Source organism: Lacrimispora sphenoides JCM 1415, assembly GCF_900105615.1.
Classification (GTDB): domain Bacteria; phylum Bacillota; class Clostridia; order Lachnospirales; family Lachnospiraceae; genus Lacrimispora; species Lacrimispora sphenoides.
Window position 1 is genome coordinate 3,595,515 of the sequence record NZ_LT630003.1, and the last position, 230,686, is coordinate 3,826,200.

At 43.5% G+C, this 230,686-nt stretch carries 199 protein-coding genes, 12 tRNA genes, 3 rRNA genes and 1 pseudogene (2 of these 215 only partly in view); 46 read left to right on the forward strand and 169 right to left on the reverse strand.

The window, feature by feature from the left end; translation table 11 throughout:
- The 10 genes in view from BMX69_RS16280 to BMX69_RS16325 are tightly spaced (at most 36 nt apart) and all read left to right on the forward strand, a layout consistent with a single transcriptional unit that may run on beyond the window.
- Positions 1-594, forward strand: partial view of a BglG family transcription antiterminator gene (locus BMX69_RS16280; protein ID WP_160117922.1) — the 3' portion only. It extends 1,029 nt beyond the left edge of the window; the window shows 594 of its 1,623 coding nt (coding positions 1,030-1,623); its start codon lies beyond the left edge, outside the window; it ends in the stop codon at positions 592-594.
- Positions 591-1,700, forward strand: coding sequence for an amidohydrolase/deacetylase family metallohydrolase (locus tag BMX69_RS16285; protein WP_100042932.1), 1,110 nt, complete (start codon positions 591-593; stop codon positions 1,698-1,700). The genes BMX69_RS16280 and BMX69_RS16285 overlap by 4 nt, the downstream gene beginning before the upstream one ends.
- On the forward strand, positions 1,690-2,034 hold the full coding sequence (locus BMX69_RS16290; protein WP_100042933.1) for a hypothetical protein: 345 nt from the start codon (positions 1,690-1,692) through the stop codon (positions 2,032-2,034). The genes BMX69_RS16285 and BMX69_RS16290 overlap by 11 nt, the downstream gene beginning before the upstream one ends.
- A 22-nt stretch (positions 2,035-2,056) precedes the next feature.
- A complete protein-coding gene (locus BMX69_RS16295; protein ID WP_100042934.1) occupies positions 2,057-2,416 on the forward strand; it encodes a glycine-rich SFCGS family protein in 360 nt (119 codons plus the stop codon).
- Between the two features lie 6 nt (positions 2,417-2,422).
- Entirely contained in the window at positions 2,423-2,740 is a 318-nt protein-coding gene (locus tag BMX69_RS16300; protein WP_100042935.1) for a DUF4312 family protein, read from the forward strand.
- 24 nt (positions 2,741-2,764) lie between these two features.
- Positions 2,765-3,544 carry a DUF4311 domain-containing protein gene (locus tag BMX69_RS16305; RefSeq protein ID WP_054790046.1) on the forward strand — a complete coding sequence of 260 codons (780 nt, stop codon included), beginning with the start codon at positions 2,765-2,767 and terminating at the stop codon, positions 3,542-3,544.
- A gap of 15 nt (positions 3,545-3,559) precedes the next feature.
- Positions 3,560-4,246 carry a DUF4310 family protein gene (locus BMX69_RS16310; protein WP_100042936.1) on the forward strand — a complete coding sequence of 229 codons (687 nt, stop codon included), beginning with the start codon at positions 3,560-3,562 and terminating at the stop codon, positions 4,244-4,246.
- A 20-nt stretch (positions 4,247-4,266) separates the two neighbouring features.
- Positions 4,267-5,367 carry a DgaE family pyridoxal phosphate-dependent ammonia lyase gene (locus BMX69_RS16315; RefSeq protein WP_100042937.1) on the forward strand — a complete coding sequence of 367 codons (1,101 nt, stop codon included), beginning with the start codon at positions 4,267-4,269 and terminating at the stop codon, positions 5,365-5,367.
- A gap of 3 nt (positions 5,368-5,370) precedes the next feature.
- Complete coding sequence (locus BMX69_RS16320) at positions 5,371-6,084, forward strand: KDGP aldolase (RefSeq protein ID WP_100042938.1); 714 nt, start codon at positions 5,371-5,373, stop codon at positions 6,082-6,084.
- A 36-nt stretch (positions 6,085-6,120) separates the two neighbouring features.
- Positions 6,121-6,378: an HPr family phosphocarrier protein gene (locus tag BMX69_RS16325; RefSeq protein WP_100042939.1), complete on the forward strand. Its 258-nt coding sequence runs from the start codon at positions 6,121-6,123 to the stop codon at positions 6,376-6,378.
- Between the two features lie 151 nt (positions 6,379-6,529).
- Here the strand turns inward: BMX69_RS16325 and BMX69_RS16330 are convergent, their stop codons facing one another.
- Positions 6,530-7,381, reverse strand: a complete 852-nt coding sequence (locus tag BMX69_RS16330; protein WP_100042940.1) for a DUF6179 domain-containing protein — start codon at positions 7,379-7,381, stop codon at positions 6,530-6,532.
- A complete protein-coding gene (locus BMX69_RS16335; protein WP_054790041.1) occupies positions 7,371-7,829 on the reverse strand; it encodes a DUF6323 family protein in 459 nt (152 codons plus the stop codon). Before BMX69_RS16335 ends, BMX69_RS16330 begins: the two co-directional genes overlap by 11 nt.
- Before the next feature lie 350 nt (positions 7,830-8,179).
- On the opposite strand from BMX69_RS16335, the gene BMX69_RS16340 reads away from it, so the two are divergent.
- On the forward strand, positions 8,180-9,598 hold the full coding sequence (locus tag BMX69_RS16340) for an N-acetylmuramoyl-L-alanine amidase family protein (RefSeq protein WP_025229927.1): 1,419 nt from the start codon (positions 8,180-8,182) through the stop codon (positions 9,596-9,598).
- A 63-nt stretch (positions 9,599-9,661) separates the two neighbouring features.
- Here BMX69_RS16340 and BMX69_RS16345 read toward each other — a convergent pair whose 3' ends face one another.
- The 8 genes from BMX69_RS16345 to BMX69_RS16380 form a co-directional block, all read right to left on the reverse strand.
- Positions 9,662-10,993, reverse strand: a complete 1,332-nt coding sequence (locus BMX69_RS16345) for an efflux RND transporter periplasmic adaptor subunit (RefSeq protein ID WP_054790040.1) — start codon at positions 10,991-10,993, stop codon at positions 9,662-9,664.
- A 4-nt stretch (positions 10,994-10,997) separates the two neighbouring features.
- Positions 10,998-13,343: an ABC transporter permease gene (locus BMX69_RS16350; RefSeq protein WP_100042941.1), complete on the reverse strand. Its 2,346-nt coding sequence runs from the start codon at positions 13,341-13,343 to the stop codon at positions 10,998-11,000.
- On the reverse strand, positions 13,343-14,047 hold the full coding sequence (locus tag BMX69_RS16355; RefSeq protein WP_100042942.1) for an ABC transporter ATP-binding protein: 705 nt from the start codon (positions 14,045-14,047) through the stop codon (positions 13,343-13,345). The genes BMX69_RS16350 and BMX69_RS16355 overlap by 1 nt, the downstream gene beginning before the upstream one ends.
- 222 nt (positions 14,048-14,269) lie before the next feature.
- The gene (locus tag BMX69_RS16360) at positions 14,270-16,543 is read right to left on the reverse strand and encodes a xanthine dehydrogenase family protein molybdopterin-binding subunit (RefSeq protein ID WP_054790166.1); all 2,274 of its coding nucleotides are present in this window, start codon (positions 16,541-16,543) and stop codon (positions 14,270-14,272) included.
- A 1-nt stretch (position 16,544) separates the two neighbouring features.
- Positions 16,545-17,009: a (2Fe-2S)-binding protein gene (locus BMX69_RS16365; protein ID WP_025229932.1), complete on the reverse strand. Its 465-nt coding sequence runs from the start codon at positions 17,007-17,009 to the stop codon at positions 16,545-16,547.
- Positions 17,010-17,786: an FAD binding domain-containing protein gene (locus tag BMX69_RS16370; protein ID WP_100042943.1), complete on the reverse strand. Its 777-nt coding sequence runs from the start codon at positions 17,784-17,786 to the stop codon at positions 17,010-17,012.
- 192 nt (positions 17,787-17,978) lie between these two features.
- Complete coding sequence (locus BMX69_RS16375) at positions 17,979-18,881, reverse strand: SDR family oxidoreductase (protein WP_054790034.1); 903 nt, start codon at positions 18,879-18,881, stop codon at positions 17,979-17,981.
- Between the two features lie 143 nt (positions 18,882-19,024).
- Positions 19,025-20,404 carry a uracil-xanthine permease family protein gene (locus BMX69_RS16380; RefSeq protein ID WP_054790033.1) on the reverse strand — a complete coding sequence of 460 codons (1,380 nt, stop codon included), beginning with the start codon at positions 20,402-20,404 and terminating at the stop codon, positions 19,025-19,027.
- A gap of 205 nt (positions 20,405-20,609) precedes the next feature.
- Here BMX69_RS16380 and BMX69_RS16385 point away from each other — a divergent pair, with 205 nt between their 5' ends.
- Positions 20,610-20,780 (forward strand): DUF1540 domain-containing protein, encoded by a 171-nt coding sequence (locus tag BMX69_RS16385; protein ID WP_100042944.1) that lies wholly within the window; start codon positions 20,610-20,612, stop codon positions 20,778-20,780.
- A gap of 85 nt (positions 20,781-20,865) precedes the next feature.
- On the opposite strand, the gene BMX69_RS16390 is transcribed toward BMX69_RS16385, so the two are convergent.
- From BMX69_RS16390 to BMX69_RS16420, 7 genes are all read right to left on the reverse strand, one after another.
- On the reverse strand, positions 20,866-21,651 hold the full coding sequence (locus BMX69_RS16390; protein ID WP_092242988.1) for an OmpA/MotB family protein: 786 nt from the start codon (positions 21,649-21,651) through the stop codon (positions 20,866-20,868).
- An 11-nt stretch (positions 21,652-21,662) separates the two neighbouring features.
- Entirely contained in the window at positions 21,663-22,466 is an 804-nt protein-coding gene (gene motA / locus BMX69_RS16395; protein ID WP_100042945.1) for a flagellar motor stator protein MotA, read from the reverse strand.
- Positions 22,467-22,704: 238 nt separating this feature from the next.
- A complete protein-coding gene (glyA, locus tag BMX69_RS16400) occupies positions 22,705-23,952 on the reverse strand; it encodes a serine hydroxymethyltransferase (RefSeq protein WP_100043879.1) in 1,248 nt (415 codons plus the stop codon).
- A 141-nt stretch (positions 23,953-24,093) separates the two neighbouring features.
- A complete protein-coding gene (gene recJ / locus BMX69_RS16405; protein WP_100042946.1) occupies positions 24,094-25,812 on the reverse strand; it encodes a single-stranded-DNA-specific exonuclease RecJ in 1,719 nt (572 codons plus the stop codon).
- Positions 25,772-26,842, reverse strand: a complete 1,071-nt coding sequence (locus BMX69_RS16410; RefSeq protein ID WP_100042947.1) for an MCP four helix bundle domain-containing protein — start codon at positions 26,840-26,842, stop codon at positions 25,772-25,774. Before BMX69_RS16410 ends, recJ begins: the two co-directional genes overlap by 41 nt.
- Positions 26,814-27,599 (reverse strand): M48 family metallopeptidase, encoded by a 786-nt coding sequence (locus BMX69_RS16415; RefSeq protein ID WP_242941279.1) that lies wholly within the window; start codon positions 27,597-27,599, stop codon positions 26,814-26,816. Before BMX69_RS16415 ends, BMX69_RS16410 begins: the two co-directional genes overlap by 29 nt.
- A gap of 167 nt (positions 27,600-27,766) precedes the next feature.
- Positions 27,767-28,393: a cyclic nucleotide-binding domain-containing protein gene (locus BMX69_RS16420; RefSeq protein ID WP_100042948.1), complete on the reverse strand. Its 627-nt coding sequence runs from the start codon at positions 28,391-28,393 to the stop codon at positions 27,767-27,769.
- A gap of 87 nt (positions 28,394-28,480) precedes the next feature.
- Between BMX69_RS16420 and BMX69_RS16425 the strand changes: the two genes are divergently transcribed.
- Positions 28,481-29,146 carry a YczE/YyaS/YitT family protein gene (locus BMX69_RS16425; RefSeq protein WP_100042949.1) on the forward strand — a complete coding sequence of 222 codons (666 nt, stop codon included), beginning with the start codon at positions 28,481-28,483 and terminating at the stop codon, positions 29,144-29,146.
- Positions 29,124-29,795, forward strand: a complete 672-nt coding sequence (locus tag BMX69_RS16430) for a YjjG family noncanonical pyrimidine nucleotidase (RefSeq protein WP_100042950.1) — start codon at positions 29,124-29,126, stop codon at positions 29,793-29,795. The genes BMX69_RS16425 and BMX69_RS16430 overlap by 23 nt, the downstream gene beginning before the upstream one ends.
- Before the next feature lie 90 nt (positions 29,796-29,885).
- Here the strand turns inward: BMX69_RS16430 and BMX69_RS16435 are convergent, their stop codons facing one another.
- The 31 genes from BMX69_RS16435 to BMX69_RS16585 form a co-directional block, all read right to left on the reverse strand.
- Positions 29,886-30,662 carry a response regulator transcription factor gene (locus tag BMX69_RS16435; RefSeq protein ID WP_025229944.1) on the reverse strand — a complete coding sequence of 259 codons (777 nt, stop codon included), beginning with the start codon at positions 30,660-30,662 and terminating at the stop codon, positions 29,886-29,888.
- Positions 30,662-32,356, reverse strand: coding sequence for a sensor histidine kinase (locus BMX69_RS16440; protein WP_054790029.1), 1,695 nt, complete (start codon positions 32,354-32,356; stop codon positions 30,662-30,664). Before BMX69_RS16440 ends, BMX69_RS16435 begins: the two co-directional genes overlap by 1 nt.
- A 14-nt stretch (positions 32,357-32,370) precedes the next feature.
- Positions 32,371-33,399, reverse strand: a complete 1,029-nt coding sequence (locus BMX69_RS16445; RefSeq protein ID WP_054790028.1) for an ABC transporter substrate-binding protein — start codon at positions 33,397-33,399, stop codon at positions 32,371-32,373.
- Positions 33,400-33,449: 50 nt separating this feature from the next.
- Positions 33,450-34,526, reverse strand: a complete 1,077-nt coding sequence (locus tag BMX69_RS16450) for an ABC transporter ATP-binding protein (protein WP_100042951.1) — start codon at positions 34,524-34,526, stop codon at positions 33,450-33,452.
- Between the two features lie 72 nt (positions 34,527-34,598).
- Positions 34,599-36,311 (reverse strand): ABC transporter permease, encoded by a 1,713-nt coding sequence (locus BMX69_RS16455; RefSeq protein WP_100042952.1) that lies wholly within the window; start codon positions 36,309-36,311, stop codon positions 34,599-34,601.
- 132 nt (positions 36,312-36,443) lie between these two features.
- A complete protein-coding gene (locus BMX69_RS16460; protein ID WP_100042953.1) occupies positions 36,444-37,634 on the reverse strand; it encodes an ABC transporter substrate-binding protein in 1,191 nt (396 codons plus the stop codon).
- Between the two features lie 135 nt (positions 37,635-37,769).
- On the reverse strand, positions 37,770-38,615 hold the full coding sequence (locus BMX69_RS16465; protein WP_100042954.1) for a serine hydrolase: 846 nt from the start codon (positions 38,613-38,615) through the stop codon (positions 37,770-37,772).
- Positions 38,616-38,706: 91 nt separating this feature from the next.
- Positions 38,707-39,633 (reverse strand): C40 family peptidase, encoded by a 927-nt coding sequence (locus BMX69_RS16470; RefSeq protein ID WP_100042955.1) that lies wholly within the window; start codon positions 39,631-39,633, stop codon positions 38,707-38,709.
- A gap of 277 nt (positions 39,634-39,910) precedes the next feature.
- On the reverse strand, positions 39,911-40,843 hold the full coding sequence (locus BMX69_RS16475; RefSeq protein ID WP_174715226.1) for an ATP-binding cassette domain-containing protein: 933 nt from the start codon (positions 40,841-40,843) through the stop codon (positions 39,911-39,913).
- Positions 40,843-41,895: an ABC transporter ATP-binding protein gene (locus BMX69_RS16480; protein ID WP_100042956.1), complete on the reverse strand. Its 1,053-nt coding sequence runs from the start codon at positions 41,893-41,895 to the stop codon at positions 40,843-40,845. The genes BMX69_RS16475 and BMX69_RS16480 overlap by 1 nt, the downstream gene beginning before the upstream one ends.
- An 11-nt stretch (positions 41,896-41,906) precedes the next feature.
- Positions 41,907-42,893, reverse strand: a complete 987-nt coding sequence (locus tag BMX69_RS16485) for an ABC transporter permease (RefSeq protein ID WP_197678652.1) — start codon at positions 42,891-42,893, stop codon at positions 41,907-41,909.
- Positions 42,890-43,831: an ABC transporter permease gene (locus BMX69_RS16490; protein WP_100042957.1), complete on the reverse strand. Its 942-nt coding sequence runs from the start codon at positions 43,829-43,831 to the stop codon at positions 42,890-42,892. Before BMX69_RS16490 ends, BMX69_RS16485 begins: the two co-directional genes overlap by 4 nt.
- 139 nt (positions 43,832-43,970) lie before the next feature.
- Positions 43,971-45,905, reverse strand: coding sequence for a peptide ABC transporter substrate-binding protein (locus BMX69_RS16495; RefSeq protein ID WP_100042958.1), 1,935 nt, complete (start codon positions 45,903-45,905; stop codon positions 43,971-43,973).
- A gap of 61 nt (positions 45,906-45,966) precedes the next feature.
- On the reverse strand, positions 45,967-47,052 hold the full coding sequence (locus BMX69_RS16500) for a dipeptide epimerase (RefSeq protein WP_100042959.1): 1,086 nt from the start codon (positions 47,050-47,052) through the stop codon (positions 45,967-45,969).
- 17 nt (positions 47,053-47,069) lie between these two features.
- Complete coding sequence (locus tag BMX69_RS16505; protein ID WP_054790026.1) at positions 47,070-47,849, reverse strand: serine hydrolase; 780 nt, start codon at positions 47,847-47,849, stop codon at positions 47,070-47,072.
- A 245-nt stretch (positions 47,850-48,094) separates the two neighbouring features.
- A tRNA-Arg gene (locus BMX69_RS16510) sits at positions 48,095-48,168 on the reverse strand.
- Positions 48,169-48,299: 131 nt separating this feature from the next.
- Positions 48,300-48,373 (reverse strand) — tRNA-Arg (locus BMX69_RS16515).
- A 29-nt stretch (positions 48,374-48,402) separates the two neighbouring features.
- Positions 48,403-48,488 (reverse strand) — tRNA-Leu (locus BMX69_RS16520).
- A 116-nt stretch (positions 48,489-48,604) separates the two neighbouring features.
- Positions 48,605-48,677, reverse strand: a tRNA-Val gene (locus BMX69_RS16525).
- Positions 48,678-48,746: 69 nt separating this feature from the next.
- Positions 48,747-48,820 (reverse strand) — tRNA-Asp (locus tag BMX69_RS16530).
- 29 nt (positions 48,821-48,849) lie between these two features.
- Positions 48,850-48,923: transfer RNA gene (locus BMX69_RS16535), tRNA-Ile, on the reverse strand.
- A gap of 37 nt (positions 48,924-48,960) precedes the next feature.
- A tRNA-Thr gene (locus BMX69_RS16540) sits at positions 48,961-49,033 on the reverse strand.
- A 6-nt stretch (positions 49,034-49,039) separates the two neighbouring features.
- Positions 49,040-49,111: transfer RNA gene (locus BMX69_RS16545), tRNA-Glu, on the reverse strand.
- Positions 49,112-49,115: 4 nt separating this feature from the next.
- A tRNA-Asn gene (locus BMX69_RS16550) sits at positions 49,116-49,188 on the reverse strand.
- 79 nt (positions 49,189-49,267) lie between these two features.
- Positions 49,268-52,159: ribosomal RNA gene (locus tag BMX69_RS16555) — 23S ribosomal RNA — on the reverse strand.
- Between the two features lie 277 nt (positions 52,160-52,436).
- Positions 52,437-52,509, reverse strand: a tRNA-Ala gene (locus BMX69_RS16560).
- Positions 52,510-52,517: 8 nt separating this feature from the next.
- Positions 52,518-52,635, reverse strand: a 5S ribosomal RNA gene (rrf, locus tag BMX69_RS16565).
- 95 nt (positions 52,636-52,730) lie between these two features.
- Positions 52,731-54,262 (reverse strand): 16S ribosomal RNA (locus BMX69_RS16570).
- Together the 16S, 23S and 5S rRNA genes with 12 tRNA genes alongside form the textbook arrangement of a ribosomal RNA operon.
- Before the next feature lie 226 nt (positions 54,263-54,488).
- Positions 54,489-54,577, reverse strand: a tRNA-Ser gene (locus BMX69_RS16575).
- Positions 54,578-54,622: 45 nt separating this feature from the next.
- Positions 54,623-54,708, reverse strand: a tRNA-Ser gene (locus tag BMX69_RS16580).
- Positions 54,709-54,896: 188 nt separating this feature from the next.
- On the reverse strand, positions 54,897-55,163 hold the full coding sequence (locus BMX69_RS16585; protein WP_054790278.1) for a hypothetical protein: 267 nt from the start codon (positions 55,161-55,163) through the stop codon (positions 54,897-54,899).
- Between the two features lie 278 nt (positions 55,164-55,441).
- On the opposite strand from BMX69_RS16585, the gene BMX69_RS16590 reads away from it, so the two are divergent.
- Complete coding sequence (locus BMX69_RS16590; RefSeq protein ID WP_025229960.1) at positions 55,442-55,768, forward strand: helix-turn-helix domain-containing protein; 327 nt, start codon at positions 55,442-55,444, stop codon at positions 55,766-55,768.
- A gap of 27 nt (positions 55,769-55,795) precedes the next feature.
- Here the strand turns inward: BMX69_RS16590 and ispD are convergent, their stop codons facing one another.
- From ispD to BMX69_RS16635, 9 genes are all read right to left on the reverse strand, one after another.
- The gene (gene ispD / locus BMX69_RS16595; protein ID WP_054790277.1) at positions 55,796-56,512 is read right to left on the reverse strand and encodes a 2-C-methyl-D-erythritol 4-phosphate cytidylyltransferase; all 717 of its coding nucleotides are present in this window, start codon (positions 56,510-56,512) and stop codon (positions 55,796-55,798) included.
- Positions 56,513-56,519: 7 nt separating this feature from the next.
- Entirely contained in the window at positions 56,520-57,557 is a 1,038-nt protein-coding gene (gene tsaD, locus BMX69_RS16600) for a tRNA (adenosine(37)-N6)-threonylcarbamoyltransferase complex transferase subunit TsaD (protein ID WP_054790287.1), read from the reverse strand.
- 10 nt (positions 57,558-57,567) lie between these two features.
- Positions 57,568-58,479, reverse strand: coding sequence for a ribonuclease Z (locus tag BMX69_RS16605; protein ID WP_100042960.1), 912 nt, complete (start codon positions 58,477-58,479; stop codon positions 57,568-57,570).
- A gap of 87 nt (positions 58,480-58,566) precedes the next feature.
- On the reverse strand, positions 58,567-58,809 hold the full coding sequence (locus tag BMX69_RS16610; protein ID WP_025229964.1) for a hypothetical protein: 243 nt from the start codon (positions 58,807-58,809) through the stop codon (positions 58,567-58,569).
- 246 nt (positions 58,810-59,055) lie between these two features.
- Positions 59,056-59,490: a ribosomal protein S18-alanine N-acetyltransferase gene (gene rimI, locus BMX69_RS16615; RefSeq protein ID WP_054790276.1), complete on the reverse strand. Its 435-nt coding sequence runs from the start codon at positions 59,488-59,490 to the stop codon at positions 59,056-59,058.
- 91 nt (positions 59,491-59,581) lie between these two features.
- Positions 59,582-60,283, reverse strand: a complete 702-nt coding sequence (tsaB, locus tag BMX69_RS16620) for a tRNA (adenosine(37)-N6)-threonylcarbamoyltransferase complex dimerization subunit type 1 TsaB (protein ID WP_054790275.1) — start codon at positions 60,281-60,283, stop codon at positions 59,582-59,584.
- Positions 60,284-60,709, reverse strand: coding sequence for a tRNA (adenosine(37)-N6)-threonylcarbamoyltransferase complex ATPase subunit type 1 TsaE (tsaE, locus tag BMX69_RS16625; protein ID WP_054790274.1), 426 nt, complete (start codon positions 60,707-60,709; stop codon positions 60,284-60,286).
- Between the two features lie 3 nt (positions 60,710-60,712).
- A complete protein-coding gene (locus BMX69_RS16630) occupies positions 60,713-61,219 on the reverse strand; it encodes a YcxB family protein (protein WP_054790273.1) in 507 nt (168 codons plus the stop codon).
- Positions 61,220-61,245: 26 nt separating this feature from the next.
- Positions 61,246-63,387: a Tex family protein gene (locus BMX69_RS16635; RefSeq protein WP_100042961.1), complete on the reverse strand. Its 2,142-nt coding sequence runs from the start codon at positions 63,385-63,387 to the stop codon at positions 61,246-61,248.
- A gap of 199 nt (positions 63,388-63,586) precedes the next feature.
- Between BMX69_RS16635 and BMX69_RS16640 the strand changes: the two genes are divergently transcribed.
- On the forward strand, positions 63,587-63,979 hold the full coding sequence (locus tag BMX69_RS16640; protein ID WP_025229970.1) for a hypothetical protein: 393 nt from the start codon (positions 63,587-63,589) through the stop codon (positions 63,977-63,979).
- A 3-nt stretch (positions 63,980-63,982) separates the two neighbouring features.
- On the opposite strand, the gene BMX69_RS16645 is transcribed toward BMX69_RS16640, so the two are convergent.
- The 6 genes from BMX69_RS16645 to secA form a co-directional block, all read right to left on the reverse strand.
- Positions 63,983-64,327 (reverse strand): DUF2752 domain-containing protein, encoded by a 345-nt coding sequence (locus BMX69_RS16645; protein ID WP_054790285.1) that lies wholly within the window; start codon positions 64,325-64,327, stop codon positions 63,983-63,985.
- A 14-nt stretch (positions 64,328-64,341) separates the two neighbouring features.
- Positions 64,342-65,550: an aspartate kinase gene (locus BMX69_RS16650; protein WP_054790272.1), complete on the reverse strand. Its 1,209-nt coding sequence runs from the start codon at positions 65,548-65,550 to the stop codon at positions 64,342-64,344.
- Positions 65,551-65,614: 64 nt separating this feature from the next.
- Positions 65,615-66,838 (reverse strand): homoserine dehydrogenase, encoded by a 1,224-nt coding sequence (locus BMX69_RS16655; protein ID WP_100042962.1) that lies wholly within the window; start codon positions 66,836-66,838, stop codon positions 65,615-65,617.
- 78 nt (positions 66,839-66,916) lie between these two features.
- On the reverse strand, positions 66,917-67,360 hold the full coding sequence (locus BMX69_RS16660) for an ACT domain-containing protein (protein WP_025229974.1): 444 nt from the start codon (positions 67,358-67,360) through the stop codon (positions 66,917-66,919).
- A gap of 140 nt (positions 67,361-67,500) precedes the next feature.
- Positions 67,501-68,635 (reverse strand): peptide chain release factor 2 gene (gene prfB, locus BMX69_RS16665; RefSeq protein ID WP_115639904.1). Its coding sequence is split into 2 segments (ribosomal slippage): positions 67,501-68,559 and positions 68,561-68,635, totalling 1,134 coding nucleotides; the frame shifts between segments, so codons are not numbered across the junction.
- A gap of 92 nt (positions 68,636-68,727) precedes the next feature.
- Entirely contained in the window at positions 68,728-71,298 is a 2,571-nt protein-coding gene (gene secA, locus BMX69_RS16670) for a preprotein translocase subunit SecA (protein ID WP_100042964.1), read from the reverse strand.
- Between the two features lie 615 nt (positions 71,299-71,913).
- On the opposite strand from secA, the gene hpf reads away from it, so the two are divergent.
- On the forward strand, positions 71,914-72,441 hold the full coding sequence (hpf, locus tag BMX69_RS16675) for a ribosome hibernation-promoting factor, HPF/YfiA family (RefSeq protein WP_054790271.1): 528 nt from the start codon (positions 71,914-71,916) through the stop codon (positions 72,439-72,441).
- Between the two features lie 357 nt (positions 72,442-72,798).
- On the opposite strand, the gene BMX69_RS16680 is transcribed toward hpf, so the two are convergent.
- A complete protein-coding gene (locus BMX69_RS16680) occupies positions 72,799-73,002 on the reverse strand; it encodes a hypothetical protein (protein ID WP_100042965.1) in 204 nt (67 codons plus the stop codon).
- A 45-nt stretch (positions 73,003-73,047) separates the two neighbouring features.
- A complete protein-coding gene (locus BMX69_RS24180; RefSeq protein WP_147297069.1) occupies positions 73,048-73,230 on the reverse strand; it encodes a hypothetical protein in 183 nt (60 codons plus the stop codon).
- Between the two features lie 84 nt (positions 73,231-73,314).
- Between BMX69_RS24180 and BMX69_RS16685 the strand changes: the two genes are divergently transcribed.
- The gene (locus BMX69_RS16685) at positions 73,315-73,590 is read left to right on the forward strand and encodes a hypothetical protein (RefSeq protein WP_054790269.1); all 276 of its coding nucleotides are present in this window, start codon (positions 73,315-73,317) and stop codon (positions 73,588-73,590) included.
- 166 nt (positions 73,591-73,756) lie between these two features.
- On the opposite strand, the gene BMX69_RS16690 is transcribed toward BMX69_RS16685, so the two are convergent.
- The 3 genes from BMX69_RS16690 to trxB form a co-directional block, all read right to left on the reverse strand.
- The gene (locus tag BMX69_RS16690) at positions 73,757-74,506 is read right to left on the reverse strand and encodes an XAC2610-related protein (protein ID WP_100042966.1); all 750 of its coding nucleotides are present in this window, start codon (positions 74,504-74,506) and stop codon (positions 73,757-73,759) included.
- 179 nt (positions 74,507-74,685) lie between these two features.
- Positions 74,686-76,161 (reverse strand): PAAR-like protein, encoded by a 1,476-nt coding sequence (locus tag BMX69_RS16695; RefSeq protein WP_100042967.1) that lies wholly within the window; start codon positions 76,159-76,161, stop codon positions 74,686-74,688.
- A gap of 384 nt (positions 76,162-76,545) precedes the next feature.
- Entirely contained in the window at positions 76,546-77,463 is a 918-nt protein-coding gene (gene trxB, locus BMX69_RS16700; RefSeq protein ID WP_100042968.1) for a thioredoxin-disulfide reductase, read from the reverse strand.
- 190 nt (positions 77,464-77,653) lie between these two features.
- Between trxB and ymfI the strand changes: the two genes are divergently transcribed.
- The gene (ymfI, locus tag BMX69_RS16705) at positions 77,654-78,385 is read left to right on the forward strand and encodes an elongation factor P 5-aminopentanone reductase (protein ID WP_100042969.1); all 732 of its coding nucleotides are present in this window, start codon (positions 77,654-77,656) and stop codon (positions 78,383-78,385) included.
- Between the two features lie 210 nt (positions 78,386-78,595).
- Here ymfI and BMX69_RS16710 read toward each other — a convergent pair whose 3' ends face one another.
- The 10 genes from BMX69_RS16710 to scfA form a co-directional block, all read right to left on the reverse strand.
- Positions 78,596-79,435 (reverse strand): MurR/RpiR family transcriptional regulator, encoded by an 840-nt coding sequence (locus BMX69_RS16710; protein WP_330387456.1) that lies wholly within the window; start codon positions 79,433-79,435, stop codon positions 78,596-78,598.
- 55 nt (positions 79,436-79,490) lie between these two features.
- Complete coding sequence (locus BMX69_RS16715) at positions 79,491-80,807, reverse strand: ADP-dependent glucokinase/phosphofructokinase (protein WP_100042971.1); 1,317 nt, start codon at positions 80,805-80,807, stop codon at positions 79,491-79,493.
- 105 nt (positions 80,808-80,912) lie between these two features.
- Positions 80,913-81,770, reverse strand: coding sequence for a ketose-bisphosphate aldolase (locus tag BMX69_RS16720; protein WP_100042972.1), 858 nt, complete (start codon positions 81,768-81,770; stop codon positions 80,913-80,915).
- A 53-nt stretch (positions 81,771-81,823) separates the two neighbouring features.
- The gene (locus BMX69_RS16725) at positions 81,824-82,660 is read right to left on the reverse strand and encodes a carbohydrate ABC transporter permease (RefSeq protein WP_100042973.1); all 837 of its coding nucleotides are present in this window, start codon (positions 82,658-82,660) and stop codon (positions 81,824-81,826) included.
- Positions 82,661-82,662: 2 nt separating this feature from the next.
- Positions 82,663-83,589: a carbohydrate ABC transporter permease gene (locus tag BMX69_RS16730; RefSeq protein ID WP_330387457.1), complete on the reverse strand. Its 927-nt coding sequence runs from the start codon at positions 83,587-83,589 to the stop codon at positions 82,663-82,665.
- Positions 83,590-83,652: 63 nt separating this feature from the next.
- Complete coding sequence (locus BMX69_RS16735) at positions 83,653-84,999, reverse strand: ABC transporter substrate-binding protein (RefSeq protein ID WP_100042974.1); 1,347 nt, start codon at positions 84,997-84,999, stop codon at positions 83,653-83,655.
- 394 nt (positions 85,000-85,393) lie between these two features.
- On the reverse strand, positions 85,394-85,690 hold the full coding sequence (gene yajC, locus BMX69_RS16740) for a preprotein translocase subunit YajC (protein WP_085961456.1): 297 nt from the start codon (positions 85,688-85,690) through the stop codon (positions 85,394-85,396).
- Positions 85,691-85,738: 48 nt separating this feature from the next.
- Positions 85,739-86,878 (reverse strand): tRNA guanosine(34) transglycosylase Tgt, encoded by a 1,140-nt coding sequence (gene tgt, locus BMX69_RS16745; protein WP_100042975.1) that lies wholly within the window; start codon positions 86,876-86,878, stop codon positions 85,739-85,741.
- A gap of 51 nt (positions 86,879-86,929) precedes the next feature.
- The gene (scfB, locus tag BMX69_RS16750; protein ID WP_100042976.1) at positions 86,930-88,324 is read right to left on the reverse strand and encodes a thioether cross-link-forming SCIFF peptide maturase; all 1,395 of its coding nucleotides are present in this window, start codon (positions 88,322-88,324) and stop codon (positions 86,930-86,932) included.
- A gap of 134 nt (positions 88,325-88,458) precedes the next feature.
- Complete coding sequence (gene scfA / locus BMX69_RS16755; protein ID WP_002601553.1) at positions 88,459-88,605, reverse strand: six-cysteine ranthipeptide SCIFF; 147 nt, start codon at positions 88,603-88,605, stop codon at positions 88,459-88,461.
- 185 nt (positions 88,606-88,790) lie between these two features.
- Between scfA and BMX69_RS16760 the strand changes: the two genes are divergently transcribed.
- Positions 88,791-89,150 (forward strand): TIGR04086 family membrane protein, encoded by a 360-nt coding sequence (locus tag BMX69_RS16760; RefSeq protein ID WP_025229983.1) that lies wholly within the window; start codon positions 88,791-88,793, stop codon positions 89,148-89,150.
- A 109-nt stretch (positions 89,151-89,259) separates the two neighbouring features.
- Here BMX69_RS16760 and BMX69_RS16765 read toward each other — a convergent pair whose 3' ends face one another.
- From BMX69_RS16765 to BMX69_RS16840, 16 genes are all read right to left on the reverse strand, one after another.
- A complete protein-coding gene (locus BMX69_RS16765) occupies positions 89,260-90,510 on the reverse strand; it encodes an HlyC/CorC family transporter (protein WP_100042977.1) in 1,251 nt (416 codons plus the stop codon).
- A gap of 140 nt (positions 90,511-90,650) precedes the next feature.
- Entirely contained in the window at positions 90,651-91,118 is a 468-nt protein-coding gene (locus BMX69_RS16770; protein ID WP_100042978.1) for a signal peptidase II, read from the reverse strand.
- Between the two features lie 75 nt (positions 91,119-91,193).
- On the reverse strand, positions 91,194-92,627 hold the full coding sequence (gene clpX / locus BMX69_RS16775) for an ATP-dependent Clp protease ATP-binding subunit ClpX (RefSeq protein ID WP_100042979.1): 1,434 nt from the start codon (positions 92,625-92,627) through the stop codon (positions 91,194-91,196).
- Between the two features lie 228 nt (positions 92,628-92,855).
- A complete protein-coding gene (locus tag BMX69_RS16780; RefSeq protein ID WP_054790264.1) occupies positions 92,856-93,281 on the reverse strand; it encodes a flavodoxin in 426 nt (141 codons plus the stop codon).
- A gap of 37 nt (positions 93,282-93,318) precedes the next feature.
- Positions 93,319-93,870 (reverse strand): DUF3793 family protein, encoded by a 552-nt coding sequence (locus BMX69_RS16785; protein ID WP_100042980.1) that lies wholly within the window; start codon positions 93,868-93,870, stop codon positions 93,319-93,321.
- Positions 93,871-93,881: 11 nt separating this feature from the next.
- The gene (locus BMX69_RS16790; RefSeq protein ID WP_054790263.1) at positions 93,882-94,163 is read right to left on the reverse strand and encodes a DUF2325 domain-containing protein; all 282 of its coding nucleotides are present in this window, start codon (positions 94,161-94,163) and stop codon (positions 93,882-93,884) included.
- 353 nt (positions 94,164-94,516) lie between these two features.
- Complete coding sequence (locus BMX69_RS16795) at positions 94,517-95,998, reverse strand: S1C family serine protease (protein WP_100042981.1); 1,482 nt, start codon at positions 95,996-95,998, stop codon at positions 94,517-94,519.
- Between the two features lie 177 nt (positions 95,999-96,175).
- Positions 96,176-98,374 (reverse strand): LCP family glycopolymer transferase, encoded by a 2,199-nt coding sequence (locus tag BMX69_RS16800; RefSeq protein ID WP_100042982.1) that lies wholly within the window; start codon positions 98,372-98,374, stop codon positions 96,176-96,178.
- Between the two features lie 36 nt (positions 98,375-98,410).
- Positions 98,411-99,829 (reverse strand): undecaprenyl-phosphate glucose phosphotransferase, encoded by a 1,419-nt coding sequence (locus BMX69_RS16805; RefSeq protein WP_025229992.1) that lies wholly within the window; start codon positions 99,827-99,829, stop codon positions 98,411-98,413.
- A 98-nt stretch (positions 99,830-99,927) separates the two neighbouring features.
- Entirely contained in the window at positions 99,928-100,917 is a 990-nt protein-coding gene (locus BMX69_RS16810; RefSeq protein WP_100042983.1) for a glycosyltransferase family 2 protein, read from the reverse strand.
- Position 100,918: 1 nt separating this feature from the next.
- Positions 100,919-103,111: a glycosyltransferase family 2 protein gene (locus tag BMX69_RS16815; RefSeq protein ID WP_100042984.1), complete on the reverse strand. Its 2,193-nt coding sequence runs from the start codon at positions 103,109-103,111 to the stop codon at positions 100,919-100,921.
- Entirely contained in the window at positions 103,108-104,115 is a 1,008-nt protein-coding gene (locus BMX69_RS16820; RefSeq protein WP_054790257.1) for a glycosyltransferase family 2 protein, read from the reverse strand. Before BMX69_RS16820 ends, BMX69_RS16815 begins: the two co-directional genes overlap by 4 nt.
- Positions 104,116-104,119: 4 nt before the next feature.
- Entirely contained in the window at positions 104,120-105,187 is a 1,068-nt protein-coding gene (locus tag BMX69_RS16825) for a zinc-binding dehydrogenase (protein ID WP_100042985.1), read from the reverse strand.
- Between the two features lie 9 nt (positions 105,188-105,196).
- Positions 105,197-106,384 carry a class I SAM-dependent methyltransferase gene (locus BMX69_RS16830; protein ID WP_054790256.1) on the reverse strand — a complete coding sequence of 396 codons (1,188 nt, stop codon included), beginning with the start codon at positions 106,382-106,384 and terminating at the stop codon, positions 105,197-105,199.
- A 44-nt stretch (positions 106,385-106,428) separates the two neighbouring features.
- Positions 106,429-107,358 (reverse strand): NAD-dependent epimerase/dehydratase family protein, encoded by a 930-nt coding sequence (locus tag BMX69_RS16835; RefSeq protein WP_054790283.1) that lies wholly within the window; start codon positions 107,356-107,358, stop codon positions 106,429-106,431.
- Positions 107,359-107,375: 17 nt separating this feature from the next.
- Entirely contained in the window at positions 107,376-109,310 is a 1,935-nt protein-coding gene (locus tag BMX69_RS16840) for a thiamine pyrophosphate-binding protein (protein ID WP_100042986.1), read from the reverse strand.
- A 457-nt stretch (positions 109,311-109,767) separates the two neighbouring features.
- On the opposite strand from BMX69_RS16840, the gene BMX69_RS16845 reads away from it, so the two are divergent.
- The gene (locus tag BMX69_RS16845) at positions 109,768-111,108 is read left to right on the forward strand and encodes an N-acetylmuramoyl-L-alanine amidase family protein (RefSeq protein ID WP_100042987.1); all 1,341 of its coding nucleotides are present in this window, start codon (positions 109,768-109,770) and stop codon (positions 111,106-111,108) included.
- 233 nt (positions 111,109-111,341) lie between these two features.
- Positions 111,342-111,749 (forward strand): hypothetical protein, encoded by a 408-nt coding sequence (locus tag BMX69_RS16850; protein ID WP_054790255.1) that lies wholly within the window; start codon positions 111,342-111,344, stop codon positions 111,747-111,749.
- Between the two features lie 46 nt (positions 111,750-111,795).
- Here the strand turns inward: BMX69_RS16850 and BMX69_RS24495 are convergent, their stop codons facing one another.
- The 9 genes from BMX69_RS24495 to BMX69_RS16890 all read right to left on the reverse strand — a co-directional run bounded on the left by BMX69_RS24495 (position 111,796) and on the right by BMX69_RS16890 (position 121,648).
- Positions 111,796-111,945, reverse strand: coding sequence for a hypothetical protein (locus BMX69_RS24495; protein WP_166433203.1), 150 nt, complete (start codon positions 111,943-111,945; stop codon positions 111,796-111,798).
- Between the two features lie 393 nt (positions 111,946-112,338).
- Entirely contained in the window at positions 112,339-113,349 is a 1,011-nt protein-coding gene (locus BMX69_RS16855; RefSeq protein WP_100042988.1) for a sugar ABC transporter substrate-binding protein, read from the reverse strand.
- Between the two features lie 27 nt (positions 113,350-113,376).
- Positions 113,377-114,342: an ABC transporter permease gene (locus BMX69_RS16860; RefSeq protein WP_054790254.1), complete on the reverse strand. Its 966-nt coding sequence runs from the start codon at positions 114,340-114,342 to the stop codon at positions 113,377-113,379.
- Between the two features lie 14 nt (positions 114,343-114,356).
- The gene (locus BMX69_RS16865) at positions 114,357-115,850 is read right to left on the reverse strand and encodes a sugar ABC transporter ATP-binding protein (protein ID WP_100042989.1); all 1,494 of its coding nucleotides are present in this window, start codon (positions 115,848-115,850) and stop codon (positions 114,357-114,359) included.
- Complete coding sequence (locus BMX69_RS16870; protein ID WP_100042990.1) at positions 115,851-117,956, reverse strand: N-acetylglucosamine kinase; 2,106 nt, start codon at positions 117,954-117,956, stop codon at positions 115,851-115,853.
- Positions 117,957-117,960: 4 nt separating this feature from the next.
- Positions 117,961-119,082, reverse strand: a complete 1,122-nt coding sequence (locus BMX69_RS16875; RefSeq protein WP_100042991.1) for an ROK family protein — start codon at positions 119,080-119,082, stop codon at positions 117,961-117,963.
- Positions 119,083-119,778: 696 nt separating this feature from the next.
- A complete protein-coding gene (locus tag BMX69_RS16880; protein ID WP_100042992.1) occupies positions 119,779-120,351 on the reverse strand; it encodes a nitroreductase family protein in 573 nt (190 codons plus the stop codon).
- A gap of 33 nt (positions 120,352-120,384) precedes the next feature.
- The gene (locus tag BMX69_RS16885; protein ID WP_054790248.1) at positions 120,385-121,230 is read right to left on the reverse strand and encodes a pirin family protein; all 846 of its coding nucleotides are present in this window, start codon (positions 121,228-121,230) and stop codon (positions 120,385-120,387) included.
- Positions 121,214-121,648 (reverse strand): MarR family winged helix-turn-helix transcriptional regulator, encoded by a 435-nt coding sequence (locus BMX69_RS16890; protein WP_025230009.1) that lies wholly within the window; start codon positions 121,646-121,648, stop codon positions 121,214-121,216. The genes BMX69_RS16885 and BMX69_RS16890 overlap by 17 nt, the downstream gene beginning before the upstream one ends.
- 249 nt (positions 121,649-121,897) lie before the next feature.
- Here BMX69_RS16890 and tnpA point away from each other — a divergent pair, with 249 nt between their 5' ends.
- The 5 genes and pseudogenes from tnpA (at position 121,898) to BMX69_RS25260 (ending at position 124,297) form a co-directional block, all read left to right on the forward strand.
- Positions 121,898-122,131: an IS66 family insertion sequence element accessory protein TnpA gene (tnpA, locus tag BMX69_RS25255; RefSeq protein WP_408610345.1), complete on the forward strand. Its 234-nt coding sequence runs from the start codon at positions 121,898-121,900 to the stop codon at positions 122,129-122,131.
- Positions 122,132-122,202: 71 nt separating this feature from the next.
- Positions 122,203-122,849 (forward strand): annotated as a pseudogene (gene tnpC, locus BMX69_RS24925) (IS66 family transposase); the annotation flags it as partial.
- Between the two features lie 431 nt (positions 122,850-123,280).
- Complete coding sequence (locus BMX69_RS24740) at positions 123,281-123,862, forward strand: IS3 family transposase (RefSeq protein WP_242941280.1); 582 nt, start codon at positions 123,281-123,283, stop codon at positions 123,860-123,862.
- On the forward strand, positions 123,825-124,172 hold the full coding sequence (locus BMX69_RS24745) for a DDE-type integrase/transposase/recombinase (protein ID WP_242941281.1): 348 nt from the start codon (positions 123,825-123,827) through the stop codon (positions 124,170-124,172). Before BMX69_RS24740 ends, BMX69_RS24745 begins: the two co-directional genes overlap by 38 nt.
- The gene (locus BMX69_RS25260; RefSeq protein WP_242941282.1) at positions 124,142-124,297 is read left to right on the forward strand and encodes an IS3 family transposase; all 156 of its coding nucleotides are present in this window, start codon (positions 124,142-124,144) and stop codon (positions 124,295-124,297) included. Before BMX69_RS24745 ends, BMX69_RS25260 begins: the two co-directional genes overlap by 31 nt.
- Positions 124,298-124,527: 230 nt before the next feature.
- Here the strand turns inward: BMX69_RS25260 and BMX69_RS16910 are convergent, their stop codons facing one another.
- The 13 genes from BMX69_RS16910 to BMX69_RS16970 form a co-directional block, all read right to left on the reverse strand.
- On the reverse strand, positions 124,528-125,694 hold the full coding sequence (locus BMX69_RS16910; protein ID WP_100042993.1) for a glycosyltransferase family 4 protein: 1,167 nt from the start codon (positions 125,692-125,694) through the stop codon (positions 124,528-124,530).
- A 449-nt stretch (positions 125,695-126,143) separates the two neighbouring features.
- Positions 126,144-126,872 carry an acylneuraminate cytidylyltransferase family protein gene (locus BMX69_RS16915; protein ID WP_054790244.1) on the reverse strand — a complete coding sequence of 243 codons (729 nt, stop codon included), beginning with the start codon at positions 126,870-126,872 and terminating at the stop codon, positions 126,144-126,146.
- Between the two features lie 421 nt (positions 126,873-127,293).
- Positions 127,294-128,970, reverse strand: coding sequence for a GT99 family glycosyltransferase N-terminal domain-containing protein (locus tag BMX69_RS16920; RefSeq protein ID WP_054790243.1), 1,677 nt, complete (start codon positions 128,968-128,970; stop codon positions 127,294-127,296).
- Between the two features lie 341 nt (positions 128,971-129,311).
- Positions 129,312-130,430, reverse strand: a complete 1,119-nt coding sequence (locus BMX69_RS16925) for a glycosyltransferase family protein (RefSeq protein ID WP_100042994.1) — start codon at positions 130,428-130,430, stop codon at positions 129,312-129,314.
- Positions 130,430-133,573, reverse strand: coding sequence for a glycosyltransferase (locus BMX69_RS16930; RefSeq protein ID WP_100042995.1), 3,144 nt, complete (start codon positions 133,571-133,573; stop codon positions 130,430-130,432). Before BMX69_RS16930 ends, BMX69_RS16925 begins: the two co-directional genes overlap by 1 nt.
- Positions 133,574-133,657: 84 nt before the next feature.
- Complete coding sequence (locus tag BMX69_RS16935) at positions 133,658-134,386, reverse strand: ABC transporter ATP-binding protein (RefSeq protein WP_100042996.1); 729 nt, start codon at positions 134,384-134,386, stop codon at positions 133,658-133,660.
- 24 nt (positions 134,387-134,410) lie between these two features.
- Positions 134,411-135,826, reverse strand: coding sequence for an ABC transporter permease (locus tag BMX69_RS24755; protein WP_242941283.1), 1,416 nt, complete (start codon positions 135,824-135,826; stop codon positions 134,411-134,413).
- Positions 135,827-135,847: 21 nt separating this feature from the next.
- Positions 135,848-138,040 carry a glycosyltransferase gene (locus BMX69_RS16945; protein ID WP_100042997.1) on the reverse strand — a complete coding sequence of 731 codons (2,193 nt, stop codon included), beginning with the start codon at positions 138,038-138,040 and terminating at the stop codon, positions 135,848-135,850.
- Between the two features lie 91 nt (positions 138,041-138,131).
- Positions 138,132-139,064, reverse strand: coding sequence for a glycosyltransferase family 8 protein (locus tag BMX69_RS16950; protein WP_157724430.1), 933 nt, complete (start codon positions 139,062-139,064; stop codon positions 138,132-138,134).
- Between the two features lies 1 nt (position 139,065).
- Entirely contained in the window at positions 139,066-140,121 is a 1,056-nt protein-coding gene (locus BMX69_RS16955) for a glycosyltransferase (protein WP_100042999.1), read from the reverse strand.
- An 83-nt stretch (positions 140,122-140,204) separates the two neighbouring features.
- Positions 140,205-141,551: an exopolysaccharide biosynthesis polyprenyl glycosylphosphotransferase gene (locus tag BMX69_RS16960; protein WP_100043000.1), complete on the reverse strand. Its 1,347-nt coding sequence runs from the start codon at positions 141,549-141,551 to the stop codon at positions 140,205-140,207.
- A 214-nt stretch (positions 141,552-141,765) separates the two neighbouring features.
- Positions 141,766-143,325: an O-antigen ligase family protein gene (locus BMX69_RS16965; RefSeq protein ID WP_242941284.1), complete on the reverse strand. Its 1,560-nt coding sequence runs from the start codon at positions 143,323-143,325 to the stop codon at positions 141,766-141,768.
- A gap of 665 nt (positions 143,326-143,990) precedes the next feature.
- Positions 143,991-145,673, reverse strand: coding sequence for a PspC-like choline-binding domain-containing protein (locus BMX69_RS16970; RefSeq protein WP_100043001.1), 1,683 nt, complete (start codon positions 145,671-145,673; stop codon positions 143,991-143,993).
- Positions 145,674-146,407: 734 nt separating this feature from the next.
- Here BMX69_RS16970 and BMX69_RS16975 point away from each other — a divergent pair.
- The 3 genes from BMX69_RS16975 to BMX69_RS25265 all read left to right on the forward strand — a co-directional run bounded on the left by BMX69_RS16975 (position 146,408) and on the right by BMX69_RS25265 (position 151,626).
- Positions 146,408-148,231, forward strand: a complete 1,824-nt coding sequence (locus tag BMX69_RS16975; RefSeq protein ID WP_100043002.1) for a phosphotransferase — start codon at positions 146,408-146,410, stop codon at positions 148,229-148,231.
- 261 nt (positions 148,232-148,492) lie between these two features.
- Complete coding sequence (locus tag BMX69_RS16980; RefSeq protein ID WP_054790230.1) at positions 148,493-149,596, forward strand: PspC-like choline-binding domain-containing protein; 1,104 nt, start codon at positions 148,493-148,495, stop codon at positions 149,594-149,596.
- Between the two features lie 281 nt (positions 149,597-149,877).
- Positions 149,878-151,626 carry a glycoside hydrolase family 25 protein gene (locus BMX69_RS25265; protein WP_465220360.1) on the forward strand — a complete coding sequence of 583 codons (1,749 nt, stop codon included), beginning with the start codon at positions 149,878-149,880 and terminating at the stop codon, positions 151,624-151,626.
- Positions 151,627-152,034: 408 nt separating this feature from the next.
- On the opposite strand, the gene BMX69_RS16990 is transcribed toward BMX69_RS25265, so the two are convergent.
- The 17 genes from BMX69_RS16990 to chvE all read right to left on the reverse strand — a co-directional run bounded on the left by BMX69_RS16990 (position 152,035) and on the right by chvE (position 174,156).
- The gene (locus BMX69_RS16990; RefSeq protein WP_054790228.1) at positions 152,035-152,970 is read right to left on the reverse strand and encodes a glycosyltransferase family 2 protein; all 936 of its coding nucleotides are present in this window, start codon (positions 152,968-152,970) and stop codon (positions 152,035-152,037) included.
- A 29-nt stretch (positions 152,971-152,999) separates the two neighbouring features.
- The gene (locus BMX69_RS16995; RefSeq protein ID WP_100043003.1) at positions 153,000-155,261 is read right to left on the reverse strand and encodes a glycosyltransferase family 39 protein; all 2,262 of its coding nucleotides are present in this window, start codon (positions 155,259-155,261) and stop codon (positions 153,000-153,002) included.
- 48 nt (positions 155,262-155,309) lie between these two features.
- On the reverse strand, positions 155,310-156,689 hold the full coding sequence (locus tag BMX69_RS17000; RefSeq protein WP_100043004.1) for a hypothetical protein: 1,380 nt from the start codon (positions 156,687-156,689) through the stop codon (positions 155,310-155,312).
- A 17-nt stretch (positions 156,690-156,706) separates the two neighbouring features.
- Positions 156,707-158,506 (reverse strand): hypothetical protein, encoded by a 1,800-nt coding sequence (locus tag BMX69_RS17005; RefSeq protein WP_100043005.1) that lies wholly within the window; start codon positions 158,504-158,506, stop codon positions 156,707-156,709.
- 30 nt (positions 158,507-158,536) lie between these two features.
- The gene (locus BMX69_RS17010) at positions 158,537-159,172 is read right to left on the reverse strand and encodes a D-sedoheptulose-7-phosphate isomerase (RefSeq protein WP_054790224.1); all 636 of its coding nucleotides are present in this window, start codon (positions 159,170-159,172) and stop codon (positions 158,537-158,539) included.
- 5 nt (positions 159,173-159,177) lie between these two features.
- Entirely contained in the window at positions 159,178-159,756 is a 579-nt protein-coding gene (locus tag BMX69_RS17015) for a D-glycero-alpha-D-manno-heptose-1,7-bisphosphate 7-phosphatase (protein WP_054790223.1), read from the reverse strand.
- Between the two features lie 133 nt (positions 159,757-159,889).
- Positions 159,890-160,960, reverse strand: coding sequence for a GHMP family kinase ATP-binding protein (locus BMX69_RS17020; protein WP_025230036.1), 1,071 nt, complete (start codon positions 160,958-160,960; stop codon positions 159,890-159,892).
- Positions 160,954-161,664: a nucleotidyltransferase family protein gene (locus tag BMX69_RS17025; protein WP_100043006.1), complete on the reverse strand. Its 711-nt coding sequence runs from the start codon at positions 161,662-161,664 to the stop codon at positions 160,954-160,956. The genes BMX69_RS17020 and BMX69_RS17025 overlap by 7 nt, the downstream gene beginning before the upstream one ends.
- Positions 161,665-161,833: 169 nt before the next feature.
- Entirely contained in the window at positions 161,834-162,958 is a 1,125-nt protein-coding gene (locus BMX69_RS17030) for an acyltransferase family protein (RefSeq protein WP_100043007.1), read from the reverse strand.
- Positions 162,959-163,073: 115 nt separating this feature from the next.
- Positions 163,074-166,178, reverse strand: coding sequence for a glycosyltransferase (locus BMX69_RS17035; RefSeq protein WP_100043008.1), 3,105 nt, complete (start codon positions 166,176-166,178; stop codon positions 163,074-163,076).
- A complete protein-coding gene (locus BMX69_RS17040; protein WP_100043009.1) occupies positions 166,165-166,944 on the reverse strand; it encodes a class I SAM-dependent methyltransferase in 780 nt (259 codons plus the stop codon). Before BMX69_RS17040 ends, BMX69_RS17035 begins: the two co-directional genes overlap by 14 nt.
- A 13-nt stretch (positions 166,945-166,957) precedes the next feature.
- Positions 166,958-168,304 carry an ABC transporter ATP-binding protein gene (locus BMX69_RS17045; RefSeq protein WP_100043010.1) on the reverse strand — a complete coding sequence of 449 codons (1,347 nt, stop codon included), beginning with the start codon at positions 168,302-168,304 and terminating at the stop codon, positions 166,958-166,960.
- A 182-nt stretch (positions 168,305-168,486) separates the two neighbouring features.
- Positions 168,487-169,299, reverse strand: coding sequence for an ABC transporter permease (locus tag BMX69_RS17050; protein WP_100043011.1), 813 nt, complete (start codon positions 169,297-169,299; stop codon positions 168,487-168,489).
- Between the two features lie 15 nt (positions 169,300-169,314).
- Positions 169,315-169,869 (reverse strand): dTDP-4-dehydrorhamnose 3,5-epimerase, encoded by a 555-nt coding sequence (gene rfbC, locus BMX69_RS17055; protein WP_054790220.1) that lies wholly within the window; start codon positions 169,867-169,869, stop codon positions 169,315-169,317.
- A gap of 327 nt (positions 169,870-170,196) precedes the next feature.
- Positions 170,197-171,372 carry a multiple monosaccharide ABC transporter permease gene (mmsB, locus tag BMX69_RS17060; RefSeq protein ID WP_100043012.1) on the reverse strand — a complete coding sequence of 392 codons (1,176 nt, stop codon included), beginning with the start codon at positions 171,370-171,372 and terminating at the stop codon, positions 170,197-170,199.
- A 3-nt stretch (positions 171,373-171,375) separates the two neighbouring features.
- Positions 171,376-172,914, reverse strand: a complete 1,539-nt coding sequence (mmsA, locus tag BMX69_RS17065) for a multiple monosaccharide ABC transporter ATP-binding protein (protein WP_054790219.1) — start codon at positions 172,912-172,914, stop codon at positions 171,376-171,378.
- Positions 172,915-172,995: 81 nt separating this feature from the next.
- Positions 172,996-174,156 (reverse strand): multiple monosaccharide ABC transporter substrate-binding protein, encoded by a 1,161-nt coding sequence (chvE, locus tag BMX69_RS17070; RefSeq protein ID WP_100043013.1) that lies wholly within the window; start codon positions 174,154-174,156, stop codon positions 172,996-172,998.
- A 283-nt stretch (positions 174,157-174,439) separates the two neighbouring features.
- Here chvE and BMX69_RS17075 point away from each other — a divergent pair, with 283 nt between their 5' ends.
- A complete protein-coding gene (locus tag BMX69_RS17075) occupies positions 174,440-175,327 on the forward strand; it encodes a LysR family transcriptional regulator (RefSeq protein WP_100043014.1) in 888 nt (295 codons plus the stop codon).
- A gap of 69 nt (positions 175,328-175,396) precedes the next feature.
- Here BMX69_RS17075 and BMX69_RS24185 read toward each other — a convergent pair whose 3' ends face one another.
- The 7 genes from BMX69_RS24185 to BMX69_RS17105 form a co-directional block, all read right to left on the reverse strand.
- The gene (locus BMX69_RS24185; protein WP_115639905.1) at positions 175,397-175,504 is read right to left on the reverse strand and encodes a methionine/alanine import family NSS transporter small subunit; all 108 of its coding nucleotides are present in this window, start codon (positions 175,502-175,504) and stop codon (positions 175,397-175,399) included.
- Positions 175,505-175,520: 16 nt separating this feature from the next.
- Entirely contained in the window at positions 175,521-177,023 is a 1,503-nt protein-coding gene (locus BMX69_RS17080; protein WP_054790216.1) for a sodium-dependent transporter, read from the reverse strand.
- Between the two features lie 29 nt (positions 177,024-177,052).
- Positions 177,053-178,444 (reverse strand): tryptophanase, encoded by a 1,392-nt coding sequence (locus BMX69_RS17085; protein ID WP_100043015.1) that lies wholly within the window; start codon positions 178,442-178,444, stop codon positions 177,053-177,055.
- 233 nt (positions 178,445-178,677) lie between these two features.
- The gene (locus BMX69_RS17090) at positions 178,678-179,730 is read right to left on the reverse strand and encodes a sugar ABC transporter substrate-binding protein (protein WP_100043016.1); all 1,053 of its coding nucleotides are present in this window, start codon (positions 179,728-179,730) and stop codon (positions 178,678-178,680) included.
- A 5-nt stretch (positions 179,731-179,735) separates the two neighbouring features.
- Positions 179,736-181,322, reverse strand: coding sequence for a response regulator transcription factor (locus tag BMX69_RS17095; protein ID WP_100043017.1), 1,587 nt, complete (start codon positions 181,320-181,322; stop codon positions 179,736-179,738).
- Positions 181,300-182,811, reverse strand: a complete 1,512-nt coding sequence (locus BMX69_RS17100; RefSeq protein WP_100043018.1) for a sensor histidine kinase — start codon at positions 182,809-182,811, stop codon at positions 181,300-181,302. Before BMX69_RS17100 ends, BMX69_RS17095 begins: the two co-directional genes overlap by 23 nt.
- A gap of 10 nt (positions 182,812-182,821) precedes the next feature.
- Positions 182,822-183,841 (reverse strand): substrate-binding domain-containing protein, encoded by a 1,020-nt coding sequence (locus BMX69_RS17105; RefSeq protein WP_054790215.1) that lies wholly within the window; start codon positions 183,839-183,841, stop codon positions 182,822-182,824.
- 212 nt (positions 183,842-184,053) lie between these two features.
- On the opposite strand from BMX69_RS17105, the gene BMX69_RS17110 reads away from it, so the two are divergent.
- Positions 184,054-185,028, forward strand: coding sequence for a serine hydrolase domain-containing protein (locus BMX69_RS17110; protein ID WP_100043019.1), 975 nt, complete (start codon positions 184,054-184,056; stop codon positions 185,026-185,028).
- Between the two features lie 162 nt (positions 185,029-185,190).
- Here BMX69_RS17110 and BMX69_RS17115 read toward each other — a convergent pair whose 3' ends face one another.
- From BMX69_RS17115 to BMX69_RS17140, 6 genes are all read right to left on the reverse strand, one after another.
- Positions 185,191-186,147: a glycosyltransferase family 2 protein gene (locus BMX69_RS17115; RefSeq protein WP_054790214.1), complete on the reverse strand. Its 957-nt coding sequence runs from the start codon at positions 186,145-186,147 to the stop codon at positions 185,191-185,193.
- 87 nt (positions 186,148-186,234) lie between these two features.
- Complete coding sequence (locus tag BMX69_RS17120; RefSeq protein WP_100043020.1) at positions 186,235-187,839, reverse strand: DUF2142 domain-containing protein; 1,605 nt, start codon at positions 187,837-187,839, stop codon at positions 186,235-186,237.
- The gene (locus BMX69_RS17125; protein WP_038277537.1) at positions 187,820-188,191 is read right to left on the reverse strand and encodes a DUF2304 domain-containing protein; all 372 of its coding nucleotides are present in this window, start codon (positions 188,189-188,191) and stop codon (positions 187,820-187,822) included. Before BMX69_RS17125 ends, BMX69_RS17120 begins: the two co-directional genes overlap by 20 nt.
- Positions 188,192-188,208: 17 nt before the next feature.
- Entirely contained in the window at positions 188,209-188,904 is a 696-nt protein-coding gene (locus BMX69_RS17130) for a glycosyltransferase family 2 protein (protein ID WP_054790281.1), read from the reverse strand.
- Positions 188,904-190,211 (reverse strand): lipopolysaccharide biosynthesis protein, encoded by a 1,308-nt coding sequence (locus BMX69_RS17135; RefSeq protein ID WP_242941285.1) that lies wholly within the window; start codon positions 190,209-190,211, stop codon positions 188,904-188,906. The genes BMX69_RS17130 and BMX69_RS17135 overlap by 1 nt, the downstream gene beginning before the upstream one ends.
- Before the next feature lie 120 nt (positions 190,212-190,331).
- Positions 190,332-191,774, reverse strand: coding sequence for a lipopolysaccharide biosynthesis protein (locus BMX69_RS17140; RefSeq protein ID WP_100043021.1), 1,443 nt, complete (start codon positions 191,772-191,774; stop codon positions 190,332-190,334).
- Between the two features lie 153 nt (positions 191,775-191,927).
- On the opposite strand from BMX69_RS17140, the gene BMX69_RS17145 reads away from it, so the two are divergent.
- Positions 191,928-193,379, forward strand: a complete 1,452-nt coding sequence (locus BMX69_RS17145) for a L,D-transpeptidase (RefSeq protein ID WP_054790213.1) — start codon at positions 191,928-191,930, stop codon at positions 193,377-193,379.
- An 80-nt stretch (positions 193,380-193,459) separates the two neighbouring features.
- On the opposite strand, the gene BMX69_RS17150 is transcribed toward BMX69_RS17145, so the two are convergent.
- From BMX69_RS17150 to glf, 7 genes are all read right to left on the reverse strand, one after another.
- The gene (locus tag BMX69_RS17150) at positions 193,460-194,446 is read right to left on the reverse strand and encodes a glycosyltransferase family 2 protein (protein WP_054790212.1); all 987 of its coding nucleotides are present in this window, start codon (positions 194,444-194,446) and stop codon (positions 193,460-193,462) included.
- Positions 194,447-194,654: 208 nt separating this feature from the next.
- A complete protein-coding gene (locus BMX69_RS17155; protein WP_100043022.1) occupies positions 194,655-195,620 on the reverse strand; it encodes an ATP-grasp domain-containing protein in 966 nt (321 codons plus the stop codon).
- 69 nt (positions 195,621-195,689) lie between these two features.
- Positions 195,690-196,796: a DegT/DnrJ/EryC1/StrS family aminotransferase gene (locus BMX69_RS17160; RefSeq protein WP_100043023.1), complete on the reverse strand. Its 1,107-nt coding sequence runs from the start codon at positions 196,794-196,796 to the stop codon at positions 195,690-195,692.
- 21 nt (positions 196,797-196,817) lie between these two features.
- A complete protein-coding gene (locus BMX69_RS17165) occupies positions 196,818-197,738 on the reverse strand; it encodes a glycosyltransferase family 2 protein (RefSeq protein WP_100043024.1) in 921 nt (306 codons plus the stop codon).
- A gap of 27 nt (positions 197,739-197,765) precedes the next feature.
- On the reverse strand, positions 197,766-198,647 hold the full coding sequence (locus tag BMX69_RS17170) for a glycosyltransferase family 2 protein (RefSeq protein ID WP_054790208.1): 882 nt from the start codon (positions 198,645-198,647) through the stop codon (positions 197,766-197,768).
- 12 nt (positions 198,648-198,659) lie between these two features.
- Entirely contained in the window at positions 198,660-199,637 is a 978-nt protein-coding gene (locus BMX69_RS17175) for a glycosyltransferase family 8 protein (RefSeq protein WP_100043025.1), read from the reverse strand.
- A gap of 109 nt (positions 199,638-199,746) precedes the next feature.
- Complete coding sequence (gene glf, locus BMX69_RS17180) at positions 199,747-200,847, reverse strand: UDP-galactopyranose mutase (RefSeq protein ID WP_025230065.1); 1,101 nt, start codon at positions 200,845-200,847, stop codon at positions 199,747-199,749.
- Positions 200,848-201,040: 193 nt separating this feature from the next.
- Here glf and BMX69_RS17185 point away from each other — a divergent pair, with 193 nt between their 5' ends.
- From BMX69_RS17185 to BMX69_RS17200, 4 genes are all read left to right on the forward strand, one after another.
- On the forward strand, positions 201,041-201,793 hold the full coding sequence (locus BMX69_RS17185) for a LytR/AlgR family response regulator transcription factor (RefSeq protein ID WP_100043026.1): 753 nt from the start codon (positions 201,041-201,043) through the stop codon (positions 201,791-201,793).
- Between the two features lie 2 nt (positions 201,794-201,795).
- Positions 201,796-203,106, forward strand: a complete 1,311-nt coding sequence (locus BMX69_RS17190; protein ID WP_054790205.1) for an ATP-binding protein — start codon at positions 201,796-201,798, stop codon at positions 203,104-203,106.
- Between the two features lie 141 nt (positions 203,107-203,247).
- On the forward strand, positions 203,248-203,397 hold the full coding sequence (locus BMX69_RS17195) for a cyclic lactone autoinducer peptide (RefSeq protein WP_054790204.1): 150 nt from the start codon (positions 203,248-203,250) through the stop codon (positions 203,395-203,397).
- Between the two features lie 32 nt (positions 203,398-203,429).
- Positions 203,430-204,017: an accessory gene regulator B family protein gene (locus BMX69_RS17200; protein ID WP_100043027.1), complete on the forward strand. Its 588-nt coding sequence runs from the start codon at positions 203,430-203,432 to the stop codon at positions 204,015-204,017.
- A gap of 279 nt (positions 204,018-204,296) precedes the next feature.
- On the opposite strand, the gene BMX69_RS17205 is transcribed toward BMX69_RS17200, so the two are convergent.
- The 5 genes from BMX69_RS17205 to BMX69_RS17225 form a co-directional block, all read right to left on the reverse strand.
- The gene (locus BMX69_RS17205; protein WP_100043028.1) at positions 204,297-205,343 is read right to left on the reverse strand and encodes an ABC transporter permease; all 1,047 of its coding nucleotides are present in this window, start codon (positions 205,341-205,343) and stop codon (positions 204,297-204,299) included.
- Between the two features lie 4 nt (positions 205,344-205,347).
- Positions 205,348-206,847: a sugar ABC transporter ATP-binding protein gene (locus BMX69_RS17210; RefSeq protein ID WP_100043029.1), complete on the reverse strand. Its 1,500-nt coding sequence runs from the start codon at positions 206,845-206,847 to the stop codon at positions 205,348-205,350.
- Between the two features lie 77 nt (positions 206,848-206,924).
- Positions 206,925-208,049 (reverse strand): substrate-binding domain-containing protein, encoded by a 1,125-nt coding sequence (locus tag BMX69_RS17215; protein ID WP_174715227.1) that lies wholly within the window; start codon positions 208,047-208,049, stop codon positions 206,925-206,927.
- A 58-nt stretch (positions 208,050-208,107) separates the two neighbouring features.
- Positions 208,108-209,022 carry a sugar phosphate isomerase/epimerase family protein gene (locus BMX69_RS17220; protein ID WP_100043030.1) on the reverse strand — a complete coding sequence of 305 codons (915 nt, stop codon included), beginning with the start codon at positions 209,020-209,022 and terminating at the stop codon, positions 208,108-208,110.
- Position 209,023: 1 nt separating this feature from the next.
- Positions 209,024-210,112 (reverse strand): Gfo/Idh/MocA family protein, encoded by a 1,089-nt coding sequence (locus BMX69_RS17225; RefSeq protein WP_416388656.1) that lies wholly within the window; start codon positions 210,110-210,112, stop codon positions 209,024-209,026.
- Between the two features lie 237 nt (positions 210,113-210,349).
- Between BMX69_RS17225 and BMX69_RS17230 the strand changes: the two genes are divergently transcribed.
- A complete protein-coding gene (locus BMX69_RS17230) occupies positions 210,350-211,357 on the forward strand; it encodes a LacI family DNA-binding transcriptional regulator (RefSeq protein ID WP_025230072.1) in 1,008 nt (335 codons plus the stop codon).
- Positions 211,358-211,419: 62 nt separating this feature from the next.
- Here BMX69_RS17230 and leuA read toward each other — a convergent pair whose 3' ends face one another.
- The 5 genes from leuA to srtB all read right to left on the reverse strand — a co-directional run bounded on the left by leuA (position 211,420) and on the right by srtB (position 218,172).
- Positions 211,420-213,087 carry a 2-isopropylmalate synthase gene (gene leuA, locus BMX69_RS17235; RefSeq protein ID WP_054790201.1) on the reverse strand — a complete coding sequence of 556 codons (1,668 nt, stop codon included), beginning with the start codon at positions 213,085-213,087 and terminating at the stop codon, positions 211,420-211,422.
- Between the two features lie 296 nt (positions 213,088-213,383).
- A complete protein-coding gene (locus BMX69_RS17240) occupies positions 213,384-214,541 on the reverse strand; it encodes a toxic anion resistance protein (RefSeq protein WP_100043032.1) in 1,158 nt (385 codons plus the stop codon).
- Positions 214,534-215,826 carry a 5-bromo-4-chloroindolyl phosphate hydrolysis family protein gene (locus BMX69_RS17245; RefSeq protein WP_100043033.1) on the reverse strand — a complete coding sequence of 431 codons (1,293 nt, stop codon included), beginning with the start codon at positions 215,824-215,826 and terminating at the stop codon, positions 214,534-214,536. Before BMX69_RS17245 ends, BMX69_RS17240 begins: the two co-directional genes overlap by 8 nt.
- Positions 215,827-215,984: 158 nt before the next feature.
- Complete coding sequence (gene glmM, locus BMX69_RS17250; protein WP_054790280.1) at positions 215,985-217,340, reverse strand: phosphoglucosamine mutase; 1,356 nt, start codon at positions 217,338-217,340, stop codon at positions 215,985-215,987.
- Between the two features lie 64 nt (positions 217,341-217,404).
- Entirely contained in the window at positions 217,405-218,172 is a 768-nt protein-coding gene (gene srtB, locus BMX69_RS17255; protein ID WP_100043034.1) for a class B sortase, read from the reverse strand.
- 146 nt (positions 218,173-218,318) lie between these two features.
- Between srtB and BMX69_RS17260 the strand changes: the two genes are divergently transcribed.
- Together BMX69_RS17260 and BMX69_RS17265 are read left to right on the forward strand one after the other, a co-directional pair.
- Complete coding sequence (locus tag BMX69_RS17260) at positions 218,319-219,518, forward strand: BTAD domain-containing putative transcriptional regulator (protein WP_025230078.1); 1,200 nt, start codon at positions 218,319-218,321, stop codon at positions 219,516-219,518.
- 52 nt (positions 219,519-219,570) lie between these two features.
- On the forward strand, positions 219,571-220,044 hold the full coding sequence (locus tag BMX69_RS17265) for a methylglyoxal synthase (protein ID WP_025230079.1): 474 nt from the start codon (positions 219,571-219,573) through the stop codon (positions 220,042-220,044).
- 78 nt (positions 220,045-220,122) lie between these two features.
- On the opposite strand, the gene BMX69_RS17270 is transcribed toward BMX69_RS17265, so the two are convergent.
- Complete coding sequence (locus BMX69_RS17270) at positions 220,123-220,653, reverse strand: HD domain-containing protein (protein WP_025230080.1); 531 nt, start codon at positions 220,651-220,653, stop codon at positions 220,123-220,125.
- 221 nt (positions 220,654-220,874) lie between these two features.
- Here BMX69_RS17270 and BMX69_RS17275 point away from each other — a divergent pair, with 221 nt between their 5' ends.
- Complete coding sequence (locus tag BMX69_RS17275) at positions 220,875-221,444, forward strand: DUF4489 domain-containing protein (RefSeq protein WP_054790200.1); 570 nt, start codon at positions 220,875-220,877, stop codon at positions 221,442-221,444.
- Positions 221,445-221,707: 263 nt separating this feature from the next.
- Here the strand turns inward: BMX69_RS17275 and BMX69_RS17280 are convergent, their stop codons facing one another.
- Together BMX69_RS17280 and BMX69_RS17285 are read right to left on the reverse strand one after the other, a co-directional pair.
- Positions 221,708-222,403 carry a class I SAM-dependent methyltransferase gene (locus BMX69_RS17280; protein ID WP_100043035.1) on the reverse strand — a complete coding sequence of 232 codons (696 nt, stop codon included), beginning with the start codon at positions 222,401-222,403 and terminating at the stop codon, positions 221,708-221,710.
- Between the two features lie 18 nt (positions 222,404-222,421).
- Positions 222,422-222,958, reverse strand: coding sequence for a hypothetical protein (locus BMX69_RS17285; RefSeq protein WP_100043036.1), 537 nt, complete (start codon positions 222,956-222,958; stop codon positions 222,422-222,424).
- Between the two features lie 311 nt (positions 222,959-223,269).
- On the opposite strand from BMX69_RS17285, the gene BMX69_RS17290 reads away from it, so the two are divergent.
- Together BMX69_RS17290 and BMX69_RS17295 are read left to right on the forward strand one after the other, a co-directional pair.
- Positions 223,270-223,731: a cupin domain-containing protein gene (locus tag BMX69_RS17290; protein ID WP_054790196.1), complete on the forward strand. Its 462-nt coding sequence runs from the start codon at positions 223,270-223,272 to the stop codon at positions 223,729-223,731.
- Positions 223,732-223,971: 240 nt separating this feature from the next.
- On the forward strand, positions 223,972-224,325 hold the full coding sequence (locus tag BMX69_RS17295; protein ID WP_054790195.1) for a hypothetical protein: 354 nt from the start codon (positions 223,972-223,974) through the stop codon (positions 224,323-224,325).
- A 340-nt stretch (positions 224,326-224,665) separates the two neighbouring features.
- Here the strand turns inward: BMX69_RS17295 and BMX69_RS17300 are convergent, their stop codons facing one another.
- Together BMX69_RS17300 and BMX69_RS24930 are read right to left on the reverse strand one after the other, a co-directional pair.
- Positions 224,666-225,706 carry a fibronectin type III domain-containing protein gene (locus BMX69_RS17300; protein WP_100043037.1) on the reverse strand — a complete coding sequence of 347 codons (1,041 nt, stop codon included), beginning with the start codon at positions 225,704-225,706 and terminating at the stop codon, positions 224,666-224,668.
- Between the two features lie 295 nt (positions 225,707-226,001).
- Positions 226,002-226,436, reverse strand: a complete 435-nt coding sequence (locus BMX69_RS24930) for a hypothetical protein (protein WP_100043038.1) — start codon at positions 226,434-226,436, stop codon at positions 226,002-226,004.
- A 465-nt stretch (positions 226,437-226,901) separates the two neighbouring features.
- Between BMX69_RS24930 and BMX69_RS17310 the strand changes: the two genes are divergently transcribed.
- The 3 genes from BMX69_RS17310 (at position 226,902) to BMX69_RS17320 (ending at position 229,309) form a co-directional block, all read left to right on the forward strand.
- The gene (locus BMX69_RS17310) at positions 226,902-227,393 is read left to right on the forward strand and encodes a zinc ribbon domain-containing protein (RefSeq protein ID WP_100043039.1); all 492 of its coding nucleotides are present in this window, start codon (positions 226,902-226,904) and stop codon (positions 227,391-227,393) included.
- Positions 227,394-227,405: 12 nt separating this feature from the next.
- A complete protein-coding gene (locus BMX69_RS17315; RefSeq protein WP_100043040.1) occupies positions 227,406-228,275 on the forward strand; it encodes a zinc ribbon domain-containing protein in 870 nt (289 codons plus the stop codon).
- 320 nt (positions 228,276-228,595) lie between these two features.
- Positions 228,596-229,309, forward strand: a complete 714-nt coding sequence (locus BMX69_RS17320; RefSeq protein WP_054790191.1) for a hypothetical protein — start codon at positions 228,596-228,598, stop codon at positions 229,307-229,309.
- A gap of 100 nt (positions 229,310-229,409) precedes the next feature.
- Here the strand turns inward: BMX69_RS17320 and BMX69_RS17325 are convergent, their stop codons facing one another.
- Positions 229,410-230,686: the 3' portion of a GH1 family beta-glucosidase gene (locus BMX69_RS17325; RefSeq protein WP_100043041.1), read on the reverse strand. It continues 73 nt past the right edge of the window; only the last 1,277 of its 1,350 coding nucleotides appear in the window; its start codon lies off the right edge, out of view; it ends in the stop codon at positions 229,410-229,412.

Consider the following 230,686-nt stretch of genomic DNA (forward strand, 5'->3'; position numbering starts at 1 on the left):
GTATGTGCTACAGGACGGGGAGCGGCAAAGCTTATAGAGAGAATGCTGGAAGCCGAGATCCGGCGCCTGGAAGTCGTAAAGCACTGCTCTCTTTCAGAGGTAACCGAAGTGGTGGAGCACTCGAAGCCTGACTTTATCATAAGCATATTTCCCATTGAAGCAACGGTGCCTGTGGTAGTTGTGGAACCCCTTCCCACAAAGGCGGATATTGAGTCCATCCGTAAGCTTATTGGCGACCGGACGGAAGATAACGAGATTCTCAACAGCAGCCAGCCCGTTACCCTGAGCATGGACAGCAACAAGCAGGAGGAGGTTTCCCAGGAAGTCATTCTGGCAGGCTTAAAAATATATGCTGTACTTCAGGAACATCCCGTTTACGCAGTAAAGCAAGGTCTGGAACTCGCTTTTCTTGCACATGTCATGCTGCTTGCCAACCGCTATGTATTCGACAAGCAGTTTACCGCCAAATCCAAAGAGGAACGGCCTTTGGACTGCCTCATAAAAAACAGGCTGTCTGAAGTTGGCATTTTCTTAACCCTTGATGAAATTCAGGCGCTTACTTATTACTTTAAGGAACAAGGAGAGATCATATGACAAACACCATGATTATCAAACATGCAGAGGTAATCGATCCTTCAGCTGGCAAAATCCAAAAGAGGGATTTATGCATCTTAGACGGACGCTTTGCCGGGATGCCGGACAGGATCGGGGATATTCCGGTATTTGATGCCACCGGCTGCTATGCTGCGCCAGGTTTTGTAGACAGCCACGTCCATGTTTTTGAAAACCATGCCCCTATTTCCATTCCAGCAGATCAAATCGGCATACGTCAAGGCGTGCACACGGTCGTTGACGCAGGAAGCACCGGCGTAAGGGATTTCGACTTTTTTGAAAAGGAAATCATAAACAGAAACAGCACTGATATCCGATTCTTTTTAAACATCGCCCGCAGCGGTCTTTGCGGCGGACTAAGCGAGCTTGCTGACATGGATGATTTAATGACACCGGAGGAGCTTTCGGGCTTTCAGAAACAGCATGGAAGTCACATTGTAGGGATTAAGGTCCGGATGAGCGGTTCCGTGGTAAAGGAAAATGGAATCCAGCCCCTCGTCTATGCCCGTGAGCTTTCCGACAAATCGGGACTTCCGCTTATGGTACATATAGGTAACCAGCCGCCAAAACTTCATGAAGTTCTTGATTTGCTCCGCCAGGGGGACATCGTAACCCACTGCTTCCATGGTAAGGCAGGCGGCATACCGGATTACCCCAGAGAATTTGTTTCAGCCGCAAGCAGGGGAGTAAGGTTTGACGTAGGACACGGCTCGGCAAGCTTCTCTTCCGATACGGTTCCACGGGCCATGGGCATCTACCCGGTTGATTTTTCAATATCAACAGATTTATACAGCAGAAATTTTAAAAGCCCGGTCGGCAGCCTTATGGACACAATGACAAAATTCCTGCCCTATGGCTTTACCGTAGAGGATCTGGTACGCCGGGTAACAGATTTGCCCCGCAAATTCTTAGGGCTCTCTCCCGCCGCCATCAAGTTGGGAGAACCTGCAGACCTGACAATTTTCAGAATAAATCAGGGGATTAAGGAACTCGTGGACTCCGAAGGCAAGGCAATAAGCGTAACCCGGTATTTTGAACCGGTTGCCGCAATTATGAAGGGAAAGAAGGTGTGGAGCAATGAGTTCTGAATTTAAAATGGGTGATGACATCCGTCAAATCATACAGGCTTGCAAAAAACCTGAAAAAGCTCAGGCGGTCATTGAATGGCTGACAGAAAGATGCCGGACAGACGGTATTCCATTTGAAGATTACAGGTGGAAGTCACTGGTAAACCATGTATGTGCAATGATTGACCGCAGCTTAACGGGCGAGATTCTCGACATCGACCCTGAGCTGTTTCGGGATGTATCTGCCGATTCCATCATGCTGTCTAAGAATATTGTGGATGTTGTCGGTGGAATTGCGGACGAGGAAAAATACCTGCTGTCCATCCATTTTGAAGGTATCAAAGAAAGCATATAGCATAAAAAGGAGGTAAAGGATTATGGAACAAATTGTAGTAGTTATCGGAGACCGCTTGGGCAAGGGACAGAACGTGGCAAAGGGTGTTGAATCGGCGGGTGGCCGCGCAGTGGTTATTCCCGGTGTGGGCGCTGACATGAGGCTTGGCGATGTAATGAAAAAGGAAAACGCGGATATCGGCATATCCTTCTGCGGAAGCGGAGGCGCCGGAGCGATCACAGCCCAATCCAAATACGGATATCCGGCGGAGCACGGAATGCGTTCGGTTGACGAGGGCATAACGGCCCTTCGGAACGGAAAACGTGTTTTAGGCTTTGGATTCATGGACATCGAGGAACTGGGACGCAGGCTGACAGAAGAAATGGCAAAAATAAAGGGGTAGATCATTGTGACAAAACCAATAACCGAAGAAATGGAAATGACTCTGCAGATCGAAGGCAGAGGCCAGACAAAGGAGCAAGCCTTAAACGCAGCGTTTTCTAATTTAAAAAATGAGGTTGGCGGCACTCCGCTGCGCATAGAACCGCTTGATGCAGAGGTTTTAGAGGCCGACGAAATACAGTATACAGAGCGTTTTCTGTTCCTGTTTTTTAGAAGAACCCGCTTTGAATACTTTCTGCGGCTGCGTGTACGGGTACGGGTGGTATGTATAAAAATGGAAAGCATACCCTTTAAGCGAAAAACAAACAAATCAATTTTCCGGTAAGATCTTTAAAGTAGGAGGAATGTTATGTTAATGATAATACTTTTCAAATCACTTATCATCGGTGGTTTGGCTGGAATCGGTATAGGTGCCGGTGCCGCGCGTATGTTCCATGCACCGTCCGTGCAGGGTATGGGAGCGTTCCGTACTCTGGGAGAACTAAATGCCTGCGAAGGCGACCCTATCTCCCACTTTTCGTTTGGTTTGGGATTTTTCTTCAATTCATGGGCATCCGTCGTGGGCGCAGGTGCTCTTACCCAGGACATTGATCACCGCATTATACCGAACTGGGCAGCTGCAGCCCTGATGATTAAAAACAAAAATGTGGAGGAAACCCTTCACGATCCTCGTAAGATGGCACTGGCAGGCGGAGTCATAGGCGCGGTGATCGTTGCATTTTTAAATACCACAGCCGTTGCAGTACCGGCCTCAGTTCAGACCATAGCGGTTGCGGTTTTAGTACCTGCTGCCAACCTGCTTATAAACCCTGTCATGCCGGTAATTTTCTGGCTGGCAGCTTTGGATGCGGGCAGGCGTTCTGGTATCTGGGGTACTGTCCTTGGCGGACTTGCACAGGTCATCATGGGCAACGCAGTTCCGGGTGTAGTACTAGGTATTCTTATAGGCAAGGGAGTGGATGACAGCGGATGGAACAAGGTGACAAAGGCTTTGCTTGCAGCAGTCTTTATTCTGTTTGCACTTAGCGCATTCTTCCGCGGCGTGGATTTGAAGCTCATTACGCAGATGAATCTTGAAGTCCCCGGCTGGCTGACAAACTTACACGGCGTATTTGGAATGACGAAATAGGGAGGGAGTATTTAAATGTCTGAAACAAACAAGAACGCAGATTGTAAAAAAGGACTTTTTGGCTTTGAAAACTTCTGGTATGCTGACTGGTCATTTCCGATCTTTGTAGGTCTTCTTGCAGCAGCTATCTTTGCCGGAACACATATGTACGTGACCTATGGCGTAGGCGCATTTAACGATGTATCAGTTGTTGCTATGCTGAAAGCAGGACTGGAGGACAGCACTGCCCTGGGCGCGGCTGCGGCTTTTGGAGCAAGCTTTTTATTCGCACGGGTGCTGGAAGGTTCGCTGGTTGGCATCCTTGATATCGGCGGAGCCTTACAGACCGGTATTGGTATCGGTGTTCCGGCCATTATGCTGGCATCGGGCATAACTGCTCCGTTAAACAGCTTCCCGCTCTCACTGATCATCGGCGGGATTTTGGGTGTTATTGTAGGCACAGTAGTCGTACTTATTAAAAAGCTTACGGTTGGCCGGGCGAATTCTACCTTTGGCGCAGATGTAATGATGGGCGCCGGTAATGCATCGGGACGTTTCCTTGGACCTTTGCTTGTTATCTCTGCATGCAGTGCATCAGTCCCCATCGGCATCGGTTCCATCATAGGCGCCGGAGTTCTTTACGCCCTTAAAAAACCTATCGCCGGCGGCGCGATTATCGGTGCCATGATTATGGGTATCTTCTTCCCGCTGCCACCGGCTTAAAGAAGAAAAGGAGCGATGATATGAACATATACGTAAAGTCCGGGCTTCGGGAGGTCATAAATGCCAACGGTAAGATGACCATACTCGGCGCCAGTGCAGTGAGCGAGTCCGTTGTAAAGAGCGTGGGGAGCGCGCTCCGTAATTTTGTTGTAATTGAAGAACTAATGGACCACGCCGGTAGAGTTATCGCTCAGAAAACCGGGGCTGAGGACGGCTGTCCCACCTGCGGGGCAGCCAGCGGCCTGGTAATTGCCACAGCAGCCTGCATTGCAGGCTGCAATCTGGGGCTTATCGGGCGTATTCCTGACACCGGGGGCCTTAAAAATGAGATTATACTCCAAAAGGGCCAGTCCATTAACTTTGGAGGCAGCATAACACAGATGCTGCGTCTGGGCGGTGGCATTCCGGTGGAAGCCGGCTGTTCAAATAAGGTGGAACGTGACAACATAGAATCAGCGATCAATGAAAAAACCGCAGCTTTACTCTATGTAAAAAGCCACCATGCGGTGCAAAAGGGCATGCAGAGCATCGAATCTATGCTGGAGCTTGCAAGAAAATATCACCTGCCGTTTATCATCGATGCTGCTGCGGAAGAAGATCTTTGCAAATATGTTTCCATGGGCGCAGATTTGGTATTATACAGCGGAGGAAAGGCTTTGTCCGGACCGACGTCCGGTCTGATTGCCGGCAAATCCTCTTATATTGCGGCATGTAAAATGCAGTACAAAGGTGTTGGCCGTGCAATGAAGGTTTCAAAAGAAGCCATGATGGGCCTCGTTACAGCACTTGAAATGTATGACCCTGCCCAGAGTAATCCGGAGGGCCAGAAAAAGCGCATGCAGCTTATGTGCGATGAGCTTGCACAGGTAAAAGGACTTAAGTGCCGGGTAGCGCAGGATGAAGCTGGACGGGAAATTTACCGCGCTGAAATCCATGTAGGTCCCGAAACAGGCATGAATGCCGCAAAGCTCAATGAACTGTTAAAACAAGGAGACCCTGCGATTTATGTGCGCGATTACTATGTAAATCAAGGCATTCTGTCCATTGATCCCCGTCCGCTGTTTGACGGACAGGAGGAAATTATTATTGACCGCATAAAGAGCTGTCTTTTGGAGGGGTAACGTATGTCAATAAATATTTATTTTAATGTTTTAGCTAAGGATTTGGAGAACGCCGTTGAAATCAGCCGTTTTGCTCCAGAACGCACGTTGGTTGGAGTGATGGTTAAAAACTTTGCCACTGACGACGAAGCCGTTGCCAGAGTAGAAGAATTTAAGGCAAACGGCGTGCGTGCTTCGGTTGGCCTAGGCGGGGGGGATCCCGCTATGTGGAAGCGTGTGGCAGATGTTTCGGTCCGCACATGTCCGTTCCATATCAATCAGGTCTACCCTGCCGCAGGCTACACAATGGGACGCCTGCAGGAGATTCATAAAAGTGAGTTCATTGTAAACTCATTGATTGAACCTGCCGGTGAGCCTGGAATCGTTTACATGGCTACCGGAGCTATAAGCTCCCGGAAAAAAGAGCCTGTAAGCGCTGAGCTTGCCGCTAAGCTTATGGCTGATATCGGCTTGCCATCGGTTAAATTCTATCCCATCGGCGGTTTAAAACGTCTTGATGAGCTGAAAGCCATGGTACGTGCCGCGGTAAACGAGGGCATAACCATATTCGAGCCAACGGGCGGAATCGATATGGAAAATGTGCACGAAATTGTACGTGCCTGCATCGATGGCGGCGCTACGACCATTATTCCCCACCTTTATACATCACTGGTTGATCCGGAAACCGGAAGAACAAATCCCGATTGTCTGGAACGGCTGGCGAAAATGAGCTGGTGAGCAGTACCGCGAAAAAAACGAGGAGGTCTAGTCAATATGAAAACCATCGCCTATACGATCAAGGATGAATTAGGCATACATGCCCGGCCGGCAGGGTTACTTACAAAGCTGGCTAAGAATTTTAAAAGCAAAGCCATGATAGGAAAACCCGAAAAAATGGTAGAAGCTTCAAACATTATCGGCATTATGAGCCTGGGTATCAGGCAGGGGGAAGAAATCACCGTCACATTTGAGGGGGAGGACGAGGCGGAAGCTGCAGCCACCATGGAAAAGTTTTTGTCGGATAATCTTTAAAATAGAGGTGTGAAGGATTACCTCCCATGAATCAATGATTAAAATGATAAGGACAGGCTGGTAAAAAAAATACAAGCCTGCCCTTTTGCCGATAAAATGCGTGAATGTACTTCTAAGGTATCCGGAAATTCAAAAGTCTTCCCCCTGCTTTTCAGTTTATGGCGAGAATGGAATCCACACACTGGTTCTTCACAGCATTTTTCAGTTCAAAGCAATAATCATGCAGATCGGCCTTTAGGTAATCACCCAATTCCTCCAGTCCATCATACCCGGACTGAACCAGTTCATCGACCAGTCCTTTCATCTCCTGCTCCAAAGAATCCGCATTGTTTTGATTTACATAATCTATCAACCGTTCCATTTCCCCTGGGATATATCCCTTTATATTGACCCTCTTACCAGCCATCCGGCAGCCCAGAATATTCCGTAGTACAATGGCTGCAAGGTTGATGATCAGATCCCCATGGTCCGGGGAATAGGCTCTCAGTACATGTAGAACGTATTCATCCGGTAATTTTCCAAGGAAAACCTGTTCCAGGCTGACACATTTCACAAAAGCGCTTATGGCATCAATTCCCTGCAAAGGATACACCGGATACAAAACCGGATAATCCAGCGTGAGAAGATGATTCTGAGGCTGGAAACGGGGATCATAATACAAAAAGAAAGAGGGGATTCCTTTGACAAACGTATCGTAATAACACCGGTTTTCATAATACTTAAAATCCGGTATTACTTTGTTATACAGAATCTGGGTTTCCTTCACGTTCCTTAGCACCGTCTCATATCCCAGGCTATAGACCCTTTTTGCCACCGGCTTCCCATCCATAGAAAGAAGCTCCTGCCCTTTTTTTGCATCTTCTTCGTACTCATGGATACAGTACAGAACCGCTTCCATGAGCTGCCTCGCTTTTTCATAGGTAATGGAGGTACTTTCCTTTCCCGTATACTTATCTGCCAATTCTGCTACGATTGGCATTAACTCTTCTGTCTCAAAACTCATCGTCTTCTTCCTCATACAGATCTGATCCAGAGCGGATGCGTCTGGCAAAAGCCTCCAATCCGGTATCCTCCAGATGATCAAGAGAACCCTGGCACGGTCCGTCAAATTGGTTCTTCATGAATTCAATCAGTTCATCATCATTAATTTCATCCAATGATTCATTTTTATAAAGGTAGAACATATCCTGAAGTCTTCCCAGGGAATCCACGTAATTATCCTGATAAATATACGGGGAATCACAAAATGCAAAAATCAGTTTCGGAAGGATACCCTCCCCGAACTCCACCCGTTCCTGTTCCTTTAATGCATCTTTCCTCTCCCCGATCAGCAGAAAAGCCTCCTCATCCGTTAAAACCAGGCCAAACTTTTTTGTATAATCATTGGCCGCTTTTACCCTGGCAATCTGAAAACCGTCGTTTGCAGTCTGTAGCCACTTCCCATCATCCATAATAAACCTCCAATCTTCTGATAAATACAAAGTCTACTCCAGACAGAACAGAATTACAAGACTTGAAAAAAAGTCAATTTTGTGGTATGATTATTGCATGAGAGATAGGAATTCCTGTCTCTCCTTTTTTTATTTTTCTACTCTTTTTGGCTCTCTATTTCCAGCCACAGGAATAGCTTCCAGAATATGGTGAGATTACGGTTTTCTTAAATTCTCCGGCTTTTCTTACGCATTCTTACGCCTTTTTTACATCACTTGACCTTAGACCTACTCCATGGTTTAAAGTCATTCCATCAGCAAGACCTGCTGACAAAGTTAACAAAAAGGGTTCTTATGAAAGGAGAACAAACATGAGAAAACAGAAACTTAGATGGCTTATTCCCTGCGCTGCAGCGATTTTTACCATAGGTGCATCCATGACCTCCTTCGCCGCACAGGGTTGGGCACAGGAAAATGACACCTGGGTATACTACGACTCCAACGGAGACTTATCTACCGAGTCCTGGCGCAAATCCGGAGACAACTGGTTCTATCTTAACGAAGACGGCGAGATGACAACCAGCAGCTTAATCGAATCCGATGACAATTACTATTATGTAAATTCATCAGGAGCAATGGTTACAAATGAATGGCGTGAAGTTACCGCCGACCAGGATGAAGAAGATGCTCCTGATACTTATTGGTACTACTTTGGAAGCAACGGAAAAGCTTTTAAAGCTCCTACTTCCGGCAAGACTTCCTTTAAATCCATAAAGGTTGCTAACGGAGAGTCCCATAACTATTCCTTTGATTCAGAAGGCAGAATGCTGTTTGGCTGGGTCAATGATGACTCCACACGCCAGACCGGAGACGATGCTTGGAAGGACGGAACCTATTACTTAGGCGATTCCTCTGACGGTGCTCAGGCAAATGGCTGGAAATCCATCGAAGTAGAAGATTCAGAGAATGAAAAAGACAACTTTGACGGAGCTTACTGGTTCTATTTCGGTACCAACGGCAAGAAGGTAAAAGATACCACCAAAACCATCAACGGCCAAAAATACCGCTTCAATGAAAACGGTGCTGCTGAATCCGAGTGGTATGAAATGGCATCCGCTTCAACAGCAAGCAATGCAAACCAATATTACAATCTTCCAGAACAGTGCTGGCTTGCAAAAGGCTGGTTCAAGACTGTTCCAGGACCAGAGCTTGATCAGGAAGCTTATGATGACGATACAGAATACTGGTTCTACGCTTCCACCAGCGGACAGCTGACAACAAGCCAGATCAAGTCCATTAACGGTTTAAGCTATGCATTCAACGAAAAGGGCGAAATGCTTCAGGGTCTTTATAAGCTGACCTTTGAATCAGGTAAGACCATTGCAACCTACGATGAGATCGAAACAGAAAGCGATTTCCCAGCAGCAGATGATGCCGCAGAGGTTTACTACTTCGGAACATCTCCTAAGGAAGGCGCTATGTCAACCGGCAAGACAACCATTGATATTGACGGCGAGAAATACACCTACAACTTCCGCAAGGCTGGAAGCAACAAGGGTGCCGGCTACAATTCCATCACTGATGACAGCATCTACGTACAGGGAAGACTGATCAAAGCTGACAAAGATGAAAAATATAAAGTAGTGGAATACAATGAGAAAGAGTACTTAGTCGGAACAAGCGGAAAGCTTGCAAAGAGCAAGACAAACATTCAGGATGGCGACGGTAAATACTACAAGACCAACAGCGACGGAACCATCAAAGAATCCAGCTACGATAAGATTAAATAATTCCATATAAAAAGGGCGGCAGCATTGGATACTCCATGCTGCCGCCCCTTTATTCTTTAGAATCTATGAACCGGCATATACCTTTGCCCCTTCATAGATTTCTTCTGAATCCACATGATCGATGACTTTCTGCCCCTCAGCCAGGCCTTCCTTTATAACCGCCTGGGATGAGGTTTTGTATTCGACTTCCACCGGAAGCTTTTCTGCTTTTCCGTTTTTGATTACAAACACATAATTTTGGTCATCAAGTTGGAAAACAGCGCTGGAGGGGATCACCAGCTTATGTTCTCCCTGATACAGGGTGAAACGAATGTTGGCCCCATACCCTTCCTTTCCTTCCAATTCTGTGTTCTCATCCATGTCGATCTTCACATGCACCCTGTATTCATCCATTCCCAGGGCAGAGGTCCCTTTGGCCGCATAGTCATAGACCTGGCTTATGGTTCCGCCATACATCTGATCCTGATTCCTAAGCTGAAGGATCACCGTCACCTTATCTCCTGGAGTAAGGTAGGGCGCAATGCTGGTAAGCACGTCAGACTCTGCCTGGATCTTTCCCCGCCCGCTGATGGTCACGGCAGTTTCCCCTGCCTGTATGTAGGACATATCCTTGACCGGAAGAGATGTGATGATTCCATCTCTGTCAGCAGCCACCACACATTTTTTTAACTTGTCATCCAATTGTTCCATCGTCGTTTCCTGGGATTTGATCTGAGCCCTTAGCTGTTCTTCCACGCTATCATAAAATCTTCCATTTATGGTTGTTTCATCAATGCCTCCCGCCTTTAAGCTCTCTAAAAACCGGCGGCTCTCCTCATACCGGCTCTTTGCCTGCTCCCATGCCAGAGAGGCATGTTCATAAGAAGCCCTGTCTTTCTCCCACTCGACTCTGGAGATACTGCCGGCCGAATACAGTGACTGGGAAGCATCAATTAGAGTTTTTGCAGCCTGGTAATCCGCCTCCTTTGCCGACACTTCCGCTCTTATGGAATCTAAATATTCCTGAGGCGATGACGTCATCACCTGACCGATCCGGCTCTGCTCCAGCTTGGCCTGATACCCTGCTAGAGCACTTTCACAAAGTGATTTTTCTTGCAATAAATCCCTGTCATCAACGGTAAACAGGATATCTCCTGCCTTCACACCATCATTTTCCCTGACCTTAACCTCTTTAACCGGTCCTGATGCCTCTGAAACCAGGCGGTACTCCCCTCCTGCCGTAATGGTCCCTTCCTCCGTATAACGGTCTTCTACCGCTTCATAAGAAGCCGCCGCAGTTTGCACCGGGGTCCCCCTAAAACTTTTCACTGCAGTATTCCCTATGATAAGAGCAAGGGCAATCCCTGCAGCCAGAAAGCATAATCTCTTTTTCCTGCCATCCATTCGGATCTTCATAAGCTTACTCCCTTTCCTTTAAAATATCCGTGAGTCTTATCCTTCTTACAAACCGCGTCTGGGCCAGCAAAGAAGCCCCTGCCATTGCAAGACAGGTAAGAAATGCAATCCCATAACAGGATGGCCGTATAGCCAGTTCAATGGTATAGGAATCCGATATGACCAGATGCTCCACAAGGTATTTCACCCCAAGACTCCCAAATACTCCTAAAGCAATTCCCAGAATGAAATAGACCACCTGTTCAAACATGAGAATCCTTCCGATCTCTTTATCCGTTCCTCCCATGATGATAAACGTACCAAGCTCTGCGATCCGTTCCCTGATATTGATCATGGAAATATTATAAATGAGAATTCCTCCTGCCGCCACAGCCATAAAAGAAAACATCTGGACCATTGCCATCATGCTGCCCATGATGTCCCGGTAGCTCTGGGTGATGCGTCCGGTATCCACCATCCAAGTCACACGGCTGGTTTTTAAAAGCTCTTCCCGGACGACCTTAAGCCTGCCCTTTTCCACCTTTAAAAGAACGGTTCCAGCCATTGGTACAGAATCAAAAAAACGGGAAAAACCCTTTGCCGATATGTAACAGCCGCCTCCCAGGCTCTCCTTTATGACAGCTTTAACCGGAACCTTTACCGCTTCCGCAGTCAGGCCGGGAACGGATACTTCCATAATATCCCCTTCCACCAGATGAAGCTTTTCTGCGATCCGGCTGTTTATGATAATCCCATCCTCCGGCGGATCATAAAACCGGCCGTAGAGATCCATGATCCTCCACATGCCGGATCCCCGGTTCAGTCCGTAAATCATGGCAAATTCCGACAAATTTTCGTGCTTTAATTCCACTGCCTTCTGGATGACCGCTTCGCTTTTCTCCACTCCCCTGATTCCTTCCCCTGCCGATTCCCCGCGGATGGGGGACACATAGCGGTCCAGGGATATTTGTATGTCATAGGTCTGCACCTTGCTGAACTGATCAAAATACATCTGATCCGCCACTCCTCGAAAGGAAAAAAGCACGGAAGACATGGAAAAAGGAAATGCAATGGCCAAAACGATCAAAAATCCGCGAAAAGGATTCCTCACCACGGAGCGCAGGCCCATTTTTTCCATTGCGCCAAGCCTGGAGGCCAAAAAACCGGGCAGCTTTAAATTCCCGGCGGAAGCAGGAGCCTTCGCCCTCATGGCCTGGGCCGGAGTGATCTTTAAGATTCCCCTGACCCCTAAGTAAACTGCAAGGAGCCCGGTTCCCACCGCGATTCCCATTCCGCTTATCCTTGTATTCATGTAGCTGTGATAAACCGTGTCCGGCAGATTAAAAAAGTCCACATACATCAAGAACATATACCGGCCAAAGGGAACCGCCAGAACACTTCCGGCCAGAGCGCCTAAAACCCCTACTTCAGCTCCCTGATAAAGGTATGCCAGTATCAGTTCCCCGTCTCTCATTCCAAAGGATTTCATAGTGCCTATAAGGCTTTGATCCTTGTCTATCATCTTTTTTAATACCACATAAAGCATGAACACTGAAATTGACATAAACAGGATGGGAAGCACCGTTCCCATGGAATACAGCTCATGGATCTCTCCCTGTACCATATTATAACTGGCCTGGTTTTCCTTAGAAGTGAGAGAAATCAGACCATACCCGGAAAGACGGTCCATTAGCTGATATCGCACGTCTTCATAGGTATAACCTTTCGCCAGCCGGAATCCCAGCTCATTCACGGAATCCTTTTTCCCCGTTAATTCTTCCATCCTGTTTTTTTCTATGCAGGCAATGTCGTAAATCTCTCCATCGGGAATCATGGCTCCTCCGGGAGGTATGGCATATATGTATTCCGGCCCATAACAGGTTCCGGCCAGTTCACATTTCACGCTTTTCCCATCAATCATCAGGGTGAGAGGTGTTCCGTTTCCGTATCCATATATTCCGGCCATCCGGTTTCCCAGATAAATGCTGTCTTTTCCCGTTACTGTCCCTTTTAACATCAGCCTGTTTAAAGAATCCGAGGGATCGTATGACAGCAGATGCACCGTTACGATTTCCGTCTGGGAAGGAGCAAACAGCCTTACATCAACGGCCATTTTCCCGGATACCTCTTCAATCCCTGGAATCTCCTTTAACCGTTCCAGATCCACCTCAGAGATTCCTGAAACCTGGGCAAATACATCAGCCATGGCGCTGCTGTCATAGTAACGCTGCACCTGATCCCCTAAGTTTCTCAAGGTGTCCATCATAGCCACATAGACAAATATGCCGATGGCGATGATGAAAACCGCCCCCAGAAAAGACCCAGGGTTTTGCCTGGCGCACCGGACTACGTTCTTGCGGAAGCTTTTCACTACCAGACCACCTCCTCCGGCTTTAAGGGTCTTTCATTGACACGGATCTTTTCCAGACATCCATCCTTAAAATAAAAAACCCGGTCCGCGATCCCCGCAATGTTCTCATTGTGGGTGATCAAAAGCACCGTCTTTTCATACTGTCTGTTAAAATCCGACAACAGCTTTAATATCTGGCTTCCTGTGCTGCTGTCCAATGCCCCGGTGGGTTCGTCGCAGAGCAGGATATCAGGATTCTTACACAAGGCCCTGGCAATGGCAACCCTCTGCTGCTGCCCTCCTGACAGCCTGCTTGGAAAATGGCTTGCCCTGTCTAAAAGCCCCACCTGCCCAAGCAGCGTTTCCGGATCCAAGGGATCCTCGGAAAGCTCTGCCGCCAGCTGCACATTTTCCAGCGCTGTCAGTCCCGGCATTAAATTATAAAACTGAAAGATAAACCCGGCATGAGCCCGTCGATAGGCCGTAAGGCTCTTTAAGTCTCCCCAGGAAAGAGGCGTGCCATCGTAATAAACAGCTCCGCTGGTAACCGTTTCAATCCCTCCTAATATATTTAAAAGGGTGCTTTTCCCAGACCCGCTGGGTCCCAGAATCACGATAAATTCCCCTCGTTGAATCTCAAACGACACATGCTTTAAAGCTTGGACCTTGACCTCACCTGCTTCGTAATCCTTGCAGATCTTTTCCGCCCTTATCAAAGCTTCCATAAATCCCTCCCTCCTTTCTCTTTCCCAATCATACACCCTTGTTATTAGCAATGCAATCATCTGTTTATATCACAACATGATTGTTTTTATCAACAATTATTATTTATATGTTCAGAAGAAAAAAGAGACAAAAAAAGACGCCGGAATCCTAAATTCCGGCGTTCTTTCTTTTATTCCTCTTCTTTATAGCCATAGCAAAGTCCAGACACTGATCATAAACGATTACCGCTTCATGCCCCAGTACACCTTTTCAGCCGTAACAGGCAATTCCCTTACTCTTACTCCGACTGCATTGGCTACTGCATCTGCAATGGCAGGTGAAGGCGTATTGATCACGATCTCCCCAATGGACTTAGCTCCAAAAGGTCCTGTAGGCTCATAGCTGCTTTCAAATTCCACCCGGATATCGCCTACATCCTGCCTGGTAGGAAGCTTGTACTGCATGAGGGAATTCTGCAGCATCTGTCCCTTGGAAGAATAGGTAATATCTTCATACATTGCCATACCAATACCCTGGGCGATTCCGCCCTCGGTCTGGATTCTGGCCAGATTGGGATTAATGGTTGTTCCGCAGTCCACAACCGCCACATAGTCCAAAAGTTCTACCTCACCGGTCTCCTGATCCACTTCGACTTCAGCCATTCCCACCATAAAAGGAGGCGGCGATACAGAAGAGGTATGGCAGGCACCGGCAGTGAGCATATCTTCATTGAAGCACATGACTTTGTTTCCTATATCTTTTAAGGATATTTCCAGTTCTCCCGATGGCTGGTAAACCCTCATTCCGTCAAATTCCAGGGAATCCTCCGGGCAGTTAAGATACTCAGCACCTTTTCTCAAGATCTTTTCCCGCATTTCTCCGCATGCTTTTACCACAGCCATTCCGGTTAAGTACATGGTGCTGGACGCATAAGAACCGGAATCATAAGGAGAAACATCCGTATCCGTTCCATGGATCACGATCTCATCAAGATCACATTCCAGGCAATCAGCCGCCACCTGGGCCAAGGTGGTATCACAACCCGTTCCCATGTCGGAAGCGCCGATCATAAGGGTGTAAAAACCGTCATCATTCAGGCGCAGCTCCACAGAAGCCACATCAACGCCGGAAATGCTGGATCCTTGCATGGCCATAGCTACGCCTACGCCCCGCACCTTTCCATTTCCCATGTCGACCCTGGGATACTTCTCATCCCAGCGGATCATCTCCTTGGCGCGGGCCATACACCGGTCCAGAGCACAGCTGTTTAAGGTTTCCCCATAATAGGCAGGCATGATATCGCCTTCCTTTACCATGTTTAATTCCCTTAATTTTACAGAATCCATTCCCAGCTTTTCCGCCAGCTCATTTACCGCAGATTCTACCGCAAATATTCCCTGGGTTGCTCCGTATCCCCTGTAAGCTCCTGATGACATGTAGTTTGTATAAACAACATCATATGCAAAACGGAAGGCTTTCGGCGTCCGGTATAAGGGTATGGATTTATGTCCGGATAAACCTACTGTAGTAGGGCCGTGTTCCCCATAAGCTCCTGTATTTGACAGAGTATATACATCGATTGCCTGAAGGATTCCATTCTTATCCGCTCCCACACGCACATGGACTTCCATCTCATGGCGGGGAGAAGAGGCGATTTGAGACTCATACCGGCTGTAGATCATCTTGGCCGGTCTGCCGGTCTTCATTGTCACGATTGCCGGATATACCTCAGCCACCACCGTCTGCTTTGCGCCGAAGCCACCGCCGATCCTGGGCTTGATCACGCGGATCTGGGATTTTGGAATATCCAGGGCATGAGCCAGGATTCTCCTCACATGAAAAGTGACCTGTGTGGAGGCCACCATATTGAGGCGTCCATAAGCGTCCAGGTAAGAATAGGCCCGGAAGGTCTCCATCATTGCCTGCTGATTCGCCTTTGTATGGTATACCTGTTCCACCACATAATCACACTGCTTTAATACCTCATCGACGTTACCATGCTCTTCCCCGCCGGTAGCACATAAATTTCTTTTATTATCCGCACCTACCGGACAGAGGCTCAGCCAGTCCTCCTCCGGATGGACTAGCACCGGATGATCCTTTGCCTTCTTAAAATCCAGTACCGGTTCCAAGACCTCATATTCCACTTTTAAAAGGCGCAGGGCATGGTCCACCGCATCTTCCGTCTCACCGGCTACAATGACCGCCGCATCCCCCACAAAGCGCATTCTCTGGTCCAGAATCAGCCTGTCATAGGGACTTGGCTCCGGATAGGACTGACCCGCCATGGTGAATCTCTTCTGAGGGACATCCTTATAGGTCAGGATACAGGCAATTCCAGCCACCTTTTCCGCCTTTTCCTTATGGATCTCCTTGATCAACGCATGAGCATGAGGGCTTCTTAAGACTTTAACGATGAGACAGTCTCCGGGAGCCAGGTCATCGGTATACACAGGCTTTCCGGTCACAAGGGCCATGGCATCCTTCTTTTTCACAGAAGTATTTACCGTACGCATTTTATAATTCATCCCTTTTTTCTCCTCTGCTTAAATATTTCTTTATAGCCCGAAGCTGTCCCATATAGCCGCTGCACCGGCATAAGTTTCCGGCAAGATACTCTTTAATCCCCTCTTCATCAAGGACCTCTTCCATCTCCATTGCCAGCACGTTCATAATAAGCCCAGGGCTGCAGAAACCGCACTGCTCTGCTCCTTCTTCCGCCAGATATGCTCCAAACGCCTTCGCTTCCTTTTCCACGCCTTCTAAGGTCACTACCTCACAGCCATTTGCCCTGGCAGCTAATAATGAGCAGGACAGCCTTGATTTTCCATTTACCAGCACCGTACAAAGCCCGCAGTTTTCTGTTTCACATCCACATTTTACGCTGTAGCAGCCCTTCCTTCTAAGAAGCTGGAATAAGGTGGTATCATCTGCGATTTCCTCATACGTCATTTTTCCATTCAGTGTAAATTCGATCTCCATTTACCGTTCCTCCTGATCCAGCGCTTCTAAAAGCCTTTTTATATATATTTCAGCCAAATGCTTCCGATAAGCCCCGCTTCCCCTCATGTTGGTGCCGTAGGTAAAGCCTTCTGATGCTATTTTCACAAGTTCTTCCTTAAGACAATCCTGGCTGTCATCAAGCACGACCAGCTCCGCCTTTGCCGGCCTTGCTCCGACCGAGACATAGAGCTTTCCAGCCTTTCTGGCCACACAGCAGGCAATCACAGGAAAATCTGTCTTTGATATGCGCTGGGAAGTATAGGCTGCTTTTCTTCCATCCTTTTTTATATGGATGCGGACCAGGATATCCCTGTCACTCTTCATCCGGCAAAATTCTTCCAAAGGAACCAGGCCTCCCTTGTACAGCTCCACATAAGTATCAAGGGCCAGAAGGCAGGTAATGATATCAGAAAATCCAAACCGGCCGAACACGCTTCCTCCTATGGTCGCTCCGTTGCGGAACTGGACTCCGACAATCGAACGGGTGCACTCTTTAAAAACACCGTTAAAGCATGCGTTCAGTCCTTCATGGGTTTCCAGCTGGCGCAGGGTACACATGGTACCGATAGAAAACTCGTCTTCCCTTTCTTCAATCCCATCAAGCCCCAGTCCGGATAAGTCCACCAGAGTCATCCGCACCCGGCTTTGTACCTTCAGCCACATCATGCCTCCGCCTATGACACTGCTCTTCTTCTGATTCAGCGCAAAGGCCTCCTCCAGGTTTTCTGCTTTTACATAATTTTTAAATCGAATCATTAGAACTGTCCTCCTGGCTCCCAAGCTCTCATCGTTGTCTGCTGGCCGTTTTTCCCTTACCTATCAGTAAAATACCACTTTATTTATTAATAACACTTATAAACATTGCATTATATATTAGAAAAACCGAAAAGAGTATATCATACTCCTTCCGGTTTTGACAATGGCTTTCAGGGTTTTTTATTAAATTCGTCAAAATTCGACAATAGATTCTCCTATCAAGGCATAAGCATATTCAGGACTGGCTTCAAGGCACTTGGAAAATCCTTCCACTGTTTCAGAAAAACTGATCCCATGAGCCTTAAGTTTTCCCATATCCATGGTTAGGTTTCTGGGATTGTCCCCGGCCCCAGTTTCATCCGGGATCACAAAGTTCCCTCTGTTCCCGTTTTTATCAAGCATCTGAAAGACTCCGCTTCCTATTTCATAAGCGGAAAGGGTACTTTCACTGCCAAAATTATAAATTCCGCCAGGCAGGTCCATGGCCGGCTCTATATTTTTCACAACCTCCTGTACCCAGGTAATACCGCGGTAATCGGAAACTGAAAGCCTTATGGGGCGGTTCTGCACCATGGATCTTAACAGATTGGTAAGTAAGTTTGAATTGCTTTTAAGGCCTCTGACCGGGAAATCATACATCCAAGAAAGTCGAAGACAGATTCCCCCAGGCAAAATCTCCAGAATCTCATCTTCCGCCTGCTTTTTATGGGCTCCGTAAACATTGATAAGAGGGACATCATCCGTTTCTTTATTCGGTCCTTTTTGTCTGCTGCCCCCATAAATCTGATCCGAGCTCATAAAGAGCAGCCTGCTGCCATTTTCCCTGCATGCTTTAGCTATGTTAACGGACCCCCTTAAGTTCACCGCCTCAGAAAGCAACCGGTTCTCCTCACATACCCTGGTGTCTGAAATTGCAGCGCAATGGATCACTACACCAGGTTTATGATCTTTTATATATTCCCCTACTGCCTCTTCATCCGTAATATCTAAGTTCCTGTGGCCCACACGGATCACATCATAATCTCTTTCATAATATGCAGCAATTCTTCCTCCAAGGAAGCCCCCGGATCCTGTGATCATGATTTTTTCCTTCATCCTTATCCCTCCCTTTTTTTAACAGTATATCACATCTCCCTCACGGCTCCAACAGCCTGTATGATCTATAAACAGAAAAAGCCCCGGCCGGCTTATCAGCCGGACAGGGCTTTTTCTATATATAGCAACTGCTGGAATGCAGCTTATTTCTCTGTAGTTTTTTTGGATCCCTGCGGTCTTAAAAAGATGCAAGCCAGAACACTTACGATACAGACTGCAGCCACCGGCTCCGCAAAGATAAAACGGAGAGCAGCAGGGAAGTTTTCCTTCACTGAATCGGCTAAATTACCCACACCAAAGCCAAGACCGAGCGTAATGGCAAGGATCAGGCTGTTTATATCGTCTAAGCCTTCCTTTAATACCATCTTTACACCATTTAAGAAAATCATGGCGAAAACAGTGATTACCGCACCGCCCATAACGCAGTTAGGCATTGCATTGAAAATCGCGCCGATTTTAGGGAACAGGCCTGCAATGATCAGAACTATGGCGCCGATCGCAATACAGAACCGGTTAATAACCTTCGTCATTGCAATGATACCTACGTTCTGGCCGAACGCTGTGTTTGGAAGAACATTGAAGACACCTGCAAATGCACAGCTTACAGCATCAGATATAATTCCGCCGGAAATCTCTTCTGCAGTAGCTTCGCGTCCAAAAGCGGAAATGGTGATACCATTTGCATTGCCCATGGTCTCAAGACCTGCAACCACGTATACCGCAAAGAACGGGAAAATGATGTCGGAACGGAACAGCGGTTTGATCATAAATGGCATCGGAACACTGAACCATGCTGCACTGGTAACAGTATCAAAATTCACCATTCCTGCAAAAGCAGCCACGATATAGCCGACGACGATACCAACTAAAATAGCAGTCGCCTTTAACATACCGGTTGCAAAACGGTTGAGGAGAACAATGACCAGCAGTACGATGCCGCCAACCAGCCAGTACTTTCCTGCACCGATATCCTTTGCGCCTGCACCGCCTACAAAGTAGGTAGCTCCTGTCGTAAGCAGCTTAATACCAATGGTAATAAGAACTGCACCAACTACCAGCGGCGGGAAAAATCTTTTCAGAGGCTTTAAGAAAATGCCCATGAGCAGCTCGATTAAGCTTCCTGCGATTACACCACCCAATACGTAACCCATAGCTTCAACCGGAGCGACCTGTTCTGCCAGCAGCTTTGCCCCAAGCCCCTGCATGGTAGGAACGAATGCAAATGCTGTTCCCATAACGATGGGAAGGCGTGCACCTACCTGAATAATTCCCAATTTCAGCGGGTAAAGCTGAAGAAGGGTGGCAATTCCGGATACAAACATAGCGCACTGAATCATCATAATCCGTAATTCCGGAGGAAATGGTGCATCTTGTGTGCTCATAGCGCCGGTCAGGATAAAGATTGGAGCCAGGTTACCAACAAACATTGCCATAACATGCTGAAGACCAAGAGGAACCGCAACTTTTAACGGTGGTCTGCCGTCCAGTTGGTAAATAAGATCATATTGCTTTGAATTATCCATTACTACACCTCCATATATAGTTGACAGCGAATTTTGTGCTGTTTTGACGAAAAAAAGAATAACACAAAAAAATTTTTTGGTCAACAAAAAAACTTTTTGTTTAACAGAAATATAACATAGGCCTTCCTAAGAAAAAATTGCCATAATAATTCAGCTGATTCTGACCACAATATAGATGTAATAATCAATCAAGGAGGGTTTACCCATGTTAGTAAACGGAAAGAACGAATGTATCGAATGCTCCATCGATAATTGCGCTTATCATGCAAAAAGCGAAGATTATTGCACGCTGGAGAGAATTAAAGTGGGAACTCATGAGCAGAATCCTACAAAGAAGGAATGTACTGACTGCGAATCTTTCAAGAACCAGGCATAACAGCAAAATTTTAATTTCCTCCTAAAAAAACTGCGTGGCTTTTTTGCCACGCAGTTTTTCATAATATGGGTAATAAATTACATCCTTATTTCACTAGCTGTTCTTCCAGATTATCGTATTTTGAACTTAAGACAATGACATCAATACGCCTGTTTTGGGCTCTTCCTTCCGGTGTACTATTGTCTGCCACAGGTTTAAACTCGCCATAACCGACTGCAATCAGCTTGTCTGGCGAAAAATTACATTTATTTATAAAAATCTTTACAACATTGACAGCTCTTGCCGTAGATAACTCCCAGTTAGAAGGATAGTTGCTGTGTTTGATGGGAACGTTATCGGTATGGCCCTCAACACGTATATAATTATCAATCGTATTCAGAATGCCCGCTACTTCAACCAAAGTATCCTCACTTTGCTTCTTAATTTCCGCACTCCCAGAGTCAAAGAATATGGCATTATTCAGTCTGATTACAAGACCGCGCATATCAATCATGGTTGATACCGATTGATCCATGCCGTGATTATGCAGTTTTGTGTCGAGCTCGGTTTTTATATTTTCCAGTTTTTTGAGCTCATACTCTCCCAAAAAGCTTTCCAGCTCGCTTTGAGTTTCAATATTTAAGGGACCGCCTGCCGGTGCTCCGGTTCCACCGGAACCAGTTCCTGATGCCACTCCGGCAGCATAGTTCTTATCCATCATAGATCCTGCAAACTGTTCGGAAATCTGCTGTGCTTTTTCCGAATCGATCTTACTGACAGCAAAAAGTACAATAAAAACTGCCAGCAGCAGGGTCATTAAATCCGAATATGGCAGAAGCCATGCTTCGCCTGCTTCTTCTTCCTGGTGTACATGCTCTCTCTCTTTTGACATACGTGATCACCTTAACCCTTTTTGCCCTGATCAGATGTTGGGTCCTGCTCAGATAATTTTTTCTGCTTGGATTTCGGAAGAGCGGCAAGTAACTTTTCCCTGAGTATAAAGGGGGAATCACCATGTTGCATGGAGAGTACACCTTTTATAATAATTTCTTTCGCCATTACTTCCTGCTGGCTTTTTACTTTAAGCTTTTTTGCAAATGGGTTCCATAACACGTAGCCGGTGAAAATACCAAGAATCGTAGCAATAAATGCCGCAGCAATTGCTTCCGCCATTCGCTCTGTATCGTTAATTGATGACATCGCAGCGATCAAACCAAATACTGCACCTAAAACACCAAGAGTAGGAGCATATGTACCTGCCGATGAAAAAATACTGGCATTAATTTCATGTCTCTTTTCCATTGCAGCAATTTCCGTTTCCAAAATCTCTTCGATCAGTTCTTCCCCTGCACCGTCAACAAGCAAACGAATTCCCTTTTTTAAAAAAGGGTCTTGAAGTTCTTCTGCCTTGGCTTCCAGGGACAAAAGCCCCTCTGAGCGGGCTTGTTTTGATAGGTTATACATTAATTCAATCATCTCGGATTCAGAGGATCCTTTTTGTTTTGTAAAAAGAACTCTGAACAGCGATCCGATGGATTTAATATTCTGCCCTGGAAATGAATTCAAAATTGTGGCGACAGTTCCGACAATAATAACAAAAAAAGCTGCTGGGTTCATAAGGACTGAAAATTCAATGTGCTTAAAAATCATAGCGCCGACAACGGCGACAACGCCTACTATAACTCCCAGGATGGTGGTTATTTCCATAGTTTCTCCTTTGTGTAATCCGAATTAGTAGTTATTCTATTTATTAGGCAGAGCAGGACCAATACGCTCAACCCGTTATAGTATAATATATTTGTTACTGTTGGAGTATTAAATAATTGTTAAAAATAGGAAAAAGACTGCCATGAACGAGTTTTTATCAGATACTGAGCATAATAATCCATTTCTTGCACAAAATCCGATAAAAATTCTCTCATGGCAGCCTCTTATTTATATTTCTTTATTCATACAGCGGATATTTATCACAGATCTTTGTTACTTCACCTCTAATGTAATCAGCTTTACCATCAAAATCCGTAGCTGCCAACCAGATGCACTCCGCGATTTTTTCCATATCCTCTTCCTTTAAGCCTCTTGAGGTAACAGCCGGAGTTCCCACGCGGACACCGGAAGTCACAAACGGGCTTCTTGGATCATTTGGCACTGCATTTTTATTCAGAGTAATATAAACCTCATCACAGCGGTTCTGCAGTTCCTTTCCGGTTACTTCCATTCCTCTTAAGTCGATCAGCATCAGATGATTATCTGTACCGCCTGTCAGGATGTTGAATCCCTGCTTGATCAGGGCAGCAGCCAGAGCCTTTGCGTTTTTTACCACCTGCTCCTGATAGGTCTTAAACTCAGGCTTTAAGGCTTCCCCAAAGCAGACGGCCTTACCGGCGATTACATGCTCCAAAGGACCTCCCTGTGTTCCGGGGAAAATAGCCTTATTGAAGTTAAATTTATCCGCAGCTTCCTGGTTAGCTAAAATCATTCCGCCTCTCGGTCCACGGAGAGTCTTATGAGTGGTCGTTGTCACTACATCTGCATAAGGAATAGGGCTCTCATGAACTCCTGCCGCAACAAGACCTGCAATATGTGCCATATCTACCATAAGATAAGCGCCCGCCTTGTCAGCAGCCTCCCGGAATCTCTTAAAATCAATGGTTCTTCCGTAGGCACTGGCGCCTGCAACAATTAATTTCGGTTTGTGTAAAATGGCAAGCCTTTCCATCTCATCATAATCAAGAAAGCCCTCATCATCTACGCCGTAAGGGATAATATTAAAATACATACCGGAAAAATTAACAGGGCTTCCATGGGTTAAGTGACCGCCATGGTTTAAATTCATACCCAAGACCGTATCCCCTGGCTGCAGCATGGCAAGAAAAACCGCCATGTTGGCCTGAGCCCCGGAATGAGGCTGGACGTTGGCATAATCACAGCCAAATATCTTTTTTGCACGTTCTATGGCAATGGTCTCAACAATATCTACATCCTCACAGCCGCCATAATAACGCTTTCCCGGATAGCCTTCTGCATACTTATTAGTAAGCACTGTTCCCATTGCCATCATAACCGGTTCTGAAACAATATTTTCCGATGCAATCAATTCCAGATTTCTTCTCTGTCTTGCGCACTCCTTTTCAATGGCTTCTCCCACTTCTTTATCATAGCCGGTGATAAATTTCATAACCTCATTTACCATGTCCATTCCCTCGCCTTTCCTTATGTTTATTTAATCACCACAGTTTCATATTAGAAAACTGAGGCTGAATATTACACTTCCTGTCACAAGTTTAATTCATAGTGAATCTTTTTGCAAGGTATTTCATCTATATTTACTCCGCTATAGACTCTTTGGAATCTTATAATTCCTTATTACAATCTGCAGATTCTTATTCCCGTTATATTCATTTACAGCAGGATAATAGATTACATCTAGGACCCGGCTGTCTCCAAGCTCTTCCAAAAAAGAATCTCCGTCAGCAAACAGCATGGCATCCATTGGCGTCCCCTGGTCCGTGGCAAGAGAAAACTTAACGACATTTCTGTTTTTCCCCAAAACACGGACACTTCGGATATAAAGACCCTTTTGGGCAAACAAAGGCTTCTCATTGCCCTGGCCAAATGGTTCTAGGAGCTCCAGTTCTTCGATCAACGGTTCATCTATGTACTCCAGAGGCATGGGAACATCGATCCATACCTTTCGTATGAAATCCTCTTCCGTCAGCCTTGCCTGTTCATTTAGGCATTTCCTGAATTCATCCACATGCTCTTTGGGAAGGGATAAGCCGGCTGCCATCGGATGACCACCGAATTTTAACAGCAGATCCTTCACCTCAACCAGGGCGTCAAACATATGGTAAGTCTCAATGGAACGGCCGGAGCCTTTGACGCACTCCTCCCCATCCGTCAGGACAAAAGCAGGTTTCTGGAAATACTCCCTCAGCCGTCCGGCAATGATCCCTGCCAGGGATTCATGACACTCCGGTAAATACACCACCAGAACTTTATCCTCTCCATAAAGGGCTTCCACCTGTTCCACTGCCTCCATGGTCCCCTGTTTTGTCATGGTCTTTCGCTGGTCATTTAACGCTTTTAATTCCAGAGCCATTCGATCTGCCTCTTCTTCCTCCCGGCAAAGAAGCAGGGATAAGGCCAGCTTGGCCGTCTGAAGGCGGCCTCCCGCATTTAGGCAGGGTCCGATTACAAACCCGATCTGATAGGCAGTGATCTGATCCTTGTCCAGATCATTCCTTTCAATAAGCTTTAAAAGTCCCAGGCTCTTTGTCTGTCCGATCCGTTTAAGCCCTTCCTTAACAATGATCCGGTTCTCATCCTGAAGCTTCATCACATCGCCCACGGTTGCGATGGCAGCGAATTCCACCATCTCAAGCCATTTCTCCAGAGGCACATGAAATTCCTCATAAAGAGCCTGAACCAGTTTATAGGCCACCAATCCTCCGCAAATATCAGGAAAAGGATACTGGCACTCCTCCTGTTTTGGGTTTACCACCGCATCTGCGGGAGGCAGAATCTCCTTGCCGTCCTCCTTCATAATATCATGGTGGTCCGTGATAAGAACCGTAAGACCCAGCTCCTTTGCAAGCCTGATCTGCCCCACTGCGGCGATTCCGTTGTCACAGGTGAGTATGGTATCAATGCCATCTGCTGCCGCTGCCCGGATAATGGATTCATTGATTCCATAGCCATCCTTTAAGCGGTCCGGGATCTCATAATCCACCACAGCTCCCACCTGAGACAGAGCCTGGTACAAAAGATAAGTGGAGCAGACTCCGTCAATATCATAATCCCCTACGATCCTTATAGGCCTTAATTGCTCTGTCTTTTCCTTAAGGATCGCCACGGTCCGGTCCATATCCTTAAGAAGATGAGGGCTATATAGATCCTTTAACCCGCCGTACAAGTATTTCTCCACCGCTTCATGCCCCATCACATTCCGGTTTCTTATGATTCTCGCTGTTACCGGGGTGATGCGGTAGCATCTTGCCATTTCTTCAAAATCAGCTCTTTTTGTCTGAAGCATCCATTTCTCTTCTGCCATGTTTCGTTATCTCCCTGCAAACGGCTCTTTTGGCCAGTTCTTCCTTTTCGTTTTCTGCTGGTAAGTCTCCTGTTACCCCTTCCTTTCGCTTTTTAGCCGCATCAAGCCGGCTCATTAAGCTGGTAATGGAATAGAGGATGGGCGCAAAATCACCGCGGTAAGCATGCTCACAGGTGGATTTTACTTCAAAATTCTCACTTCCAATCTCCTGGAACAGATATTTCTCATCATCGATAATGTGTTTAAGCCGCTTAATCAGCTGGTTGACGGAATTAGTCAGAACTCCGATTTCGTCTTTGGAACGGTATGGAAGATATACCTCCAGATCTCCGTTGGCAACTCTTCCGGTCCCTTCTACAAGGGCTTTCACTGGTTTATCAATGGCTATTATTATATAAATGATCAGGAGAGAAATAATCCCACTGATCATGCAGATGGTTATGATTTTTATTTTCGTAAGCTGATCATAAAGATTATCACCTTGAATGCTGGCCGCCTCAGACCCTTTGCGGTTAAAATCCGCCACCTTTAAAAGTCCGTTACTTGCATCATCAAATAACTGTCTGGAATCCCCTATGATCATATCAAATGCTTCCTGTGTGTGGTTCTGGCGGCTTATGACAAGCAGACGGCCGCTATACTCCAGGTACTGATTCCATTCTTCTTCCGCCTTTACTATGAGCTTCCGGTCCGATTCATTGGTGATATAAAGCTCATAATCCGTAAAACCACGGGCGATATCTTCCCGGATCTGAGCCATTTCTCCCTCCAGCCGGTCCATATCCCTGCTGTCGCCGGTGATAACGTGGTTATATTCCTTAATGCGGTAGTCTGATGTTCTGGTATTCAGTTCCTCGGCAATGATAATTGCCGGTACCCAGGACTGGGAAATTTCAGTACTTGCTTCGTTGATCTGCCTGGCTGTTATTATAGAATCCGATCCCATAAAAATAAGTCCTGCTATACTGATTCCGCCTAAAAGCAGGAGTTTTGTTTTAATTTTAATATTTCTGATAAATTTCACCTTCATAACGCCTTAGTTCTCTCCTCCTTAACCGGTAATCCGGTAACTCTCTTTCCACAATCTCCCAAAATGCATTGGAATGGTTCATTTGAATGCGATGCGCCAGTTCATGCACCACCACATAATCGGCCAGTTCTTCCGGAAGAAGCACAAGCCTCCAGTTAAAATTCAAATTCCCCCTGGCGCTGCAGCTTCCCCACCGGGTCGCCTGATCCCGTATTGCAATTTTCCCATAGTCCACATTCATGATTGCAGACCAGGTGGCCGCTTTTGCCTCTAAATAACCTCTGGCTTCCCGCCGGTACCAAAGCTTCACCGCCTCTTTAACCGCTGCTTCCAGCTCTTTCTCCTCATAGGACGCAGCCGGACCGGAAACCACCAGCTCCTCCTTTGTATCCTGTATACAAAAAGCTTTTTTCTTATGATCGGACTTAATATGAAGGATCCGGCACTTTCCATAAAGAAGCACAGATGCCCCTTCCGTCCAATGAAAATCCGTCCTTCTCTGTGACGCTATTCGGATCTTTTCCACCTGTGCAAAGACCCAGTCTCTGTTCTTCTGCGCCAGCTCATGCCCTGCCTTAAAGGGAAGGCGCCTGGGAAGCCTTACGAAAACCTCTCCCGCTTTCGTGACCTGCAGGGCCATGGTACGCCTGTCTGATTTTATGATCCTGTAAGAACATTCGCTTCCATCAACAAAGGAAATCACACCTGTTTCCCCTCTGCTGTCAGGACCTTTTGCTTCCATATCTCTGATTCCCAACCCTATTTCTTCCTCTTTTCTCTTTCCTCTGCTTAAACTCGTATTCCCAATTATAGCGAATAAATGGAAAAGAAACAATACATAACTGAAAGGTCTGAATCGCAAAATAAGAGAACCCGGCAGGCAGGTTCCCTTATAACTGTCTTCCTACATATCATTCTTATTCCTTATGTTAAAAAACCGTCAGAGATTTCTTCCAGTCTTTCCTGATCCACAATCCGATACCCCTTATCCTTTTTTAGTATTCCGTCATCACAAAATTTTTTCATGACAAAGAGTACGTGACGGTAGCTGATGTTCATATACTCCGAAACCTCCGTATGAGATATGGTGTATTTCCCGTTCTGCTGATATTTAAGTATAAAGGAAGCAAGTCTCTTTTCCAATGAATAATTTAAGTATTCACTCAGCCGGTAGCTCCTAATCATCAGCTTATTGGAAATAGAGGACGCAAAATAAAAGGATACATCTGCCTTCTCTTTGCAGATCTGCCTTAACCGATCCAGTTCAAATTCCAGACAGATCACATCCTCTATCACTTTATTTTCTTTGATATAATCTTCCTGGCGGAATATGGAAAGTTCCCCCAGCCAGTCGCCCTTACCCGCAAAATCAAGAATGGAACGGCGCCCGTTCTCATGGTCAATATAGATTTTCACCATTCCCGATAGAATCAGATAGCAATGGGTGATACTCTCATCCACATGAAAGATATTCCTCCCCGCAGGAAAATGCCTTTCCTCCCCGGCCGCCGCAAGGCTGTCTGGTATTTCATATATATTGTGTTTTTCCATATATCTCTATCAACCTTTATTCCCAATATGATAATTCTCATAGTCATCAGTCTGTATTTATGGTATCATATTCCCGAGGTGAAAACAATGAGCAGAAAAAAAATAAACGACCTGGCCATAACCATTATATCCTTTTTGTTTTTTGGCTTTGGGATATCGCTGCAGCTAAAAGCAGCTATCGGGCAAAGCGTCTTAAACGCATTGGCAGTAACATTATCTTACACCATTCAATTGAAGGTTGGCACCATACTCAATGGGATCAATACGTTGTTCTTCCTATCCTATTTACTTTTAAGACGTTCCCGTTTAAACTATAAGGATGGGATACAGATTATTGCAACCATTGCAAACGGATACATCATCAACCTGTTTCTGTATCACTTACTTTCTAATTTTACCGTGGAAAACTATTTTTACAGAGTGATCCTTTATTTAATCGGCATTATAATTGCTTCCATCAGCCTGGGGGCCGTACTTGCAATCGGAATCGTAAAATTCCCTCTGGAAAGTATGTGCCTTATCATTAGTGAAGCCTATAATAAGAAGTTCACCGCTGTCCGTATGAGCTTTGATGTGATATTTTTAATCCTCACTTTATGCCTGACCTTATTTTCACATACCCCGCTGCAAATAAGGGAAGGAACCGTTATCAGCATTCTTCTCCTGGCACCGCTGCTGGGGATCTGTCTAGACTTTTTTAAGAAACATTTAACTATGGAGGAAAAAATACATGTATCAGATTTATTTACTTGATATAGACAATACCCTGCTGGATTTTGACGCTGCCGAAGAGCAGGGCTTTATAAAGATGATCCAATCCTATGATTTGGAATTTAAGGATGAAATGCTGTCCCAATATAAAAAGATGAACCGTCATTTATGGGACTTATTAGAGCAGGGAAAGATCGGAAGAGAAGAACTTCTTAACACCCGCTTTCATGAATTCTTCCGCCTTTATGACATGGAAATTAACGGAGAAGAGGCGGAAGGGCGTTACCGTGGGCATCTTGGAAACAACTCCGATTTAATCCCTGGCGCCAAGGAAACCCTGATCAAATTAAACGAGAGGGGGAAACATTTATACACTGCATCAAACGGTGTTTATTCCACCCAGATCCAGCGTCTTAAAAACGCCGGTATCTTTCATCTTTTCGAAGGAATGTTTATATCGGAAAAAGTGGGTTATGAAAAGCCATCCCTTCATTTTTTCCAGCACTGTTTTAAAAATATTCCGAACTTTGAAAAAGACAAGACCATCATGGTAGGAGACAGTATATCCTCTGACATTCAGGGTGCAGTGAATGCAAACATTGATTCCTGTCTTTTTAGCAGCTCCCCAGAGCCCCTGTCAACAGCCGCAACTCATACCATTCACGATATAACCGAATTGTTAAACCTTTAACTTCTTCTATTCCATCATTGCCCGGCAGCTTCCGCTGCCGGGCTTTCTGGTCAATCAGGTATTCCCAATCCGGGCCCCTGCTTTAAGGGGTTAAATCCCTTTCATGAACTTTGACGGCGATTTCAAGGTGTACTTCTTAAATACCGCACAAAAATGCTTATAATCCGTAAATCCTGTTGCATCGGAAACCTCGCCGATCCGGTATTGCCCGGTATTTAACAGAACAATGGCCTGGGAAATCCGGTACTTGTTTAAAAAGTCCAGGAAGGTCTGTCCGGTCACCTCTTTGAACTTCCGGCTTAAGTAGCTGGCGCTGACTCCCAGCTTATCTGATATGGATTCCACGCTCAGCTTGTCTCCATATCCTGACTTAATCTCCTGGATTGCCTTTGAAACATATTTGTTTTCTGAAAGGTCCAGCTGTATATAGTATTCCAGGTTCATGATCCCCGCGTCTGATTCCGCCTGCTCCATCACATACTCCACCTGGCGGCTGTTTGCGATTTCTTCTCCCAGCCTTTTCATAAGGACCGCAAGCTTTTCTTCATCCACCGGCTTTAACAGGTATTCACTGACCCCGGCGGATATGGCCCTTCTTGCATATTCAAATTCCGCATAGCTTGTCAGAAGGATGCTTTTAAACTTCACGCTCTTAGAGGCTTCCTTTATCATCTCGATCCCATCCATAAACGGCATGCAGATATCTGCAACAACTACGTCAGGCTTATGCTCAAGGATCTTTAAAAGCCCCTCCTGTCCATTTGCCGCCTCAGCCACCACCACGCAGTCCATGCCCATCCAATCCGTGGTATAGATCAGTCCCTTTCGGATAATATCCTCATCTTCTGCTATCATCACCCGTAACATTATACTTCCTCCCTTTGTGCCGGAAGGGTCACCACCAGTGTTGTGCCAAGCCCTTCTGCACTGCGTATCTCCACTCCATAAGGCCTTCCGTAAAGGATCCTGCACCGTCTGTGAATATTATAAAGCCCGGAATGCCGTTTGTTGTTTTCTTCCTGCTCCAATAAGGCCTGAATGTCACTTAAAACTCCTGGAGTCATTCCAATCCCGTCATCCCTGCAGATCATGATCAGCCGGTCTTCGTGAATATAGGCCTTAAGCTCCACCCTTAAATTTTCCTGGTTGCCAAACCCGTATTTGACTGAATTTTCGATCATAGGCTGCAGCACCAATCTGGGAATCCGGCAGGATAGTACCTCTTCTTCCACGTCAATCACATAGGAAAACCGGCGGTTAAACCGGTATTTTAAGATTGTCAGATAATTCTCCAGGTGCTCTAAATCCTCTTCCAGGGTAACCTCCGTCCTGCTGCCATCCAGGCTGTAACGCAGCAGGTTAGACAGGCTGAACACCATCTTCCCGGCTGTCTCCGGCTGGATAATGCACATATACCGGATATTTTCCAGAGTATTAAACAGAAAATGCGGATTAAACTGGGATTCCAGCTGCTTATTCTGAGAAGCTGCCACCAGCTCCGTCATCTTTCTGTTATTCTCCATCTGCAGCTTTAAGCTGGCAATGGTTTCCCGGTATGCATCTGCTATGATCCGAAATTCATTTTCACTTTCTATCTCTATGGATGCGTCTAAATTCCCATCTCTGGCCTTTTCCATGACATGAAGGAGGAGGTAAAAATCCCTGGTCTTCCGTTCCGTCACCTTCTTCGTGCTGATCAGTACCCATATGGTCATCAGCACAAGAGCCGTAATGATGAGAGCACTGCTAAGCCCCAGGGAAAACACGATATTCTGGATATCTGTTACAGAATAGATTAAAAACATGTTATGGTATGCCGGATGAACGGATATGAGAAACATCTTCTTTTCATAAGGCAGATACCTGCCTGCCGTCTCAAGCACCTTTAACACCTGGCTGCTGCTGTTCACCAGATAATAATTGCTGCTTAAATAAACCCAGCCAAACCGGTCGGCAATGATGGTTTGGCTTTCTGACCGGTCAAGCGCCGGCTTAAACTGGCTGCTGTTAATGGTGAAGATTAAGTATCCCGCCTTTTTATCTCCCCGCATTACTGCCATGCCCATAGCAATATCCCGGTCCTGGCCTTTCCAGGCTTCCATTAAGCGTACTCTGGTTTCCCCCGGATTCTCATCCATGGCTCCGAACAATCCCCAGCGGATATCCTCCCTGCCTGATAAGTAATCCGGGATATCCTTTCTTGTGGATAACAGCACCCGCTTCTCACCGTCAAAAACATACAGATCAGCCTTATATCCCAACTGGCCGGACATTCCGTAAAATTGCTCAAACACGGCCATCCGTCCGGCTGCGCCGGAATCCCTGTCAAAAAGCAGGTCAGATTCCGAAAGCACATCAAGTTTCTTCTCATACCCTGTAAGAACCTTTTCCAGTTCCTCCGCCACGAAAGCATTGTGGGACTCATTCCCGCTTTTTTTTCCATAGAGCAGGACCGCAAGAAAAACCAGGGTACAGATCAGGGTAAAACCTACTGCCGGAATGATAGCATATCCCATGATCAGGCGGCGCAGCTCATCTTTGAAATATCGTCCCTTTTTCATGCTCCCTCCCTATTCTAATTCAGGGTGCTTTGAAAAACCTCTGAAAAGCGTCTCAGCCATTCCATTTTGTTCTCCTTCACCACGCCTTCCTCGTCATAAATGATGTGGATCGCCTGTTTATCCAGCAGATACTCCGGTTCATTTACATCCGTCCTTACGGAACGCCTTCCAAGACTTTCAGAAATAACCGTCTGGGCATCCTTACCCGTTACAAAATCCACAAACTGCTTTGCCGACTCCATGTGGCCGGAGCCCTTAATGATGCATACTACATCCGGTTTGGATATTACACCCTCCTTCATATACACCACACTGACCGGATATCCGGAAGCAATGTAGTGAGCTGCCCCCTCTTCAAAGGTAAGTCCTACCGTATAGCGCCCCTCGGCCACTCCCTGATATACTTCAGAGGAGCTTTGTAGAAGCTTTCCATCCAGGTTTTTACAGAATGCCTCCACATAATCCCAGCCAGCCTCCGGTTCTCCTCCTCCCATGGCATAAAGCATATTGATCAGATGCTCAAACGCCGAGGATGAAGTAGAAGGATTGCACATGGCAATCTTTCCGAAAAGCTCAGGCTTAAGAAGGTCCCCATACCCTTCTATGGCAATATCTCCAGCAAGATTGGTATTCACCATGAGAAGGCTTGGAACATCAGTAAACCGGGTCATGTTTCCTTCCTTATTCCTGTAATCTTCCTGGATCATGGATTCATTTTTGCTGATATAAGGCTCAAACAGCTCACTTTTAGCCATGGTGGTAGACAGGGAGCCCCCCCAGAAGATATCACATCTGGGTTCCTTCCTGTCCTCCACCATGTTTAACAGTTCTCCCGTCCCTCCCGTGCATACCTCCACCTTAATCCCTGTCTGTTCCTCAAATTCCGATACAATGGGATTAATAAATTCCAGCGGATGAGGACAGTACACCACCAGTTCCTCATCCTTATGAAACTCTGCTGGCACCATCCGGGAACTGCGGTCGCAGCCTGCCAGACAGCCAATGCACAAAAGGGCCGCAGCACATAAGGTCCAGCCTCTCATCGTCCCTGTTTCCTGCCCTTCTAGCTTATTATTATTATTCTAACACAGTGCTACAGGATGTAAACACCCTTTGGATCAAAATCCAGATAAGCTTTTTCACCCACTTCATAGATTCTACGGTTGACCGGGTTATAATCCGTAATCTGGATTTCCATATCTCCCACCATGATCTGATAGTACTGATAAGACCCCATGAAAGTGGATAAGGTGACCAGTCCCTCTAAAATGCCCTGCTCCGCCAGGATCGCTCCCTCCGGCCGTATCACCAAAGTCGCCTCATCTCCGGAATGTGCTCCTGCAAAATTGTTTACCTGGAACTCTTTGCCTGCCACAGAAATCATGGCTTTTTCTCCTTCTTCTGATAAAACCTTTGCCTTTAAGAAGTTGGCTTCTCCGATAAAATCAGCCACAAATCTGGAAGCGGGATGATAATAGATCTCCCTTGGGCTTCCAATCTGTTCCACCTTGCCTTTGCTCATGATGATGATCTTATCGGAAATACTCATGGCCTCGGACTGGTCGTGGGTCACATAGATCGCCGTAATCCCGACCTTCTGCTGTATCTTTCGGATCTCAGTCCTCATGGTTACCCTCAGCTTTGCATCTAAGTTGCTTAAAGGCTCATCAAAGAGTAAGACTCCCGGTTCTATGACCAGGGCTCTGGCTAATGCCACACGCTGCTGCTGCCCGCCGGAGAGCTGGTTTGTCATGCGGGTCTCCATCCCTTCCATTTCCACCAGCTTTAGTATATTCATGACCCGTTCCCTGATCTCTTCCTTTGGAACCTTCCGGATCTTAAGACCGTAGGCCACGTTGTCAAACACGTTGTAATGAGGCAGAAGGGCATAGCTCTGAAACACCATGGCCGTATCCCTTTTATTGGGAGTCAAATGGTTGATTGCCTCTCCTCCCAGATAAATTTCCCCTTCGTCCGGGCTTTCAAAGCCCGCGATCATTCGAAGGGTAGTCGTCTTGCCGCAGCCTGACGGTCCCAACAGGGTAACAAAGGTTCCCGGCTCAATATCCAGAGAGGTATCCTTTACTGCATAAAACTCCTTACCTGTCTTTGGATCCATGTATATTTTTGAAATGCGTTCCAACCGAACGCCTTTTTTCTGTTTTTCCATGTTATATTCCTCCTGTTTCTTCTTTCCTGCCCACGTTTTTTGGCATAGAGATATACCCTCAGGGTGTTAAACTTAATCCTGTACCTCTTTCACGGCTCTGCTGACACCGAAGAACTTCATCATAGCATTCATAATGAGAACCGCACCATAAGTAATGAGAATCAATACGGTTGCATAAGCACAGGCCACACCGTAATTCCCCTTTTCCGCCTGTTCATTGATCTGGCAGGTGATTAACAGAAAATCTGGCGTCACCAGCAGGATAATGGCGGAAATGGCGGTAATGCTGCGAACAAAGGCCGTTACCAGACCGCTGAAAAAAGAATCCTTAATAAGAGGGAGAGTCACGGACATAAATACCCTGGCAGAATTGGCTCCCATGTCATAAGCAGATTCCTCAATGGATTTATCAATCTGGCGCAGGGCAGATATCCCGCTTCTGGTACCGGTGGGAAGGCTCCGGACGATAAATACAATGATCAGAATAAGCCCTGTCCCATAAAGGCCGCTCATAATTCCGGAACGGAACAATCCGTTTGCATAGCCCCTGATATATCCAATACCAAGGACCGTTCCCGGAACAGCCATGGCCAGCATGGAAACAAACTCAATAAAGCCCTTTGCCTTAAACCGCTTCTTAACCACAAGATAAGAAATGACCATGGAAAGAAATGCCGTGAGAGGTGCGGCGATTAAGGACAGCACAAAGGAGTCCTTAAATGCCTTGATTCCGCTGGTTTTAAACATATATTGAAACCACTTAAGGCTTAAGCTGTAGTCCCTTCCCCATAGAGTAAACAGGGCGCCAAAGGGAACCATGATGTACATCAGCAGGACAAAAGCCGCAACAATGCCGCAGAAACAGGTAAGCGGGACAGTCACACTCTTATCCTCAATAAGCATTCTCATACGGGAAGCCTTTCCCGTCAAAGTAGCTGCTGTTTTCTTTTCCAGATAATACTTCTGTATCAGGAACAGCACAACTGTCAGGGACAGCAGAACAACTGACATGGCTGCCGCGCCCGTGGAGTCATAAGCTCCTGTCACCTGTAAGTAAATGGTGGTAGCCAAAGTATCATAAGACCCGCCGATCAGCATGGGATTTGCAAAATCCGCCACAGACTCGATAAAGGTCACCAGAAACGCATTGCCAAGTCCCGGAAGCAAAAGGGGAAACGTAACACTGGAAAACACCTTCCACCTGGTGGCCCCCATATCCCTGGTGCCCTCCTCCAGAGAAGGATCAATATTTTTTAAAAGCCCCTTTAGCATTAAGTAGCATACCGGAAAAAAGGTCAGAGTCTGGACAATGGCAATTCCCTTAAGCCCATAGACATTAGAATCATATATGTGAAGCAAGGACCTGCTGATCAGGCCGCTCCTTCCAAAAAGCATGATCATGGACAAAGACAGAACAAATGGCGGGGATACCACCGGAAGCATGGAAACAAGCCCAAAGAGCTTTTCCAAAACCTTAGTTTTCAGCTTCACATACACCTCTACATAAGCAAACAGCAATCCGATGGCCGTAGAAGCGGTCCCCGTGATAAATCCAAGAACAAGGGTATTTTTAAATGCATTCTGGAACCGTTCCAGATTTAAAACCCTCCGAAACACTTGAAGTGTAACAGAGCCCTCCGCATAAAAGCTGTCTATCAACAGCATAAACAGAGGATAAAGAATAAACAGCGCAAGAAAAATAAGCAAAACTGTAATCATGCTGACCAAAATCGGGTCAGAAAAGAATTTTTTGCGCTCCAGCCGGTTACTCTGCAAGCTGGCCATAATAGTCCTCCTTTCTCATTCCAGGCAGGAGTCCTGACTCCAATGATGAAAAAATGCTGCGTAATGGCCTTTTACGCATTACGCAGCATGTTCCTTCCTACAGCCGGACGTTTATTTCCTGCCTCAGTCTCCTTACTGTGTCAGGAAACGGTCGGCATCTGCCTTTTCCGAAGAGCTTCCCAAGGCTTCAAAGAAATCTTCCACATATTTCGCACTGTTTTCTTTTGCATCTTCAAAATCATAATCAATGGTATTATTCATATCCAGACCAAAGCGTACAGCCTCTTCCGGCTGTGTTGCGTTCTTTAAAACCAGGAACTGATAAGCACCGTTTTCCTTTGCAAGATCCACGCACTCTGGTGACAGCGCATATTCGATCCACAGCTTCGCTGCATTTGGATGAGCAGCGCCCTCAAAGATCGCAGTTGCTCCTACCTCAAAGGAGGTTCCGTCCTCAGGAACAATCAGCTGAATGTTATCATATCCCTGAAGAATCTGATAAATTCCGTCATGAAGGAAACCGACTCCAATGACACATTCCCCGGGTCCAACCATCTTAGATGGGCCGGAACCAGATTTTGTATACTGTGCAATGTTCTTGTCCAGCTTTTTAAAATACTCCATAGCAGCATCATGGCCTTTCATCTGTACCATGGTATTGATCACCAGCTTAGCCGTACCTGCTGTATTTGGATTGGAAAGCATGATAAGTCCCTTATACTCTTCTTTTGTCAGATCATCCCAGGTTTTGGGAGCCTCTAACCCAAGTCTGTTTAATTCTTCCGTGTTCACCATAAAGCCCAGAATCCCCTTATAAATACCATACCAGCTATTCGTAGGATCCTTATACTGGTCTCCTATAAGATTCTTGGCATTCATCGCATCATAAGGCATTAAAATCCCCGCTGCAACCGCTTCATTATAGGGGTCAGTCGTTCCGCCGAACCATACATCAGCAGAAGGCTTTCCTCCCTCCTCAGAAACCTTGGTATAAACCTCTGAGGTTGAAAGTCTCTGGAACTTTGTTTTAATGCCATAGGTCTTTTCAAAATACTGGCATACCGCAGCCAAATGCTCCTCTTCGCAGGAGCCATACACCGTTAATTCCCCTTCAGCCTGGGCTGCCTTGATCAGTTCTGTTAAATCTCCATCTTCCCCTGAATCCTTTTTCTCTTCCCCTGCAGCAGCCGTTGTTCCTTCAGCTGTCGACTGCGCCTCTGCTGCTGTCTCTGCCTTTGTAGCTGCCGCCTCTTGTTTGGAACCGCATGCGGTCAGACTGAGAGCCGCTGTGAGCGCCAGCAAAAATGCCGTTCTTTTTTTCATAATAGATATCCCTCCGTTTTTTCTGTTACCTTATAATAACAAAAAAATCCAAAAGCAGATACCGAAAAATCAGTAATAATGTCGTGATTTTTGAACTTATCCAAACCTTTTTTAGTAAAAATACACACTGATTCTTTATTTTAAAAATCTTCCCTCCAATGCTAAAAATTGATCCAGGATCATACGGCTGACCCTGGCCCCGAACACGGTGGCCGGGTGGGCCGGATAATACATGGCATCAGAAAATTCCTTGTGGAACATGACGATAGCATAAGGCCCATAGGGAGTAAACACCAGGCCGCCGTCATTTCTGCAGGCATCCATGCTTCCGCTTTTAGAAGCAACGGAAATCAGGATTTCATCCGTATTGTCACTGTCCATGTAAAATGGAGGAAAGTCCTTAGTGATCATGCTGTTATAATGCTGCTTTTTTAAGATATCCAGCATCTTTTCATCTGCCCCCGGACTAATAAGCTCCCCCTTTGCCAGACGGATAAAAATGCTTGCATAATCTTCCGGCGTACTGGTCCCAAGCCTGTCATACTGCTCAAAGTGAATGGGATTATGCAGCACCGTATCCTTACAGCCAAGGGCTTTGATGCATTGGTTAATCCTCTCCAGCCCCAGATAGTCTATCATCATATTGGTTGCAATATTATCACTTACAATGATCATAATGGTCGCCGCATCCTTTACCCTGAGCATTGCTCCCGGCTCCAGATCCGGAAGCACACCGCTTCCGTCCACTACATGTTCCTCCTTATACTCGATCATATCCTCAAGGTTTTTATTTCCCTTTTCCACCTCATCAAACAGACATGCCAGTATATAGGTCTTTATGGTGCTTGCTGTCTCAAATACCTCATCAGCGTGAATGGCAATTACATTACCATGGAAATCATCCAGATAAATCCCCATTTTCCCATCATAGCTCATGATCTCCGCTTCAATTCTTTTCTCTAATGTCAGTCTGGAATCCATTTTATCCGACCTTTCTCTTAACTTATTTAAATAATAAATCTGTAGGACAGATTCACGCGTTTCGTGCAGCTGCTTTTGCAGCCATACTTCCTCAGCACGGAGTTTGCATCAATGGGGCTGTGCCAAAAATACTCCCTGAGGCATACCAGCTTTCTGCAAGATCCGCCCGATAGTCCTCTGCCTGAGGATTTAGGCTGTTGATCACCACACCGCCACTGCCGGTTTTTCCCGTAGAATGGATATAAGAACCATTTCCCATATACATGGCGATATGTCCCGGAAAATACATAAGGTCCCCTGGAAGCATCTCATCCTTTGGAATCTCATGTACCGGAAATCCTGGTTTTATCCTGGCATCCCGGTAGATAAGGATTCCGTTTAAAAGATAGCTTTCCGACGTAAGCCCGGAACAGTCGATCCCTGCGGTAGATCTTCCACCCCAGCGATACTGGGTCCCCAGATACTGCTTTGCCGTCTCTACCACCGACTTACGGAATGATGCTTCATCCACAATCTTCTTTTGCGGAAGGTCCCCCGTCCACAGACCTGACTGGGAAAATTCCTTTTTCCTTAAAAACTGGTTTCTCATATAGCCCACTCGTCCATTAAAAAGCTCCACCTTGGCCCAGCCTTCGGTTTCTGAGTCAAAGGAGAGTACCCTAATAAGAGAACCACGGAACAGGCTTAAAAGGCGTACTCCCTGAACCTTTGGGAGAGATAGAATGTCCACGTAGATTCCATCTGTAACCATAAGCCCGCACTCTTCCCAGCATTTCAGCTCATCAAGACTCACCAGTTCCATCTCCTCTTTCCTGATAAAGCCGGAATAGCCGTAAAATGTCCGTACCGGGTAAAATCCCAGCTCTTCCGCCCCGGTTATCGTAAGCCCCATCCCATACAGCCCTTCATCCGAAATGGCCGACACTGTCTCTCCAAGGCTGCTCTCTTTTATCTCCGACCGGCCTTCCCAAATAGTAGCAACCGGTATCTTTATAATTCCATAAGATTCCAATGTCATCTCCTCCTTTTCTTTCTGCTATATTCCTTCCGGCACTTTTTATACCGCTTCATGACAGTACAAATGGTTTTCCCGTTTTTGTAAACCGCAAGATACTATATTTTTCATTATTATATGGTCAGATATGCGGAATGTCAATAAAACCCAAAAGTTAAAAAACTCCTTCCGTAACAGGCAGCTTTTGAAACTCAAGCTGTCTGTCACAGGAGGAGTATATTATATTTTCCTAAGATTCCATATATGATCCGATATATTAAAAACTCATTCTTATACTCTCTCAATCCTTATACAGTCTTTTATATTCTTCCGCTTCCTTCCGGTTTGCCAGCACAAAATGCTCTGGCCTTATCTCCCTCCAGGAAGCCTTTTCCCATGAGTAATCATGAACCGAAGGATCATAAACCAGAAGCTTTTTCTCCTTTTCATGCTTCGGATCCGGCATGGGGATTGCGGAGAGCAGCGCCCTTGTATAGGGATGAAGGGCATGGGTGATCAGCTCCTCCGTTTCCGCCATTTCCACAATCTCACCTTTACGGATCACCGCGATCCGGTCCGTGATAAATCTCATAACAGATAAGTCGTGGGCAATAAAAAGATAAGTGATCTGCCGTTTTTTCTTCATATCTCCAAGAAGGTTTAGGACCTGGGCCCGGACCGATACATCAAGAGCAGAAATCGGTTCATCGGCGATGATAAAATCCGGGTTCATAATAAGGGATCTGGCGATCCCGATTCTCTGCCTCTGGCCTCCGGAAAACTCATGAGGGAAACGGCTTGCAAATTCCGGAAGAAGCCCTACGTCAAGAAGCGCCTGGTCCACCCGTTTTTTCCGTTCCTTTTCCCCTAGTCCCTTTTCCATATTCATAAGGCCTTCGCTGATGATATAATCCACCTTGGCCCTTTCATTTAAGGAAGCCTGGGGATCCTGAAAGATCATCTGTATTTCCTTAATGACCTTCCGGTCCAGCTCTGCAGGGATTCTCCCATTGATCTTATCACCTTTATAAAGGATATCTCCTCCGCAGCTTGGAACGATCCTCATGATCGCACGGCCAATGGTGGTTTTCCCTGATCCGGACTCCCCCACCAGCCCAAAGGTTTCTCCTTTGTATATTTTAAAGTTTACCTTCTTTACCGCTTCATATTTCTTTCTGCGCTCTCCAAAGGTCACATCCAAATCCCTTACATCTAACAGTACTTCACGTTCCATCAAAGCAGCCCTCCATTCCTGATTTTGCTGACCACAGGCGGCGGATCCACCTTTGGTGCCCTGGGATCTAACAGCCAGGTCTTCGCCTTATGGGTAGGCGATACCTCAAAATAATGAGGCCTTTTTACAAAATCGATTTTAAGAGCCTGAGGATTGCGGGGAGCAAAGGCATCCCCCATTATCTCCGCATAAAGGTTGGGAGGCGTGCCTGGAATGGAAAACAGATCCGTCCCCTTTACTCCCACCTGAGGCAGGGAAGAAAGCAAAGCCCAGGTATAAGGATGTCTTGCATCATAAAAAATATCTTCACAGGTGCCGATCTCCACAATATCCCCGGCATACATAACCGCCACCCTGTCTGCGATGTTGGCTACCACTCCTAAGTCATGGGTGATCAGAATTACTGAAAGCCTGTATTTATGCCGCAGTTCCTTAATTAGGTCCAGGATCTGGGCCTGTATGGTCACATCAAGAGCCGTAGTCGGCTCATCACAAATAAGGATCTGTGGATTACAGGCAATGGCGATGGCGATCACCACCCGTTGGCGCATCCCCCCGGAAAACTCGTGAGGATACTGGTCAAACCTTTTTTCCGGGTCCTGAATTCCCACATCCATTAAATATTTAAGCGTCCGTTTCTTTGCTTCAGAATGCCCCACCTTCTGATGAAGCAGCACTGCTTCCATGATCTGAACCCCAATGGTCTTTAAAGGGTTTAAGCTGGTCATGGGATCCTGCATGATCATCGCAATCTCATGCCCCCGTATTTTAAGCCAGTCCTTCTCCCTCTTAACGGCTGTTAATTCAACATTCTCCCGGTCATCTGCCCCGGAATAAACAGCACTTCCACCATCCACATAACCATTTCTCTCCAAAAGACCCATAAAGGATTTGGTAAAAACAGACTTTCCGCTTCCCGATTCCCCTACTATAGCCAGAATCTCCCCCTTATATAAATCCAGAGAAATCCCCCGAATGGCATGGAGGGTTTTTCCCCTTAATTCAAATTTGATGTCCAGATCGTTTACCTCTAAAATCTTTTCCTGGTTCATGCTGTCTCTCCTTACATGTGATTCTTGGGATCAGCGGCATCCGAAAAGGCATTGCCGATGATATAAAACGATATGGTAACAAAGGAAAGGATGATTGTCGGGTAAACCAGCTGATAGCGCAATGCAGGGGTGGTGATCAAAGCCCGTCCTTCGTTGATCAGATTGCCAAGACTTGGAATGTTCACCGGAAGTCCCAAGCCAATGTATGTAATAAACACTTCGTTTCCGATAGCAGCCGGAATGGTCAGGGCCATGCGCAGCATGATCACAGACACCAGATAAGGAAGCAGGTTTTTTAAAATAATCCTGCTGACAGGTGTTCCAAGACAACGGCTGGCAACATTATAATCCCTGTCCCGGATAATAAGGATCTGATTCCTGATAAATCTGGCCATCTGAATCCAGCCGGTCAGGCACATGGCAAAGACCAGAGTCTTAACACTGGGTTTTAAAATATAAGAGATCAGGATCAGAACAATGGTATTAGGTATGTTGTCAATGATATTGTAGATTTCCGTAAGAATGAAATCCGCCTTTCTCACATAGCCCCAGATCACTCCCACGGTTATGCCGATGACCGCTTCCGCCAGGGCCACGGACAAACCGATGATCAAAGAAGTCCTGGTTCCCGCCCAGATCCTTGCCCATAAATCCTGTCCAATGGAATTGGTTCCCAAAATAAAGTCTTTTCCCGGAGGAATGTTACGAAACTGCATCCCCTTTGCATCATTGATGATCATATTGGGATCATACTGCCCCGGCAAATAGGGCTGGATAAATGTAAACGCCAGGAGAAGAATCAAAAGCACGAGAAGGATAAAGGCTCCCCGGTTCTTTAAAAAAGCACGGAAGGTGCTGTACCAGTAAGAATAATTACTGTATCCTGTTTTCTCCGCTTCCCTTTCGTTAAAGCCTGCAAAGGAAAACAACGACCCTTCCTCCATCGTCTCCATAAATTCCGCTTCTTTTGTATGACGATAAGAAAACTGCTTCATCATCTGTCACCTTCTTTCTTTCCCAGACTAATTCTGGGATCCAGCAATACCATAAGAAGGTCGCCCAGTAAAAGTCCCAAAACACCTACGCAGGCATAGAGCAGGACAATGCCCTGAACCATGGTATTATCATGCTTTTTAATCACCGTTACAAGAAGCCCTCCCATTCCCGGAATACTGTACAGGGATTCAATATAAATGGATCCGATCACTGTATTTAAAAATGCAGTAGGAATATATTGAGCCAAAGGAACAAAGGCATTGCGGAAAATATGCTTAAACATGACTCCGCCTTCTGACATTCCCTTTGCCTTAGCTAACTTCACATAATCCTTATTGCTTTCATCCACCATATACCGTCTCAGCCACATGCCATAAAAGGCTATATTTCCAAGGGACATGGAAACAACCGGAAGAACCCAGTATTTTGGATCATTGATCTGGAATAACAATCCCACCCCCATCAGCTTGGTGCCATAGAGCTGGATATACAGAAAATAAACAGCAGCAGGAACTGCCTGGATACAGACAATGAAAAGAGTTCCGATCTTATCGAACCACCTGTATTTATACCGTGCCATCAAAGCCCCCATGGGAAGCCCTACAAGAAGAGAGAGCGCCATGGACCAGATCCCAAGTTTCACAGAGACAGGGACCTTATCTTTTAAAATATCAGACACAGGAACATTGGAACGATAGATCCTGGATACGCCCAAATCTCCGTTAAGAAGGTCTTTAAAAAAGCGGACTACCTGGATCGGCAGAGGATCCGAAAGCCCCATCTCCTTTAAACCTACCTGGATCTGCTGAGGCGTCATTTTATCAAAGTTCTGGAAATATCCCTCGATGGGCATCAGGCGTAGCAGACAGAACACCGCGGTCAGAATGATGATCAGTGTAAGAAATGAACGTGCGATTCGTTTACCTAAATACTTTAACATCTGTTTCTCGGCTCCTTTGTGTTTTCTTTTAAAAATACCCTCGGAAGAAGATGTAGCTCCGGCACATCCTTTTCAGACGGTATTTTTCCGCCGGACCATAAGCGTCTCAGCCAATGGTCCGGCGTATATACCTGCCGTTTTATTTTGCGTTTGCTTCTCTGTTAGCCTTAAACTCATCCATGGAAATGTAATGATCCTGAAGATGCTGGCCTTTATACCTGAGATTTGATACGCCAAAGGGTGCATACTGGCCTTCAAATACATCCAGCTTGCTGGCTACATATTTGCTGACAGAAATGCTGAAAGGCAATACAAATGCATGGTTTATCAGGCTTGCTTCCGCCTTGGCAAATGCCTCATAACGGGCGTTGATATCCACTTTTATGTCCTTGGCCGCCTCTATGAGAGTAAAATACTCCAATGCCGCTTCGGCGGAAGGGGTTCCCTCTTCTATTGCTTTTGCAATATTTCCGTACTTATATCCAAGGTCATATCCATCTTCTCCCTTTGCCTGGTAGAATGGATCGGTCCAGGTTTCCGGATCTGCGTAATCAGCTCCCCAGTTACATTTCATCAGTGCAAACTTACCGCTTCGGCGCACTTCCGTTAAGAATCCATCCGCAGGACCTGCTTCTACTATGATGTCAATGAAATCCGTGCCAAGAAGGCTTTCCATCTGCTGCTCCACCACCTGGCATTCCTTATCCCAGTTGACTTCGGAAGGGTTATAGGGCATCAGCACCTTTACCGGGAAGGTGACACCCTCAGCTGCGAGCTCTGTCTTTGCCAGGTCACGGTATTCCTTTGCCTTTGCCTCATGAAAGGACTGCCCAAGGGATGCCATATCGCCCACTGTAGTATAATCCGTTCCGTCCGCATTGAAGGTAAAGTTAGCCGGTGTAATGGAATTAATTACAAAATCGTCAGGAGCTGCCGGCTCCAGAACTGCCACTTCTTTTGTCTTATTTAAGCCTGCAAATAATGCCTTGCGGAAATTCTCATTATTCACCGCTTTTCTCCAGTTATCCGGCTCATACTGAGCATCGAACTGAGGATTAAAGTTGAAGCTGTAGAAATAGGAATAGCTGGTTCTCGGCCTTTCACGGCTGACCAGATTCTTGGTATCCTCGCTGCTCATCCAGTTGTCCAGAATGTCAGAGGAAATCTCCGCGTAATCAATTTCTCCGCGCTTTATCATTTCTGGCCCGATGGTATTGTATTCCGCATTATAAATCTCCTGAATCTCATTTATGTAAACTATATCTGCATCATAATTTGCAGTATTCTTTTTGAATACATGCTTCTCCTGGGGAGAAAACTCCTCCAGATAAAACGCGCCATTATAGTACATCTTATCCGCTGCCGTACCGAAATCCTTTCCCAGTTCCTCAAGCTGCGGGCCATAAGCCGGCATATATACTACGTAGGCCAGGGAGGAAAGAAAATAAGGAACTTCCTTTTCCAGAGTGTAAGTAAGGGTATGTTCATCAACCGCCTTTACACCTACCTCTGAATAATCCATCGGCTCCCAGACCTTTCCGTCTTTATCCGCTCCGCCGTTATATACCAAACCATTATAATATTTCTCTGCATTGGCTATGACTCCAAAAAGGTTCTGTACGTTTGCGCTTTCATACTCAGGAGTCAGCTCATACTTCATGGCATCAACAAAATCCTGGGCAGTGACATCCGCAACTTCCGCTCCGGTGTTGTCCACCCATTTCGCCTCCCGCAGCTTAAAGGTCCATGTCAGCGTGGCATCGTCGTAGCTCCATTCTGTTGCAAGTCCCGGCCTGATCTGTCCTTTGTTATCGTATTCAATCAGGGTATCCACACAGTTGGCCCCTATTTTGTTATCATTTTCCGATGAGGCCGTGAGATAATTTAATGTAGTAGCTTCAGAACCATACAGCTTGGTATACACAGCCGGATTTCCGCTCTCCGCTGCTCCTGTTTCATTCCCTGCAGCCTGGGAACCATTTCCTGCCGTCTTATTCCCGCCACAGCCGCTTAATGCTGTAGAAGCAGCCAGAACTGCGCATAGTGCCGCGGCCATCAGTCTTCTTTTTTTCATAAATTCTCCTCCATTTTCCTAATATTTCTAACCCAAACGGGATTAGTATCCTTTTACTACATTAATCACAGAATGCTTCTACTTTGCTGATTCCCATTCCAGAATCCTCATTCATAATAATCTTAGGTCCGTCAAAAACAGGCCCTCCTATGTAAGGATCTTCCCTGCAAAGAGATGGTCCATCTAAATCCGCCCTGGTAATGATCCCCCTTCCGGCCGCTAGGTGAGCTGCCGCGCTCACTGCAATCTTACTCTCCAGCATACACCCGATCATGCACTCCATCCCAAAGCTTTCCGCAATGGCACAGATTTTTAAAGCCTCATGGATCCCCCCGGTCTTCATAAGCTTTATATTAATGAGATCCGCTGCCCGCTCCCTGATGATCCTTATGGCATCCTCAGGAGAAAAAACGCTTTCGTCCGCCAGGATGGGAGTATACACCTGGCTGGTGACAAATTTCATCCCCTCAAAGTCATGGGCATTCACCGGCTGCTCCACCAGATCCATGACGATTCCCATATCTTCCAGCGTCCGGATGATCTTTACTGCTTCCTTGGCAGACCACCCCTGATTTGCATCAATGCGAAGCCTGATATCCGGCCCTACCGCCTGACGAATGGCCTGAATCCGCTCCACATCCATTTTGCTCTCTTTACCCACTTTGATTTTCAGGATACGAAAGCCCTGCGAAACCGCCTTTAGGCTGTCAGCCACCATCTCTTCCACGCCATTGACGCTGATGGTCAGATCCGTCTCAATCTCCTTACGTCCTCCTCCCAGAATCTTATATAAAGGTTTCCTGCAGGACTTTGCAAAAAGGTCATAAACAGCCATATCCACCGCAGCCTTTGCAGAACTGTTCTTCAGTATACAGCCATGAAGCTTTTTCATGATCCCGTCCAGGTTTTCAATCTCCATTCCAATAATGGCCGGTGCAATGAAATCCTCAATAGCGGAACGGATGGATCCATGGGTATCCCCGGTAATCACTGCCGTAGGAGGCGCCTCACCGAACCCAGTCTGACCGTCATCCGTTGTGATCCTCACCACAATATCATTGACGCTGTCAACCGTTCGTAACGCTGTTTTAAATGGTGTCACAAGAGGAATATTGACCTTTGCCGTTTCTATCTTTATAATCTTCATTGCTTTCCCCCAATTTCTTAAATATCATGATTGACTTGCTTATATAATTCCAGGGAAACCTCAGCCATGACCCTTTCAAAAGCAGGAGTATCCGTCTCATTTCCGCAAAAGCAGACCAAAAACGGTTCTTTTCCATAAACAATCCCCACATCATGAGTGATCCCCATATCTTCCCCTGTCTTGTGGGCAATCTCCGGACTCTCCCCAAGGGCCTGCAGACAAAAGGGAATCTTACTGCAAAGCTGCTGATTCTTAAGAATGGAAATCATTGCTTCGCTGGACCGCCTGTCTATAAGAGTCCCCTCATACATCATTTTTAGAAGCCTGCCTGTTTCATAGGCAGTTATGTAGTTCTGGATTCCACGGCTTGACCTTTCTATATCATACATTTTTCTCTGAAGAAGCGTATGCCTGAATCCAAGCCCCCGGATCGTATCGTTGATTTCCTCTATTCCAAGAATATCGATCAGTATATTGGTGGCCGTATTATCACTGAAAATGATCATTAATGTGACCAAATCCAAACCTGTTACTAAAATCCCATCATGAAGGTAAGTAAGAGCGCCGCAGGAAGGAACACAGTCCTCTCTTTTCACAGGAAACAGCTTATCCATCTGGAAGGTCCCCTTCTTACTCTTTTCAAAGGCAGCCGTCATAACAAACAGCTTGATGACACTTGCCGCCATCATGGGCTCCTGTTCGTGATATGCAAATCCTTCTCCTGTCTTCAAATCCTCATATAAAAAGCTGATTTTTCCAGGAATCCGTTCCAGCTTCTTTATAATTTCATCTTTCATATCTATAAATAAACTCCCTGCCGGCCTAATTTGACAGCCTGATATAAAAAAAGAGGCACTGCACCTATTGTCTACAGCTACCTCATCGCACCTGATTCTATCTGTCTCAAAGCCTTAAGTTTAGTATAATAAATTCCGAAAAAAAATCAAGCGATAATTTGTATAAAAACAGACTTCCGCACTATCCGCCAAAGCTAATATGAAAAAAGAACAGTTTTCGCAATATAATGAAACTGTTCTTCTCATGCGCCGGACAAGATTCGAACTCGCGGCCTTCTGGTCCGTAGCCAGACGCTCTATCCAGCTGAGCTACCAGCGCACTTCATGATACATGGTTAATATACACCAATTTGCTAAATTTGTAAAGCGATGAATTGTCTTTTATATATAAAAAAGGCACCCTTTTCAGGATGCCTTTCTTATAACCCTTGTAAACAAAGGTTTTCTGTACGTGCGTGAGAAGATTCGAACTCCCGACACCTTGGTCCGTAGCCAAGTGCTCTATCCAGCTGAGCTACACACACATATTCACTTAATTGCCTTATCAGGCAAATGCCGGCGACCGGAATCGAACCGGTACGGGCGATTAAGCCCGCAGGATTTTAAGTCCTGTGCGTCTGCCTGTTCCGCCACGCCGGCATTCTCATGATTTGCGCGAGCAACGTGCCAAACGAACATGCAAGCATGTTCAGTTGGTGACTGCCGCGACAACGAGTAAAATTCGCAAAGCGTACTTCGTCTCGTTATCATGGAAATGGGACCTATAGGGCTCGAACCTATGACCCTCTGCTTGTAAGGCAGATGCTCTCCCAGCTGAGCTAAGATCCCATATACGATGCAATAAGTATTATACTACTTACCTGCTGGTTTGTAAAGCCTGTACTTTTCAGCACAGAACGACCCGGATGGGATTCGAACCCACGACCTCCGCCGTGACAGGGCGGCGCTCTAACCAGCTGAGCCACCGGGCCAGATTATCAAATATTTAGTTCAGTGTCAGTGGACCTTCGGGGACTCGAACCCGGGACCGACCGGTTATGAGCCGGTTGCTCTAACCAACTGAGCTAAAGGTCCTAAACATTATAATCTGCAAATGAATTAAATTACTAAAAGCCGATGATCGGACTCGAACCGATAACCTGCTGATTACAAATCAGCTGCTCTGCCAATTGAGCCACATCGGCATTAAATGACCCCAACGAGATTCGAACTCGTGTTACCGCCGTGAAAGGGCGATGTCTTAACCGCTTGACCATGGGGCCAAAGCTCCCCGAGTAGGACTTGAACCTACGACCCAACGGTTAACAGCCGTTTGCTCTACCGACTGAGCTATCGAGGAATACTGAGGCATATACCCTCAAAACCACACATTGCTACATATCTATTTTCATCCGTTCTTTCCTCTTACCTAAACCAACCTGGTTAAGCCCTCGACCTATTAGTGACAGTCAGCTGCACATGTTGCCATGCTTCCACCTCTGCCCTATCTACCTCGTCGTCTTCAAGGGGTCTTACTCTTGCGATGGGATATCTCATCTTGAGGGGGGCTTCACGCTTAGATGCCTTCAGCGTTTATCCCTTCCCGACTTGGCTACTCTGCCATGGCTTTGATAGCCAACAGATACACCAGAGGTCAGTCCATCCCGGTCCTCTCGTACTAAGGACAGCTCCTCTCAAATATCCTACGCCCACGCCGGATAGGGACCGAACTGTCTCACGACGTTCTGAACCCAGCTCGCGTACCGCTTTAATGGGCGAACAGCCCAACCCTTGGGACCTACTACAGCCCCAGGATGCGATGAGCCGACATCGAGGTGCCAAACCACTCCGTCGATGTGAACTCTTGGGAGTGATAAGCCTGTTATCCCCAGGGTAGCTTTTATCCGTTGAGCGATGGCAATCCCACTTTATACCACCGGATCACTAAGTCCTAGTTTCCTACCTGCTCCACCCGTCGGTGTCGCAGTCAAGCTCCCTTATGCCTTTGCACTCTTCGAATGGTTTCCGTCCATTCTGAGGGAACCTTTGAGCGCCTCCGATACCCTTTCGGAGGCGACCGCCCCAGTCAAACTCCCCGCCTGACATTGTCCCCCAGCCAGGTCATGGCTGCAGGTTAGAAATCCAATACCGCAAGGGTGGTATCCCAACATCGGCTCTGATAAGACTGGCGTCCTATCTTCTTAGCCTCCCACCTATCCTGTACATGCAGTACCGAATCCCAGTATCAAGCTGGAGTAAAGCTCCATGGGGTCTTTCCGTCCTGGCGCAGGTAACCAGCATCTTCACTGGTACTTCAATTTCACCGGGTGCATTGTTGAGACAGCGCTCAAATCATTACGCCTTTCGTGCGGGTCGGAACTTACCCGACAAGGAATTTCGCTACCTTAGGACCGTTATAGTTACGGCCGCCGTTTACTGGGGCTTAAATTCAGAGCTTCGCGTTGCCGCTAACCCCTCCTCGTAACCTTCCAGCACCGGGCAGGCGTCAGCCCATATACCTCACCTTTCGGTTTTGCATAGACCTGTGTTTTTGCTAAACAGTTGCTTGAGCCTATTCTCTGCGGCCTGGTTTCCCAGGCACCCCTTATCCCGAAGTTACGGGGTCATTTTGCCGAGTTCCTTAACAATGCTTCTCCCGCCGGCCTTAGGATTCTCTCCTCATCCACCTGTGTCGGTTTACGGTACGGGCACATATTACACAATAGCGGCTTTTCTTGACAGCCCCTACGAAGACTTCCCTACTTATGTTCGGTACGCGTCACACCTTCCTGTTGCTGGGTGGATTTGCCATTCCAGCCAGTCCAGTGCTTGCCCCGGTCTTTTCATTCCCGGGTTCTTCTTCGGTTCTGTGTCCCCACAGTTCTGATAATATGCGGTACAGGAATTTCAACCTGTTGTCCATCGACTACGTCTTTCGACCTCGCCTTAGGCCCCGACTTACCCAGAGCAGATCAGCTTTACTCTGGAAACCTTAGATATTCGGCCTGGAGGATTCTCACCTCCATCTCGCTACTCATTCCGGCATTCTCTCTTCTTAACACTCCACATCTCCTTACGGTAATGCTTCTGTGCGTTAAGAATGCTCCTCTACCAATGTATATAAATATACATTCCACAGCTTCGGTGTCGTGTTTTAGCCCCGGACATTTTCGGCGCAGGACCTCTCGACTAGTGAGCTATTACGCACTCTTTGAATGTGTGGCTGCTTCTAAGCCAACATCCTAGTTGTCTGTGAAATCCCACATCCTTTTCCACTTAACACGCACTTTGGGACCTTAGCTGGTGGTCTGGGCTCTTTCCCTTTTGACTACCCAACTTATCTCGTGCAGTCTGACTCCCGTACATCATCTGGCCGGCATTCGGAGTTTGATATTCTTTGGTAAGCTTTGACGCCCCCTAGGAAATTCAGTGCTCTACCTCCGGCAGACTAATACGAGGCTAGCCCTAAAGCTATTTCGAGGAGAACCAGCTATCTCCGGGTTCGATTGGAATTTCTCCCCTACCCACACCTCATCGCCACCCTTTTCAACGGATGTGCGTTCGGTCCTCCATTTCCTTTTACGGAAACTTCAACCTGGACATGGGTAGATCACCCGGTTTCGGGTCTACCTTTACTGACTCTACGCCCTATTAAGACTTGGTTTCCCTTCGGCTCCACACCTTAAGTGCTTAACCTTGCCAGTAACGGTAACTCGCCGGACCGTTCTACAAAAAGTACGCGGTTCCACCTTTAACGTGGTTCCACAGCTTGTAAACACAGGGTTTCAGGTTCTCTTTCACTCCCCTCCCGGGGTCCTTTTCACCTTTCCTTCACAGTACTATGCGCTATCGGTCACTAAGTAGTATTTAGCCTTGGGGGGTGGTCCCCCCGAATTCCCACAAGGTTTCTCGTGTCTCGTGGTACTTTGGATCCTGCTCGCTGACTATTGTTTTCCCATACAAGGCTTTCACTTTCTATGGCCGGTCTTTCCAGGACCGTTCTGGTAACAAATCGTCTCACTTATTGCAGTCCATAACCCCAGTATGCACGCATACTGGTTTAGGCTCCTTCCATTTCGCTCGCCGCTACTTTGGAAATCGAGTTTTCTTTCTTTTCCTCCGGGTACTTAGATGTTTCAGTTCCCCGGGTTCCCGACGTATGGCTATTTATTCACCATACGACAACTGAGGTTTGCTCAGTTGGGTTTCCCCATTCAGATATCTCCGGATCAAAGGATATTTGCTCCTCCCCGAAGCTTTTCGCAGCTTATCACGTCTTTCATCGGCTCTTAGTGCCAAGGCATCCACCCTGCGCTCTTATTAGCTTAACCAATTCGATGTTCACCTGCGGGTGCGGGTTACTAATCTAAGATACATAGCGTTGTATCTCTGGTCTTAGGTTTGTTATTTCACCGTACGTTACGGTTACTTTAACGAGTTTTGTTTGGTTACATCGTTCGATGTAACACCTCGGATGTCTTGATTTTGTTTTTATACTTTGACATATAAAAACTAATCTAGATATATTTCAATATGTGGTTTTCAAGGTACATGCGTGATGCAATCTGAAGTGCTATTGATTATAATAAACTTCGTAATTACACCAAATGGAGATGGAGAGATTCGAACTCTTGACCCCCTGCTTGCAAGGCAGGTGCTCTCCCAACTGAGCTACACCCCCATAAAGTAATCTGGCACCCACCTGCTCTCCCATGCCGTCTCCAGCATAGTACCATCGGCCGCTTAAGTCTTAACCATCGTGTTCGGGATGGGAACGGGTGTCTCCCCTAAGCGCATCGGCACCAGAAATCTTTTGTCTTCTTGGTGTTTCCATATTCTTTTTTATTTCTTTGAAAACTTAAGACTCAACAGTATATAAAACCCTTACTTCTTCTTCCTTAGAAAGGAGGTGATCCAGCCGCACCTTCCGATACGGCTACCTTGTTACGACTTCACCCCAGTTATCAGTCCCGCCTTCGGCAGCTCCCTCCTTACGGTTGGGTCACTGACTTCGGGCGTTACCAACTCCCATGGTGTGACGGGCGGTGTGTACAAGACCCGGGAACGTATTCACCGCGGCATTCTGATCCGCGATTACTAGCGATTCCAGCTTCATGTAGTCGAGTTGCAGACTACAATCCGAACTGAGACGTTATTTTTGGGGTTTGCTCCAGATCGCTCCTTTGCTTCCCTTTGTTTACGCCATTGTAGCACGTGTGTAGCCCAAATCATAAGGGGCATGATGATTTGACGTCATCCCCACCTTCCTCCAGGTTATCCCTGGCAGTCTCCCCAGAGTGCCCAGCTTCACCTGCTGGCTACTAAGGATAAGGGTTGCGCTCGTTGCGGGACTTAACCCAACATCTCACGACACGAGCTGACGACAACCATGCACCACCTGTCTGGAATGCCCCGAAGGGAAGGGATCGTTACATCCCGGTCATTCCGATGTCAAGACTTGGTAAGGTTCTTCGCGTTGCTTCGAATTAAACCACATGCTCCACCGCTTGTGCGGGTCCCCGTCAATTCCTTTGAGTTTCATTCTTGCGAACGTACTCCCCAGGTGGAATACTTATTGCGTTAGCGGCGGCACCGAAGAGCTTTGCTCCCCAACACCTAGTATTCATCGTTTACGGCGTGGACTACCAGGGTATCTAATCCTGTTTGCTCCCCACGCTTTCGAGCCTCAACGTCAGTTACAGTCCAGTAAGCCGCCTTCGCCACTGGTGTTCCTCCTAATATCTACGCATTTCACCGCTACACTAGGAATTCCACTTACCTCTCCTGCACTCTAGCACCACAGTTTCCAAAGCAGTCCCGGGGTTGAGCCCCGGGCTTTCACTCCAGACTTGCAGTGCCGTCTACGCTCCCTTTACACCCAGTAAATCCGGATAACGCTTGCCCCCTACGTATTACCGCGGCTGCTGGCACGTAGTTAGCCGGGGCTTCTTAGTCAGGTACCGTCATTTTCTTCCCTGCTGATAGAGCTTTACATACCGAAATACTTCTTCACTCACGCGGCGTCGCTGGATCAGGGTTTCCCCCATTGTCCAATATTCCCCACTGCTGCCTCCCGTAGGAGTTTGGGCCGTGTCTCAGTCCCAATGTGGCCGGTCACCCTCTCAGGTCGGCTACTGATCGTCGGCTTGGTGGGCCGTTACCTCACCAACTACCTAATCAGACGCGGGTCCATCTCATACCACCGGAGTTTTTCACACCGTACCATGCGGCACTGTGTGCTTATGCGGTATTAGCAGTCGTTTCCGACTGTTATCCCCCTGTATGAGGCAGGTTACCCACGCGTTACTCACCCGTCCGCCGCTAAGTCAATTCAAAATCCATCCGAAAACTTCATTTGAATCGCTTCGCTCGACTTGCATGTGTTAAGCACGCCGCCAGCGTTCATCCTGAGCCAGGATCGAACTCTCAAATTAAATGGTGTTCAATCCGGGGTCAAAATCAACTAACTAGCTAATTTATTTCCCGTTTTACTTGTTGTTTGGTTCGTATACAATTGCTTGTATTCGTTCTGAAATTTTCTCATTCAAAGCCATCAAACATGACTTGTTTTATTAGAATTTTCAGGGTTTTACATACTGTTCAATCTTCTGTTTTCAAAGTGCTGTGCATCTGCCGGAAGGTTCGCTTCCTTGATGCTGACGCAGAAGGAGGGATTTGAACCCTCGCGCCGCTACTAACGGCCTACTCCCTTTCCAGGGGAGCCCCTTCAGCCACTTGGGTACTTCTGCAGTTAGCTGATTCTTTTATGTTATTAGCGGCTAAAAACCTGCCAACGGAGAGGGTGGGATTCGAACCCACGCGCCCTTGCGGACAAACGGTTTTCAAGACCGCCTCGTTATGACCACTTCGATACCTCTCCAAATGTGCTTTTATATTTTAATAGAAGTCCATGCTTTTGTCAAGCTCTTTTTTCTATTTTTCCAAATCTCTTGGAGACCAATACTGCTTGTTTTGCTGTACTTATCAGCTGCAACTTGGATAGTTTATCATTGTTTGTTTGTTCTGTCAACACATTTTTACATTTTTTTCAAATTATATTATTTAGTCTTAAAAATACTCCAAAAGCCGTTGTTTTGCTTCTTCAGCTGTCTTAAAATCTTCTTCTGTGCCTGTCATATAATTGATCGCTTCTTCCCATACTTTTACTGGGTAATCATCTGCCGGTATTTCTGCAATGACGAATCGGCAGCATCTTTTATAAATACAGTTTCTTAAATCTGAAAGGTACATGCAGCCCGAATTCGCCGCTATCCGGTCCAAAAGCCCAGCCCTGGCATTTTTGTCCCTCTCTATCCTGTTATCTTCAGTTTCCATCTACCGTACCTTCTTTCATCTTTCCTGCCATGGTTTCCGGGCAGAGCACCTTCTAATCGAGTGTAAAGGTACACCCAAAGAGTGTTACGTCAGATGCGGCCGCGGATAATATCTGGCAGCCGCCAACCTGTATGGCAGACTTTTCTGTATAATCATACATTAAATACTTTATATAACTAATAATATTGTAATGAATGCAACATGTCAAGTGATGGATTGCATTATTTACTACATATATTTCATTAAATGCAATACTATGGAATCAGGAGGAGCTACCTATGTATATAGATTTCAATTTTTCAAAACGCCTTTCAGAGCTCAGAGCTCAAAAGGGCGTGTCTGCACGTGATATGAGCCTGTCTCTCGGGCAGAATCCCACATATATCCACAAAATAGAAAATGGACTGGCTCTTCCGTCCATGATGGGTTTTTTCTATATATGTGAGTATCTGGACATTGAGCCATCCGAATTTTTCTCTCACAACATCAGCAGCCCTGCAAAACTAAAAGAACTAATGGAGGATGCACAGCATTTAAACCGTGAGCAGCTTGACCACCTTCATCTGATCGTAAAGGATCTTTTAAAATCAGGAGGAAAAAAATAAAAAGGAAGCTGCACTTACAGCGTCCTTTTATTTTTCCAGGTATCTTCTTTTCATCAGAACACCGGCAATTTCCATATCCTCCGGTGTTGTAATCTTTATGTTGGTGTAATCGCCCCGAATTAGTTTCACTTTTTCCTGAGTCATGGTTTCCACCACCATGGCATCATCCGTTACTCCCTCTTGGTACTGTTCTGATGACATAAGCTTTTCATATGCCCGAAGTACCAGTTCATATTCAAAGGCCTGAGGAGTCTGAATCATCCAAAGACTGTTCCGGTCCGGAGTCATGGCTGCAAATTCACTTTCGTCAGAAATTTTAATGGTATCCTTTACAGGCATACCAACCACGCAAGCCCTGTACATTCTGGCTGCATCGGAAGCTGCCTCTATGATCTCGACCGTCACGCAGGGCCTGGCCCCGTCGTGGATCAGGACATATTCACAGTTGTTAATTGCCTTAAGCCCTTCGTATACGGAATGATACCGTTCCTTTCCTCCTTCAGTAACCGCAGTCACCTTGCTGAAACCATATTTCTCTATGATCTCCTCCCGGCAATAACCGGACTCTCCAGGACCGGTCACCAGGACGATCTCATCTACTGAACTGTTTTCAAAGGCACGAAGCGCATAATACAGCAGAGGTTTCCCATAGAGCTCAAGGTACTGCTTATGCACCTGGCTTCCCATGCGTGTTCCTTTTCCTGCCGCCAATATGACTGCTGCCGTTCTCCCCCTGCTCTCCATCCGTCCATCACCTTTCACCCAGTTTTAAATTGGGAACTGCATTTAAATCCCAACCGGCCCTCGCTCCATTAATATACTCGTAATAAGCCGCTGTACCGATCATGGCTGCGTTATCCGTGCAGTAAATGGGTGACGGATAGTAAAAGGCAATGCCGGCTTTTTCACATGCTAGTCCCATCTCTTTGCGCAGGGCAGAATTGGAAGCCACTCCGCCGGCTATGGCAATCTTTTTAAATCCATATTCCTTTGCCGCATCCACCGTATGGCTCACCAGCACATCCACAACCGCATTTTGGAAGGAAGCTGCTAAATCAGCGACATTAATTTCCTCTCCCAACATGCCCGCATGATTGATATGATTTAATACCGCAGACTTAAGGCCGCTGAAGCTGAAATCGTAAATGTTCCCTTCCACCTTTGCCCGAGGGAACTTGATGGCATGGGGATTTCCTTCCTTTGCCGCATGATCAATCTTCGGGCCTCCCGGGTACCCAAGGCCCACTGCTCTTGCTACCTTGTCAAATGCCTCTCCTGCCGCATCATCCCTGGTACGGCCCAGAATTTCAAATTCACCGTAATCCTTTACAATAACAAGATGGGTATGGCCGCCGGATACGATCAAACATAAAAAAGGCGGCTCCAGATCCGGATGCTCAATAAAGTTAGCTGATACATGTCCTTCTATATGATGGACACCCACTAACGGCTTACCTGCTGCATAGGCAATGGCTTTCGCCTCTGCAACGCCTACAAGAAGTGCTCCCACCAGGCCTGGACCATACGTTACGCCAATGGCGTCCATATCCGCCAGACTCAGTCCTGCCTCCAGAAGGGCTGCTTCTACGACCTGGTTTATCTTTTCAATATGCTTTCTGGATGCGATTTCCGGTACAACGCCCCCGTATAATGTATGCAGGGCGATCTGAGAGGAAATCACATTGGAAAGGATCTCTCTTCCGTTCTTTACTACGGCAGCCGCCGTCTCGTCACAGGAACTTTCAATCGCAAGTATATAGACATCTTCCTCTGTATGATTCTTTTTCATCGCCGCTCCCTCACTCTTCATCAAATTCCAGTTCCAGGGTCCAGGCATCCTTTGCCACTTTGGTACGAGGGAAAATCTCCCGGACTTTTTCTAAGTATTCTTCTGGTCTGGTAAGAGATGGACTGTAATGAGTCAGCCACATCTGTTTGGGCCTGGCTTCCTTTGCCAGTCTGGCAGCCTCATAAAAGGTCATATGCTTATACTCTCTGGCTTTTGCTTCCTTCCCTTCCTCTCCGTACATACCTTCGCAGATAAAAAGATCCGCCTCCCTTGCGTATTCCGCAATTACAGGAACCGGCCTTGTATCCGTACAATAGGTTACTTTAAGCCCCCGTCTTGCCGGACCTAAGACCATATCAGGAGTCAGAGTTCTTCCGCCCTCTTCAATGGTTTCCCCTTTTTGCAGGCGGCTCCAGAACTTTTGGGGTATTCCGGCGGCATTGGCCCGGTCCACATCAAACCGGCCTGTCCTTGGAATGGAAATGGAATAACCATAGCAGACAACATTGTGGTTCACCCGGTAAGCATCGATTACATAAGGCCCAATCTTTACCTGCTCCCGGTTCTCAGAAAGTTCGATGAATTTCAGTTCAAAGGGCAGCTCCGGCGCAATGGTTCTCAGCGCTCCCACTACTCGCTCTAAGCCCTTTGGCCCAATAAGAGTCAGGGGCTCTGTCCTTTCCGCATTGCCCATGGTCAGGAGAAGCCCCGGAAGACCACTGATATGGTCGGCGTGATAATGGGTAAAACAAATGATGTCAATGGGTTTCGGGCTCCAGCCCTTTTCTTTTAACGCAATCTGGGTTCCTTCCCCGCAGTCAATGAGAAGATCACTGCCACCGCATCTGGCCATCATAGCCGTCAGCCACCGGTATGGCAGAGGCATCATTCCTCCGGTTCCCAGCAAACATATATCCAACATAAAATTTCCTCGCTTTGGTTTCTATCAATGAACAGCGGTAAAAAACCGCCTCATAAAATCATATCACAAAGCAGAGGCAATTAGCAACTATAAATATTCCAGCTGTTCTTCTACCTCCACAGGAATCTTGAATTCCTGAATCATAGTATCGTAACAGTCCTCACACAGATCAAAATGATGGATCTCACCATCCTTCTCGGAGAAAAAGTCCCAGGAATGATTGACGCTTATTACCCCCTCCCTGGCAACACCTTCTGACACGATAATTTTTTTGCCACAGCAGTTGCACACAACTGTTTCAAGCTGACCACCGTTTTTGTACTTTCTCATCTTCCTCTCACCTTTCCATTTTCCTGCCCATGCTTTTCGGGCATATAGGTATACCTGTAGGGTGTTTCCACTTATTCGCCCTGTTTATGGGGCATAAAGGGATACCCGTAGGGTATTTCCTTTTTCACACTTACCAGTCAGGCCCTGTTTCCGTTTTGCGTCATCCGAAAACAGGAAAAAGGGCATCCTCACTGGATACCCCTACATTATAAACGGTGATTCCCCTTATTTTTAGTGGTAAATGTTTCATATCCGGCGGTTCCACATAATGATGGCATTTTCACAGGGATTAAGGTAATAATTTTTCCGGATGGTTTCCTCTTGAAAACCATAGTATCTATAAAGGTTTCTGGCTTTTTTATTGCTTTCCCGGACCTCTAAAGACAGGGATTTTACTCCATTTTTAATGGAAAATTCCACCAGTCGGTCCATAAGTTTCTTAGATAGGCCCCTCCCCCTGTACGCTGGCAAAACGGCAATCCGAAGCAGCTCTCCTTCCCCGGCAATGACCCGGAAGACGCAGTACCCTAAAATGTCCCCTTCTTCTTCCAGCACCAACCAGGTATCAAGTCTGCTTTCTAAGCCTTCTTTGACTGTATCCAAGGACCATGGATCCGAAAAGCAGATCCGTTCTATTTCAGCGACACCGGATACATCCGACTGTCTCATTTCATGAACCATTGGCTTCTCCCCCCTTTCATGGAAGTTTGATTCACCTGTCGGTTCATGGAACGGCAATTTTTCTAAAATCAAGCCACGCTTACGCTTGCTTTCATTCAGAAAAATTTGCCTCCCGTTCCCGCTCTGCCTGGGGCTTTCTTAAATAATCAGGGGCATGCTCCGCCGCTGTAAGGGTTTTCCCCTCTTCATAGTAAAGGCCTCCTAAAGCCGCAACCGCTGCTGCCCGCTGCCGGTTCAAATGAGCCGGTGCAAAGAGGAAAGGAACCGTTATCTTTTCTTGTATCTGCTTTTTGTATACAGGAACTCCGTCTCCTAAAAAGATCACCTTCTGTCCGGCTGCATTTAATTCATCCACCAATTCCAAAATGTCCATAGCGCATTGTTCTTTCATCACGGAAAAACCGTTCTGGTTATCGTAAATGCCGGTATATACCTGATTTCTTCTGGCATCCATGATGGGGCAGACACGATAAGCGCTGCCGTATAAGTTATAGGCCATGGCATCCACGGTAGGAACGGAAACCAGGGGTTTATTCAAAGCCAGGCCAAGGCCCTTTCCTGTAGCGGAGCCGATCCGCAGTCCGGTAAAAGAACCTGGTCCACCGGAAACCGCAATGGCATCAATGGTATCCAAATCCAGTTCCACCATCTTTACAATTTCATCCAGCATGGGAAGAAGAGTCTGGGAATGGGTCCTCTTAAAATTTACCGTATATTCCGCAGTCAGTACCTCGTCCTCCACCACGGCAACGGAAGCCACCAAAGACGAGCTTTCAATTCCAAGTATCCTCATTTACATTCCCTCCACGGTTATTTTCCTGTAATCAAACCCTTTTTCCAAATCCTTTTCCATGGTTATGGTTATTACATGGTCAGGGAGAAGCTCTTTAATCAAATTCGACCATTCAATAAGGCTTACTCCCTCCCCGTAAAAGCAGTCTTCATAACCGATCTCATCCATCTCACTGACATCACCGATCCGGTATACATCGAAATGGTAAAAAGGCAGCCGACCATCCTCATACTGGTTAACAATGGTAAAGGTAGGACTGTTAACCGGCTCCATGATCCCAAGGCCTGATGCAAACCCCTGAGTAAATACGGTCTTTCCCACTCCCAGATCACCATTTAGGCAGTATACGTCAGAAGGCTTTGCTTCCTCTCCCAGTTTTTTCCCAAATTCATAGGTTTCTTCTGGCTTCCAGCTTTCTATTACCATAATTTATATCCTCTTTCGCCTTTCAGGAGGCAGTTTTTCTTTGATTAGCCCACGGATAGCCGCCTTTTTTTCTCCGGTTACGGAATCAGGCAGCAGATAGGCATGAACCCGGTCCATATACAGGATCATCATATCTCTTACACGGTCCACTTTGACCATGTTTTCCCAGGCAATTTCCAGGTTTTCCTCTCCCTGGGAAACCAGGATTCCATTCTCATCGAAGGTGAGAGTCATGGCATTCTGAATCGCGGGAGTCTTTGCCTGCTTAAGAGCCTTTAAATAAAGAATACCAGGCTGCCAGACTGTAAACATAAGGGCGCAAATGATTAGCAGCACCCGGTATGAGGTGGAGTTGGAACTCCATGTGGTAATCAGGAGAAAAACAGCAGCAGCGCTGAAAATAACATTAAAAAGCCCCTGCAGTCCCTGATAGGAATGATACATGGAAAACTTCCATAAATCCTTTGCCGTTAATTTTACTTCTATTACAATCGGATCTTTCTCTTCCACGTTTTCTCCTTTCTGTACGCCTTGGCTTATAATTTCATGGTCAGGGCGATCCTCTTCTTCTGAACGTCCACGCTTATGACCTTGACTTCAACAATATCTCCCACGCTCACCGCTTCCAGGGGATGCTTGATGAATTTATCCGACATCTGGGAGATGTGAACAAGGCCATCCTGGTGAACTCCAATATCTACAAAGGCACCGAAATCAATAACATTTCTTACCGTTCCCTTTAATACCATGCCTGGCTTCAAATCCTTCATGTCCATAACATCGGTACGGAGAATGGGGGCAGGCATCTGGTCTCTGGGATCTCTTGCCGGTTTTTCCAGCTCTTTTACAATATCACGCAGGGTGATCTCTCCGATTTCCAGCTGGGCTGCCAGCGCTTTATAATCCAGAATCTTTTTACCGATTCCATTTAATCCTCCATGAGCCAGCTCTGTTAAGTCATAGCCAAGCTTTGTCAAAAGCTTTTTTGCTGCATCGTAGGTTTCCGGGTGAACGCTGGTTCCGTCCAATGGATTCTTCCCACCCTGGATCCTCATAAAGCCTGCGCACTGCTCGTATGCCTTTGGCCCAAGCTTGGGAACCTTTAAAAGTTGGTTTCTGCCGGCAAAGGCCCCGTTTTCTTCGCGGTAAATTACGATATTCTTTGCAATGGGCTTTGAAATGCCGGATATATATTCCAGCAGGGAAGTAGAAGCTGTATTAAGATCCACTCCCACTTTGTTTACACAGTCCTCTACCACCCCCTGGAGGGCTTCGCTTAAATGCTTCTGGTTCATATCATGCTGGTACTGGCCCACCCCAATGGATTTGGGGTCGATCTTCACAAGTTCTGCCAAAGGATCCTGCAGTCTTCTTGCAATGGAAGCGGCACTTCTCTGGCCTACGTCAAATTCAGGAAACTCTTCCGTAGCTAGCTTGCTGGCAGAATAAACAGAGGCCCCTGCCTCATTAACAATAATGTACTGAACCTGCTCTGGGATCTCCTTTAACAATTCCACGATAACGGCTTCCGATTCCCTGGATGCGGTTCCGTTTCCTACGGAAATCAGGGATATATGGTATTTTTTGATCAGCTTCTTTAAGACGGCTTTTGCTTCCTCCACCTTGTTCTGGGGTGCTGTGGGATAAATGACTATGGTATCAAGAACTTTTCCTGTCTCATCCACAACAGCCAGCTTGCAGCCGGTTCGAAATGCCGGATCCCAGCCCAGGACCACCCGTCCTGCAATGGGAGGCTGCATTAAAAGCTGCTCTAAGTTTTTGCCGAACACCCGGATCGCTCCAGCCTCTGCCTGCTCTGTCAACGAGTTTCTTACCTCACGCTCAATGGCCGGGGCTATGAGGCGGTCATAACTGTCTGCGATCACCTCTTTAAGGACAGTCGTGGTGTATGGATTGTCCTTTGCAATCACCTGCTTTTCCAGAAAACGTATAATCTGCTCTACAGGTGCAAGTATTTTTACCGTAAGGATCTTCTCTTTTTCCCCTCGGTTTAAAGCCAGGATCCTGTGGCCTGCGGATTTTTTAATGGTTTCCTCATAATTGTAATACATTTCATAAACAGATTCTGCCTCTTCATCCTTTGCTGATGACTGAAGGCTTCCCTGGTTTACGGTGGCATTCCGGATATAGGTGCGGTATTCCGCGTTGTCGGAAATCCGCTCTGCCAGGATGTCCTTTGCCCCATTTATGGCTTCCTCCGGAGAAGAAACGCCCATTTCTTCAGAAACATACTCCAGTCCTACCTCTGTTAAGGGAGTCTTTATCATCTGAAGCATGATTAAATCCGCAAGGGGTTCCAGCCCCTTCTCCTTTGCAATGGTCGCTCTTGTCCTTCTCTTTGGCTTATAGGGACGGTATAAATCCTCCACAGCTACCAGAGTCTGGGCTTCTATTATCTTTTTTTCCAGCTCCGGAGTCAGCTTCTCCTGCTCCCTGATGGAAGAAAGAACCTGTTCCTTCCGCTCTTCTAAATTCCGCAGATAGCGGAGCCTTTCATCCAGGTTACGCAGAACCTCATCATCTAAAGATCCGGTGACCTCCTTCCGGTATCTTGCAATAAACGGAATGGTGTTCCCTTCGTCAATGAGCTTTACTGCCGCTTCCACCTGCCCGCGGCTAATGGAAAGTTCTTCTTGTAATGCCTTTATTATGTCCATGGTGATCCCCTTATTTTTTCATAATTTGTATCGTAATGAATTTTCGTTCAGCCTTTATTCAATTTACTATTATAATTCATCAGCCTTCCTTATGCAAGACCCGTCTGGACATGCAGGCCTTTTCGTGCTACAATCATAAAATAGTGTGGTTAATAACCATTTTTTTGTTTTCACAATATGCAAACGAGGTAAATTACGAATGGAAGAAAACCATAACAGCAACAACGGGATGCTGCCCCAGATCCGTCCGACAGGTTCCCTTCTGGCCTTCTGGTCCGTTCTTCTTGGCGGCATTGGACTTGCCAGCGACTGTCTTCCCCTATTCAGTATCTGGAGTCTGCCTGCAGGCCTGTTTCTCGGCCTGATCGGCATTGCATGCGCTGTGCTCTCCAAACAGGGAAAACCATTTACGCAACAGGCCCAGCTTGGCCTGATCCTGTCTATTATTTCCACGGTCTGCGGCCTTATGATGGCTTTATTTATTATTTTTGTATATGATACTATGGACACCAATACGCCTTTGGGCCATTATTTCAGACAGGTTTTTGAGACTGCCTCTCAGGCCCTTACATCCTCTCCTTCCGGAGAATAGAGCCTATCTCATAACAGGCAGCAGATCTATCCCCTTTATAACCAGCATATAATTCTTGAAAATCCAATTGGCTGCAACAATAGCCGCTCCTGCCAGGATCAGTATCCTGGCTCTTTTTTTATGTTCAAAGGGATTTTTATGTCCTTTAACGGCCCATATGATCATTTCCAAAAACAGAACGAGAACAGCATAAAGGACCAGCGGATGATACTGAAAACTCATTCGCAGGTCCCCTCGCAGCAATGACCGGACGGCCCGGGTTCCCCCACAGCCCGGACAATAAAGTCCGGTTAGGGAATGGAACAGACAGGGAAGCCCGAGGCCAAATATTCTTTTTAACAAGTTCATTTTTTCACCTTAGTTTAATCCGCCAGATCAAAGGCATCATGGACGGTCCTCATAGCACGGTTTACATCCGCTTCATCGATTAAAACCGTTATCCGTATCTCAGAGGTGGCGATCATCTTGATATTCACATTGGCACTGGAAAGGGCTTCAAACATCTTTGCAGCCACTCCGGGATTTCCTGTCATCCCTGCGCCGATAATGGAAATCTTAGCGACGTTTTCCTCGCTCGTCACATCCTGGGCGGTGATGGACTCCTTATTTTCCATTAAAAGATCCATGGTATCCTTTAAATCTGTCTTTGCCACCGTAAAGGAAATATCCTTTCTTTCTTCCCGTCCGATGGACTGAATGATAATATCCACATTGATATTATTCCTTGCCAGGAGATTAAAGATTTTAAAAGCAATTCCCGGCGTATTTTTAACCCCGATTACTGAAATACGGGCTACATTCTTATCCGCGGCAACACCGCTAACCAGCATTCTTTCCAATTTTGTTTCCTCCTTGACGACTGTACCTTCTGCCCTGGTCAGACTTGACAGAACAACCAACTGAACTCCATAACGCTTTGCCATCTCCACAGACCGGTTATGGAGCACTTTTGCTCCAAGGGAAGCGAATTCCAGCATTTCATCATAAGAAACCTCAGGGAGCTTTCTAGCGTTTGGAACGATGTGGGGATCTGCAGTGTATACTCCATCCACATCCGTATAGATCTCACATGCATCCGCATGAAGGGCGGCTGCAAGGGCTACGGCCGTTGTATCAGAGCCTCCCCGGCCAAGTGTTGTTAAGTCTTCGTACTTATTAACCCCCTGAAAGCCTGTGACGATCACAATTTTCCTGGCCTCCAGTTCATGCCGTATACGTTCTGTATCGATCCGCTTTAATTTGGCCGTTCCGTAGGCAGAGGTGGTGTGCATGGCCACCTGAGCCGCATTTAAAGAAACGGCGGGGACTCCCAAAGAATTCATTGCCATAGCCATAAGGGCCACACTGACCTGTTCCCCGGTGGCTAACAGCATATCCAGTTCTCTCTTAGGAGGGTTAGGATTTATCTCAAGGGCCTTTGCAATGAGACCATCCGTTGTCTTTCCCATAGCGGACAGTACCACTACCACCTGATTGCCTTTTTCATATTCCTCAATGCAGCGCTTTGCCACATTAAAAATTCTTTCTTTGTCTGCGACGGAGCTACCGCCAAATTTTTTCACTACTAACATTGATGCCTCCTGGCGAAAAGTCAAGCAGATATTCTGATCCGCTTTGCTGTATGCTCATAACCTGTTACACCGTTACTAATTCTGCGCGGATGCGCTGCCTGATTCCCGGCAGCTTTTTCGCTTTAATTTCGTATTCTTCTTCGGTCATAGTTTCCGTAAGGACTGCAAATTCGTCCATATGGTCCAGTTCCACCACTTCCACCTTGCCGAATACTGCCTCCACTTCTTTCACACGTTTATCAGCAATTCCTTTGATCCTCACAAAATAGCGGAAGGAGCTGCTGCTCATGGAAGAAATGGTAAGGTTTTCCCTATCCCAGCCCATTTCCACATGATGGCCTTGATGATTCAGGGCTTCAATAATATCCGCTACCACAGCGCTTGCTGTTGGAAGCTTACCGGCCCCGCTTCCATAAAACATGGACGTGCCCAACATGTTTCCTTTTACCAGAATGCCGTTATAAACATCATTTACGGAATATAACGGATGATCTTTTCCAATCATGACCGGGGCTACAAATGCATGGACGGTTCCGTCCTGGATCCTGCTGGAGCCAAACAGCTTTACAGAGGTTCCCATAGCATCGGCATAGCGGAAATCCACATCCGTTATTTTTGTTATCCCTTCTGTATAAATATGCTCGTAATTAACCTCGTGTCCCGTTGCCATTGCCGTCAGGATGGCAATCTTTCGACAGGTATCGTGTCCTTCCACATCGGCTTCCGGATTCCGCTCCGCGTAGCCCAGGTCCTGAGCCTCTCGTAAAGCCGTTTCAAAGGTTTCGCCTGCTTTGTCCATTTTTGTCAGAATATAGTTAGTGGTTCCATTTAAAATACCGGTGATCTCTTCAATCACCTCACCTGCAAGGGAAGTATACAGAGGGCGTATGACAGGAATACCGCCGCCTACACTTGCCTCGAAGAAAAAATTCACATGATGCTCTTTTGCAATTTCCAAAAGTTCCGTTCCGTATGCCGCCACCAGAGCCTTATTGGAGGTGGCCACATGCTTGCCTGCCTTTAAACACGCCTTCACAAAGGGATAAGCAGGATTTAGTCCTCCCATGGTCTCAACTACCATGGACACTGACTGATCCTTTTCAATGACGGAAAAGTCATGAACGATCTTATCTTCAGCAGGATCTCCCGGAAATTCCCTTAAATCCAGGACATACTTTACATCAACTTCATCGCCAACCTTTTTGGCAATTATCTCTTTGTTTCTTTCCAAAACCTCTACCACACCTGATCCAATGGTGCCATAGCCCATAACTGCAATATGTCTCATATTATCCTCCGGCAACTCGCTTTCGTATTATTTTTCAAGGAAGTTCAATTTGTCATTCAGCTCATCGAACGGCTGCCTCTACTCCCTGGCTAAAATTTTAACGTAGTGGACTCCATTTTTTTCTTCTATTTCCTCCACCATTTTTGAAACATTGCCGGTGGTCTCAAGGACTTCCACGCTTAATGTCAAGGTGGCCACTCCATTGACCGGAATGCTCTGGTGTATGGTTAGGATATTGGCGCGGTACACAGCAACCACATGAAGCAGATCGGACAGTAAACCTGGTTCATCATCCATCTGCATCACTAGTGTTATGGTCTTCCCTTTCGTATTATCATAAAAAGGAAAGATATCATCCTTATACTTATAAAAAGAGCTGCGGCTGATCCCGACCCGGTCAGTTGCCTCCTGTACGGTAATAACCCGCTCCGATTCCAACAGCTTTTTTGCTTCAACTACTTTCAGCAATACTTCAGGTACAGCCTTTTGCTTTACCACAAAATATTTACTCTTTTCTTCCATAATAAAAATATCTTCCCTTCTGTGTCCGCATCGGAAATACATCTGTGCTCATAGGGAAGATATTATCATATTTAGGCAGGGTATGCAACTATTTTTCTATTTATTTTCTTCGGTTTTTAAAAAAATACAGGAAAAAACCTCTATTCAGCGCTGCTTTCCCCGGACTTTGCCCCAGTACTCAGCCAGCGTAAATAGGCGTACATGAACTGATCCAAAGAACCGTCCAGAACGCTTCCTACATTGCCGGTTTCCGCATTGGTCCTGTGATCCTTGACCATGGTATAAGGCTGAAGGACATAGGAACGGATCTGGTTACCCCAGCCGATCTCTGTCACATCGCCCCGGATTCCGGATAATTTCTCCGCATTTTCCTGCTGCTTCAGCATATAAAGCTTTGCCTTTAACATCTGCATGGCCTTGTCCTTGTTCTGGAACTGGGAGCGCTCATTCTGGCACTGAACCACAATTCCGGTAGGAAGGTGAGTGATGCGGATGGCCGAAGAAGTTTTGTTGATATGCTGTCCTCCTGCTCCGCTGGAGCGGTAGGTATCGATGCGAAGGTCCTCATCGTTGATCTCCACATCCAAATCCTCTTCGATATCCGGCATGACATCACAGGATACAAAGGAGGTCTGGCGTTTGCCTGCGGCATTAAACGGCGAGATGCGCACCAGACGGTGAACTCCCTTTTCCGATTTCAAATACCCAAAGGCATTGGGCCCGTTGATCTGAACCGTAACGGATTTAATGCCCGCTTCTTCCCCGTCAAGGTAATCCAGGACTTCTAAGGAAAAGCCTTTTTTCTCCGCCCACCGGCAGAACATACGGTACAGCATGCCGCACCAGTCACAGGATTCGGTTCCTCCTGCGCCTGCGTTGAGCTTTAAAATGGCATTGTCGCTGTCGTACTCACCGGACAGCAGGGTATTGATGCGCATGTTCTCCAGTTTTTCTTTAAACTGGTTTAACATCTCTTCCACTTCCGGAACCAGGGAGGGATCATTCTCCTCATTTCCCATTTCGATCATTACGCCAATGTCTTCATACTGCTGCTCTAAGTCCTTATAACTCTGAACAGTATCTTTTAAATTCTTTGCAAGCTGTACAATCTTGGCCGACTTTTCAGGATCCTCCCAAAAGCCCGGCTCTTCCATGGACTTGTCCAGCTCATCGATTCTCTTTAACTTATTATCTAAGTCAAAGTGAATCCCTCACTTCCACTAATGGTTTTTCAAACGTTGATAATTCGTATTTGTACTGGTCTAACTCTACCACTGTGTCACCCACTTTCTGAATTTAATTATTTATCTTAACAAAATTGGAGTCCGATCCTAAAAAAGGGTGCGAACTCCAATTTTATAAAAATACTATACTAATTTACGTCCGCAGCACTGCTTGTATTTCTTACCGGAACCGCATGGACATGGATCATTCGGATATACCTTAGCTTCCACCTTCTTTACCGGTGCTTTCGGGGAGCTCTCATCCTTATTGGTTCCTGTCACCTTGGCAGCCGGTTCTCTCTCCACCTTCTGCTCTACGCGGATATGGAATAAGATTCTTACGGTATCCTCACGGATGGCAGCAGCCATCTCATCAAACATCTGATATCCGCTCATCTTATATTCCACCAGCGGATCTCTCTGTCCGTAAGCCTGCAGGCCGATGCCCTGGCGCAGCTGATCCATATCATCGATATGGGACATCCATTTATTATCGATCACCTTTAAGAGAATCACACGCTCGATTTCACGAATCTGTTCTCCCTCCGGGAATTCTGCTTCCTTGGATTCATATAGCTTAATAGCTTCTTCCTTCAGCATATGCTTCAGTTCATTCTTCTTAATCTTCTTATCTTCCGGAAGAGTAACTGGCTGTAGAGGAATGATAGGGAGAAGAAGGGTGTTAAGCTCATTCAAATCCCAATCTTCCGGTGCCTGGTCATCGCTGACAGAAAGATCAACCGCATTTTCCACAATATCCGTCACCATCTTTAACACGAAGTCACGCATATTGTCTCCATCCAGAACCTTTCTTCTCTCTGCATAGATCACTTCACGCTGTTCGTTCATGACCTCGTCATATTTTAAAAGGTTCTCACGGATGCCGTAGTTGTTTGTCTCAATCTTCATCTGGGCCTTTTCAATGGCATTAGAGAGCATCTTGTGCTCGATCTGCTCTCCTTCCGGCACACCAAGAGCATTGAACATGCCTACCAGACGTTCGGAACCAAACAGACGCATTAAGTCATCTTCAAGGGAAATATAAAATCTGGATTCTCCCGGGTCGCCCTGACGTCCGGAACGGCCGCGCAGCTGGTTATCAATACGGCGGGATTCATGACGCTCCGTACCGATGATCTTTAAACCGCCTGCTGCCTTTGACTCGTCATCAAGCTTAATATCCGTACCACGGCCTGCCATGTTGGTGGCAATGGTTACAGCCTTATGCACACCTGCATCTGCTACGATCTCAGCTTCCAGCTCATGATATTTTGCATTCAGCACCTTATGAGGAATTCCCCGGCGCCGTAACATGTTGCTTAACATTTCAGAGGTTTCAATGGTAATGGTACCTACCAGGACAGGCTGTCCCTTCTCGTAAGCAATCTCCACTTCATTGCATACCGCTTCAAATTTCTCTTTCTTTGTTTTATAAACGGCATCCTCCTGATCAATACGTGCGATCGGGCGGTTGGTTGGGATGGAAATGGCATCCATGCCGTAGGTATTACGGAATTCCTTCTCTTCTGTAAGGGCGGTACCGGTCATACCGGCTTTTTTATTGTACTTATTAAAGAAGTTCTGGAAAGTGATGGTGGCAAGAGTTTTGCTCTCTCTCCGCACATTTACGTGCTCCTTGGCTTCAATCGCCTGATGGAGTCCGTCAGAATAACGTCTGCCAGGCATAATACGTCCGGTAAACTCATCAACAATCAGTACCTCATCATCCTTTACTACATAATCCTTATCCCGGAACATGAGATAATTGGCACGAAGGGCCAGAATAATGTTATGCTGGATCTCTAAGTTCTGGGGATCGGATAAGTTCTCGATGTGGAAGAACTGCTCTACCTTTTCCACACCCTGTTCGGTTAAGTTAACAACCTTGTCCTTTTCATCCACAACAAAGTCGCCGGTTTCCGTGATCTCCTCTCCCATGATGGCTGCCATCTTGGAGAATTCTGCGGAAGCCTCGCCTCGTTCCAGCTGACGGGCCAGAATGTCACAGACCTCATACAGTTTTGTGGACTTGCCGCTCTGCCCGGAAATAATAAGAGGTGTTCTTGCCTCATCAATTAATACAGAGTCTACCTCATCAATGATACAAAAATCTAAATTCCTTAAAACCATCTGTTCCTTATAGATGGCCATGTTATCTCTCAGATAATCAAAACCAAGCTCGTTGTTGGTTACATAGGTAATGTCGCAGTTGTATGCTTCACGTCTTTCGTCAGAATTCATGGAGTTAAGCACGACCCCAACGGTCAGGCCCAGGAATTCATGTACTCTTCCCATCCACTCTGCATCTCGTTTTGCCAGGTAATCATTGACCGTTACAATCTGGACTCCATTGCCTGCCAGTGCGTTTAAATAAGCAGGGCAGGTAGATACCAGGGTCTTACCTTCACCGGTCTTCATCTCAGAAATACGTCCCTGATGAAGAACGAGTCCGCCGATGAGCTGCACACGGAAATGCTCCATATTAAGAACTCTTCGTGCTGCCTCTCTCACCGTTGCAAAAGCTTCCGGTAAAATATCATCCAGAGTCTCGCCTGATGAAAGCCTTTCCTTAAAGAGCCTTGTGTTGTTTCTCAGCTCCTCATCCGTAAGTGCAACCATGGTCGGACGCAGAGCTTCTATCTTATCCACAATGGGTTCTATTAATTTTAATTCTCTTTCACTATGAGTTCCAAATATTTTTTGAACGAAGTTCATAATTCATTCTCCTACTCTTCTTAACGATATACACGATACAATCTCGTATATTGTAGCACTAACTCCTTCTTAATTCAACGAATTCATAAAAAATTAACATTCTGGTAATAAACAGGGCCTATTATTACCAGGTCCTTCCTTTTTCCACAGCAAACAACGGCAAATCTGGAAAATTTTATGGTTAACCTGACACATTGCACAAAAAACCTGTTCGATTCTCCGCTTTTCCACATTATCCACATTACATTGTGTATTTTTCCCCCAGTTTTATCCCCACTATGAAATCCCATAATTAGGGGAAAAATTAGTTATACACCAAGTTATCCACATTATCCACATTTATTCTCCACAGATTCCCATATTTCCCATCCAGTTGTCAGACTTTCGGATTTTTGTATATATGTCATAAAGTTTCCTTTTTCGACGAAAATTTCTCTTTTTCCCTTGACTTTTTTTTTAGTCCATCTATAGTTTTTCAATAATTAGTCAAACTAATAAGTAGAGACATTTTACAAAAAATTACCAATAATTATCTAATAATTTTACAATGCAATTGAACTATTCTCAAAAATATGCTATACTATAACCATCTCAAGAAAAAGGAGCTGATGACTTATGCGTTTTACAATTACAGGGAGAAATATTGAGGTAACATCGGGATTACGCGAGGCAGTCGAGGACAAGCTTGGAAAGCTGGACCGTTTCTTCGCTCCTGCGACAGAAGCAACAGTAAGACTCAGCGTACAGAAAGAAATTCAGAAAATCGAAGTAACTATTCCAGTGAAAGGACATATAATCAGAGCAGAAGAATCCAGTACAGACATGTACGTTTCCATTGATCTTGTGGAAGAGATCCTGGAACGCCAGCTGAAAAAATATAAAAACAAATTAATCAACAAAAAGCTGAATGCCCCTTCCTTTTCAACAGCTTTTCTGGAAGATGAAACCCAGCCAGATGATCATGTAGAAATCGTTAAGTCAAAGAAATTTGCCATTAAGCCCATGGATCCGGAAGAAGCCTGTGTTCAGATGGAACTTCTTGGTCATAGCTTCTACGTATTCTTAAATGCAGATACAGAGGAAGTCAATGTGGTTTATAAAAGAAAAGGCGGCTCCTACGGCCTGATTGAACCAGAATTCTAAAACTTAAAAAAAGCAGCCAGGACAATTGTCCGGCTGATCAGATTGTAGGCAAATCGGTGTCAGGACGCAAGTCCTGGCACTGTTTTTCTATGTACATATTGTTCATCATGATTTTTAACGTCAGAAAAGAAAAGCTGTCCTTTAGCTGACCCGTTCTTTTGTTTCTTTCCGGTGACCATACAGTTCCTTCATCCACGGTATATAGCTAATGTCCTCACACAACTCCATGTATGGTTCTTAGATATGTCAGGTAACCAGTTTCACATGTTCTACTGTTTTTTCAATTTGGAATCATAATATAAATTAGAAGGTGATTGACCATCTTAGGGTAATGTGTTGAAGGTAATGTTTGTTTTTTCAATTAATTTTTTGCAATCGGTAAAATGACGATTGACAAACGGCAATGACATAATCGCTGACAATTATGAACTTTGTTGTAATAAAATCATACTTATCGGGATAATCTGAGGGTAACCCCATCGCGATTATAACCATACCTACGGTAGCAGGGTCTAAACCATCTATCCCAGAATAATCATCAAGTAAATCATCTTGTTTCATTTGACTTAAGGTTTCTTGATAATAAGCAAATACAGGGTTATCATGTTAATCTGAAAAAGGGTCTCTAAAAGTTTTTTCGCTGTAGTGGATAAAAAGATGGTCTTTTGATATTTCTATTACTGCATAGTCTAAGGCACCACCGGTAATATTGTATTTTAAACTGTACCCAATTGTATTTCCAACCTGCCACATTCCGTATAATGAGTGTTCTATCTCCTTCGTGACCATCCCTATTGCTCATTTTTGTTGGATTCTGGTATCGACTTATCATGTGCTTTACGGTATCGTGTGTTGTCAGAAAGGAGGTATCTCATGACCGAACAAGAATTACTGGATATGTTTATTCAGGAACGAATCAATATGTTGCTGGCAACCCTCAACAAAACGAAGCAGGAAAAGACAACAGCAGAAAATGAGCAGATCTTTCAAGCAACACATTTTATCGACAATCTACCGGATGATAAACGAGAACTGGTAGATGATTACATCGAACAATTCATCGATGAGTTTGCCAGTGAAGAACCTTATCTGTATTGGCAGGGATTTCTGGATGCAGTAAGAGTGATTAATTTCTTAAGAAAATTATAAACACAATCTTAGTTCAAAACACAAAGATGGGCTCGTGCCAATCTTTTTGGCATAAGCCCATCTTTAAATGTTTTTCTTTAGAATTAAATTACTAAGAAGAATATCACAGAATAATCAAATATTAACTATTCTGTGATATTCACCTTTTTCCAAGAACTCATCATTGTTATTTTAATTGACTTTCAATGGTTTCAATTAACTCTAGTTCACTATTAACTAATTTATATGTCTTTCTATAGCCATCTTTATCGGGATCTATAACCTTTTCGATTAATGTTAATTTATCATCAATATACTTATATGACGTAAATTCATGTCCAGTAGCACTGCCTCTGTTGGTAACATTAATTACCTGATTATCATAGTCAAACGAAATTGATCCAACTATTTTTAAATCTTGGGACTCAATAAAGCTATTCTCTGTTTTATCCCAAACCCAAAAATAATAAGAAGGATTTTTTCCCATTGAAGTGCTTAAAATTTTGAATCCGCCATAACCATCAAACTTAAAATCTCCATATTCGAAATCAAAAGTATCTAATGTGCAAGGGGCGAAATCATCTTCATCAAATTGAATTTCTTGTATTATCTTTGTATCAGCTTTAATAACCAGCTTGACAGGATAATAAAAATTAGTATTATAATCATCTTCTTCAATTTTACCAATTAACTCAAAACTTAAATCTGGCATATGTTCTGTTGCTTGAACATTTATATATTTGCTATATTGATCTGGTACTGGGGCTTTTAACATATCTGTTGTCGCAGAATCTAATACATCTTTAGAGTTGATTTCATGGTCAACAGAATATTCTGCTGTTGAATTTTCGACCGCCAATAAATTTGCTTTCGATATGATTCCCCCTCCAATACAGCAAAATAAAAAGATTGTAAAAATAATTGGCTTTTTATGCATAATGACTCCTTCGATTTGTTTAGAGATATTTACTCAAACTTCGTGCATAGGTATTATCCATGTACGAAGTTTGAGTATTTAAACCAATATCCGTTTCTAAATTATCGTCAACAAGTTCTTCTTAGGGCTAATTGCAAATACTTAATGATTAATAATTAAAGTATTCTGTAATAACAACTTTAAAATGCGTTAAAGGTGCTTGAACCATTTGAAAAGATACCAATTGCTTTGTTAAATGAGTTCTTTCTATCCGCCCAACCAATTGGTGGAGTACTTGGTTCTGAGTATATTTTTCCGTTTAGAAGTGTTTGCAATCCTGATTTTGTATAACCACCATTTATAGCATAACTTACTGCTAAGTATATTAACTTCATCTCGGCCCCCTTATTAATGCCATATTCAATAACATTAGTCGTTATGTCGCAGCTTATAGCATTCCCTTTTGTCCATGAGTAACATGCTGATGACATTGGTAAATATGTTGCTATATGAAATGGTAAATCCAGTATACTGCTAATATCATTGCTCGAATATCCGATGGATGTCATGAACGGAACCTGGTTTCCGGTGGGGTTAGATGACGTCGTGCCTGTTAACTGGCTGTACCCTCCACCTCTTTGGTTATAAGCATATCCTAAAGAGGAACTCCACGTCTCAGCTATCCTTTTTCCATACAAGGATTCTTGTGCCGTAATAGCCATAAACATTAAAACTGATTCATCATACTTTCCTATTCCATATTTCTCAATATAATAGTTAAAGTTCGATACAATATCTTGATCGGAAATACTGCTAAACTCATTGTTTAAATAATCTAAATGATTTTGTATTTCATTAAGATATGCTGTGGCATTTGAGACAATTCCTTGGAAGTCATTAGCAGTATAACCGGCAAGCTTATTGATATAGGTTTGTCTGTCATATTCAAAATTAAAACTTTTCAATTGAGCCAAAGTAATATAGTTCTTTGAAGAACCGGTTCCTATCAGATTGGAATTTGTTGTCGTCTTATAATCATTTAGTGGATACCCCGAACCCTTAGTTCTATTTACTGTTGGAACCTCTATAACCTCTATTATTCCTCCATAAAGGCATACTAGAAAATCTCCTGTAGTAATGGCATCAACATACTTTCCTACCGACTCATCCCATATCTTCACTTTAGAACTCTTAGTCTTACTCCAACTTCCATTTAAAATAGGAATACATTTATGCATGATAAACGGTAATCTGGACTTTAGAGTTGGAATCACAATAGGTCTTTCGGGATATCCTTCCGGCGTAGGTCTTTTACATTCTCCAAATGTATGTATGTTCTCATTCGCTTTACAATCAGTGCATATTCCTAAGGGGGAACCAGCCTTTTCCACCCCATGATCATTCAGGATATCGAATGTAATCATTTTATTCCCTCCGCTGCACCGTAGAATTGATCCTCTTGTTACATATTCATTTTCTTCCTGAAACTGCCCATAAAATGCATAATGTTTGACCATCAGCTCCATGACTTCTTTTTCATAATCCTCCAGTTTGCCGGCACCTTTCATTTCAATATATTTCTCAATGAGATTTCCCTGAAATTTAAACTTAAAATCTCCAATATACGCAGCCTCGCGGGTAACTTTAACTCCAGCCTTTACCGATTCATTTGCCATGCTATTACCTCCTTAATCCATCAAATTGAAAATTGATATAATGTACCTGTTGCAAGAGAAATGCTTTTTTTATATTTTTATCAGAATATCACGCCATTTCACAATATCCAATATAATAGCTGAATTTGGTCACTAACTTTCCAAATTCGGTAGGCATAGCAGCTGTTGGTCAAAAAAAGGCACTGCATCAGCAATGCCCTAAAATCTTGCCGGTTCGTAGAAAACCATTTTCCGCGTAAGTAAAGGAGGAGAAAAAAGATAGTTTCTTCGTCTTTTTTCGGGGGACATGAAGCGGAAGAATGGTTTTCTACGAACCTCAATACATTTTGTCTACATTTTAAGCAGCCAGGACAATTGTCTTGTCCTGGCTGCTTTTTCTCATACTTAGATTCGAGTCAGATACCGCTCTACACTGGTAATTGCGTTTGCGCCGTCTGAAACAGCTGTGGAAACCTGCCGAAGCTGTTTGGTGCGCACATCACCGGCTGCAAAGATTCCGGGAACATTGGTTTCACAGTCCTCGCCGGCCTTTATATAGCCATGATCCATCTCCACCAGGTTGTTAAACGCTTCGCTTTGCGGGTTGATTCCTACTGCGATAAACACTCCGTCTACCGCAAGCTTTTTCGATTCCTCGGTTTTTGCATTCTTTATGGTCAGGGATTCCACCTGATCACCGCCTTCGATCTCCTCTACCACGGTATCCCAGATGATTTCCACATTTTTTTGGTTAAATAGCTGGGTCTGCAAAGTCTTTGCCCCCCTCAGCTTATTTCTCCTATGAATTAAGTATACCTTTTTACACATTCTGGCCAGGAAAATGGCATCTTCAATGGCAACGTCACCGCCACCCACAACTGCTGCCACCTTATTGCGGAAAAATGCACCGTCACAGGTCGCACAGTAGGAAACTCCCATGCCTGTTAACTCCTCTTCTCCGATCACGCTTAGCTTCCGGTGCTGGGCTCCGGTAGAGATGATGACTGTCTTTGTCGCATAGGTCCTCTCTTCTCCCACTACGGTAAATTTCCCGTCAGACGCTTCGATCCGAAGGACCTCGTCTGTGGAAAACTCTGCTCCCAGCTTCTCTGCGTGTTCCCGGAACTTCATTCCAAGATCAAAGCCGTTAATTCCAGGCAGCCCCGGGTAATTATCCACTTCATAAGTATTAAGGACCTGGCCGCCGCTTGCCATCTCTTTTTCGATTACTACCATCTTAAGCTCAGCCCTTTTACCATAAACCGCAGCCGAAAGCCCTGCGGGCCCGGACCCGATGATCACCACATCATAAATCTCATTCATATTTATCTACCTGCTTTCTCTATTCTATCTGATATTAGGTTTTCTATCTTCATTATATCTCACCAGCCCTTAAGTATGCAATGCCTGGTCCGTAACAAAATCACAAAAAGCCCTTTTTCCGGCCACGTTGCATTCTTCCTGACAATTTGATAAAATGAAATTATCTTACATCGACAGAAAGGATGATGTTATGGCCAGAAAAACAGTACTCATCACCGGAGCTTCCCGGGGGATCGGAAAAGCTATTGCTTTTAAATTTGCAAAAAAAGGATACAACGTGGTCATTAACTGCCTCCACAGCGAGGACCGTCTTGCGCAGGTTAAAAAGGAGCTGGAAGCTTATCAGGTAACTTGTCTTTCCTGCATGGGGGACATGGGAGACATGGACCAGTGCCAGGCTCTCTTTGAACAGGTGCGCAAGCAGTTTGGCACACTGGATGTCCTCGTTAACAACGCAGGCATCTCCTACATCGGGCTTTTACAGGATATGAGCACAGATGCCTGGGACCGGATTGTCCGCACCAACTTAACATCAGTATTTAACTGCTGTAAGCTGGCCATTCCCGGAATGGTTGAAAAAAAGCAAGGAAAGATTATTAACATCTCTTCTGTATGGGGAATATCAGGTGCCTCCTGCGAAGTCGCTTACTCCGCCACAAAGGGCGGCATCAATGCATTTACAAAGGCTCTGGCTAAGGAGCTGGCTCCAAGCAATATCCAGGTCAACGCTGTTGCCTGCGGTGCCATTGATACGGAAATGAATCAATTCCTGGAGGAAGATGAATTAATTGATCTCATCGATGGAATACCGTCAGGGCGGCTGGGAAAAGCAGAGGAGGTAGCCGATCTGGTATACCACCTGGGCTATAAAAATTCTTATCTGACCGGACAGGTCATCGGCCTTGACGGAGGCTGGCTTTAATATAACATCCCTTAGTAAATCATATGTTGAAAAACCCCTGGTGTATACTGAAACCATGGAGTAGACAGGAATGCACTGACGTAATTGGCTTTTTTTGATTCATAAGATAATTTATGAAGGAATCCTTATTAGTACCTGGGCACTAATAAGGATTCCTTATGTAGATTCATGATACTGCGATTGATTCGATCCTCTCAGTGAAACGTTTGATTAATATTTATATTCAGATAAAATAACCTCTGGTTTATCGGCATCCGTTTCCTCAATCTTTTTCCAGTTTGTTAACAGCTCCAACAAAGCATCAATTAATGCCGTCTCCTTCAGATGGGCATAATTTTTATAATAATCAAAGGATTCCTTTCTTCCGTTTGAGATCAATACATAATCTGCCAATTCCGATATGGGCGATTGCCGGTATCCGGTGATGGCCATCATCTTAAGGCCTTTCTCTTTGGCCAATTCCATCCCCTGTATCACTTGTCTGGAACTTCCAGATTGAGAAATTGCTATAATAATATCTTCTTTATCAGCAAGATTCACATGATTTAAAAAATATTCCGGTGAGATATCATTGGTGCATTTTACACCCAGTCTCCCTAACCGGAAGCCCATATAAAGTGCAAGCGGGGTTGTATTTCCTACCGCTAAAATATGAGCCTGTTTACATGACTTTATCAGGTTCACGCAGGACTTCATATCTTCTTCGTTAATACTTTCTGCTACCGCTGTTAATGAATTCACATACTTTTGGAAAATTTTCATTACTGGATTGGGAGTATTCTGCAGCTCTTCAATTTCTTCTCCTTCCTCTCTTCCAACATCTTTAGCCAGCATCAAACGAAACTGATAATATCCCTTATACCCCAGATGATGACACATACGCACAACCGTTGCATCACTCACTCCGCTAGCCTTTGCCAATTCAGAAACATTTGCATCTACTGCTTCCTGCGGGTGTTCCAGAACATAATCTGCCACTTTCTTCTCTGCCGAGAAAATTTTTCCATAATTATCCTTGATCACATCTAGTACAGGTTTGTCTAGCATCATGTCCCTCCCTTCTTATCTACTATATTGCCGTAAATTACACCCTTTTTCAAGCTTTTTATTCTAAACACATCTGGACACCTGCAACAAAAGAATCCCCCAATCCAATGGTATACTTTGGTTTGTCAATGTATTTAGACGGAACTAAAATGACCTCGCAGGTAAAATGCTCATTTAATATTAATTCCCTGTATCTGATTCCTTTTTCACTTAATGGCAGCTTTATAACTTCTCCGATCTGCTCTTTTGTTCCATACCAGCCATTGACCGCTTTTGCAGTCGCCAGTAGGTTGCCAAGCATTAAGCCTTTTTCAATGTCTGCATTCAACGTTTTTCCAAGATACATAGAATAATTCTTGGTATGTACAATAACCCCTTTTTTTACAGAATATCTTTCCTTTATATAAGATGCTCCCCTGATACAGGAAAAGATATCATCGGTTACTATGGGAAAATCATACATGTTTAGGGTATATTCCAATTCTTCTTCATTTAAGCTCAAAATATCAATGTATGGATAAAGTGTTTCCAGGCACAGCTGCCGAACCTCCTTATTATGGTAATGTGCATCTTCAAAATAGATAATCCCATTTTTATTATTTGCTTTATATTTTTTGATATGCTCTTTTACATAAGCCAGCCTTTGTTCTAAAATATCTTTATCCTGAATGGCATTAAAGCTTGACAGAACATTGCTTTTAATATCTGCAGCATGAGCTTCTATGTAGGAAAAATAGGAAGCCGAGAAGGGAAGCATCTCATTTACCGTAATTTTGGTTATGATCAGCCGATTTGATGTTGGAATTGTAATCTTCCGTCTGTTAAGACAGATTATATCACCCTTTTTAAATTGAATGATGTAGTGTATTTCCTGCTCCGCTGTCTGCTGGATCTGATCCGTATGAACCATTACTCCTTCTTTGGAGACCGTATAAATATATGGGGAATTTAAAATATCACATACTTCTTTCGAATCATCCGTCAAATGGACGATGGAAGGACATCCTACTGCAGCCAAAGCCATGGCCCCCTGGGTTGCAGTTCCGCCCATGCCCTCTTTTATTGCAAAAGTATCCCTGATAATATGGAAATCTGAAATATCTACTTCTCCGCCGATCCCATGCCTGCAATAAAATACAATAGTTTCTAAGAATTCCTCCATGCTGGTTATCTCTTTTGCCGCTTTCATTTTGACCAAATCAGCATTCGGAAGATATCTGTTCAGAAGTTGATTGAATATTTCTATTTGAAAATCACACAAAACATCCAGATTACTCGTGTAACCCAGAGCTGTAAAAGCATTGTTTTTAATTCTGGATCCAATCAGCAGCTCCATTTTTTCGTATGTTTCAATATATTTTTCCTCGATCTTCACGCTATCCCCTGCCTTCTCCTGCTATCTGTTTTTCTTAAATCAGCTTTGCCCCATAAAATAAAAACTTTATATTTCTATTTTACAGGGCAATGAAACGATGTCTGATTAATAAAGTGCAGCCTTTCCATTTGCCTTAAAAAGACGGATCTTGTGATACGCCACTTCTTTCATGGCTTTCATGCAAGGTGGTTCAATCATATTTGGTTCTCTCAGGCTGTTATCTGACAAAACTTCTCTCATTTTATTATAATAAGCCACTTTGATATCACTGGAAATATTGATCTTATTTACCCCCAATGTTACTGCTTCCCCAATTTCTTTATCCGGATTATTAGATCCTCCGTGAAGCACTAGCGGAATCGTTACTTTTGACTTGATCTCTTTTAATAAATCCAGCTTTAATTCCGGTTTCATGCCAGCAGGATATAATCCGTGGCATGTTCCTATTGCAATTGCCAGTGTATCAACACCTGTTTCTTTTACAAACGTTACAGCATCATCCGGCTTTGTATAAATAATTATCTGATTATCTGTTTCTGTAGAATCGGTTGTACCAATTGTGCCAAGTTCGCCTTCTACAGATACATTGGCTGCATGTGCTGCTTCACATATCTTTTTGCATAGAGCAATATTCTCTTCAAAGGGAAGACTTGAACCGTCAATCATAACAGATGTATATCCTGCCTGAATCGCTGCCATGACCTGCTCAAAAGAAGCACCGTGATCCAGATGAATGCAAACCGGTATATTTGACTTATAAGCCCTCTGTCTTATTGCGGAAATGACATCTACCCCAATATGGCTCAGCTCATCCGGATGGATTGAAATAATAACCGGTGCATTTTCTTCTTCTGAAGCCTCCATAATTCCATTTAACATCGCATAGGAGCTGATGTTAAATGCAGGTACCGCAAAATTGTTTTCGTTTGCAACCGTTAACAGTTCTTTCATGTTTAACAGCATCGTTTTTTCCTCCAATTTTTTATTAGATTTCCGTTTCCGGATAATCATACGTATTAATTTTTTACAGCTCCCGCTGTCATTCCGGCAATAAAGTACCGCTGGAAAAACAAAAACAGGATCAATACAGGTAAGGAGCCTAATACACTCATTGACATCATTTGATTCCACTCATATGCATGCTGCCCCATCAGCAGGCTAATGCCCACCGGTACGGTACGCATTTCATTTGTTTTCGTTAATGCCAATGCAAACAAATATTCATTCCAGGCCTGCATGAATGTATACATTCCCACCGAAACCAGGCCAGGTATTGATACAGGAACCAGTACTGTCCAAAGAGCCATAAACCTTGAACCGCCGTCAATCATTACAGCTTCATCCAAATCTTTCGGAAGAGTATTCATATATCCGGTGATCATCAAAATCGCATAGGGCAATGTAAACAGCATATACGTCAGTATCAATGCACCAAATGTATTGTATAATTTCAGGCTGACAATCAGGCTTAAATATGGAATCAAAAGGGTGATCGGGGGTACTGCCTGCACACTGACAATGACTGTATTAATAACACCTTTTCCTGGAAAATCAAAACGGCTGAAACTGTAAGATGCAAGTATTCCAATGATCAATGTAAAAATCACTACAATTAATGCAATGCAGTAACTATTGATAAAGAATCTGACTTTTTCAGGATTATGAAAGATTGAAATATAGGCGTTCAAGCTAAAACTCTCTGATATCCATGTTGGCGGCCAAGCAAAGATTTCCGCATTAGGCTTAAATGAACTCAGCAGCATCCACAATATAGGGAATCCGGAAAAGAATGCTCCGGTTATCAGAAGGATCATAATTAGTGTTTTTATGTACCACTTTTTCTTTCCTACCATAATCAATCCCTCTCTCTCTGATGCCGCACATAAAAGACAGCTATGACAGAACATACAACCAGTAAGATCACTGCTGATGCAGAAGCCTGGGAATATTGATATTTACTAAATCCCCTTTTATAAATAAAAGTACTTATCATCTCTGTCGCATTAATTGGTCCCCCGCCTGTGGTCATCCAAATCAGGGCGAATTGCTGTATCGTCCACACAAAATCCAACATTAACAAGCTAATAATAATAGGTTTTAATTGAGGGATTGTAATGCGGAAATATTGTTGTACTGCATTTGCACCGTCAATTGCCGATGCTTCATAAAGATCTGTGGGGATCCCCTGAAGTCCTGCCAGGATACTGACCATATAAAATGGATAGCCTGCCCATATGTTTATCAAGGTTACTGAGAACAGGGCGAAATTCCGGGAACCAAGCCATTCGATCTGTGACGACGTAAGATTTGCAATTTGTAACAGGTAGTTGATAATCCCATTGGGATTCATCATCATTTTCCATAATATTGCGATAACCGATGCTGTAAACATCCAGGGCAGTACGTAAATCACTCTGAAAAATGCTTTCATATTAATTCCTATATAACTTGTATTGAGGAGTATGGCAAACAGCATTCCTAAAAGCATGTGCATCACTACACTGGCACCAACAAAAAACAATGTGTTTTTGACTGCAACAAAAAATGTTTTGTCTGATAATATCATGACGTAATTCTTTAAACCAACGAACACAGGATCCTTTATGATAATAACATTGTCAAAAAAAGAATATCGGACCACCATACAGATCGGGATAATCAACAATAAAAGCATAAGCACAATTGTTGGCAGGAGATATAAGTATGGTTCACATTTCTTTTTCATGGTCTGTGACATCTTACCGCTGCTTTTCTTTTTTATCATTTCTCTTACCTTAGCCAACTCACCCATCCCCTCCTTCTTAATATCAGGCTGCACGATCCCATCATGCAGCCTGTCTCGTCTTTACTTAAATGCTCCCTCCCAAATCTCTTGTGTTGCAGACAGCATATCTGCTGCCGCTGCCGTATCGCCGTCAATATACAGCTGTAATTGCTCATCAAACTGTCTCATTAATTCTTCTGAAGTCGGAAGTCCCGTAAATTCATTGATTGCATAACACTTTTGATATAATTCATATGCTTCTACAAATAGCTCGTCAGCTTTCGAATAATCCGGATTGGCATTTACATTTCCGGGAAAGGCATTTGCAAATACTGCAAGTTTGGCATTTACCTCGGGACTCATTAAATATTCCACGAACTTCATGGCCTCAGCTTTATGGTCACAGTTTTCTGCAACACCGATTCCCCAGTTAGCCACATCCATACCACTCTTTCCTGTATAGCCTTCTTTTACCGGAACAGGCATAAATTCAAAGTTCAAGCCAGGTGCTTCTTTCTTAATTGTTGTTAAGTGTGCCAGTGAATCTGTCATAAATGCAACACGGCCATTTGTAAACTCTTCTACCATATCTGCTTCTTTCATAGAATAAGCACCTGGTGCAACGACTCCTGCATCAAATAAATTTTTCACAAAATCTACAGTATCTGTCATAAGTGGATTATCTGTCAAAGCCGGTTTCCCATCTTTCAGCATAGTTCCGCCAGAAGCCCATAACCAGCTCATGAAATTGTTCTGAATACCGCTTGGCGATTCTGTTGATAAAGGGATTGCCCATCCGGCAACACCTTTATTTGCCGCCGCAACCTTTTTACAGGCTTCCGCAAATTCCCGCCATGTCTTAGGAACCTCCGTAATACCTGCTGATGCCAATAAATCTTTATTCACGTACATGGGATATGCAAAGTTAACAACCGGGATCATATATGTATTTCCGTCTACCTTTATCTGATCAGATAATTGTCCATCATCATAACCGTCTGATGACATCAGCTCCGTCATATTTGCAATGGAACCCTGTTTTGCAAAATCATACACCCAGGCTCCATCAAGACCCACTACATCTGCCATGGTTCCTGCTGCTGCGCCTGCCGCAATCTGTGTCTTGGTATCTGCATAAGGATTGCTTAATAATTCGATTTTAACCCCTGATTGTTCTGTAAATCCATCACAGATCTCCTTAAGGACACCGTCAGGCAATTCTACGCCCCACCATTGCTGAAATTCCAATGTAACATCGCCCCCGCTTGTTACGCTTTCTGCTGTTGTCTCTTGTGCACCAGCTGCCGGCTGTGCTGTTTCTGACTGTGTGGTCTTTGTTGGCTGGCTTCCGCATCCAATCAGGCTGACCGCCATACCTGCTGCCATCATGGCAGCCAGACTTTTTTCCATAAATTTGCTCACTTTCATTTATGTAGCCCTCCAAATACATGATTCGTATTCATTACTGAATACATTATATGTTTACAATTGCATTGTATATGAATATTTATTTCACGTCAATATATTTATGTAATAATATTTCTTTTCGGAATTTTTGCTAATTATTACTTGGATACACCATATTATCGCATATTATTTTGTGCTAATTATACACATTCGTCTATTTCCTCTTTATAAGTTTAACCTTCACGAAATCTATTTTCACAAGTGCAATAAAGAATGTATATGGAAGCCGGAAAAAGCCTGCTCCCGGCAATGGAGAGCAGGCTCTTTCCTTTATCCGCTGCCAAACTGCCGGCAGACTCTATGAATCAAAAAAACACCCGGAAAGAGATTTTCTCTTTCCGGGTGCCCTGATTTCTTAAGCTTGTGCTTTTTCCACCTGAACGATAGCAGTCTTCTGCATAGGAATTCTGCAGTTCTTATTGTTGCCGAACTCTACGATAACCGTATCATCCGTCATATCAATGATGACACCATAAAATCCACTTGAGGTCAAAACGCTGTCTCCGATTGCAATGTTTGCAAACATCTCCTGCTGTTTCTTTTTCTCTTTCTTCTGTGGTCTGATTGCAATAAAATACATGAAGCCAAAGATCACTGCGATATAAATGACCCAAAAGCCCACGCCCATGGTACCGCCTGTTGCTGATAACATAACCATTTCCTCCTTATATAACGATCCGCCGCCTGCTTGTCTCTCTTTTTAGGTAGTCTGACCTGCCATCATACCCGAAAGCTTCTGCTCCTTGTATTCCCCATAACGGTGGTTCTCGATTGCGTCGCGGATCTCTTCCATCATTGTATTATAAAAATACAAATTATGCAATACACATAATCTCATGCCAAGCATTTCTTTTGCCTTTAATAGATGCCTGATATAGGCTCTGCTGTAGGAACGGCAGGCCGGACACCCGCAGCCCTCTTCGATCGGCCTGTGATCCAATTCATATTTGGTATTAAATAAATTCATTTTGCCGTGATTGGTGTATACGTGTCCATGGCGGCCGTTTCTTGACGGATATACACAGTCAAAAAAATCCACGCCCCGGTCTACGGCCTCTAAAATGTTAGCGGGAGTTCCTACACCCATTAAATAGGTGGGCTTGTTCTCCGGCAGATAAGGTACCGTCTCATCTAAGATCCGGTACATCTCCTCATGGCTTTCTCCTACTGCCAGTCCACCCAGGGCATAGCCGTCCAAATCCATGGCGGATATGGTTTTTGCATGGGCGATGCGGATATCCTCAAAGGTTCCGCCCTGGTTGATGCCGAATAACAGCTGGTCCTTATTTAAGGTATCCGGCTGGGAATTAAGCTTTGCCATCTCAGCCTGGCATCGTTCCAGCCATCTGGTGGTGCGGTCTACACTGTTTTGCATGTATTCCCTGGTAGCCGGATGAGGCGGACATTCGTCAAAAGCCATGGCTATGGTAGAGGCCAGATTGGACTGGATCTGCATACTTTCTTCCGGACCCATAAAAATCTTACGTCCGTCTATATGGGATTGAAAGTATACGCCCTCCTCCTTTATTTTCCTTAAGCCGGTCAGGGAGAATACCTGAAAGCCACCGGAATCCGTGAGAATTGGACGGTCCCAGCTCATAAACTTATGAAGGCCGCCAAACTCTCTGATTAATTTATCGCCGGTTCGTACATGAAGATGATAGGTGTTTGACAGCTCCACCTGGGTTCTGATCTCACGGAGATCATCCGTGGAAACAGCCCCTTTAATGGCTCCCACCGTACCCACGTTCATGAATACCGGAGTTTGGATGGTGCCATGAACGGTGGTTACTTCTGCACGCTTTGCACGTCCATCCTTTGCAACGATCTTATAATTCATCTGATTTCCCTATTCCTGCCCAGGTTCACTGGGCATAAGAGTATTGTGTTCTCAATCTTCCGCTAAAGCCGCCTTAATCATGATGGCAGATTCGATCCGTTTCTTCTGCATTTCGCAGCCGATATCATATGCATCCGTGATACTACCGTGGAAGTTGTGGGAGTTAGCCGCACAGCCTCCGCTGCAGTAAAACCTTGCAAAGCAGTCCCGGCATTTGTCCTTTGCATAAACATTACAAAGCTTGAACTCATCGCGGATCTCTAAATTAGTCACGCCTGTATCCACGTTGCCAAGAAGGAATTTTTCCTCACCGACAAACTGGTGGCATGGATAAAAGTCTCCCCATGGAGTCACCGCCAGATACTCGGTTCCTGAACCGCAGCCGGACAGGCGCTTAGCCACACAGGGGCCCTGGTTTAAATCAATATTAAAATGGAAAAAGTTAAACCCTTTTCCTTCCTTCTGCCTTTTAATGTATTCCACAGCAAGATCGTCATACTCTTTCAGGATTTGAGGAAGGTCTTCCTCCCTGATGGCATATTCTTCTTCCGGCTGTGCCACCACGGGCTCTATAGACATACTTTTAAAACCGAGATCAGCAAATTCCAGAACATCCTTTGCAAAATCCATATTATGGCGGGTAAAGGTTCCTCTGATGTAATAATCCTTGGTTCCTCTAAGTTTTGCAAACTTCTGGAATTTGGGAACGATCAGCTCGTAGCTGCCTTTCCCATTGCGGAATGGGCGCATATTATCATTGACCTCTTTCCGTCCGTCAAGGCTTAAGACCACATTGCTCATTTCCCGATTGCAGAATTCCATGATCTCATCGTTTAACAGCACCCCGTTGGTAGTCATGGTAAAGCGGAAGTTCTTATTATATTCTTTCTCTTTTTTGCGTCCGTATTCAACAAGCTGCTTTACTACGTCCCAATTCATGAGCGGTTCTCCGCCAAAAAAGTCCACTTCTAAGTTTCTTCGGTTCCCGGAATTGGCGATAAGAAAGTCCAGAGCCTTTTTTCCCACTTCAAAGGACATCAGCGCCCGTCTGCCATGGTACTCCCCTTCTTCCGCAAAACAATATTTGCAGGCAAGGTTGCAATCATGGGCAATATGTAAGCAAAGAGCCTTTACCACTGTCTGCCGCTTTTTAAAGTCCACCACATAATCGTGATATAAATCCTTTGTAAACAGCTCTCCCTTATCGATCAGATACTGGATTTCCTCCAGCGCTTCTTCTACTTCTGTCTCTCCATATTTTTCAGAAAGACGGATTCGTACTTCTTCTCCTACCTCTTTGTCCAGGGCCTGGGCCTCTTCCATCTCCGGTACCATGCCTGCGGCGATCTCTACGGCCTCATACATGACCGGATCCACAGAGTGAACGGAGCCGCTGTTGACATCCATAATAATATGGAAGCCATTGTTGATATATTGATGAATCACTTGTATTCTCCTTAATTGAAAAGATTTAACCGACGATTGGTTTTGGGCAGACAAGCGAAGGAACCCCTACCGTCATTACGACCGTAGGGGCATCTGCTTATCTGCCTTATGGCTATTCTATACAGTTAAAATAATTAACGGTTGCTGTTCTCGCAGCTCTGGTTTCCTACTGTACAGGATGTCTTGCAGGCTGACTGGCAGGAAGTCTGGCATTCGCCGCAGCCGCCTTTCTTCATAGACTCTTTTAATGTACTGGAATTTAAGGTCTTTACATGCTTCATAAACTTACACCTCCTGTATTTGTCTAATTCTTTGAGATTATACCACATGTTTTAGACGAGTGCAAGATGAATTGCCCCAGGGAGCCTGATAAGAAAGGATCAATTTTATTGTTAGGACATCCATGAATATCATCCACACCCCAAGAATATACTGAACCAGAAGACAAGATATAAGGAGTATTCAAATGGAAAAATCAAAGCTTCAGGTCACACTAAGAAACCTTCTTATCACCTACATACTGACCGGAATCTTGCTGGTAGTCCTGGCCTTAGCACTCTATAGATTCCGGCTGAAGGAAGGACAGATACGCCTGGGAGTCAATGCGGTTTATATTATCGCCTGTCTCTTTGGCGGAGTCTTAATGGGAAAAAGTGTACGGCATCGAAGATTCTTCTGGGGCCTTTTGTTGGGACTTCTATATTTCCTGGTGCTCTTGGCCGTATCCTTTTTCTTAAACAAGGGATTAAATGGCTCTATGAACCAGCTCCTCACAACCATGGCCATCTGCGCAGTAAGCGGCACCGCGGGGGGGATGCTTAGCTGACGGAAGGGTTTTTCGGGAAATGAAAGGGAGAGCAGAAGCAGCAAGCTTCCCTCTCCCTTCTTTCCCAGCCTTCCGGTAAAGCCTGCGAAACCGCCGGCCAACCAAAAGCTTAATGAGGCAAATACATCCGAACCTTATCGATTCTGTTTTTGTCCAATTCATCTACAACAAGGCGGATTCCGCCGCAGACAACCTCTTCCCCCTGTTCCGGGAGCCGGTCAAGCTGTCCGATGATCAGGCCGCCGATGGAATCATAATCATCAGACTCCAGTTCAAGGTCCAGCCTGTCATTTAAATCATCAAGCTTCATAGAGCCTTCTACCAGATATTCAAAGGGCTCCACCTCAACCAGTTCATTTTCTTCATCCTCGTCATACTCATCCCGGATCTCTCCGACGATTTCTTCCAGTAAGTCTTCCAGGGTTATCATTCCTGCCGTCGCTCCGTATTCATCCAAAACGATGACAACGTTATTGCAGGTTTGGCGCATCTCCAACATAAGTTCCGCAGTTTTTTTATACTCGTATGTATAGAGCGGCTCTCTTAAAAAATTCCTGGTATTGAAATCATCTGTCCTGTCGACAAGAAGCAGATCCTTCATATTGATGATTCCAATCACATTGTCACTGGTTTCCTCGTATACCGGAATCCTGGTGTACATCTCCTGCCGGAAAATATCGATCAATTCATCATAGGCGGCATTAACCTCTACCAGAGTCATGTCAATACGGGGAATCATAATATCCCGCGCCACGGAATCACCAAAATCAAACACATTATTAATTATCTTTCTTTCTTCTGATTCTATTACGCCTTCCTCATGGCTCACATCTACGATGGTCCTCAGTTCATCCTCTGTGATCGGCTCCTGCTTCCGGTTCGGGTTTACATGGATAAAGCGCAGAAATCCTGATGAAAGAATTCGAATCACATAAATGACCGGTGTCATGACAAACATAAAAGCATAGATTACTTTTGCATATTTTAAAGATATTGGTTCGGAATATAAGGTAGAAATGGTTTTCGGTGAGATCTCACCAAATACCAGAATGACAAGCGTAAGGATACCGGTCCCAATGCCTATTGCCTTATTGCCCCAAATGTTCATAACCAGTGTGGTGGACATGGAAGAGGCAGTTAAGTTTACCACATTGTTACCAACTAGAATCGCACTGAGCATCTTACCCTGGTTCTCTAAAATCTTAGTCAGAGTAATGGCATTCTTATCTCCTGCCTCGGCTAAATTCCGCACCCTGATTTTATTCACCGTAGTAAGCGCAGTCTCAGCCGATGAGAAAAATGCTGATAATGCAACTAAAATAAATAACATAAGCAACTGTATATAGTCACTCGAATCCAAAAAGACCAACTCCTGTTTTGTAATATTTTATCATTGATTCTACAATAGAAAAGCGGCCGTGTCAAGAAGACAGCCGCTTTTTTACGTATTTACTGCCCTCGCTATCTTAGCATGAAGGGATTCCCGCAAGGTGATACATTTTATCGTTCTTTAAAAGCCTTAATGATTTCTACTATAAGGATAATTCCGGCTCCCAGAAAAATGAACAGGTCACCCAGATTGAACACTACTTTTTTTAGCTTTCCATACTGAATGCTGAAATAGTCCACTACATAATGACGAACCAGCCTGTCGTACAGATTGCTGGCCGCACCTCCCAGGGCAATGGACAAAGCAAGTTTTTCTAAAATGTTCCCTTTTCTTTGAAGAAGGCTTGCCAGCATTCCTCCGATAAATGATGCCACTGCCAGGGGAATCATCTGCACCATAGACGGATGATCCTTAAAATAGCCGAAGGAAAAACCGGCATTATGATTCTTATGCAGCAGAATTTTTCCGCCGCTTCCCTCCAGTTCCTTAGGAAAGCCGGCTTCTTCCTGATCCTCAATGGCGCTTTTTATTAAAAGATCCAGGGCAGCCAGCAATGCAATGATACCGATAAATACCATGACCCACACTCCTTCCGTCCTTATTATCTCCACTCTTTTGTATTTTTTATCCCTTACCCAGCAATTCCCGCTTCATTAACATCTCATCTGAATGAGAGGACCGCCGTTCTTATCTAAGTAAGCTCTCGTTATGACCACTGATCCAATGTTGGGATCCTTAGGAACCTCATACATGATATCAAGCATGAAATTTTCTATAATGGCTCTTAGGGCTCTTGCTCCTGTCTTTTTCTTAAGAGCTTCTTCCGCGATCCATTCAAGTGCCTCATCCTCAAATACCAGATTCACCTCATCAAGCTCCAAAAGCTTTTTATACTGTTTCAAAATAGCATTTTTCGGTTCTTTTAAAACACGGACCAGAAGCTCCTTATCTAACGATTCCAGGGTTACCGAAATGGGCAGGCGGCCTAAAAATTCAGGAATCATGCCGAATTTGCGTAAATCCTCATTGGTCACGTGAGACAGGATATTGGGATCCTTCTCGTACCGGTCTTTTAATTCTGCGGAAAAACCAATGGATGACTTTTCCTTCAGCCGCTCTCTGATTATATCCTCTAAGTCCGGAAACGCTCCTCCACAGATGAACAGGATGTTCTCGGTGCTCACCGCTGTCATCGGAGTGAGAGCATTTTTCTGGTTTGAGCCCACCGGGACCTCCACACTGCTCCCCTCTAACAGCTTTAATAACTCCTGCTGGACAGACTCTCCGCTTACATCTCTGCTGCTGGTGTTCTTCTTTTTTGCAATCTTATCAATCTCATCAATAAAAATTATGCCCCGCTCCGCCTTTTCCACATCATTATCAGCCGCCGCAAGCAATTTGGAAACCACACTCTCTATGTCATCGCCTATGTATCCGGCCTCCGTAAGAGAAGTGGCATCGGCAATGGCCAGGGGAACGTCAAGAAGCTTTGCCAGGGTTTTAACCAGGTAGGTTTTTCCGCTTCCGGTAGGACCGATCATTAAAATGTTGGATTTTTCTATCTGAACATTCCCTTCCTCATCCCCCTTTTTGGAATCCGCCAGATAAACCCTTTTGTAATGATTATAAACTGCTACGGAAATCACCTTTTTGGCCTGTTCCTGGCCGATGACATATTCATCTAATTTCCTCCGGATCACATGAGGCGCCGGAATATCTTTTAAATTAAGTGCCTGCCCCGGCTCCTTTTCCGATCTTTTTTTCACCCTCTGCTTATTAGGTATCTCAAGATCTTTTTTGTCTAAGCTTCCCAGATCGCTGAAATTCAAATTCATATAAGGCATATTCTGAATCTTAGTTATATCAAATCCGCCCTGTGTTACGGAATCAAATGCTTTCTGCATACAATCATGACACAGATTCATGCCTCCGGGCATGGAAACCATAGGTCCTGTCACATTCTCCGGCCTGCGGCAGACATAGCAGACTTTTTCATACTCATCTTCGTCTTTTTTCTTTTTGCCGCTGTCATTGCCGCGGGCAACTGTATCTTCCATTTTCTCTTCCGGAAAATCTTTCTCGTCCAAATTGTAATCTCCTTCTATCTGTAATTATGCACCGCATACCAGATTATTATAAAGCATTTAAAAGTCTCTTACAAGTGCGGGCCAGGAATTTAGATTTTTTTAATGAGTTGAAATTCATATAATCCTAAAACAGCAAACCAATATGCAAAAATATAGCGCTGAATACTCTAAAAATAAGTACTCAGCGCAATTAATTGAATGATTGCCCGTTCTATGTAATACATTTCCCTATTCTGCCAGAGCCGCACCCAGTGCTTTGCAAGCTGCTGCAGCCTCTCCGTCAGGCGCTTCATTGCAGATCACACTATCGCAGGCAAGCTCCACACCCGCGTCTTCACAGGTCTTTTCCCAGGATCGCATCCATTCGCCGTCGCCCCAGCCATAGGAACCGAACAGGGCAATCTTTTTTCCTGGAAGCTTCGATAGGCAGGAAGAAAACATAGGTTCAAATTCACTCTCCTCCAGAACCTCCGCCCCCATGGCGGGGCAGCCAAATGCAATGGCATCCAGAGAATCAATCATGGAAGCTTCAAATTCGGAAGGGGTGAGTATGACCCCGTCTGCACCCTTTTCTTTTACTCCCTCCAATACGGCATCTGCCATTGCTTCGGTGTTTCCGGTTCCACTCCAATAAACTACTGCAATTTTACTCATGATGTATAACCAACCTTTCTCAATTAATCCTTCTATATCAAACGGCTACGGCGAGCCGTTCAACAGCTGTGCCTTTTGACCACTGTGTAAAATAGGTTTCCGTACATTTTTTGTATCGGTTAAAGGTTTGTACCGCTTTTTCCTCGTCGCCGTATACCTTCCAGCATCCGATGCATTTACAGTGACAGGCCTTGTTGTCGATGAAGCCTTGAACGTCCTCCGGCGGATAGCCAAGAAACAAACCAATTTCATGAGGAAATCCAGAGCAGGTGCGCAGCCTGTCCACAAGCTGAACCACACAGCGCTGGGAGTTTTCAAAGGAATAGCCATATTGCTTCAGCAAGGCGGAAGCATACCCATCCGACAGATCCCGTTTTAAGTGGCTGGGACGATAAAGGTAGATCAAAGCCCTCTGTTTGTAATAGCGCAGCGGTAAAACCCGGATCCCTTTTGGCGCAAGCACACGGTTTAGCCGCCTCACCTCATTTTGGATTTCTTCTTTGGAACGGCAAGGGCAGGAAAACAAACTCCCCGTTTTTATCCCGGCAAGTGTCGGTGCACAGTGCCTGATCAGCATTTCTTCTGACATATTGCTCCCTCCTATCCAACGTGTTCTACCAGAATACTTTTCAGCGCCGACATGGAGCTGGAATGGGAACGGGCGATTATGGTATCCAGTCCCTTTGTCTCACTTAATGCACAGCGAACCATTTTATGGGACATGGTGCTGGTAAAAAGCACCAGCAAATCAGGCTTGCCGATTTTATTTTTCATCCCGCCCTTTAACTCTGTAAAGACCTTTGCGCAACAGCTGTATTCCTTGCATAGTTCTTTATATTGGCGTACCATGCACTCATTTCCTCCAACGATAACTACGCTCATGCAATTACCTCCAATCCTTTAGTTAGTACGCACTAACTATGTATGAAAAGATATGCGCCCGAAGACGCTGTGAATTAGTAAAAGAAATCAAACACCATATCCCCCGCTTGTAAGGGCAAACAGCCTTCCTCTCTTATATATCCGGTAAGAAGAAGGGCCATTGGTTTTGTGTGTGGTTAGCAGCAACTAACTAAATATTACAATACTGGAAACACCTGCATTTGTCAAGCATTTATTGAAAAAATAGCCATCTTTTTCATAAGGCTGTTTTAAAATCCATTGAGCCGGCCCATTTTTAAGTACAAAAAATCTCCCCAGGCCCAATCAATGAACCTGGAGAGACTTTATTCTTCTTAGCCCTGCTGCGGAACCTCTGCCGGCCTGTTGCCGAGCGTAATATCTACATTCCTTTCTACATACTGTCCGTTTTCAACAGACTGGACAGTAAGAGTCACGGTGGTTCCTCCTTCATAATATTTAAGCATGTTTGTCAGGTCATCGTAAGTCTTAATTCCCTGGCCGTCAAACTTGGTAATAATATCTTTTTCCCGCAGTTCAGACTTGGAAGCAGCTCCGCCTTCTACGATCTTATAGATGAACACGCCCTGAGGCATACCAAGCTGCTGGCTTGTAACTGCATCAATATTCTTGCACTGGATACCTAAATATCCCTGGTTTGCATCGGTAACCTGAGTTCTGGTCTTTCTGGTCATCAGGGTATCAATGATATCCTGAGCTTTGGAAATGGGGATCGCATAGCCCATACCCTCTACTTCAGTAGAAGAATATTTGGCTGAATTGATACCGACCACCTCGCCGCGCATATTTAACAGAGCCCCGCCGCTGTTACCGGGATTAATAGCCGCATCGGTCTGAAGCAGATCACGGCTTGTGCCATCTTCAGTCTGTACGGAGCGGTCAAGTGCGCTGACATAACCTACGGTTACGGACTGTCCATAACCAAGAGCATTGCCGATGGCGACAACTCCCTGACCAACCTTTAAGTTATCGGAAGTTCCAAGAGAGGCAATAGCAATCTTTGATAATGTATCTGAAGAAATATTTTTTAACGGAACTGCGATCACTGCTAAGTCGCTGTCTGCATCCGTACCCTTAATGGAAGCATCTACGGCTACTTCGTCAATAAACGTAACCTTTAATTCCTCCGCTCCCTGTACGACATGGTTATTCGTTACGATTAAAAGTTCATCGTCGTTCTTGCCGACAATGATACCGGAGCCGCTGCCAACCCCTTCTCTCTGCATAGGGCCGAACCATGTCTGGCTTTCATAAACCATCTTGCTGGTAATTGCAACTACGGATGGCATGGCTTTGTCTACGATGGCTGAAACATCATTAGCGGCGGTAATGCTGGAAGTGTTTGACGCCTGGACTCCTGATTCGCCGGTGGAAGAAGGAATGGTTTCCGCCTGGCTGATCTCCACAGGGTTTTTACTTCCATAAGCTCCGGCTGCCCAGTTGATCCCAACCATGGTGCTTCCGGCAACCACACCAAAGACAAGTGCTCCTCCAACAAGGCCGGCTGCCTTCTTTGCAAAGCCGCCTTTTTTCTTAGGCATTGCTTCCTCCTGGAATGCATTTTGCCCTGCTGCCCTGTGATACTGGAATTCCTGATAATGAGGAATATTCTGCTGCGCTTCATAAGAGCTGTGAGTCTGGGGCTGGGGCTGAGCCTGGCTGCTGCTATCGGAATCCTGGGCACTGGATTTTTCTAAATCCGGATCCCTCATAATAAAATTTGTGGTAACAGCTTCTTCTTTATGCTCTTCAGGATTCATGCGGCCTGTGTCTTTTTTCTCATCTTCGTCATACATAGAATCTATCTCCTTTCATGTATACCTGTTATTTCTTTTGATAATCAGAGTCTATCAATGAATTGTGACCATTTTGTGATAAAATTATATTGAATATGTGAAAAGAAAAAAATCCCCGCATCAGCGGCCTTTTTTATCGTCAAAGCCCTGTCTGCGGGGTATTCATCTTTTATTTACTTAGGTTGGGGGCTGAACCACAATCGGAACATCCGAATTCCCGCCAGTCGTCGGGTTGGAAGGATAGGATGCAGTTGTTTCTCCCGGTCCTCCGCCTGGTCCTGCTGAGGTTGTCTGCGGAGCCGTTGTCTCGTTAGGTGCTGTTGTCTGGCCTGGTCCTGGTCCATGAGGGGATGTAGTCTCCTGTTCACTGGTTGAAGGTAAAGGCTTTGTTTCCCCTGGCTTCGTTGATCCGGTCGTTGTTTCTGAAGGCTTTGTTTCCCCAGGCCTGGTTTCCTTGGTCTCACCCGTACTGCTTTCTGAGGAGTCCGTAGGCTTACCTGGTTTCCCGCTTCCATCTGTAGCTCCTGTTGAATCTTCCTGTGCGGAAGATTCTTCTGCAGCAGTGGTTTTCTCCGGTTTCGTCGTTTCTGTGGGCTTCTTTGAGTCATCGTCTTTCGTGCTGTTGGTCGAGGTGCTCCCTTGTTTATACATACCGGTATCAGCGGCTATTTTAGCACTTATTTTTTTTACCATGTCCGAAGGCTCATAGTCTTCCTTATCAAAAAGAAGCTTATGGAGTTCGGAAACATTGGATTCCAAGGTCTGAGGGATTACGCAGTCTCCTCTTTTTCCTACCGTCATATCACCACGGGTAAATGGAAAACCACCTGTTTTGCCGATATGATACTTGCCGATATCCAAAAGCAGCTCCGTAAAGTCACTAAAGGTAAGGTTTGATCCTATCTGGTCTACCTCCATCAACAAGATCCTGTTAAGAAGTCCAAGGTCAGCTTTCTTTGCTTTTTCAAAGGTTTTTTCTATGACAAGGCGCTGGCGCTCTGTTCTTTGAAAGTCAGTATCCATTTTTCTCAGTCTGGCATAGGCAACTGCCTGCACACCATCTAAATGGTTCATTCCTGCTGACTTTAAATGAACCGAAGGCACACCTGTTTCTTTTACAGTTTCTGTGATAAAGGAATTGATGTAACGAAATTCTGGTTTGGTAATTTCAATGTCTACTCCACCCAGCATATTGATTCCGTCAGCTACCGATTTCCAGTTAAAGGTGACGAATTCCGTGATATCCAGATCAAGATCCCGGTTGAGGGCAGCCAGTGCCTGTGCGGCTCCCCCATTGGCATAGGCGGCATTTATCTTATTATAAGAATATCCTTCTCCAATACTCATGTATGTATCACGGTAGACGGATACAAGCCTGATCTCACCCGTATCTCTGTTAATATTGCAAATCATAATTAAATCAGAGTTACTTCCTTTATTGATATTCCCATCACGGCCGTCAAGACCAAATATGGCAATGGTGCGATAACCGGTCATATGCTGTTTCTGTATAGGAGACAGGATATCATTGCTTACCTGGTTTTTATTAAAATCATCTGGTCTTTGGATGGATCCCATCAGTCTGGCTACATAAGCGTAGGCGAAAATTCCTGCCAGTGTAAAGATTTCAAGAACCACCATAAGAATGATACGTCTGATTTTTCTCTTTTTTCCAGCCTGAGCCGCTGACCGGCTGGCTGCCACATTTTTATCCTGCCCCGGCACTCTCTGCTGCTGCTTTGTGCCGCCGTCTCCTATAACAATCTGGCCTCTTGATGAACTCTGGCTATTTCCCGAGGAAGTCCGGCTTCCGGCAGATCCCTGACCGTTGTCTAAGGCAGCCCTGCCTCCTGCTGTTCTCTGGCTATTTCCTGAAGCAGTCCGGCTTACCGCTGCTCCCTGGCTAATACTTGCGGCAGTACGGTTTGCCGCTGCTCTCTGGCCATCTCCTGAAGAAACACGGTTTCCCGCTGCTCTTTGGCTATCTCCTGAAGAAGCACGGTTTCCCGCTGCTCTTTGGCTATCTCCTGAAGCAGCACGGTTTCCCGCTGCTCCATGACTTCTACCTGGACCGGCGACCGATGAGGACTGTCCTCGAAAGGCTGCCTGGCCGTCACCGGATGATTGTCTGGACCGGTCAGCGCTCCTGGTTCTTTCCCCAGTCCCGCCTCTCCTTACAGACGCATCATCAGCCTTTTTTGGTAAATCATGACCATCTGCTGCCTGATTTGACCTGTCGTATTTCTGTTCCTGATAATTTTCATAATCATCATCCAGGTAGTAATCTTCATCAGAAGGATCTGGTTTTGAGTTGAAACCGCGCTTTCTTTTCCTAATATCCTCGCGGCCTACTTCATCGTCAAATTCATTTCTCATTTATTTAACCTCATCCTAATCGTGTCGTATCCAGCATCAATACGCATTTTTATTGATAAACCCTTTGAATATGGTAAGAAACAAAATCTTAAAATCAAATCCCAGGGTCCAGTTTTCGATGTAATACAAATCGTGTTCAATTCTTTTTGTGATGGATGTGTCGCCCCGGTAACCGTTCACCTGGGCCCAGCCGGTGATACCTGGACGGACCTGATGCTTGATCATATAGCGGGGGATCTCCTCTTTAAACTTCTCAACAAAGAGAGGCCTTTCCGGCCTTGGCCCCACCAGGCTCATGTCTCCACGAAGGACATTGATAAACTGGGGCATTTCATCAATGCTTGTTTTCCTGATAAAACGCCCTACTGGCGTCACACGGGAATCATGGGGTGTCGTCCATTTTGTTTTTTCCTCTGTGGCGGTCTGCACTACCATGGAACGGAATTTATACATAGGAAACGATCTGTTATGAAGACCCACTCTCTCCTGTTTGTAAATAAGCGGCCCCGGCGCAGTCAGCTTGATAAGAACTGCAGTAATAAGCATGACAGGAGAAAATAAGACCAGAGCAACGGAGGCTCCAAAAATGTCCACCATCCGTTTCACCAGGGCATTTACCGTATCCGTAAGGGGTACCCGGCGGATGTTGACTACTGGCAGTCCCTGTAAGTCCTCGATAAAGGGCCTTGTAGGTATCATGTTATTATAGTCCGGTATAAATTTGGTATGGACACCTGATTTTTCACAGGAAGCCACGATTCCTTCCAAATTCGCATATTCTTTGATACTTAAAGTAATGGCGATTTCATCAAGAGAATTTAACGCAAGGATCTCATCTAAATCACGAACCTTGCCGATGACATTGATTCCCTTGTATCCGGTTCCCCATTCCTTAGTGTCGTCAAGGATCCCCTTGACCTGATAGCCCCATTCAGGATTCACCCGAACTCTGTCTATGAAGCCTTCCGCCGCACGGCTGTAACCAATCAAAAGGATGTGCTTCTGATTGTAGCCCTTGGAGCGCATGGAGCGGAGCATCGAACGGAGCATATTCCGAACGGCTGTCTCCAGGGTTATATTGATAGCAAAAAAATAAAATACCATCCTGGTAGAGAACTGACTTAAATAAGGATTCTTTTTAGCCAGGAACAGGATCAGAGCAAAAAGCAGAACTCCCAGGAGATTGGCCTTGCAGATATTGGCGAACTCATACCGCCTCTCCTGAACTCTCTTTGGGGCATACAAATGGAAGATGCCGTAAAGCAGCAGATAGGTCGGCAATATGATAAGAAGCGCCGCAAAATAGTACTGTGGCCTTAAAACCTGTTTATAAGGGCTGAACAACCGGTTTCCCAGTAAAAGAAGCAGCCAGGCAAATACATAGGATATTACAATGACCAGTCCATCCAGTACTACATGAAACCCATTTAATTTTTTCTGATTATCCTTAATCATAGCAGCAAAACCTTCCATTCGTGCATTGCACCATATTTCTCCACCATAATTCCCGTATATTATACATGATATGTCAATATGATGCCATTAAAATATTCTTAATATGACCTGAAAATTTTTAACTTTCTTCGTAAAAATTCCCATATATAGAGGAACGTGCCAAAGACCAGCTCTCCTTCAATCCGAAAATAATTGCCAAGATGGGACATCCGGAACGGTACCTTTCTGGTATTCTTTGCTGTTCTTAGCCCTTCTTTTAACCCTTCCATATAATCGGAAGCAAAACCGATCTTCTTAAAAAACAGATACTTTACAAAGATTCCGGATAAAATGGGAAGCAGATTCACCAAAAGCTGCAAAACCGGCATATTCTTATAATTTAAATAAACATTATTCCTGGCAGCCAGACGAACCTTAAAGGAATTATATTTGGAACCGCTGGTTCCGCTGCCCACATGATAAACTACGGCTGTGGGACAGTATACGTTTTCATATCCATAGATCTTTGCCCGGTATCCCACATCAATATCTTCCAGATAGGCGAAATGGGCCTCGTCAAAGCCGCCGATCTCTTCAAACACTTCCCGCCTGTAGATGGCAGCTCCCGCGCAGGCAGCAAAAACGGTTCGGGGCTTTTGATAGCCCCTGATGCTTTGTCCTACGCCTCTCTGATAAGCCCAGCCTAATATGCTGTACATATCCCCTGCATCATCCATGAGCTCCTTGTGGTATAGCTGGATCATCTTACTGCTGACCGAAAATATCTTAGGCGACCGGTCCATGGCAAGTACCAGTTCCTTTATATAATCAGGTTCCGGTTCCGTGTCATTGTTTAACAAAATGACATAAGGGGTTTTCGCATGGCGGATCCCCACATTCACTGCCCCGGAAAAGCCTGTATTCTTCTCCAAAAAGACAGAAGGAATATTTCTATCCTTCAGCCACTCCACACTTCCATCCGTGGAACCGTTATCCACCACAAGAAGCTCAAAGTTCTTATCACTCTGAGCTTCCAGGGCCTTAAAACAAGGTTCCATAAATTTTAGTCCGTTATAATTAGGAATAATAACCGTTACTTTCTTCTCCATCTCACACCTCAAGCTGATAGGGTTCCCCGATTTTTTCCTTACGAAGGTCCCGCAGGGCAAAATTGGATTTACGCAGGGTCAGATTGGGATTGTAATAAGGATCCCCGTCTCTTAAAATCTCCGGCCATTTCCGGGAAAACTTTTTGATTTCCTCATTGAAGCGGGCCACTTTCTCCGGCGTATCTTCAAGCCCTCTTGATTTTGACTCGTAATGATAGAACAGGGCATATGGAGCGTAAACCACCAATTTATTCAAGGACCGGATCTTCATGCAGTAATCAATATCGTTAAAGGCAACGGCAAGGTCTTCTGAAAAACCTCCCGCTTCTTCAAACAAGGACCGTTTGCTCATCATGCAGGCAGCTGTTACGGCGCTGTAATTCCGGGCACACATCGCCTGATTGAAATAGCTGCTTTCTGCTTTATGAAGGCCGATAAAGGTATGCCCTGCAATGCCGCCAAAGCCAACCACTACACCGGCATGCTGAATGGTATCATCGGAATAAAGAAGCCTGACCCCGACTACGCCCACATCCTCTCTCTGGCAGAAGCCTAACATCTCATGGATGCTTTCCGGACCTACCATTTCCGTATCATTATTTAAAAACAGGAGATAATCGCCCTTTGCATGGGCAACGCCGAAGTTATTGATGGCGGAATAGTTAAATTCCCGCTCCCACGTAACCACATGGACAAAAGAGAACTCTTTCTGGATCCTTTCATAATACGCAAAGGTTTCCGGGTCCGTGCTGTTATTTTCCACAATAATGAATTCTAGATTTTGATACGTGGATTTCTCTATAACGGAACGAATACATAAATCCAGGTCAGTACTGTGATCCTTGCTTGGAATGATAACAGAAACCAGGGGATCTCCTGCTATCTTAAACATCGTATGATAGATTCCGTAATCAATACCTTTTTCAACAGAAAGCGCCTCTATGCCGACCCGGTCATAGTGGGCCTGAATGGCCCTTGCCCCTGCCTCAAAAGCATATAATTTACTTTCCGGATTGCTTGCAGTGGAATTCTGATGGCAGCGCCAGTGATACAGAGCCTTGGGAATATGGGAGATCTTTCTGGCTTTTTCCGTGCAGCGGAAAATAAAATCATAATCCTGGGCCCCGTCATATTCTTCCCGGAAGCCTCCCACCTCCATGAGCAGTTCATGGTTTACTACAAACAGGTGACAGATATAATTAACGCTTGTTAAAAGATCCGGGTTAAAATCCGGTTTAAAATGCGGTTCAAATAATTCTCCGCCGTCAATGTCAAGCTTATCTTCATCGGTATAAACCACATCAATTTCCGGATCGGAATTAATTGTTTTCACACACTCAAACAATGCATCGGGTGCAAGGGTATCGTCATGGTCTGCAAGGACAATAAAATCTCCTGTTGCCATTTCAATGGCAGCATTGGTATTTCCCGCGATTCCTTTATTCTCGCCAAGGATCACATAGCGGATCCGTTCATCCTTTATGGCATAGCGCTTTAAGACCCGTTCCACGCCCTCTCCCTTTGGGCTTCCGTCTGCAATGCACACTTCCCAGTTCCCATAGGTCTGAGCCAGCAGGGAGTCCAGCATAGCCGACAGATAACGCTCCGGTGTTTTATAGGCAGGTATTACCACAGACATCTTAGGTCTATAGTCAAAAACAGTCTTTCTTTGGGCTTCCAGCTCTTCATCCGTGGTTTTCGTTAGGGCATACCATTCCGGATAATCATAATCACTGTCAATTCCCTGAAGCTTGTGCCTGGATTTTAATACAAAGGCCTTAAAGCCGTTATCTCTCCAGAAATCTGCAGCGGACCGAAGGGTCTGCACATTCATCATGCTTTTCAGCTTTGTGCTTTTTTTATGGGCAGAGCTGTTCTGTCTTTCGATTATCTGGGCATTCAGCTTCACTCTGGCAGTTTTACCGTCGCACCGGATGACCAGGATCCTGTCCTCGTTTTTCTCCCGGATGTAGGGAATTCGGATGTCAAACCCTAAATCCCTGTCGGCTGTTTTCTTAAAATAGATCTGGCACACATCATCTCTGCGTACCGGAACGTACTTAAATTCCACATTTTTTTCCTGCCCGTCCAAAACCTCAAACGCTGCCTCTGAGTCAAGGCTCTTTCCAATGACCCATCCGTTTAAAACGATTGAATTTTCACGGATTCTCGCTACATCTATCTTATATTTCATCTCTGTTCCCCATTCTCCACGGATGCCGACATTAAAAGTATCTCATCTTCCGGACCGTTTTCTTCTTTTTCCGTAAAATTGATCCGTTCCTCCTCAATGACTAGAGGCCGTTTCATAACGCGGGCATTGATGGACAGAACATATTCTCCTACAAGTCCAATAAAAAAGATCTGTACGGAGCCAAGAAAACACATGCCGATCAAAAGAGGTGCCATACCTGCTGGAAAACGGTCCCAGTACACCAGTTTCATGATCAGATAGACAAGTGCCACCATCATGCTGGCAAAGGAACAGATGCTTCCGAATATGGTCGCGAGGCGAAGCCCTACCTTGGTGTAAGAAGTAACGCTTAACATGGCCGCATCATACAGACGGTAAAAATTATTGCTGGTCTTTCCTGCCCGCCTTTTCGGCTGCTCATATGGAACCTCCTTGCGCCGAAAGCCAAGCTCCGCCACAATTCCACGGAGAAAGGGCGTAGGGTCATCCAGTTCCCTAAGAACCTTTATAAATCTTTGATCGTATAAGCCAAAGCCGGTGAAGTGCTCGATCTGCTCTACATCGGAAAGCTTTTTAATGGTTTTATAGTAACAGCTTCTCAGCCAGTACATGATCTTATTCTCTTTGCTGGATTTCTTGATTCCGATGACGATCTTATAACCTTTTTCCCATTCCTTTACATACTTTGGAATCATTTCCACCGGATCCTGAAAATCCGCTGCCATAAGAATGGTACAGTCGCCCGTTGACTGGAGCATGGCATAATAAGGAGAGTTGAACTGCCCGAAATTCTTGGCGTTAAAAATCCCTTTTACTCGTTTCTCCTGGACGCACAAACCACGGATGATCTCCCTGGTCCGGTCTTTGGAATCATTATCAATAAAAATCAGTTCATAGGTGTATCTTGGCAATTCAGTATTAAATATATGGTCAATCGCCTGATACAAGGCATTTATATTTTCTTCCTCATTGTAGCAGGGAACCACGATGCTAATTGTTTTCATATGTTCACTTCCAATCTATCTGAACCATTACTTTAATCAAATCTTCCGGCTTTTCTTTCATAAGCTGCAGAGCTGCTTCCACCTGCTCTAAGCCACTAAGATGGTGAGTCACAAGCTTTTCGGGATTGATCCTTCCATACTGGACCATTTTTAAAAGACGTTCAATTCTCACTCTGCCACCCTTTGCAAGCTCCGTGTGGATCGTCTTTCCCGCCATGCCCCGTCCGCCTGAAAACTTGGGGAACGGAAGGTTACCGGTTCCACCATAGTAATTCACATTGGATATGGTTCCGATCCCGTATTTTGCCATATCTACCGCCTGGGCAAAAACTTCATCCCCGCCTCCGCAGATGATGACACCGTCAGCTCCCAGACCTCCTGTCCGTTCCATGACCTGTTCCGTTACGTTTCCATCTTTATAGCTTAAGACCTCTGTGGCTCCGAACTCTCTGGCAAGCTTTACGCAAATGGGCCTGCTGCCGACTGCCAGGATCCTCGCAGCGCCCAGATGGCGCGCTCCTTCAATCGCCATAAGCCCAATAGGGCCGATTCCCAGGACCACTACGGTATCGCCAATTTTAATATCCGCAAATTCCGCTCCAGTAAAACCTGTAGTAACAACATCCACGCACATGAGTGCCTGCTCCAAAGTGATTCCCTCTGGAATCTTTGCCAAAGTAGTATCTGCATCAGGTACTAAAAATTTTTCCGCAAATACTCCCGGAGCCGTCCTTCCAAGCTGGTGGCCGGAAAATGGGGCGGTCGCATGCTTAAAATTTCCTTCCTGGATTCCGCAGGCTCTCCAGTCCGGCGTGATGGCAGGAACAGCTACAAGATCTCCAGCCTTAAAGTCACAGACCAGTTCTCCGGTTTCCAGGACTTCCGCCACACATTCATGTCCCAGGATCAGGTTTGGAGCCTTCCTGGAACCTCCGCCATATACCGTATGGACATCGGAGGAACAGGGGGTCACCGCGATCGGGCGTAGGATGGCCCCATAGGGAGTTACGACAGGTTCCGGCGCATCATACCAGCCGACCTTGCCAGGTTCGATTAAAACAAAAGCTTTCATAGGTTTTTCTTATATCCTTTCCAAATGATTGGATTTTAACGCCAATATCTCTACATTCCCGCCAAATCTTTCCTGTATGATTCCCGCAATCTCATCCGTATAACCAGGAGCTACAATTAAAATGGCATCTACCGGGTCCATATGATAATGATCCGGGGGTACAATGGGAAGATGGGAGGCAGGAGCGTATTTTCCCTGTTTAAAGGGTGCGGAATCAATGATGTATCTTGCAAACCGGCCGATGACCGTTGTAGAAGCCAGAGTAAAGCCCTGATGACTGGCGCCCCATATGCCTAAGGTTTTTCCCCGGCTCTTAAGACCGTCTGTCAGCTCTTCCAGTTCCCTGCCAATGGTATCCAGGCTTTCTTTGAGACCGGATATGTCTACCGGCGTATGCGTTCTTCTCTCTTCCGGCTGTCTGGCCGGACTTTTCTTCACGATGACAGAAAGGGTATCCCGGTTTATCATTTCCTCCTCTAATACCTGAAACCCGGCTCTTTCCACCGCATAGCGCAGGGTATCAAAGGTATAATAGGCAAGATGGTCCCGGATCAGTTCATAATATCCGTCATACTGCAAGATATATTCAAGGCTTGGAACTGTAATTAAGCCCACGCCCTCCTCTGACAGGTTGTCCGCTATGCAGCGGAGCATTCCCACCGGGTCTGGCTGATGCTCCAGGAAATTGAAGGATAAAAATCCGTCAAAGGGGCCGCTTGCACTGCCGTCATCGGCTGCAAGGACTTCCCCTTCCGCTGCAAACTGCTTCCAGACTGTAAGACCCTTTTCCTTTGCAAGACGGACAAGACTTTCCCTGTTTTCAATTCCATAAGCCTTTACAGGAAAGTCTGACAGCAGTCCGAGAAATTCCCCCTGGCCGCAGCCTGCCTCAATCAGCTTTTTTCCTTCCAGATGATACATATCAATAAAATGCCGGTACTGGCTCTTTCTTAAGTTTACCATGGTGGTGGTAAAGCCGCCGGAGCGGATCACGTCCTTGTAGTATGCCACAGGTTCACAATCAAACTGTACCAGACCGCATGCCTGGCACTGGTGGAGGAAAAGGGTAATCCCCTGCTCCTCTCCCAGTTCTTCCTTGACCGGAATATCCTGAGCCGAAGCTGGCATATCCGCAAGGGTCATCAAAGGCGTTTCCCCAAGAGGTCTGCCGCACACAATACAAATCCTATCTCTCATACCACAAAATTTCCTCCATGTCAATATTTTGTAATCGAATGAATTTAGCGGATCGTCCGCCGGATCCCCTCCGGAAAGTCCACAAGAGGCTGCCAGCCCGTTGCTTTTTCCAGCTTTTTTATATCAGGAATAAGGTTTGTGAGTCCTTCTGCATTAGGCGCTCTTCTTCCGTAGCTGTAGCTTCCGTGAAAGCCTAAAACCTCATACATCGTCCGGATGTATTCTCTTAAAGGCCTGTTTTCTCCTTCCGGTCCCGCTACATTATAAGTTCCGGAAACTGATTCTTTCTTCTGTTCCATCAAAAGTATCAGCGCCCGGATGCAGTCATCAAGATATAAAAAGTTCCATATTTGCGTACATTCTCCCAGGGAAATATACTCTCCTCTGCGAAATGCATTAAGGCAGCTTTCCACCAGGGACCAGGGATGATCTCCTGGACCGTACACGCTGAATATCCTGGTATGGATGTATTCCATCTCTGAAACACCGGATTTTCTCCAGTTCTCTGTCAATTCCAATGCCCTGTTTAAAAATTCAAGCTTGGCTCTTCCATATTCAGAGACAGGCTTACACGGCATCTCCTCTGTCATCGTATCTTTATGAATTCCGTATTCTGCCTGGGAACCGCTGAAAAGAAAGCGTTTGCAGCCAAGGCGTCTGGCTCCTTCCAAAGCCTTTAAGGAATCTTCCACGTTCTTTTGCTGGACCTCTCGTTTCATCCGGTTTTCACTTCCGGAGCCATCCCAGCCAAAATGGTAAAATGCCTGGCATGGCTCGTGAATTACCTGACCCAGCTCATGAAGCTCTTCTAATTCCCGTTCGATCCGTACAAGACCCTCCCGCTCGGCCGCAAGGCTTCCCATATTCTTTGAACCGGGACGGATTACGGCAAATACCTGGTTTTTCTCTTTTAAAAGCTGGTCAACCAATGCTCTCCCAAGAAAACTGGTGGCCCCTGTTACAACAACATTCAACGCTTTTCCTCCCCTTACTATTCCCTGATCCTCGGGATGATCATATTCCGGTCCATCTCTTCATCGGAAAGGAATGGAGACAAATCCTCTAACGGCGGCGAAATAAGGGTTCCATCCGGCAGGCGTTTCGCAGAGGACTTTGGTTCAAAGTTCTGGTCCTGGCTTACAAATACCTCGCAGATGACTGGACCCTTCATGGCCAGCGCAGTTTCAATCGCTTGTTTCAGCTGGCTGTTATGGCATGCACGGACATAAGGATAGCCATAGGCTGATGATAGTTTTTCCATGTCAGGGAAGCTTAAATCCTGGCTGTCTACCCCGATTCCTACTAATGGCTCTCCGAAGAAATTCTTCTGGGTCTGGCGGATGGAATGGTAGCCTCCGTTATTAATAAGGAATATTTTAACTGGCATATGGTGATGGATGATGGTCTGCAGCTCCTGTAAGTTCATCTGAATGCTTCCGTCACCTGTAACCAGGATGATGTCCTCTCCCTGTTCAGCGACGCACGCTCCAATGGCAGCCGGAAGATCATAACCCATGGAAGCCACTGCTGAGTTGGATATAAAGCGCTGCCCCTTCTTAATGATATAGGCATGTCCTCCCACAACACAGGCGGATCCATTGCCTACTACAGTGACCCTGTTCTCTGGGACTCGGATACTTAGTTCTTTTATTAATGCATAAACATTGGCTTCCTCATCTTCTCCGCTTCTGTAGTGCTTTGGAAGTACGACCGGGTATTTTTCCTTCCACATACGGCAGGTCTCATTCCAGGTCATGCCATCAAGGCCCTTTCCGCCGGAAAAAAGTGGGTGATTATGGGAAGTTTTGTATTCTGAATCCAGTAGTTCCTCTAAGGCTGTAAGCAGATCCTTTACATTGGCCTGGATCTTCATATCGGCGTGAATGGATGGTTTCTTCAGCTCTTCAGGGTCGATATCATTGACGATCACATAGGCTTCTCTTGCCCATGTAGTATAATTGTACCCCACCTGCCGGATGCTTAAGCGGCTTCCAAGAGAAAGGACTAAGTCGCTGTTTTGAATGGCAAAGTTACCTGCACGGTCTCCCATTCCACCGCCTCGCCCTGTGTAAAGCGGATGCTCATCTTCTATGCAATCCTGGCTGTTCCAGCCGGTCACTACAGGAATTCCCAGCTTGTCTACTACCCGCATGAATACCTCATGGGCTTGTCCAATGCGGATTCCGTTGCCTGCATTGATTACGGGACGGGAAGATGATTTTATTTTTTCTAAAATGGCCCGGGCAGCATCTGCTGTTACCTTTTCCGGAAGGATCTGTCGTTTTTCTCCGCAGCCGGGGTCATCCTGCTTTATTTTTGCTTTGGTTTCAGAAGACCAGCCATCTCCGCCATTCTCGTAATTTTCTGGGGAAAAGCCGATTAGCTCTTCTGTTTCTATATAGGCGCCCTGGACATTTAAGGGTATGTCCAGCCAAGTGGGGCCTGGACGGCCGGATAGGGCGAGGTAAATGGCTTTTTCTAAAGTGTAGCGGATCCTTATGGGGTCAATTACCATCTCGCTGTATTTTGTCATACAGTCAATGGCCTTTGTTATATCAAATTCCTGATCTCCCATGGCTCTGATTCCGACTCCTGACCATCTGGCCGTTGTGTCATAGCGCACCTGACCGGACAAAATTAACATGGGAATAGAATCCAGAAAACCTCCCAGCACTCCGGTAATGGCATTGGTGCCCCCAGGGCCCGTGGTCACACAGACAGCAGCAATTCGGTCCTTGATTCTGGCATAGGATTCGGCCGCTATGGCACATGCCTGCTCATGATGGTTATATAAACAGTGCATTCCCTCCTGATGCCCCAGGGCGTCGTTTAAATGCATGGCTCCTCCGCCTGTAACCGTAAACACCTGTGTAATCCCGGAATCAACCAACTTCTGGGAGATATAATTGGATACTTTCATTCTCATGGATCTTCTCTCCTCTTTTTGAGATGTTTATTTAGTGCGTTGTGCAGAACTGTAGACTGTAGTCTATGCTTCTGGTCCGCAGTGCAGCCTGCGAATCCTGCGGCTTCACAGGCTCACGGGCATTCGCCCTATGAATTAGAACACGGAAATTTTTTCTTACGTGCCAGCACGACGAAAAATTTTCCGTGTTCTAATTCGCACTGCTCATTGCTTTCGTGTAGATTATACCACACCCCCCCTCTTTTTCCTATTTAAAGTTTTCTTACTTTAATTTCTTTTTGGTTACTCCTAACCCCTTGGTTTTAGCTTCTTTTTTCTTTTTATGTTATCTCCTTCCATATCTGCCATCAAACCACACTATCAAATGGCCTCCGGAATACGGTATAATCGCAGGGTAATGCAACTATGGATTTTCGGCCACGATAAAACTTATTGCAAAAAAGGAGAGAACATATTTATGAAAAAGCACTTAAAATTGATGGCTGTATTATCCGCTGCCGGTGTTTTAACCGTAGCAGCTCCAGAGCTGGGCTTAATCAGCACAGCAGCCACCGCCTATGCTAAGGTAGTTGGCTGGGTTGAGGAAAACGGAAGCTGGAAATTTTATGAAGATAATGACAGTTACGTAACCGATTCCTGGAAAAAGCGCGGCGAAGACTGGTACTACTTAAACGAGGACGGCAATGTCGCCATCAATACACAAGTCGATGAATATTACGTAGATGAAAGCGGGAAAAGGGTTTCTGACAAATGGATTTCCATGACCAATGAAAACTTCTGGGATTCAGCTGATGCCCCTGAGTTTTTATGGCACTACTATGGAAAAAACGGTAAGGAAGTTGTTTCCAAGTGGCAGAAAATCAACGATAATTTGTACTACTTCAATGACCAGGGTGAAATGCAGACCGGAAAGATTGAAATTGAAGGAAGTATTTATTATTTAGGACAAGAGAATGACGGCGTTATGAAAACAGGCTGGATCGAGCTTGCAAATGACTCTGATGATCTTGATGAAACCCAATCTTGGTACTATTTTGATAAGAGCGGCCGTATGGTAGAAAACCAGGTCGACAAAAAGATCGATGGAAACTATTATACCTTTATTAACGGAATCATGCAGAAAGGCTGGTACAAGCTTCCTGTCACTGCAACCGAATCCGAAGCAACCGCTGATGCAACTACAGCAGCCGGATACCAGTACTATGATCCAGAGAATGGTGCACGTGTTAACGGTTGGAAGGTAATCGAAGGTATTGAAGGACTCAGCGAAGAGGGAGAGACCTATAATTTCTATTTCAAGAACGGTGCTCCTACCTGCGCAGCAAATGGTCTTGAATTGTTTACCATTGATTCCAAAAAATATGCATTCAATACTAAGGGAGAAATGCAGACCGGACTGAAAGTTATCAACTTAGAAGACGGCGGAATCGCCAATTTCTACTTTGGAACTGACGGTGCTATGACTACCGGAAAGCAGACAGTTTACAATGAAGATCTGGATGAGGATCAGGTATGGTTCTTCCAGACAGAAGGTACTAACAAAGGACAGGGAGTTCACGGTATCCGTGACAACGTCCTGTATGAATATGGCTTAAGAAAAGAAGCTGATGCTGACTTAAAGGTTGCTCCTATTTCCTTTGAAGGCAATCAGTATCTGGTAAATGCCAGCGGTTCCCTCCAAAAAGCAACTTCCTCTTCCAAGTCTGCTACAAAACCAGAACTTGGAGCAGGATATAAGGATTATAAGGATTCCAATGACAAAGTATGGGTTGTCGATGTAAACGGCATTATCCAGTAAAGTAAAAACAAATTACAAAAGATTCATCCGTTCAAACATAAAGAGGTCCGCACGTTTGCCGCGTGCGGATCTCTTTTATGCATTCTGCACCAATTATCCGGGGGTTTTTGTATACCTTCTATAAACTTACAAATTTTTATATAATTTGTACCTTTTCGCGTTATAATTAAAATTATTTTACGTTATATATTATAGAGGTAGATTGTTTTATGGTAAAAAAAAGGAGGAGACCGATGAGAGAACTGTCCGTGTACTATTGTCCCAAATGCGGCTACTATGGATATTATCAGCTTCAGCGGAACGCAGTTTGCCCCAAGTGCAGGGAGGATATGATAACCTTATCCATCAGTTATCAAGATTTTATGGATCTCTCCTGCGAAGCAAGGGACGAATTGCTTTCCACCCACATTATTGCCACATCCTCTCCCTATGTCCGACGACTGCTGGCGCCACACAAGGTCAATAACAACCGGGAGATCATCGCCCGTATGGGGGATCGCATTACTGAATTAGAAATAGAAAATGAAAAGCTGAATAAAACTATTGAATGGATGCACCAAACAATATGGGAACTGATGCGCAAGACCAAAGGATTAGATCCCGGTAACGAGGACACTTCCAAAACCGGGATCGATCCCTGATTGGGATACTCCCGGGAGTGCCCCCGCACTCCCCGGCTATCCCTAATCAGGCAACCTCGTCAGCGCATATGTAACGACCTATCAATCTGTTAAGCGTCTGATTTAACCTTTTAATCACTTTATGGAGTTTTTCATTCTCTTCCATAAGCCTTTCATTCTCAATCTCTATAATCCTTAGCTTCTCAGCGTCTGTCATATAGAAAACCCTCCTTTTTTTGCTTTTCTTGTAATCACTATAAGCCGTTTTTGATTGTTTGAAAAGCGAAACAAATCGCAATATTCGACATTTTTTTGTCATTCTTTAATAATTTAGCCATAATTTTTTCTAAAAATAGGTAAAAATACAACATCTATTTATACTAATAAATCAGGGTACAATATGTGCTGTAAGAGATTGTCGATAAAATTCGTGAAAAATTGGTCACTTTTGATAACATTTTAACGACTAAATATTACATTTCATTGTATATTCTGATATTCATGGGTTTTTACATCAGTTGAAGCTTATGTGATGGAGGTACTTTGTAATCTGTAAGACCTTTTCGCTAACTGGCAGGCAGGGATACAACGACTCCATAGCTCTGCAGCCTTACCACTCACCTTTAAAAGTATCTACATTATCTTTATTTACTTCAACCTGCTTAATTTCTGTAACAGGTTCAACTGTTTCACCTTTTAAGAATTTAACTGCTGTTTCAATCGCTACATGCCCTTCTTCAACTGCTGACATATAGGTGGTACCATCAATTAAACCATCTTTAACTGCCTGAAGGCCATCAATACTTCCGCCCAGACCGATAACTTTTACAGTATCTTTTAATCCTGCTTCTTTTAAAGCCTGTCCTGCCCCGGTTGCTGAGTTATCATCCTGACAGATTACAATATTAAACTCTGTTTTTTTCTGAATCATGTCTTCTACAATTTTAAGTGCCTGTTCTTTTTCCCAGTTAGATGTCTGATTAAATATAACTTCAATATTGCTGCCTTCCAGGGCCCGTTCTAATCCTTTTTTTCTATTAATCTGTGGTGTTGTTCCCGGAACGCCTTCAATTAGAATTGCCTTTCCGCCATCTTTACCTAACAGCTGTTTTGCAAGCTCACCGGTTACTGCACCTGTATTTACTTCATTTTGGCCTACATAAGATACAAGACCATCATATTGTCCACTTTCCTCTCCACCGATTGCATTGGTAAATGCCAGAATTGGAATGTTTGATTCATTTGCAGATTTTACAATCTTCTCGCCTGATCCTGAATCAACAGAACATATTGCAATTAAATCCACACCTTTTACAATAAAATCTTCTGCCTGAGCAAGCTGTTTCGAAGCATCCCACTGTGCATCTGCATATTCAATTTTCACATTATTCTCTTTTACTGCTGCATCAATTCCTTCTTTTGTTGCTACAAAATAACCTGTCGGGCCTGGAAGTAAAACTGCAATTTTATACTCGTCTTTTACCTCACCTGCTGCCTGTGTTTCTGCAGTCTTTGTAGCTGCTGCTGTTTCTTCCTTGGCCGGGGCAGAACAAGCAGTTATACCCGCTGCCATCACCGTTGCTAATCCAAGTGCCAATACTTTTTTCATTTGCTTCTTCATAATATTCTCTCCTTCTCTTTTTGGGGCTTAACTTGAAGCCAGCCGTTTCTTACTAAATGAATCTGCTCCCACTGCGATTAATATAATTAATCCTTTAAATATATATTGAAAATACATATCTACACCGAGTAAGTTAAAACTATTATTGATTACGCTCATAAGCAGCACTCCGATGACTGTTTTCAATACAGATCCTGATCCGCCTGCAACAGAAGTACCCCCGATTACTACCGATGCAATTGCATCCATATCATAGCCATCTCCCGCTGCAGGACTGGCTGTCCCCATTCTGCCTACCAGTACTATCCCAGCCAATGCCGCTAACACTGCGTTGATTACAAATACCTTTATTTTATAAGAGTCTACATTGATTCCATTTAATTTACTGGCTTCTTCATTGCCCCCAACAGAATAGACATATCTTCCAAATCGTGTTTTTGTAAGAATGATAAAAGCTATGGCAACTGTTGCTGCAAATATGATGACAGGAATCGGAATCCCAGCCACATATCCATTTCCGATGGTATCCAGTACCGGAATTGTTCTTGTAATAGGATACCCTCCGGTAAACATCAGCATGGAACCTTTCACCACACTTACCATTGCCATGGTTGCAATCAGGGAAGGAACATTAATTTTGGCAACTGCAATACCATTAATAAGTCCTACCACTGCACCAATCCCAAGAGCTGCCAAAACAGCGATTGCTACCGGAACCCCATTCCCCATTGTTATCAGTTTCATCGTTATCGCACCTGACAAAGCAGCTACCGCCCCAACTGAGATATCAAAGCTTCCTGATATAATTACAAATGTCATTCCTGTTGCGATTATGCCGATGATGGAAGACTGCCGTAACAGGTTTAAGATATTCTTTTGAGTTGCAAATGCCGGAGTTGCAAATGAGATGACCACACACAGCAGAATAAAACCTATTACAACACCATATTCCCGAAAATTCATCTTTTTCAGTACACCCATTTTATTCTTCATATCACCCTTCTCCTCTATACATCAAATATCTTATCCATAATTTCCTGAACTGTAAGATTGTCATTTTTCAACTCACTAACAATCATTCCATCTCTGACTACCAGTATCCGGTCTGCAACACGGATCACTTCCTCTAAATCGGACGATATAAATATGACCCCTATTCCCTGTCCTGAGAATTCCTCTATCGAATGAAAAATGTCTTCCTTCGCCGCAATATCAATTCCTTTGGTAGGTTCGTCATAAATAATCAAATCCATATCCTGATTCAGCCATTTGGATACTACAACCTTCTGTTGATTGCCGCCGCTAAGTTCTTTTACCTTTTGTTTCACATTGCTGATTTTTATGCCCAGCTTCTTTTCTGCAAATTCAGCGAATTCTATTTCTTTTGCTTTATTTAAGAATCCTGACGTCTTAAACTTATCAATCTGAACGGCCGTAGAATTTTTATATATTTCCTGTCCCAGTATCAGACCAAGATGTTTTCTGTCTTCCGGAATAAAACCGATCTTATGGTGGATCGCCTGTTTCGGCGATCTTACCTTTACAGCTGTTCCATTCATTAAAATTTCACCGCGGTCACAATGGTCCACCCCATAAATCAGATTAATGATCTCTGTTCGTTTAGAACCGACCAGGCCGGCAAATCCTACCACTTCACCTCTATGAACTTTAAAGGATACATCTTTCACCACATTTCCCCGGCCAAGATTTCTGGCTTCCAAAATAGGTTCACTGGTATAATCTGCATGAAAGGTCTGTTTTTTTCCTGCAATATTGCTGCTGTCAACACCTGTCATTAACTGAGTGATCTTTTCTTTTGTAAGGTCCTCTACATCATAGCTTCCAACCATAATGCCATTTCTCATAATGCTGGCGCTGTCACAATTCAGAAAGATCTCATCTAAAATATGTGATATATAAATTATGCTTTTACCAACTGCTTTTAGCTTTGCTATAATTTCAAAAAGACTTGTTTTCTCATTATTAGTAAGTGAAGTTGTTGGCTCATCCATGATAATGATCTCAGTATCACAGGAAACTGCTTTCATAATCTCTACCATCTGCTGCTTGGCAATGCTCAGCTTAGACACAATCACATTTGCAGGAATATCAAATGAAAACCGCCGGCAAATATCTTCATACTCTTTTTTCATCTCCTCTTTTTTTAAAAAGATGCCAGAAACCACTTCTCTGCCAAGAAAGATATTGTCAATTACCGATAGTGTTGGCACCAGGCTTAGTTCTTGATAGATCACACTAATGCCTGATTGCTTTGAATGATAGCTGTCCTTAAAATTTATCTTATCTCCTCTTAAGTAAATTTCACCTTTGGTTGGTGCATGAACACCGCCCAGTATTTTAATCAATGTAGATTTTCCTGCGCCATTGGCACCTAAAAGAGCTCTGACCTCACCTTTCCCCAGTGAGAAGTCAATATCATTCAGCACTTTTACAGCCCCAAAATCTTTATATATGTGCTTCATCTCTAATATCCGATTCATTTACATTTCACCCCTGCCTCCAAAGCAATGGTAGACTGCCTCAATATTTTCTTCAGGTGCCGATAGAATATCCCAGGATAACACAAAGCCTTTCATATTGGTTTGAGACAGACTATTAATAGTATCTTTTATATATTCCGGATCTGCCGGTACAACATCCTTAATTCTGTTCACTTCAATCCCGCAATAAACCGGTATATTTAATCGCTCCATGACATCAAGTTCAGATTTCACAAAATCGAGATCAATCCGGTTATCTCCGTCTGACTTAATTCCAAGCAGTTGATTAAACTCTCTCCTGACCGTATCGATATTCATGCTTGTAGTTCCTGACAGGAAGCTGTCATATTCAAAAGGAAGTCCTGCCGGAGCACAGGTAATCCGATACATCATAGGCTTCACGAAATCTGTTAATTCGTTAAGTCTAGACAGATCCTGTCCGGTAAAATGGGCTAAAAAAGGTGATAATACATCCATGCCGATCTTTAGGCCCTGTTCCCTGAAATAACCGGTAATCTCTTTTAGCGAATCATAGATAAAGTCTGCTTTACAATCGAAAAATTTTTCCCAGATCGGATTGTCAAACCGATAGCTTCCATCTTCATAAGCTAAGCATTTTAACGGGTGTCTGCCATAACCCTCCAGCCCATTAATAACTTTGTCCATCTCTATACGTAATTCATTAACGTCCAGTTGTCTTTCCTGATACTTTTTCATACACTCAGGGCAGAAGCAGCTAAACACTCCGGTGATTTTATTGGAAAAGGAAGAATACCTGATTTTATCTAAAAATATTCCATCAAAGCCTATTTTACTAAAATATTTTTCATAAATATGTTTGACACTCTCTCTGTTTTGTTTTATATTAGGACAATAAAACTCGAAGTTTTCTCCGTCTTTCAACAGGTAACTTTTTACTTCCTCACCCCGAAAATCCTGCAGGAAACTTACCGGTTCCAGCAATCCTGTCTCTGAAAAAACTGGCATCCATAGATATAATTCCGCCTGATATTTATGTACCAGTAGTTTTATCTTTTTATATAGTTCCTCATCATCAGACCAACCGATAATTACCTTTGTGACCCTTATTTTATCCAGTAATGGTTTTAATTTGCTTTCCACTTCTTCATATGTAGTCTCTTTATTCAAATATCCTCCGGTAAATACCTGCAGGACAATTTCTTTTTTCTTCTCCAGCAGCCTCTGTGCTAACTTTATCCCTCCAAAGGATGGCTTATTCTTCTGGATATAAAACTGAATATCCTGATTAGGAATTAATTGTCTGATTTCTGACGCAAGCATGTCTTGATAGATCTTGCTTTTTAATACTCCGCCTGAGAAAACAATCTTTGAGGCCTCTGATAAATCCATTTGTTTTACCATGCCCGCAACCTGACCAGCCAATTGTTTGGCTCCGTCTTTTAATATGTTAATGGATAATTCATCCTGCTCCTCGGCTGCTTTTACAACTTCATAAGCCAGACCTGCAATTTGATTAATATCCTTAATTTCTGTCACAGTATATGGAAGATCTGTATAACTCTCCGCCTGGAAATAGCCTCTGACCTGTTCAAATACAGGTACATATGGATAACAGTTATCACAATAAAGAAGAGTTCTCTTTAATAACTCACATCCGATCCAATAGCCGGATCCAATATCACTGAAATGGTAACCCCAGCCTCCTGAACGTCTGACCTCTCCCTGTTTATCTATTCCGATTACGATTGAACCAGTTCCTGCAATCACTACAATTCCCGGTCCCTGCGTCTGTGCATAAAATGCCAGTACTCCATCGTTGCATAAATGAACATTGTCTTTTGTAAATCCCAGACTTAAAATCCGATCAAGAATCATCTGATAATCATTATCCGAATCACATCCTGACATTCCAAACACTCCCATCAAGATATCATCAGGCGTAATTTTATATGTCTCTTTTAGCCGTTCAATCCCTGCTCTTAGCTGGTCATAGGCTTTATCCCCTCCTACTGACTTGATGCTAGTGGATCCAGTTGTAAAAGTATCTATCATATTCCCTTGCAGATCACTGATATAAAATTCTGTTTTAGTTCCTCCCCCATCTACTGATAATAAATATTTCATCTTATTAACCTCGCTTTTTATTAGATAATGAATAGGAAGAAGTACTTTCCCTAATGCACATACGAATTACACCTTGAATACTGCTTTTTCTTAAATCTGCCGCATTTATTATGGAGGGAACATTGCTTTCATCCACCCATTCTGCCAGCTCCCGCTCTATCTTTTGACAATCATGTTCTGTCAGACATCTATGCTTCATCACGATGATTTCAGGGTTCAAAACGCAGATAACACTTAATAGGCCTTCAACAATTGTACGAATCAGCATTTCTTTATACAGCCCCTGCTCAGACAACCCGGAGGATTGTTCAATTGCCTCAGTGATTAATGATATTTGTGTTTCAAAGTTACCTGTATATCTGGTAACCTTTCCTTTTATTGGAAAATGCTGCTTTACCGGTATGTAGCTTAACTCTCCGGCAAAGTTACTGGAACCTTTAAACAGCGACTGGTTAATGATAAATCCTGATCCGATTCCCTGATCCAAGTAAATCAAAGCCATGTTTCTGACTTTATTATTCTGATACTCTGTATTATAAATTCCTAATGTAGTCAGATTAATATCATTCTCAAGCAGAACCGGAAGCTGATATTTATCTGATAAAATACCAGAAATATCTTTCCCTTCCCAGGAAGGGATATTGGGAATATTGGTAATGGTACCTTCCTTTACAACTCCAGGAACACCGATTCCTATTGCTTTTATCATATGATCACCGCACTTTTCAATGAGACTGTCCAGTGCTGCATATGTATCTTCCATGACCTCTTCATAGACATCCACTCTGGTAGGAAATTCATGCACATAAATTAATTCACCTATGGAATCTGAAATGGCTCCAATATAATGATTCTTATAATAATAAAGACCGATATAATAATTTGCTTCATTATTAATTTCAAAGAACATTGCTCTCCTGCCACCGGTGGATTCGCTGGCTCCACTGACTCTTACTTTTTCCTCCTGAATCAGTATAGCAACTGTTTTATTTACAGTAACCAGACTTAGCTGTGACCGTTTGGCTATCTCTGGTTTTGTGATTGGACCATTGCTTCGAATAATTCCTTCTACTACATCTTTATTTAATAATTTTATTACACCTGGTTTTCCAACCATCTCGCCCATAATTTAATCCGCCTTGTACTTACTTTATAAACTTTATTAATTAATTTACTCTAATTATAGCAATTATGATTACTTTTGTCAACTTGTATTAATATTTTTGTACAAAATATTCTAATTTTAATTGTATTACTTGTGCAGTACATACAATCATTTTTACTTTCTTCATGATTGTTTTTAACAGCTTTGTTTTATCATATTAGATTCTTAAGACGCTTCAGTCAGAAAAATGATGTCCGCCTTCTATACCTTTACGTCATCCTCATCGGCTCCCATCTGGTAGGCAGTTCATATTACGGTGAGCATAATGTTATGTAGTTTATTAAAGCCTAAATGGAATACAAATCAGCATAACCAATAAGATATGAAATGCGGTTATACTGTTCCCTTCTTCTGTGGAGTAAAAACCATAGCCGTTTTGTCTTTCAACATTTTACTGCCGGAATGAGTCCGAAAATACCCTGCTATTAAGGATGAGGGAGAAGGTAGTTATGCTATAGATATATTTTTTGAGAATATTTTAGACAATAATGTGACGTGCTGCTATGATGAACTTTAAACGTTAGTCTGAAAAGGTGAAAGAAAAAAAGATAAACGGTACCCCTAGTCAAGAACACTAAAAGAGAGAGCCTCTTTTGGTGTTCTGCTATCTGGGTACCGTTCATCCCTATTTTCCAAATTAGAAATGGAAATTAATTATTATTTTTCGATTTGAACCCTTTTGGTGATGTCTTCCTTCTCTTTTAAATCAGGCTCATTTACAATTCCTCCGAAAGGCATTTGGGCAATCAGCAAATAGCTTTCCGGCAAATCAAACAGTTCCCGGACCTTCTGATCTATAACCGGGTTATAGTGCTGTAAGGAAGCGCCGATCCCTAATTCCCGCAGCCCGCTCCAAATGCTTATTTGAAGCATTGCACTGGACTGCATCGCCCAGGCTGGAAAATTGTCCGCATACAGTGGAAACTGTCCCTGTAATCCTTTTACGACCTCCTGATCGTAGTAATAAAGAATTGTTCCTGCCCCAGCTTTAAAGCTGTCGATTTTTTCTCTTGGGACCTGGCCTTCGAAAGCGTCATAGATAGCGTCCCATAATAACTCCTGCTTTTCTCCTAACGCCACAACAACGCGGGAGCTTTTCATGTTAAAAGCATCAGGTACCAATTCTGTTAATTTTTCAATTTGTTCAATGACTTCTCCGGTATCAACGGGAAGTTCTTTATTAATGCTGTAATAGCTTCTTCTCTTTTCCAATGATTCAATTATGCCCATTTTAAATCCTCCTGATCTAATTATAATATTTTATTAGTTATCATATGACATTTTCTTTTGTAAGAATGTTCCCTGATCCAGATCTGTAAAAGCTTTTTGCAATTCAGCTTTCGTATTCATTACGATGGGACCTCCCCAGGCGATAGGCTCTCCTAATGGCTCTGAGCTTATAAATAACACCTGGGCATTCTTCTCAGTACTTTTTAACTCGACCTTGTCTCCAGAGGTAAGCTTTGCTGCTGTCTTCTCTCTTACCAGTTCTCCTCCGACAGAAACCTCTCCGGACAGGGTAAAGATCATAACCAAGCGGTCTGGATCCGTATCTATGGAAATGGAAGCGTTGGGATCAAGATGGATATCGTAGTAATCCAGAGGAAGATATCTGCCCATGTATCCGTTACTGTCCTTATATTGCCCGGCAAGTAGTCTCAGCTTTCCATTTTCAAGATTAATCTCTTCAATCTCATCATTTTTTATGCTGTGGTAGGAAGGAGCGGTCATCTTATCCTTTGATGGTAAATTCAGCCACAACTGTACTCCAAGCATTCGTTCTGATGCAGGTAGTTTCTCTTCATGCAGGATTCCGGAACCTGCTGTCATCCACTGGACTTCTCCGTCGGAGATAGAATCTTCATTTCCTAAACTGTCCCTATGAACCATCTGCCCGCGGTATACATAACTGATTGTTTCAATGCCCCTATGCGGGTGCATGGGGAATCCAGCTGTGTAATCATCGGGATTTGTGCTGTCAAAGGAATCCAGCATCAAAATGGGATCGTATTCTTCCATTGTTTCATGTCCTAATACCCTGACCAGGTTTACACCGGCACCGTCCTGGGTTCTAAAGCCTCTAACCTGTCTTTTAATCTTTCTCTCCATTAATCTCATCTCCATACTTTTTTAATAACATTGCCAATTGTTCTTTTTCTTCATCAGTCCAATGAGCCATTAACTCAATAATCCTGGCTTCATTTCTTGGGTAAACCTGACCAATCAACTCCTGTCCCTGAGCTGTGATATGGAGAATGCATCGCCTCTTATCCTTGCTGTCCGCTTTCCTTATAAGATACCCTCTTTTCTCAAGGTTATTTATAATAAGAGGAATGGTTCCGCTGGAACTTAGGATTTTTTCCTGTACCTGACCGATGGTCATGTCTCCTTTGTGGTATAGGGCCTCTAATACGGCAAATTGGCCCATGGTTAGATTGTACTCTGAAAAAATTTTGGTTGATTGGCGGTCAATGTAGTTTACGGCCCGATGGAGGCCTATTAGGATTTTTAACTCTGTCTTTGCCATTGCTTCTCCTATATTATCTCTATGTAGTTATATATTACTCTATGTAGAGATAAATTGCAAGAGGTTTTTTATTTTATAATTATATAAATCTAGTAAGCGCTCAATAAATAGTGCCTTTCTTTATTGTTAAGATCCATGCAATAATTAGTTCCATATAATTAGAGTTTTACAAGTTTTTCAAACTCTAAGAATGGAGGTATTTATGGATCAGGTTACTCAAGCAAAAACTTTAAACAGTGAAAAAAAGCCATAGCGGAATGTCAAGCAAGCTGTCTTTCCGTAAAAACATGGTGTGACCAGAATGGATTTAAGGAGCAATCCTATTACTACTATCTGCGGAAAATACGCGAACAGGAAATAGATAACCTTCCTGTATCGATTCCAAAAGAAACTACCGATCCTGTAGTATTTAAAAAACTTGAGATTCAATCTTCGGTCACCAATACGCAGGCAGCTGTGATCGTTCATCTTCCATCTGCATAATTGGAAATCCGCAATGGCGCAGCACAGCAGACTGTTGAGACAGTGCTCCTTGCACTGAGATGTCTATGTATTTCAAAGGATATGTCCATTCCGATGGGTACTCTGGATACAATAAACTTTCGGGGATCACCCGGTGTAGCTGCTGGGCGCATCTGCGAAGGAAGTTTGTGAAGCAATTCCTAGTAAGAAAGCAGTGGATGCTCCGCTGACCAATGCAGAGATTGGAAGGGATTACTGCAACCAGCTTTTTAAAATCGAAGAGGGACTGAAATCACTCTCTTCGGAAGAAAGATTCTGCAAGCGTCTTGAACTGGAAAAACCAGTTCTGGAAGCTTATTGGTGCTGGCTTGATAACTTATCTGTCCTTAAGGGGTCTGCTTTAGGAAAAGCTGTTACCTACGAACAGAATCAGAAATCATATATGGAGAACTATCTTCTCGATGGAAGATGCTCCATTTCTAACAATACAGCGGAAAATGCGATTCGTCCATTTGCAGTAGGACGAAAGAACTGGCTGTTCGCAGACACACCAAGAGGTGCAAGTGCATCAGCTGCTATTTATAGTATCGTAGAGACCGCAAAAGCAAATGGACTTAACATATACACCTACTTACAGTATTTAATCTACATGCCAGACTCAGACTGGACAAATCATCCGGAAGACCTCGATTACTTGATGCCCTGGTCAGAAGATGTACAAAATGAATGCAAACGTTAATGCTCAGGATCGGTTAGTATATCTGATCCTGTGATGAGGGGGCGCGGACATAAAGTTGGACTCTAGTGGGACTCCGAAAGGAGTAACGAAGAATGTACTCAAAGTATCAAAGAAAAAAAGCATTACAACTTTATGACCAGTGTAAATCTATTAGTAAAGTCATTCGTAAATTAGGATATCCAACTCGACAGAGGCTTTATGACTGAATTTTCGAACGTGATTACCCGCCTGGCAACAAAACTCCCAGACGAAAGTATAATAATACGCCAGATCATCCGAGACATCCCTCTCTCAATCTTAAACTTGAAACAATTCATCGCTGCTTTGAACTGGGTGAGAATGTACAATTAGTATCAGAAGAAATCGATTATAGTAGAGCAAGTATCTATACATAGCGGAAAAAGTACATTCTTAAAGGAGCTACCGCACTTATGAATACTGGTGATGATCCCCGCGGCAAACTACCCAAAGGAGAACCTGTCTCTTCCATAGAGGTTGAGCAGCTGAAATCTCAAATGCAGGATATGCAATTGGAAATGGATATTCTAAAGGAGACACTTGAAGTCTTAAAAAAAGACCCAGGCGTCGATATGACAGCTCTCAAGAACCGAGAGAAGGCAGTGATAATCGGCGTCCTGAAAGATAAATATTCACTGCCACTGCTTCTGCAGAAATTTGGTATGCCGAAGAGTAGCTATTATTACCAGTTAAAACAGATTAAGGCCCCTACAAAATATGCAGAATTACGTGCCCGTATTTTAGAATTATTTGCTGAAGCCTCAAAGAGATATGGGGATCGAAGAATTCATGCGCTATTAGCTAAAGAAGGCCTCTGCGCTTCAGAAAAAATAGTACGGAAAATCATGTCTGAATGTGATCTAAGAGTTAAGACTAAACGCAGAAATAAATACAACTCATATAAGGGAGAAATTACACCTGCAGTTTCAAATGCTATTGCGCGTAATTTTCACGCTGATGCACGAAATATTAAGTGGCTTACTGAATATAACTGAGTTTTCGATTCCCGCGGGAAAGGTATACCTATCACCTATAGTTGATTGTTTTGACGGAATGATTCCTGCATGGAGGATCAGCACAACACCGGATGCCTGTTTGGTAAATAGTATGCTAGATGATGCGATTGATACTTTGAATGACAAGGAACATCCATTGATCCATACAGACCGGGGGTGTCACTATCGATGGCCGGGTTGGATATCCCGGATGAATAATGCCGGTCTTCAGCGATCCATGTCAAGGAAAGGTTGTTCCCCAGACAATTCAGCCTGCAAATGTTCTACAATCGCGATTGGTCAGGGCTAACAATAGAACAGTTTATAGATATCCTTAATGAGTATCTTTCCTGGTACAATGAAACCAGGATTAAAACATCACTAGGAAACATGAGTCCATTGGAGTACCGACGAAGCCTTAGATTAACTGCTTAAGCTGTCCAAGAAATTGTCCGCCCCCCCTATCTGACCTGTTTGAGATGTGCACTGTCCATACCTAATTTATAACGAATAAAGTAACAGCACCCAAATGCAACAAACTGTCAAAAGACCCCATTTTCAAACAGCAAAAATGGTGTCTCTTTTAACTTTTATCGTTAAATTAATCCTGGCAAACAATGACAAGACCGCAAGTACTTGATATAAGTGCCTACTCTTATAATGAATCAAGTCAGAAGCCTGCGATATATCTTTTCCATAGCAGCCTTGACTTGTTTATCACCAAATTCCTTCGCACGAATTCTATTCCAATCTCCCATTTTTTGCATAAGGCTTCTATTCTCTAGTAAGGAATAAATAGCTTGACTGTAAGCAGAAACATCAGTAGCTTTTTTTACCATAATACCACCTTCACAATAATTTAATAATTGTTCGGTGCTTTCCCCCATCAAGTCACTATTTCCACGAATATCGGAACAGACAACCGGAAGACCATATGCCATAGCTTCCAGCAAAGCCATTGGGAGTCCTTCTTGGTAAGAGGGAAAAAGAAACAGATCAGCTACCTGAAAAATTTCCATCATATCCTTTCGATATCCTAAAAAAGAAATGGAATCTGATACATGAAGCTTTTCTACTAATTCATGAAGATACTCACTTAATACCCCGTGACCACAAATGATATAATGAAAATCATTAGAAAACTGCTTCAATTGTGCAATCGCACGGATTGAGGTTTCATGATTCTTTCGTTTAATCAGCTCTCCTGAAGAAAGAATGATTATTTTGTTTTTAGGAAGGCCTAACTCCTCTTTTTTAAGATCAATATCAACTTCTTTTTGAACTTTATCAATATTGATCCCTACACCAGGAATATAATCAATGCATTTCGCATGAAAACATTTTTTTGCTCGGTCATAATCCTCTTTGTTAATACAAATTTGTTCATCTGTAAAATGGGATAGAAATTTTTCTACCGGATAATAGCATAACCAGTTAATCACTGAGGCTCCCGTATAAAAATGAAACCCATGTGCCGTATAAATTACCGGTGCTGTTTTGGTAGAACACGCAGCAAGTCTCGCCATAACACCTCCCATGGGTGTATGGCAATGAATAAGGTCAAAGTGCTCCGCCATCATTAACATTTTAAGTTGTTTATAGATTGTAATGTTTTTGGGATGAAAAGGGTTTCGAACAAAATCAATCTGATGTTGTATAATACCAGTCCCCTCAAGACGGTGATTATCATTTCCATAAGAGGGAGTATTATAATTGGCAGCATAATGAACCTCATATCCCATGTCTTGAAGTATTCGGACGTTTGACATTTCAAATTGGGGAACGAAACCACTGACAGTGGTGACTAAAAGTACTTTTTTAATATTTTTCATTTGATTTTTACCTTTTAAGCAAAGGTAGTGTAAAATTTTACACTACCTCTGCAGTTAATAATGTGGAAACGAATCCAAAACCCGTTTAATCACTGAAGTCTATCAATACTTAACTAGTGGTTTAACATTAACCGTAAAAATGGTCTTTCTACTACTTACCTAAAGGTAGGTTTCGTTAACATTTCTATTAAAACCCTAATGAAAAATGTTTTATAGAAGGATTTCTTTAAGGTAGTAAAACCTTTACGTCTTTTATCAATTCCAAATTTTCTTTAAGTTAATACTATTTACGATACCTTGCCCAGAAAAGAAAGTAAAGGTAATATATCGAATACGGGCCTTCTCTTTTTAGTACAACAACATTAATAATATATTTGAAAGATTATAATTTACGGGTATCTTAGAGAGCAATCCTTTATCTCAGGTATTGAATTTACATATCATTTCTCTCAATTTTTATCAAAATCAACATAGTTTTCTTTAACCCATTCTTTAGCAATATACAAGTCAATTTCTTTATGAATATCTATAGACTCATCAATTAGGTAATGAGCAATATTATTACCCATAAAAGCCCATGGTGCTTGTCCTTCTCCATTACTATTTAATAAAATTTTGGTATTTAATACCCAAAAATTATGAGCTAGAAAGTAGCAAGGAGGCAAGTCCTGCCTATTTGTTGAAATCTTTCCGCTGACACCTTTTTCATACATCTGTAAACGCCCTTTATCATCAACCGTTTTTGCACGTAACGGGTGGTGATCATTATCTTTATATACTGGAACAACTGCACTTAACGTCATATCTTTTTCCATCATACGAACACATTCATCAATCCATTCAGATTTAATAGTTACATTATTTGCTAAAGTAACTACTAGAATATCTGGCATTCCATATTCCTTTTCAATTATATCAAGAGCATGTATGATGCAGTCCACATGCTGGCTAGTTGGTAATGCCAACTCTAGCGGGCGCTCAATAGGAACATGATCAAGCTTTTCAGCCTCATAAAGAATCTTTTTATCATCACTACTACAAAACATTTTCTCAATCGTATCCGCATAGCGAGCAGCATTAGCTGGATAATAAAGCACCGGATGACCCAAGCATTCCAATATATTTTTATCTTTCAGGGTATTATTACCACGGCCTGTGAGTAGTGCATAAGTTTTCATAACATTTCCTCCGTTTTAACAAAGGCAGTACAATGTCCGACCCCTGCTTTATTAGCCTTTATTTTTTTATTACTTTTTACACTATCTTTCATTTTTCAAGGCAATCCATGTAATATAAGTTCACAAGTTAAGGTTTCATAATATAAAATCAACCATTTGATATTGACCCAATCCTCTGATATCTTCCTTAAAGTGCAATTACCTTATCCATTATCGGTACAGCCTTTTGTTCTTCGTGAGATGCACGTTCTTAAGATACCGCAACAGCAAGCGCTGAATTTTGTGCTATTTCTCCTTCAACTCCCGTACATACAAGCACATAAAAAGGTCATAATTCTCCAAGAATTCTTTTCCAAACATAGGTAATGCAAATTGCATAATATAATAATCATATCTTGTATCACTTCTTGATTATACTCATTCACACTATATTTTTAAATAAGTCTGCAAATACTCTTAAAGGCTTTGTACACCTATAAGAAGTAGATTCTAAAATCTGATGATATAGTGCATCCTTTTCACTACATAGTTGTTCCATATCCTGTAACTTCATTTTCAATTCTGAGATCAAATCATTGAGTACGTTCAAATCGTTAAGGCTATTTTTGTTGCTTACTTGCAGTATACTATTTTCATTTTCTAGAATCCTATATTTTTCTTTAATCTGTAGTAATTCTGATTCTAATCTACTATTCCTCTTTTTTATGCATTCAAATTCTTCATCCAGTTTACTACTAATTTGAGTCTGCTCGCCTTCTTTTTCTAATAAACAGGTCAATTGTCTTTGTACATCCTTTAACTCAATTTGGAGTTCTGCCAACGGAGTCAGGTCTCCCCTAGGAATTAGTTTCAAATGTTCGTACGGCTTATGCAACCTTGACTTTAAAATTAGCTCTAATCTGTTATCGGCCTCTGCTAACTGCTCATATGTCAATCCATAATCCCTCAAATAATATTCCAAGTTCAGCTTATAAATTTCCAATTCCGAATCTAACATAATAACTTTTCTTATATAGTCAATATCCTTAAGCAATTCCAATGGCGCCAAACACCCAAATGCCACAAAGCTCAACTTTAACTTGTCTGGCAGATTATCTGTCAACTCTTTCAATGACAAGTTACTGATAAATGAATATTGCGACCACCCTAAGTCATATGCAGGTACCCCGTAAAGAGCGGCTTCAAATGCTGTGTTAGATCCAGCACACACAATCCGCCTACACTTTTGAATAAACTGAGCAGAGGTGTTTTCACCTTTCTCAATATTAGGAAAGCGAGGAGCCGCATCCAAAGGATCTCCCGGGTGCTTCTTTATTATTATTTTATCATCTGAGCACCACTTTCTCACCAACATTAATTCTTCTGCTAACGTTACCTGATTAAAAGCAGTACTAGCCATTGGTATACTATAGCCGCCAAAAATACCAAATTCATATTCCTTAGACATGTTCATACGTAAATAGTCTAATTTATCCTCTTTTAAAAAAAGGGCTAATATTTCTTTAGCATCCAAAGCCAGAACTGGATTGACCATAAATTCCTTATGAAATTTAGTGTACCTTTCATCGAATCCGGCCTTTCCCTGCAGCCCACTTTTTGACCAATAAAAAGTATTTCTATAATCAGGAACTCGTAATCCTAACTCAAAGTAAAACGTAGGAACATTCAACTTTTTTGCTAAACTTTCAAAGCATCTATAATATCTAAATAGTATTAATCCTTCAATAGATTTTCCTTCATCTACTACTATTTGATTTAACCTCTTATATAAATACTCTACTATTTCAGACCATTCTTCTACAAACGAATTTACATATGCATCTGTTTGAGAAGGATACTTTTCTATATAACTGTTTATAATGTATTCCGGAATTTTAATAGGGATGATGTTTTCAAGTACACCTTCCTTATCCAGAGGAACATCGAACCATTCTTTCCATATGCTCGGCACTTCAAATGTCTTATATTTAGCAAAATATTCTTTTTGTGCAACTATAGGCCATTTATAACCCTTTCCCATAGAAGCCATTTTATGGAATACCCACAGCCAGGGTGTTTCGCCAGCAGGATCCAATGTTATTATAATAGGGACAAACATATTTTACCTCATCATCTCTGCTAATACACATTAATTTGTTTTTGCACTTTTATATAGAATTTCATATTCATATTATAAAACTTATTCTACTATTAAATATTTTAGTTCGCAATGCAATAAAGAATAATATGAAAAACATTCATTAAACTTTGTGTCTTCTCATATGCCACCTAACCCCTTAATATGTGTAACGAGCATACGTTGTGAAATTCACTCTATTTAACGTCGATTGGTTTAAAAACAAGAAAAAGTAGAGCACTACACTCCAGGTACGAATTCTTAAGTTTGTGAAATCATATACTTCTATGAATTTCGGCAAAACGATTTCCTTTTCTCTATCTTTATTCCATATCTGGTGCTGATATAAATGGCCTTTTAGATATGCTCGTTTCATCAGACTCTGTATCTTTACTAATAAGATTAATAAAAGCCTCCTGCCATTTTTGTGCAGCAACACATACCAAGCGATTAGTGTGTAAGTCGGTATATGCATTATATGCAATTCGTTTTCTTAACTCTGGTTCCAAAACTAACCGCTCCAGTGCTGCAAACCATGAACTTGGATTTGCATCCACAATCAAACCGTTTTCGCCATTACATATCGTACTAGAATAGGCAGGATGATCACTGAAAACCCCTGCAATACCCTGTGCGGCATAATCAAGATATTTAATATCCGATTTACAAACTGTGAATTTATCCGTCTTTAGTGGTGCAACACCAATATCCCAATTAATATTTTCGCGGATCCACGGCCAAAAGTTTTCATATGTTGAGCGCCCTTCAGTGTTGCATATCCATACGTTAGGTAAACTTTTAAGAAATGATGAATCATTCAAAACACCTATTACTTCAAACCTAACCTTGTCTGGATACTTGCATAGTAATTGAGTTAATGGTAGTTTAATCATTGCAAAGTCGTGTTGATGCGTCGCTGTACCCATATACCCAATTGTAACAATATTATTTTTTTCTTCCCTTTGCTTGGCTATTTCCTCCCAAGATTTCTCCCCAATATACTGTGGAGATAGATAGTTTGGTATAACCTTAATATTTTTATTCATTCTTAAAATACGACTTTTTAGTATTGGCGTGCTCACAATTACTAAATCTGCATGACGCACCATCTGACGTAATTGATTCCTTTTCGAATTAGTAACAGAGTCATTATCAAACAAGTTGTCATCTATTTCAAATATGTATTTCTTATGGTTCTTTGTTATAAAATTCTGAAATTCTCCAATTTCCTTGTATGTAAGATCATCACGCCAAGATCTTTCTATTACATAAATATCAGCATCAGTATTCTCCCTAAGGCTCTTTCCATATGTGAATTTAATCTGACCAGTACGACTTAATTCTACTAATGGACCAAAAATTCGAATTTTTGCGCAATCAACCATATATGTTCCAGAATTAATATATTCACAAAATACATGTACATGTAATCTTCTACTCATCAATTGTCCTCCACAAGAAATACGCTATTCAAAAAGCTTGCTGCACACTTTTCTGGTGAATATGACCCTGCATCAAAAATAGCTCTTTGAGCTAATTGTTCCCTTAAATACACATCTTCAACCAAGCGCTCCACAGCGGCACAGCATTGATCATATTTGCTAGTATCGACCACAAGACAATTTTCTTCATGGAGAGCATATGCATCGGTTCCTCCGTTTTCAGGCACTATAGTCGCGCAGCCACATGCCATTGCTTCCAATGCAGTAAGACCCATCGCTTGAAAGATTGAAAAATCTGCAAAAATGTCCACTTGAGACAATAAAGCCGACATTTGTTGCGGAGTAAGTGGGCCATAATTTTTGAATTCAAAATCTTTTGATGCTTCTAACGCTGTAATCTCAATATCTGAACAGCCAAAAAATATAATTTCAATCCTATCTTGATATTGCATTTTTATTTTTCTCAAAATGCGCAAAGTGGCTTCTGGTGCACGACGAGGGGAATTCGGTCTGACCATTGCACATATCTTTACACAATCTACATTATGAAACATTCGACGCGGTCTGAACAAATCTATATTGATACTAGGGCCAATTACAGTGCAAGAAACTCCACAGTTTTCTAAAACCTGCCTTGCATTCCAATTCGTCTTTGTAATTCGGATTAGGGAATCTGAGGCTGTATAGGATTTAAGTGCCAACCGATATTCGTCACTTCCTTTTTCAAAGAAAAACGGTTCAAAATCCTGAATATAATATACTACACGTGGGGGGTGTTGCATATCAGAGAAATCACAATATTGTACGCCTGTAAATAGCGTACAACAAATTGCATCAAAATCTTTTGCATACTTTCTTATTTCTTTTAAACTATCTTCATATATCACCGGAAACTCTAGGTTCGGATAAGAATTTTGAAAATACTTTTTGTGCTCCTCCAAATTAAATAACCAGACATCAACACCCATTTGCTGCATTGCCGAAGCTTCCTGTAATACAACATTGCCACCGCCACCTGCTTCACACAATGGTAAAATGATAAGCAACCTTTTGCCCTCAAACTTCTCTAAGCCAGACGAAATCATTTTATCACTATCGACAAGTTGCTCAGCACGCATACGAATTCCCTCAAAAACATAGTTTTTATGAACAATATGCACACTTTCATCCAATAACGCATCCCCATGCTTAGCTCGCAATTTTTTTCCTGCACTTTCGCAAAGCAACCGTCTTTTTTCATCTGTGTAGCTTTTGGATTGAGCATGGTAAATATAAGTATCATCCGCTACTGCAAGCTTTACACCAGCCTTTCCCGCCCGAAGATTAAAATCATCTTCTTCACCAAAACCAGGTCCAAAGTTTTCTTCATCAAAGTAACCAATTTTTTCTACTGTCTGCCGCGTAATCAACATGCAAAAGCCATTGAGTAGAGGTACTTGTGGATAAATCCTACTAGATGTTTTCTCAATCATTTTTCCAAAAGATTCAATCGTAACACCCTCTGGTAATACATTATGACACCAATCACCTTGAACATCAAAAATTTGTGGGATAGATTGCCAGCTCGCTGTATTCGAAAGTGGTCCCACAATACCAATAGCTGGATCACTCTTTGAACAGGCTATAAGTTTGTCTACCCATCCCTCTGTTACAATCGTGTCGCTATTAAGCAGAATCATATACTGAGCACGGGATTCTTTCATACCCATGTTTGCAGCATAACAATATCCGTGTCCCTGCTCATTACGAATCCGTGTAATATTGGGGCATAATTTTTCCATTTCTACTAAGTATTTATAAGTTTGTTCTGAACTCCCGTCATCAACAATTATGATATTATAAGGCTCCGATGTATACTCATAAACAGATTCTATACAGCGCTTCACATCATCATAAGCATTATGCACACAAATAATAATATCAATACTTTCTGAGTGTTTTTGCACAGGAGGACGCATAAAAAACTCTTCTAAAAGTCGATCTAGTTCTTGCCTTTGCACCAATGTATTCTCCATTGCCCCCTCACCATCGGCAATAGCAACGTGATTCTGTTTGGAGCTATTTCTCATTCCTTTCATGTTAATGATAAAGGAACGAAAAAGTGGTATTCTTTTCAATATATCCGATAATGTTCGTATTGGATACGTTATTTTCCAAAAAAACGCATTCTCCATCATCGCAAGATTCTGCTCTGCTACTGTAAGACAGCCCTGCATCCTATTGATTTCTGCTTCTGCTTCTGTAATATTGCTTTTGTAATCATCAATGATCGTCTTGAGATTTTCAAATTGCGTTTCATGTCTATCACGCAAATTACGTTCTTCATCTAATTCCTTATAGAGATCATTCAGGGAACATTGATATTTTTCTGTACTATCTTTTTTATCTTGAACCTCCTTCTGCAATATTTCTTCTAGTTCTTGAATATTACACTGTTTATTATCTAACTTCCCTTCTAAATCCTTCCTCATTTCTTGCAGTTTTTGTAATTGATCCTTCAGACTTTCTACCTCTTTCACTGTATACCACCAGACATGCTTATACCCATAAGCAATTCTGGACTTTTCCAGTCCTGGTTGCTTTTTTACCAGAATTGTTTGTGGCGTTATATAACTCCCATCATACAATACATCTTCAAAAAAACCTTGTTTTGCAAATTTCTCCACCCAGTATGCTGGCGGTTGTACATTAAAATGCGTAAGTTCATTGAAATCAGAACATGATGCGGAAATTAGAAAATTGTCAGTATATTTGGATAAATTGTTCAATATATCCATTGCATCTTCTTCAAACACATGTTCCAGCATTTCAATTGAAACAATCAAATCAAACTGTTGGGGAAATGTTTCAGGTAATGGTTTTGCAGCCGATTGCATATATACAAATGGCTTGATAGATTCTGATGCCTGTCCAACTGCATAAGCTGACACATCAATTCCCCATGCGTCAATACCTTGCTCTCGCAATGCTTCCACCAAGTAGCCAAATGCACAACCCACATCAAGTACATTCCTTGGATGGAGAGATGATATAATATTAGCCGCAATTTCCCTAAAAAAGCCAATCCACTCCTCTCTCTTGTGGTAATCTTCACCACAACCAGAAGTGAAATAATCATGGTTAAAACTACTTTCAATAGGCATTTCTACTCCCCTCCCTTTTAATTCTAGAATTTAATCTAATTTTTTCCACTAGAACACTAAACTTTATCCTCATAGTTTCTTTCGTCATTCTCCCCAGTATTTTCGATATGCCGCGCAAACATTCATTGCTGCATCTTGTGTTTTTATCTTATGATTCTCCAACCAGATTACACGGTCACACATTTCTTCTATTTGCTTAATACTATGTGATACAAATAGTACCGTAGTACCTCCACTCATTAACTCCAGCATCCTAGCTTTACTTTTATTTTGAAAGCCTTCATCTCCAACTGCCAGTATCTCATCCACAATTAAGACCTCTGGCTGGACCACTGTTGCCACAGAAAAAGCAAGGCGCATCATCATTCCCGATGAATAATTTCTGATTGGCATATCTATAAACTTCTCAAGTTCTGAAAATTCTAAAATTTCTTCATATTTTTGTTCCAAAAACTCCCTGCTATATCCAAGAATTGCACCATTAAGGAATATGTTTTCCCGCCCAGTTAATTCGGGATCAAATCCAGATCCGAGCTCTAACATCGGAACAATATTCCCCGATACTTTCACCTGGCCAATTGTTGGTTTTAGCACACCTGCAATAATTTTTAACAAGGTGCTTTTTCCTGCACCATTTTTTCCAATAATACCTATTACCTCACCTTTATCTACATGAAAACTGATGTCATCTAAAACTTGAAATTCCTCATATTGTAAACGATGCTCAAAAAATGCCACCGCATATTCTTTTAAACTGTTTATTTTGTCATTTGTCATGCGAAAACGCATTGACACATGCTCTACATCTATCATAATTATCCCTCTCTATATTAGTCCCTAAATATATAACACAAACTTATTCTGTGTCTTCTTAAAGATCCATGCACCTATTACGCATGTCACTATCGCAGACAACAAACAAGTTCCGTACAATATTGGAGCTGGTGATATACCATCAATAAGAATGGTTCTCGCAAATTTCACCATATGATACATCGGATTAAACGTCTGAATAAAACGAAAATGCTGCGGAATTATATTCTCTGGATAGAATAAGGGCGTTGCATACATCCAAATCATACTTGCAATCCCCCACAAATATTGGGTATCGCGGAAGAATACCATTGCTGCACTCAGCATCAATACCATCCCGATGCAAAAAAGCAAAAGGCATGCTAACACAAATGGAAGCAAAAATAATGCCGGGGTAATCTTCACTCCAGTCACTAAAATCACGAGCAAAAGCGGTATCAAAGATATAAATAGGTTAATTGACGTAGATACTACTTTTGTCACAGGGTAAATATATTTAGGTACATATACTTTAGTTATCAGAGAAGCATTATTAACGATGGATCCAAGCCCTTGGCCAACTGCTTCAGAAAAAAAGTTGAATAGTATAATTCCAGATAACAAATATACTGGATAGTTTTCAATTCCGCTTTTGAATATAGTTGAGAATACTACATATTGCACCAACATTGTCAGCAATGGATTCAGAAAGCTCCATAAATATCCCAGTACAGATCTCTTATATTTTGTTTTAAAATCTCTTGCAACCAATTGTTGAATCAAAAATTTATATTTACTCCAAATAATGACTATCAGCTTTCCTTTTGTTATTTTTCCCTTAATCTCTTGATAATCCGACCACATCATATAAGCTAATAATAAAACACCTGCCAAAGCTACCCAAAACCAATAATATGAGCCAAACAAACTATAGTTTTTACCACTAACAACTAGGTATAAATGACCGGCAAATTCTTCCCCATTATGAATCAGTGAATTATTACCCTTCAAGTCTCCGTAATAAAAAGAAATCGATTGGCCTGGTTCACAAAAAGATTCCGCTTTCAAGTGCAGTTCCTGACCATTCGCATCTTTAATCGACTTGTCTAAAACCCATGTATAAATTGAATTGTCAGTTAATGATGAAACCTCGAGATTTTGCACTGCAAGAGGAGCATGAGTTTTTCCATCTTCAATTGTCAGTATTATCTGTCCAGTATTTTCTCTAGCGAGAGTAGCTACCATCAATTGAATTGTTTCTATTTCATCCATATTACTAATAAACACTTGATCCCATGTTTGACCTTTTGAAAATTCTGGAATGACACCTTTACTTTCTGTTTCGGATATCTTAGCGATAGTGCTTTTTAGCTGTACTCCACCAATTAAGTAAAAAACCGCCGACAGTATTATATATATAAATATGACTAAACTATATTTTTTAATTTTACTTTCTTTCATATATTTACTCCTAAATTTACTTTATTTCTCATAAAGAGTCAAAACATCCTTACTAATATTATTCCAAGTTCGCGTTTTGGCAGTAGCAATTCCTCCATTTATTATAGTTGATCGAAGTGATTCATCTTTTAAAATCTCTTGAATTTTATCCCTTGCCTCACTTACATTACCTAGTTGGTAAAACAAACAATTTTCTCTATTTCTCAGATACTCGACGTTTCCTCCATTTGGAGCAACTACAACACAGCCACCAGTAGCCATCATTTCTAGAGGAGGATATGAAAAACTTTCCAATATGCTAGATTTTATTAGGATATGGCACTCCCTATATATTTCGGGCACTTGGATATATGGTACCTTATGTAAAAATTTATCTACACGATACCAATCCTTCGGTTTCCCCTGATAGGACATGTACCAAATTTCGTATTTTTCTGGATCTAATTGATTAATGACCTGAAAACTTTCATCTACGTTCTTATAATAATCCTCGCTGTTTCCTTCTATTAAAATACGAATTTTTCCATTAAAATCTCGTTTTACCGGATAAAATCGCTCTGTATCTAAACCATTTGGAGCATAGTATGAATCAATATTATACTTCTCTCTGAGCCAATCTTGGCACCATTTGGAAATTGTAATATGCTTCACAGGCATTCTAAATCGATATGTTTGATTTGCCCGAATACGGAATATCTCACCAGGCTTATAAAAGTCCGTTTCATAATTCTGTATTAAATAATAACGTTCTCCTATTTTACCATATTCATTAAAAAAGTCACATGTTGACCATAGAGTTGTAACACATTTATCAATAAATGCTTTTATTCGAATATCCTTCTTAGATATAACAGGAAATATATTACCATCCTGCTCTAACTCTATAACTTTCTCATATCCATCATTAAATATAGTTACATCGTACCCGCACTGTTGTAACATACTACTATGCTTTAATACAACCAATGCACCACCACTTATTTGAATAACCGGTAAAATAAATACTATGTTAGGCCGCATTTTGCTATAAATATAATCTGAATATTTTGTTCCTGCATACACGGACGTACAGTGTTCATATACATAATGATAGGCATTTTCAGCTAGCGTTTTTCTAATATTTGAGTTTTGAACTAGAAGTTCTAGCTTCCCGTACCACTCATCTATTGTATTCTCACAAAGAATTCCTGTCTTTCCATTTTCTATCATCTTTTCAAAAGCGCCAACCCGACTTGCCACTGTAGGAACCTTAACTAATGAAGCCTCTATCCACTTGTTTTCTGATTTGGCTCGGTTAAAAATAGTATCGTCTAAAGGCGCAATATTAATATCTATTTCTGCAATTAAATCTGGAAGTCTCTTCCAACTTATCATCTTAGAAACAATAATTCTTTCTTTAAATACTTTCAATTCCCTTGGAATATCTAACTCTCCAACTAATATCAATTCCACATGTTGGTATTTTTCCATCAAGCGGACCAGTGCAGGCAAAACTATGGCAAAATCCGGATTATGTGTAATACTACCACTAAAATATCCAATTTTTACAATATTTTCTTCTTTATTAGAATTTCTTTTCCATGCATCTTCTGAAATTTTGATCATATATTCAGAAGCTACGTTCCTATTAATCGTTACATCACTTATGTATTTTCCCAATTCATCCGCAAGTACTTCAGTTGTCGTGATTGCTGCATCACACATAGAAAGCAATTTGCCCATCGCAACTACACCATCATCGTACAACTTTTTATCGTTCTCTGACATTGTTTGTACATAAGGAATCGTTTTTGTATACCTCGTGTCAATCATCAAATCATCAATATCAAAGAGTACAGTTTTATTATACCTTTTTGCCTTTTTGATAAATTCACCTATCAAATCCGTGTATGGGCAACGAAAAAAAATAAATATTCGAAAATTTTTTACTAAATCCATCGATATCTCTTGATAAAAAACTTCAGCAGTAGAAATATTATTTGCTTCCAACTGTTCCCGCTGATGACTTACTCTATATCTGTAAGGATGCTCCAAACAGCAACCATTAATAAACAATACATCATGATAATAAGACTGCGCCCATTCCATATTAGAAGAGGGCTTATGTTTACACATATTACTTCTTAAGTATAAGTGCGTTTTACGAAGTAATATACCAACTCCCTCTTCTTTTAATACTCTTTTAGCTTTTTTTACTAGACTTTTCTCATCCATACTTGTACTTCCTTATTCTTAAAATAATATAACCTCGTAAACATGTGAAATAGCAAAACTTTCTAAGATTTCCGCCAACTAAGTTGATATATTACATCCCATTCTTAAGGTGATATAACTTTAAAAAAATAACAAAAGGTAAATGTTCTGCCAACCATGCCGTCAATAAGGTATGCTTAGAAATAGTAGATGGCTTTATGGTCTTTCCATCAAATACTTCTTTTTCTATTTTTAAATACCCCTCCCTCAAAGGATGTCTGCTGGGCTTAAACCAAGGGCGTTCATAGAGTTCATTCATATAATGAATGATTTTATACTTCGTTCTAGTTTCCTCTATCTCGGTATCTGTATAATAAACCGTTGATTTAAATAAATTTCTAATTTGGCTACCTGAATACATGAGCATGGAAGGCATAACATTGAATTCAGGCTTTAATATTCCTATCCCATAGCGACAAACATAATTAAGTGTACCTTCACTTTGCATGGGAGGATTTCCATTATATTTATTTATATAATTTCTACACTCTTCACTAATATTTTCTTTCTTCCATCTTTTCATATTAAATAAGACTACACCATCACAAATGTATTTATCATCAAAATTCAAATTACTATCATTTTTAACCTTTTTTGAATAGGGCATTAAAACCCCTGCTATAATCTCATTATCCATATTTCTCTGAAATAATTTTTCCAAAGAGTCAGTAACAATAGTATCACTATCTAAATAAAGCAACTTTGGTTCCTCTATTATGCTATCCAAAAAAAGCTTGGTGTAAATAGTCCTGGGATGCCTGTCCTTCTGATTTAAATATAAATCATTTAAAATATAATCAGCATGAATGACTTTTACTTTTTGATTGTATTTTTCTAATGTACATTCCATAAGTTTTATATTATCTAAACTAATATTGTCAGAAATAAGATAAATTTTCACATCAGGATTATGTTTTATCAATGACACCATTGACACAGTAGTTTGGTAAAAATAGAAATCATTGCAAGAATATACGACAATCACCTTACACCTCTTCTTTATAAATGGAAATTATTTGAGACATATATGCTTCCATATCGCTAAAACGTTTTGCTCTATCCAGAGCCTCTTTACTTTTAATTTTATATTGAAAATGATCTGTCAAAAGTTGCTTAGCTTTATCCACAAATTCCTCATCACTTTCACAGATTTCCCATGCCTTTTCTCCTAAAATTTCACATGCTCCTGAAGTCTTAGTCGACAGTACCGGTACGCCCAAAATATTTGCTTCAGCAATCACCAGTCCGAAGCCTTCCCACCTTGAAGTAAGACATAACAACGATGATTTATTAATGTAAGCATACGGATTACTTTGGAATCCTAATAATTGAACATTCTCCTCTAGTCCAATACATTTTACCATTCTCTGGCATTCTTCCAATAGGTTACCATCTCCCAGCATTATGCAGCAGAGTTTATCAAATCCTTCTTTTTTCAACATTTCAACCAATCGAATAAACCGCTGCGGATTTTTTTGTTCTACGAAACGCCCAACAAATACAATATCAATTGCAAAAAAATTATTATATTGTTTATCATTAGCTTTTTGTTTTATTCTCTCCACATCCAAAGGATTCTTTACAACTATCACCTTTTCCTTGAACTTATTTGCAAACACCATATTTTGAAACATATCTGTAGAAACTGTTAGTACTTTACTTATTCTCTTTTTACAGCATTTAAAAACTATAGTTCGAATATTCCAATTATTGACCCACGGCGGATCATAATGAAGGTGAGAGATTAATCGGAAACTTCGCAAAATCATTGCGCAAAGAACAGTTGCAGTAAAATCATGAGCATGTACTATATCCGGCTGGTATTCTTTAATTATTTTGCTAATATTTCTCCTAGTAAATTTATCCAACAAAAAATAACAGATATCTTCTTTTCTTAAAACATCTTCTATCTCTCCTTTTGTAGCTAAATACACAGCTTCATAATTTTCATCGAGATGCTTTATTATAGTAATAGCTACATTCTCTGCTCCTGAATACGAAGAAGACTTTAAGACATGCAACACTTTAATCCTTCTGCTCATATGTACCTCTTTACATTATACCTTTCATTCATAAAATATTTCCAAGTAATTCAGATCAATAATAAGTACCGTGCTTTATCGATTTACTTTTCGATATTTGACTGTACTCCTTCTGTGGCTTCTTTCATAAACATAATCTTAGGTGTCATAAATATTAATTTCAAATCCAAAAGAAACGAATAATTACGAATATAGGTTAAATCTAGCTTTAGTTTATCATATGCTGTCGTATTATACTTCCCATAAATCTGTGCATATCCCGTAAGTCCAGCCTTCACTTTTGTCCTATATGTAAATTCCGGTATATCCTTAAGTATCTCTTCAACTAATTCTGGTCGCTCCGGCCTGGGGCCTACTAAGGACATTTCTCCCCTCAATATATTAAAAAGCTGGGGCAGCTCGTCCAGCCTCGTCCTTCTAAGGAAATGCCCGATGGGCAAAATCCTGGAATCTCCTTCCTCAGCCAGACGGGCCACCCCATCCTTTTCTGCCTCTTGAATCATTGTGCGGAACTTATAGATATAAAATACTTTGTCATCTCTAGTTAATCTGGCCTGTTTAAAAAAAATTGGTCCTTTATCTGTAAGACTTATTAATACACTTATGATTAAAAAAAGAGGAGAAGCTATCACTATTCCTATCAAAGCCCCTACAATATCCACCAGTCGCTTGATAAATAGTTGCTCAATGGTCATCCCTTCATTTCTTGATAGTAAAAGCGGTGAATCAAATAGATTCAATTCTACCGAACTCTTCAACAAAATATCCGATATCTTTGGTACATTATAAGTACGAATGGAATTTGCAAAACAATATTTTAATATCAGATTCCGCTCATGTGATGAAATATCACCAATAATAACTCCATCGTAATTCAGTATCTCTTGTTGTAGGATAACAATTCCCTTTTTAATATTAATCGTACGGCATATTTCATATTTGTCTTCCCTTGAATTAATCTTTTCTGCGAGATGATAATCTGATCTTCCTCCAGAAATTAAGAGCATTTTCCTTGGTGGAAATACCTTTCCATAAAACCATTGATATACCAGAGTCCAGACTATAATAATTAAAAAGTCCAACCCTGTCATCTTTATTAATTGTAAAGGACTTAGAAAGTGTTTATCCAGTACTGCAATCTGTAAGTATGTAAAAATATTTGTAAAAATGACTGCCAAAATTTGGGAATATATTAAATTCCCTTTTTTTAAATATCCAACTTTAAATCCTCCATATATGCTCATAAAAAGAACAAGAAGAATTCCATATAAAAATATCATCATCCAATTTCCTCGGCGAAAAAAAGGAAATTCTATTATTCTATTATAATGACCAATCCAAGTCCAGCCATATAACACAATCAACATTGATGTAATACCAAAAGTAAAGAATATTCTTATGAGCCTTTTATATTTCTGATCTACCTTCATCTAAAATGCACCTTTATTCGTCATTATTCTACTCCAACTCTCAAAGCCTTTTTAGTATAACATATTTTTCATGCTAAGTACAATCTTCTACAAGATAAAAAGCATTGTTATTTTTTAATATTTTATGAATATTTTACCTTTCTATTAAAAAACTTCAAATACTGAGAACAAAAATTAATTTCTCTAGTATTTGAAGTTATGATTAACTCTCAAATTATAGCTTTTCTATTGATTTTGTCGACCCCATTCCTAACAATAGCCAAAAAACAGGTGTAGTAATAGGAAGGTTAAGGTTTACAAAGGCCTGAATGCTATAGCAGATGATGCCAAACATTATTGCCATAATATATGGATTTTTACTATAATTATTAAGACAATTTCTTATATATCCTATTATAAAACTTAAATAAGATATTAATCCCGCAATACCTACCGTTGTTAACATATGTAAATATTCATTATGTGCACTATCAAACAATTGATTATATGGGTTATTGGCAGTTTTATGCATTACTAAAATACCAAAGGTTTCAGGTCCATATCCCACAATTTTTTTCCATAAAGGTAAACTCTGAAAACATTCCATAGCCATTCTCCAGATATATCCCCTGTTAGTTCCCCAATCATCATTAAAGAGAAAATATGAGCTTAAGCTACCATATCTATTTGCATTGCCCGCTACGTTACAATCATAAATAATATATAATACAGCCAAGATAATTAGCAAAAGAAGCGCTATCCAAAGATATCTGAATAAATTTCCAAATTCCTTGGCTTCATATTTCTTCTTAAAAGTAATAAAATACCAAAGAATGACAATTCCCCATAAACTCATTACCAGATATGGCAATCCACGAAATCTTATTACCACTTCAAAAGCACTTTCTATTCCTATTACACTTTCTCCACAATAAATATTTATCCAGTCAATGCATTGAATAACCGAAAAAAATGTTGCCAGCACAACGACATACCTTTGAATCCCTTTTGAGCTTTTAAATAAATACAATGGCAAAAAACCAAACAAAACTCCCAAAGAAAGGTATGCATTATCACTAACACCCATGATAATAGCAAAAAAACCGATCACCATACAGAGATAATGCCATAACATATTTTTAACTTTTGTATCTGTAGCAAACAAAACCGTCGCAATCGCAACCAAAATCCCAACATATGCGGTATATGTATTTATATTTCCTATTGTTGATGTAAAAATAGGTATTTGTTCTGCAACCATATTAGCTTTAAAATGAAGAATATCTAATTTAAAATAATCAGTAATTCCAAACAGACATACAAGCATTCCTGCCGCTAAAATGACATCAATATACCAACTCTTATACTTCCAAAATCTACTTACACAAAAACAGCTAATAACATACCAAGTTATCAAAAAAAGTCCCGTATATCTCCCCTCATTGCCCCAAAATGATTCATATAGATAATCTGATGTGATAGTCGATATGAATGCAACCATTAGATATATCAATACAGCATAATCCGCAACAGTACAATTTCTCAGGAATTTCTTTAAAGAAAATTCCTTAAAGAACAATGCTGTTTGCTTTGCTCCTACGGTAACAGAATACCCAACAACTAATATAGCCATTAAAATAGTACAAATGCAGTAATAATAGTATTTGACTATTAGAATATCAAAATATTGATTTTTAACTACAAGAGGAAGGCCTAAACCGATTAAAATTACGTATATCCCAGTAACTATTGATAAAAAATTCACCTTTTCAATTTTCTTGCATGATGTCATCATAAGGAACTATCCCTTTCTTTTTTTTTATTTTATCATAAGGGTATCTTCAAAACAACGATATTTTTCATTTCCATGAAATTCCTATTCTACCTTTTCTTACTTTTAAGAAATCGGTAACGATTTCTCCCTACTAAATGAAGTTTGATTTGTTGCAGAATTTATGACTGTATAAGTTACGCTATTACCGAGAAGGACATTAAGCACCTTTTTCCAGTATTTCAAGAATAACACAATGACCAATAAGAATCAATTCATTCTTACTGGTAATCATATAATATCTTTAAGCATTACAAATGAGACTCTTATATAAATCGGTAAAGTAGTTCTCCAAATATGGTCATTGCATAGATTATATAATTTCAAAGGGTACGTGTCATTTAACATAGAAGATGTAGGGGAAAGGCCAGTGCTCTCATTCTTTTAATTACAAATTATAATAAAAGGGCATGATCAAATTTAACTCACTTCAATCATTGAACCATATTCAAATGATGGCTTATACAGAAAATATTAACTAAAAATCGCTATCTATTACTAAATTCTGGTAAATTCTTTAAAATTTAAATGGTACTAATGTTCTTAAAAAAAGGGGTATCGCCCTATGACAATAATAGTCATTTAGCGATACCCCTTATTATAAAGCTAATACAATGTCAATCTACAATTTATTTCTCTACGTAAACAAAATTGATTGATTCACCTGTCTGGCTATAGCAACGATCGTTACCATCTTTAGCTTTGGATTTGCCCTTCTGTACAGTACCAGAAGTATTGATCAACTTGTAGGTAATCTTAGCATCTTTAGCAGCTGCATTATCAACTACAAAGTACTCTGAATAATCTTTTCCAGATGGATTAGTAGCCGTATTTACATAAGCCTCATCAAGGAAGTCATCAGTTGTTAAAAGTGTGTACTTTGTATTAGCACTAGTCTCGTCAATCTTGATAACTGCATATTTATCATCCTTATCAGCTGCTAAAAGCATACCAGCTAAGTAGTACTTGCTGCTATCAACACCATTCTTACCAGAGCCCTTAAAGCTTCCGGACTTGTTGAATAAGAAGTTGAAAGAATCTCCATCAATGCTTACGCTCTGCTTGTTGGTCTTCATGGAACCATCATCGCCTGAACCGAAGTAATAGCTGTAGTAATCCTGGCCTAACAGCGTACCAGCGTTCTTCTTGAAGTTCTCTTCAGTATCAAATGGATAATTATCATTATCATCTGCTAATATAGAGTCAATCTTAGTTGTGCTTCCATCAACAAATTGGATAAATCTCAGACCAGATTTCATTTTTCCAGAAGCATCGAATGCATACTTCTTTCCATTAATGGTCTTAATTTCAGATGCTACTAACTTACCATCCTTATCGGAATAATACCAAGCATCAGAATCATCACTATAATCACCTGAATTCAAATTCTCATCTGGAACAACTTTGAACCAACCCTTGGTTACTCTTGCTCCATCTTCTGGTGTACCATAGTATCTCCAGTTTCTGGTATAGTCAGCTGAGCCCTGAGTTGCTGTGATGCTGCCAGTAGCTACTTTAGATGTTGTTGGAGTTGCATCATAAATGATCCACTCTGCGTTCATACGGCCATCTACATCAAAGCTGTACTTCTTACCATTAATGGTCTCACCTTTTTTGTCAGCCATCTTCTTACCATTGCTCTTGAAGTAGAAGTAACGAGTCTGATTCTCATCATCAAATACGTTGCCGCTGGAAACGCCTGCGTCTTCTGATGAATCGTAGTTATTATCTACGATCTCAAGATAAGCCCAACCGGTAACCTGAGCTCCGTCGTTCTCGTCGCCGCAGTAATAAACGCCTTCCTGCCAAGCTTCATCGCCAGTTTTTCTTTCGCCGTCGCTGCCGATCCAGCCATATAACATTTTTCCTTCATCATTGAATACATATTTCTTACCATTGATGGTCTTGAAGGAAGCAACAGTACCGTTGCTGGAAGCTTTAAAAGCTTTACCATTAGATCCAAAATAGTACCAGTTATTTACTGGCTCATTATCGTCATCACCATCATAGTTTTCGTTCTCAACGGAAACCCACTTATTGGTAGCCATAGCACCGTTCTCATCTACATAATAGTAGTTATCATTGTATTCAACAACAACATCGGTAGCCATCTCGCCATCATCATTGAGGTAGAACCAGTTATCTCCTGATTTCTCCCACTTCTCTGTCTCTAAATCGCCGTTCTTGTCATAGTACACCCATGTACCATTTTCTTCCTGCCAGCCAGTTGCTGCGAAAGAGGACATGGAAGCGCCTAATGCAAGCAGTGCTGCTGTTGATAATACAGCAACTAATTTGGTCTGCTTTCTCATAATTAATGCACTCTCCTTTTTTCTTTTTGAAATACTCTTCGAAATTCCTAATTGCATTACGAGGTAATTATACTTCCTATAATGGAAATTATCAATACCTTTTTTACTTTTTTTGCATTTTTTGCAAAAACAAAAAAATATTTACATTTCCGGCAGAAGCTATCAATTCCTCCATCACATGGTATAGTATAATACAATTTTCTGGAAAATGCTATAACATTTATCTGTGCATTTTCTTACATAATCTTTACGAAAATGCATTTTAGGGGAAGAATTGTTTTTTTATTAGTACAATCCTGTTTTTATAGACTTATTCTTCTGGTTTTTCTTGATAAACCTTATAATATCTGTTGTTTCAGAAGCAGAAAACAGTGCTCCCTCATGATCAAAAAGTCACCTTTTTTTCCTGCTAAACATAACAAATCTAGTTTGTCACAGAGCAAAACAGTACAAGATTAAACCACATATCTTAATCAATTCATAATTATTCTCAAGCACATTAGCCCAAGCCATACCGACAATCTTCTATCGCAATCTCCAAATACTATCTGCTTTCACAATCCAATCGCAGTCCCTATAACTATCCAATCGCAATCTACTATCACCATCCAATCTCAATCCCTATTGCAATTTACCATTTCAATGGTATAATGTTCATATATCTATAATAATATCAATTTCTGAACACTTTTCGCAATTTACCAATTTATCAACTATACGGAGGTTATACGACTATGGATCGTAACGTCATCATCTGCCGTTCCATTCTGGAAAACCCGGCAGTCACACAGAGAGATTTATCAAAAGAGCTTAGCGTTTCCCTGGGAACCGTTAATAACTTAATAAAGGAATGCATAGAAAAAAAATACATTGAGATTGGAAACGGCAATGACCTATACGAATTACTCCCAGCCGGCCAAGCCCTTCTAAACGAAAATAAAGTAGACGGCGCCGTCATCATCGCCGCCGGCTTCGGCTCCCGTTTCGTTCCCTTAACTTTCGAGACCCCCAAAGGCCTGCTTGAAGTATTCGGAGAGCGAATGATCGAACGGCAGATCCGCCAGCTTCATGAAGCAGGAATTAAAGACATTACCATAGTGGTCGGATATTTAAAGGAAAAGTTTGAATACCTTATAGACAAATATCAGGTTAAGCTTCTATATAATCCCGAGTATTCCCAGAAAAACACCCTGACCACCATTTATCATGCACGCAAGCTTCTCCGGGGCAGGAATATGTATGTTCTTTCTTCCGACAACTGGATGCGCCACAATATGTATCATACTTATGAAAGCGGCGCATGGTACTCTGCTTCATATATGGAAGGAGAAACCTCCGAATGGTGCCTTGATTATAATAAGAAGGGACGCATTTTAAATGTTTCCGTAGGCGGCCAGGACAAGTGGGTGATGTATGGACCTGTTTTTTTCTCTAAATTATTCTCAGAACAATTTTTAACGGTACTGGAACATTATTACAACCTTCCTGGAACCGAGCAGTTTTACTGGGAAAATGTCTATATGGAAATGCTGTCCGGAGAAGCTGCCAAAAGGCTTCCTCATATTCCGGAAGCAAAACAGGACATTGACCTGTTCGTCAACCGAAGGCCGGCCGATGAAGTATATGAATTCGAGAACCTGGAAGAGCTTCGCCGTTTTGATTTGAAATACCAGCACCATTCTGATAATGAAGCAATGGAATTAGTATCGACTGTATTTCAGGTACCGGAGTCAGAAATCACAGAAATACGGTGCTTGAAATCAGGTATGACCAACAAATCCTTCCTATTTAAAATAAAAGACCGCCATTATATCTGCCGCATCCCGGGAGCCGGAACAGAGCTTCTGATCAACCGTCAGCAGGAAAAAGCAGTTTATGATGCTTTAAGCGGACTGGATATCACGGAAAAGGTCATTTACTTTAATGGAGAAACCGGATATAAGATTGCGGAATTTTATGAAGGTACTCACAATGCCAACCCTTCCAGCCGGGAAGAAATGGAACGCTGCATGGCGGTTGTCCGAAGGCTCCACAAATCCGGGCTTAAGGTGGACCATTCCTTTGACATTCGCGAACGGATCGACTTCTACGAAAAACTTTGCAAGGCCCACGGTGGTATCCCGTTTGACGATTACGCCGATGTCCGCAGGCAGATGACTGAGCTATTAGACCATTTGGACAACTTAAAGCATGAGAAAGTCCTTTCCCATATTGATACAGTAGTCGATAACTTTTTAATGATGCCCGACGGTAACGTACGTCTAATTGATTGGGAATATTCCGGAATGTGTGATCCCCTTATAGATATCAGCATGAGTGCAATCTACTCCTACTACAATGAAGAAGAAGCAGATGACCTCATAAGGATCTACTTGGAGCGAGAACCTTCTGAAGAAGAACGTTTCACCATTTACGCTTATATCGCACTTGGCGGTTTTCTATGGAGCCTATGGGCAGTATATAAGGCAGCCTTAGGAGATGAATTTGGTGAATATACCATAATCATGTATCGGTATGCAAAAAACTATTACAAAAAATGCTCCAAAATCTCCAAATAATGAGATTTTTGGAAATTGTCCGCAAATCGTAATAAAATGTTTAGGTATTTCTGTCGGTACTGTGGTATAATGTTCACGAAAGCGATGAGCAGTGCGAAATAAGACGGATAGTGATTTTCGTTGTGCCCCGCACATAAGAAAATCACTATCCGTCTTATTTCATAGGGCGAAAGCCCGTGAGCGAGTAAAACCTACGGTTTTACTCGCTGCACCGCGGACTATAGCATATGAATAAAACGGCTAGACAGGAGGAAGGACGGTATGCAATACAGAAAGAAAATGACAGCACTGCTTATAGCAGGGCTTGTAGGAACCTCTACTCTGATACCGGCAGGCACGGCCTGGGGGGCCACCGGCTGGGTTTCAGAAGGCTCCCAGTGGAAGTACATAGACCAGGATGGTTCCACTCATAAAGGCTGGGTAAAAACATCTGACGGAACCTTTTATTTTCTTGATCTCTCCACAGGCTTTATGGCTACTGGTTGGAAACAGATCAACGGTAACTGGTACTATTTTCATTCCAACGGCGCCATGGCTACCAAATGGATACAGAATGGCGGTAAATACTATTACCTAATGGATGATACAGGTGTCCTTGTTAAGGGCTGGTTAAAAATAGGCAATGACTACTACTATATGAAGGGCGACGGATCCATGTCCACCGGTTGGCGTGAAATGGACGGCGGCTGGTATTATTTCAAAGAAAACGGAAAATGCACCATTGGATGGGGGCAGATTGGAAGCGACTGGTTTTATTTTGGTTCTGACGGCAAGATGGTAACCGGCTGGAAACAGATTGATAATGCCTACTACTATCTGAATGTTGATACCAAGTCTGTGTTGGGACGTATGATGACCGGCTGGCTCAGTGATGGAACCAACAAGTATTACATGGATACCAGCAGCGGAAAGATGGCCCACGGCTGGCTGCAGATTGATGGTTCCTATTATTATTTTAATGATTCAGGTCATATGATGACCGGCTGGGTACAGCTTTCCGGTGTTTATTATTATCTTGATCCATCTACCGGTAAGATGGCAGCAAACACTACCCTTACCATTGACGGAACAAGTTACACCTTTGGTTCCAATGGAGCTTACCAGGGGAATGCTTCCGGTTCCCCTTCTGGCTCAACTGGCGGAAACACCCCCGGAGGCTCATCAACAGGCTCCTCCAATGCGCCAGGCGGATCTGCCTCGACTCCATCAGGCTCCGGCGGGCCGGGAGGAAGCTCCTCTTCCGACAGCAATTCCTTAAGCGGAGCACCGGGAAGCTCTTCTAACGATACTCCTGGCGGTTCCTCCAATTCTTCAAGTAATGGCGTATATCAGCTATCACCAGGGCTTACGTCAGGCCCCGGCTGATCTCATAGGAATTAGTATCTGTGTGGGTATCTGCACCTCGGCGCGGATACCCTTTTATTTACGCGGATAACGGACCGGATAAATAAAAATATTTTGCATGGTGCCGCCGCGATTACCTGGAAACTTGCAAAGTAAGTTTCTTCTGTTTTTGTGCGCCAATGTTTTCATTCCGGAAGCAAAAAAGCGTACAGCGTTACATAGTACTCGAATGATAAGGAGGTATCACATTGAGACACAAGAAATTAGGCATACGGTTTGCAGCAGCAGCATTATGTGCCTTTATGGGAATGTCTGCGGGGTTTGGCCCGGCTATGAATTCCTGGGCAGCAGGCTATGAAAAGGTCAATGGCCATTATCAGCTTGCAAACGGTACGGTGATTGAACAGGTAATTGCCAGAGGAATCGACGTTTCCAGATGGCAGGGAAACGTAAACTGGGCGGCTGTAGCAGAAGATGATGTAAGCTTTGTCATGCTGGGCACCAGATCCAAGGGTATTGTTGACCCTTATTTCCACACCAATGTACAGGGTGCATCAGCGGCAGGTCTGAAAGTCGGTGCTTATATCTATTCTCTGGCTACCACTCCGGATATGGCCAGAGAGGAAGCGGATTTTGTACTCAGCCTGGTAAAGGATTATCCAATCTCCTTTCCCATCGCTTTTGACGCAGAAGACAGTGCCACCCTTGGTACCCTCCCCCCGGCACAGGTGAGTGAAATAATCAATGCATTCTGCCAGCGAATTGCAGATGCTGGATATTATCCCATTGTGTATGCCAATGATTACTGGTTATCAAATAAAATCGATTTATCCAATATGCCCTATGACGTTTGGGTTGCCCGTTATGAGGCTAAACACGTTTATGCCAACCCCATCATGTGGCAGGTCACCAGTACCGGCTCGATTAACGGAATCAACGGAAACGTTGACATTGACTTCCTTTATAAGGACTTAACTCCAAAGCTTCCGGGAAATATGTGGAGAACCATAGGGGGAAAGACCTATTACTACCAGAATTATTCGATCCAGAAAAACACCTGGGTCAACGATGGCTCCGGTTGGTTCTATATGAATGAAGAAGGACTGACTGCCACCGGATGGTTTGATAAGGATGGGCTGCGTTATTATCTCGATGAAACTTCCGGACGGATGAACACCGGTTGGAAGCAGCTTACGGACAAATGGTATTTCTTCAATCAAAGCGGTTCCATGAACACCGGATGGCTTACTGACAACGGGTCACGATATTACCTTGGTTCCGATGGTACCATGGCCACCGGCTGGCAGGAATTAAACGGCCAGTATTACTACCTGGATCCTTCTTCCGGCAAAATGGCTACCGGATGGAAGAACTTAAACAACAAGTGGTACTTCTTACAGGAAAGCGGTGTGATGTCCACCGGATGGCTGGATAACAACGGCGCCCGCTATTACTTAAATAACGACGGTTCCATGGCAACGGGATGGCATACCGACGGCTCCTCCAAGTATTATCTGGCAGGAAACGGTGCAGTCTCAACCGGATGGCAGCTCATTGATAACAGCTGGTATTTCTTTAACCAGAGCGGAGCCATGACTACAGGCTGGATCAATCCTGATGGAAGCTGGTACTACATTGGAAATGACGGAAAGATGCAGTCCGGCTGGCTTGAGGAACGGGGAGCCAAGTACTATTTAAGCGCTTCTTCGGGTAAGATGACCGTAGGCTGGAGACAGGTCGATGGGTATTGGTATTACTTTGGCGGAAGCGGCGCCATGGCAACCGGTATGACACAGGTAGGCGGACAGCAGTATTACTTAAATCCAGCTGACGGAAAGATGGCTGCCTCTGCTACCTTTGTACTTGATGGAGTTTCCTATACCGCTGATGCTAACGGAGTATGTACTGTGACTCCGCAGACAACCACCGGGCAGACAGAAGGAAATAGCACAGAAAGCCAGGCCGGCCAGACCGGTCAAACGGGGACAGAAACAGCTCCTACCGATTCTGCCACCAACCAGACAAAAGAAATCGGTCCTGGAATACATTAATAGACTGTAGATGATTAGGTTGCCTGTTGCAAAGCAGAATCGCAATGATATATCATACAAAAAAATAGCACTATAAAGTTCAATAAACAAGAGAATGCGCTTTGAAAAATGGTATTTAAGCCCAATTCAAAGCGCATTTCTTATCTTAAAAACTTTATATTAAAATCTTTATCTCAAAATCTTCATCTCAAAGTCTTTATCTCAAAATCTTTATCACAAAATCTTTATCACAAAATCTTTATCACAAAGTCTTTATCACAAAGTTTTATCACAAAGTTTTATCTCAAAGTCTTTATCTCAAAGTCTTTATCTCAAAGTCTTTATCTCAAAGTCTTTATCCTAAAGTCTTTATCACAAAGCCTTTATCACAAAGTCTTTATCACAAAGTCTTTATCTCAAAATTTTTATCTACTCCGAAAAATTCTTCGTCTCTCCAACAATATAAATAGGCCTGTCCTTAAGCTCAGCAAACAGGATGGCAATGTAATTTCCAATAACCCCCACAATCAGGAACAGCACCGAAAACATAAAGCAGATCAGCACAATGGTAGTGGCATACCCGTTTGGCGTTCCTACCCTTGCCCAGCTCCATATAGTGTAAATCATCATAATGATTCCCAGAACGCCTGCACCGCACCCGGCATAAATCCCAAGTTTAAGAGGCAGATTAGAAAAGCACATGATGGTATTCAGTGAAAAGACCATTAGCTTTTTAATGCTGTATTTGCTTTCTCCTGCTACCCTGACTCCTGCCTCATATTCAATGGTGGTCCGGTTAAACCCGATGTTTTGCACATATCCCCGCAAAAAACGTACCTTTTCCCTGTAATTATCCCGAAGTACGTCACCAGCCCGCCTGGAAATCACAAAAAAGTCAGAAGCGTTTGGTTCAAATTTCACATCGGAAAGTACGTTGATCAAGTGGTAAAATGCAGAGGAGGCAAAATTCTTAAACCAGCCTGCGGACTCATTTTTCGTACGCACCATATTGATAACATCATAGCCTTCCTCAAGCTTCCTGACGATTTCCGGCAAATACTGGGGAGGATGCTGTAAATCTGCATCCATGCAGACGATCCCATCCCCGCTGCTGTAATCCAGACCGGCAATCATAGCTGCCTCATGTCCGAAGTTTCTGGAAAAACTGATGACCTTTACCTTTTTATCCTTCCTGGACAAGCCGTCCAGAACCTTCATGGTGCCATCCTGGCTTCCGTCATTGACAAAAATCAGTTCATAGTCCCAGTTAAGTTTATTTAAAATTCTGGCCGTTTCCTGATAGAACTGGTCAAGTGCCAGTTCCTCGTTGTAGCATGATACCACGACCGATATTGTTTTTCCCATATGTGCCTCCTATGAATCAAGTGGATATGCTATTGATTATCATTTGCTTTCTTTTTTATATAACATTGTTCAAATTCTGTCAATGCCCGTGCTGATTTTTCGCTGTAATCCCCATTCACCTCTACCGCAGCCAAAAGGTTTCCATTATCATAACACACAGGTACCAGTTTTCCCCATTCGATCAAATCCCTGACCAGGGTATAGGAACGGTTCTCTTCTCCCGTATAGCCTGCCTGGACATAAACATAATCTGATTTTGCATAATCCATAAATTCCACGAAATAATCCATTTTCTTTACCAGGGCCACATTTCCCCATACCCCGGTTATATCATCATAAGACTGAACGTTACATGGGAATGCCAGTACATCCGGATGGTCTCCAATGGCAATGAGACGGGTTTCCGGGTCGGCAGCAAGGATATCCCATACCTCTCCATTTCCCTTTGATACCATGTCCTGTCTGGCGGCTTCCTGATGGTTATAATAGCCTTTATGACGAAATGACACAGGTGTAAAGCCAAGGCTCCAATTCCAGCTGGTCATGGCTGTAAAAAACACAGCAAACATAAGGACCCAGACTCCGGCTCCTACGCCTCCCCGCCAGACAGTCTTTTCCCCTGTTTCAACCGCTGCCTTTAAGACATAGACCGCTGTAAGTACATAGAACAGCATGAAATAATTCCCGTCAACCTGGGTCAGCATACCTAAACTGATAAGATTGACCACCAAAAACGGTACATAGATGACTTTTAAGAAAACGGACAGCTGAGATTTTTTCCCTCTATCCACATTCTTGCCGTAAAAACAGCTTACAATCCACAATAAGAGAAGAAAGTACAGCAGGAATCCACCCCAGGCGAGGATCACATGATCCATATCCTCTCCTACAGGGCAAAAGAAAAATCCATGAAGCCGGTTTGCCAGGTGTACGGTCCTTTCCTTTAGGGACATTCCGGAGCCGGAATTGGGTATGGTATTAACCATGAACGGATATTTTAGATGAAATCCTATCCTTGTAAGAAGGGAGGAGAACACCGAGGTAAGGGGAAGACCTGTTAATACCTGAGTTCTTGCCCAGATACCTCCTAAAGCCAAAAGTGCGCCTGCCACAACTGCCAACCCACCGGTATTTCCCCCTTCCGCTCCGAATTTGGGAAGCAAAAACTTCCCTAACAGATATAAAAATCCCATTCCAAAGACAGCGGTGGAAAAGATCAGAGCCGTTGGTTTTAAAGTCAGACTGAGAAAAAAGGCCGCTGTGCCGTAGCCCAGATAACGCCAGGACTTTTGCCCCGCTTTTATATAGCACAGCAGGTAATACAACATGATCTCCTGAACAAGCAGCGTAATGATATCGCTTTTGGCTGTGACTGCCATATTCATTATACCTGGAACTCCTGACAACAGGGCTGCCAAAAAGACCGCCTGCTCCCGCTTCATATAAAACCGTCCGATTTTGTAACCCATAAGAAGGACTCCCAGAGACAGCCACAGATTGATTGAGGTCACAAAGCTATAGGAAGGAAGCTGGGACAGGGGCAGAGTTAAAACCTCAAAGCCTTTGGAGTAGGTGTAGACGATCCCTATGGTTCCCAGATTTTCATAAATCCCATGTCCATTGTCCAGGATATACCGGGACCTGACCCCATACCACAGGCTGTCGTAATCCACGGCAATGTTAAGCCGCCCCGCCTGGAGGCACACCATGGTCAGGAGAAATGCCAGTAAAAAAATCTCTTTGCAGCTGAAAGCCAAACCAGACCCATTCCCTTCGCCTCCCAGACTGGACCTTCCGACAAGAAGCAGGATCCCGCCGCTGATAAAGACAAACACGGTCAGATGACCGATAGCGCCAATGCCAACAGCCGACATGAAGCAAAAGATAACGATGAGAAAGACAGCACCGGTAAGAAAGTCAGATGCCACCCCGTCATCCTTTGGAAGTTTCCATAAGGATACCCGGAGAAAACGTCCAAAAAACAGGATATAAGCCAGATAAAGACCGGATACAAGCACCGGGACAAAGGCCACATGCGCCCACAAAAAGACGGCCGTAATAAGGACCGCCGCCACAAGTTTCTGTATGTTCTTAGGGAATAAAAACCCTGTCAAACAGAAGGCAGCAAACAGCTCTGCCGTCTCTGCCATCATGGTCTTATATTCCCTCTGGTTCATAATCCACTGAAAAACTTCCTGGTTTAAAATCTGATTCAGAGAATACAGGATCCCTGCCGCTGAAAATACCATAAACAGCAGGACTCCATATTTATGTTTCTGCAATCGACCCATAAAAACCCCCGTCTGTCATTTTGTATACTGATGTAGCTACCGGATCAGTTACCGTTTAAGATCATTCCGGAATACACTGTATCCGTTTTCCTTTAATATCGTAAGCGCACTCCGCACCTTGGCCCCACTGTCAGACCGGCTGGTTCTGTATTCAAAACCGGCCCGCAGTTCATCATCCGTGACTGATTCAAAGTTTAATGCTAACACCGCCATTCCTTCAAAGCTGTCTCTGCGGTTAGGGGCCTTTTTTATCTCTGTATATGTGGTGTAGCAGTTTCCTGCCAGAAACATCACACAGGCCCCGCAGGCAGCGATCCTAAGGAAAGTCTTACCCTTACTCTTCCACTGCTTCGATAATAAAGCAAAGGTCAGCAAGATCCCAAGGATCCCGGACTGGAACTGAAGGGCATATCTTGAGCTTAAGCCGTAATTTTCCTGAAGGAATATCCACCTGGACAAGAGAATGAGCACGTGGTTCAGTCCACCCGATATTATGAGAATGGCAGGCAGAACCGTCTTCTCATACAGGCGGTACCGCAGATTTAACCATAGCGCAAACAGATACAGCAGGATAACCAGAAAACCAAGGATCAAAAACGGTGTATTGGTCCGAAAGATGTACTCAGCCTGCTCCCCTTCTATGACCATGGAGGAAAAAGACTTTACGAAAAAGCGGACAAAAAAACCGGGTGTATCTCTCAGCTGGACAAGAAGAGGCACGGTCGCCGGGGCCGCATGGTCTTCCACCGCATAGGCATTGCTCCACAAATAAAGGAGAAGAGGAATCAGTGCACAGAGGCCGTATAACCCCCAGTCCTTTCTCGAATCGCCCTTTTTTAACAGGAACATGAGACCGCAGGCTATTATTACCGTCACCGAATAGATTGCACAGTAGGGGCCTGCCACCAAAAGCGTTGTAAAAAACGGAAGAAGCATGAGCTTTACCCTGTCATATTTCTTTTCCTGTCTGCTCCATACCCGGTCCATCACCTCATAATGATAATAGAAGCAGGCAAAAGACAGAAAATGGGCCCAACCGCTTCCATTGGTCAGCATTTCCCACTTATTAAGGCTGAAAAGTACGATCATTAAAGCCCCAAACCAGCCAGGAGAAACCTTCCTGCGGCAGCAGTAGCTTCCCAGGGCCAAGCCGGAAAGTCCAAGGGCCAGGACGCCTAACACACGGTCAAACATGGTGTTGTATCCGAAAAGTGATACATTAAGGATCCTTCCCAGATAATTGACCGGAATCCTGGTCAGGACATCCGGCACAAAGAACTTAGCCGGATTCCATACGTCAGGCAGATAACTGTTTACAAGGCGGACGTAATCGGTATAGATTCCGTCACAGGTTGCCGTAAAGATATACCAGAGGCCAAAAACAGTCCCCAAAAGGGGAAACAGGCCGTACAGATACTTTCTATTCATGCGTTTCTCCTATGCCCTTAATTTGCGGTTATGGAAGCAACGACGGAGAGGTGCTTTTCTCCTCTTTGCTCCGATGCATTTTCGTAGTAAAAGTTGCTTTCAAACGTAAGCTCCGTAACCTGAAAGGCTGTCGTGTCAATTTCAGCTGTTACCGTATTGGAAGTAATGGGAATGACCTGGTTTTCTGTTCCATTTATGGTCACAGTAATCTGTTCCAGGCCGGTAATAACGCCGGGATAATAGAATTTAAATCCGATCTTGCCTTCTTTCCCTGCCATGATCCGGACTTTAGCGCTTTCATCCAGCCAACCGTCCCCATAACAGCCATAGACCGGCTCAAATTTTAAGTTCCGGACAAATTCCGTTACATCCTGAAATGCGTTATGGGCCGGGTCTTCCCTCAGTATCAGCATGTTTGGAGTTACCAGGCCGATATCGTGGATGGATTCAATAAAAGTAACTTCGGTTCCTTCTGCCAGCCGTTCTTTATCAAAGGTTTTGAAAAAGGTCCTGGCAGTAAAATCGCTCATCTCGTAGGAATTGCCGATGATGTAAATTTTCTTTCCGAATATCTCAGCCTTATATTTCCCGAAAGTCTCTTCTGCCAGGGAATTGTACCTAAGCTGGGAGGACCAGTAATAAAGATTCTCGTATTTCCCCCGGTAAAAACTTTCTACCGGAAGCATGAGAATGCCGTAAAGCAGAAACAGACCGCAGTATATCAGAGGCCTGGTACGCTTTACCACACCGCACATGTAAGCTACAAATAGCCACGCCGCTGTCATGGAAACATAGATCCACCGGGTCTCCACCCTTATGGTGACGCTTGAAGAGCCGATGCACAGGGCGATAAATAAAAGAAACAAGCAGATTACAGGAAGACGTTTTTTAAGCTGCTTCCGTTCCCGTATAACTGTTACAAGAAAAATCACGGTCATAATAAGGAGAAAGAAATCTGCAAACACTACAAGAACATGAACCCAGTAAGGCGATCTTCCCCAGCTAAGTCCATTTAAATGATCAGGGCCTGCATTGATTCCAAATAAGTAAAGCACCTGGCTTAAGGCATACCGGATGGTTTCCGAAAGATGGAAGGTATCCGCCACATCCGTTCCGCCTGTCCCTGCCGGAGAAATACTTCCGATGGTAAGAAAGCGGATCGCCTGAACCACCAGGAACGACCCGGTAATGCTAAGCCACGGCTTTAGACTCCTCTCCTTTTTCATGAGAAACGCGGCATAAAATAAGGGCAGAAGCACCATATAGCGTTCATGAATGAAGCAGACAGAGAAATACATTGCCGTTGCAGCCGGTACAAGCCACCTTCTCTCCTCTTCACCGGAGAGATAACGGTAGAGACAGTAGAAAATGCCGATAGCCGCCCACAGCGCTATGCTTTCCATCAGTCCGTATACCTGGCTGATCTGGTAATAAGACATCCGGGAGAGCAGGTATAAAATCCCGCACAAAAAGCCAATGACCCGCCTGCCTGACAAACGCTTTCCAAACCGGTAAACCGTATAGGCGATACAGCTGTTTAAAAGGATATTAAAAGGTACGAACCAGCCGATGTGGTTTGCGAAGACCATCAGTTCCAGCCAGGCCGCCAGATAATAGACAAAACGGAACCGGGTGCTTCCCAGAGGGAATACAAATTCACGGAAAGACTGCTCTCCGTAACAGGACCAAAGATATAAATCATCCATATAAAGCCCTTTTATCTCTATCCCTCTGTTTATGAAAAAAGCAAATCCCAGCAAAAGCGCGGCTGCGATGATCTCTTCCTTCCACTCAGCTTTCCACTTTTTATCTTTCATCTTTAGCCCCTTTCTTATTTTAATTCACGCTTAAAAGAATCGTTCCTCTAACATCAGGCAGAGGGTATGGTAAACCGGTAGGTGGAGTTCCTGAATTTTAAATGTCTCTGTTTCCGGAACCACTACCGTCACATCCGCTGCCATCTTTAAAAGCCCTCCGTCTTTCCCGGAAAGACCTATGGTTTTTATGCCAATGGCCTTTGCCGCTGTTACGGCATACATAACATTCTTCGCATTACCTGAGGTGGATATTCCTAAAAATACATCCCCCTTCTTTCCGTATCCATACGTCTGCTGGGCGTAGATCATTTCCCCGTCCACATCGTTTAAAAATGCTGTGGAAAGGCTGGGATGACCGGTTAAGGCAATGGCCGGAAGCCCACCCTGAAGCTTATCCCCAAGCTCCTTACCAAGAACTTGGTCTGCCTCTAAGAGCTTTGCGGCAAAATCTTCTGATACAGGACGGCGTTTTACAAAACCCTTCATCAATTCTCCTACAATGTGCTCAGCATCCGCACAGCTGCCGCCGTTTCCTGCGATCAGCAGCTTACCGCCGTTTTCATAACATGATTCCAGGATCTCGTAAGCTTCCCTGATCTGAGGCTTTACGCCAGCCAGCACAGGATAGCGTTCGATCAGCTCTTCTAAATAGTTCATAGGTTCCATGTTTCTCACACTCCTTCTCTGTTCAGTATCCAGTCTGCAGCTTCTTTCATGGCAGGGGCATAGAAGTCAAAAGAATTCCTTTTCTCTGACTGGGTCAGATTGCCGTATAATTCTTTTCCATATCCGGTCCCTACTAATATCGTGTTCACTCCATATCTTTTTCCAGCTTCTGTATCCAGAAGCTTATCTCCGATCATATATGAATGGGACTTGTCCACCTGAAAGCTTGTCTCTGCCATTTCAAACATCCCTGTTTCCGGCTTCCGGCAGTGACATTCCACCCGGTATTTTCCGATCCCATGAACCGGATGGTGGGGGCAGTAATAAAAGCGGTCTATCTGGGCTCCTTCTTTTGTAAGAAGGCTGTTTAAATATTCATGGAGAGCTCTCACATCCTCTTCCCCATAATATCCCCTTGCCACTCCGGCCTGGTTGGTGACTACCACAAGCTTAAATCCCTGCTCCCTAAGCCGCCTTAAGGCTTCCGGCACTCCTGGAAGGATCACCAGGTCCTTAGGCCGGTGCAGGTATTCTACTTCTTCGTTGATGGTTCCATCCCGGTCTAAAAATACGATTCTGTCCATGGTTTCCCCCTCCTTTTTCCGCTCTTTTTAACTGACAGGCGCTCCGCTATCAATGCATGTAGCCCACTAATGTAATAGGATTGCCATAGCAGCCGTGCTCCGGCGCGAGAATCTGCATTAAGACTTTTTAGGTCTACACTTGAAAGTGATATTCGCCTCCTGGTATAGCAACCCGGACCTCCTGGTAATCCCAGCGTTTTTCGTCTGTGACCCACGCCTGAGCGCCCCGAAGTTCAAAGTTCCAGTCCGTAAGCTGTCCTCCGGCTGCTTCCATACGTGCGGCCACCTTATGACGGACGTTATAGGGACAGTACACCAGAAGGAATCCTCCTCCGCCGGCTCCTAAAAGCTTTCCGCCCAGAGCACCTGCCTTTAATGCCTCCTCATAAAGCTCGTCAATATGGGGAGTGGAGATCTTGCTGCTCATGCGCTTCTTGCTCTTCCAGCCATAATCCAGAAGCTTTCCAAAGCTGTAAAGGTTACCTTTTAACAGTTCATCCTTCATGGCATAAGAAAGTGCCTTTACCTCACACATCGCATCGAATGGATCCTTCTTTTCGTAGTTTTTCACCTGGTCTTTTATGATGTTGGCGGATACATGGATGTTTCCTGTATAGCAAAGAAGCAGATTATACTGCAGCTCATGGATAATCTCTTTTTTTATGCGGAGAGGGTTAACCACCACATTGTTGCGGCCGTGGAACTCGATGAAGTTAAAGCCTCCAAAAGTAGCAGCATACTGGTCCTGATAGCCGCCGTCGATTTTTAAATCCTCTCTCTCCACCTGATAGGCTAAGTCTGCCATGGCATAGCTGTCCATTTCCACGCCTTTCCATTTGGCCATGGCCGTTAATAAGGCCACCATAACGGTGGAGGATGTACCAAGGCCCGATCCGGGAGGAGCATCGCACTGTAAGTACACCTCACAGCCCTGCTTGATATCCATTGCCTTTAATGCCGCCGTCACCAGATCCAGGCGTCCGTCATATACATAATTTTCATTCGTGTTGTACTTTACCGTCATATCAAAGTCCAGAGAATGAACGATGATCTGATCATCATCCCTTGGTACGATGGAGCAGTATGCGTACTTATTGATGGTGCTGCCGATGATGGCTCCTCCCTGCTCCACACAGAAGGGAGCTACATCGGTTCCTCCTCCGCCAAAGCTCACCCGCAGGGGAGCACGTCCTCTGATTACCATAAGTTCAACTCTCCTTTCCCTACATCTTCTGCAAACCGGTAATAATCCTCCGGAATTCCTATATCAATGAAATACCCGCTGCTTACAAGGCCGCCCAGCTTTTTCCCTTCTGAAAGCCACTTTGGAATCATTACCTGTTCCAGGGACACCTTTCCTTCAGGAATCTCATCAAGCAGATTGCGCCTGAGTAAATAAATGCCGCCGTTTATGGTTCCCCGGCGTTTTTCTTTAGTCTTCTCATTAAAGGCAGAAAGCCAGCCGTCTTCCAAAACAGCCTGTCCGTAACGGGACACATCTGGCACCTCCCGGAGTACCAGGGCCATGTCTAAATCCCGTTCTTTGCCAAGTTCCATAAGCTTGTTGTAATCAATCCGGTAAAAAGTATCAGCATTTAGTACTAAGAATCGGTCTGAATGTATTTGAGATCCTGCATTTTTAATGGCTCCTGCGGTTCCTAACAACTCTTCTTCATAAGCATAAGAAACCCGGATCCCCCATTTGGATCCGTCTTTAAAATATTCTTCTACCATCGAGCCTTTATAGCCCACGGCGAAAATTATCTCCGTCACTCCATAGCGGACCAGTTCCAATACTACATATTCCATAAATGGCTTATCCCCGATCAGGGCCATAGGCTTTGGTCTGTCGCTTACTACGGAACGGAGCCGTGTGCCCAGGCCGCCTGCCAGTAAAACTGCCTGCATAACTGTACCCTCCTGATATTATTTCTTATGGTTATTATAACATAAGTCCGCAGTGATGAGATTTTTTATTATGTACAAGTACAAAGATAATCTTTCCCAGCCTTATTTCGCACTGCTCATTGCTTTCGTGGTTAGTATATCATATATCCTTTAGAACAATCCAGGAAGATCATTTCCCCGGATTCCCTGACCGGGACCGAAGCATGCCTCCCAGGCCATGAATGACCTTTCTTGCCCCAATTGCAAATAAGACCGGAAGGGCAATTCCCATAACAAGATACAGAACATGAAGTTCCGGATAGGAATGAGGGAAGCCTCCCTGATTTTCTGCAGGCTCCAGTATCATCTGGGCATAAATCCGGTCGCAGACCTTAAATGCCAGAAAATGCAGAGCCATGATGTCAAAAGAATATTTTCCAAGCAAGGCCGCAGTCTTCCCTGCGATCGGAGCCTTCTGCAAACACCTGGCTGCATAGCAGCAGAGATAAATACCGGCTGCAGAAATGATATAAAAGTTGATTCCTCCTGGTATCTGATTGGCGGACAGCTCCACACTTTCCTCTGTAAACATCAGGAAATAATAGAAAATCCCTGCGCACAAAGCAGCACCATACCATGTTACATATTTTTCAACAGAAATCTTCCATGTCCGCACAGCATATCCACCATAGTAAACCGGAATCACCAATAGGGCTGTCTGAAGGTGGTAGTTTAAGAAAATCTCTCTTCGGATGAGGACTGCGCCAAAAAGTCCTGCTCCAACACAGAGAGCCGCTGCTGCCCATGGCCGGAAAGAATCCGGAAGATAGTTCCTGCAGAACCAGAGAATGACCGAAAAGCCTGTTCCTGCCCCCAGTATAAGAGGCACGAACCACATCGCTCCTGACGGTCCTTCCGGGCATCGTAAGAACAGGGTATTTGCCATGGCAAGGATCATCTCCTTTTTGCCGTAGTTCGCATCAGACAGAAAAAGCAGATACTTTGAAAGCAGGTTATGTAGTAAAACGAACAGGCCTCCATAACAGAAATAGGGCACCCACATATTCTTTAACCGCCTTGCAAAAAAGTCAAAGGGGGCATCCCCGTAACGCTCTTCATTATAGAAGTATCCTGAAATGAAAAAGAATATGGCCAGATGGTAATAATACACCGTCCGAATGGCAATCCCTAGGTTCTGTGAATGACCAAACACAATGGATACGATTCCGATCCCCTTTAAAATATCCCAGAACAGAAGCCGGTCTATTTTTTTCTCTTCCATGCGATCCTCTTCCTTTCCCCTTACTTTCACCATAGTTCCTTTCTCTTTTCAAGTACGCCCTTACAATCTGCCGTCCGGCACAGCCAAAGGCTTAAAACGGCATGGCACCGCGCCCGGTCATACCGGGACGGGTTTACCTGTTTGCCGTTTAAAAATCTTCTCCGATTATGTTCCAGGCAGCATCTATACTATGATAGCTGCGGATATAATTCTGGGTTTCCATGCACATCTGCCTGCATCGTTCCGTATCCTGATACAGGGAAATAACATCCCCTGCAAAGGCAGCCGGCTCATCTCTCACAACCATAACCTTATCTGCCTCCGGGATTCCCTCTGCACCGATGGAGGTGGTGACCACCGGAGCGCCGTTATATAGGGCTTCGATGACTTTTCCCTTAACTCCTGCGCCGTAACGCAAAGGCACTACGACTACCCGGCAGCTTGAATAGAGCCTTGTCAGTTCCTCTTCAGATACGAATCCCTTTACAATGATTCCGCTGCCCGGCTGCTCCAAAGCCTTGATTTCATCCGTCACCTTGGAACCTACAATATAGAAATCAATGGGAAGCTTTTCCCGGATCAGAGGGAATATTTCCTGTGCAAACCACAAAACTGCATCTGCGTTAGGGGGATGGGCAAATCCTCCTACAAACAAGAGCCCTTCCCTCTTTTCAAAGTTATCAGGAATGTGGTTTAAGAACTTTTCGTAAACATAGGCCACAATGGCTTTTACATGGATGGTCGGCTCTATCTCATGAATGGCCTCCCGTTCCACATAGGATGGATAATAGGATACCGCAGCCTTTCTCATCAGGCGAAGCTCCACGGACCTCCAGTATTCAGAGGATTCCCTTTTCTTAGGATCTCCGGTCAACTCATACTCCCGGCCTTCCCTCAAGAAGTGTAGATCATGCCCATAATAGATCATCTTAATGTTTGTCTTATCTTTGATAAAATCTACATACTTTGCAGCAATATGGGGACGGTTTAAATAAGCTACCTTGATATCGTCTCCATGCTCCTTTAACCAGTCCCAGATTTTTACCTGGAATTCCTTTCCGTAAAGAATCTCAATTCCCATCTGCTGCAAAGCGGTGGAATAAGGTTCCTCATGAAGGAAATTATCTCCCAGGAACTTTACAACGTAGCCCTTTTCCAAAAACATTTTCAAATACTGGAAGGTGGTCTTGGAACCGGCATCCCGGTCATAGGTGGGAACATAATGATCCACTACCAGAATGATGTCCTTGCCCTGGCTTCTCTCCCTGGCCCGGAATACATCAGGATTCCCGTCATTTTCACTTTGCAGTTTGAATTCAGCTGCCCATTTTTCCCTTAACTTAAGGCCATTTTCCACCTGGTACCGTTTAAGGCCTGAGCCATTGACATCCGTTCCGTTGGAAATACCCTCAAAATGAATGACCTTGGATAAAGGCTGGTAAACCACCCGAAGGCCCGCTTTGCGCACCTCAAAGGCAAGGTCAGAATCCTCACAATAGGCAGGGGCAAACCGGTCGTCAAATCCGCCGATCCGCTTCCATAAGTCACTGGAAAGAAGGATGGCGGCTCCGGATATATAGTCCACATCTTTTACATAGTTGTATTCCGGCTTGTCCGGATCATCAAGGCGTCCGTAATTCCAGCCGGAACCGTCACGGAAGATGATCCCCCCTGCTTCCTGCAGGCGTCCATCAGGATAAACCAGCTTGGACCCTACCATGCCGATGGTTGGGTCTGATTCGATTAAGTTCACCAGGCTGCTTAGCCACCCTTCTGTTACCTGGGTGTCATTGTTAAGGAACATGACATATTTTCCCCTGGCAGCTTTGGCTGCCTGGTTGCAGTTCCGCAAAAATCCCTGATTGGTTTCATTGCGGCATATGATCACGTTTTCCGTAAATTTTGAAAGTTCAGCCGTTGCATCTGTAGAAACATCGTCTGCTATGATAACCTCATACACCACGTCCCTGGTATGTTCCAGAATAGATGCAAGACAGGCATAGGTATAATGGATCTGATTGTAGACCGGGATGACGATGGATACCATGGGATGGCCCTCTTTAATAAAACGGAGCTTTCCATGGGTACGGTAGGCATCTCCAATCTTCATATCTCCTTCGATCAGATTCCTCCCTTCCTCTGTTGTATAGAGGCGGAAAGATTTCAGCGGATGAAATACCGTGTCCTTGGCATAAAACAGCAGCTTCCGCTTTCTTGTCCCTTTGGGGAACCTTTCGTTAAAGATTCTTCCTAGCTTTCTTCTGGCACGGAAGGTTAATGCCTCGTGCCCCTGAAGCCAGGTGATCATCTCTCTCATATCGTCACAATCCGTCCGCAGGGTCTGTATGATCATCTCCTGGTTGGTCACATGATTGTCAGTCAGGCGCTTTTCTTCCTGCTGCCTGGTGATGAGCACATCCTTTTCCCGTATCTCCATTTCCATCTGGGAAAGGCGTTCCTTTGTCTCATCGATTACCTGGGATAGGCTATACATATCCTCAGGCAGGGCATGGGTTTCCTGCATATAATTGACCAGATAGATCTGCTGGTTCTCTCCGTGGACATAATCCTGAAAACAGCGTTCCATCTCCTCATACGTTGCAATACGCTCTGCCTCCACGCCGAACTCTTCCATAAAGGCTTCCATGGAGCCATAGGACAAAAGACTTTTATACTGCTCATAAAAGTAATAAAGAACCCGGAACTTTATAAAAGTGACTGGGACCGGAAAGGAAAATACCCATTCATAGTCCAGGAGATAAGGACCGTCCTCTGTCATCATGATGTTCTCAAATAGGCAGTCAATGTTGGAGGTTTTAAACGCCCAGTCTTTTTCATCTGCCTTTGCGAGTTTTCCAAACACCTCTTCAAATTCAGCCGTAATGGTGAAGGGGATGATGCAGTTTTCTTTCACGCCCAGGATCAGGGAAAGCCCGTCTTCCATATGGGATACGGAAACCTTTCCGTTACGGATCTCCCTTCCAAGCAGCTCGGAAAGGGTCTGACCTTTAAGGAAATCGAAACGGGCGGTTTTCTCATCCGGGCTTATGGAAACCCCTGCAACCTTAAGCTTTTGGCTTTGCGCCGTAAGGCTTTTATATTTTTCACCAAGGGATTTTATATGTGCAGCACCCTCAGGCCTTAAGGCTGTCTTCTCCACAAATGGACAGCCTTCCTCTTCCACCAGACTGGTGCGGATCTGGAACGCTTCCCTGCGGGTCTTATTGTATTTAACAAAGTTAATTTTCTTCATGACGGCTCCAAATGGTTAAAAATGAATTGGCAAATGTCTCAAACTGCTTTCCCTCACATACCTCGTCGAACATCTTTCCTAAATCAAACTTCAGATATTTCGGATAATCATAGGCCAGTATGGCGTGAGTTAAATCTCCCTTGCCTGGCAGATATTGATCGGAATACAGGGTGATGGGCAGGCGGTAGTCGGGCATGGGATAATGGAATTCGGCATTCCCCGATCTTCCGTCTTCTCCGCACAAAAGCTCCAGGACCTCTGCCCTTGAAAGACGGTCCTTATCCGGAACCGCACCGGCCTGATATTTAAGGCCCAGGCGGTTGCATATGGAAAGGATCAGCTTTCCTTCCGGCTTTAATAGGGATTTTGCTTTTCTTATGTGTTTGTCATATGGCGGCCTTAAGGAACCCACTATCACCACATAGTCGAAGCCTTCCTCTTCAAAAGAGTCTAAATCTCCGGTTATATATCGGATGTTTCCCTGTTTTTCATTGCGCAAACGATTGAATGACAGATTATTACTGTCAGGGTCAAGGACGGTTACCTCTCTGACCCGCCTGCTGTATAGGCCGGTCAGGGCGCCGTAATCGGATCCTACCTGAAGCAGAGAGCTCTCCTCATCAAATTCATACCACTCCAGAAGGTTCTCACGTATATCTGATAATGCATAGAGGTAATCCAGGTTTGGATTCTCCTGCAGCAGCTTTTTTGTATCCCCATTATATTTTAAAAACAGCTTCTTAAGTTCAGGGCTTAAATCATTCATGGACGTTTCCTCCTCACTCTCCTGCCCGGTGAAGCTTTACGCTTACTTCCGGTTCCATATCATAAATACCTACTGTATTTTTATTGGAAATGACCGTAATATTTGCGATGTCATACAGGCGGTGGTAAACCACATGCTCCCCGTTTTCAAATCCGGTGCAGCTCATGGAAAGAAGATACTCCCCTCCCTGAAGGGTCATTTTCTGGTTAAATTCCACCTCATATTCATCGCCTTTTCCCACGGCCTGCACATCAGAGGCCTCGTACATGGTGTTGGTGCCGGTTAAATCGGCTCCCCGTTTATCTTTGATGGTGTAGGTAAAGATGGGCGTTTCGATTTGGGTATGGAAATGGATCCTCTCTTTGATGGTAAAACGTTCTCCTTTAAGGAGGAGGTTGGTTACATTTCCTCTTTCATCCAGAAGTCCAAAGTCTACAATCTCCGCTCTCTTGTCACCGTATTCGGTACGGGTCGGGTTGATCGTCAGCTTTTCCTTCATAAGGCCTTCCTGGCGGGAGTTTTTAGACTGTGCCAGAATTGCAGCCTGGTCTCCGGAAAAATCGTTTAATATGCCGCTTCTTATTTCTTCCAGTTCTTCTCCAAGATCGTCCATTTGATTTGCCAGGATCTTTTTATAGAGATCTACCATCTTTCCGGGCTCTCCTTCGGCGATAAAGTTGCCTTTGTTTAATACTACCACACGGTCGCAGTATTTGATGATTGCACCCATATCATGAGTGACCATTAATATCGTGGTTCCATTCTGGCGGATATCTTCCATTCGGCGGTAGCATTTGGCCTGGAAAAACACGTCTCCAACGGACAGGGCCTCGTCAACGATCAGGATTTCAGGCTCCACGTTGATTGCCAGCGCAAACGCCAGGCGGACGAACATACCGCTTGAGTAGGTTTTTACCGGCTGATAAACGAAGTCACCGATGTCTGCGAAGTCTAAGATGTCCTGAAGCTTTCCATCCATTTCTTTTTTGGAGAAGCCCATCATGGTGCCATTCATGTAAATGTTTTCGATTCCGGTATAATCCATATTAAATCCGGCCCCCAGCTCTAAAAGAGCGGAAATCACACCGTTTACCTCTAAACTGCCTGAGGTAGGGGTGAGGACTCCGGTAATGATCTTTAGTATGGTGGACTTGCCTGATCCATTGGTTCCGATGATTCCTACGGTTTGTCCTTTATCTACATCAAAAGAAATGCCGTTTAGGGCATAGAAATCTCTATGGTAGTTTTTGTGGGTTATGCTTAAAGCCTCCTTTAACCGGTCGGAGGGCTTTTCGTATAATTTGTAGATTTTTGTTACGTTATTAACAGATATTGCTTTGTTGTTCCATTCTACGGACATTGAATCCTCCATGTTACATAAAATTATCCCACAGGTCCGTAGTGCAGCTTGGGAAACTTTCAGTTTCCCAAGCTCACGGGCATTCGCCCTATGAAATATGCCAGGAAAAGATTTTCTTATGTGCGAGCACAACGAAAATCTTTTTCTGCCATAGTTCGCACTACTCATTGCTTTCGTGAAGGTTATAGTACATCAGAAAAGTGTGGGCGCAGTTTTTTAAATACTTTCAGCCCTATAAGCATCAGGACAATGGTCACTGTCCAGAAATAAAGTCCCAGGGTCGGCCGTTCTGTCAGCCAGTTTCCGGTCAGCATGCTGTCACGGTATCCGGCCACAATATAATAGAAAGGATTTAGCTTAAGCAGTACCGGCAGCCAGGATGGAATTGATTGAAACATCTCCGGCGCCCACATAATCGGCACCATCCACATGCCAAACTGCAGAAAGATCCCTATGATCTGAGCCATATCCTTGAAAAATACATGAATGGCACTGGTAAAATAAGCAATGGCCAGTGACAGCATGGAGCTTGCAAAGGAATAATACAAAATCTGGATCCAGCTTGCCTTTGGAAGGAAGCCGTAGCAGAAAAATACCAGGATCATGATGATTGCAAATATACCATGTACCATCAGACAGGAAATCATCTTAATGACCGGAAGGATTTCTACCCGGAACACCACCTTTTTCACCAGATAATTATATTCCTGAAGACAGCCCGTCCCCATATTCAGCACCTCGCTGAAATAAAACCATGGCACAATGCCTGGAATCAGCCAAAGCACGTAAGGGTAATCCGGGACCGGAGGTACGCTTTTAAAGCCCATCTGGAATACGAAAAAGTATACCAGCACGGTTGCCATAGGCTGCAGGAACATCCAGGCGATTCCAAAATAGGAACCTACAAACCGTTTTTTAAAATCCGCCTTTGACAGATCCAGAATAAGCTTTCTTTTTGTAATAATTTCTTTTATTAAGGAAACCAGATAATTCATGGTTTTCTCCTCTCACTAAAATTTGAAGGTATCCCGGATTCCGCTCCATTTCTGATCCTTCTCAGAAATGACCAGCTCCATACCTTCCTCAATCGGCCAGCCAATGCCAATTGACGGGTCACTCCATAAAATACCGCCCTCATCACCCGGGTGATAGAAATCGGTACATTTATATGCGAATTCTGCCTCATCGGATAAAACTAAAAATCCATGGGCAAAGCCTTCCGGAATGTAGAACTGCTTTTTGTTTTCTGCAGACAGCTCCACCCCAAACCATTTACCATAAGTTTCAGAAGCGGAACGCAAATCCACCGCAACGTCAAATACTTTTCCTCTTACGACCCTTACCAGCTTTCCCTGGGGGAACTGCTTCTGGAAATGAAGCCCCCGCAGTACGCCTTTTGTAGACATGGACTGGTTGTCCTGTACAAAAACCATGTCAAGTCCGGCTTCTCTAAAATCATTCTGATTATAGGTTTCCATGAAATATCCTCTGGTATCGTGAAATACCGCAGGCTCAATGACAAAAAGTCCTTCTATTCCGCATGTTGATACCTTTATCTTTCCCATAATTTATGTTCCTTTCCACTTTCTGTCTATTTTTTTGACATAATCGTATACCTCTAAGGTATTTATCTTTTAAAAACATTCTTTTACTTGTAGCATTCTACCACAAGTTTGACCAGATTTCTATATATAGGGGGATTTTTATTAAAATAAGCCGCTCATTCTCAGGAGAATCCAGGTAGAATGAAATGCGAAAAATGTCTTTTATTGAAGATTAAAAAATGCTGCATCTCGTACATCTGTACAAGATAACAGCATTTTAATTCTTTATGGACTCATATTTCCATATCTGATCAACAATTTAATGATTCGGGAGAAATTCTTCTCAATTTACTGCTTAACTATAAATGACTTTCTCTTACTTACCACATCAAAAATAACCGCCGCCATAAGAACCGCACCCTTTACCACCTTCTGAAGGTTCTGGTCCACACCCATGATGCTCATGCCTAAGTTAAGCACGCCCATCAGGGTCGCACCCACGATTACTCCCGGTACAGTTCCGGTACCGCCGTATGCGGAAGCGCCTCCGATAAAGCAGGCACCGATGGCATCCATTTCATAGCTGTTTCCTGCTGTGGGATTGGCGGAATTTAAGCGGGCAACCGTCACCATGCCTGCCACTGCTGCCAGCAGTCCCATATTTAAATAAGCGAGGAAATACACCTTATTGGTATCAATACCGGAGAGTCTGGTTGCCTTCTCATTTCCACCCACAGCGTAAAAATACCGCCCTGTGGTAGTTTTGGAAGAAATATAGCTGTAAATCCCGATGATCGCAGTCACCCAGATCAGGGCATTGGGAATGCCTTTATATCTTGCCAGCTTATACATAACAAACAGGACCACAAAACTGATAAGAGTCATCTTGATTGCCATGCCTCCAATCGGATCCACCCTGTATCCCTTTTGAAGCTTTCTTCTGCGGTTTAAAAGTTCCAGTGCCACAAAAACCAGGCAGGCAATGATTCCCACTAAAAAACAGGTCAGGTTAAAGCCCTGCATCCCGAACAGATCCGGAACATAGGTATTAAACAGATTTAAAAACGGATCCGGAATGGGGGACAAGGTCATTCCCTGCAAAACCACATTGGACAACCCACGGAACATGAGCATGCCGGCCAGAGTCACGATAAAGGGAGGGATCCGTACATAGGCGATCCAGAAGCCCTGCCATGCGCCTACCAGCATACCGATGATCAGCATTGCAAGCAGGGTCAGATAGGGGTTGATCCCCATGGTGATCATCATACTTCCGCCTACGGCTCCTACAAAGCAGACCACAGAGCCTACGGATAAGTCAATGTTACCTCCCGTAAGAATGCAAAAAAGCATGCCGGTTGCCAGAATAAATACGTAGGCGTTTTGGGCAATCAAGTTGTTCACATTCTGGGGCAGAAGCATCTTCCCTCCGGTATTGACCGTGAAAAGAAAGATTACAACGGCCAGAACGATCACCATCGTATATTTTTTTAATCCCTCAGATAATTTCATCTTATTCTCCATCTTCTACTCTCCTTTATCTGATTTTAAAATACAGGCCATAATCTTCTCCTGAGTTGCCTCGGCCGCACTGACCTCTCCCACCATACGGCCCTCATTCATGATATAAATGCGGTCGGACATTCCAAGTACCTCAGGAAGCTCCGATGATATCATGATGACAGATTTGCCTTCCGCAGCCAGGCGGTTGATGATACAGTATATTTCGTATTTTGCGCCCACATCGATTCCTCTGGTGGGTTCATCTAAAATCAGAATATCCGGCTCTGCAAACATCCATTTTGAAAGGAGGACCTTCTGCTGGTTTCCGCCGCTTAAGTTCCCTACATTCTGTTCCACAGAGGGGCACTTGGTCTTTAACTTATCCCGGTAATCCTCTGCAACTGCAAATTCCTTATCCTTATCAATAATGGAGCGGCGGCTGACTGCCTGCATATTTGCAAGGGTCGTGTTGATCTTAATAGGATTTCCAAGGATCAGGCCATTGCCTTTCCGGTCTTCGGTAACATAGGCAAGCTTATGGCGTATGGCTTCCCGGACGGAGTTTAACGCTACTTCCTGCCCTTTGATGCGGACCTTTCCCGAAATATTGACACCGTAGCTCTTTCCGAAAATGCTCATGGCAAGCTCTGTTCTTCCGGCGCCCATCAGGCCGCAGATTCCTACGACCTCTCCTTTCCTCACATAAAAGGAGACATCATTTACTACCTTCCGGTCCGAATACAGAGGATGGCAGGCATTCCAGTGCTCCACCTCCATGGCTTTTTCACCAATTTCCACGTCTTCCCGCTTGGGAAACCGGTCCACCAGTTCCCGCCCTACCATGCCTTTGATAATACGGTCCTCGGTAATGGCATCTTTTTTCCTGTCCAGTGTTTCTATGGTTGAGCCGTCGCGGATGACTGTGATCTTATCCGCCACATAGGCAATTTCATTCAGTTTATGAGAAATAATGATAGAGGTTAATCCCTCTGATTTAAATTTCAACAAAAGCTCCAGAAGCGCTTTGGAATCATCTTCATTTAAGGATGCTGTAGGCTCATCCAGGATCAAAAGCCTGGCATCCTTTGCAAGTGCCTTTGCAATTTCCACCAGCTGCTGCTTTCCCACGCTGATATCCTTAATTAAAGTATGGGAAGATTCCATAAGTCCCACTGTATTTAAGTACCGGTCCGCCTCTCCATAGGTTTCATTCCAGTTGATCGCGTACCTTTTACCCTTTTCATTTCCCAGATACATATTTTCAGCAATCGTCATATAGGGGACAAGAGCCAGCTCCTGATGAATGATGACGATTCCCTTTTGTTCACTGTCACTGATACGGTTAAATTTGCAGATCTCTCCGTTATAAATAATATCTCCCTCATAGGTGCCATAGGGATAAATGCCGCTGAGCACGTTCATCAAGGTAGATTTGCCAGCTCCATTTTCACCCACCAGGGCATGGATCTCACCTTCCTCTACCTGAAGGTTTACATTATCCAGAGCCTTAACGCCTGGAAATGTCTTGGTTATGCTCTTCATTTCCAAAAGTATTTTTGCCAAGAATATCCCTCCCTTGCCGTCATTTCTTAAGGACGGCCTCTCTATCTGTAAGAAGCCGTCCTCATAAGAAAATAATTTCTATTACTTTAACTGGTCTTCCGTGTAATATCCGGAAGTAATTAACATATCTTTATAGTTGTCAACCGTTACAACCACTGGGTCACACAGATAAGTTGGGATAATTCCGGTTCCGTTATCATAGGATTTGGTATCATTGATCTCGGCTTCTCCTCCCTGCATAACGGAATCCACCATTTTTACTACCTGAGAAGCAAGGGTACGGGTATCCTTAAAGATACTCATGGACTGTTTCCCCTGAAGCATGTTCTTTACATTGGCAATATCGCAATCCTGCCCGGTGATGACCGGGTATTTTCCGGTATAGGAAGAAGCAAGGGCATTCTCCACGCCAAGAGCGGTGGAGTCGTTGGAGCAGAGGACTGCATCCAATACAGTTCCGTCGGAATAGTTACCTGCGATAATGGTATCCATACGATTCTGGGATTTCTCTGAATCCCAGTTAGCGGTTGCTACCTGCTCAAAAGCAGTCTGGCCGGATTTTACTACAAGCTTTCCGTTGTCAATATACTTTTTAAGGACATCCATGGCTCCGCCAAAGAAGAAGTTACAGTTGTTATCCGCCGGATCACCGGTAAACAGCTCGATGTTCTTAGGTTCCGTTGCCTTCTCAAGATCCAGAGCTTCTACCAGATACTCACCCTGTTTTTGTCCGACTTTATAGTTATCAAAGGTAGCATAATATGTAACTGCATCAGAGTTCATAATCAGACGGTCGTAGGAAATAACCGGAATTCCCATGGCTTTGGCCTGGCTTAAAGGCTCTCCCAAAGAGCTTCCGTCAATAGAAGCAATGACCAATATCTGGCAGCCGTTGGAGATCATGTTCTCCACCTGGGATACCTGGGTCTGGACATCATTGCTGGCATACTGTAAATCTACCTTATAGCCGGCATCTTCCAGTTCCTTCTTCATATTAGTTCCATCCTGGTTCCATCTCTGCAGATCCTTGGTGGGCATGGCGACTCCGACTAAGGTTCCATTCCCCTTCGTTGCTTTTGTTTCCTCTGCCTTGGTCTCAGCTTTGGCAGCTTCTGTGGTGGCTGCTGCAGTTGTCTGTGTTTCTTTGTTCTCCGGTGCAGAACTTTTAGAGCTCCCGCATCCGGAAAGCATTCCTGCCGTTAAGGCAAGGGCCATTGCAGCCGCTAAAAATTTTCGTTTCATGTTTCTCTTCCTCCTCCAATTTTTGTTTTTGCTGACAGTTTTATCTTAACACGAATAGAACAGGACTTGTTTGCGAATCATTAGCACTGATTAATCCAGAAAAAAAAATGCCCTGGATGCACAGGACTTTTTCGAGTCAAGAAAATGCTACTGATGCTGGCATAGCAATTGCTGTAAACAGAGAGGAAATTAAGACTTAAGGTTGCAATTTTTCAGACATCTTGTTAAAATAGGAATGGTATAAGTTTTTCTTATAGTCTCATTGAAAAGATATGGTGGTTAAATGGAAATCAGGAAATTATCTTATTTTATTTCAGTTGTAAAACATAAGAATTTTACAAAAGCTGCCCAGGAACACCACATGGTGCAAACAGCGATGAGCCGCCAGATTGCATCGATCGAAGAAGAATTGGGAGTCGTTTTGCTAAAACGTAACAACAGGACTGTTTTACTTACATCTGCCGGAGAAGTTTTTTATAACAAGGCTTTAAAGGTAATAGATCTGTACAATGATATGATCTCCCAAACCCAAAAAACGGCTAAGCTGCATCCCAAAGTATTAGAAATCGGCTTTGGTCATTATGAGCATATTTTAATAGCACAAGTAGTTTCTGAGTTTCGAACCCTTTATCCGGATATTGATGTCCTGGTTGCCAAATATAGCTATAACGACCTTATAACATACTTACAGGCAGGAAAATTAGATATCGTCTTCACTCTTCCGTTTAGTCCCGCTTTTGTATCACAGGATGAGACGGTGGTAAAGCAGGTTTTCCCTTCTACGATGTATATCATTGTAAATAAAAAGCATCCCCTTGCTCAGTATGATACCATATCGGCTGATTCACTTAATGATTGTACATTAATTACTTTAAGTGAAGATTCAGGTCCCTGCTCCCTGGATATCTTAAGACAATTTACGATGACGGCCGGTCTTAACATCAATAATATTATTAATGCAAATAGCCTGGAATCACAGATATTAATGGTAGAATCCGGGCTTGGTGTGGCATTCTTACCGAGTATTTGTACCAAGCATTTAACACCGAATGTGAAAGCGATTAATTTAAAGGATTTTGATCCTGGTAATTTTGTTGCCATGTTCCAAAAATCCAATGAGAATCCTTTTATAAATATTTTTCTTGGATTGGCTTCTCTAAAAGACAGTTAACATATGTACTAAGGGATATTGCCCGACTAACCTGGTTAGTTTTGCAATATCCCTTTTGATTTTTATGCCTTATTTATTATCCGGCTTTTTAGTCAGGGCTATGCCAACGCATAGGAACAGTCCACCCCATACAACGGAACAGCCAACAATCATCATAACCAATGCAAATGGATTCATAGTAATTCCCCCTTAGTTATTCAATTTCAACTTGCCATGGACGCTTACAGAACACAATGGCAACACCGATCATAAGCACAACAGTTCCCCAGCCAAACACAACATTAGACATCAAGGTTACAGAATCCATACCAAACATCTTCATAATACCGGACACAAAATTTGAAATAACGGTAATTCCAAGTAATATTGGCGTAAAATATTTTAGCAAGTAATCCCACCATTTACCGACCTTGAAGTCAGAATACTGATTCGCATCTTCTCTGAGTTTCTCCGTGCCATAAATGTAACTGATTGCAATAACTTCCACCAGTCCAAGAGTCGCAATTACATAGTTTGCCACGTAAGAATCCACAAGATCCAAAATATAGTTGAATCCGCAGTATGTAGCAAAGGTGGCACTTCCAATAAAGCCGGCGATGGATATGATGCCTGTTAGCTTTTTACGTGAAATTTTAAATTTATCCAGGGCTGCGGTATTGAATGCCTCAAGCATAGAAATACTGGAGGAAATACCGGCTATAAATAAGCAGAAGAAGAATAAAAATCCTAAAATGCCTTGAACCAAAATATTTGATGACATGGTTGAAATTGCGATAGGAAATGCGATAAAAGCAACTCCGGCTCCGTTTCCAAATGAGTCAAAGGAAACTCCCTGCTTATTAACCAGAAATCCCAGGGTTGAAAATACGGTAATCCCTGCAATAATATCAAACGAGCTGTTTGAAAGTACCGTGATAAACGAGTTGTTTACGATATCCTGTTTTTCTCCCAGATAAGAGCCGTATGCAATCATAACACCCACAGCTAGTGTGGTGGAGAAAAATACCTGTGCATATGCTGCAACCCATATACTGGGGTTTAAAATTTTAGTAAAGTCCGGTGTAAATAATGCATTTAACCCGATACTGGCCCCCTCTAACCTCATGGAATTAATCATAAATATTATCATTAGAATCATGAGCAGTGGAGTAAATATCTTTGAGGCTTTTTCAATTCCTCCGGAAATTCCCTGCCGGACGATGGCCCAGTTGGCAAACCACACGACAACCACTGCGCCCAGCATATAAAAGCTGAAGCCGCTTGCAAAGTCGAAGGCATTCTGGGCCTGCCCGGTAATAGCACCTAGCAAAGGGCCTGGATTGCTCATCCAGTTTACCATACCGAAGGTATGACCGATACAGTAGATCATGAAGACGACGGATATGGAAATAATGGTGCTGTAGAACATCATGACTACGATCGGTACCATAACCTGTACCCAGCCAATAATCTCAAACTTCTTTTTCAGTTTGGCAAATGCTTTTGTGGAACCGCCACGTATTCTCCGACCATAGGTGTATTCCATGATCATTAAGGGAACGGCACATGTAATAATAGCTACAAAGTATGGAAGGAAAAATGCTCCTCCACCATTTTTATAAGCTTGAAACGGAAATCTCCATAAATTACCTAATCCTACCGCAGCCCCAATTGCTGCAAATAAAAATCCTGTTCTGCTATTCCATTGATCACGCATAGTAAATACCCCCTGGTGTCGGATATAATCTAATATTCGATGGGTTCCAAAGATGCCTGGAAGTGACGTAAAATCGGCGGCTCCCAGGTGATGCGGTATCCTCGCTCAATTTCCGACGCTCTTTGCTTGATTGCGATTAATGCATCAGCCATAATGTCAATATGTGCCTGTGTATAAACACGGCGCGGAATCGCAAAGCGGGTAAATTCAAACTCGGAATGAAGCTGCACTCCGGTATCAGGATCGTTACCCAGCATAAAAGAACCGATGTCACAGGTTCTGATTCCAGCCTCTTTGTAAAGCTCTATTGCCAGCACCTGCGCAGGGAATTCATTATAAGGGATATGCGGGAAAAATTCTGCCGCATCTACAAAGACTCCATGGCCTCCAACCGGGGCTTGGTAAGCGATTCCTGCATCATCTAATTTAGCTGCCAGGTATTCCATCTGGCCGATGCGGTATCTTAAGAAGTCTTCATCGATTCCTTCGTAAAGTCCAATTGCCAGGGCTTCAAGATCACGTCCGGAAAGTCCACCATAAGTAAAAAATCCTTCGAAAGAAATACAGTTAGCTTTCACTTTTAATATAATTGGTGAATTGTCATCCTTTATTCCAATCAGGCCGCCGATATTTACGATGGTATCCTTTTTGGCAGACATCGTAAACATATCGCCATAACTGAAGATTTTATTGACAATTTCTTTAATGGACATATCTTTGCATTCTTCTTCCCGCTGCTTTAAGAAAAAAGCATTTTCAGCGTATCTGGCAGCATCAATATTAAGAGGAATACGATACTTCTTACAGATTTCTGATACCTCTCTCATATTTGCCATGGATACAGGCTGACCGCCTGCCGAATTGTTCGTAATCGTCATTACAACAAGACCAACATTTTCAGCACCCAGTTCATTGATCAGCTTTTCTAATTTAACAACATCCATGTTGCCTTTAAAGGGAGCTCTTACAGAAGGATTTTTTGCTTCTTCTACCACGCAGTCGATGGCTCTGGCTCCTGCTAGTTCCACATGAGCTCTTGTTGTATCAAAGAACATATTGGAAATAGCATATTTGCCCTTGGAAAGGAAAATAGGAAAAAGTACCTTCTCTCCAGCGCGGCCCTGGTGAACCGGCTGTATAAAATCATAACCGAATATATCTTTACCGGCGTCAAATAATTTATAGTAACTGGATGAACCGGCGTATGCTTCATCACCCTTCATAACGCCTGACCATTGGTCATCACTCATAGCATTGGTTCCGCTATCGGTTAAAAGGTCAATATAAACATCTTCGCCCCTTAACCCAAACATATTATACTTAGCCTCTTTGATCTTTTCAATACGTTCCTCTCGAGTTAACATTTTAATTCGTTCTACCATTTTAATTCTAAACGGTTCTGGAATATACTTTACAGCCATGATTGTTTTCTCTCCTTTTTGCTTTTTTGTATATTTTTGATATAGTTTTATTTTAATACAATACCATTTGTTTGTAAAATGACTAAAAGGAGTGGCATAACAACAATTCTATTATGATATATATCCAAAAGACTTGTTTGATCAGATACTGAATGTGCATCCCAGGAGATACCCATGAGGGATTATAATAAAAAAGCACTGAATGCTCAGGACTTTTTCACAACAAGAAAGCACTACTGCTGTTTCACATTTAGGTAAACATCTTCCTTACCATGGAATCCACCCTGAATGATAACGGAATCCATATTTTCCCTGGTAACTGCAACCGGCTTTAACTCAAGACTTGGAACATCATAAGTTCCATCGTCAATGGTCGTTACAATTCCCACCAAAGGCTCTCCCCTGCCAAGCTTCACCGCGTATTCCGCTGCGATTCTGGCCTCTTCCTCCACGGATTTAAAAGCCGTCATATTCTGGGTTCCTTCCACAATCCTCTGACAGGCCATCAGATCCCCATCCTGGCCCACCAGACAGACCCTTCCTGCCATCCTGTCCTCAGATAAGGCACGGAAAACCTGAGTTGCCAGATCGTCGTTTCCGCACATGATCCCCTTCACATCCGGATGCTCTTCCAGCGCTTCTTTGGCATAGTCAAAGGCATGCTCGGAAAGCCAGCCCTCACAGTTGCTTTTATAAACCACTTCCAGATTTCTCCCCTTTATTACCGAATCAAACCCCTCCCGGACCAATGCCACATTATAATCCGTTTCAGGACCCTGGATCATAAAAATCTTACCTCCCTCAGGAATGTCTCTTACCAGGCTTTCCGCCATGAGTATTCCGACCTCCCTGTTGTCAAAAGATATGTACATATCGCTGTCCGCATTCTGGATCAGGCGGTCATAGCTCATGGTCTTGATCCCCGCCTCTTTTGCCTTTTTCATAACATCGGATAAAGCTTCACAGTCCCCTGCCACCACTACGATTACATCCATCTGCTTTTTTATGAAGTACTTTATCTGTTCGATCTGTTCGTTTACATCCCCGTTTGCATTTTGTACATTAACCTCTGCCCCAAGTTCCTTTGCGGTTGATACAAAAACATCCCGGTCCCTGATCCACCGCTCGATCACAAAGGAATCAATGCTTAACCCGATCTGTAAGGGCCTATCCCAGGCCTTTGCCGATACCTCGGTCTCTGCCTCTGCCTTGGTATTTACACAGCCTGCCGCCAAGGTACAGCAGAGCATCACCACCAGTAACAAACTCCCTCGACCCATTTTCATAACACTTACCTCTCCCTATATTCGCTTGGCGTCATCCCTTCATACTTTTTGAATATCCGGCTGAAATAATTGGGATCGCTGTAGCCGGACATGATACATACCTCCTTAATGCTGTATCTGGAATCCTCCAGAAGACGCCTGGCGTTCTTAATCCTGGTTCTGGTTACATACTCGATAAAGTTCTCTCCCACCTCCTGCTTAAATAATTTACTGAAATAATAAGGACTTATGTCAACCATTCGGGAAGCATCGTCAAGAGAAATGTCCTTTGCATAATTCTCATCAATATAACTCTTGACCCTGGAAACCACATTTTCATACTCCTTCTCCCTGGAAGTGCTGATGTTTTCGCATATCTCCCTTGTCTTATTTAAAAACCAGCGCCTTAGCGCATCCGTATCGGGGGCTTCCATCAGTTCTTCTAAGTAGTTCTCCCGATAACGGAAACCATAACGGACATTCCCTGCTTCAAAGGCCCTTCTCTCAAGTCTCATGACCAGCTCCAGTATCTTTACCTCAATATTGGACCTCACATTTCCGTCATGAGCCAGCATCCAGTCAAAAAATTCACCGGCACAGGACAATGCTCCTTCCCGGTCCGCCTTTGTCCCCCTTTGAAGGTACTGGTTTTCTAAGTCCAGGGGATATTCTCCGTCATAATCAGCCACCGCCGGGATGTCCGTGATATGCACTACATGGCTGTCGCTGTCCCGCAGGGATTTTAAGGCCTCTTTATAGGAGTCTCTGATCCCTTCCAGAGGTTTTACAGAACCGATCCCTCCCCTGCATTTGATATCCGTGGTGCTTTCCAGCTTATGGATCATATTCCGGGTCCTTGTAATGATTTCCACCCGCTCCTCATACCGTACTTTTTCCTGTTCAAAGGATAGGAAAAGTACCAGCCGGTTTCCCATGGCAGGCCCCATGACACAATCAAAGTAATCCTTAACAATCTCTCTGACCATGGGATAATACTTATTCACCCGGACGCTGACCCCTATGGCATTGGTCATGGTCCCTCCCTCAATGCTGTCCCCGAATTCCAGAATAATCATAAAGCCATAAGGGCTTTTTATGTCCAGCATTTCAATGTATCCGTTCTTAGAAAGCTCTAAATCCTCTTGAAGCACACTGTAGATGAACCCGCTTTCGATCATGGGAATTACGATCTCAAGCTTTTCCCTGATCTTTAAATCATCGCTTAACTTCTGTCTGGCCTCCTCCACCTGGTGCATGGCCTTTACGCACACATCCAGGATTTTCTTTTTATTGACCGGCTTCATGATAAACTCCATGACTCCTAAGTTCACCGCTTCCTGGGCATAAGAAAATTTATCATAGGCTGTTATGATAATGAATACAACGGAAGGATTGAATTTACGTACCTCCCTGATTGCCTGGATCCCGTTTAATCCAGGCATCTGAATATCCACGAATGCAATATCCGGCCGGAAGGAGCCGGCCTGCTCAATGACCGCCCTGCCTGTTTTGACACAGACGATCTCACAATCACTGCCGAAATTGGACTTTATGATATGACTGATGGATTCCAGCATGATCCCCTCATCATCAGCTACCAGTATGCGAAACATGTACATTTCCCCCTCTTTTTGGAATCCTTAATACCACAGTGGTTCCTTTATCCTTCCCATCACTGAACATATGGAAAATACCGTCATCATTATAATAAAGCTCCAGCCGGGATATAACATTGCGAATACCGATCCCGGTAGAATTCTCCCCTTCTGCGGCTTGTCCACCGGCCAGGATCCTCTCAAGAGTTTCCATTTCAAGTCCGGCCCCATTATCCCTGATGCGGATTTCTATTTTCTCCTCATGATTCTCCACGGTCAGATAAATTTCTCCCGGCCGTTCGATATTCCGGATCCCATGGTTCACCGCATTCTCCACCAGGGGCTGTAAGATCATGCTGGGAATGGAAAAATCCATTGCCTCCTCATCGATCTTTGAATGATACCGGATATCCCCTGCAAAACGGACATTCAATATATAAACATAGTTCTCCACTGCCTCTACCTCTTCACGGATGGTGGCATCCCTCGAACCCTTTTTTACATTATAGCGAAAAAAATCCGCCATCTTTTCCATAAATACCGAAGTCTTCTCTGCATCCTCCATCATGGCTAACTGGACGCCGGCGTTCAAGGAATTAAAAAGAAAGTGGGGATTGATCTGGGACTGAAGATACTTTAACTGGGCTTCCTTTAAGTGGTTTTCCATTAAAAGCTCCCGCTCCTTCATCTCCTGCTCTTTTTCCGCGCTCTCCTTAATCTTATTCACATACTCGTCCAAACTGTCCACCATTTGATTAAAGGTTCCTGTTACGATCCCCAGTTCATCTCCGGTACCTAAGGACGGTACCTTTACGTGGAAATTCCCCTGCCCTACAAGCTTTGCCGTATGGGCTAAATTGGTGAGCGGTGTAACGATATCCTTTGTCATCATCATCATGACCGTCAAGCTTATGACCATTACGATCATTAAGATCACAGTACTTATAACCTCCAGATACTGAAGGGCTGCCTGCAGAGTCTGATAGCTGGCGGAATTGTTTTTAAACTGCCGGCTGTTTAAGACTGAAATGTCACGGTTGATAAACTGGTAAAGCTTTAAAGCCGATTCGTAGGAGCTTTTGTATTTTTCTACATTCTGCCCCCTCTTGGCCTGTACTGTCTCATCCGTGATAGCCAGATAACTGTCCGACATGTTGCGGATATTTTTTTCCAGGATCTGAATCTGATTATCCGTTACCGTAACATTAAGCCCCTCTAACAGCTTCCTGTAATCCTGCTCCGCCCGGTAATAATCGGTTAAGGACTCGGAATCCTTTACCTGTAAGTATTTGTACATGAAATTCTGTACATCGGAAAAAACATCCGACAGCTCATTGAGATTCACATTGCTTATGTATACAGAATTCATACGCTCTACCATCTGGTTGATCTGGGCGTAGATGAATAAATTGCTGGCAAAAAGCGTGGCTGCCGTTACCGCAACTTCCAAAAACAGCTTGCGGGCAATCGGTAAATTTTCCCATAGGTGTTCCCATTTATTTTTCATAGCCGCTCCACTAATTACTCATGAAATCTGACGTATTTTCCTTTGTTACAAACTGCAGGTCCACACTGTAAAAGGAATTGGTCCTCCCGTCATGTATGGATTCGGTAAGAGCCTGCACGCTGAATTTCCCCATCTGGTCGGTGTCAATGTAAAGGGTCATGGCCATCGTTCCCTTTCTTACTGCCTCTAAGGCTGCCTTTGATTTATAATAACCGATGACCTGAGTCTTACCTACGCTGTTATAGTCGATGACCGCCTGATACACGGCCTCCGTATCCACCTCATCCATGCAGACAATAATATCCGGGGGACCCTGGGGGTTCTGAAACAAATTACGCACAATTTCCTCAGCTTCAAATGCCCGTCCGGACGGAATCTTGATCTCTTCCACCTTAATCCGGTCCGCAGTTTCCTTTGAAGTGACCATCCGGTTGTTGATCTGATTAAAAATCTGGGACTGGTTGCTGTCAATGGAATTATCATGAAGGAGCATCATCACTCTGGCCTTCCGGGAATCCTGGGGTAATATCTTTAAAATCTGATTTCCGTATTCCTGCCCCAGCTCATAGGAATTAATTCCAACATAGCTTTTCCGGTCCGTTGCAGGAGCATCGTTTAATATCGTTACCACAGGTATTCCTTTTGCAGCCGCTTCATTGATCCGCTCTTCCAGCTTCTCTTCTCCCGTAAATTCCAGCAGGATCCCATCTACCTTTGCCGCTATGCTCATGTCCATAAAATCCACAGCATTATATTCCGATGACTGATTCCTTCCTTTAAGCTCCACATAAGCATCGTGTAAGGCTGCTTCTTTCCTTACACTCTGGTACACGTCATTCCAGAACTGAGAATCCAGGTCATTGATGATCATGACATAATGGTATCGGTAGGTTCTGGTATTTTCCGCATGTTCTACCCCGATTCTTTTTAACACGAATCCGTAAAAGGAGGCGGTCAGAAGCGTAAGAAATACGATACTGGACAATCCCCCCAGAACCAGCAGCAGCAGGCTTTTCTTTCTGTTATCCATGGTTATCCCCTTTTTCATATAGCACTAGAACCATTATACTAAATCACAGGGAAAAAATAAATGGAAAAGAGTCCGGATTTTTACCGGACTGACAGAAAGGTTATCATAATTTGTTAATTTTTTAATTATTTAAAAATATGTCTTGCAATTAATTTTTAATTAACCTATCTTAATCTTAAGGATATCCTTTACAACTTAAAGGAGGAAATTATATGAATCAAGAAAAAATGAAAGAGATTGAAAAGACGATTAACAGTGACTATAGCAATATCGCGGGCATACTTGTACAAAAAAACGGCATAAAATTATATGAAAACTATTTTAATGGATATACCGCCGATAACGCAGTTCATGTGTTTTCGGTGACAAAGAGCGTATTTTCTGCATTGATTGGTATCGCCATTGATAAGGGACTTATCAAAAGCGCAGACCAGAAGGTATTAGATTTTTTCCCGGATTACGCTGTTAAAGCAAGCGAAAAAACAATACAGGGCATTACGCTTAAGAATTTGCTTACCATGACGGCCCCATATAAATATAAGTCTGAGCCATACGAAGAGTTTTTCGCAAGCGATAACTGGGTAAATTCCGCCCTTGATTTATTGGGAGGCGAGAAACATACAGGAGAATTTATGTATTCTCCTATCATAGGTACACATATCTTGTCAGGTATTCTTGTAAAAGCAACGGGGCAGCCGGTACTTGATTTTGCTGCGGAACATTTATTCTCTCCACTGGGAATCAAGGTTACGCACAATGTGGTACTACGCAATAAAGAAGAGCATATCGCCGTTATGAATGATAAGAACACCAGCGGCTGGGTCGTTGATCCACAAGGGATAAACACGGCAAGCTGGGGGCTTTTCCTGACGCCTGAGGATATGGCAAAAATAGGTCAATTGTATCTAAACGGTGGAAAATGGGAAAACAAACAAATCATATCAGAAAAATGGATAGAAGAAAGCACAAAGGAGCATATCAGATTGGATCGGCTGTCTTATGGCTACCTGTGGTGGATATTTGATAATAAAGAACCTGTCTATGCAGCTTTGGGAGACGGGGGAAATGTAATTTACATCAATACAAAGAAAAAGATGGTTGTTTCTATCGCTTCTCTTTTCATGCCGGACGCTAAGGACAGGATAGGGCTGATTATGGAGTGTATTGAACCAATATTTGAGGACTGAGTATAACGAACACCCATGCTCAGCATGATAACCCAAATGTAGAGTACAAGGTGTAACTGCTCCCTACTAAAATAACCATATAATAAAAAATAGGCTCAAAGTTGAGCCTATTTTTTAACAGCATTGCAGTCTGGCTTTTAACCAGGCTGCATTTCTCAATGTTTATCTTTCTTTTTTCCAATATTCCTTGTTCATAGTAAAGCTTAAAACCAGCCCCTTGGGCAGGCTGCGATACCGTTTTCCCATAAGATATCCCATGTATTTAAAACCACTCTTTACAATTACTCCGGGAATGAGCCATGGCTTTTTTACCTTTAAAAGCCAGGCGCAGGTCTTTTTCACAAGACGGATTCCCTCGCCTTCCGAGCGGATTCCCTCAAACACCTCCGGGTGGTCGGCCTGGGATACCGCAAGATCAAAATTCCGCTTAAACTGGGCGATGCAGCCGTAATTATGAGAATGATACACGTTTGCATCGGCTGCATAGGCTACCGCCTGCCCCCGGTGTCTTACTGCATTTCCCGCATAAATCATATCCTCATTAAAAATAGTCCGTTTAATAAATCTGCCGGCCTCCATAAATGCAGCCCGGTCATAGGCGCAGCAGACGTTGGAGGCAAAAAAGGTCTTGATTCCCAGCTCCTTTAGGTCTCCGCCTGTTTTCACCCGGCTTTGTTCCGGATAATTAAAGGAACGGGTATACTGCTCCGCCAGGGCACAGTCTGGATTCGGCAGCTGCCTTCCATAGGCCATGACCACCTTTTCTCCGCCTTTTCCTGTCTGGTCAAGGCCTCTTACCAGCGCTCCTATTAAATTCCCATCGGCCGGAACTGCATCATCAGTCATAAATACCATAATATCTGCCTCAGAATAACCGGCTCCCTGGTTTCTGGTGCCGCCATGGTCAAATTCCTCTTTTGTCACATGGTGTACTTCCAGATTGGGGACCCAGCCATATTCCTCATCCTTCCAATAGGACCGTTCCGTGTTCATGATGATGATCCGCCGGATAGGATATGACTGTTCCCCAAGGCGTTTCAGCAAAAGCTGCAGCTTTTCATCAGGTCTATATACGGGAATAATCACATCTACCGATTTTTCCTGCCTTTTTTCTTCCATTGCAATTTCCTACCTTCCAGTAAAATACTCCGCAAGCAGCCGCCAAGATCAAGCGAGCTTTCATCTGGCTCGTTGCCTTCGTATGAATCAATAGCGCAGACACGCCGTGGAACAGATGCGTATCAGGGCATAGATGCTCACAAAGCATTCCAGATACCATGCACTTTTCCTTAAATCCATGTTTATAACCAGGCGTTTATCAAATACAACTAACAGCACGAGGGGCAGCAGAGGGATAAAATACCTTCCCTGGACACCCGTTATATAGGTAAGCTCCCGTGGCGTCCAGCCTAATAGCATGGAGGCAAGAACCAGACAGGCACTTAAAAACACCAGAATGACCATCCAAAGCTTCTGGCAGCCAGACATCGGAGCTTCTTCCCCTTCTCTCCTTATCACGCTGACAAAGAGCACATACCACAAAATCATGAGACAGAAGGGGGGCACGGTCAGGTTAGGGTCCAAATTGCCCAGAAATCCTCCAAGCATGGTAGTCAGATAATAATCAAACTGGGTCACCATAGTTTCATAATATACTTGAAAGATGCGATAGGGGTGTTCCCATACATCCTGCAGCGTATATCCTGCTGCTTCACTCCAGCCCACATAGCTTTCCGTTGTGGTTGCCCACGCAGATAGTACCAGACGGTTTACCAAAAACACCGCCAAAACAACTGCAGTTATAACGCTTATGACAGAGATCCAATAATTCCTTTTTGACTTAAACTTAGAAGAAGGAATAAACAGGCAGATCCCAGCCACCGGCAGATAAACGATCTTTCCAGGCTCAAGAATGATCAGCAAAAGCGCCAGAAGAACCGTATCCTTTACGGTCACTTTCTCTTTCTCAAAGGCTAAATAAAAGCACCAGGCCAGAAAAAGCATGGACAGACCGATAAAGGCCGTATCATAGGAAAAGGAAGCTGCCAGATGAAGGGTCATGGGAAGACACGATACCGCCATGAGAAGCTCTTTTTTAAATGGCATGATCCTCACAGCCAGGGCTGCCATACCTGCAAAAGCAAGAAGATTGAACAGCCTGCCAAGATATACCAAAGGGATGTATCCCAGATGGAGCAGCCTGGCAAGGCAAATCCCAAGGGCCTGGGGTAAGTAAACCACAGGCGTAGTGTTCACCGGTATTTCATAACGGACCGTCATTCCCTGGCTGTTATCAAGGGAAAACATCTCCTTAAGAACCAGGTTATATGTGGCCCGTCCCACATTGGTATAAAGTCCGGGAGCATCATCGCCGCTCCGTACCAGAACATTGGCTCCCCGGCTGATCCTCTCCTTTTCCTCCTCTGTTGCATGGGAAAGAAAAGAGTCATCTGCCACCGCCGGTTTTCCCATAAGCTGGCTGGAGAGCCGGTAAGCGCTGGTAAAATGGGCCGCTTCATCGGGCGTTGAAAAGGGGGTCAGAACCAGCATGTAAAACAGTCCAAGAATTACCACGGTCCCCGGATACAATAAGAAGGAGGGAGTCTTAACTATCCACAAAGCTGCTCCCAAACACGCCAGAAATCCACATCCGAACACGATGATCCACCAGTAAAAGCGGCGGACTGCCTCAAATTCCGGTGAGGGGATTCCCACAATGGTTTCCTCATAGGTTTTTATAAAGAGAAAGGCGAGAAATAAACAAGTTCCCGCCGTAAGCCACAATCCCTTTTTATTCAGAATGAGCTTCATGATGACCTTCCTCCTTTTCCCTGGCATCTTCCCGGTCCAGAGCAAGCATCTGGATCAGCTCCGTCATCTTCCGCTCCAGCTGGGATATTTTGACAGACTGGAAGAAAACCTTTACCAGCAGGATAAATATCATGAAGGTAAAGATAAAATTAGCGGTGGAATAGGTTCCCACCATCCGGGAAATGAAATCAGCCAACGGAGGGAATAAGCTGAATACCACCAAAAGCAGGGCAAACATCACCCAAAAGATGGAATCCTCAATCTTCATCTTAGAATGGCGTATTCTTCTAAGTACATAAAATGTAAGTAATATGGAAACGCATATCAGTACGCAGCGAAGCAAAACTGTCATGTTCGTTCTCCCTTCCTTTATCTCCTGTCCCTAATGCGGATACTCTGTACCAGCAATATGGAAAACAGCATCTTTCCCATATACCGGGCCGCATTGACCGGATTTAAATAACTCTCTCCCAGAATCCGTTCATCCATGATCACAGGGATTTCCGCGACCTTTGCCCCCTGGCTGATCAAATAGGAGATCGTATCAGGTTCCGGACCATAATTTAACCCATCAGCAAATTCCTTGATCATCTTCCTGCTGAACATGCGCATACCAGAGGTAGGGTCACTGACCTTTACCCCAGTGGTAAACCAGATGGAGCCGCTTAAGAGCCTGCTCCCAAGCATCCGCATGGTATGGGGTTTCTTCCCTGTCATAAATCTGGAGCCGATAACAATATCATAGCCCTCGTCCATCTTCTCTTTCATGGGAAGGATATATTCCGGCCGGTGCTGCCCATCCCCGTCAAACTGTATGGCATACCGGTAACCGCGCCTGTGAGCATATTTAAGCCCGGTCTGGAACGCTCCGGCAAGCCCCAGATTCATGGGCAGGTCAATGATCTTCCATCCATGCTTTCTGCAGATATCTGCTGTTTGATCGGTAGAACCGTCGTTAATGATCACATAATCAAACATGGGATAGTTCGTAATGACATCTCCTACCACGCGCTCAATATTTAAAGCTTCATTGTATGCAGGTATTACTACCAGTACCTTATCCATCATTTCTTCCGCTCCATTCTCTCTTTTACCTCTGCACCGCCCATGTTTCCGGGGCGTAACGGTATGCCTGCATGACGTTCCTCAGTAATAAAAATATGGATCGCCTGTCCCATAAAGCAAAGCATGAGAATCAGCATTTCCAGCATATAAGAGAAGGCCGCTCCGTTGATTCCTCCCACTCCTACCAGCCAAAAAGAGAGAAAGAAGGAAAGGATGCAGACCGGTACATAGCCAAAAAAGATTCCCTTCTGCTTTTTCATGATAACAAGCACATAATAAAACAGATTCATAACCGCAAAGAAACCGCCGCCCAGCACGATGAAAAGAAGCCCGGATTTATACGGTTTAAGCTCCACATTGGAAATGGCTCCCAGTACAGGAACCCCAATCGCCCAGGCTCCTGCCAGTGCAATGACCGTAAGAAGGAATATGATTCCGGAAAGCTTCTTTAGGCAGGTCCCCAATTCTATAAAGTTCCGTTCCTCCCATTGATAAGACATCTTGGTCAAAAAGGGGCGGATCACAAAGTTAGCAGCCAGGTTAATGACCGAGGTCGGCATAAAAATTGCCACAAAAACAGCGTTGTCCGTGGAAGTCATCCGGGCATCCACCGCATATTTTGCCATGGCAAAAATAAGCCCGTCCAGAAAAACGGATAAAAACAGCAAAAAACTGTCCTGCAAAAGCTTCCACTGCCTGCCGGGTGTTCTGGTAAACACCATTCCGGGGACATTCTCCGCCATTCTTTTATCAAACAGCAGGATCCCTGCTCCCTGGGACAGGACCGCAACCACGCAGGAAAATACAAGCTCCCTTGTAACAGCAAGGGTCCCTAAAAAACAAAACACTGACAACAGGGTTCTAAATGCCATGGCCTGTCCTGTAAGATACAGCCGCCCGTTTCTCTGAAATTCCGATTCATACACATCGGCAAACCCGTCCAGCACCTTATAAAGCACCATCAAAAATACTACCAGTGCTTTTTGAGCCGTATAGCCTGCCGACGGAGACAGGGTATTAAAAATGATATAACAGATTCCAAAAATGACTGCCATGGAACAGGTGGTGAACCGGGCCAGACGATATTCGGAAAACGTATAACTTTGGCTTGTATCCGTGCTCTGCAAAGGCCTCATGCCAAAATAGGCCACCAAAAACATCTGCTGCCCAAATGTGCTGAATGCAAAGCCAAAGATCCCTCCCTGTTCCGTTCCTATGAGATGGTTGACCAGAGCCGTGAGTATCATGCTGGAACCGGCATAAACCAGGCTTCCGATCATATTCCAGGCCACATTTTTTCGTTCCATTTATTTTCCTCTTATTTGTCCACGGTTTTGGGGTATAATCATATACCCACCGGTTATTTCCTCGCAATGTCCCTTTATTCTACAATATCCGGCTTTAAAAGTAAACTTAAAACCACCCCGCTACTCTTTTGTGATCCCGGAAATACGGCACAGGTACAAAAAAGCCTCCAGCCGGAACAGCCAGGAAAGCCCTGCATAAACAACGACTCCTACCAGAATCTGTACAACCAGGGTTAAGAGTGTTCCTTCTATTACATATTGTACTCCGTATGCGAAGAGGCACATCACCGCTGATAAAAGAAGAGAAGGAAGTACATCCTTCCACTGCTCAAAAAAGCTGTAGTTTAAAAGCTTTTTATTGGGATAGGCATTGATAAAGGTACAGATGAAATCGGTTACTGCCCTTAAAGCAACCATGGTATAAATCCCAAAGGGAATGCTGATCAGAAGCGCAGTCATACTGACTGCCTTCTTTATTATTTCCAGTTTGAGGAATATCTCGCTTTTTCCCATGGCATTGATAGCCTGCAAATTCGCCACATGAAGGGGCCAGGTTGCATAGGCGATGCATAACAGCCGAAGCATGGGGACACAGGGTAAATACCGGTCCGTCAAAAGCAGCTTAACCATAGGCTCAGCTACGGCAATCAATCCGGCCATCATGGGAAACACCAGGTAAGAGCTGGTGACAATGGACCTTCTCACCATACGCTTTAGCGTCTCCTTGTCCTCCTGGCAGGCCGAAAAAGCAGGAAGCATGACCGACTGGATCGCCGCTCCGAGATTATTTGCAATCAGAGCAGGAAACTGGTTTCCTCTTGAGTATTGCCCCATCATGGCGGAATTATATAATTTCCCGATGACTAGCCCGTAAACATTATTAAATACTGTATCTATAAGACCGGAACAAAGTATCTTCCAGCCATAAGAGAACAATTCCTTCGCCTTCTTAACGGAAAACAGAAGCCTTGGCCTCCACTTCACCAGAAATACCAGCATGACCATTAAGAAAAAACTGTAGAAAAACTGCTGCATGACAAGGGCCCACAGACCCAGTCCCCTGTATGCCATAAATACGCCTATGATACCGGAGCAAAGGGCGGCAAAAAGGCTTGCCAGACAAAGCTTTCGAAACTCCATATTCCTGGCAACCACAGCAGACTGCACGGAGGTGACGGCACCAAAAAACAGGGTCACAGAAAGGACCCGGAGCACGGTCGTAAAAACAGGCTGTCCGTAAAAAGAAGCTATGGCCGGAGCCGAGAAAAAGAGAATTACATATAAAACAAAAGCAATGGCTCCGCTGATATAAAATGCAGAGGAATAATCGGCCTCATCCACCGTCCGTTTCTGGATCAGGGAGGTATTAAAACCGCTTTGGACAAACACATTTCCAATGGTGATAAATATCATGATGAGCATGACTTCCCCGGACTCTGCCGGTGTCAGCATCCTTGCAAGCAGAACCGAAACAAGGAACTGAATCCCCTGTGTACCTCCGTTTTCCATCACTTTCCAGAACAGACCGGAAAGGACCTTTTTTTTCATGTTTTCCTGGTACATACTGGCTTTTCTCCTTGCTTACCAATTTACATTTACGCCTTATTGTACTATATTCCCCAATAATTGTAAATCGTATATAGCATTTTGAACTTACTTGTGTTAGAGTATAAAGGAATATAATTTTCATTTTTAGAATTCAGGAGGTTTTAAATTATGCGTAAACTGACACGAAGCCTGACGCTTCTCTGCCTGACGGCTGCTCTTGTTTCCGGACAGGCCTCCCTTGCATGGGCAGATGAAGCATATGGACCGGGATTTAAGAATGGTGTCCCCATCAGTCAGAGCGACGGGCAGTCTGAAGATCAGAAGCAGACGAACACCCAGACGCAGGAAGGCGTAACTACAGATGAAGCGGAAAACGCTTTGGCAAATGCCGGTATAGACATTGGAAAAGAAGGGGAAGGCGGCGGCGAAGACGGCGAGGTAGATGAAGCTACCAGAGCTGCTCAGGAAGCGTTAAAGGCCAATTTCCCACGTCTCCAGACTACCGTTATGGTCGGTGACAGCAACTGGTCACAGCCATTTGTTAATGATGCATGGATCACAAATAACGGACAGGGCTTTCACGGAATGTCCACCTTTCTTACCAACATTGTTGGAAATGTGCTTTATCGGACCTATACCTCCAGCACCGGCTGGTCTCCATGGGTTTTAAACGGACAGCAGACTACCAACTATGCCAATGACATAAACATCGAAGCTGTACAGATGAGGTTTTCCGGTTATGTGAATAACCAGTTCGATCTCTACTATACCGCACAGTTGGAAGACGGGACCACCATGGACTGGGCGAAGAATGGGACCACTACAGGAACCATGGGAACCGGACATTACATAACCGGGCTGAGAATGGCCTTTTACACCAAGAATTCCCAGTTCCCTTATGCCACGGAGAAGCCTCTGATTTCCGCCGTCGCAGACGGAATGCGGCTGATCGATGGCGGCCTCCGTTACTTTAACGGAGATGGAACATCCTTCACCGGCTGGGCATGGGCAGGCAATGAACGTTACTATTTCCAGGATTCCTATCCGGTGACCGGCTGGCAGTATCTTGACGGCTACAAATATTATTTCGACGAATCCGGAAAAATGCTCACTGACTTAGAGCCAATTATCGGCGCTAAGGGACCATTCCTCATCAGCATCAACAAATCCATGAACTGCATGACCATCTTCGCCAAAGATGGGAACAACGGTTTTATTATTCCGTTAAAATCCTTTTTGACCTCCACCGGACCGGATACCCCTCTTGGGACATACCAGACTCCGGAAAAGTACCGCTGGAGGGATATGAATCACGGAATCTTTACCCAGTACGCAACCCGTATCTGGAAGGGCTTCTTAATTCATTCCATTCTGTACAGCAAACCTAACAATATGACGCTGGATCCGATGACTTATAATTATATGAGCATTGCTCAGTCAGCGGGATGCGTCCGGCTCCTCTCCGGAGATGCCAAGTGGGTATATGATCACTGTGCTATTGGAACTACCGTTACGATTTACGAATCACCGGTTCCAGGCCCTTATGAGAGACCAGCCATTGAACAGATCATACCCGAAACCCAGACCTGGGATCCTACGGACCCTAATATTGCAAGATAACCTGGGCAGATAATTTTATCATAATAAAATGCATGGGCAGGAAACGGATTATACCGGATCCTGCCCATATTTTTGCCGCTTTACCGTTTCTTTCCCAGGAATATCTTCCTTAACAGCCTATAAGCTCCAGGAGTCCTGTACTCAGCCTGAATAAAAAACCTGGTTCTTGGTGTCAATTCTTTATAATATCTGGCGTATTCCGGGTTCACGATCTCCTCAAACTGCCTGGTATTGACCATGGTATGATAATAAGTCCGTTTTGCCGCACTATCTGCAGCTTCCTTTAAACGCCCCTCTGTGGCAACGTTAAATTCCTCATACACCGTTTTCATCCGCTCCCAGTAAATCTTCTGCTTTTGGGCGTAATTCCCGCTTTTTCCTTCCACGGTCCAGGAGCCTGCTACTCCCACCCGGTAGGCACTCATAGGTTGATCCATGTAATAGCCGTACCCTTTTTCAGCCGCCATCATCTGCAGGGGAGTATCTCCCACCGGGCAATCCACGTAATAATCCGGAAGATCTTTCACAAGGCGGGAGGGAAACGCCATGGAGGACATGGCATAACCGGAAGGCTTATCTACGATCTCCTCCGGGGTGATGACCCGGCTCTCCCTGTAAGGACGCATCTGTTTTTCTGTCAGAGCCTTTCCCACCAGTTCGATTTTTGCACTGTGTATACAAAGGGTGCAGTCCGGATGGGCCTCCATGTAATCCACCTGCTTTTGCATCTTATCCGGTGTCGTCCAGTAATCATCTCCATCGCACATGAAAATGTATTTTCCTCTGGCCCGGGGGAAATTAAACGCTCCGCTGATATTGTCGATTCCCTGAGAATACTGGTTCTCTGTCTGTATAAGGGGTTTCACCTTATCCGGGTATTTTTCAGCATATTCTCTTATGATATCTCCCGTCCCATCGGTGGAAGCATCATCATGGACCAGAATCTCAAATTCAAAATCCGTCTTCTGCATGAGAAAGCTGTCCAAGGCCTGCCTGATATAAGCTCCATGGTTATAGGTCACACAATTAATGCTGGCCATTATGTTTGATTCTGAACTGCCGCTCATTCCTCTCCGCCCTTTCCTGCATCTGCTTTTGTAATATACTTATCTTCACTTGCAACGCAAGGTTAGATAAAAGGGCTGCTTTTTAGCCCGTCCATCCGATTATGGGAATTGCTATTTAATTCCCATAATATTATAGTTATCTGAACTTGCAACGCAAGGTTAGATAAAAGGGCTGCTTTCTAGCCCGTCCATCCGATTATGGGAATTGCTATTTAATTCCCATAATATATTCCTCATATTTTCTCGCAATATACATACCCGTAATTCCTTTTAAGGGTTCTATGGCCTCTCCGATAAAGCATCTTAAATGGTTGGTAACACAATCGTATCCTGCCAGGCAGGAAAACTCTACGCCGCCGGAAAAACGAGGATTACACTCCAGCATATGATACGATCCATCCTCTGTCTGAATGAATTCAAAGTTCACACATCCGTTGATACCAAGGGCATTGGCTATATCCCTGCACGTTGCTTCCAGAACCGGATCCAGAAACACCAGCACCGAGGTTCCTGCTCCGTTCGGGGTCCGCAAAAGCTCCTTCCGGCATACGGCAACGCTCTCTCCTGTTTCCGCCTGCCTTACCACGTCAACGGTAATGATGCTTCCCTGATAATAGGGCTGGACGATCAGCCCCTCAGAGTCCCCGCATTCCAGAAAGCCTTTCATCTCGTCAAGGGATTGTATATAGCGAAGCCCCTGACTGCTTCTTCCGTTAAAAGGTTTGATAACCGCAGGATAGGAAAGGCGCTCTGCGTCAGCCTCCATAAGCTCCAGCGTGGGAATGGGGCTGCCTATGCCCTTTTCCTTAAGAAAACGGTACAGCTCCCTTTTATCCCTGCACAGAAGAAGGGTTTCCTCCGATGACAGACATAATGTCACCGAAGCAAGGGCCAGTTCGTCCCTGTAGCGGTTCCACACATCTACCTCCACATCCGTGAGAACGATCAGCACTTTTGCCTGTTCCTCCCTGCATATCTTCAGTATGGAGTTCACATACCGTTTCTCGTCCGTAGCAAGGGGGACCTGGTAAAAAGATGCCACATTCCCGGAATCCGCAATCCATTCTGCCGGATAAATATCACAGCCAACTACCCGGAAACCGCCTTTTTTTAAGTTTTTTATAACGATATCTGCTGAAAACGACCCAATTGCAGTCACCAATGCTGTATTCATAATTTCCTTCCTCTCTGTTACCCAGGGCATATGGGTATCCCTGTAAGGGGCTTCCTCTTTCCTTTCCTCCTATCTGGCACCTAAAATAATGGCGCAGATGCGGTCGACCTGATCCAGGGAAAGTTCTGCATATAAGGGCAGGGTCAGTACGCTGTCTGCCGCTTTTTTTGCCACAGGAAGATGTACATTTGAAAACCGTTCCCGATAGCATTCAAAGTCAGTGATCAGAGGATAAAAATACTTTCTCGCAAAGACATGGTGCGTGGCCAGCAGGTCATATACCTCATTTCGTGTTAAAGAAAAGCCGTCAAAGGCAACAGGAAAATAAGCATAATTCTGGCGGATCCCTTCTTTGGGATTCATCAGGCGGATTCCCGGTACTCCCGCCAAATGTTCCCGGTACCGTTCTGCCACAAGCCTGCGCTTTTCAATGTTATCATTCACATGGCGGAGGTTGCAGATACCCATAGCCGCCTGAAACTCATTCATTTTTGCATTACCGCCGATATATTCTACGGTTTCCTTGCCGGTGATGCCGAAATTCTTTAAATAATTGAACAAGATCTCCAGGGATGGATCCTGAAAGGTCACAGCACCACCTTCAATGGTATTAAACACCTTTGTGGCATGGAAGCTGAACATGGAAGCGTCTCCGTAGGTCCCGATCCCTCTCCCATTTACATCTACACCAAAGGCATGGGCGGCATCATAAATTACCTTTAAATTATGTTTTTTCGCGATTTTTTCAATTTTATCTACATCACAGATATTTCCATAAACATGAACCGGTAAAATGGCGGTCGTCTTTTCCGTAATCATTGCTTCAATCTTATCCGGATCAATGGTATAATCCTCCTCCCGGATATCGCAGAACACGGGAGTCAAGTTATTTCTTACAATGGCATGGGTGGTGGAAGCGAAAGAAAATGGGGTGGTGATCACCTCACCGGATAGATTCATGGCCTGGAGCGCCATTTCAAGAGCCATATGTCCATTGACAAACAAAAGAAGCTTCTGTATCTTTAAATACTCCTTTAACTGCTCCATCAGTTTTTCATGAAATTCTCCCATATTCGTCATCCAGGCAGTTTCCCAGATCGGCTTGATCTCTTCTATAAATTCTTCATAGGAAGGCATGGAAGCCCTCGTCACTAATATGTCCTCTTTGTTGTCCATGCGTTATCCTCCATTTTCCGGTCAGATGGAAAGCATCTGGCCCAGCGTCCGTATAAGGGTGCTTTTCATTAATTTGAATTTCCAAATCGTATATATCTTTACCGCCCTGTTTTTTTCGGGCAGTCCGATAAAATGCTCCAGAACCGCTCTTTGCTCACTGGACATCTCATTTCCATAGAGTTTTAAAAACATCTGTGCCTGCACAAACATTTTCCTGTAATTTTCCCGGACCGCATTCTGATTCCGGATCCGCGCCGCATACTGCTCCTTACCGCTTTTGGATCCCATCTGATTTTCTCCATGCTGCCGGTATAAGACCAGGGGTCGGTCAATGTAGGATATCCTTCCAAAACAACTTGCCAAAAGCCCCAGCCACCAGTCATGCATAACGCATTCCCTGGGAACATCGGTCAGGAACTCCAAAAATGCCTTGTTGATCATGACTGTATTCCCTGTGATATTATTCTCAACCAGATAATGGCTGAACCGGTTATCATGAACTGCGATTTTCTGGTATTCCGCCATGGATTCGTGAAGAATGCTGCCCTCCTTATCGGTTACCGATAAGTCACCATGGACCAGAAGGGGAACCGCTTTCCCCCATTCCGTTTCCAGCTTCTTCATTTCCCTTAAGGTGACCTCTGCCTTATCCGGCAGCCATACATCATCCTGGTCACACAGCATGATATACTCATCAGTTACCACCTTAAGCAGGCGGAAGAAATTATTCTGGGCACTGCCGGATCTTTCGCTGTTCCTAAGGCTCCTCACACGTCCCGGATATCGTTCTTCATATTCCCGGATAATGGCAGGGGTGCCGTCTGTAGAAAGATCGTCGGAAATCACGATGGACAGATCGGAAAACGTCTGGTTTAATATAGATTCCAGCTGCTCCCGTATATATTTTTCTCCGTTATAGGATGCAAGCAGCACCGAAACCATATATTTTCCCCCTTTCCACGTTTCTATCTACCAGGATAATCCCACGATCTTTGTCAAAAACCAGATTTCAGCCATGAGAAATGCCAGGAAAGCCTTTACCAGACATTCCTGGAACCGGTTGATCCCCAGATAGTTTTTATAATAGTGAAGCTTGCTCTCATGAAGAATTGCCTGCTTCTTTAAAATAGATTTCACATTCTTATTAATAGACACGGAATGAAGGTGTATATAGGACTGGTTTAAAAGAAGTACCGTCCCGTATCCCTTTTTCTTAAGCTGAAATCCAAGTATCTTTTCCTCATAGTAAAGAAAGACATCTTCATCATAAAGACCGCATTCCATCAGAGCATTAATATCCGCCATAAAAAGGGAGCCAAGCACAGCATCTACATAAACGTACCGCTCCTTTTCAAAATCTGCTTTAAGTTCCGGCCGGTCATTCAGCCAGCGGGCAAAAATACGCCTTGTAATAAGGCCAGTATCCAGAAGATCACCCATCAGGCCGTTAATGCGCCAGCTTGACAGCGCCACCTCTCCCGCTCCATCCCTGGTGACTGCTGCCGCAACTCCCAGCCTGCTTATCTTTAAAAAGGAATCCTTCATGGCCTGTATACATCCTTCTGTAACCTTAACATCAGGATTTGCGATGAGCACATGGGAAGCGTGAAGCGTCCCATATGCATACCGGATCCCCTGATTATTGCCGTATCCGTACCCCCCGTTCCTTTCCGTGGAGATAAGATGGACCTTTCCGCCCGCAACTGCCTGAAGCCTCGATACGGAATCATCGGTGGAGTAGTTGTCCACGATCACGATAGAATCCAGGATTTTATAATTTACTATGGAGTTTACCAGGCTTATGGTGGTTTCCGGATCATTATAATTAAGAATGATACAGCTAATGTTCATATCCGCTCCTCTTTAAGAACCTTTTCTGGAATTGATTACCCGCATCCCAAACCTGATGCTCACAAAGTCTCTCACGGCAGGACATAAAAAGGTGGCGTAATCCATCAGGTGATAAGCAGCCATATAAAGACGGCTTCCCTTTTCCTTAGGTGTTCCGGCCCAAGGCGTAAGTGATAGATAATGATCATAAGCCCTGCGGTAATGGTTTAAATTTCCCTCTTTCCAGGGTCTTTCATCCCCCATAAAGTGTAGGATCGCAGGATGTTTTTTTGCCTCCCGGAACCCTTTTTGCCCAAGCTTTCCATACACAGGAGACAGCCTTACCAGATGACTGTACCGGTAATATCGGTAATTGGTAAAAAAGTTATATCTGGGAGATAAGGGTTTTATCCTTCCCTTTAACGCCCCATTAATGGTATCCTGATCTCCTGCAAACAGCTTCCCGCCCATGGAACAGTAAAAGTCCAAAAGCTGCTTCTGGGCGTTTTCCTCTCTCCAACGGGTCATATCAATGAGGAGAACACCGGAATTGAAATAAGGAGCTTCGGATAAAAGGCCGATTTCTTCCTTAATGGAAGGGTATATGGTAGGTTCCATGACCGCTCCTAAAAGGAAGGACCCCAGATCCTTTTCCCACAGCATTTTTAAGGAAGACAGCACTACCGTATCACAGTCTAGATACAGCACTCGGTCCGTTACCTCCGGGAGAACCTCTCCCATAAACAGGCGGGCCATAATGCTTAAATCAAAACCGCCCGTATCAACTTCATAGGAAAAGCGCTCCTTTAAATCTCCCAGCTCCACGACCGTCAGTTCCCGACCAAACCCATCTGCCACGGACTTAAGCCGTTCTTTCGTCTCTTTGGACAGGCTCATGGACAAAACATAGATATGGATGTCACCCATGTCCCTGTTATGATCCAAAAGGGAATAAAGGGATACGGCCAGATGCCTGGCATAATTATCGTTGGAAGCGTATACAACGTTCATAGATTCCTCCAGTTTACGTACGTATCAGGGCATGGAAAATCCAGCCCTGGTTCCGTAGTATTGTACTATATCTGCTATAAAAAGTAAACAGCTATGCCTGTATGCAGGATTAGCCCAATTCCTTTTCTGCCCGGTTCATGGCTGATTCAATAACCTTGTCCATATCGTAGTATTTATATTCCCCTAACCGTCCGCCGAAAATCACATGATCTTCCGTTTCAGCCAAAGCTGCATATTTTAAGAATAATCCCTGATTTTTTTCATCGTTTACCGGATAATAGGGCTCCATGCCCTCGGTCCAGTCTACCGAATATTCCCGGGTTATAACAGATTTAGGCTGAGTTCCGAATTCAAAATGCTTATGCTCAATGATCCTGGTATAAGGAGTTTCCCGGTCCGTGTAGTTAACGACTGCCACTCCCTGGTAGTTATCCGTATCCACTACCTGGGTTTCAAACCGCAAGCTCCGGTATTCCAGCTTTCCAAACTGATATCCGTAATAAGCATCAATGGTTCCGGTATAAATCACCCGTTCTCCTAACCCATCATAATATTCCTTATTTTCCAGATAATCGACTCCCATTTCCACATCGCAGCCTTCAAACAGCTTTTCAATGATCACATTATATCCGCCTATGGGAATTCCCTGGTATAAGTCATTGAAGTAGTTGTTGTCATAGGTAAAGCGAACGGGAAGGCGTTTGATGATAAAGGCAGGAAGATCCTTACAGTCTCTGCCCCACTGTTTCTCCGTATAGCCTTTCACCAGCTTTTCATAAATATCCCTGCCCACAAGGCTGATCGCCTGCTCCTCTAAGTTCCTGGGTTCTCCGGTTACAGAAGCTTTCTGCTCTTCGATTTTTGCCTTTGCTTCCGCAGGGGTGGATATTCCCCACATCTTGCTGAAGGTGTTCATATTAAAGGGCATGTTGTACATTTCACCCTTGAAATTTGCTACCGGGCTGTTGGTATAGCGGTTGAACTCTGCCAGCTCATTGACAAACTGCCATACCTTCTTGTTGCTGGTATGGAAAATATGGGCTCCGTAACGGTGTACGTGGATTCCTTCTGTTTCCTCGCAGAAAATGTTGCCGCCCATGTGGTCCCTCTTCTCTACCACAAGACACTTTTTCCCTTTTTGCCTTGCCAAATATGCGAAGACACCGGAATAAAGGCCGCCGCCTACCAGCACATAATCATATTTTTTCATGGTTTCCTTCTCCTGTCTCGTTTATAAACTGTCTACATTATACTAAAACCATTTAGAAAAGTAAATGTATGTGCTTATTTCCTTCAAGAGGATAAATATATAAGTGATTTAATTGCCAAACCTAACTTATTAGAGGTAAAATACCGATATACATGCTATATACAAAAGAATAAAGCTTTAGGGGGATGGATAAATGTTTAAAGTAGCAATTTGCGATGATGAACAGAATGAAGCTGCGGTAATTAAACAGCTTGTAGAAGAATTTATGAAAGATCATGGAATTCTTTACAGCATTCAAATGTTTCATTCTGGTGAGGATCTGACAGCCTCCTCTGTAAGCTTTGATTTCGTCTTTCTGGATATTTCTATGGGAGGAATGAATGGGATTGAAGCGGGAATGAAGCTATACCAGAAAAACAGAAAGGTCAGGATCATTTATATTACAGGGTTTAACGGATACTGCAGTGATGCAATTAATCGTGCACATGCATTTGCCTATTTGCCGAAACCTGTTAAAAAGGAACAATTAATAGATCATATCAGCGAGCTGGTACAGGTCATAGGATTGGATCGAGGAAATGATATCGAGATTGTATTGTCAAATGTAACAGAAATAAGTGAAAGCGGGGAAAAAGAATACCCGGCAGTTAATGTATCGGTTTCAAAGATTCTTTATTTTGAATATGTAAAAACTGCACGTAAAATCAGAGTGAAAACAATTAAAAAAACGTATGAATATATTGGGACAATGACAGATGTGGAGCAGAGAATGGAAATATATGGCTTTGGAACCTGCTACCGTGGAGTGATTGTAAATTTTGAACATGTGGCAAAAGTAAAAGGAGATATGGTCTATTTAAATACGGGAGAAAGGTTACCCTTATCACAAAAGCGGGTAATTGCCTTTAAAGAGCAGTTAAATAATTATGTTCACAGGAGTATTTAACTATGGAAAATAATATATTGTTTTTATCCGGAATCATAGTCTCGTGTCTGGTTACTACTATAGTCATTTTTCAATTTATGGGCAGCAGGCATAAAAAGGCATTTCATAATAAACAGTTCTACTTTTTCGTTCAAACAGGCATCAGTATATTTTTAATGGGCATCAACTTATTGCAGCGGCCATTGGTAAATATGCTGAGTTGGGTCATTTCATATGGTTTGGTAAGCTATTTCTTATATTTTGATGATTTTGATAAACCGATGCGAAGGGTTTTAGAAGCGGAAATTATGGTATTGGTATTTGCAGTGTGCGAAGCCGCAGGGGTAGCCTTACTTGATTTTATATTCTGGGAAATGCGTATGCCTCCATTGGAGCCGGAGGTGGAAACGTTTCTTAATATGACATTTTCCATGTTTGTTTTGCTGTTTATGTATTATACTTTTATTTCTCCAATATGGGGGAGAAACGAAAAGGTCAAATTTACCAAATCACAGTATGTACTTCATTTTATTATTGCCATTTACAGTTTTATGAACATGGTTGTAATAGGCGTTTCCTTCGGGAAAATAAGGGGAGAAGGTATGGGTCTTATTCTGTTAATCAACATGGGATTCATTATATTTGCAGATATGTATTTTTTATATTTCATACGATTTATGGAAGATAATTATCAATTAAAGGTAAAACTGGAGTTATTGGAACAGCAGGCAACTATGCAGTATAAATATTATTTGCATCAGGAAAAGAAGCATCAGGAATCTCTTAGTATACTTCATGATGTTGACAAGCACATAGCGGTTATGGAAGGGCTGTATCATGGAGATGACAAAGAAGGGACAATTAATTACATTAAAGAGATCAATACAATCTTAAAGCCTTTGCTCCCACAACAGCTAACCAATAATGGTATTTTAAATATTCTTTTAAATGACAAAATACAAAACACGGAAAAACTACATATTGATTTGCAATATGAAATAGGAAATGTTGATTTAAGCTTCATGAATCCAATGGATATCACTACAATCTTTGGTAATTTATTGGATAATGCCATAGAAGCCTGTGCACAAGTGAACGGATCTCCATGGATAAGGTTAAAAATCAGCCCTTATTATGAAATGATAGCAATAAAAGTTGAGAATACTTCAAATAGCATCGACAGATGGAATGAGGGCAGACCGGTGTCTCAAAAGGGGGCAAATCACGGAATCGGATTAAGCAATGTTGAGCGCGCGGTAGAAAAGTACGATGGTTCTATGAATCTGAGCAGTGAAAACGGAATATTCCAGTGTAATGTATTGATAAATATGTAGGAATGAGCGGACGGAACGTTTTCAGTTGAAGTGCCTACTTCGTGCAAAAAAATCGTCTTTCGTGCTTCACATATTGAAAGCAAATGGTATTTGACTATAATTAAAACATAACTATAAATTACACAAGAAAGGAAGATTAAAATGAAGAAAAATTTCAAAGAAACAGCTTTAACTTTACTTTCAAAGGCCGCATTATCCACATCTAAGAAGGAGGCAAACTCAGCCTGTATTTGTATTGGGTATCAACCTAAAATGCCTGAGAGCGTTACAAAGTTTAAAAAGAACATTTAGTTAAATTTCATGTGTAATAAGTCGACGAAATAATGAGAAGAATAGTTGGTTACATATCAAGAAGCATGGTCAAAGATGGTATTATTTTAGAATCAGAGCAGGATATCTATGATTTCGGAATAGAATGTTTGCTTTTAAAATTAATACACTACATTTCTTATATAACCATTGCAGTCATGATGCAGCAAGTCTTTGATCTGTTTGTAATGGCGTGCGCCTTTTATCCCATACGGGTAAATGCAGGCGGGTATCATGCCAGGACGAGAATAGGCTGCTACTTTGTATCATGTTTGACGGTTTTTTCTGGCTTGTTGTTTTACAGGCAAAACTTTAGCGATAAGGTTTATATTATATGTTTGCTGGCTGCTTCTGTCATTATCTACTTCAATGCTCCTATCGATAACGAAGGAAAAATCATGAGCCGGTCAGAAATAGAATATTACAAAAAAAAGACCAGAGTGGTTATCATAGTTCTTGGTGTATTAATAGGGGGAGTTTGGGGATTAAATAAAGATTATATCGGCAAAATGTTGATTTGTGGAATTGTAATTTCGGCGATTGCAATATTCATAGAAAAACAAAGAAGAAAATTGAGAGATGAACATGATTCCCAAAAGTAGTTTACTTTTGGGAACCCTTTTTTATATCACATAATTTTAAAAATAAACCTTTCTTTTAATACTTATATATTTTTTAACAAAGTTTCACCAGCTATATTTTTGATATATTATGATAAAGTCACCGGGAAAAACAAATTCTTCTTTCGAACTCCCGGTTTTTTGTAGGAACGTCCAGGCAAAATTGCCGGATGGAAAAAGGGAATTTGTTGATGACACCAGTTTCCCCACTGGTATGATCAACAAATCCCCTTCCTTTGCTCTTATCATCGTTAATAATGCTTATGAGACCTTTTCATTATGCCTTGTCAGCCTTTCCTTGATCCTCGGCCCTATGATCTGAACCACGATCACCAGAATCAGGATGATACCCTTGATTGCATCGTTGATGAGAGAATCCATCTTAAGTGCAACGATGATCTTGTCAATGATCGTATAAGACATGGCTCCAAATAAGATTCCCAGGCATTTGCCCTTTCCTCCGGACATGCTGATGCCGCCTAATACAACTGCCGCAATGGCATACATTTCATAGCTGCTTCCGGTTGTGGCCGGGTCAGAAGAGGCATTCATGGCCACCCATAAAAAGGAGGCAAGCCCTGTCAGGATTCCTGCAAGAACAAATACGGAAACCTTCATGAGGCTCACATTGATCCCCGCCATCTGTGCTCCCTTCGCATTGCTTCCCACCGCATATACCTTTTTTCCATACTTGGTGCTAGTCGTTATATAAACAAATAAAGCTGTCATTAAAATCAGGATCAGTCCCACAATGGGAACGGTAACGATCTTTCCGTTTCCAAGGCCGTAAAACGGCTGATAAGAGGACAGTTCTTTGATCATCCGGTATACGCTGCTTCCGCCTCCTGCCAGAGCCTTATCGATATGCTGGCAGATATATTGGGCAAAGGAACGGAAGATCAGCATGGTCGCTAAAGTAACAATAAAGGCCGGCATTTTTATGTATCCCACCAGCAGGCCGTTGATCAAGCCGCAGACCGCACCGAATAAAAGGGCAAACAATAATGTCATCAGTATATGATCTGTGATATTAAACATGATGACCGACAGTCCGCTGTTTAATGCCAGCATGGAACCTACCGATAAATCGATTTCCCCGGTCATACATACCAGTCCCATTCCCAGACCAATGATTCCCACCACTGCCGAATGGCGGAAAATATTCATGGTGCCGCTCCAGGTCAGCCCGTTGCTGGTGAGGGCATATACCAAAAAGATCAGTACAAATACGATAATAAAACTGAATTCCCCGCACCATTTGGATAGAACCCCAAGGGACACTCCGTTTTTCTTTTCTCCTGCCTTCATTTCTTTATCCTCCTATTTCCTGGTTCACAGCATTTGTAGAATACAGCATGACCGTAGTATCATTGATTTCATCGTGCTCCAGAATTTTGATCATTCTTCCGTTGTAAAAAACAGCACAGAAATCTGCTACCTTCTGGATCTCCGGTATTTCCAGGGTATTGATGAGTATGGTCTTTCCCTTTTTTGCCATTTCCAGTATCAGCTTATAAATCTCAGCCTTGGCTCCTACGTCGATGCCTTGAGTAGGATTATCAAACAGCAGAATATCCGCATCCGTATTCAGCCATCGGGCAATAAATACCTTCTGCTGGTTTCCGCCGCTTAAGGATAGAATGGAATCTGAGCTGCTTCTTGCCTTGATATTTAACAGGGTCTTAAACGCTTCAAACCGCTCTTCTTCCTTCCGTTTTTGAATGTGAGGCTTGCGTGCCGATAAGGTATGCTCCGCCAGGTACATGTTTTCCAGCAGATTCATGTCCGGGATGACAGAATTTTCTTTTCGGTTGGACGCCAGCATGGCGATGTTTGCTTCCATGGCTTTATGGATCGAATGGGAGGGCACCCGTTTTCCCCTGACCTTCATTTCTCCTGATATAGCCTCAGTAACCCCAAACATGCACTGCATCAGCTCGCTGCTTCCGGAGCCTTGAAGTCCGGTGAGTCCGATGATCTGGCCTTTTTTGACCTGCAGGGACACTTGTTCAAATCCAGGCCCTGAAAAATCATGGAGCTCCAGAACCACCTCACCGGGCTTTCTCTTTTCATAGACCTCACCGGCAGAATAATTCTCTCCTACCATGAGCCCTGTTACCTCTTCCGGAGTCGTTTCATCTATGGCACCGTCTCCTATGAACTCACCATTACGAAATACAGTATACCGGTCAGCCAGCTCAAAAATCTCCGGCATTTTGTGGGAAATAAAAATAAAGGAGGTTCCTGTCTTTTTTAAATGATTGACAATGCTGAACAAATGCTTTACTTCTTCGTTATTTAAGGAAGTGGTGGGTTCATCTAAGATCAACAGCTTTGCCTTAAAAAATAACGCCTTTGCGATCTCCAGCATCTGCTTCTGGCTGGTCTTTAAATTCGCCACCAGCTCACCTGGATTTATGTCAACTCCCAGTTCATGGAATAACCTCTCCGTTTCTTCCATCATCTTTTGTTTGTTCAGTTTTCCAAGCCTGTTCTGATATTCTTTCCCCAGAAAAATATTTTCATAGACCTTTAAATCGTTAAACAGATTCAGTTCCTGATGGACAAAGGCAATTCCCAGTTCCTCCGATTGTCTGATGGTGATGGTATCGATCTCTTTTCCGTCAAATGCAATGGTTCCGCTGTCTTTGGGAAATACTCCTGTCAGCACGTTCATCAAAGTCGACTTCCCTGCTCCATTTTCTCCAAGCAGGGCATGAACCTCCCCCTGTTCGACGGTTAAGCGGACCCCCTTTAGTACCTGGACTCCGTTAAATGCCTTGCTGATCCCACTCATTTCCAATAAACTCATCTCTCAACCTCCGGTTTTATAAAAGGGGCCGTTCCGAAAGTGATGAACGGCCCCTTTTGTCCCTCAGACCATTATTTCTAAAAGGATGGGTACTCAGTTACATTTTCTGATGTTACATTTTCGCAGGCGATCACATGATCCTGGGTCACCTGTTTTCCATCCAGGTAATCAACCATATCTTCAATCGCTGTCTGAATCATAGATGGGCTGTAGGTTACTGACATGATGCCTCCGCATTTTGATACGATATCCTCATAGGATTTTCCCCGGAGTACTTCGTACAGTTCGTCAAGTCCGCCACAGCCGGTGATAACCGGTTTGCCGGAAAGGAAGGTATCCTTGGTTGCCTCATCAATTCCGCCTCCGGAAAGAGCCTCTAAGATTCCCATGGCAAGCTCATCATCTTCTGCATAAAACCATTTGATCTTGGCGTTTTTACTGTCTCCCATCAGGGATTCAAAGGATGTTTTTGTGTCTGAGCGGCTCCAGTTCATTGCTCCGGAATATGTAATGGATTTTAAGTCATCCTGGCTCCATTTCTTATCTGCATTAATGACTTCTCCGCCAAATTCCAGTTCCCCTGTTAAGTATTTGGTGAAGCCCTCATCCCGCAGTGTGGTAACGGAAGAAGTGTCGCCTTCATAAACGTAGATCGGCTCTCCCGGTGTAAGTCCCAGGGAAACAAAATAAGCGGCAGCACCTGCGCCGATGCCGGAATTGTCGCCTTTTACATTGGACACGGCCTTACCGGCAACACCGTCAATGATCCGGTCAAATGCCACATAGGGAATTCCTGCATCGATCACGCCCTGAATCGCAGACTGTACCGTATCATCAATGGGCTGGATGACCATTGCAATGTTCTTTTCTCCTTTGGAAACGATATCCTCGATGTTCCGGATCTGCTCTGCCGCATTGGCTGAGGTGATGAGTTCCGAGGTGTAAGTGCCGTTTTCATTTACTTCCTGGATCTTCTGTTTTGCAAAGGTAGCTACAGAACCGGTCCAGCCATGATCTTCTGGTACGGTCAGAACATAAATATGAGTACCTTCTTTTACGGCCTCTGTATCTTTCACAGTTTCCGCTGATGTTGACTCTGTCTTTGCTGCCGCTGTTGTGGTGTCTGCCGGTTTTACCTGGGAACATGCAGTTCCTGCTGCCGCCACCAATGCCGCCAAAATAATTGCTGCTGCTTTTTTCATATTGCTGATCCTCCTTTTACATTTTCCTTCTCTATCAAAGCATTTTTGCTGCTTTAACCTAAATGATAAACTGGTCCATATATTTCTTAGACAGTTTCAGACTGTCAAGGATCTTTTCCCTGGAGCCCTCAAACGCCCTGTCCTCAACTTCAATGCAGGTGAAGCCGTTGTAACCGATATCCGTTAATGCGCTGACATATTTTCCCCAGTTCACATCCCCAAGGCCGGGAAGCTTTGGCGACATATAATCCAGGGGATATGCCATGGTCCCCACCTTTTTTAACTCATCCTCATACAATTTAATGTCCTTATAATGGACGTGAAAAATCTTATCCCGGAACTGGTAAAGAGGCTTAATATAATCCATCATCTGCCAGACAAAATGGGAAGGATCATAATTGATGCCAAGATTTTCATTGGGCAGAATCTCAAATATCTTTTCCCAGTTCGCCGGAGATGTCATCAGGTTCTGCCCGCCGGGCCACTGCTCCCTGCCAAACAGCATGGGGCAGTTCTCAATGGCGATCCGCACATTTTTTTCCTCTGCATGGGCAAGAATGGGCGGCCATATTTCTTTCACCAGCTCTAAGTTCTCTTCCACGGTCTTTGTCTGGTCCCTGCCGATAAATGTGGTCACCAGACGAACGCCCAGGACATCGCTGGCATCAATCACCTTCTTAAGATGGGAAATATTGTCCTGCCTTTTTTCCTCAGCCTCTTCCATTACGTTGGGATAAAAAGCAAGAGCGGAAATATCCACATTCCGTTCTTTGCAGTAGTTTCTTATGTACTCCGCCTTTTCCTCTGTTAAACCGGCCACGTCAATGTGGCTGACTCCCGCATACCTGCGTTCTGCTTTTCCCTGGGGCCAGCAAGCCACTTCCACACACTGGAAACCCATAGCTGCCGCCGTATCGATCATTTCCTCAAAAGTCCATTCACCAAGAATTGCACTGACAAATCCCAGTTTCATGCTATCTTTCCCCCTTTTTCCCGATAACGATCCTTCGTTTTTCCCTGCCAGACTCCAGGCAGGCAAACACAGCTTCCATGGCGCTTAATACATCAGCCCCGCTGACCGGCACCTCTGTCCCCGCCTCCAGAGCATCCACAAATGCATCAATAATCCCGGATTTTGTCTGATTGTCATTGGTCTGTATCTTATCAATATCGTATAATATTTGCTCCCCATTTTTCAAAACCACGGAAATGGAATGTTCCGGATCGTCATAGATCTTCATGATCCCCTTCGTCCCATAAAGAACTGTAGAATTATCTTCCCTGCCATAATAAGTCCAGCTGGCTGTCATGGTACCTATGGCACCATCTTCCATCTCATAGATGCAGATGGCATTGTCATCCACGCCGATCAGCTCTCCTGACTCGTATCTCTTATCCAGAGTAAGCAGCTGGGCAATCACAGCTGCGACTTTCTGGCCCAGAAGATATTGGATTAAATCCGTTTTATGAACTCCCAGATCAGCCATGGCTCCCATGGAAGCCCTATCTTTATCAAAAAACCAACTGTTAGCCCCATCGATGCTCCAGGTTTCCGGCCCGCCATGCCCGAATGTGGTCTTAAATGTGAGGACCTTTCCGATCGTATCTGCTAAAAGAAGCTCCTTTGCCCGTACATGAGCTTTGGCAAATCTCTGATTTTGTCCGATCATCAGCTGCCGGTTGTTCTCAGCCGCCGCGTGTACCATTGCTTTACATTCCTCAAGGCTTACAGCCATGGGCTTTTCACAAAGTACATGTTTTCCCGACCGAAGGGCCTTGATGGTAATTTCGGCATGTGTATGATTGGCCGTACAGATACTTACTGCATCGATTCCCCGGTCAGTCAGCAAAGCATCTGCAGAATCATATACCTTTCCGCCGTAAACTGCAGCCAGCTCCCTTGCCCGTTCCTCGTTGAAATCATAATAGCCTGCAATCCGGGCTCCGGGATGCGCCCCGTATTCAGGGATGTGTCTTGTCTGTGCGACCCTTCCGCACCCAATGATTCCTACCTTCATAGCATGTTCCTTCCTCTTCCGATTGGCTTTCATATTGCTTTTCATTTCTTTCATTTTTTCAAGGTGATTTTACCATTTTCTTGCTTTATTTTCAAGTTTTTGGTCGTTATTAATAGTTTTTCCATGTTATATCCAGATTCTATTGTGATAATATAATCAATCTGCACAATTGCCCTCTTGATTTTCTGAAAACTTTTCATAACTATGAAAACTTTATATTTACAATAAGCCTCTCTCATGATATAAACAAAAGAAAGAACTAAGCAAAGGAAGAACAGGGGAATGAAACAGGAAAAAATTACAATAGAAGAAATTGCAAGACAGGCGGGAGTTTCACCGGCCACTGTCTCCCGCGTGTTAAATCACAGGGAGCAGGTCAAGGCAGATACCGCCAAACGGGTAGAAAGCACTATGGCCGCTCTTGGATATGCCTTTGAATCCACCGCTCCGCCCTCCATTGAAGATCAACCGCTGATCGTTCTGAATATTCCGGGAATTGAAAATGTTTTCTATCAGGAGGTCATAAAAGGGGCCAGAGTCTCGGCAAAAGCCCATGGCTGCCATCTGCTCATCAATGAATCACCTTTGGACCGGAGTTCCATCCGCAATTTCTGCAATCTGCTCCACCGGGTCAATGCTGCCGGTTCTATCCTTTTGAACCGGGCATCGGAAGAACACTTAAAACAGATACGCGCCATCACCCCTTTGGTGCAGTGCTGCGAATACAACGAAGACGCCGCAGGATATCCCTATGTCAGCATTGACGATTTTTCCGCTGCAGAGGCGGCCACCGGATATCTCTATCATTGCGGCTGCAATAAAATCGCCCTCATCAATGGGCCTTTAAGCTTTAAGTATGCGGTAAAGCGGCAGGAGGGATATTTGAGCGCCTTAAAAAAGGCGGAAATCTCTGTCCCTCAAAACTGGATCATACAACTTCCGGAGATCAACTACCAGATGGCCTACGCTGCCATCTGCCGTTTATTAAACAGTGAGCCAAGGCCCAACGCCTTCTTTGTGGTCTCCGATATATTTGCGGCTGCCGTCATCCGGGCGGCAAAGCGTTTTAAACTTAATGTTCCTAAGGACATCATGGTGGTGGGCTTTGATAACATCGAATTTTCCACTATGACCTGTCCTTCCATTACAACGGTCAACCAGCCCTGCCTGCAGCTTGGGTATACTGCCTGTGAAATGCTCCTGGAAATGATGGAAAATCCCTCCAGCTCCCCAAAATCACTGATCCTGGACGCAGAACTGGTGATCAGGGAATCAACTGCAAAAATCTGATTAAAGTTTTCCGTCAAAACATAAAATAAGGCCAGCCTTTTCTCAAAGGCTGGCCCTTTTATTTATGAATAGAATAACCGGTTGACTGCGCTGAAGATTCCGCGGATAGACGCTCTTGTAATGTTGGAGCTTATTCCCACACCATAGGTGGCTTTTCCTGTCTTCACATCTAAAAGGTGAATATAGGAGGCCGCCTGTGCTCCGGAACCGGAAGCAAGGGCATGCTCGTAGTAGTCAAGAACCCGGATCTCAATGCCAAGTTCTTTTTCAAGTCCCTTCTGTACCGCATCAATAGGTCCGTTTCCAACACCCTCGAAGACTTTCTCTACGCCATGATCGGTATAGCGGACTTTTGCAGCTGTTGAGAACGGTGTATCATCTTCCGCTTCCGTAATCTGTGCTTTGCGGAAATGGATCGGTTCTTTCTTCTCCGTGTAATTGCTCTTAAACTCATCCATAATCTGCTCAGGAGCAACCTCACCCTGCTTTTCAGAAATCGCCTGGATCACATCTGCAAACTCCTTATGCATACCCTTGGGAAGCTTGAAGCCATAGAAGGTATCCATGACAAAGGCAACACCGCCCTTGCCTGACTGGCTGTTGATCCGCACGATAGGCTCATACTGCCTGCCGATATCTGATGGGTCAATGGGCAGGTAAGGAACCTCCCAGTAAGTATTCTTTCTATCCCGCATGGCCTGCATGCCTTTGTTGATGGCATCCTGGTGGGAGCCGGAAAAGGCGGTAAAGACAAGCTTTCCTGCATATGGATGTCTTGGCTCCACTTCCATCTTGGTGCATCGCTCATATATGTCAACGATCTCACGAATATTCTCAATGTGAAGCTCCGGATTGATCCCGTGAGAGAACATGTTGTATGCGACTGTTAAAATATCTACATTCCCGGTCCGTTCGCCGTTTCCTAAAAGCGTACCTTCCACCCGGTCGGCTCCTGCCAGCAGAGCAAGCTCCGTGGCTGCGATTCCGGTTCCCCGGTCATTGTGGGGGTGAACGCTTAAAATAATGCTGTCACGGTCCTTGAAATGAGTATTCATCCATTCGATCTGATCTGCATAAACGTTAGGAGTATTCATCTCCACAGTAGAAGGAAGGTTGAAGATAATTTTCTTATCCGGTGATGCGCCCCAGGTTTCCTGGACAGCCGTACAAATATCCAAAGCAAAATCCAGCTCTGTTCCTGTAAAGCTCTCAGGAGAATATTCAAGAACCACTTCTCCATCAAAGTCCTGCATATACTGCTTCACCCATTCCGTACCCTTTACGGCGATCTCCCTGATTTCTTCCCGGCCCTTGCCAAAAACTACATCCCGCTGAAGAGTTGAAGTGGAATTGTAGATATGCACAATTGCCTTCTTAACTCCCTGAAGGGCTTCAAAGGTCCTCTTGATCAAATGCTCCCTGCACTGAACCAGAACCTGAATGACCACATCATCAGGAATCAGCTTACGTTCCACAAGCTGCCTTAAGAAATCATATTCAATCTGGGAAGCTGCCGGAAAACCGACCTCAATCTCCTTAAAACCCAACCGGATCAGGAGATCAAACATCTCGATCTTCTCTTCCACAACCATGGGCTCCGTAAGGGCCTGGTTTCCATCCCTTAAATCAACGCTGCACCAGATCGGCGCTTTCTTAATCTCATTGCACGGCCATTGTCTTTCCGGATAGGTGACTACCGGTACTCTTTTATATCTTTGATAATTCAACATGTTTTTATCTCCTCCATAATTATGTAATCGTCTGCTTTGTCCGGCGGATTGCCGAATCTGTTCTTGAAACAGAAAAAACTTAACACAGGCTTTGGAGTCGATAAATCACGCTGTATCTTTTGACAATGAACAACGTGGTTTTTACAGGTCTAACCCCATCTATCATCATTCCTTTGCATTGAAATCACATACCGTACTCTGACAGTGTGTCACGGTAAAGTGTTATGTTATTATAGCACGACTAAAAAAGACTTACAACAGAAAAATTAATTTTCTGTTGTAAGTCTTTTTGCCTGCTATTTGCTAAGCTGTAAAAGCTTGGACTTAAGCTCCCCTTCCATCCGGCTTAACTCCACTTCTGCTTCCCGGCGTTTTGTCCTGCCATCCGCCTGGATCCGTACCACTTCATCCAAAGTTGTTATCAGGGATTCATTGGTCTTCTTAAGTGTCTCCATGTCCACGATTCCCCGTTCTGATTCCTTTGCCGTCTGAATGGTTGCGGTTTTTAATACCTCTGCGTTTTTCTTTAAAAGATCATTGGTCATATCCGTCACTTCCCGCTGGGCCTTTGCCGCCTGCTCGGAATGGCTGATTCCGATGGCAAGTACCATCTGGCTCTTCCAAAGAGGAATGGTATTCACCAGGGTGGACTGTATCTTTTCCGTCATTAAGGTGTCATTGTTCTGGACTAGACGGATCTGAGGCGCCATCTGAATGGATATCATGCGGGTAAGCTCCAGGTCATGAAGCTTCTTCTCAAAACGGTTCAGCATAGAAGACAAGTCATTGGCTGCCTGGGCATCTTCCGGAAGTCCGCTTTTTGCCGCCCTCTCTAAAAGTGCCGGCAGCTCTTCCTGCTGTACCCTGGCAAGCTTCCGCTTTCCGGCCATAATATACATGGTAAGTTCTTTAAAATACGTGGTATTTAAATCATACATTTTATCCAGAAGGGCAATGTCCTTTAACAGCTGGATCTGATGGTTTTGAAGGACCTTGCAGATCTGGTTTACATTGGTTTCTGCCTTTGCATACTTTGCCTTAATGCCTTCCACACGGTTTGCGCTCTTTTTGAAGAAGCCGAAAAGGCCCTTTTCTTCTTCCTCCACTTCGATGCTCTTAAGCTCGACAACCACCTCTGACAGGATCTGACCCACTTCCCCCAGATCCTTGGACTTTACATTATCAAGAGCTGCTTCCGAAAAATCGGCAATCTTTTTCTGGGCTCCGGCTCCGTACTGAAGAATCAGATTGGAATCCCTTAAATCGATCTTTTCTGCAAAGTCAGCCACTCGTCTTTCTTCTTCCGGCGTTAAATCAGCTGCCGGTGCTTCCTCCACCACTTTAAGAACGCTTTCTGTCTGCACCAGCTGAGTTTCATCCATACCCCCGGGCCCAAGAGGAGACAGGGTCAGTTCCGGAGCTTCCTTTAACATCTCTTCAATATCCTTACTCATTCTTCATACCTCCTGTAAAATCACTTTCGGCCCAGCCATCCTTTTTTAACATCGTCTGGATCACCGATGCATCTGTAGAAACATCCAAGGCAGCATCCTGATAAAGATCATCAAGCAGCCGCTCAAAGGCCTGGTTTATCGTGTCAAGAGTTCTCTCTATCTCCGCCTTTGCGGAAGAAATATTGGCCCCCTGGGTTCCCACGCTGTCAAAATCCCGGTATGCATTTACCAGTTTTACCGTTGTGGGAAGGTAATATTCCATAAAACGCTCCATCTCCCCGATCCGCCCGGGATGTTTGGAAACCGATTCAAATATCCTGCGGATCACATGTTCAAGGCTTGAAATCTTCTGGGAAATCACTTCCCCCGGTATGGCATCGTTGGCCTCCCGCAATATCCTTAAATAGTTCTGGCCGTCGGCCATCATCTGCTTTATTTCCTCTGAAGGAGTCTCTTCCTTTTCTTTTTCTCTGGCTTCTTCCAGTTCCCTTTCCTTAAGGGCCTTCTGGCATTCCAGATACTGCCTGTAGGTATTTTCACTTAAGATCAGGCAGGTCTTTTGCTCATCCAGATATGCCTGTTTGAAAATTCCAAGCTTGATCATCTTTTGGACGTCCTTTAATACAAAATCACGGGATCTTCCAATGTTTCCTGCCAGTTCCTCAATGCTGCAGTACATCCGCTTACCTGACTGTTTCGCATAAATTCTGGCTCTCTTTAACCTGTCCCGGATGCCGATTCCTGCACGAAGCATAAAACCGGATACGCCGCCTAACAGAAGCAAGATTAAGGTTGCACCTGCCACAGCCCAGATAACCGGCTTCACCACCAGAGCCACAATCCATACAACTAAAAGAAGAATCAGGATTATACCAATGCCAATGCTCCCAAACACCGTATACAAAATACCTGATACACGGCCTGTCTGGTTTAACTGCGCCAGTTCCCCTTGTCCGTCACCGGTTCTTTTTAAAACATCCCGGCTGGTCTGAAACGCCCGGTACCCAGGTCCTTCTTCACGGCTCTCTCTTTGTACCGATGCTCCGCTCCACTCCGTCTTCTGGTATGTCTCTGTTTTTTCAGTTCTTTGGCTGCTAAAGCTTCCGGGCGGTATGTTCTTCCTAAACTCCGTCCCCTTAATCAGCTGGCTCCTGGCTTCCTCCAGGGCAGAATTAACCGTATCGGATATGGTTCTGTTCAGCTGGTTAAAATCCATGGAATCAATAGCATTCTGCACCGAATCCCTGATCTGGTCTCCTAAATTTGAAAATTCTTTATTATCCATATTTCCTGGTCTCCCAAAAACAATTTGTTGCATCAGACCTTAATCATATCATGAATTGTCCTGATTTACAATTACGCATACCTGCAAAAAAATAGAAAGCTACCAAAACCGGAAGCTTCACCGGACTTTGGATCACTTTCTATTCTTTTAACAAGCTGCTAGGAAAGCAGATGGCCTTTTTCTTTCATTACTTCTATGACCTGATCCACATATTTCTCACAGGTATCCAGATCAGCGGCCTCTACCATGACCCGTACCACAGGCTCTGTTCCGGACTGGCGAAGAAGGATCCTTCCACTGTTTCCAAGGCTTTCCGCAACCTTTTCCACTTCAGCCTTAACCGCCTCATCATCCTGGGCCGCCGTCTTATCATGGACACGGACATTTTTAAGTACCTGGGGATAGATCTCAAGCTCGGAAACCAGTTTCCCAAGGCTCTCCTTCTTTTCCAGAATGACTTCCATCACCTTTAAGGAAGTTAAGATACCGTCTCCCGTGGTAGCATGCTTACTGAAAATTATATGGCCGGACTGCTCCCCGCCCAGACAATTTCCGTTTGCTGACATATTTTCATATACATACTTATCGCCTACCGCCGTTTTCTCAAACTCAATGCCTTCCCGCTCAAAGGCCTTGTATAGACCGAAGTTTGACATGATGGTGGTCACCACCTTATTATTCTTAAGGGTTCCTTGTTCCTTCATATACTTGCCGCAAATGTACAGAATGGCATCTCCATCCACCACTTCACCGTTCTCATCCACCGCAATACACCGGTCTGCATCCCCGTCATAGGCAAAGCCCACATCGGCTCCCACTTCTTTAACAAATTTCATTAGCTGCCCGATGTGAGTGGAACCGCATCCTGTATTGATGTTTAGGCCGTTGGGTTCATTGCTGATCACATGGGTTTCAGCTCCCAAGGCATCAAAAACATTCTTGGCAATAGCGGAAGCGCTGCCGTTTGCACAGTCCAGGGCCACCTTTTTATTCTTAAAGGATCTGGTAGCTGTGGAAATCAAATAGCCGATATAACGGTTTCTTCCTGCGGCAAAGTCTACGGTACGGCCGATCTTATCGCGTTTTGCCATAGGCAGATCGACCGTCTCTCCATCCAGATACTTTTCAATTTCCAGGGTCACGCTCTCTTCCAGCTTCTCACCCTTTTCGTTAATTACTTTTATTCCGTTATCATAGTAAGGATTATGGCTGGCGGAAATCATGATTCCGCAGGAAAATCCTTCCGTGCGCACTACATAAGATACGCTTGGAGTTGTGGTAACATGAAGCAGGTATGCATCAGCTCCGGATGCGGTAAGGCCCGCCACCAGAGAATATTCAAACATGTAGCTGCTGCGTCTTGTATCTTTACCTATGACAATCCTGCATACTTCATCCGGATTCTTCTGCCCATAGTACCAGCCTAAGAAACGGCCCACTTTATAGGCATCCTCCACTGTAAGCGTCACATTTGCTTCCCCGCGGAAGCCATCTGTTCCAAAATATTTTCCCATATAATCATATCTTCCTTTCATCAGTCTGCAGATCATACAGAACAGTATGTATGCTAATAACCCTCTAATTATCGCCCTTAGGTACCTCACAGGCGTATAGAATGGTTCTTGCATCGTTAAACTCATAGCTGCAGGTTACAAAAGACCAAAGCTGTCTCACCGGTTCTTCCGGCTTCTGAAGAAACAGGCCGTCCTTTGTCATCTCCTCCACATATGCCTGAAAGCTTTCGTCTGTTTCAAACACGGTCTTCCTGCGGATGGGGGAGGCATCCGTATAAAGTGCGGTGATGGGCCTCAAATGGTATTCCCTCTCCGGCGTAAAAATATAAATATCCTGATGTTCCTTAAAAAAAGCCTCATCCTTGTACTTTATGATGTCCTTAAACATCGATCCGTTCTTCATGTGATGCCCGTATATTATGTTATGCCGGCCGGAAAAGTCAGGTTCGCTTTCATAATCAAGGTAAATGGCACCGGCTACGCTCTTCTTGCCCTCAAAATCCGTATCCAGATAAGTTTCATTGTTATCCGTCTGCACAATGGGGTAGTCGATGGCCGTGCCTTCAATCCTGATCCAGCCCACGATATCCGGATTGATTTTACCCAGTTTCTCAAAATCAATAGGGGAAACATAAGCAGCGCTTGTTTCTGCTTCCGGGATACTGGCCTTAGTTTCCCCGGCCGTAGTCTCCCTTGCAAGCTCCGCAAGGCTTTCATACTGCTGTTCGGCATGATCTCTTGTTTTAAAATCAGAATAGAGCTTTCCTACACCCACAGCCAGAAAAATAACGGCTATGATAAGAACGCCAAAGGCCAATTTTTTGCTTTTCATGCTCATTCCTGCTTTCTAAAATGATTTTTTTCCTCCCTAAGTATACCGTATTTTAACAAAAATCACAATCTTTTATAAGCAATGCTAGACTTTTCCACTTTTTTTCTATATACTAAAAAAAGAAAATGTTAATATGGAGACATTATATGAAAAACCAAGAATCTATCGTTCATGTAAATATGCTGGGAGGATTCTCCATATCCATGGGGGACAGGACGATCGTAGACCAGAATAATCAAGCAAAAAAACCCTGGAGCCTTTTAGAATATCTTATTACGTTTCGAGGTCGGGATATTCCGGTAGAAGAACTTATTGATCTGTTTTGGAAAGATGAAGCCAGCAATAACCCGGCAGGAGCCTTAAAGACCTTAATGTTCCGTGTACGCAAACTTTTAGAGCCTCTGGGATATCCCACACAGGAGCTGGTTTTCCAGAACCGTAAAGCTTACGGCTGGACGAAAGACCTTATAACGGTCTGCGATACCGACCAGTTTGAGGACTTGTGCGCCCAATTAGAGGCCCATGGCCTTTCCGAGGATGACCGTTTAGCCCTTTGTCTGGAGGCCTTTGCCCTGTACAAGGGAAACTTTCTTCCAAAATCAGAGTGGGAATCCTGGGTGGTACCGATCCACACTTATTATCACACCCTTTATCAAAAACTGATCCAAAAAACTTTATTCCTTCTGGAGAAAAGAAAGGATTATCCCACCATCATCGATGTATGCCAACAGGCCATTGCCATCGATTCCTATAGCGAAGAAGCTCATTATTACCTGGTCTATGCACTGTACCAAAGCGGCAACCAGCTAATGGCTATGGAACATTACCATCATGTGACTGACATGTTCTATAACGAATTTGCCATCACTCCGTCCATTCGATTTAAGGACCTATACAAGCTTATCAGTGATAAGAAGCATGGAATTACCATGGATCTTAGCACCATACAGGAGATTCTTTCAGAGGGCGGCACGAACAGCGGGGCCTTTAGTTGTGAACCCTCTGTGTTCCGGGACATCTATCAGCTAGAAACAAGGGCGATCCAGCGAACCGGTGACTCCATCTTCTTATGCCTTCTGACCATCAGCAATCTAAAGGGAGAGCTTTTAAAGCCTGCGGTTCAGACAAGGGCGATGGATGAGCTTGGAGAATCTATCCGTAAATCCCTGCGCAGAGGAGATATCTTTTGCCGCTACAGTGTAAGCCAATACCTATTGCTTCTTCCCACGGCAACCTATGAAAACGGCGAGCTGGTGTTAAAGCGCATTATTCAGAACTTCAAAAAAGAATATTCAAGAAAAGATCTTTCCATTACTTATTCATTGCAGAGTATCATTCCAAACTAAGCCTTATGGCTAAAGATACATACAGGAAGCTGCTGCTCACAGGAGGAACCGGATGTTATCAAATGACTTTATTACATTCACATTGGAAAAGAAAAAAAGCATCGCACTAATTGCTCATGACAACGAAAAGCACGCATTGATCGAATGGTGCAAGGAGCATAAATCGGCTCTGGAAAAGCATACTCTCTGCGGCACCGGAACAACGGCACGGATGATCACGGATCAGACAGGACTTCCCGTAAAGGGCTACAACAGCGGCCCCTTGGGTGGTGACCAGCAGATCGGCGCAAAGATTGTGGAAGGAAGAGTCGACCTGGTCATCTTCTTTTCCGACCCTCTCACCGCACAGCCTCACGACCCGGATGTGAAAGCACTTTTACGTATTGCCCAGGTTTACGATATTCCCATTGCCAACACCAGGGCAACCGCAGATTTCATCATCACCTCGCCGCTCATGGAAGAGACCTACGAGCATCAGGTCATCAACTTTCACAAAAACATTGCGGACCGGGCAAAAACCCTTTAAGGGTCCTGACATAAGGATCAACAGAAGGCAGAGCTTTTTAAAATTTAGCCCTGCCTTTTTTCTGTATCTGTCCATATTCTATTCAAAAACTCTTTCACACAATTTTATATATTCCTGATAAGCTGGAAACTCTTCAAGACCTGTAAGGCGTTTAGCGACTCCCTTGTAATACCAGGCGTGTTCTGACTTGTTTTTTTCGTTAAAGCGCTGCCAAAGGTCATCTCCCACTAAAAAATAGTCTCTTGCGGTGGTTCTTAGATTGCTCAGCTTGTCCGCCAGAACAAGGATCTTGCTTTCTCTGGAAGCCTTTTCTAAATGATCAAGTGTCGCGCATTTGCGTTCCTTCCAGCACTTCGTTTTGTCTTCTGTTTCTTCCATAACCAGTTCAGCCACCCGAAGTCCGAACTTTTCCTTAAGCTCTTCCTCCGTAACACCCGTATCCTCCACCACATCATGTAATAGTGCGGCGCAGATCAGCTCTTCATCCGTTACCATCAACGCAACGATGACTGCCGTCTCTAAGGGATGGACGATGTAGGGAATCTTCGTCCCTTTCCGAAAGGTCCCCTCGTGGGACTTGGTTGCAAATGCAACAGCCTTCTCGACCATACTGAGTCTCCTTTTGATCTTTCTAAAACCTCCTTACTATATTAACACAAATAATTCCGATTTAACAGAGCATATTTCACTAGGCTGCCCTTTTCCCATATCTATATATTCATCATCAGCCTCAGGGCTAAAATCACTAAGAATCGGCTTTGGAATATAATAGACTATAAAGATATAGATAAATTCTTTAAAATGTAAGATTAGGATAAGGAGGATTATTTATGAATGCCAATGAATATAGTGATGGATTTGATAATAGAGTAACATGTTGTGATTGTGATCAAAAATGCAGCGTACGAAAATGCGTTTGTAAATCTGAGAGAATCCAAAGAGCTTTAAAACCTAATAGAACATCCTTAAGATGCGGTACATCAACAGGAACTGTAACAATTCCTGTCGATACCCCTGCCGGAGTTACATTTACATTAGCTACTGTAAATGTGGATACAAAATGCATGAACCACCCATGTATTCAATTAGAATTTGCAAGTAACATCATTGCTATCTCTGCAACTTTAGTTCTTAACTTCCAGATTTTTAAACAATGCGGCAATCAAATGGCACCTATTCCAGTAGGACCAATTTGGACATTTTCACCCCCGGTTGAATTTTCTGAAGGTGGTGGCTTTACTAATACCTTCTCATTCTCTGTATGTGATTGTGATACAACCTGTGATGAATGCTGTAACTATCGCGTAGTAGTTACTCCAGTTGGCGCAGCTACAATAGGTATAACCACTATTAATAATTCATCTCTTGCTGCTGTCATTGTTGATCGTGCATGTAAATAATAAGAAAATTCCCATTAATAAATAATAAAAGATGGCGAGTAAATCCATACTATCTGGATACTCGCCTTTTACTTATGACCCATCTGGTTTATGCGCAAGATCACCTTCTACTGCCTCGCTTTCCAAATGTGTATAACCAAAAGCTTCAGCATGTAATAATTTGCAGTTTAGTGTCGTATTTTCAGATATTAACACTCAATCCACAATTGTTTCCACAATATTGTGGATAAGTGTCGTTTTATCGGATATTGCAAACCTCTCTATTACTTTTTACAACTCAAGAAATATTGAATCATAGGCCCTACTTTTTCTTTATTCACGATTACAAAGTAATTGCTTAACATATCTTCAAATTCCTGAGATGGCATATCAAATTGATCTGTTCTGCCTAAATAATCCTCTATCATCATTGTAATTTGAAACTCAGGACTTCCTAGGTCCGGAACATCAAGGACAAACTTCCCATAAGGCTTCAAGATACGATGGGCTTCCATAATAGCTTTTTCAATAAAGTCTTTTTTAAAATATTCGAGGGAACCAATACATGATCCTATGTCAAAAAAGTTTGTATCATATGGCGTTTCATGCATACTGCCGCAATTTAAAGAACCGATAGTCAAATGATGCTTTTCAACAAACCCGTTTAGTAACTGAATGGTTTTGCTGCTTATATCAACCCCATAATATGTGGATGGCCAATTATCATAGCCGCGAAACATTAAGTTTAGGCAACACCCAAGATCAATAAATTTCATATCTATAGCTGGCGATAAATAATCTATAATTTCTTGCCAGCCACTATCAGAAAGCATTCCATCCATCTGCATTTTTTGAAATAAAAGATAATTGGGATCACTTGTAATGTATTCTGGAAGTTCTTTGTACAAGTCAATGCCTCTTCGTCCTAAATCAATAGCTTTGTCATAAGACTCTGCAACTAACTTCAACTGATTTCTCACAAGATTAAGCCTCCCCTTTTATAAAATCCACATTTCTCCATTTGGCATTTCACTTAAGTTACCTTTTTCTATCGATAGAACTTCTCCCGATTTACTGACTTTCACTATGTTGTCATAATATTTATAATCTGATGTTACATTATCATTTTCATCAATGCCTTCTTCTACCCATCGATTAAAATAAAAAGCATCCCCATCTCTAACAATAAAGCTATCTCTGGCCTCCATTTTTATTGTTAATTTCTCAGGATAATACACGATACACTCATGATCAACACTAATAAGCATCAATGGGTATTTAGCAAGCCTTATATTGTATAAATTCAGATCTTTCATATCAAAATGAGCAATTTCTGTTAAAACATTCTTATCCGGTATATATCTGATTATATAAACTTGATCTATATTAAAATCCGCCCTAATGAAGTAAATAATACCTTCAATAAAAATAATATGCTCATAATAAATTCCATATTCTAATTCATATGGGGTGTAGCTATTGCCATCAGGATAAGAAAAAAAGGTAAGTTCATTTCCTTTTATCGGCTCGTTCATAGAAAAGAATACAACCAACGATCAGTACCTATCAAATCTGAATATAATTTCATAAAATCCCCCCTACATGCCTTTATGCCTTTATGCCTTTATTGCCTTTATTGCCTTTTTTCCTTAATTTTACCATGAGCTAATTGCATCATCAATATAAATCCGCAGTCATGCCGGTACTGTTTCCTGGTCCGTATGAATAATGTAAGGCAGATCCAAGTAAATCCGTATATTCTTTTTTCTGAAATTCATGATTTTTAATAGCAGTGATATTTATGTCACATATATTAGTATAGAATATATAAAAGGTGACTAAGTGCATGTCTAATTCAGAAAACTCAAATCGTGATGCTGCAAATACGCCAACTTTCCCCTATGACTATGGACCGAACTCTTTAGTTATTGATCTCAATAAGGCAGCACAGCAAAACGATAATTTCCGTTCGACTTTATGGACGGCAACCTATTTACAGGTCACTCTCATGAGCATTCCTGTCCATGGGAGCATTGGTATGGAAGTCCACACTGATCACGACCAGATTTTACGTATAGAAGATGGTCTAGGCTTAGTTCAGCTAGGGGAAACTCAACTCTCAATGTACGGACAGTATCTTGCATTTTCTAATTATGTTATATTAGTACCTGCCGGTATATGGCATAACATCATTAATATCGGCAATACCCCACTTAAAATATCATCGTTCTATGCCCCTCCTAATTATGCATGGAACACGGTTCAGAGGACAAGAGCTTCTGAACCTACCTCACAGAACAACTCTTAAACAATATTTTCAAACAGCCGGCAGGATTTCCCCGATCCTGCCGGCTCTGCTTCAATGTAAACCAGCACCGGTATCGGACAGGCAGAGGAGCAGATAGTGGCCTTCGGGTATGTATAAACACCCTCGCAGTCCTTACACGATCATCACAATCCAAAGGGTATAAGCAGGGCTTGTGTCAAAAATATTTATATCGAATATTATTATATTGTAAGTAAATATAAAAGGGGGCGCAATGTTTTTATGAAATTACAGGAAATGGCATTAGAAGAATTGAAGGAAGAAGTATTAGAAGCTATAGAAGGAAAATCAGATGATGAAAAAATTGAAATACTCAGAAATAAATTTAAAATTGATTGGGACATCCCCAGATGTTGTGATCGTAGACCATGTAAAATGTGGTATGCTCAGGTTTTCACTTATTGCAGCACATGTGAGTTAGAAAAAGAACTGAACTTTTTCTTGTTCTTAATCAACCTTTTCGGACACATTTTTGGTTTTTGTTTTAACCAGGAAAGTACAGTTTTTTTAGGCTGTACATGCCCTTGTGGTAACAAACAAATAATTCTTTATTATACAATTGTATTTAAGGATTAAATTCTTACCTTCTATTGATGGTGTTTGAGGTTTCCCCGGTAGCTTTTCCGGGGAAATACCGCTGAAACGCGCATAAACGCAGCATTCTGTAAGAATAAATTAAAATATTACGATTTGATAGTACTTATTTTATTGCTCCTCATAAAACTATAATTTTTCGTTTAAAAACGAGACTCTTGAGGCACTTATCCTCACCTACTACTACCACCTAAAAACAGTCAAACCAAGGGGGCCTACAGTCAATATGCAGTCAAAAAATGATATGATTCTATTAATATGGCGGGTTCACTTCAAATTCCGGATACCCGCCTATTTTAAAACCCTGTTTGCCTGAGTAACTTTATTGCTCGTTGTATTCATTTACTTCAAAATTAGAAATCTGATCGTATGCAATGTAATCCTTGCGGCTTATGAACGAAGCTTTGTTGTAATTCTTTTCTATTATATAGGTTGGAGTCGATGCTGCTTTGCTATTATACCATGCAATGAAGTCAGTAATTTTATCCATGGTCATTTCATATTCCTTGCGCTCACCAGTTACCATAGTAATTACAAGAAGAGCCCGATTGCCAGATGGTTCCTCTGGAGCTACTGGAGCAGCTGAGGCTTCATTAGAATTCCAGCTCTCATTACCATTGACAATAGCAACTACTACGTAGTAGTAAGTAGTTCCACTGGTAACGTCCGTGTCAGTATAAGTAGTACCTGTCACACTAGCTGCTATTGTTGTGTATGGGCCTCCTGCTGTCGTGGAACGTTTAATTTTATAGCTTGTTGCATTGGTCACAGCGCTCCAGGTTAAGTCAACTTTAGAAACTCCACCAATAGCCTTTAGGTTTGATGGTGTTTCATCTCTATCATAAGGGAGTAACTCACCCGTAGAGTCTATATCGATAGCATCAAAGCAAAAGCGTTTTTCAATATTTAAATTAGACAATTCAACATAATGTACGCCATCTGTCAGATTATCTATTTCATAAACTAAGCATTGGTCTGTTGAAAGCGTTGGATGGTACAAACTATATGTTCCCACAATTTTATCATCAATTTTTACCTGAATCATTTCTGATCTAGTTATATAAATCTGTTGAATTATCCTTAATTTAGAACCTTTAAACTTAAATTTAACCGCATCTCCATTGCTATCTAAATTAGTTTGTGTCATTTCTCCCGCATAATATGCCTTAGAACCATTATTAATTGAACTCCATGTGCCTTGGTAATGAAAGTATGCATTCAAATTATCATATCTTCTCCAACCAGCTTCAGGAGATGATAGCACCTGCCCTAATACAGCAGCATGTGCAGTTATAGGACTGGTTAATAAAAATAAACAAAATAATAACAATCCTAATATACCCGTTTTTCTTTTTTTACTCATCTTTAGTTTTCCCCTTTATATATTTAATAAGTATAGGTTATACCATAATGTTATGAATTGTCAACTTCATTGATATTAGTAGCCAATCCTTTACAGCATCTATAATAATCTGGCATGTTGCCAACATAAAATTTCCCTATGAACTGCACCCCAGATACGTATGATTCAAATGCATAAAAACTTTATATTTTACCTCTACTAAATAGCAATTTTTTGTAAGTAAAAGCCAGAGACAAATATTGTCTCCGGCCTAGGTTAATCAAATAAATTTTATAGATTTTAATCATACTAAAAACTAATTAATAGGTCCAGTAAGTCGATTGATTATATCTAACTCTGCCATTTCGGCTCCAACATTCTTCCATGTGCCAGTAGATTTATCATAATGATGAACATCTTCTAATCCTTCCCAGCGATTGATACAAGCTCCATCTTTGTTAAAATTATAGGTAATATCATCCAAATAAATTGGAGATGTTTGCATTTCTCCGCTTTGATTCAAATAATACCAGGTTGATGATAGATCTAACCAGCCTGTTTGCATATATCCATTAGCATCAAAGTGATACCACTTTTCATTATCCTGCAACCACGCATTTTGAGAATAACTTCCATCATCATTTTGGTACCACCAGCCACTGGTATTTTGCTTCCATTCCCCTGCAAAGGCTGTTATACTCAAAACCATGGAAATAATAGCAGATGCAATTAATAATTTTGCTTTTTTCATATTTTCTCTCCATTCACTAATTGTAAATTCTATAATATTAATATATACTAAAATGGAAAATTTTACAAGAATCCTTGTTTAATACCAAAAAAACTAAAAGCACACATAGACTTTATGCAGTCTCTGAAACAGCAGGAAGAAAAACATAATGATAAAGGGTGTTGATATGAATAAATAATCCATTGCTTACAGAGGCGTTTGGGGTATACCTTTTAGATATGGACAATGGAGTTGTGGAATAAGTGGTCTCAAATAGTGATGGGATTTTTACTATTATAATAAATTCAAGACTGAACCAAGAGCGGCAAATGCTCGCATACCAGCACGCTCTTTTACATTTTGCCAATGATGATTTTAGTAAAAAATAAGCCGATTCTATAGAATTAATCATGTAATATGATAATAGATTAAAATAGCCTAAGGCTTTTTAATAAATTGAACAAAAGAAAAAAGGGGGGGTAAAATATGAAATGTCCACACTGCGATACTACAATTTCTGACGACAGCATTTACTGCTCTTCATGTGGTAAAAAACTTGAAATGTTGGCCTCTGAGACATTAATAGCAGATACAGCTAAATGTCCTAATTGTGGTACTTTTAATTCAAACAGTTCAAATTACTGCACAAACTGCCGTACACCGCTTACTGAAACTGCTATAGCAGAAAAAAGGGTACAAAATGAGCTGCAAATGCAACAAGTTCAAATTAAAATGCAAGCATTGTCATTAAAAGCTCAGCAAGAACAGCTTCAACTTCAAAGGGAACAATATACTTCCATGGCCAAATGTCCACGATGCGGCTCTACTTCACTATCTGGAAATAAAAAAGGCTTCGGAATTGGTAAAGCAGTCATAGGAGCTGCCTTAGTAGGACCAATAGGGCTTGTTGCAGGAAATGTCGGTGCTAAAAAAGTGCAAGTAACGTGTTTGAAATGTGGTAAAAAATTTAAAGTTTAAGGGGATATGAAAATGTTTTGTAAAAAATGTGGAACTGAATTTAATGGGAAGTTCTGTCCCAATTGTGGAGAGCCATCAGAACCTGTAATAAAAAATGACCAATCTACAACTATTTTAAATGGTGTTGACTTGGATAATGCACCTATTGGACAAGAAAAAGAATCTGTTTTTTCAAAGACATGGTTTATCATTTTCATGACGTTTTGTTGCTTTTTTCCTGTTGGCCTTTTTTTAATGTGGAAATACAAAAAATTTAATAAACCTATAAGAATTATTATTACTGCCTTTTTCGCAATTGGTCTTATTACTGCAATAGGAGGAAACGCAAACTCATCCAGCAAAACTTCATCCAACAATACTAAAGTAGAAACCGTAGAATCAAAAGTGGATGAATCTGAGGAAATAAACACCTCTGAATCAGAGGTTGCTACAGTTGATAATCGAGAAAAGGCTTCCGAAGCAGATAAACAGGTATATGATATTATGTTGTCTGCCGAATCCGATTATAATAAACTAGCTCAAATTATGAGCGCCGATGGTGTATCAATGGTAGATTTATATGATGCGAGCAAAACTGCTGAAAACAATTTTAGAATTTATTGGAATAATATTGATACTATAAAATGTGATGGTATAAAAGAATATAAGAATGCTGCAAAAGATTATATTCTCAATATGCAGTCAATAGCTTCATCAACAAAAAAATATGTTGATAAACAGAATATAAAAGATTTATCTAATGCGAAAGCTAGTATGGAAAATTCTCAAAATTATGCAATCCAAGTTGTAAGTGCACGTTTACAATTTTTAACTGCCTCTGGTTTCAGCGACGAGGAAGCAATGAATATGATAGCTCCTGAATCCGAATCTGAATCAAAATAATAGTATAATTTAATATCAAAAAACCGCCCGAATAGACATTAAACAGGCTCAGTATATCTTAGGTCATGATGACATTAAAACCACTCTTGATACCTATACTCATTTCGGCTACACGGATGTGCAGGTGGACAAACTTAATGATTACTGCAATGCAGTCAAAATGCAGTCAAATGAAAAAGTGATACCGATGAAACACGCATAAAAGCAGCATTCTGTAAGAATAAATTAAATTATTACGATTTGATAGATAATCTTGTAAGATCCATCATTTTCTGATATGCTTATAGGCGTAAAAACCATCAGGAGGAAAAGGAATCAGTATGAACCAATATAACAATCAAATCAGACCAAACCGCAGAAAAACGCGCTCCGGCAATAGAAATGATGCGGGGAAAAACGGTTTTCTATCGGTCCTTCTGTTTTATGTGCTCCCTTTCATCGTTATTAATGGCCTGATCTTTTTTCTGGTAACTTCCAGACCTAAGGGCGAGATTACAATCGGTGAAAGCAGCGATTATATATCCACAACTATGGAGCTTAAGATCAAATCCCTGCTTCCCGTGAATAGCATGGAGGTGTCTTTAAACGGTTCACCCGTTGAGATAACCAAAACAGGCCTTAAGACCTATTCTGCAGTCCTTAAAAGCAACGGAACGCTTACAGTAAAGCTTACATGCTTTAACAAAATGAAGACCGTTATAGATGAACAGGTGGATGTTTTAGATGACACACCTCCAGTCATTAAGGATAATGTAGTTGAAAACGGAATTCTTTCCTTCCGTTTGGAAGACAGCCAGTCCGGCGTGGATTATTCCTCCATTTCCGCCTGTGATGAGGACAACCAGGATATTGCTCCCATGTCCATAGACCGGAGTACAGGCCGTGTAACCTTTGAGCTTATAAAGGACAATTTAAACATCACTGCCAAAGACAATATCGGCAATGAGCTTCATGTAACCATTACCCCCCAGGGCGAAAGCATTGAAGAAGAGGAAGCACCAGACGGACAGACTGAGGTTCAGACAGAATCTTAAGCTATACCGTATGATAAGTAAATAGGAAGAAAACAAATAAAGTGCAGTTCCTGAATATGTGGAACCGCACTTTATTCGTATCATTATTGAATTGTTTCCTTTATTGAATTGTTTCCTTTATTAAATCCTGGTACCAATAAAAACTGTCCTTGGGAATCCTGGTCTGGGTTTCATAATCTACAAAAACAATTCCGAATCTGTCGTCGTACCCCTTTTCCCATTCAAAGTTATCTAAAAAACTCCAAAGGAAATACCCGGTGACATCCGCACCATCAGCAATTGCCCGCTCCAGCTCTGTCAGATAACGCTTAAGGTAATCAATCCGGCCAGGGTCATGAACGTCACCATCCAGGGAAACCACATCAAGAGCAGACATACCATTTTCCGTAATAATCACAGGTAGCCGATAGGTCTCATAAAAATCGCGGACCGCCCAGTACATGGCCTTTGGCGTAATCGGCCACCCCATTCCGGTCTTTCCATGTCCGGCCGGAAGCTTTCCAAGCAAAATCTTTCCCTGATTATCATGGCTGACTGAGGTTCCCTGATATAGGTTCATCCCGCAAAAATCCAGAGGCTGGCTAATGAGTTTTTGTTCTTCTTCCGTTATAACCGGAAGCAGAGGCCCAAACAGCTCTTTGCATTTGTCATGAAATGTTCCTTTTAAAAGCAGTTCATTCCAGAATGCGGAGGAGTAAATCCAATCTTCTTTCCCAAAGGAATTCTGAAGCCTTCTGGCGGCATCGATCAGTTCATCCGTTTCATCAACAGGCCAATAGGCATTACCGCAGGTAGGCGCATAACCAACCCTACTGTCCGGTACCCATTTTCTTATCTCCTGTACCGCCCTTCCATGAGCCAGCGCAATATGACGGCACATGATAAGCATTCTCTCCACCGGGTATTTGATCCCGGGAGCATGAATGCATTTGTCATATCCAAGCCAGGTAAATATCTGAGGTTCATTGAACGTAAAGAAATGCTTTACACGGTCTCCCAACGCTTTTGCCACGGCTTCCGTGTAAGAGGCAAACCATTCCGGACTTTCCGGATTCAGCCAGCCGCCCTGCATCTCCAGTTCATTGGGATAATCCCAGTGATACAGGGTTACATAAGGAGTGATTCCGTATTTCAGCAATTCATCCACTAAATCGGAATAAAACTTTAATCCTTTTTCATTTAACGAACCACAGCCCTTAGGAAAAATCCTGGGCCAGGAAATAGAGAACCTATACGCTTTCACTCCCAATTCTCCAAGCAGAGCTACATCCTCTTTCATGCGGTGGTAATGATCACATGCCAATTCTCCGGTATGTCCTTCAAAGATCCTTCCCTCCTCCCGGGCAAATACATCCCAGATGGACTTACCTTTGCCAT

Coding starts and splice junctions, on each gene's coding strand:
- BMX69_RS16285 (WP_100042932.1), top strand. CDS start 591: ATGACAAACACCATGATTATCAAACATGCAGAGGTAATCGATCCTTCA.
- BMX69_RS16290 (WP_100042933.1), top strand. CDS start 1,690: ATGAGTTCTGAATTTAAAATGGGTGATGACATCCGTCAAATCATACAG.
- BMX69_RS16295 (WP_100042934.1), top strand. CDS start 2,057: ATGGAACAAATTGTAGTAGTTATCGGAGACCGCTTGGGCAAGGGACAG.
- BMX69_RS16305 (WP_054790046.1), top strand. CDS start 2,765: ATGTTAATGATAATACTTTTCAAATCACTTATCATCGGTGGTTTGGCT.
- BMX69_RS16310 (WP_100042936.1), top strand. CDS start 3,560: ATGTCTGAAACAAACAAGAACGCAGATTGTAAAAAAGGACTTTTTGGC.
- BMX69_RS16315 (WP_100042937.1), top strand. CDS start 4,267: ATGAACATATACGTAAAGTCCGGGCTTCGGGAGGTCATAAATGCCAAC.
- BMX69_RS16320 (WP_100042938.1), top strand. CDS start 5,371: ATGTCAATAAATATTTATTTTAATGTTTTAGCTAAGGATTTGGAGAAC.
- BMX69_RS16325 (WP_100042939.1), top strand. CDS start 6,121: ATGAAAACCATCGCCTATACGATCAAGGATGAATTAGGCATACATGCC.
- BMX69_RS16330 (WP_100042940.1), bottom strand. CDS start 7,381: ATGAGTTTTGAGACAGAAGAGTTAATGCCAATCGTAGCAGAATTGGCA.
- BMX69_RS16335 (WP_054790041.1), bottom strand. CDS start 7,829: ATGGATGATGGGAAGTGGCTACAGACTGCAAACGACGGTTTTCAGATT.
- BMX69_RS16340 (WP_025229927.1), top strand. CDS start 8,180: ATGAGAAAACAGAAACTTAGATGGCTTATTCCCTGCGCTGCAGCGATT.
- BMX69_RS16345 (WP_054790040.1), bottom strand. CDS start 10,993: ATGAAGATCCGAATGGATGGCAGGAAAAAGAGATTATGCTTTCTGGCT.
- BMX69_RS16355 (WP_100042942.1), bottom strand. CDS start 14,047: ATGGAAGCTTTGATAAGGGCGGAAAAGATCTGCAAGGATTACGAAGCA.
- BMX69_RS16360 (WP_054790166.1), bottom strand. CDS start 16,543: ATGCGTACGGTAAATACTTCTGTGAAAAAGAAGGATGCCATGGCCCTT.
- BMX69_RS16365 (WP_025229932.1), bottom strand. CDS start 17,009: ATGGAGATCGAATTTACACTGAATGGAAAAATGACGTATGAGGAAATC.
- BMX69_RS16370 (WP_100042943.1), bottom strand. CDS start 17,786: ATGATTCGATTTAAAAATTATGTAAAAGCAGAAAACCTGGAGGAGGCC.
- BMX69_RS16375 (WP_054790034.1), bottom strand. CDS start 18,881: ATGAAGGAAAAAATCATGATCACAGGATCCGGGGGCTTCCTTGGAGGA.
- BMX69_RS16380 (WP_054790033.1), bottom strand. CDS start 20,404: ATGGATAATTCAAAGCAATATGATCTTATTTACCAACTGGACGGCAGA.
- BMX69_RS16385 (WP_100042944.1), top strand. CDS start 20,610: ATGTTAGTAAACGGAAAGAACGAATGTATCGAATGCTCCATCGATAAT.
- BMX69_RS16390 (WP_092242988.1), bottom strand. CDS start 21,651: ATGTCAAAAGAGAGAGAGCATGTACACCAGGAAGAAGAAGCAGGCGAA.
- motA (WP_100042945.1), bottom strand. CDS start 22,466: ATGGAAATAACCACCATCCTGGGAGTTATAGTAGGCGTTGTCGCCGTT.
- glyA (WP_100043879.1), bottom strand. CDS start 23,952: ATGGTAAATGAGGTTATGAAATTTATCACCGGCTATGATAAAGAAGTG.
- recJ (WP_100042946.1), bottom strand. CDS start 25,812: ATGGCAGAAGAGAAATGGATGCTTCAGACAAAAAGAGCTGATTTTGAA.
- BMX69_RS16410 (WP_100042947.1), bottom strand. CDS start 26,842: ATGAAGGTGAAATTTATCAGAAATATTAAAATTAAAACAAAACTCCTG.
- BMX69_RS16420 (WP_100042948.1), bottom strand. CDS start 28,393: ATGGAAAAACACAATATATATGAAATACCAGACAGCCTTGCGGCGGCC.
- BMX69_RS16425 (WP_100042949.1), top strand. CDS start 28,481: ATGAGCAGAAAAAAAATAAACGACCTGGCCATAACCATTATATCCTTT.
- BMX69_RS16430 (WP_100042950.1), top strand. CDS start 29,124: ATGTATCAGATTTATTTACTTGATATAGACAATACCCTGCTGGATTTT.
- BMX69_RS16435 (WP_025229944.1), bottom strand. CDS start 30,662: ATGTTACGGGTGATGATAGCAGAAGATGAGGATATTATCCGAAAGGGA.
- BMX69_RS16440 (WP_054790029.1), bottom strand. CDS start 32,356: ATGAAAAAGGGACGATATTTCAAAGATGAGCTGCGCCGCCTGATCATG.
- BMX69_RS16445 (WP_054790028.1), bottom strand. CDS start 33,399: ATGAGAGGCTGGACCTTATGTGCTGCGGCCCTTTTGTGCATTGGCTGT.
- BMX69_RS16450 (WP_100042951.1), bottom strand. CDS start 34,526: ATGGAAAAACAGAAAAAAGGCGTTCGGTTGGAACGCATTTCAAAAATA.
- BMX69_RS16455 (WP_100042952.1), bottom strand. CDS start 36,311: ATGGCCAGCTTGCAGAGTAACCGGCTGGAGCGCAAAAAATTCTTTTCT.
- BMX69_RS16460 (WP_100042953.1), bottom strand. CDS start 37,634: ATGAAAAAAAGAACGGCATTTTTGCTGGCGCTCACAGCGGCTCTCAGT.
- BMX69_RS16465 (WP_100042954.1), bottom strand. CDS start 38,615: ATGGATTCCAGACTGACATTAGAGAAAAGAATTGAAGCGGAGATCATG.
- BMX69_RS16470 (WP_100042955.1), bottom strand. CDS start 39,633: ATGACATTGGAATCTTATGGAATTATAAAGATACCGGTTGCTACTATT.
- BMX69_RS16475 (WP_174715226.1), bottom strand. CDS start 40,843: ATGGAACGTGAAGTACTGTTAGATGTAAGGGATTTGGATGTGACCTTT.
- BMX69_RS16480 (WP_100042956.1), bottom strand. CDS start 41,895: ATGAACCAGGAAAAGATTTTAGAGGTAAACGATCTGGACATCAAATTT.
- BMX69_RS16485 (WP_197678652.1), bottom strand. CDS start 42,893: ATGATGAAGCAGTTTTCTTATCGTCATACAAAAGAAGCGGAATTTATG.
- BMX69_RS16490 (WP_100042957.1), bottom strand. CDS start 43,831: ATGTTAAAGTATTTAGGTAAACGAATCGCACGTTCATTTCTTACACTG.
- BMX69_RS16495 (WP_100042958.1), bottom strand. CDS start 45,905: ATGAAAAAAAGAAGACTGATGGCCGCGGCACTATGCGCAGTTCTGGCT.
- BMX69_RS16500 (WP_100042959.1), bottom strand. CDS start 47,052: ATGAAGATTATAAAGATAGAAACGGCAAAGGTCAATATTCCTCTTGTG.
- BMX69_RS16505 (WP_054790026.1), bottom strand. CDS start 47,849: ATGAAAGATGAAATTATAAAGAAGCTGGAACGGATTCCTGGAAAAATC.
- BMX69_RS16585 (WP_054790278.1), bottom strand. CDS start 55,163: ATGGAAACTGAAGATAACAGGATAGAGAGGGACAAAAATGCCAGGGCT.
- BMX69_RS16590 (WP_025229960.1), top strand. CDS start 55,442: ATGTATATAGATTTCAATTTTTCAAAACGCCTTTCAGAGCTCAGAGCT.
- ispD (WP_054790277.1), bottom strand. CDS start 56,512: ATGGAGAGCAGGGGGAGAACGGCAGCAGTCATATTGGCGGCAGGAAAA.
- tsaD (WP_054790287.1), bottom strand. CDS start 57,557: ATGAAAAAGAATCATACAGAGGAAGATGTCTATATACTTGCGATTGAA.
- BMX69_RS16605 (WP_100042960.1), bottom strand. CDS start 58,479: ATGTTGGATATATGTTTGCTGGGAACCGGAGGAATGATGCCTCTGCCA.
- BMX69_RS16610 (WP_025229964.1), bottom strand. CDS start 58,809: ATGAGAAAGTACAAAAACGGTGGTCAGCTTGAAACAGTTGTGTGCAAC.
- rimI (WP_054790276.1), bottom strand. CDS start 59,490: ATGGTTCATGAAATGAGACAGTCGGATGTATCCGGTGTCGCTGAAATA.
- tsaB (WP_054790275.1), bottom strand. CDS start 60,283: ATGAGGATACTTGGAATTGAAAGCTCGTCTTTGGTGGCTTCCGTTGCC.
- tsaE (WP_054790274.1), bottom strand. CDS start 60,709: ATGGTAATAGAAAGCTGGAAGCCAGAAGAAACCTATGAATTTGGGAAA.
- BMX69_RS16635 (WP_100042961.1), bottom strand. CDS start 63,387: ATGGACATAATAAAGGCATTACAAGAAGAACTTTCCATTAGCCGCGGG.
- BMX69_RS16640 (WP_025229970.1), top strand. CDS start 63,587: ATGGAAGAAAACCATAACAGCAACAACGGGATGCTGCCCCAGATCCGT.
- BMX69_RS16645 (WP_054790285.1), bottom strand. CDS start 64,327: ATGAACTTGTTAAAAAGAATATTTGGCCTCGGGCTTCCCTGTCTGTTC.
- BMX69_RS16650 (WP_054790272.1), bottom strand. CDS start 65,550: ATGTTAGTAGTGAAAAAATTTGGCGGTAGCTCCGTCGCAGACAAAGAA.
- BMX69_RS16655 (WP_100042962.1), bottom strand. CDS start 66,838: ATGAGACATATTGCAGTTATGGGCTATGGCACCATTGGATCAGGTGTG.
- BMX69_RS16660 (WP_025229974.1), bottom strand. CDS start 67,360: ATGGAAGAAAAGAGTAAATATTTTGTGGTAAAGCAAAAGGCTGTACCT.
- secA (WP_100042964.1), bottom strand. CDS start 71,298: ATGAACTTCGTTCAAAAAATATTTGGAACTCATAGTGAAAGAGAATTA.
- hpf (WP_054790271.1), top strand. CDS start 71,914: ATGCGTTTTACAATTACAGGGAGAAATATTGAGGTAACATCGGGATTA.
- BMX69_RS16680 (WP_100042965.1), bottom strand. CDS start 73,002: ATGAAACAAGATGATTTACTTGATGATTATTCTGGGATAGATGGTTTA.
- BMX69_RS24180 (WP_147297069.1), bottom strand. CDS start 73,230: ATGGTCACGAAGGAGATAGAACACTCATTATACGGAATGTGGCAGGTT.
- BMX69_RS16685 (WP_054790269.1), top strand. CDS start 73,315: ATGACCGAACAAGAATTACTGGATATGTTTATTCAGGAACGAATCAAT.
- BMX69_RS16690 (WP_100042966.1), bottom strand. CDS start 74,506: ATGCATAAAAAGCCAATTATTTTTACAATCTTTTTATTTTGCTGTATT.
- BMX69_RS16695 (WP_100042967.1), bottom strand. CDS start 76,161: ATGGCAAATGAATCGGTAAAGGCTGGAGTTAAAGTTACCCGCGAGGCT.
- trxB (WP_100042968.1), bottom strand. CDS start 77,463: ATGAATGAGATTTATGATGTGGTGATCATCGGGTCCGGGCCCGCAGGG.
- ymfI (WP_100042969.1), top strand. CDS start 77,654: ATGGCCAGAAAAACAGTACTCATCACCGGAGCTTCCCGGGGGATCGGA.
- BMX69_RS16710 (WP_330387456.1), bottom strand. CDS start 79,435: ATGATGCTAGACAAACCTGTACTAGATGTGATCAAGGATAATTATGGA.
- BMX69_RS16720 (WP_100042972.1), bottom strand. CDS start 81,770: ATGCTGTTAAACATGAAAGAACTGTTAACGGTTGCAAACGAAAACAAT.
- BMX69_RS16725 (WP_100042973.1), bottom strand. CDS start 82,660: ATGGTAGGAAAGAAAAAGTGGTACATAAAAACACTAATTATGATCCTT.
- BMX69_RS16735 (WP_100042974.1), bottom strand. CDS start 84,999: ATGAAAGTGAGCAAATTTATGGAAAAAAGTCTGGCTGCCATGATGGCA.
- yajC (WP_085961456.1), bottom strand. CDS start 85,690: ATGTTATCAGCAACAGGCGGTACCATGGGCGTGGGCTTTTGGGTCATT.
- tgt (WP_100042975.1), bottom strand. CDS start 86,878: ATGAATTATAAGATCGTTGCAAAGGATGGACGTGCAAAGCGTGCAGAA.
- scfA (WP_002601553.1), bottom strand. CDS start 88,605: ATGAAGCATGTAAAGACCTTAAATTCCAGTACATTAAAAGAGTCTATG.
- BMX69_RS16760 (WP_025229983.1), top strand. CDS start 88,791: ATGGAAAAATCAAAGCTTCAGGTCACACTAAGAAACCTTCTTATCACC.
- BMX69_RS16770 (WP_100042978.1), bottom strand. CDS start 91,118: ATGGTATTTATCGGTATCATTGCATTGCTGGCTGCCCTGGATCTTTTA.
- BMX69_RS16780 (WP_054790264.1), bottom strand. CDS start 93,281: ATGAGTAAAATTGCAGTAGTTTATTGGAGTGGAACCGGAAACACCGAA.
- BMX69_RS16785 (WP_100042980.1), bottom strand. CDS start 93,870: ATGTCAGAAGAAATGCTGATCAGGCACTGTGCACCGACACTTGCCGGG.
- BMX69_RS16790 (WP_054790263.1), bottom strand. CDS start 94,163: ATGAGCGTAGTTATCGTTGGAGGAAATGAGTGCATGGTACGCCAATAT.
- BMX69_RS16795 (WP_100042981.1), bottom strand. CDS start 95,998: ATGTATGACGAAGATGAGAAAAAAGACACAGGCCGCATGAATCCTGAA.
- BMX69_RS16800 (WP_100042982.1), bottom strand. CDS start 98,374: ATGAGAAATGAATTTGACGATGAAGTAGGCCGCGAGGATATTAGGAAA.
- BMX69_RS16805 (WP_025229992.1), bottom strand. CDS start 99,829: ATGATTAAGGATAATCAGAAAAAATTAAATGGGTTTCATGTAGTACTG.
- BMX69_RS16810 (WP_100042983.1), bottom strand. CDS start 100,917: ATGGAGAAGAAAGTAACGGTTATTATTCCTAATTATAACGGACTAAAA.
- BMX69_RS16815 (WP_100042984.1), bottom strand. CDS start 103,111: ATGAAATATAAGATAGATGTAGCGAGAATCCGTGAAAATTCAATCGTT.
- BMX69_RS16820 (WP_054790257.1), bottom strand. CDS start 104,115: ATGAAAACAATTAGCATCGTGGTTCCCTGCTACAATGAGGAAGAAAAT.
- BMX69_RS16825 (WP_100042985.1), bottom strand. CDS start 105,187: ATGAAAGCTTTTGTTTTAATCGAACCTGGCAAGGTCGGCTGGTATGAT.
- BMX69_RS16830 (WP_054790256.1), bottom strand. CDS start 106,384: ATGAGAGATAGGATTTGTATTGTGTGCGGCAGACCTCTTGGGGAAACG.
- BMX69_RS16840 (WP_100042986.1), bottom strand. CDS start 109,310: ATGAGAATGAAAGTATCCAATTATATCTCCCAGAAGTTGGTTGATTCC.
- BMX69_RS16845 (WP_100042987.1), top strand. CDS start 109,768: ATGAAAAAGCACTTAAAATTGATGGCTGTATTATCCGCTGCCGGTGTT.
- BMX69_RS16850 (WP_054790255.1), top strand. CDS start 111,342: ATGAGAGAACTGTCCGTGTACTATTGTCCCAAATGCGGCTACTATGGA.
- BMX69_RS24495 (WP_166433203.1), bottom strand. CDS start 111,945: ATGACAGACGCTGAGAAGCTAAGGATTATAGAGATTGAGAATGAAAGG.
- BMX69_RS16855 (WP_100042988.1), bottom strand. CDS start 113,349: ATGAAGAAGCAAATGAAAAAAGTATTGGCACTTGGATTAGCAACGGTG.
- BMX69_RS16860 (WP_054790254.1), bottom strand. CDS start 114,342: ATGAAGAATAAAATGGGTGTACTGAAAAAGATGAATTTTCGGGAATAT.
- BMX69_RS16865 (WP_100042989.1), bottom strand. CDS start 115,850: ATGAATCGGATATTAGAGATGAAGCACATATATAAAGATTTTGGGGCT.
- BMX69_RS16870 (WP_100042990.1), bottom strand. CDS start 117,956: ATGAAATATTTATTATCAGTAGATGGGGGAGGAACTAAAACAGAATTT.
- BMX69_RS16875 (WP_100042991.1), bottom strand. CDS start 119,082: ATGGGCGAGATGGTTGGAAAACCAGGTGTAATAAAATTATTAAATAAA.
- BMX69_RS16880 (WP_100042992.1), bottom strand. CDS start 120,351: ATGGGCATAATTGAATCATTGGAAAAGAGAAGAAGCTATTACAGCATT.
- BMX69_RS16885 (WP_054790248.1), bottom strand. CDS start 121,230: ATGGAGAGAAAGATTAAAAGACAGGTTAGAGGCTTTAGAACCCAGGAC.
- BMX69_RS16890 (WP_025230009.1), bottom strand. CDS start 121,648: ATGGCAAAGACAGAGTTAAAAATCCTAATAGGCCTCCATCGGGCCGTA.
- BMX69_RS24740 (WP_242941280.1), top strand. CDS start 123,281: ATGAATACTGGTGATGATCCCCGCGGCAAACTACCCAAAGGAGAACCT.
- BMX69_RS24745 (WP_242941281.1), top strand. CDS start 123,825: ATGCACGAAATATTAAGTGGCTTACTGAATATAACTGAGTTTTCGATT.
- BMX69_RS25260 (WP_242941282.1), top strand. CDS start 124,142: ATGTTCTACAATCGCGATTGGTCAGGGCTAACAATAGAACAGTTTATA.
- BMX69_RS16910 (WP_100042993.1), bottom strand. CDS start 125,694: ATGAAAAATATTAAAAAAGTACTTTTAGTCACCACTGTCAGTGGTTTC.
- BMX69_RS16915 (WP_054790244.1), bottom strand. CDS start 126,872: ATGAAAACTTATGCACTACTCACAGGCCGTGGTAATAATACCCTGAAA.
- BMX69_RS16920 (WP_054790243.1), bottom strand. CDS start 128,970: ATGTTTGTCCCTATTATAATAACATTGGATCCTGCTGGCGAAACACCC.
- BMX69_RS16925 (WP_100042994.1), bottom strand. CDS start 130,430: ATGAGTAGAAGATTACATGTACATGTATTTTGTGAATATATTAATTCT.
- BMX69_RS16930 (WP_100042995.1), bottom strand. CDS start 133,573: ATGCCTATTGAAAGTAGTTTTAACCATGATTATTTCACTTCTGGTTGT.
- BMX69_RS16935 (WP_100042996.1), bottom strand. CDS start 134,386: ATGATAGATGTAGAGCATGTGTCAATGCGTTTTCGCATGACAAATGAC.
- BMX69_RS24755 (WP_242941283.1), bottom strand. CDS start 135,826: ATGAAAGAAAGTAAAATTAAAAAATATAGTTTAGTCATATTTATATAT.
- BMX69_RS16945 (WP_100042997.1), bottom strand. CDS start 138,040: ATGGATGAGAAAAGTCTAGTAAAAAAAGCTAAAAGAGTATTAAAAGAA.
- BMX69_RS16955 (WP_100042999.1), bottom strand. CDS start 140,121: ATGAGCAGAAGGATTAAAGTGTTGCATGTCTTAAAGTCTTCTTCGTAT.
- BMX69_RS16960 (WP_100043000.1), bottom strand. CDS start 141,551: ATGAAGGTAGATCAGAAATATAAAAGGCTCATAAGAATATTCTTTACT.
- BMX69_RS16965 (WP_242941284.1), bottom strand. CDS start 143,325: ATGATGACATCATGCAAGAAAATTGAAAAGGTGAATTTTTTATCAATA.
- BMX69_RS16970 (WP_100043001.1), bottom strand. CDS start 145,673: ATGAGAAAGCAGACCAAATTAGTTGCTGTATTATCAACAGCAGCACTG.
- BMX69_RS16975 (WP_100043002.1), top strand. CDS start 146,408: ATGGATCGTAACGTCATCATCTGCCGTTCCATTCTGGAAAACCCGGCA.
- BMX69_RS16980 (WP_054790230.1), top strand. CDS start 148,493: ATGCAATACAGAAAGAAAATGACAGCACTGCTTATAGCAGGGCTTGTA.
- BMX69_RS25265 (WP_465220360.1), top strand. CDS start 149,878: ATGGGAATGTCTGCGGGGTTTGGCCCGGCTATGAATTCCTGGGCAGCA.
- BMX69_RS16990 (WP_054790228.1), bottom strand. CDS start 152,970: ATGGGAAAAACAATATCGGTCGTGGTATCATGCTACAACGAGGAACTG.
- BMX69_RS16995 (WP_100043003.1), bottom strand. CDS start 155,261: ATGGGTCGATTGCAGAAACATAAATATGGAGTCCTGCTGTTTATGGTA.
- BMX69_RS17000 (WP_100043004.1), bottom strand. CDS start 156,689: ATGAATAGAAAGTATCTGTACGGCCTGTTTCCCCTTTTGGGGACTGTT.
- BMX69_RS17005 (WP_100043005.1), bottom strand. CDS start 158,506: ATGAAAGATAAAAAGTGGAAAGCTGAGTGGAAGGAAGAGATCATCGCA.
- BMX69_RS17010 (WP_054790224.1), bottom strand. CDS start 159,172: ATGGAACCTATGAACTATTTAGAAGAGCTGATCGAACGCTATCCTGTG.
- BMX69_RS17015 (WP_054790223.1), bottom strand. CDS start 159,756: ATGGACAGAATCGTATTTTTAGACCGGGATGGAACCATCAACGAAGAA.
- BMX69_RS17020 (WP_025230036.1), bottom strand. CDS start 160,960: ATGGTAATCAGAGGACGTGCTCCCCTGCGGGTGAGCTTTGGCGGAGGA.
- BMX69_RS17025 (WP_100043006.1), bottom strand. CDS start 161,664: ATGCAGGCAGTTTTACTGGCAGGCGGCCTGGGCACACGGCTCCGTTCC.
- BMX69_RS17030 (WP_100043007.1), bottom strand. CDS start 162,958: ATGGTGAAAGTAAGGGGAAAGGAAGAGGATCGCATGGAAGAGAAAAAA.
- BMX69_RS17035 (WP_100043008.1), bottom strand. CDS start 166,178: ATGAAGAAAATTAACTTTGTTAAATACAATAAGACCCGCAGGGAAGCG.
- BMX69_RS17040 (WP_100043009.1), bottom strand. CDS start 166,944: ATGAATGATTTAAGCCCTGAACTTAAGAAGCTGTTTTTAAAATATAAT.
- BMX69_RS17045 (WP_100043010.1), bottom strand. CDS start 168,304: ATGTCCGTAGAATGGAACAACAAAGCAATATCTGTTAATAACGTAACA.
- BMX69_RS17050 (WP_100043011.1), bottom strand. CDS start 169,299: ATGAATTATCTGGTTTCCTTAATAAAAGAAATTATTACAAAAAGAAAG.
- rfbC (WP_054790220.1), bottom strand. CDS start 169,869: ATGGGAAAGATAAAGGTATCAACATGCGGAATAGAAGGACTTTTTGTC.
- mmsB (WP_100043012.1), bottom strand. CDS start 171,372: ATGGAGAATAAGATGAAATTATCTGAGGGATTAAAAAAATATACGATG.
- chvE (WP_100043013.1), bottom strand. CDS start 174,156: ATGAAACGAAAATTTTTAGCGGCTGCAATGGCCCTTGCCTTAACGGCA.
- BMX69_RS17075 (WP_100043014.1), top strand. CDS start 174,440: ATGGAAATCAGGAAATTATCTTATTTTATTTCAGTTGTAAAACATAAG.
- BMX69_RS24185 (WP_115639905.1), bottom strand. CDS start 175,504: ATGAATCCATTTGCATTGGTTATGATGATTGTTGGCTGTTCCGTTGTA.
- BMX69_RS17080 (WP_054790216.1), bottom strand. CDS start 177,023: ATGCGTGATCAATGGAATAGCAGAACAGGATTTTTATTTGCAGCAATT.
- BMX69_RS17085 (WP_100043015.1), bottom strand. CDS start 178,444: ATGGCTGTAAAGTATATTCCAGAACCGTTTAGAATTAAAATGGTAGAA.
- BMX69_RS17090 (WP_100043016.1), bottom strand. CDS start 179,730: ATGAAAATGGGTCGAGGGAGTTTGTTACTGGTGGTGATGCTCTGCTGT.
- BMX69_RS17095 (WP_100043017.1), bottom strand. CDS start 181,322: ATGTTTCGCATACTGGTAGCTGATGATGAGGGGATCATGCTGGAATCC.
- BMX69_RS17100 (WP_100043018.1), bottom strand. CDS start 182,811: ATGAAAAATAAATGGGAACACCTATGGGAAAATTTACCGATTGCCCGC.
- BMX69_RS17105 (WP_054790215.1), bottom strand. CDS start 183,841: ATGGATAACAGAAAGAAAAGCCTGCTGCTGCTGGTTCTGGGGGGATTG.
- BMX69_RS17110 (WP_100043019.1), top strand. CDS start 184,054: ATGAATCAAGAAAAAATGAAAGAGATTGAAAAGACGATTAACAGTGAC.
- BMX69_RS17115 (WP_054790214.1), bottom strand. CDS start 186,147: ATGGAAGAAAAAAGGCAGGAAAAATCGGTAGATGTGATTATTCCCGTA.
- BMX69_RS17120 (WP_100043020.1), bottom strand. CDS start 187,839: ATGAAGCTCATTCTGAATAAAAAGGGATTGTGGCTTACGGCGGGAACT.
- BMX69_RS17125 (WP_038277537.1), bottom strand. CDS start 188,191: ATGACAGTTTTGCTTCGCTGCGTACTGATATGCGTTTCCATATTACTT.
- BMX69_RS17130 (WP_054790281.1), bottom strand. CDS start 188,904: ATGGATAAGGTACTGGTAGTAATACCTGCATACAATGAAGCTTTAAAT.
- BMX69_RS17135 (WP_242941285.1), bottom strand. CDS start 190,211: ATGGAACGAAAAAATGTGGCCTGGAATATGATCGGAAGCCTGGTTTAT.
- BMX69_RS17140 (WP_100043021.1), bottom strand. CDS start 191,774: ATGTACCAGGAAAACATGAAAAAAAAGGTCCTTTCCGGTCTGTTCTGG.
- BMX69_RS17145 (WP_054790213.1), top strand. CDS start 191,928: ATGCGTAAACTGACACGAAGCCTGACGCTTCTCTGCCTGACGGCTGCT.
- BMX69_RS17150 (WP_054790212.1), bottom strand. CDS start 194,446: ATGAGCGGCAGTTCAGAATCAAACATAATGGCCAGCATTAATTGTGTG.
- BMX69_RS17155 (WP_100043022.1), bottom strand. CDS start 195,620: ATGAATACAGCATTGGTGACTGCAATTGGGTCGTTTTCAGCAGATATC.
- BMX69_RS17160 (WP_100043023.1), bottom strand. CDS start 196,796: ATGGACAACAAAGAGGACATATTAGTGACGAGGGCTTCCATGCCTTCC.
- BMX69_RS17165 (WP_100043024.1), bottom strand. CDS start 197,738: ATGGTTTCGGTGCTGCTTGCATCCTATAACGGAGAAAAATATATACGG.
- BMX69_RS17170 (WP_054790208.1), bottom strand. CDS start 198,647: ATGAACATTAGCTGTATCATTCTTAATTATAATGATCCGGAAACCACC.
- BMX69_RS17175 (WP_100043025.1), bottom strand. CDS start 199,637: ATGAACGTTGTATACGCTTCCAACGATAATTATGCCAGGCATCTGGCC.
- glf (WP_025230065.1), bottom strand. CDS start 200,847: ATGAAAAAATATGATTATGTGCTGGTAGGCGGCGGCCTTTATTCCGGT.
- BMX69_RS17185 (WP_100043026.1), top strand. CDS start 201,041: ATGTTTAAAGTAGCAATTTGCGATGATGAACAGAATGAAGCTGCGGTA.
- BMX69_RS17190 (WP_054790205.1), top strand. CDS start 201,796: ATGGAAAATAATATATTGTTTTTATCCGGAATCATAGTCTCGTGTCTG.
- BMX69_RS17195 (WP_054790204.1), top strand. CDS start 203,248: ATGAAGAAAAATTTCAAAGAAACAGCTTTAACTTTACTTTCAAAGGCC.
- BMX69_RS17200 (WP_100043027.1), top strand. CDS start 203,430: ATGAGAAGAATAGTTGGTTACATATCAAGAAGCATGGTCAAAGATGGT.
- BMX69_RS17205 (WP_100043028.1), bottom strand. CDS start 205,343: ATGAAGGCAGGAGAAAAGAAAAACGGAGTGTCCCTTGGGGTTCTATCC.
- BMX69_RS17210 (WP_100043029.1), bottom strand. CDS start 206,847: ATGAGTTTATTGGAAATGAGTGGGATCAGCAAGGCATTTAACGGAGTC.
- BMX69_RS17215 (WP_174715227.1), bottom strand. CDS start 208,049: ATGAAAAAAGCAGCAGCAATTATTTTGGCGGCATTGGTGGCGGCAGCA.
- BMX69_RS17220 (WP_100043030.1), bottom strand. CDS start 209,022: ATGAAACTGGGATTTGTCAGTGCAATTCTTGGTGAATGGACTTTTGAG.
- BMX69_RS17225 (WP_416388656.1), bottom strand. CDS start 210,112: ATGAAAAGCAATATGAAAGCCAATCGGAAGAGGAAGGAACATGCTATG.
- BMX69_RS17230 (WP_025230072.1), top strand. CDS start 210,350: ATGAAACAGGAAAAAATTACAATAGAAGAAATTGCAAGACAGGCGGGA.
- leuA (WP_054790201.1), bottom strand. CDS start 213,087: ATGTTGAATTATCAAAGATATAAAAGAGTACCGGTAGTCACCTATCCG.
- BMX69_RS17240 (WP_100043032.1), bottom strand. CDS start 214,541: ATGAGTAAGGATATTGAAGAGATGTTAAAGGAAGCTCCGGAACTGACC.
- BMX69_RS17245 (WP_100043033.1), bottom strand. CDS start 215,826: ATGGATAATAAAGAATTTTCAAATTTAGGAGACCAGATCAGGGATTCG.
- glmM (WP_054790280.1), bottom strand. CDS start 217,340: ATGGGAAAATATTTTGGAACAGATGGCTTCCGCGGGGAAGCAAATGTG.
- srtB (WP_100043034.1), bottom strand. CDS start 218,172: ATGAAAAGCAAAAAATTGGCCTTTGGCGTTCTTATCATAGCCGTTATT.
- BMX69_RS17260 (WP_025230078.1), top strand. CDS start 218,319: ATGAAAAACCAAGAATCTATCGTTCATGTAAATATGCTGGGAGGATTC.
- BMX69_RS17265 (WP_025230079.1), top strand. CDS start 219,571: ATGTTATCAAATGACTTTATTACATTCACATTGGAAAAGAAAAAAAGC.
- BMX69_RS17270 (WP_025230080.1), bottom strand. CDS start 220,653: ATGGTCGAGAAGGCTGTTGCATTTGCAACCAAGTCCCACGAGGGGACC.
- BMX69_RS17275 (WP_054790200.1), top strand. CDS start 220,875: ATGAATGCCAATGAATATAGTGATGGATTTGATAATAGAGTAACATGT.
- BMX69_RS17285 (WP_100043036.1), bottom strand. CDS start 222,958: ATGAACGAGCCGATAAAAGGAAATGAACTTACCTTTTTTTCTTATCCT.
- BMX69_RS17290 (WP_054790196.1), top strand. CDS start 223,270: ATGTCTAATTCAGAAAACTCAAATCGTGATGCTGCAAATACGCCAACT.
- BMX69_RS17295 (WP_054790195.1), top strand. CDS start 223,972: ATGAAATTACAGGAAATGGCATTAGAAGAATTGAAGGAAGAAGTATTA.
- BMX69_RS17300 (WP_100043037.1), bottom strand. CDS start 225,706: ATGAGTAAAAAAAGAAAAACGGGTATATTAGGATTGTTATTATTTTGT.
- BMX69_RS24930 (WP_100043038.1), bottom strand. CDS start 226,436: ATGAAAAAAGCAAAATTATTAATTGCATCTGCTATTATTTCCATGGTT.
- BMX69_RS17310 (WP_100043039.1), top strand. CDS start 226,902: ATGAAATGTCCACACTGCGATACTACAATTTCTGACGACAGCATTTAC.
- BMX69_RS17315 (WP_100043040.1), top strand. CDS start 227,406: ATGTTTTGTAAAAAATGTGGAACTGAATTTAATGGGAAGTTCTGTCCC.
- BMX69_RS17320 (WP_054790191.1), top strand. CDS start 228,596: ATGAACCAATATAACAATCAAATCAGACCAAACCGCAGAAAAACGCGC.